This is a genomic window from Planosporangium thailandense (genome assembly GCF_011947195.1).
GTDB classification, from domain to species: domain Bacteria; phylum Actinomycetota; class Actinomycetes; order Mycobacteriales; family Micromonosporaceae; genus Planosporangium; species Planosporangium thailandense.
Genome location: NZ_JAATVY010000001.1, coordinates 401,207 through 594,701, shown reverse-complemented (window position 1 = coordinate 594,701; position 193,495 = coordinate 401,207). Strand labels below are relative to the sequence as shown.

Below are 193,495 nucleotides of genomic sequence, written 5' to 3'. Positions count from 1 at the left end.
TGCGACTACGCCGGCGGTACGGGAAGAGCTACCCCATCGGTACTACGCCGGCAGGGGGTGCGCTACCCGTACCGCGGCGAACTATCCACCGACGCCCGGGGCGGATCCGAGGAAATTGGCCCCCGGTGACCGCGGGGCGGCCGGCGGTATCGTGTCCGTCGACGCACCCGGTCGAGGTCAGGAGGGGTCGCCACGTCCAGGCAGACCGGCCGCAAACTCGTCGCCTCGAACAGGAAGGCCCGGCACGACTACACGATCCTCAAGACCTACGAGGCGGGCATCAAGCTGGTGGGCACCGAGGTCAAATCGCTGCGCGAGGGCCGTGTGTCGCTGGTGGACGCGTTCGCCCAGGAGCGCGACGGCGAAATCATGCTGTACGGGCTGCACATCGCCGAGTACGGCTACGGCACCTGGACGAACCATCAGCCGCGTCGTACCCGCAAGCTGCTCCTGCACCGCGTGGAGATCGACCGGATCCTCGAGAAGGTGCGGGAGGGCGGCGTGACGCTCGTCCCGCTGTCGATGTACTTCGAGAACGGCTGGGCGAAGGTCGAGCTCGCCCTCGCGCGGGGCAAGAAGTCGTGGGACAAGCGACAGGCCCTGGCCGAGCGGGACGCCAACCGGGAGATCGCCCGCGAGATGGGCCGTCACCTCAAGGGGATCGCCGGCCGGGATCGCCGGGCCCGGTGAGCACCCGCGCCGCTACTCGGCCAGCGCCGCGGCGGGGCCCATCACGATGACCGGCTTCGCGGCCGGGTCGAGGGTCTGCTGCAGCGCGACCACGCCGGCGTCGGGAATTCCGACGCAGCCGTTGGTGCCGGAGTTGTGCTGGGTGTGGATCCAGAATCCGCCGCCCGCGGCGTACCCGAGGGGGCGGGTCGAGTTGGCCGGCGCGGTGCCGGGTACCCGGTTGTAGTCGATGGCGATAACGTGGTTGAAGGCCCGCACACCGTTGAAGATGAGCGAGTAACTGCCACTGCTGTGGTCGTAGGGCAGGCGCGAGCCGGGATTCGGCGCGTAGCCGCCGGCGTCGGTCAGGCCGAACATGCCGACCGGGCTCTGCGGGCGCGTCTCCGCCGGCGTGGTGGTCCACCCCTCGCGGCCGTTCCAGCCGTCCCACTCGGCGAGCCGTACCCAGCCACCCGCCGCGCGCTGCCATTCGGTCACGGTCGCGTGCGACGAGCGCCAGTCCGCGCCCGAGGCGACCACCACCTGGGAGTGCCCGGCGAGCCGGGCGGCCCACTGCGGGCCGAGCCCGGCCGGTACGGGTAGCGCGCTGACGGTCGGCGTGGGCGCCAGGGCGGCGGCCGGGGCGGGCCGATCGCTGGCGGCCGGTGCGAGCCGATCGCTGGCCGTGGGCGCGGGCCGATCGCTGGCGGCCGGTGCGAGCCGATCGCTGGCCGCGCGGGCGGCCGGCGCGGGCACCGGGGCGGCCGACCGGCCCAGGGTGGCGCGGAGACCGGCGAGCTGGCGGGCCGCGCGGGTGGTGGTTGTCGTGACCAGGGCGGCCACCAGGGCCATGACGACGATCGCGAGGGCGGCGAGCGGCAGGCTCCTGCGACGTCGATCGGTCCGGCCGGCACGAACGGGGGCGGGCATCGGTATCCTCTCCGGCGGTTGCCATCCGGCGGCGCCTGTCGCGCCGTGGTGCGGCTTTCGGCCGCGGTGGGACGGATGGCTTGTCAGCTGCTCCCTAATTCCGCACAAAACGGCAATACGGGATTTATTTAAGCAGCTTGCCGGGGGCCACGTCCGTGACTCGCCCGGTCGGGATGCCAACGGGACTGTCCACGTCGGTCGCATACATGCGGCTTCCGCCGTACTCCCAGCAAGCCCTGAGGTCACGGCGAACGAACCGACGCCCGGTACCCCGACGCAACACTCGCTCGTCGGGGTACCGGGCGTCACGGTCGATTCCGCCCCCGGGCACGCTCGCGCGCCGGGTGCAACGAGTAGTGGATCTCCGAGAACGCCAGCCGCCGGTCAACCTCGCGTGACGAGATCGCCGACCACGTCCGGCAGGCCGCCCCAGTCGGCGGAGGCGACGCTCGCGTGCGCTGCCGCGAGGGCGGCGACCCGCGCCCGCGCCGCGGCCGCGTCCCCGGCGGGCACCGCCGGCGGCACGTTCTGCGCGTCGGTCATGACCAGCAGGTAGTGGTTGGTGTTGTACCAGGAGGTGTCGATGCCCGTGGTGACGTACTCGGTGGCGTCGCCGTCGAAGACGACGAACCACGGGCGCAGGCTCGCGTCACCGTAGCGGACCCGTGGGTCGCCGCTCTGCGCGTTGTGGACCGCAGGGAAGATCTGGGCGCGGGCCAGGGCGCCGGCCGCGGCGAGGCCCCGGAGGTACGTCGCGTACTCGACGTCGGTCCACAGTGTGTCGGTCGGGTTGTTCTCCTCGACCGTCCCGGGAATGACCTCGATGATCACCTTGCCGGACAATCGTGCCCGGCTCGGCCACGCGTCGGCGCGGGCGGCCTGGTCGAGCGACGCGTACCCGGCCATCAGGTCGGCCGGTTTGAACACCGCCGCACCGAGGTGCGCGGCGATCGTGGCGTCCAACTGGGCCGGCCCCTGTCCGGTACGGCCGCTGAACCCGGTCTTCATCTCGATCTTCAGCAGCAGCGGCCCGCTGCCGGGATGCGCGGACAGCCACAGCCGGATGTCGTCGAGGCAGTACTCGAGGTTCTTGTTGGCGCTGCCGGAGTAGAGCTGGGCCGGCGTACCGGCGGCCACGCAGTTGTTGGCGTTGCCCAGCGGGTTGGAGTGGCTGACCTTCCACTCGTGGGTGATGATGTCCGGCCATACGTCCAGCTCGATCAGGCCCGGGTGCTCGTCGAGCGCCCGGGCGAGATACGGGAACGCCGCCGGGTCGTACGTGTTGTGCAGCCCGACCGTGGTCGTGTGCGAGACCGGGTCGTCCGGCCCCGTCGCGGCCCGCGCGGGGACGTCGGGCACCGCGACGACAGCGACGACGGCCGCGAGCGCCGCGGCGATGAGGGATCGGTACCGGGGCACGGGAACCTCCCTGACCGGCCAGCGCCGCGCTGGCCACCGTGTCCCCGATTCAAGTTGATGGATATGAACGCCGGTACCCCTGCGGATGTCCAGCCACCCTATCCATCCATCAGCACAGGTCGACTTTCGTTCACCCACCGGACCGAGATCGGCGTTAGTTTACCTATGACAATGTCTCAAGAACTGAGGTATGTCTATGTCAAGACCATCACGGCGGACCCGCGCCGTCGCCGCCGCGGCAGCCGCCGCCCTGGCGGCGGGCACCGCACTGGCGGTGAGCGCGACCGGCGCGGTCGCTTCCCCCGACCGACCGTCAGCACACGGCTGTGACCTGGGTGGCGGCGTCAAGCACGTCATCGAGATCACCTTCGACAACGTGCACTTCTTCCGCGACAACCCGAACGTGCCGTCGGACCTGGAACTGATGCCGCACCTCAAGCAGTTCCTGGAGCGCAACGGCTCGCTGCTGTCGGACGTCCACACGCCACTGATCGCACACACCGCCGACGACAGCCTCACCATCTACACCGGCCTGTACGGCGACCGGCACGGCATGCCGGTCAGCAACAGCTACAAGACGTACCGCCCGGACGGCACCACCGAGTCCGACGGGTCGTTCGTGTACTGGACCTCGCCGGTCTACAACTCGGCGGCCAACGCGGTCTCCGGTACCGAACCGACCACGCCGTCGATGGTGTACTCCCCCACCGTGCCGGCCAAGCCCGGCGCCACCGGCACGATCACCCCCGCGCCGTGGGTACCGTTCACCCGCGCCGGTTGCAGCGTCGGTGACTTCTCGACCGCCAACATGGTCCTGGAGAACACCAACCTCGACATCCCGACCGTGTTCGGCGCCGACTCACCCGAGGCTCAGCAGAACGCCGCCGACCCCGACACGTACAAGAACGTGGAGGCGGCGCAGTACACCGGCGAGGCCGTGCACTGCGCCAGGACCGACAACGCCTGCAACTCCGCCCAGCGCGCGGTCGCCGATCAGCTGCCGACCGAGCCCGGCGGTTACCAGGGCTACCGGGCGCTCTTCGGGTACAGGTACGTCGGGCCGCTGGTGACCGGTGGCAAGGCCAACCTGGTACGCAACGGCTACCAGGTGACCGACGCCAATGGCGACCTCGTCGACCTGGACGGCAACACGATCAAGAGCACGTACGCGAACATCGCGGGCTTCCCCGGCTTCAGCCCGACGGCGTCGCAGAGCCTGGCCTACCTCGCCTCGATGCAGGAGGCCGGCGTCCCGGTCACCTACGGCTACATCTCCGACATCCACGAGAAGAAGGCGGGGCAGACCGGCTGCACGACGGCGTCGGCGACCGGCACCGGGTACCCGGTTGGCCCCGGCGACCCGTGCTCGATCGCCACCGCCAAGGCGTACGACGACGCGTTCGCGAAGTTCTTCGACCGGCTGGCCAAGGACGGCATCACGCCGGCCAACACCGAGTTCGTGATCACCAGCGAGGAGAACGACCACCTGGCCGGCGCGAACACGCTGCGGGCGAGCAAGCCGTCACCGGCCGACTGCGACGGGGTCACGGTCGCCTGCCACTACGCGGCCGGCCAGATCGGCGAGCTGCAGGCCAACCTGCCGGGCCTGCTGGCGAGCGAGCGGGGCAACAGCACCCCGTTCGCGGTCGAGCCGCAGGGCGCGGCGATGTACGCCAACGGTAGGCCGGCCCCCACCGACCCGGCGCTGCGCCAACTGGAACGGGACACCGCCGCGTTGACCGGCGACAACCCGTACACCGGAGCCACCGGCGAGAAGATCGTCAACTACCAGGCCGGCGCCGTGGAACAGCGGATCCTGCACATGCAGACCGCCGACCCGCTGCGCACCCCCAGCTACACGATCTTCCCCAAGCCGGACTACTACTTCGACCCCGCGTTCCCGAAGTGCACGGCGTCGACCAACCCGGCGGCGGAGTGCGTGTCGCAGTACGCCCGCTACGCCTACAACCACGGCTACTACTCCCCCGACATCGACATCACCTGGGCCGGGTTCGCCGGACCGGGCGTGGCGCGCAAGGGGATCGTGGGCGCCGACCCGCGGCACGGCCCGACCGCCACGGCCGACGGGCAGAACGGGTCGCCGACGCTGACCGTCCCGCAGGCCGGCAAGGTGTCCACGTGGGCGGAGGAGACCGACATCCGGCCGACCCTGCTGTCGCTGGTCGGTCTGCGTGACGACTACCTGTCCGACGGCACCCCGTTGAGCTTCATCCTGTCCCGGCACAAGGGTGACGAGCGGCTCGACGAGCTGGCGGCCACGTACCGTCAGCTCAACTCGTCGGTCGGGGCGTTCGCGACGGACACCCTGAAGGCGGACACCATCGCGCTGGCCAGCTCCTCGGCCGGCGACCAGACCTACAACCGGATCGAGTCGAAGCTCACCGGCCTGGCCGACCAGCGCGACGCGCTGGCTCAGCAGATCAAGATGACCCTCGACCAGGGCCGGTTCGGCAACGGCCACGTCGACCGGGCCACCGTCGCCGCGCAGCTCGCGCGCGGCAAGCGCCTGCTCGAACAGGCGCACGAGCTGCTCGACAGCTGACGGTCGTCCGACCAGGTGCGGGGAGTGGGCCGACCGGCCCGCTCCCCGCACGCTTTCGTGCCATTTCGCGCGCTGCCCGCAAGCCGCCTCGTCGCCCATTCTTCGCCTGTATGTCACGGTGTGGTGGCGGGAACATCCACGACGGCCGGCACCGTGGCAGCATGCGGATCGCGCTTGTCACCGAATCGTTCCCGCCCGACGTCAACGGCGTGGCGCACTCGGTCGTCCGGGTCGCCGAACACCTGCTGGAGCGCGGGCACCACCCGCTGGTCATCGCGCCGCAGCCGGCCAGCAGCACCCGCTCGACCGGCCCGGCCGTGCCGTACCCGGTGGTGCGGGTGCCCTCACTCCCCCTGCCCGGGTACGCCCGGCTCCGGCTCGGCGTGCCCGGCCGCCGGCTGGCGGCGACTCTGCGCGAGCACCGCACCGACGTGGTACACCTGGCCAGCCCGTTCGTGCTCGGCGCCCGTGGGGTGAGCACGGCCCGCGCGCTCGGACTGCCCATGGTGGCCGTCTACCAGACCGACATCCCGGGCTACACCCGCGCCTACCGGGTCGGGATGACCGAAGCGGCGGCGTGGGCCTGGCTGCGCCACGTGCACAACAGAGCCGACCGTACCCTCGCGCCGTCCACCGAGGCCGCGCGCGCCCTGCACACGCACGGCATCGACCGGGTATGGCTGTGGCGGCGAGGCGTGGACACCACCCGCTTCGATCCCGCCCACCGCAGCGACGCCCTGCGACGCGCGCTGGCACCGCACGGCGAGGTACTGGTCGGCTACGTCGGCCGGCTCGCGGCCGAGAAGCGGGTGGAGCTGCTCGCCGAGACGAGCCGGCTGCCGGGGGTACGGGTGGTCGTGGTCGGAGACGGGCCGGCCGCCGCCGGTCTGCGCCGACACCTGCCCGACGCCGTCTTCCTCGGCCTGCGCACCGGCGCGCAGCTGTCGCGCATCTACGCCAGCCTCGACGTGTTCGCGCACACCGGGCCGTACGAGACGTTCGGCCAGACGGTGCAGGAGGCGCTCGCCAGCGGCCTGCCCGTCGTCGCCCCGGCGGCCGGCGGCGCGCTCGACCTCGTCGAGCCCGGGCGTACCGGGCACCTCGTGCCGCCGGGTGACGGCGCCGCGATGGCGGCGGCCGTCGCCACGCTCGCCGCCGACCCGCAACGGCGACGCCGGTACGGGCAGACCGCCCGAGCCGCCGTCGAGGGCCGTAGCTGGAGCGTCATCGGCGACGAGCTCATCGCACACTACGAAGCGGTGCGGACCGGCGGACCGGTCTCGGAACGCCTGAGGCTGGCGGCCTGAGCGCGATCGGCGCGGCACCGGCGAGACGCCGGCGGGTGGAGCCTCCCGTCAGCTGAAGATGATCGTTCGATTGCCGTTGAGCAGCACCCGGCGTTGGCAGTGCCACTCGACCGCGCGCGCCAGGGCCACCCGCTCGGCGTCGCGCCCGACCCGCACGAGATCGTCGGGGGACGGGCGGTGGTCGACCCGGATGACCTCCTGCTCGATGATCGGGCCCTCGTCAAGGTCGGGCGTCACGTAGTGCGCCGTCGCGCCGACCAGCTTCACGCCACGCTCGTACGCCTGGTGATAGGGCTTGGCACCGACGAAGCTGGGCAGGAACGAGTGGTGGATGTTGATGGCGCGCCCCTCGAGCTCCTTGCACAGCTCGTTCGACAGCACCTGCATGTAACGCGCGAGGACGACCAGGTCGACGCGGTACTCGCTGACCAACGACAACAGCTCCGCCTCGGCTGCCGGCTTCGTCTCCGGCGTGACCGCGATGTGCGCGAAGGGCAGCCCGGCCGCTTCGACCATGGGGCGCAGGTCGTCGTGGTTGGACACGACCAGGACGAGCTCCGCCGACAACGAGTTCGTACGCCACCGGTAGATCAGGTCGTTCAGGCAGTGGTCGAACCTGGACACCATGACGAGCACGCGCGGCTGCTCGGACACGTCGTACAGGTTCCAGGTCATGCCGAACGCGGCAGCGACCGGTGCGAACGCCGGAGCGAGATGGCCGACGGTGAGCTCCGGGGACTCGCTGGCGAAGCTCGTCCGCATGAACAGGCGGCCGTGCCGCCCGTCGTCGAACTGCTGGTGTTCGGTGATGTCGAGCCCGAAGTTCACCAGGTACGAGGTGACGGCGTGGACGATGCCGGGGCGGTCGGGGCAGCTCAGCGTCAGCACGAATCGGCGTTGCACGGTCGTTGCGTCCTTTCAGCATTCCACGACGTTGAGAGCCAGCCCGCCGCGAGCGGTCTCCTTGTACTTGTCCTTCATGTCCGCGCCGGTCTCCCGCATCGTCTTGATGGCCTTGTCGAGGGACACGTGGTGGCGGCCGTCCCCGCGCACCGCCATTCGAGCGGCCGTTATCGCCTTCACCGACGCCACGGCGTTGCGCTCGATGCACGGTATTTGCACGAGGCCGCCGACCGGGTCGCAGGTCAACCCCAGGTTGTGCTCGATGCCGATCTCGGCGGCGTTCTCCACCTGGTCCGGGGTCCCACCGAGAACCTCGGCCAGACCGGCGGCCGCCATCGAGCAGGCCGAGCCGACCTCACCCTGGCAGCCCACCTCCGCCCCGGAGATCGACGCGTTGCGTTTGAACAACGACCCGATCGCGGCGGCCGTCAGCAGGAACCGGATCACGCCGTCGTCGTTCGCACCGTCGACGAACCGGACGTAGTAGTGCAGCACCGCCGGCACGATGCCGGCCGCGCCGTTCGTCGGCGCGGTGACGACCCGGCCGCCGGCGGCGTTCTCCTCGTTCACCGCGAGCGCGAACAGCGTCACCCAGTCCAGCGCGTACAGGGGGTCGTCGGCGTCGTCACGGTCGCGCAGCTTCGCCAGCAGCCCAGGCGCCCGCCGCGGCACTCGCAACCCGCCCGGCAACACCCCCTCGGCCGCGCACCCGGCCCGCACACACTGCCGCATGACGTCCCAGATGGCGAGCAGGCCGTGGCGGATCTCCGCCTCGCCGCGCCACACCTTCTCGTTCTCCAGGACCACGTCGCTGATCGACATGCCCGTCTCGCGGGTGGTCGCGAGCAGCTCGTCACCGGTCGCGAACGGGTACGGGACGGGCGTCCGGTCCTCGACGACCCGTGGCGCGCCGTCGGACTGGTCGAGGACGAACCCGCCACCGATCGAGAAGTACGTGCGGCTCACAACGTCCCTGCCGGCCGCGTTTCGGGCCCGGAACCGCATGCCGTTGGAGTGCACGTCCAGCCGCTTGCGCCGGTGCAGAACGATGTCGGTGTCGACGTCGAACGCGATCGGGTGCGCCCCGGCCAGCATCAGCCGGCCGGTGTTCGCCACCCGCGTCCGCGTCGGTCCGCTTATCGCCGGGTCGACCGTCTCCGGTGCGTGACCCTCGAGCCCGAGCAGCACCGCGTTGACGCTGCCGTGCCCGTGCCCGGTGGCCCCGAGCGAGCCGAACAGCTCGACGGACACCCCCGCGACGGCGGCGAGGTCGGTGTCGTGCTTGATGGCGTCCAGAAACATCAGGGCTGCCCGCATCGGGCCGACCGTGTGCGAACTCGACGGCCCGATGCCCACCTTGAACAGGTCGAAGACGCTGATCGTCATATCAACGCTTGATCTTGTCGCCGGCGGGGTCGTACGGCGGGCGAAGGTGCAGGGTGGCGGGGCACAGCGTGCCGCCGACGTTGATCTGGTACGAGCCGCTCTGCAGATGGTCGTTGGTGACCGGCTCGCCGTCGCGACGCCGCACGTAGGCGAGCGCGACGCACCCGTTGACCGTCTCGCCCCACGCCGCCGAGCTGACCTGTCCGACGGCCTCCCCGTCCCGGAGCACGAGCTCGCCGCCCCACATCATCACGTCGGGGTCGTCGAGGACCAGGGACACCAGCTTGCGCCGGGGCCCTTCGGCCTTCGCCTTCTCGACGCTCTCCCGGCCGACGAAGGCCGTCTGCGACTTCAGCTTGCACGTGAACAGCAGGCCCGCCTCGACCGGGTTGTAGTCCGGGGTGAGGTCGGAGCCCCAGGCGCGGTACCCCTTCTCCAGGCGCAGCGAGTTGATCGTGTAGTAGCCGGCCTGGACCAGGCCGAACTCGGCCCCCGCCGCCAGCAGCAGTTCGTACACCCCGACCGCGAACTCGGCCGGCACGTACAGCTCCCAGCCCAGCTCGCCGACGTAGGTGATGCGGGTCGCGCGGACCGTCGCGTAGCCGAGATCGATCTGCTGGCTGGTCGAGAAGGGGAAGGCCGCGTCGGACAGGTCCGACCGGGACAGCTTCTGCAGCAGTGCGCGCGACTTCGGACCCATGACCCCGAAGACCGCGAGCGAGGACGTGATGTCGGTGACCCCGACGTGCTGGTCGTCCCGGATGTGCCGGCGGATCCAGTCCAGGTCGCGCTGGACCGAGCCGGAGCTGGTGACGAGAAGGTACTCGTCGTGGCTGAGCCGGGTCACCGTGACATCCGACTCGTACCCGCCCCGCTCGTTGAGCATCCCGGTGTAGACGGCGCGGCCCGGCTCCACCGCGACGTCCGCCGTGCACAGCCATTGCAGCAGCGGCTCGGCGTCCCGACCGCTGATGAGCAGCTTGCCGAACGAGGTCTGGTCGAAGAGCGCGACGTTCTCGCGGGTCGCGCGCTGCTCGGCGGCCGACCACGGCAGCCAGTTGGGCTTGCCCCAGGTGTACTCCAGTTCGGGCGCGACACCCGCGGGCGCGAACACGTTGACCCGTTCCCAGCCCATCTTCGAACCGAACGACGCGCCGGCCTCGGCGAGCAGGTGGTAGACCGGCGAGCGGCGGAACGGGCGCGCGGTGGCCAGCTCCCGGTTCGGCCACGGCACCTCGTAGTGAAGTCCGAGGATCTCGGCGACCCGGTCGTGCAGCCACTGGTTGTTGCCGTTGAACGGAGCGAACCGCCGGATGTCGACGGCGGACAGGTCGGTGGTGGGCTCACCATTGACGATCCACTCCGCGAGCGCACGCCCCGCTCCGCCGGCCGAGGCGATGCCGACGGAGTTGAAGCCCGCGCCGACGAAGAAGTTCTTCAGCTCTGGCGCCTCCCCCAGGATGAAGTTGTTGTCCGGGGTGAAGCTCTCCGGTCCGTTGTAGAACTTCTTGATGCCGGTGTGGTGCAGCGCCGGGATCCGGTGCAACGCGCTGTCCATCAGGACCGAGAAGTGGTCCCAGTCCTCTTCGAGCAGCTGGAACTCGAACGGGTAGGGCAGCTGGTCCGGCGCCACCCACGGCTTGGCCTCGGGCTCGAAGCCGCCGACGACGAGCCCACCGACCTCCTCCTTGAAGTACGTGTAGCCGTCCGGGTCCCGCAGGATCGGCATCATCGGGTGCACACCCTCGATGCGCTCGGTCACCACGTAGAAGTGCTCCGCCGAGTGCAGCGGCACGTTGACGCCGGCGAGCGCCCCGACCGCCTTGGCCCACTGGCCGGCGCAGTTGACGACGATCTCGGCCTCGATGTCACCGTGGTCGGTGCGGACGCCGGTCACCACGCCGTTGCGGTGGTCGACCCCGATGACCCGTACGCCCTGCAGGATCCGCGCGCCCCGGTCCCGGGCACCCTTGGCCAGCGAGGTGGTCACGTCGGTCGGGTTGGCCGTGCCGTCGCCGGGCAGCCAGATCGCGCCGACCAGGTCCTCGGTCTCGAGGACCGGGTACAGCTCCTTCGCCCGGTCCGGACTGATGATTTCGCATTCGAGGTCGTACGCCTCGGCCGAGGCGGCCGTCCGCTGCAACTGGACCATCCGGTCCTGCGTCCGGGCCACCGTCACGCCGCCGCACCGCTTGAACCCGGTGCCGAGGCCCGTCTCCTTCTCCAGCTCGCTGTACAGCTGCGCCGAGTACTGGACGAGCCTGGTGCCGCTCTCGCTCGACCGCAGCTGGCCGACGAGACCGGCCGCGTGCCAGGTGGTGCCACTCGACAGGCGTCCCTGCTCCAGGAGGACCAGGTCGGTCCAGCCGAGCTTCGTGAGGTGGTACGCGACGCTGGCGCCGATGATGCCGCCACCGATGATGACGACGCGCGCGCGGCTGGGCAGGGTTTGACTCATGGCGGTGCTCCTAAGGAAACGGTGTAGCTCGGTGACCCGGACGATGTCGGTCGCGACCGGCAGGCGTCAGTCGAAGGCGGGCGCGGGCTGCGCGTCGTCGTCGGACAGCACTGCGGCGACCCCGCCGGCGGGTTCGGTCGACGCCGGCTCGGCACCGGCGGTCGCCCGGTGCTCGGCCGCGATGACGTGGTCCTTGCGGTGCTGTGCGGTGAAGTAGTAGAGGGCCCCGACGGCGAAGATCACGGCGATGACGATGACGCCACCCCACGCGTAGCCGCCCGCGCCGTAGATGAGCTCACGCGGCCAGATCAGGTTGATCGTCATGAACAGGCCGTACGCGACCGCGAGTCCGTTGATCGCCAGGCCCCGACCCCGGCCGAGAGTGAAGAGCCCGGTGCGGCCCCCGTCGGCCGGCCAGCCGCCCAGCCGCCGCCGGAACACGGGGAAGGTGACCAGAAGGTACGCGATGTAGACGATGATGATGGCCACGCTGGTGACGAGGGTGAAGATCTGGGCGTTGCCGAGGTTGACCAGGAGGATGCCGATCGCGACCACGCCCGAGACGATGGACGGCGCGGCCGGCGAGTGCCGCTCCTCGGTGACGTGGGCCAGCCGCTCGCCGAAGGGCAGTCGGTGGTCGCGGGCCATCGAGAACGCCACGCGGATGGACGCGGTCTGGATCGCGAGCGTGCAGACGAAGATCGCGAACGCCACGTCGACCAGGAGGATCTTGCCGAGGGTGCTGCCCAGGACCTCCTGGAGGATCATCGGCAGCCCGCCGGCGCTCAGATCCTTGATCGACAGCGTCTTCGTGGCCATCAGCGCGAGGATCAGCAGCAGTGCGCCGGCGGCGCCGGAGGCGGCGAGCGCCTGCAGGATCGCGATCGGGGTCCGCCGGCGTGGGTCCTTGGTCTCCTCGGCGAGCGAGGACGCGGTGTCGAACCCGTACATGACGTACGCGGGCATGATCGCCGACAACAGCAGCGGCGCGAGCAGGCCGAGCGTGCCCCAACCGGGCAGCCCGGGGCCCGCACCCTGGGTGTCCAGTACCACCTGGGGCCCGCGCCGGATGTGGACGGCCAGCAGGACGATGATGAGGATGACCCCGATCAGCTCGGCCATGACACCGACGTTGTTGATGTATGCCATCACCTTCACGCCGAGGACGTTGATGATGGTCGTGAGGACGATCGTGAGGCTCGCCAGGAAGACGGCGTTCACCGCCGGGTTGCTGAAGACCTCGAACCCGCTCCAGATGGCCGGCAGTACGACCTGCTCCGCCATCGCCACGGCCGCGACCGAGACGATCGAGCCGATCAGCATCATCCAGCCCGCGAACCAGGCCCCGGCGCGGCTGGACACCTGCTTGGACCACTGGTAGACCGATCCCGCAATGGGGTACCGCGCGCCGAGCTCGCCGAACACGAGCGCCACGCAGAATTGTCCACCTAGGACGATAAGCCAGGACCAGAACAGCACCGGGCCGCCGAAGCCGTAGCCGAAGCCGAACAGCTGGAACATCCCGGTGAGGATCGAGATGTAGCTGAAGCCGGCGGCGAACGACGAGAAGCTGCCGAGGCTGCGGTTGAGCCGTTGCCGGTATCCGTGACTCGCCAAGTCGTCGCTGTCGGTGGTGTCGGCACCCCCGGGCACGACGTGAATTCGCTCAGTCATTTCGGTTCCTCCATTGTGGAGATTCAAGCCGAGGTGATTACGGGAATGTGCACGTGCGGTATGGGAGATGCGAGCGCGACCATCGGCGGACCGCCGGTCAGTCGGCGCGCTGTACCTCGTCAAGCAGCTCGTCGAACCGGGCGCTACGGAAGATCGCCACGGCGGACTCGTACTTCTCCATGCCCCAGCTCCAGAAATCGAAGTCGATGGGGCTGGTCGCCTGTTGGATGGAGGCCCACAACGTCCACCCGTACTTCGACATCAGGCCCTGCAACTGCGCCCGCGCGAGCTTGTTACGCAGCAGCCGGCCGTAGTAGGCGGTCACGAGCGCTTCGAGCTGGTCGAGGTCCAGGTGGCACTCGCTCCAGATGTTGCCCAGCTCGAAGCACGGGTCGTTGTTGCCGGAGTACTCGTAGTCGATGAGCCAGATCTTGCTTCCGTCGTCGATGAAGTTGGCGGCCAGCAGATCGTTGTTGCACGGCACCGTACCCTCGTCGCGGACCGCGAGTGCCCGCCGGAGCGTTGCCACGTGGGGCTCCAGGTCGAGGTACCCGTCCGGTAGCCGATAGCCGTTCTCCTGCACGACGCCGAGGTAGCGGCGCTGGATCTCGAACATGTTGAAGTCGTTGACGAAGGGCGGCGCGGCGTGGAGCGCCCGGCACGACGCGGCGACCCGCTCGATGGTGCCGGGCACCGCGAAGTCGTGGTCGGCGAAGGTGTGCCCGTCGATGAAGCCCACGACCATGACGTGCCGGTCCGGCAGGTGCGCGATGACCGGGGCCCCGACGCCGGCCGCCGCGGCGATGACCGAGTTGCGGTACTCGTGGTCCCGGTTGATCGCGAGCGCTCCGGTCTCCTCGGACGACACCCGGACGACGTAGCTGCCTTCGTCGGTCGTGACCTTGTAATTCCGGTTCGTGAGCCCACCCGACAGCTCCTCGACGCTCCTCGGCCGGCCGCGGAAGACGGCTATCTCGTCAAGGAGTACATCGGTCAGGGTGGGTACGGTCGGAGCGTCTGTTGTCACCGCGTCGCTGCTCATACGGACATAACTCCTGGTCTGGGAGGGGGTCACCGGTGCTGCGCCGCCACAGCGGGGCGCGGGCGGATCAGGCTCGGACGCGGGCGCCCTTCGGGTCGTACAGCGGACCGCTCTCCCGGCGGGCCGGGAACCGCTCGGTGGCCACGTCGACGATGAATTCGGTCTCGTCGGCGAGCTCGATCGGCACGTACGCCGAGAAGATCGTCCGGCCGACCGTGTGCCCGTATCCGGCGCTGCGGACGGTGGCCGCGAGCGGGCGACTGGCGTGCGTGAGGAGCTCACCGCCGTGCATGAAGACCTCGGGATCGGCGGAGAACCAGCAGAGTTTGCGCGTGACGCCCTCGTCGCGGATCTGGCGCAGCGCCGGACCGGCCAGCAGCTCCGGCTTGTCCGGCTTGACCGCGAAGCCGAGCCCGGCCTCGAGCGGGTTCGTGTCCGACTTGATGTCGGTCGCCCACGCCAGGTACTGCTTCTCCAGGCGCAGCGACTCGACCGCCTTGTAGCCGACGTTGCGGATGCCGAACTCGGCGCCGGCGGCCAGGATGCGCTCGTACAGGTCGAGCAGGTACTCGGTCGGGACGTGGAACTCCCAGCCGAGCTCGCCGACGTAGGTGGCGCGAAGAGCGCGCACCGGGGCGTAGCCGAGGTCGATCTGCTGCGCGGTCATGTACGGGAACGCCTCGTTGCTGAGGTCGGCCCAGGTCAGCTTCGTGGCCACGTCGCGCGCCCGGGGGCCGCACACGTTCAGCACGCCGTAGGCGGAGGTGACGTCGCGGATGTGGACCGAGCCGTCGTCCGGGGCGTGCTGGAGCAGGAAGGTCAGGTCGTGACGGCCGAACGCGCTGCCGGTGACGAAGTAGAACTCGTTCTCGGCCAGCCGCGTGATCGTGACGTCGGCTTCGATCCCGCCGTTCGGGTTGAGCAGCTGGGTGTAGACAATCTTGCCGATCTTCACGTCCATGTTCGCGCCGGCGACCTTCTGCAGCAGCGCCAGCGCGCCGGGGCCGAAGATCTCGTACTTCGAGAAGCTGCTCTGGTCGACCACCCCGACCGCCGTCCGGACGGCCGCGTGCTCGGCGGCGATGTGCGGGAAGGCGTTGCTGCGCCCGAACGTGAGGTTCTCGACGCGTGGCTCGCCCTCCGGCGCGAACCAGTTGGCCCGTTCCCAGCCGAACTTGGCGCCGAAGACGGCGCCGCGCTCGCGCAGGGCGCCGTAGAGGGCGCTGGTGCGCTGCCCACGCGGCGCCTCCAGCTCCCGGTTGGGGTACGCGATCTGGTAGTAGTGGCCGTAGGCGTCGATCGAACGCTGCTCGAGGTAGGACGGGACGTTGTGCGGGCGGCCGAACCGCCGCACGTCGAACGGCCACAGGTCCAGCCCCGGGTCGCCGTCGACGATCCAGTTCGCCATGGCCCAGCCGGCCCCGCCGCCGGCGGCGACGCCGGCCGAGAAGCCGCAGCAGTGGAACATGTTGTCGAGGTCTTCGGTGATCCCCATGAGCGGCTCGGCGTCGGGCGAGAAGGGGATGGGTCCGTTGACCCACGTCTGGATGCCCAGCTCGCCGAAGCGGGGGATGCGGTGGGCGGCGCCTTCGGCCAGCCCCTCGAACCGCTCGTAGTTGGGCGGGAACAGGTCCGGGCCGAGGTCCACCGGAATGCGGCGCCACGGTGCCCGCGTGCCGTCCTCCCAGCCGCCGATGACCAGGCCGCCCGCCTCCGGCTTGAGGTAGAAGCGCGCGTCGGGATCGCGCATGGTCGGCAGATCCCACGGGATGCCGTCGGCCTTTTCGGTCACGACGTACTGGTGCTCGACCGCGTTGACCGCGAGATCGACGCCGGCCAGCCGGGCGGTCTCCGTTCCCCACATGCCCGTCGCGTTGACGAGCGTCTCGCACTCGATGCGCCCCTGGTCGGTGACGACGGCGGTGACCCGGCGCCCGACCCGCTCGATCGACTCCACCCGGCAGTCCTGAATGATCCTGACACCGGCCGCGCGGGCCCCGGTGGCGAAGGAGTGCGTGAGCTGACTGGGGTCGACGTAACCGTCGCTGGGGATCCACGTCGCCCCGTACACGCCGTCGATGTTGAGCAGCGGGAACAGCTCGAGCGCCTCCCGCGGCGAGACGAGGTGCACGTCGAAGCCGAAGCTCTTGCCGGTCGTGGCGAGGCGCCTGATCTCCTCCCACCGGTCGGCGCTCGACGCGACGCGGATGCTGCCGACACCCCGCCAGCCCGTCGCGTAGCCGGTCTTCTCCTCCAGCGTCTCGTACGTCTCCACGCTCTTCTGCATCAGCTGCGTGAGGCTGCTCGACGTGCGCAGCTGCCCGACCAGGCCGGCGGCGTGCCAGGTGCTGCCGTTCGTCAGCTTCCGGCGCTCGACCAGCACCACATCGGTGACGCCGCGCTGGGCCAGGTGGTAGGCGATGCTGCAGCCCACCACCCCACCGCCGATGATGACGATCTGGCTGCGTTCGGGCAGGGACATCGAACCCCTCTCGTCCGGCGAGTACGTGCCGTCTCGCGCGCTGCGTGCGGGCTCCGCACGGTGTAGCCCAGACCACAGTCTGGCGTTGGCGGCGGACGTTACCAGCGGAATCGATCACGGAAAAGGTCTATACGAAAAGAAATCCCCGAGAGTGATTCGGTCTAGACAGTTTTTGGTCGTGGCGGTAACTTCAGGCCCCACGACGAACAGGCGCGCGGGGTGCTAGTGACCGGACATGCGCGTCTGTCCATCCGGTTCCGGGAGCGGATCCCGGCCGCCACCTAGAGACGAAAGCGAGACGGCGTGACCGACGCGTCCGGCCGCATCACCGTCGACGAGCTGCGTAGCCTCGTCGACTCCGGAGCCATCGACAGTGTGTCCATCGCCCTGACCGACATGCAGGGTCGGCTCCAGGGCAAGCGCTGCTCCGCGCGCTGGTTCCTCGACGAGGTGCTCCCCCATGGCGGCGAGGCCTGCAACTACCTGCTCGCCGTGGACGTCGACATGAACACCGTCGACGGCTACGAGCTCAGCTCGTGGGAACGCGGCTACGGCGACTTCGCCCTGGTTCCCGACCTCGACACGCTCACCGTTCTTCCGTGGCAGGACCGGTCCGCCTTCGTGCACTGCGACGCGCGGTGGGCCGACGGCACCCCGGTCGCGGTCGCGCCCCGGCAGGTGCTGCGACGACAGGTCGAGCGCCTGGCCGAACGCGGCCTGGTCGCCTTCGCCGGCACCGAGCTGGAGTTCCTGCTCTTCGACACGCCGTACGACGAGGCCTGGCGCCAGACCTACCGCGACCTTCGCCCGGCCAACCGGTACAACGTCGACTACTCGCTGTTCGGCGGCGCGCAGGTCGAACCCGTCCTCGGCGCGATCCGCCGGGGCATGGAGGGCGCCGGCCTGTACGTCGAGAGCGTCAAGGGCGAGTGCAACCTGGGCCAGCACGAGATCGCGTTCCGCTACGACGAGGCGCTGCGCACCTGCGACGGCCACGTGCTGTACAAGACCGGCGCGAAGGAGATCGCCGGCGCGCACGGGCACAGCCTCACGTTCATGTCGAAGTTCGACGAGCGGGAAGGAAACTCGTGCCACATCCACCTCAGCCTGCGCGCGGACGACGGCGCGGCGATCCTCGCCGGTGACCGCCCGTACGGGTTCTCGACGACGATGGAGCACTTCGTCGCCGGCCAGCTCGCCGCCCTACGGGAACTGACGCTCCTGCTGGCACCGAACGTCAACTCCTACAAGCGGTACGTGCCGGGCAGCTTCGCCCCGACCGCGGTGGCGTGGGGTCTCGACAACCGGACATGCGCCCTGCGCGTCGTCGGCTCGGGCCACTCGCTGCGGGTCGAGAACCGGGTCCCCGGCGGCGACGTCAACCCCTACCTGGCCGTCGCCGCGCTCATCGCCGCCGGCCTGCACGGCATCGACCACGAGCTACCGCTCGAACCCGCCTTCACCGGCAACGCCTACCGCTCCGCCAAGCCGCGGGTGCCGAGCACGCTCGCCGAAGCGCGGGCGCTGTTCGCCGCGAGCGGCATCGCCAAGGAGGCCTTCGGCGAAGAGGTCGTCGCGCACTACGTCAACTGCGCGGATGTCGAGCTGGCGGCGTTCAACGCCGCGGTGACCGACTGGGAGAGGGTCCGTGGATTCGAGCGTCTCTGACAGCGTCTCCGAAGGCGGCACCGGTCCGCTCATCGGTCTGACCACGTACCGCGAGCGCGCGCAGAGCCTCGTGTGGGACACCGACTTCGCCCTGCTGCACCAGGTGTACGTCGACGCCGTCGTCGCTGCCGGCGGCACGGCGGTGCTCCTGCCGCCGCAGCCGGCGTCAGCGGCCAACGTTCTCGCGCGCCTCGACGGCCTCGTCCTCACCGGAGGAGCCGACGTCGAGCCGAACCGGTACGGACACACGCCGGGGCTTCGCACCGGCGCCCCACGGCGCGACCGCGACGAGTGGGAGCTCGCGCTGGCACACGCGGCGCTCGACCTCGACCTGCCGGTCCTCGGCGTCTGCCGGGGCCTGCAGGTCCTGAACGTCGCGCTCGGCGGCACCCTCGAACAGCACGTGCCCGACCGCGTCGGCCACACCGGCCATCAACCCGCCCCCGGCCGGTTCGGCCACGTACACGTGCGGGTCAGAGCCGCGAGCCGGCTCGCCGCCCTCGTCGGCGAGGACCTGACGGTGTCGTGCTACCACCACCAGTCGATCGCCGTGCTGGCACCCGACCTCAGCGTCGTCGGCGTGGCCGACGACGGCACGATCGAGGCCGTCGAGTCGGCGCGACGACCGTTCCTGCTCGCGGTGCAGTGGCACCCGGAGCAGGACTCCACTGATCGCCGCCTGTTCCAGGGGCTGGTCGACGCGGCACGGCGTCGAGTGGCCGACGGCGCGCCCACGCACGCGTGAAACGAGGAGTAGTCACTTGACCGCCGAGTTCGAGCTGATCGACCCGTCCACCGAAAAGCCGATCGGATCCGTACGGCTTGCCTCGGTCGAGGAGACCGACGAGGCGATCGCCCGGGCCAAGGCGGCGGCGCCGGCCTGGGCGGCCGTCGCCCCGGGTGACCGCGCCCGGCTGCTGCGTCGATTCGCCGACGCCGTCGACGCCGACATCGACCACCTGGCGGACCTCGAAGTCCGCAACGCCGGACACACCATCGGCAACGCCCGCTGGGAGGCCGCCAACGTACGCGACGTCCTGCACTACTACTCGGCAGCACCGGAACGCCTGGTCGGCCGGCAGATCCCGGTCCCCGGCGGCATCGACGTCACGTTCAAGGAGCCGCTCGGTGTCGTCGGCGTCATCGCTCCGTGGAACTTCCCGATGCCGATCGCCGGGTGGGGCGTCGCGCCGGCCCTCGCAGCGGGAAACACCGTGGTGCTCAAGCCCGCGGAGTTGACCCCCCTCACCGCGCTGCGCCTGGGCGAACTCGCGTTGCAGGCCGGCATTCCGGAGGGCGTGTTCCAGGTACTGCCCGGCGCCGGACCGGTGACCGGCGCGCGCCTGGTGTCGCACCCCGACGTACGCAAGATCGTGTTCACCGGGTCGACCGCCGTCGGTAAGACGATCCTTCGGGGCTGCGCCGAGCAGGTCAAGCGGGTGACCCTGGAGCTCGGCGGCAAGAACGCGAACATCGTCTTCGCGGACGCCGACCTGGAACGCGCGGCCGCGGCCGCACCGGGCGGGGTCTTCGACAACTCGGGACAGGACTGCTGCTCACGGTCGCGCATCCTGGTGCAGCGCAGCGTCTACGACCGGTTCATGGAGCTACTGGAGCCCGCGGTGAAGGCCTACCGCGTCGGCCAACCGGCGGACCCGGACACGCAGATGGGGCCGTTGGTCTCGGCCGGCCACCGTGACAAGGTGGTGTCCTATCTGGAGGACGCGCCGGTCGCGTTCGCCGGCGCCGCGCCGCGCGGCGCCGGCTACTGGGTGCCACCCACGGTCCTCGCGCCGATCGAGACGGCGTCGCGCCAGTGGCGCGACGAGATCTTCGGCCCCGTCGTCGCGGTCGTCCCCTTCGACGACGAAGCCGACGCGGTCCGCCACGCGAACGACACCGAGTACGGCCTCTCCGGCAGCATCTGGACCCGCGACCTCGGCCGGGCGCTGCGGGTGAGCCGCGGTGTGCAGAGCGGAAACCTGTCCGTCAACTCGCACTCGTCGGTGCGCTACTGGACCCCGTTCGGCGGATTCAAGCAGTCCGGACTCGGGCGCGAACTCGGTCCCGACGCCGTCGACGCCTTCACCGAAGTCAAGAACGTTTTCATCGCAACGGAGGAGTGACATGACCGCACGACTGCAGGGCCGCGTCGCCGTCATCACCGGCGGCGCCAGCGGCATCGGTCTGGCGTCGGCCAGGCGGCTGGCGGCGGAGGGCGCGAAGGTGGTGATCGGCGACCTGGACGAAGCCGCCGGCAAGAGCGCGGCCGACGAGGTCGGCGGCCTGTTCGTCAGCGTCGACGTCACCGACCCCGACCAGGTGAACGCCCTGTTCGAGGCGGCGAACACCACGTACGGGTCGGTCGACATCGCCTTCAACAACGCCGGCATCTCCCCACCCGACGACGACTCGATCCTCGTCACCGGCCTGGACGCGTGGCGGCGGGTCCAGGAGGTCAACCTGACCAGCGTCTACCTCTGCTGCAAGGCCGCGCTACCGTACATGCAGTTGCAGGGGCGCGGTTCGATCATCAACACCGCCTCCTTCGTCGCGGTGATGGGCGCCGCCACCTCGCAGATCTCGTACAGCGCGTCCAAGGGTGGTGTCCTCGCGATGTCGCGTGAGCTCGGCGTCGAGTTCGCACGGCAGGGTATCCGCGTCAACGCCCTGTGCCCGGGACCGGTCAACACGCCGCTGCTGCAGGAGCTGTTCGCGAAGGATCCGGAGCGCGCGGCCCGCCGGCTCGTCCATGTACCGCTCGGCCGATTCGCCGAGCCGGAGGAGATCGCCGCGGCGGTCGCCTTCCTCGCCAGTGACGACTCGTCGTTCATCACCGCGTCGACGTTCCTCGTGGACGGCGGCATCTCCGGCGCGTACGTGACCCCGCTGTAGTGACAGGAGCTGTGCCGGCCATGAACACATCCACCGGGACGGGCGCGGGTACCGACCCGCGCGCGTTGCGCGTCATCGACGCCTGGGCAGCCACGCCCGGGCGGGCCGTCATCTTCGACTTCAACGGCACGCTCTCCGACGACGAGCCGATCCTGTTCCGGCTCTACACGGAGATGTTCCGTGAACGTCTGCAATGGACTCTCACCCCGCGCCAGTACTTCCAGCGGCTCGGCGGGCGCAGCGACCGGGAGATCATCGACATCGTGGTCGAGGAGATCGCCGGCGGCGACGAGAAGCTGTCCCGCGACCTCCTCGCCGAGCGCCGCACCCGGTACTGCGACCTGGTGGAACATCAGTCCCCGATCCTGCCCGCGACGGTGGACATGGTGCGGCGCCTCGCCGACCACGGCGTGCCGATGGGCATCGTGACGGGCGCGCAGCGCGTCGACGTCGAGTTCGTGCTCTCGCGGAGCCCGCTCGCCGGCGCCTTCACGGCGATCGTCACCGTGGAGGACGTGACGCGCGGCAAACCGGATCCGGAAGGCTTCGAGCTGGGAGCGCAGCGGATGGGCGTTGAGCCGGCCGCGGTACTGGTCTTCGAGGACTCCGTTTTCGGTGCGCGGGCGGCGCGGAGCGCCGGCATGCGCTGCGTCGCCGTCGAGGGCACGGTCACGCGCGCCGAACTCGAAGGCGACGCGGACGCCGTCGTGTCCGGCCTGAGCCCCGACCTGTTCGCGATCCTCCAGCAGGACGGCCGGCGATGACGTTCGACGAGCCGCTCGCGCACGTCGACCCGGCCGTCGCCGCCGCCTGATCGAGCGGTTCCCGCTCTACCCGTACCTCTACGACCGCGCCTGAAGGGCGCGCAGGAGCAGCCCATGAAGATCGTCGTTCTCGTCAAGCACGTCCCGGACGCCAGCGGTAAGCGGGTCTTCTCCGGGGCCGACCACACGCTCGACCGGTCCGTGTCAGGCCTGCTGTCCGAACTCGACGAGTACGCCGTCGAACAGGCGCTGCGAGTGGCGGAGGCCGGCGGCGGCGAGGTCATCGCCCTCACGCTCGGCCCGGCGGCAGCGGCCGAGGCGGTCGTGAAGGCGCTGCAGATGGGGGCCCACCGGGGCGTCCACGTGGTGGATGACGCGGTGCACGGTTCCGACGCGCCGGCCACGTCCCGCATCCTGGCCGCCGCGATCACCCGAATCGCGGACGTCGACCTGATCGTCACCGGCATCGCCTCGACGGACGCGGGGCTGAGCGTGGTTCCGGCGATGGTGGCCGAGCGTCTCCGACTGCCGCTGCTCGGCTCGACCGTGGAGTTCTCCGTGTCCGACGGCGCGGTCACCGCGCGCCGGGACGTCGACGCCGCCACCGAGACCCTGACGGCACAGTTGCCCGCCGTCGTGGCGGTGACCGACCGCAGCGGGGAGCCGCGATACCCGAACTTCAAGGGCATCATGGCCGCCAAGAAGAAGCCGGTCGACACCTGGAACCTCGCCGACCTCGGTATCCCCGCCGAGTCGGTCGGCTTGGGCGCGGCACTCAGCAGCGTCGTCTCCGTCACGCAACGGCCGCCGCGCGCCCAGGGTCAACTCGTGATCGACAACGGCGATGCCGCTGAACAGCTCACCCAGTTCCTCGTCGGCAACCGTTTCGTCTGACCGGTCGACCCGCGTGCCGCCAGCCCGTCACCCATCCTGTCCCGGAGTTGTGTCATGCCTGAGGTTCTCGTCCTGATCGATCACGTTGACGGCGTCCCCCGCCGCTCATCGCTGGAGCTTCTCACCCTCGCCCGGAGCCTGGGCGAGCCTGTCGCCGTGTTTCTCGGCAACGGCTACTCGCAGGCCCGAGACGTGCTGGCCGAGTACGGTGCGATCCGGATCTACCGCGACGACCGTGCCGAGTACGAGCGCTACGCGGTCGTCCCGAAGGTGGACGCGCTCACCCAGGTGGCCGGTGCGGTGCACCCCGCTGCCGTGCTGATCGCGTCCACCGCCGAGGGCAAGGAGATAGCCGGTCGGCTCTCCGCACGCAACGAGTGGGGATTGCTCACCGACGCGCTCGACGTCCGGATCGCCGAGGGTCGCGTCGAGGCGACGCAGTCCGTGCTGGCCGGCAACTTCACCGTCGTCTCCACCGTGTCGACCGATGTCTCCGTCATCACGGTGAAGGCCGGCGCCGCCGAGGCCGCTCCGGCGCCTGCCCAGCCGGCCGAGCAGGAGATCGAGATGGAGTTCACCCCGTACGCCACGGCGACTCGCATCCTGGACCGGACCGAGCGGGAATCCTCGGGACGCCCCGACCTCACCGACGCGAAGATCATTGTCTCGGGTGGCCGTGGCACCGGCGGCGACTTCTCGCCCGTCGAGGCTCTCGCCGACGCCCTCGGCGCCGGCGTCGGCGCGTCGCGCGCCGCGGTCGACGCCGGGTGGTACCCGCACTCTCACCAAGTGGGCCAGACCGGCAAGACCGTGTCGCCGAGGCTGTATGTCGCGTGCGGCATCTCCGGAGCCATCCAGCACCGGGCCGGCATGCAGACGTCAAAGACGATCGTCGCGATCAACACCGACAAGGACGCGCCCATCTTCGACCTGGCGGATTTCGGTGTGGTCGGCGATCTGTTCAGCGTGCTGCCGGGGGTCACCGAGCGCGTCCGCGCACGCAGGTCAGCCGGTTGAGCAGCCGGATACCGGGATCGCGCGCCGACTAGTACGCGTCGGGCGTGGTCATCCGCGCGACGCGAGCGGCGGCGCCGATCCCGGTCTGCAGCGAGATGCGTACGCGGTCGGGCCGGAACAGGTCCCGCGCGTACTCCACGGCCAGGCCGGCCGCGGTGAAAGTCGTTCTTGTGATCAACATCAGCGGGCTGTTGGGCTCCACCGCGAGCAGTGCGGCTTCCTCGGGCCGGGCGATGACGGGTTCGAGAATCTCGCTCGCCGTGTGCGGCTCCTGCCCGTAGCGCCGGGTGAACAGCTCGTAGATCGACCCGGTGAGCCGGTGGGTCAGCAGGTCGGGAAACGGCTCCGACGGAAAGTACGCCCGCTCCAGGGCCAGCGGTTCACGTCGCGCGGTGCGCACCCGGACGACTTCGTACACGGGTGATCCCCGGTCCACCGACAACGCGGCAGCTACCGCCGCACTGGCCGGAATCGTGCGCGCGGACACCATACGCGCACCTGCCCGGACGTTGGCGCGCCGCATCTGCTCGGTGAAGCCCGCCAAGCCGGTCAGATCGCACTCGATTCGCGGCTCGCTGACGAACGTGCCCCCCGACCGTCCGGTCTTCCGTACGACCGTCCCGAGCGACTCCAGCGTGGCGAGGGCCTGGCGAAGCGTCATGCGGCTGACCCCGATCAGCGCGGCCAGCTCGTCCTCTCGCGGCAGGCGATCACCCGGGACCAGCTCGCCGCGACCGATGACATCGGTGAGCCACCGCTCGATCTGAACATGCACCGGAACGCCGCTCTTGGCAGACAAGGGCGGCAGGTTCCGGAGCCACTCCGGCCGGGTCTCGACGGCTGTCACGGCACTCGACTCTATCGGACAGGAAAGGACTCAGGCGGATTCTGGTCGATGAACGCCGGTCGATAGAAATCTCGGCCCGACCAGACCATACCCGGAAATATCGGGGAATGTACGCAACGGGCAGCGACATCGCCGTCACCGTCGCCGGCGCCGGTGACGGACCGGCCGCCGGCGACGGTTCGTCACCTACCCCGGAAATCGGCGCGGCGGCGCCTCAGGGTGAAGGTTTCGAAGGGCCGTAGCTCCCCACCGGTACCGACGACGTCGTAGTACGTGACCGCCATGCTGGTCCAGCCGTCCTGGCGGGTGCCGGGGTCGACGGTGAACGCGGCGAAGCCGTACGAGTTGGCGGCGTCGCGCACCGCGGACCACGGCGCGGGCTCGGTGACGTACACCGGGGGGCGCTTGCCGGTGGCCGGGTCGGCGGCCCCGACGCCGGTGATGACCCGGCACTGCGGCGGGCTGAAGAAGAGCTGGTTGGACGGGGCCGACGTGCCACCGCCGCCGAGCACCATGTGGACCGTGCCCTGGGTGGTGTCGATGACGTCGGTCCGCGTGGCCACCGGGACCGGGGTGAGCGTGTCCGTGGCCTGCTGGCCGCGGATGGGGTGCGAGCGCTCGTAGTGGTGCTCGTGGCCACAGACGACGAGGTCGACACCGTACTTGTCGAACAGCGGCAGCCACTCCTGGCGGATCCCGAGGTCGGCGCCGTTGAACTTGTCGGCCGTGCTGATCGCGACCTGGTGCATGCACACCACGACCCAGTCCACGTCGGGGTCCTTGCGGCTGCGCGCCAGTTCGCCCTCCAGCCAGGCCTTCTGCGCCCCGCCGGAGTAGCCGCGGACGTACGTGTCGCCGCCGTCCTGGTAGCACACGTCGTCGTTGGCGACGCTTATCACGCGTACGGAGCCGACCGTGAACGCGTACCACAGCCCCCGCGTGACGTCGGTCTGGCCGGCGGCCGCCGGTAGCTGGAAGTACGTCTGGTACGCCGCGTACCCGATGGGCCCGTTGCCCCGCTCGTTCTCGTGGTTGCCGGCCGCCGGCATCCACGGCCGGTTGCGGGCGCTGCGGGTGTTGTTGTCCCAGAAGTCCGACCAGGTCCGTACCCGGTCGGTCGCCAGGTTGGCGTAGCACAGGTCACCGTTGAACAGGTGGAACAGCGGCTGCACGCGTTCGACTCCGGCCGTGGTGTCGGCCGCGGCCGGGGAGCCGAGGTTGTCGTTGACGTACGGCGGGTTGGGGATCGACACGCCGGCGGGAGGGGTGTACCGCTTGCCCAGCGTAGGTGTGCCCTGGTCGCCGAACGAGGTGAAGGTGAACGCCGCCCGGCCGCGCGGACCGGTACGGAAGGACCCGAACTCGGGCTGGGCCCCGTCATGCACCGCCGCGTACAGGTAATCGCCCGCCGGCCGCAGGCCGCGCAGGGCGACGTGGTGGGCGTAGACCCGCTGGCCCGACTTGCCGTCCACGTACGAGCGCGAGTCGCCGGTCACGGTCCGTTCGTACGTGCCGTCCGGACGGCCGAGGAACACGCGCGGGTGGGTGACCGGCTGCAGCGTGAACCACGAAACCACCACCTCCTGGGAGGCGTCGGCGCCGAACTGCAGGTGAAGACCTTGGACGACCGGTGTCCGCACCGGATCCCCCGCGCCGTGGCCGCCCGTGGGGAGCGGCGACACCCCGGCCGCCGGGGCGGCGGCCGAGGCCGTACCCGGGCCGACGGCCGAGGTCGTGACCGCGGCGGCAGCGGTGAAGCCGGCAGCGGCCAACAACCGTCGGCGGCTCACCGGGGATACAGCGTGCTTGTGCTCCTCGTTCATGGCCCTGATCTTCTTCAGGAGTCATGGCGTTCGCCCACCGGCCGGATGAACGTTCGGGGAACAGCGCGGGTCCCCCCGCAGATCTTGGACGCGTGGCGGTGCCATAGGCCCGCCACGCGTCCAAGATCGCGCGGGGGCGTGCAGGGACTGCCGCCGCGTTCCGTAGCATGCAAGGTTGGACGGCGTCAGCTGTCCCTCACATGCCCGCACGACAACGACCCGTCGAGAGACCACGCGGCCGGCAGCGGTGGAAACGACCGCTCCATCGCGCGCTGGTTCCGGCGGCAGAATCGAGGCAGCGGGATGCGGTGTCGTATCGCTCGCCTGCTGGCGGCAGCCGTGATGTTCCTGTTCGCGATGACCGCTCCGGCGTTGCCGGCGGCCGGTTCTCCGCCCGCGGTCGGTTCTCCGTCCGCTCTCCGGCCCTGGATGCGCCCGGGCCTGAGCCCGGCCCAGCGCGCCGACAGGCTGCTCGCCCGCATGACCCTCGACGAGAAGATCGCGATGGTGCACGGCGTGCAGGTCCCGCCGACGGCCAGGCGCGCCGGGCAGGTACCGGGCAACCGCCGGCTCGGGATTCCCGATCTGGTGCTGGCGGACGGGCCGAACGGGGTCGGCAACGGCAACACCGGCGTGACGGCGTTCCCGACCGAGAACGCCAACGCCGCCGCCTGGGATCCCACGCTCACCCACGCGTACGGCCGGGCGTTGGGTGCCGAACAGGCCGGCAAGGGGCACAACGTGGCGCTCGCGCCCACCCTGAACATTCTGCGGACGCCGCTGTGGGGGCGGGCGCCGGAGGCCTTCACCGAGGATCCGTACCTCAACGGGCAGACCGCGGCGGCCGAGGTCAGCGGCATCCAGCGCCAGCACGTGATCGCCACGCCGAAGCACTTCGTGGCCAACAACCAGGAGACCGGCCGGCAGGGGGTACCGGTCCTCGGCGGCCCGACGGTCGACGAGCTCATCTCCCAACGGGCCCTGCAGGAGATCTACTACCCGGGCTTCGCCGCGTCCGTGCACCAGGGTGGCGCCGGCGCGGTGATGTGCGCGTACAACCGGATCAACGGAGTCTACGCGTGCGAGAACCCGCAGACCCTCGGCACGCTGAAGGCCGGCTGGGGCTTCGACGGGTTCGTGATGTCCGACTGGGCCTTCGCCACCCACGACACCGTCGCGGCGGCGAACGCGGGCATGGACCAGGAGATGCCGCTGGGCACCCACTTCGGCAACGCGCTGAAGGAGGCCGTACTGTCCGGCGCGGTGCCGATGAGCCGCCTCGACGACATGGTCCGGCGCATCCTCACCGCGATGTTCCGGATCGGGGTGTTCGACCACCCCGTGTCCGGCAACGAGGCGGCGATGGTCAGCAGCCCGGCGCACCGGCTGCTCGCCCGGCGGATCGCCGAGCAGGGCAGCGTGCTGCTGCGCAACGAGCACGGCGCGCTGCCGCTGGACGCGGGCCGGCTGCGCTCGCTGGCGGTCATCGGCGCCGACGCCGGCGACGCCACGCAGATCGGCGAGGGCGGCTCCGGCACGGTCGTCCCCTCGGGGCTGGTCACCCCGCTCGCCGGGATCACCGCCCGGGCGGGAAGCGGCGTACGGGTCAGCTACGCGCCCGGCACCCTCGGCGCCGGACCGCTGCCGGTCCTGCCCGCCAGCCGGCTGACCCCCGCCGCCGGCAGCGGACCCGGGCTGCTCGGCACCTACTACGCCACACCCGACCTCAGCGGCGCCCCGGTCGCCACGCGGGTCGACCGGACCCTGGACACCACCGCACCGCCGGTCGCGGGCCTGCCGACGGTCTGGTCGGCGCGGTGGACCGGCACGTTCACCCCGCCAGCGACCGGGGACTACCGGTTCTCGCTCGCCGCCGCCGGCGCGTACCGGCTCTGCGTCGACGGCCGGCAACTGGCCGACAACAAGTACGCCGACTTCCCGGCCACCGCCGCGCCCGCGCCGGTACACCTCACCGCCGGCCGGCCGGTGCCGATCCTCGTCGACTACTCGCCGGCGCAGTCGGTCGTCGGCACCAGACTGCATCTGGGCTGGCAGCCACCGGCCCCGGCGCTGCGGCAGCGCGCCGTGGACGCCGCACGCGGCGCGGACGCCGCGGTGGTCTTCGCGGGCGACGCGATCGGTGAGGGCACCGACCGCACCGACCTGGCGCTGCCCGGCGACTCCGATCAGCTCATCCACGACGTCGCCGCCGCCAACCCACGGACCGTGGTGGTGCTCAACACCGGCGCGCCGGTGCTGATGCCCTGGCTGCACGAGGTCGCCGGGGCCATCGAGGCCTGGTATCCCGGCCAGGAGTCCGGCAACGCGATCGCCGCGCTGCTGTTCGGCGACGTGAACCCGTCCGGCCGGCTGCCGATGACCTGGCCGGCCAGCGCGCGGCAGGGGCCCGTCAGCAGCTACGACGACCTGCACCGGCGCGTCGAGCCGTACGACGAGGGGATCCTGGTGGGTTACCGCTGGTACGACGCCACGGCGCAGCGGCCGCTGTTCCCGTTCGGGTACGGCCTGTCCTACACCACGTTCCGGTACAGCGATCTGCGTATCGCCGGCCAGGGCCGCAACGCCACGGTCAGCGTACGCGTGACCAACAGCGGCCGCCGGCCGGGAGCGGAGGTGGCCCAGCTCTACCTCGGTGCTCCACCCGCCGCGCAGGAGCCGCCCAAGCAGCTCAAGGGTTACCAGAAGGTCACCCTGGAACCCGGCGAGAGCACACGGGTCAGCTTCCACCTCGACGCCGGCTCCTTCGCCTCCTACGACACCGGCCTTCAGCGGTGGACCGTGCACGCCGGCACGTACCAGGTGATGGTCGGCGGCTCGTCGCGCGACGTCCGGGCCGCCGGCTGGCTGGCGGTCACCTGACAGTCCTAACTGGACCAGCGACCACGGCGTCGAGACGGCGGTGTCCCGCGCGACGCGCCGGCACACCGCGGGGCCGGGTACCGTTTGTCCATGTCTCGCGCGAACGGGTACCTCATAGCGTGGCTGGTTCTGCTCTTGGCCGGCTACCTCGCCGCCTTCGCCATGATCTGGGAGTTCTTCGTCCACACGCGACACGGCCAGCTTCTCGACATGATCGCGCTGTCCGGCGACGTCATCGGCCGGCGCCACGTCCGCCCCGTGGTCGACACGGTGCTCAGTGTGATCTCGGTGCTGTCCCTGGTGGCCGCCACCGGCGTCATCGGCTTCATCGCGCTGATCCGTCGCCGGATCGCCCTGGCGCTGGTGACGATCCTGCTGATCGCCGGAGCCAACCTCACCACCCAGCTTTTCAAGCAGGTCTGCGGCCGGCCCGACTTCGGCGCGGACGGGGCGCTCACGAACTACGGCAACACCCTGCCGAGCGGGCACGCCACGGTCGCCGCGTCCGTCGCCGCCGGGCTCGTCCTCGCGCTCCCGCCGCGGCTGCGGGGGCTCGGCGGGCTGCTCGGCGCCGGCTACGCCGCGCTCACCGGGGTGGCGACCCTGTCGGCCGGGTGGCACCGGCCGAGCGACGCCGTCGCGGCGATGGTGGTCGTCGGCGGGTGGGCGACGTGCGCGGGCATCCTGCTCGTCCTGCTGGCCGGACGCGACAGCGTCGTACAGACCCGGGACGCGCACCCGATCGCGATCTCCCTGCTGGCGGCCGTCGGCGTCGCGCTGCTGGCGGCCGCGGCGGTCGGCCTCAAGCTCACCGATCAGGTGGTGACGGTGTCCCCGACCCGGCTCAGCAGCACCCGGCTGTTCGCGGCGTACGCGGGCAGCGCCGCCGGCGTCGCCGGCTCGGCCTGCCTGATGATTGCCCTTCTGCTGAGCACGGCGCACCGCGTCGTCGCCCGGCGCAGCGCCTGACGCGATCCGGACGCGATCCCGGCGCCATCCTGGCGGCGGTGGCCCGGACCTCCCGGAGCCACCGCCGCACGTACGTTCGCCCTCAGGCCCGCGGGAGGAGTACGAGCCGGCCGCGCACCTCGCCCCGCTTGAGCCGGGCGAGCGCGTCGGCCGCCCGGTCGAGCGGCAGCGCGTCGGCGACCACCCGCACCCGCCCGGTGGCCGCGATCTCCAGCACCTCGCGCATCATCTGTCGCGAGCCGAGGAGCGAACCGACCACCGTCTTCTCCTCGGGGAACGGAACCGCTCCGATGTTGGCGTGTACGCCGATGACGATGATTCCGCCCGGCTTGGTCGCCTGGACGGCCTGGCGGACCGCGTCGTCGGACGGGGCGAAGACCAGCGTGGCGTCGACCCCACCGGCCTTGTGCAGCACCTCCCCGGCGTCGCCGCCGGACGCGTCGACGACGCGGTCGGCGCCGAGCTCCTCGGACAGGGACTGCCGCGACCCGCCGCGGGTGACCGCGACGGTCTCCGCGCCGGTGAGCTTCGCGAACTGCAGCGCCATGTGCCCGACTCCGCCGATGCCGAAGACGGCGACGCTCTTCGCCGGCGTCAGCCGGGCCTTCGCCACCGCGCCGTACGCCGTGATTCCCGGGCAGAACAGGGGCGCCGCCTCGGCTACGTCGAGCGCGTCCGGCAGCGGGTAGGCGTGGGCCGCCTTCGCCAGCATCTGCTCGGCGTACCCGCCGTCGACCGTCTCGCCGGTGATGTGTTTCGACTGGCAGAGCTGCTCGGCGCCGGACCTGCAGTACCGGCACACGCCGCAGGTCGACCACAGTGGCTGGACCCCGACCCGGTCACCGACCCGCAGATGGGTGACGTCGGGTGCGACGGCGGAGACCGTGCCGGTCACCTCGTGGCCGGGCACGATCGGGGTGAAGGCGGGCACCCCGCCGTCGACCCAGTCGCCCTCGACCATGTGCAGGTTCGACCGGCAGACCCCGCACGCCGCGACGTCGATCACGATCTCGCCCGGTCCCGGTCGCAGCTCGGCGCGGTCGGTGACGGCGAGCGGCCGCGCGGAAAGCGGCGCGGGGTTGGTGAGTACAACAGCTTTCATAACCGTCCTTCGTTCACGTCGCGGCGGGTCGCCCCGCCCGCCGACGTCGCCGGGCCCGGCGCTGATCGCCTTCGCGACAGCGCCGGGCCCGGACGCATCACCGGATTGGGGCTCAGCAGCTGTGTTCGTAGTCGCTGATCACGGCCACCTTCGCGCCCGACGGCGTCGACGGATCGAAGGTGTAGCCCAGCCACTCCTTGACGAGCCGGCGGGCCAGCTGGAGGCCGATGACGCGCTGCCCCAGCGTGAGGACCTGACAGTCGTTGGACAGGATCGACCGCTCGACGCTGAAGGAGTCGTGGGCGACGGTGGCCCGGATCCCCGGCACCTTGTTGGCCGAGATCGCCATGCCGATGCCCGTGCCACAGACGAGCACCGCCCGGTCGGCCTCACCCGCGGCGACCTTCTGCCCCGCGGCCAGCCCGATCTGCGGGTAGCTGCGGTCGGTGAGAGCGCCCTCGTGGACGCCGAGGTCGATGACCTCGTCGACGCGGGGGTCGTTGCGCAGGTCGTCCGCGATGGCTTGCTTGTACTGGTAACCGGCGTCATCCGAACCGACGACGACACGAAAACCCATGATGTGCGGTGTTCCCTTCAGTTGTTGCAGGTGTCCGAGGCCTTGAGCACCTCGGCCGCGGCGGTGAGCACGATGCCCATGGACACGGCGCCCGGGTCGGGCGTGCCGAGGCTTCGTTCGGCGAGCGGCCGGGCGCGCCCCATCCGGGCGACGAGGTCGGCCGTTGCCGCAGCCGCCCGTACCGCCTCGGCCGCGGCGTCGGCCCACGCCTGCGCCACCGGGCGACCCTGCGCGACCGCGCCCTCGAACGAGGTGACGAAGGGGAACAGGGCGTCCAGCAGCGTCTTGTCGCCGATCTGGGCCTTGCCGATCCGCTGCACGGTCTCGGCGCCGTGGCGCACCGCGGCCGCGAGACGCTCCGGCGTGACGGCTTCGGTGTCGCCCAGCGAGACGCCGACGGACGTGAGCAGGATGCCCCAGAGGATGCCGCTCGTGCCGCCGGCGCGGTCGCCGAAGGCGTCACCGGCGGCCCGCAGCACCGACCCGACACCACCGTGCTCGGCGGCCTGCGCGGCGGTCAGCGCCGCCTTCATGCCGCGGACCATGCCCATGCCGTGGTCGCCGTCCCCGGCGACCGCGTCGATGCGGCCCAACTGCTCCTCGTTCGCGACGACGGCGTCGTTCATCGCGGACAGGACCTGACGGGCGGTCACCGCGGCCTGCCGCGACACAGGCGTGGACGCCGCCTCGCCGACCTCCGGGTCGTCGTCGGCGTCGGCGCGCGCCACCGGCTCGTACGACGGGAAGCTGGACGGGTCGCCGCGGCGGAAGGACGCGGTGTCGACCGGCGCGCTCCACAGCGTCTCGAGCTCGTCGTCGAGCCAGGTCAGCGAGACCGAGCACCCCGCCATGTCCAGGCTGGTGACGAGCTCGCCCACCTCGGGCAGCACGAGGGTCAGCCCGGCCTCCCGCAACAGCCGGTCCACGTGGCCGTAGAGGACGAGCAGCTCCTCGTACTTGGTGGCGCCGAGGCCGTTCACGATCACCGCGACCCTGCCGTCGGCGTCGGACGGGCGCTCCTTGAGCAGCGCGCCGACAAGCTCGGCGGCCAGGTCGGCCGCGGGCATCCAGGCCGCGGAGCGCACCCCGGGCTCACCGTGGATGCCGAGCCCGAACTCCATCTGGCCGTCGGCGACGGTGAACAGCGGCTCCTTGCGGCCGGGCAGCGTGCAGCCGCCGAACGCGACGCCGTAGGAGTACGTCGCGGCGTTCGCGGCGGCCATGACGCGCTCGACGCCGTCCAGGTCGTACCCGCTGTCGGCAGCGGCGCCACCGATCTTGTAGACCGTGGCGGTACCCGCGATGCCCCGGCGCTTGTCCTTCTCTTCGGGGCTGGCCGACGCGATGTCGTCGGTGACGTAGACGATGCGGGTGTCGGTGCCGCCGGCGATCAGCCGCTCCTGAGCGGCCGCGAAGTTGAGCCGGTCACCGGCGTAGTTGCCGAAGGCGAGCACGACGCCCGCGCCGCCGTCGGCCGCCCGGGCGACCCGGTAGACCTGCTCGGCGGACGGCGAGGTGAACACGTCCCCGAGGACGCACGCGTCCGCGAGCCCGCGGCCCACGATGCCGGCGTACGAGGGGTAGTGACCGGAACCTCCACCCACGACGAGGCTGACCTTGCCCTTGCGGGGGCCGCCGTTGCGGACGAATCCAGACGCGCGGGGGACGCGCGACGCGTAACGGGCGTACGCGGCGGCGAACCCGCCGATCACGTCGTCCTTGAACCGCGCAGGATCGTCATAAAGGTACGTCACCGTTAACTCCGCTCATTCATGTGTTTCACAAAGACGCTGGCCCCGACACGCCTGTCGAGGGCCGGCGACGCGGCTGTGGGGGGAGGTTCACAGCCGCGGAAGCTCCGTCACGGTCGGCGCGCGCATGGACGGGCTCCCGTCCGCGCCTGCGGCATCCACCGTGGCGACCCGATATCTGATTCCGCTCGCGGCCCACGCCTCCAGCACGGCCGGGTCGACGCCGGAGTCGGTGATGACGAGGTCGAACACGTCGAGCGGGACGACCCGGTGCAGCGCGACGCGTCCGAGCTTGGTGTGGTCGACGAGCAGGTAGCGCTTGGTCGCCGCCTGCACCATCGCCCGCTTCAGCTCCACGATGCGCTCTTCCTGATGGAAGGCGTAGGAGCCGGACACGGCCGAAGTCGACGTGAAGAGGACATCCGTCCTGATCCCGGAGATCTGCTCGATGCACTGCAGGCCGACGAAGGAGTCGTGCGGCACGTCGTAGACGCCGCCGAGCCCGATGATGGTGAGGTCCGTCTCCGTCGCCAGTTCGGCCAGCCGGGTCAGCGCCGTGAGGAACGTCGTCGTCACGTGCAGGGGCGCAAGCTCGGCGAGGCCCGGCAGCATGCGCAGGATGGTCGTCGAGTCGTCCAACATGACCGACATGCCCGGCTCGACGTACTCGAGGGCGACCTTCGCGATCGCGTTCTTCTCGGCCTCGTTCGACGTCATGCGATACGACAGCTGTGACTCGAACACGCCGGACGGCTGCGCGGTGACTCCGCCGCGGAACTTGCGGACGATGCCCCGGCGCTCGAGGGCGTCCAGGTCGCGGTGGATCGTCATGATGCTCACGCCGAAGGTCGCCGCGAGCTCCTGTGCGGTACACGATCCAACATTGATCACATGTTCACTGATCAGGCGCTGGCGGATCTCCGTCTTCCGCTCGCGCCTGGCGCTCGCGGACCCACCCGCGTGATCCGCCTGTTCCTCAGCCATTACCGCACCTCGTTACATAGTCGAGCCGGCCACGCCGCGCCGTCGGGAGAACCGTCGCGTTCGCAAAGCGACGAGCCCGGTGCGGGAATGGTCCTCGACGCCGCCCTCGACCGGCCGCAAAGTGCCAGGTCAGTGGTGCCGATGGCCACGCCCTGCCCCGGTCAGGCTCGGCGCGGATATCGGCGCCGAGCCTAACCGGGATCATCGAATTTCCTCGCTAGGAACGTCCGTACGCGGACGGTGTCACTGAGCCACCACGAAGTCGTGCAGCTTCGCGGCGTTGTCCTTGGTGATCAGGACGCAGTTGATGGCCTGCTTCTCCGCGTTGGCGCCGGTCTTGCCGGTCTTCAGGTACTGGTCGGCCTGGTCGACCGCCATGGTGCTGCCCTGCACGATCGGCTGGAGCGCGGTGGCGACCATCTCGCCGTTCGCCACGGCGGCGGCGGCGTCGTTGTTGCCGTCGAAGCCGAGCACCTTGACCTGCGACAGCTTGTTGGCGTCCTTGAGGGCCTGGATCGCGCCCAGGGCCATCTCGTCGTTACCCGCGATCACGCCCGTGATGTTCGGGTGCGCCTGGAGCATGATCTCCATCTTCTGCTTGCCCTGCTGGCGGTCCCAGTTGGCGGTTTCCTTCTGGAGCAGGTGCAGGTCCGGGTACTGGTCGATGACGCCGTGGTAGGCGTCCGACCGCACCTTGGCGTTGTTGTCGGTCGGCTGGCCGAACAGCTCGACGTAGTCGCCCTTGCCGCCCATCGCCTTGACCCACTCCTGAGCGCCCAGCGTGGCGCCCTGGGAGTTGTTCGAGACGATCTGCGACTTCGCGATCCCCTGCTGGTCGATCTCGGCGTTGACGAGGAAGACCGGGATACCCGCGCTCGTCGCCTTCTGCACCGCGCCGATGCTCTCCTTCGCACCCGCCGGGTCGAGGATGATGGCGCTCACCTTGGCGCTGATCGCCGCGTCGATGAAGTTGCTCTGCTTGGTCTGGTCGTTGTTGTGCGCGTTCACGGTCGTCTTGTAGCCGAGCTTCTTAGCCTCAGCCTGCGCCGTGTCGACCTCGGCCTTCCAGTACGGGTTCGACGGGTCGACCGTGATGATCGCCATCGTCTTGTTGGCAGCGTTCTTGGCCGAGCCCGAGCCCGAGTCGGACTTCGAGTCCGACGACGACCCACAGGCGGCCAGCGCGACCGCTGCGACCGGTAACACCGCCCAGGCGAGGTGCTTCTTGAACATACTTATCCTTCCTGATTTTTGAATCGTCTGACGCCGGCCAGGTCAGGCCCTGGTCATGACGGTGCTTTCGGAACGCGCGGCGGGCGCCGCCGGGCTCGAGCCGGGCCCGCTGACCTGCTTGGCCGTGCGGCGCTTCTGCAGCCGCTGCTGCGCCTGGTCGACGACGACGGCCACGATGATCACCGCGCCCTTGATGACTTCCTGCCAGAACACCGACACACCGATCAGGACCAGGCCGTCGACGAGGAAGCCGATGACGAAGGCGCCGATGATCGTGCCGCGCACGGTGCCGCGGCCGCCGGACAGCGCGGCGCCACCGATGACCACCGCCGCGATGGCGTTGAGCTCGTAGCCGCTACCGCCCTCGGGCACCGCGGCCGACAGGTCAGCGGTCAGCAGCAGGCCGACGATGCCGGCGCACAGACCCGCCAGCACGTAGATCCGGACCTGCACACGCTTGACCGGGACGCCGGACAGCGCGGCCGCCCGCTCGTTGCTGCCGGACGCGTACAGCCAGCGGCCGAACGGCGTCCGCGTCAGGTACAGCGAGCACAGGACGGTAAGGACGATCATGACCCAGATCGGGAACGGCAGCCCCAGCACGTTGTCGTGCAGAGTCGACACGAACCCGGTGTTGCCGAGGGCCTTCTGCCCGAACAGCTGGGTGAACGTCTGCCCGTTGCCCACCAGCTCCGCGAGGCCGCGGACGGCGTACATCATGCCGAGGGTCGCGATGAACGGCGCCACGTTGAGCTTCGCCACGAGGATGCCGTTGACGACACCCACCAGCATGCCGACCAGGCAGCCGACCAGAATGACCACCCACACCGACGGGTAGGCGACCTGGTGGGTCCCGGGGATCTCCCAGCCCTTGAGCAGGTAGCCGGCGACCATGCCGGAGAGTCCGACGGTGGAGCCCACCGACAGGTCGATCCCGCCGTTGAGGATGACCAGGAGCATGCCCAGCGCCAGAATCGCGTTGAACGCGACGTGACGCGTCATGATGACGAGGTTCGTCGTGTCGAGGAATCGCGAGGACATCGACGCGAAAAAGACGACGATGATGACCAGGGCCAGCAATGCTCGGCCCTCAGCGATGATCGCGCTCCGGTTGGCCTTCAGACGCGCTAGCACTTTTCTCTCCCGGTTTCCGATCCGCTGCAACCCGAGGCAGGCCCCTGCCTGTCGCGACGGCCGCTCATGAGGAACTCCCGTTGTGGGCGGCCGCGTCGGTGTCCGACGCCGCCATGACTTCCGCCCGTGTGGTCCGGGCCGGGTCGAACTCGCGGACGACCCGACCCTTGCTCATCACGATCAAGCGATGCGACGCCGACAGCGCCTCGCTGATCTCCGACGTGACGTAGAGGACGGCCAGGCCGCGCTCGGCCTGTTTGAACAGCAGGCTGAAGATCTCGCCCTTGGCACCCACGTCGATACCGCGCGAGGGCTCGTCGAGCAGCAGCACCTTCGGCTGCGTCATCAGCGCCCGCCCGATCACGACCTTCTGCTGGTTTCCGCCGCTCAGGGACGTGATCGGCGCCCGGCTGCCGGCCGTCTTGACGCGCACATCCTTCACCTGTGCGTCCACCTCGACGGCTTCGCGCTTGCGGGCGACGAACGGGCCCTTGACGAGGTTCGCGATGCTCGACAGCGACAGGTTCTGCCCCACGGACATGAGCTGGACGAGCCCGTCACGCTGACGGTCCTCGGGGACGAGCACCATGCCCTTCGCGATGCGGTCGGGAATCGACAGGTGCGTGACGTCCTCCCCGTCGAGCACGATGCGCCCCGCCGCGATGGGCTCACGCCCGGCGAGCGCCTCCATCAGCTCGGTACGGCCGGCGCCCATCAGGCCGTACAGGCAGACGATCTCGCCCGCCCGTACGTCGATCGACACGTCGTTGACCGAGAGCCGGCCGCTGCCGTCGGGGGACACCACCTTCACGCCCTGGATCGACAGCCGTACGTCGCCGTACTCGCGCGGCCGGTCGGAGAAGTCGTAATCGGCGGCGCGGCCGACCATCTGCTGGACGACCCAGGGCAGGTCGATCTCCTCCGCCGGGGCCGTGGCGACGAGCTGGCCGTCGCGGAAGACGACCGCCTCGTCGGCGACCTCGATCGCCTCCTCGAGGTGGTGCGAGATGTAGACGATCGCGACGCCGCGCTTGGTGAGGTCCGCGATCACCTTGAAGAGGACGGTGACCTCCGAAGCGCTGAGCGCCGACGTCGGCTCGTCCATGATCAGGATGCGCGCGTCGGCGACGAGCGCGCGTGCGATCTCGACGATCTGCTGCTGCCCGAGCCGCAGGTCTCCGACCAGCGTCTCCGGCGAGATCGGCTCCTCCAGCCAGTCCAGTACCTGCTGGGCCAGCTCGGACTCGCGGCCGTAGTCGACCGCGCCACCCTTGTTGGTCAGCTCGTGCCCGAGGAAGATGTTGTCCCGCACGCTCAGGTTCGCGCAGAGGTTCAGCTCCTGGTGGATGATCGCGATCCCGGCCGCCCGCGCGTCGTTGGGAGACGACAGGCTGATCCGGTTGCCCTCGAGTTCGAGGTGGCCGGAGGTCGGCTGCTCGACTCCAGAGATGATCTTCATGAGCGTCGACTTGCCGGCGCCGTTCTCACCGAACAGCACGGTCACCTTGCCGCGGCGCACCTCGAAGTTGACGCCCTTGAGCGCCTGCGTGGCGCCGTAGGTCTTGACGATGTCGATCGCGCGGAGAACGACCTCGCCGCTGCGTCCGGAACCGGTCACGGTGTTGTCGGAGCCGGTCACTGCGCGGCCTCGATCTTCACCGGGTCGATCAGGTAGGAGTTGGGCGGCCCACCGGACCCGAAGGCGCCGACGACCGTGATCTGCTTGCCCTTGAGGGACGCCGGCGTGATCTTCGCGAGGACTTCCTGCTGGGCCATCGCCTTCAGCGCGTTCGCGACGTCCTGGTAGTCCGTCTGGTCGGTGAAGTCGCCGTAGTGGATCGTGCCGGTGGCGTCACGGATCGGCGAACCGCTCAACGCCATCCCCAGCGGGATCCGCACGGTGTCGTTCGCGGGCATGCCAGGTACGGCCAGCGTCATGAAGTTGTCGTCGACCGCCGACACGGTACCGGTCGCCTTGACCGGGAACGCGTAGCTGCCCGCACCGAGGTCCTCGCCGTACTTCTTGCCCGCGTCCGCCAGGTTGGCCTCGACAGCCGGCGCAAGCGTCGCGACGTCGGTCGCCTTGCTGTCGATCTTCTGAACGAGGTCCGGCCACTTCTGCTTGGCGTAGGTCGTCGCGTTGAACGCCGCAGGCTGGCTCTTCGCGACGGCGGCCGTGCTCTGAAACTTCGTACCGGCGAACATCGCGATGACCAGAACCACCCATACGACCGCGATGATCGCTCGTTTTCGCTGTGTTGATGCCGGAAGGTTGCGCACAGTCTGCTCTTCTCGCTGCGAGGCCCGACAGGGCTCGGAGATGGTGACGGGCCGTGGCAGAGTCTGAAACTTGAACTGCGAATCGCGCAAGATGAACTGCGAATTTCACAAGTTACGGTTCGGTTACGGTGATCTTACCGGCTTGATCCACCCAGCTACGTCCAGGTTCGTGCGTATATACGCACGTGGTTGGCGTGGGACCGGGGCCCACGCCAACCACATTCGCGACTGTGAACTCCGCACGGGAGTCCACAGTCGTTAGCCGCGCTCGGCCTCCCGATGGCGTGCGGCCAGGTCGACGAGCGCTAGCAGGCCGTCGACGTCCCACGCCGCACGCCCCACGAACAGGCCGTCCACGTGCCGCAGACGCAGCAGATCGGGCGCGTTGGCCCGGTCGACCCCACCGCCGTAGAGCAGGGCACGGCAGCCGGCGCCCTGGGTGAGAGCGGACAACCGGTCCGCGATCGCGCCCATGACCGGGGCAACGAGCTCCGGTGTCGCCGGCGTACCGCCCACGCCGATGGCCCAGACCGGCTCGTAGGCGACGATCACGTCCGGGATCCGGGCCGCCGGGATGCCGGCGACGGCGGCCTCGACCTGGCCCAGCACGTACTCCTCGGCGTCGCCGGCGGCACGGACGGCGCGCGGCTCGCCGACGCACACGAGCGGTACGAGGCCGTGCCGGAGCGCCGCGGCGACCTTGAGACCTACCGTCTCGTCGGTCTCGCCGAAGTGTTCCCGCCGTTCCGAGTGGCCGATCTCGACCAGTTCGGCGCCGGCGTCACGCGCCATGGGCATCGAGATCTCGCCGGTCCACGCCCCGCTGTCGGCCCAGTGCGCGTTCTGCGCTCCCACCAGGACGCCGCTGTCGGGGCCGAGCTCGTCGCTCGCCGCGGCGAGCGACGTGAACGGCGGCAACACGAAGACCTGGACGCCGGCCGGAAGATCCGCCTGGGCCAGTTTCCGGCAGTAGGCCCGCGCCTCCGCGATCGTCTTGTTCATCTTCCAGCCGGTTCCGACCCATACGCCGCCGCTGGCGGCGCTCCCGCCCGTCACGACGACGTCCGCGGTCGAACCGGCCTGACGTCGTCCGTGTCGCGGCCGGGCCGCGCGGCGTCGCCCACGCTGCTCGACGGTCGCGGTGAGTCCGGTAGTCGCACCCGGAGCCCCCCAATCAAAGATCGAAAAATCACGTTAGTATCCGCTCGGATCACATAAGTCAGTGATGGATTGACGCTCACGAGGCGCACCATCGTGCTCCGAGCGCACCGCCGAACGCGGTGACGCGGAGCGTACCTGCCCCTCCGGCCGGCGGTGGAAAGGGCCACCAACAGGGAGAAATACGGCGCTCTTCCGTCCCGACCCACTGGACACGCCGGACAGGCAGGCCTACCTTGTCGCACATAACACTTCATCTGATATCTGTTGGACCGTGACTCGGCGCCTGCGCCACCACACGGATCGCGCCGAGCCAGTCGGCGCGCCCGACCGAACGCAGGTCCGGGTCCCGTACGGCCCGCACACCCTAGGAGCAGACCCGGTGGAGACCACAATTCCCGACACGATGCAGGCGGTTGTCTGTCACGGCCCGATGGACTACCGACTCGAGGAGGTGCCGGTTCCCAAGCCTGGCCCGGGCGAAGCACTCGTCAAGGTCGAAGCCGTTGGAATCTGTGCCAGCGACCTCAAGGCCTACCACGGCGCGGCCAAGTTCTGGGGCGACGAGAACCGCCCCGCCTGGGCCGAGACCGAGGTGATCCCCGGTCACGAGTTCACCGGCACGATCGTGTCGCTTGACGACGAGGCCGCGAAGCGCTGGAACGTCGCCGTCGGCGACCGGGTCGTCTCCGAGCAGATCGTCCCCTGCTGGGAGTGCCGTTACTGCCAGCGCGGCGACTACCACATGTGCGCCCCGCACGACCTCTACGGCTTCAAGCGGCGCACCCCCGGCGCCATGGCGTCGTACATGATCTTCCCGGCTGAGGCCCTGGTCTACAAGATCTCCAAGGACCTGCCGCCCGCGCACGCGGCCTTCACCGAGCCGCTCTCCTGCGCGCTGCACGCCGTCGAGCGGGCCAACATCCGCTTCGACGACGTGGTGGTCGTCGCCGGCTGCGGCCCGATCGGCCTCGGCATGATCGCGGGTGCGGTGGCGAAGTTCCCCGCCAACGTGATCGCCCTCGACATGGCCGACAGCAAGCTCGAGCTGGCGAAGCTCTGCGGCGCGGACCTCACCATCAACATCGGCAGGGAAGACCCGGTCCAGATCATCAAGGACCTGACCGACGGCTACGGCGCCGACGTGTACCTGGAGGGCACCGGCCACCCGTCCGCGGTGCCGCAGGGCCTGAACCTGCTGCGCAAGCTCGGCACGTACGTCGAGTACAGCGTCTTCAAAGACAACGTGACGGTCGACTGGAGCATCATCAGCGACGACAAGGAGCTCGACGTCCTCGGCGCGCACCTGGGCCCGCACTGCTGGCCCGCCGCGATCCGCATGCTCGAGTCCGGCAAGCTGCCGATGGACAAGATCTGCACCCACCAGCTGCCGCTGTCGAAGTTCCAGGAGGGCCTGGACCTGGTCGCGGACGGCACCAAGTCGGTCAAGGTTTCCCTCATCCCCGAGTGAGCATCGTCTCCGGGTGACGATCCCGGCCGGTCAACCCCACCGGTTGACCGGCCGGTACCCGTGACGCCGGCCGGGCGACACCCGGCCGGCGTCCCGACGCGACCGGCGTACCGTCCACACCGGACGGTACGCCGGATCCGCTCGTACGGCCGGCGAGCCCTACAGCTCCGGCTGTGGCACCGACCGCGGCACGAGCCCCAGCCCGCGAACGTACGCCGCGATCTCGGCCAGCGGCGCGACCCAGACGTCGTCGCACGAGACCACGTGTGCGATTAGCTCCTCCAGGACGGCGGCGCGGGACGGGCGACCGGACAGGAAAGGGTGGTTGGTGAGCACGAAGCACCCGCCGACCGAGCGCAGGCCCTCGAACTCCAGACGCCAGATCTCCGCCGCTTTACGGGGACTCTCGATCAGGCCGCTGCCCGAGAAATCAGGGATGTAGCAGTACTGCTCCCAGTCATCCAACGCCCATTGGATCGGTATCTCGACCAGGTTCCGCTCCACGGCCCCCGGCCGGACGGCGAGCTCGTACGGCACGTCGGCGTCCATCAGGCTGCTGTCATAGAGGAAGCCCCGCTGAGCGAGCAGCGCCGGTGACTGGTAGTTCAGCTCCCACATCGGGGCGCGGTAGCCGACCGGGGTGACGCCGGCGGCCTTCTCGATCGCTTCGAGCCCGCGGTCCAGGATCTCCGCCTCTGCCACCTCACTCAGCCCGGCCATCGCCTCGTGCAGGTAGCCATGGTGAGCGATCTCGTGCCCCGCGTCGACGATCGCGCGTACCACCTGCGGATAGCGCACCGCGGTGTATCCGGGTACGAAGAACGTCGACCGGACGTCGTGGCGTTCCAGAATCGACAGGATACGGGGAACTCCCACCAGTGGGCCGTACGCCTGATGGCTCATGACCGACATCCGCGAGGCCGCCTCGGGAGACGCACCCAGCACCCCCGACTCCGCGTCCACGTCGAAGGTGAAGGCGGCCGCCGCGCGCTTGCCGTCCGGCCAGGGAACCGGCGACGCAGCGGTGATCATGCGCGGTTGCGCGCCGCGAGCGACACCAGCTCGTAGGCCACGTTGGCCGCGGCCACACCGGTGATCTCCGCGTGGTCGTAGGCGGGCGCCACCTCGACGATGTCGGCTCCGACGAGATTGAGCCCGTCGAACCCGCGCAGCACCGCGAGCAGCTCCCGGCTGGTCATCCCGCCCGCTTCCGGGGTACCGGTGGCCGGCGCGTGAGATGGATCCAGCACGTCGATGTCGATGGAGACGTACAGCGGCGCGTCCCCGATGGCCCGCGCGAGTCGATCTATCACGTCGTCGACGGTACGCCGCTGGAACTCCATGCAGTGCACGATCGTGAATCCCAGCTCGGCGTCGTCGGCCAGGTCGTTCGGCGAGTACAGCGAGCCGCGGATGCCGACGTGCGCGCTGTGCCCGGACAGGAACAGCCCCTCCTCCGCGGCCCTGCGGAACGGCGTCCCGTGCGTCAGCGGGGTGTCGAAGTAGGTGTCCCAGGTGTCCAGGTGGGCATCGAAGTGCACGAGCGCCACCGGACCGTGCACCCGGTTGACCGCTTTCAGCAACGGGTACGCGATGGTGTGGTCGCCGCCGAGCGTCACGAGCAGCCCGCCGTCGCGGATCAGCTCATAGGCGCCGTCCTCGATCTGCGTCATGGCCGTCGGAATGTCGAACGGGTTGAACGGCAGGTCGCCGGCGTCGACCACCTGCTGGCGTGCGAAGGGCGACACGTCCAGCGCCGGGTTGTACGGCCGCAGCAGCCGCGACGCCTGGCGGATGTGCGCCGGACCGAACCGTGCGCCGGGACGGTAGGTCACCCCGGTGTCGAACGGCACACCGACGATCGCGACGTCATATCCGGGCACGTCTTCCAGGCGCGGCAGCCGCGCGAACGTCGAATGACCCGCGTACCTGGGAACGACCATCCCGTCGACCTGGCCACGAATCTCATTCTTCATACCCTGCACCGGGTGGTTCCTCCGTTGATCTGCAATACCTGTCCGACGAGCGCCCCCATGTCCGGGTGGGTGAGCAGGCTGACGCCGGCGGCGATCTCCTGCGGCTGCCCGATCCGCCCCAGCGGAATGTCCTTCGCGTACTCCGCGTGCATCTGCTCCAGGGAGAGTCCCGCGTCGGCGGCGTCCACCTCCAGCTGGGGCGTGTCCGTCACCCCCGGCGCGATCGCGTTGACGTAGATACCTTCGCGCGCCAGTTCCCGGCCGAGCGTCTTGGTCAGCGCGATCAGGCCGGCCTTGGAGGCGCTGTACGCGGTGGCCCGGGGCCAGCCGGTGACGCCCCACTCCGACGCGATGATGACGATGTGCCCGCCGCCGAGCCGGCGCATGCCGGGCAGGACGGCCTGGATCAGGTGGAAGGTACCGGACAGGTTGGTGTCGACCACCTTCCACCAGTCGGCCTCGTCGTGCTCGGTCAACGCCCCCATCGTCATGTACGCCGCGTTGCACACCAGCACACCGATCGGCCCATGGTCGCGCTCGACCTGCGCGACGGCGGCGAACACCTGGCCGCGGTCGGACACGTCCGCCGGTACGGGAAAGCCGCCGACGCGGCTGGCCACGTCGAGCAGTTGCGGGGTCTGTACGCGGTCGTTGACGCCCACGTGGACGCCGTCGGCGGCCAGGCGCGCGGCGATGGCCGCCCCCATGCCCTGGGCGGCGCCGGTCACGAGTCCGACGCGGGTGAATTCCTGCGCCATCAGATCACCACTCCCCCGTTGGGTGAGATGACTTCCCCGATACAGAAGTTGCCCTCGTCGAGCAGGAACCGCACGACGGCGGCGATCTCGTCGGGACGGGTCAGTCGCCGGTTGGGCACGGTCGCCAGGAACTCCCGGTCACGCCACGGCGAGTCGGGAGACAGCAGCGGGGTGTCGGTCGGGCCGGGAGCGACGGCGTTGACGCGTACCCCCCGCGGGGCAACCTCGGTGGCCAGGCTGCGGACCAGCCCGATGATGGCGCCCTTGGCCGCCGCGTAGTGGGCGTCCCCGTCCCCTCCCCCGATCGCCAGTTCGGAGGTGACAGCCACCACCGAGCCCCGCCCCCGGTCCAGCATGTCCGGCAGTACCACCGACAGGCAGTTGCGCAGGCCACCCAGGTGTACCCGGAGCATCCGATGCCAGGACTCGGGGCTGATCTCCGACACCGGCAGCATCTCGTAGTGACCGGCCGCCGTGACGAGTGCGTCGATCGGGCCGAGCCCCTCGCGGACGGCACGGACGGCAGCCGCGACGGCGGCGGGGTCGGAGACGTCGGCGGTGAGGGCCAGCGCGACGCCGGCGGCGGGCTGGAGGTCGAGCCCGGCGACGGTCCAGCCGTTGTCCCGCAGCGAAGAGGCGACGGCGCCGCCGATCCCGGAGGCGGCGCCGGTCACGAGGACGACGCTCATGCGGCGTCACCTTCCACGGCCGTCGCGGCCTGGAGGCGGTCGCCCACCGGCGCGTCGATCCTCGTACGGACGACGGCGTAGATGACCGCGCCGACGACGCCGAGCACCGCGGTGGTGAGCAGCATGCTCCAGGTGATGTACCAGGGTTGGCCGGGCGCCGACCGCGGCCAGACGATGTTGACCGTCTCGAAGATGATCCAGGCGGCCGCGAGGTACGTGACGGGCGCGCCCCACCGGCCGAGCGTGAAGGCCCCGGGCACCCAGGTGCCGCGCAGCCGCGCCAGCGCGGCCCCCATCACCGGTACGCCGAAGGCGATGTAGAAGCCGATCGTGGTGAAGTTGACCAGGACCGCGTAGAAGTCCGAACCGGCGACCAGGACCAGCAGACCGGCGACGACGCCGGTCAGGCCGATCGCGTAGACGGGAAGCCGCTCCGGGCCGGCGAGCTTCTTCAGCAGACCGGAGGCGGGCAGTCCGCGGTCGCGAGCCGCACCCCAGATACACCGGGACACCGCCGCCTGCACGGCGAGGAAGCTCGACAGGAACCCGACCACGAACATAATCAACAGCGGGCGGCCGATGCCGGCACCGAAGTGGTGCACGAGCGTGGCGGAGACCGGGTCCCCGGACTGCTCGGAGAGCACCTTGTCCAGGTTCGGAATCGCGAGGATGAGCGCGGCGCTGGAGTACATGACGATCAGCGCCACGAGCAGCAGGCCCAGCATGATTGCCTTGGGAACGTTGCGCTCGGGGTTCTCCACCTCTTCGGCGATCGATCCGGCCGCCTCGAAGCCCAGGAAGGACCAGCCGACGTACGCGATCGCCAGCAGCATCGGGCCGGTCGCCCACGCCCCGCCGAGGTGAAGATCGACGCCGGAGAAGAGGACGTGGACCGGGTTCTGCCGGTAGAACAGCAACAACACCGTGCCCAGTCCCACCGAGCCGACGATCTCGCAGACGATGCTGGCGGTGACCATCAACTTCAGGACCTTCCGGCCCACCATGTTCGTGGCCGAGCCCAGGGCGACGATCACGAGCGCGAGGACGGCGGTCAGCGTCCGACTCGGGTTCTGCACCCCCGCGATCTCGATGAGGAATCCCGCCGCCGCGTAGGCCAGCGTCGACAGCGCGATGGTCAGGCCCCACATGTATGCCCAGGCGGCGACCCAACCCCACGACGTGCCCTTCACGTGGCGGGCCCACTGGTAGACGCTGCCCGCGTACGGCCAGCGGGAGGCGAGTTCGCCGAAGACCGCGGCGACCATCAACTGGCCGACCAGGACGATCGGGAACGCCCAGAAGAACCGCGGCCCCGCGGCGAACAGGCCCAGGGTGAAGATGGCGTAGACCGCCACGATCGGAGACACGTCCGCGAACGCGAGGGACAGGGCGGCCCGGAAACTGAAGCCTCGGTTGAGGCGCTGCGTATCGGTCGAATCCCGTAACGGCGCAGAATCCGCATCCGCTCGTGTCATGTCCATTACCGCTCCTTCACGCTGCCATAGAACTGACAGCATCGCCCCAGGTCATGGGCGGCGGAATACTTGATTTTTATAAATTGGCACGGGCACACTAGACAACCGTACGAGGAAGATCATTGCTTAGGCATCCACCTGAAGGACGGGTCCGCATGGCCGTCACCGTCGCCGACCTCGTGGAGATGCCCCACCTTCGACTTCAGGTGGCGGCGGGCAGCGCCGGGCTGGCGGCGCCGGTGAAATGGGCGCACGCCTCCGACCTCGACACTCCGTGGCAGTGGTTGGTCGGCGGCGAGCTTCTGATGAAGAACGGGCGCACCATGCCGTCCCGCGGTGACGATCAGCAGACCTTCCTCGTCAGCCTGGCAGACGCCGAGGTGACCGCATTGGTCATCGGCCTGGATCCGCACACGCCGGACCTGACCCCCGCGCTGCTGGAAGCGGCCGACCAGGCGGGGTTGCCGCTCATCCTGGCCCCCTACTCGGTAGCTTTCGCGGCGATCGCGCGCGCGGTGGCCGACGGCAACACCAGCCACGAAGCGCAGCGCCTCGCCCTGATGGAGCGGGTCTACAACACGGTCCGTAACGCGGTGGCGAGCCACGACCACACGTCCGCGCTGAGCCGACTGGCCCGCGACATGTCCTGCCGGCTGGCGCTGGTCGACGCGGAGACGGGCCGGGACGCGATCGACGGCACGCCGACGATACCGCCGGGCTTCCTCGACTGTCTGATGGCCGAGATCGAACGCCACGACGGTTCCCTTCCCGGCGTCATCCACGTCTCCGGCGACGGACACCGTGGTCTCGCCGTCCAGGTACCCGACGACGAGCCGACCGTACTGGTCGCCTACGACTTCCGGCTGGCCCCGCCGGACATCGGGTTGCTCCAGCACGTCGCGACCGCGACCGCGGTGGTGTTGACGCATCGGGCGATGCGCCGTGAGCACGAACGGCGCATCGGGGCGGAACTGCTCTCGCACCTGCTCGACGGCCGGCTCGCGCCGGACGACGCCGAGTACGAGCTTCGCACCCGGGGACTGAAGCCGTCGGACGTGGCGCTCCTGGCGGTCCGGGACGCGAGCGCGACCGGGATCCAGCAGTTGCACGTCAGCCTGGGGCGCCGCGACATCAGCCACCTGCTGCTGCGCCGGGGCGCCATCTTCTACGCCCTGCTGGAGCCCTCCGAGCAGACCCTGGCCATCGTGCGCAAACGGCTCGGCCCTAGCGCCCTGATCGGAATCAGCGACGTGCTCGCCACCCCGGAGCGGGCGCCGGCCGCCGCACGCGAGGCCGTGTGGGCGGCCGGTACGGCGGGCGCAACGATGGGGCGGATCTCCCGGTACGGCGACGCGACGTTGCTGTCGGTGATGAGGGACGCGAACGAGGCCCAAGCCGTGGTAGATCGGGTGCTGGGCCGGCTCCTGCGGCACGACGCCGAGCACGGCGGAGCGCTCGTCCACACGCTCGACACGTTTCTGTCCTGCCAACGGTCGTGGAAGCTCACGTCCCAGCAACTCCACATCCACCGGCAGAGCGTGGTCTACCGGATCGCGCGGATCGAGGAGATCACCGGCCGGGACCTGCGCCAGACCGCCGACATCGCGGAACTGTGGCTGGCGCTGCGGGCCCGCGACCTCATCACACCCGCGACGTGAGGCACTGGTGTATTTGTTTCACTCGACAAGGCGGCGACGCCTCGGACCCGGGAGCCCGTGACGGTGACCAGCGAACTGACCAGCGCCCGTGACGCAGCCGAACGGGATGCCCGGGAGGGTATGCGGCGGGCCGGTGTAACGGTCCGCCCGCTGCACAGCGCGGGCGACTGCGTCGCGGCGGCCACGCTGCTGGCCGCCATCTGGGGGACGGCGGTGGAATCGTCACCGTTGCAGAGCGACCTGCTGACCAGCCTGGGTCACGCCGGAGGCTGTGTGCTCGGCGCGGTGGACACCGACGGCACGATCGTGGGTGTCGCCGTCGGCGTCGGTGGCGCACCGCAGTCCGACCGCCTGTACTCCCTCATCGCCGGCGTGCACGCCGACCACGCCGGCCGGGGCGTGGGGTTGGCGCTCAAGCAGACCCAACGGCTGTGGGCCCTCGAACGCGGCGCCACGACGATGGCGTGGACCTACGATCCGCTGGTGCGGCGCAACGCCCACTTCAACCTCAACCGCCTCGGCGCGAGCGCGGTGGAGTACGTGCCCGACTTTTACCCGCCGATGCACGACGCGGTCAACCGCTCCGACCTGACCGACCGGCTGACCGTGGTGTGGGATCTCGTCGCACCCACCCCGGGCGACGGCGGCAACCTCCGGCACGAACGCCGCCTCCTCGAACCCGCCGACGACGGCGGGCCCCGCGCGGAGGACGGCGAGGACGGCGACGCGCTGGCGGTGTGGATTCCGCCCGACATCGAGGGCATGCGCCGCGGCGATCCGGTCCTGGCGATGCGCTGGCGACTGGCCGTCCGCGACGCGCTCGGCGGTGCCTTCCAGGCCGGATTCCGGGCGCGGCGCATCACCACCGACGGCTACTACATCCTGACCCGAGGAGACGATCGCCCGTGACCGGCGTACAGGTCGAACTGCGCACCGTACGGATGCCCCTGGTGCGCGTGTTCCGCACCTCCCGCTCGGTGGAGTCCGTCCGCGAACTGCTGCTCGTCCGGTGGATCGAGCACGACAGCGAGGGCTGGGGGGAATGCGCCGCGGATCCACGGCCGGTGTTCTTTCCCGAGTACCTGACCGCCGCCCGCGACCTGATCGAACAGGTGCTCGTTCCGCTGGTCGTCGCCGACGGGCCGGTCAGCGCCGGCCGGGCCCGCCAGCTCATGCAGGAGGTGCCCGGAAACCAGCTCGCCAAGGCGGCGCTGGAGACGGCGATCCTCGACGCCGAACTGCGCCGCGCCGGCATGTCGCTGACCGGTTACCTCGGCGGAAGCGGGCGGCGGGTGCCGGTCGGTGTATCGGTCGGCATCGCCGCCGACCTCGACGAGCTGTTGCGCTGGGTGGAGGGCTACCTCGACGACGGGTACCGGCGGGTCAAGCTCAAAATCCAGCCCGGTTGGGACGTCGAGCCGGTCGCCGCGGTACGCCGCGCCTTCGGCGACGACCTGCCGCTGCAGGTGGACGCCAACCAGGCGTACCGTACGTCCGATCTCACGGTGCTGCGCAGGCTGGACGAGTTCGGCCTGTTGCTGCTGGAGCAGCCCTTCCCGAAGGAACAGTTGATCGCGCACGCGCGGCTGCGGGAGGCGATCGCGACACCCGTCTGCCTGGACGAGTCGGTGACGAGCCTGGACTCGGCCGCCACCGCGCTCGCCCTGGGCGCCGCCGACGTGGTCAACATCAAGCCGGCGCGGGTGGGCGGCTACCTCGAGGCCCGCTCGATCCACGACCTCTGCCTGGCCCAGGGCGTGCCGGTGTTCTGCGGCGGCGTGCTGGAGACGGGGGTGGGCAGAGCCGCGAACCTCGCGCTCGCGACGCTGCCGAACTTCACCCTGCCCGGGGACATCTCCGCGACCAGCCGCTACTACGCCCAGGACATCACGCAGTCCTTCGAGCTCGTGGACGGCTGCCTGGAAGCACCTGACGGCCCCGGGTCGGGCGCAATCGTGGACACCGACGTACTGGAGCGCGTCACCATCGACGTCCGCACCCTCCACGCCTAGCAGTCGCAGGTGACCGCGGCGCCCGGCGCCGTCAACTCGTCCACCGGCCGCTGGCGCAGCCCGGTCGCGGTCTGCACGGGGAAGCCCTCGCGCACCCAGTACTCGTACCCTCCGATCATCTCCTTCACCGGGTAGCCGAGCCGGGCGAACTCGCACGCCGCCCGGGTGGCGCCGTTGCATCCCGGCCCCCAGCAGTACGTCACGACCGCGGTACCGACCGGGATCAGGTCGGCGGCCCGCGCCGCGATCTCCGCGGTGGGCAGGTGGACGGCGCCCGGCAGGTGACCCTGCTGCCAGGCCCGGGCGCCGCGGGTGTCGACCACGACCAGCCCGGGTACGCCGGCAACGAGGTCGGCCCGCACGTCGCTGACGTCGGTCTCGAACGACAGCCGGGCGGCGAAGTGGGCGAGCGCCTGTGCGGACGGGGCGGGCGCGGTGGCGAGTATGTAGGACATGCCCCGATGGTGCCGGACCCCGCCGACGCGCACTACCGGCGTGAATGACACCGTTCGCTAAGATCCCGCCATGACACCACGCCCCGGCCGCACCGTGTCCGTCCTCGCGTACGAGGGCATGTCGGCGTTCGAGATCGGCATCGTCACCGAGGTGTTCGGCCTGCCGCGCCCGGAGCTGGAGGTCGACTGGTACGAGCTGACCGTGTGCACCGACCGGCCCGGGCCGGTGCGGATGCTCGGCGGGGCGAGCCTGTCGTCGCCGTACGGGCTGGACGTGTTCGCCGACGCCGCGACGGTGATCGTGCCGGGCGTGCCCGACGTGCGCGCCGAGCCGACACCCGAGCTGGCCGCGGCGCTGCGGCGGGCGCACGGGCGCGGCGCCCGCATCATGTCGATCTGCTCCGGCGCGTTCGCGCTGGCCGCCGCGGGCCTGCTCGGCGGGCGACGGGCCACCACCCATTGGCGTTACGCGGAACTGCTGCGGCGCCGGTACCCGGCTGTCGAGGTCGATCCGGACGTGCTCTACATCGACGACGGGGCGGTGCTCACCAGCGCCGGCAGCGCCGCCGGCCTGGACCTGTGCCTGCACGTCGTCCGGCGGGATTTCGGCGCCGCGATCGCCAACGCGGTCGCCCGCCGACTGGTGATCCAGCCCCACCGCGACGGCGGGCAGGCGCAGTTCATCGAGGCGCCGATGACCGTCGACCCGGGCGACGACCGGGTGGCCGACAGCATGGCATGGGCGCTGGCACACCTCGCCGAGCCGATCACCGTCGACGGGCTCGCGCGGCGCGCGCACATGTCGGCCCGCTCGTACCTGCGGCACTTCGCCCGCGCCACCGGCACCACCCCGATCCGATGGCTGATCGACCAGCGGGTGCAGGCCAGCCTGACCCTGCTGGAGACGACCGATGCCCCGATCGATCAGATCGCGGGGGCCGTCGGTTTCGAGACTCCGGTGACCTACCGGCACCACTTCGGCCGGGCGATGTGGACCTCGCCGACGGCGTACCGGCGCGCCTTCCGGGCCAGGGCCTGAGATCTCGACGATCGCCGGTGTGCCCCGTCGGGTCTGCGACACATCGGTTGTCCGGCCGCGACGACGCTCCGACACTGTTGCGACCAGGGCCCGGTACCGGGGCGGTGACGAACGATGCGTCTGATGCTCGAAAGTCAGGAAGACGTACTCCAGGCGGCGGCGCTCGCGTCCTGGCTGGACCGCCCGTCCGTCAGCGACGTTGTCGTCGCCCTCCCCTGGCTCGACACCGCTGAGCGAGCCAGTTCGGCCAGGGCGATCCGCCGGCTGTTCAACGACTGCGGCTGTGGCGTCGGGTCGGTGGCGTTCGTGGCGACCGTGACCGCGGTTGTCCTGCCCCGGGTCCTGAGCCGGGCATGGTCCTGGCCGTCGCTCGGTACGGCCGTCGGCGCCGGTATCGCCGCCGCGGTCGCCGGCAAGCTGGCCGGTCTGGCGTGGAGTCGCTGGCGGCTGCGGACCCGGCTGCGGCGCCTCGCCGAGACGCGGCCGGCGGAGTCAGCGGTACCGGCGGCGCCGGCGGAATCAGCGGTACCGGCGGCGCCGGTCAAACCATGGGGAGGCCTCGGCGAAGCCACGGGACCGTAGAGGGAGGAGGGGCTCCCATGGCACTTGAGTGCACACAGATCCAGGAATGGGTCGAGGAGAAGGTCTCCAAACCGGTCGAGGAGTGGGAGAAGCGCCAGGAGAAGAAGTGCAAGGACTACCCCTGGTACGACCCGCGCGGCTGGGTCTGCTGGTTGGTCACGATCCTGGTGAAGGTCGTGCGCTGGGTGGTGGTGATTGTCGGCAAGTGGGTGCTCCGCACGGTGTGCACGCTGGTCAGCGTCCTCATCGACCTCGTCCGGGACGTGCTGGGCGGACTGTGGGACATCATCGCCGGCATCTTCACCCTCGACTGGCGCCGCGTGCTGGACGGGCTGCTGCGGATCGTCATCGGCGTCGTCCTGGGCGCCATCCGGGTCGGGCGCATCGTCGCACTCGGCGACACGATCGACTACATCGTCTCCGAGATCAACAGGGCCCGGCTACGGCGGTACGTCCGCGGTCTGCTCGAGGCCAAGTACAGCGGTGACACGCTGGACCAGATCGCCGACGCCATCCGGCTCGACCACGGAGCGTTCGGACTGCGGCTCTCCCCTACGGCGTACCGCACGGTGCTGGACTCGGAGACGCCATCCCGGGACGAGCCCGGCGTGCCCAACCTCGTGGTGCTTCACGAGCGAGGCGAGATCGATCTGCGGGAACTGTGCGGCTTCGCCTTCACCGAGGGCTTCTGGAACCGCAAGCGCTACAAGACGCTGAAGAAGGGTGTCGTGGTCGGCGGCGGTGGCGGCGGCGAGTTCGACAACCCGATCTCCTCCGACGAGCTGAACACGTACCTCAGCTCCCGCGGCTCGCGGGGCCCGGCGTTCTATGTCCTGTGCATGCGCGACGGCGCCCTCGACACGAGGATCTCCACGGCTCAAGCGAAGGGCCGGGAACTGGCGCTGCTGATGAGCTTCGACCGGGCGACCGTCCCGGTGACCGAGGCTCGGCACATCGTCCAGCACGGCTACGACCGGCCGGACGCCGAGGCCGCGCTGACCGGGTTCCTCGTCGACGTCATCCACCGCACGAGCACGGCGGTCGATGACGCCGCGGCAACCGCGGAGCTGTGCCACCCGGTCGCGGTCGGCATCTTCCGCTACACCGACACGCTGCGCGGCCTGACCTGCACCCTCCGGCCGAGCAGGTGCGGCCTGGGCGGCCACAACGCTTCCGGGCTCACGTTCGTCGACAACACCCCGGACGAGGTCTGGAAGTACGTGCCGATCCACGAACTCGGCCACTACTTCGGGCTGTGCCATGTCGACGGGCTCGACCGCATCATGTTCTCGCCGCGGCAGAACACCTGGTGGAGCGGCTGGCTGCTGCCCCGGCTCCTGCTCAACGCGTACCTGAAGGGAGAGCCCTCGTTCGTCTTCGACGAGGCGAAGGCCGTGTGGGACTACATCGTCGCGAACCTGGACGCCCGGTGCCTCGGGGCACGAACGGCGGCACCGCCATCGGCAGCACCACGAACCGCGGCGCCGCGATCGGCCGACCCGGTCAGCGGCTGAGGTCGCGCTGCGCGGAAGCCCGAACCGGTGACCGCAGCCGGCGAACCGGTCAGCGCGGTCAGGCCGCGGAGCGCGTGGGGCTCTCGCCCCACGCGCTCGCCAGCGGCGCCGCGGCGGCGAAGGCCAGGATCGTGCGCGACGCGCGCAGCCGGGTGAAGTCCGGCGTCGTCGGCCCGGTGACGGCGCGGCTGAGCGCGGCCGGGAGGTCGTCGCGGTGACGTACCCAGTCGGCCCAGCCCGCCTCCTCCAGCGCCGCGGCGTTCGTCTCGCCGTGTCCGGGCAGGCAGCGGTAGGTCACCACCGGCACCCCGGAGGTCAGCGACTCCAGTGAGGTCAGGCCGCCGGCGTTCTGCACGACCAGGTCACAGGCCCGCATCAACGTGGGCATGTCGTCGACCCAGCCGAGCGCGATGATGCGCGGATCCCGGCTCAGCCGGGCCCGCAGCCGCTCGTTGCGCCCGCACACCACGACCGGCACGGCCCGCCCGGTGTCGGCGATGTCGCGGGCGGAACGGTCGACCGAGCCGACGCCCCAGGAACCGGCGACGACCAGCGCCAGCGGTGCGTCCTGCGGCAGGCCGAAGGCCATCCGGGCGGTGACGCGCTCCGCCGCGTCCCGGCGCGGCCGGAACGCCGGCCCCACCGCGGCGCCACCGACCACGACCCGCCGGGCGCCGAGCGATCGGGCCTGGCGGGCGGGCACGCGATGGAGCGCCAGGTGGGCGTCGACACCGGGCGCGACCCACAGCGGGTGCACCGACATGTCGGTCAGGAACGTGACGGCGGGCGCGGCGAGCCGCCGCTCCTGTCGCAGCCGGCCGATGAGCTGGCTGGCGAGCGGGTACGTCGAGAGCACGACCGTCGGATCCGGCCCGATCGCCTCCATCATGCGGGCGCGGGCGATCCGGTCGAGGACCGTGGAGACGCCGGCGGAGGCCGACCGGCCACCGGCCGCCCCCATCAGCCATCCCCACGTGCGCGGCGCGACCGTGAGCTGCGCGTGGTAGCCGCCGCGCAGGAGCCGGCCCCAGGCGCCGGGCAGGATGTCGACGAAGTCGTGCCGGTCGACGACCAGGCCGGCCGCGCGCAGTTGCCGGGCGAGTTCGGCCGCCGCGCCGTCGTGCCCGGCACCGATGCTGGCCGACACGATGACCACCCGCCCGGTTGTCCGCGGCGCCGCGCCCTCGTCCGACGTCGCCGCCGACGCGCCGTCGAGGTCGGAGCCGCCCTCGGGGGCGTGGGGTGGCGCGGTGGCGACAGCCATGGAGTTCCTTTCGATCGGGCGAGCGGACCGGCGGCACGCGGGCGATCACTGTCGCGCGCGCCTGTGACAACCACCTGGCGTGGGCGTGAACAGCAGGTACACACTTCCTACAAGATGTAGGAAGACGGGCCAGATCATATGGCGTGAAGCGCGCTGAGCGGCCCCAGGACCACCGTCCGGCCGGGTTCTTACCGATCTCCTACGCGATTTTTAGGCAGTTCTTAGCGACCGGGCCGTAACCAAGGTGCTGGCGGCCGGGGAGCCGGCAGCAGCCCGTACGCTGCTCATCGTTGCCATCGACCCCACTGCGTGTAGGGGTGGGCGACCATCGGCCGAGCCGGAGAACAGGAGGGCCGGGTGCGGGTACTGGTGGTTGACGACGAGGCCGCCGTGCGCGACTCGCTGTCGCGGACGCTGCGGTTCGAGGGGTACGAGGTGGCCGTCGCGGCGGACGGGATCGCCGCGATCGACCTGATCCGCAGCCAGGAGCCCGACGCCGTGATCATGGACGTGATGATGCCGCGCCTGGACGGCCTGGAGGCGTGCCGGCGGCTGCGATCCGAGGGGCTGCGGTTGCCGGTGCTCATGCTCACCGCCCGCGACACCGTCGGGGACCGGGTGGCGGGCCTCGACGCCGGCGCCGACGACTACCTCACCAAGCCGTTCGCCCTCCAGGAGTTGCTGGCCCGGCTGCGCGCCCTGCTGCGGAGGTCGCTGCTGGCCAGCCCCAACGAGCCGGCCGCGGCCGACGGCTCCCCCACCGTCCTGCGCTTCGCCGACCTGACCCTCGACCCGGCGACCCGCGAGGTACGCCGGGGAGCGCGCGAGGTGCGGCTGACCCGCACCGAGTTCGCGATCCTGGAGGTCTTCCTCCGCCACCCCCGCCAGGTGCTGAGCCGCCCGGTGCTGTTCGAGCACGTCTGGGGGTACGACTTCGGCGAGACCTCCAACAGCCTGCACGTCTACCTGGGCTACCTGCGCCGCAAGCTGGAAGCCGACGGCGAACCGCGGCTGCTGCACACCGTGCGCGGAGTCGGGTACGTACTCCGGGAACAGCCGCTATGAACCCGGTGGCCAACCGGTGGGCGCGGCTGTCGCTGCGCGCGCGGCTGTCCGGGATCGCCGCCATGGCCGTGGCCATCGCCGTCCTGGCCGTTGGCGCGCTCGCCTGGCTGGCCGTACGGGCCGAACTCGACCGGCAGCTCGACGCGGAGATCACCGCGGACGCCAACGTGATCGCCGCGGCCCCGGGCCAGTGGCCGCCGGCGGCCACGCCCACGATCCCGACCCAGCGCGGCTCCGAAGGCCAGGACAGTGACGACTTCCGCGCCCGCCGGGTGATCGGGCCGCGCTGGCAGATCATCGACCGTGCCGGGGCACCGGCGAAGGCGGTCCTGCCGGTCCTGCCGGTGACCCCGGCGGCCCGGGCCGTAGCCGCCGGTCGCCGGGGCGCCGCGCGCGAAGAGGTGACCGTCGGGCCGCTGACCTACCGCATGGTCACCCTGCCGGCTCAGGGCGGAGGCGCCGTACAGGTGGCCGTCGCCCGCGACCCCACCGACCGTACGCTCGGCGCGCTGGGGCTGCTGCTGGCCATCGGCTGCGTGGCCGGCGTCGCCGGGGCCGCACTGCTCGGACGTACGGTCGCGCGGGCCGGGCTGGCCCCGGTCGAACGCCTGACCGACGCGGTCGAGCACGTGGCCGCCACCCAGAACCTGCAGGCCGCGATCCCGGTCAGCGGCAAGGACGAGATCGCCCGGCTGGCCCGGTCGGTCAACGCGATGCTGGCCGCACTGGAGTCGTCCCGGGCGGCGCAACGCGCACTCGTCGAGGATGCCGGCCATGAGCTGCGCACGCCGCTGACCAGCTTGCGCACCAACATCGAACTGCTCATCCGGGCCGAGGACGCCGGCGCCGGCCGGCTGCTTCCCGCCGAGGACCGGGCACGGCTCCTGCAGGACCTGGAGGTGCAGGTCGTCGAGCTGACTCAGCTCACCAACGAGCTGGTCGAACTGGCCCGCCAGGACGCCAGTCCGGAGCCGGCCGAGGAGGTCGACCTGGCTCACGTCGTGGAAGCCGCCGTGCAGCGGGCCCGGCTGCGCGCCCCGGCGGTGACCTTCGAGACCGCGCTGCGGCGCGCGGTGGTCTCCGGCCGGCCGCAAGCGCTCGAACGCATGGTGCTCAACCTCCTCGACAACGCGGCGAAGTGGAGCCCCCCACAGGCAACCGTCGAGGTGGCGGTGTCGACCGAGGCCGGCAGCGTTCTCCTCACCGTCGCCGACGCCGGGCCGGGGATCGACGACGACGACCTGCCGCGGATCTTCGAACGCTTCTACCGGGCGACCGCCGCCCGATCGATGCCCGGCTCCGGCCTCGGCCTGGCGATCGTGGCGCAGACCGTCGCCCAGCACGACGGCACGGTCACCGCGGGCCGGGCGGCGGCGGGCGGCGCGCTGTTCTCGGTACGGCTGCCGGCGGACCGCGCCGTGCACCCGGTGCCCGGGCCGCCGCTCCCGTCGGATCAGCCGATCCGACTCTCAGCGGATTCATAGCCTCGACCTAGGTCGCTCTTACCGGCGTCACTCACGATGATCGGCGGAAGCGTGTCGATCCTGGAGCCCACCGTGACGAACCCCCCTGGCCACCCTGGCCACCCTGACCCGCCGGACCGGCCAGCGCCGGAAGGTGCCACCGAGCCGGCGACCGTTCCGCTGGCCGCCGCTCCACCACCGCCGCCCCCGCCCCCGGCGCGGCGGCCTGCGTGGTACCGGCGGCTCCCCGGTCGCCTCGGACTCTGGGTGACCGTGTTGGCCTTGGTGGCGGCGTGCGTCATCGGCTGCGGCGGGTTCGTCGCCGGGGTCCTGGTCTCGCACGGCTTCGGCGACGGGCGCGGAGCGAACCGCCACAGCCAGTGGGGCCCCGGACAGCGCGGCGGGTACGGCGGCCGATTCCGGGACGGGCAGAACCTCCGAGACGGGCAGAACGGCCCCGGCTGGCAGCGCGTTCCCCGGCACCGGGGTACCGCGCCCGCTCCCATTCCCTCGGCGACCATGCCCCCGGCGCAGCCGTCCGCTCCGTCTCCGGCGGCCAGCCCCACCGCCTGACCGGTATGAGTGTCGCTCCACCGGCCGGCCGGTCACCCCGGCCGGCCGCCACGCGCGCCCACCGGCGGTGGATCCGCGCCCTCGCCGTCGCCGCCATCGTCGTCGCGGCCGGGTACGCCCTGTGGCGTGGCCTGCCGCCCCCGGCTGAGCTGGTCGGCGCGCTGCGGTCGGCGCGCGGCGGCTGGCTCGCGCTCGCCACGCTGGCCGAGGCCGTCTCGATCGGCATGTTCGCCCGTCAACAGCGGCGGCTGCTGACGGCGTTCGGCGTACCGGTGTCGCTGCGACGGTCCCTGGCGCTGGCCTATGCCCGCTCCGCCATCGCGGTCATCGCGCCGGCCGGTGGTGCCCTGTCCGCCGGTTACGCCTTCCGGCAGTTCCGTACCCGTGGCGCGAGCGCACAGGTCGCGATGGCGGCCACGACCGTGTGCGGCGTGCTGTCCCTGACCGGCCTGGTCCTGTTGTACGCGGTCGGCGCGGTGCCGCTCGCCGCCGTCGGCCCGGCCCGTTACCCGGTCAGCGGTTCGTGGCCCGCCGCCACGGCGGCCGTGCTGGCAGCGGCCGTGGTCATCGGCATCGTCGCGGTGGTGGCGCGCCGCCGTCGCTGGCCGTACCCGGCCGCTGTTCGGCGCCTCGCCACGGCGGTCGCCGGCCTCGGTCCGGTACGCGGGACACTCGCCGCGGTCACGGCGCTCCCGCGCCGGGACTGGCTGGCGGCGCTCGCGTTCGCCGCCGCCAGCTGGCTGTCGGATCTGGCCTGCCTGCTCGCGTCGGCGCACGCGTTCACGCTGCCGCTCAGCCCCGCCGCGCTCGCGGTCGGGTATCTCACGGTGCAGTTGGTCCGGCAGGTCCCGGCCACGCCGGGCGGCGTGGGGGTGGTCGAGGCGAGCCTGCTCATCGTGCTGGTGTCGACGGGTGCGCCACGAGGGCCGGCGGCCGCTGCCGTCCTGGTGTACCGGCTGCTGTCGTGCTGGGCGGTACTGCCGGTCGGGCTGGCCGCCTGGGCGGCGCTCAGACCCGGTCGACCGGCGCCGGACCCCGGGGACCGCGAACTCGAGCTGGCGGGCCAGCACAGCCTGCGCGGGGAGAAAAGCTGACCGGGCCGCACCCTGTTGGGGCGCGGCCCGGCGTCGTCGCTGCGCGGACGCTCAGGCGTCGCGCTTTTTGAACAGCACAGCGGCCACGGCGAGCAGCAGCACGGTCCAGCCGGAGAAGACGGCCAGGCCCTGCCACGGGGAAAGAAGATCGTCCGGGGCCTGATGCGGCTGCAGGATGAGCAGACCGGCGTTGGTGGGCATCCACGCGTTGATGTGGTGGCCCCAGCTGTCCGGCAGCAGTCCGGTCAGGTTGGACACGATCAGGATCAGGCCGAGCACCGTGGTGATCGCCCCGGCGGTGTGTCGCAGGATCGCACCGAACGCCAGGGAGAACAGGCCGAGCACGGCGAGGTACAGGCCGGCGCCGATCACCGACCGGGTGACGCCGGCGTCGCCGAGGCTGACCGGGATGTGTCCGGCGATGATCTGCTTGCCGACGAAGAACGCCGCGAAGCTGAGCAGCTCGCCGACGACGAGCATCAGCACCGCGAACACGGCGATCTTCGCGGCGAGAATCGTGAGCCGCCGGGGCTGGGCCTGCAGCGTCGAGCGGATCATTCCGGTGGTGTACTCCGCGGAGATCACCATGACGCCGAGCACGGCCACCACGAGCTGGCAGACGAACACCGGCCGGGCCAGCACGATCTCCAGCGGGTGCTGCGTCAGGTTGGCCTTCTCGCGCGGCTCGAACCGGGCCCACCGGTGCATGGTCGCCCAGGCGATCAGCGACATCAGGCCGATCGAGATGCCGGCCATGGCCACCAGGGACCACAGCGTCGAGCGTACGGTGCGGATCTTGGTCCACTCGGCGCGCAGCGCGCCGCCGATCCCGGCCTTCCCCTGGACGGGTGGAAGCGTGGCGGGCACGGTCAGCGTTGTCATGCGCGGTCCTCCTGGCCGGCGGCGGGCACGGCGGCGTGGTACTCGACGCTGTCCCTGGTCAGTTCCATGAACGCCTGCTCCAGTGACGCCTGGAGGGGCGAGAGCTCGTGCAGCCGTACGCCGTTGTCGAACGCCAGGTCGCCGATGCGGTCGGTCGCCAGTTCGGTCACCAGTAGCGTGCCCTCACCGTCGGGTACGGCCCTGCCACCGGCGCCGGTGACCAGCTCGGCGAGCCTGGTCGGCTCGGGGGTGCGTACCCGCACCGCCAGCTCGGAGTTGGCGTCGATGAACTCCTGCACGGTGCAGTCGGCGATCATCCGGCCACGGCCGATGACCAGCAGGTGATCGGCGGTGTTCTCCATCTCCGACATCAGGTGGCTGGACACGAACACGGTCCGCCCCTCGGCCGCGAGGGCCTTCATCAGGTTGCGGATCCACAGGATGCCTTCGGGGTCGAGACCGTTGACCGGCTCGTCGAAGATCAGAATCTTGGGATCGCCGAGCAGCGCGGCGGCGATGCCCAGCCGCTGCCCCATGCCCAGCGAGAACCCCTTGGCCCGCTTACGCGCCACCTCGGTGAGGCCGACCAGCTCCAGCACCTGGTCGACGCGGCGCCGGGGCAGGTTGTTGCTCTGCGCCAGCGCCAGCAGGTGGTGGTACGCGCTGCGGCCGCCGTGGATCGCCTTGGCGTCCAGCAGCGCACCGACCTCGCGCAGCGGGTTGTCGAGCTCGACGAACGGCCGGCCGTTGACCGTGACCGTACCGCTGCTCGGAGCGTCCAGTCCGAGAATCATGCGCATGGTGGTGGACTTCCCCGCCCCGTTGGGACCGAGGAACCCCGTGACCTGCCCGGGCTTGACCGTGAAAGTAAGGTGATCGACCGCTAACCGGTCGCCGTAGCGTTTCGTGAGGCCGACAGCCTCGATCATGAGAAGGGTCCTCTCGGATTCGTGGCGCGATCGACAACCGGAGGGCGCGCCGGCCGGCGCGCCCTCCACGGCGCCGGCACGACGGTAGTGGGACAAGCTGAGAACCGGCTAAGGACGACACGAAAGCCGGCTAAGAATCACCGGCCGGTCCGAAACGGACAGTCGACAGTCAGAACACGACGCCGGCGACGAGGATCACGTTCGCGTACGGGGTGAACTCGCCGGTGCGCACCGCCGCACGGGCATCCCCGGTGGCGGTCTTGAACTCGGTGTGCGGCACGAACTCCGGGGTCACTCCGCGAGCGGCCAGCCGGCGCCGGATCTGCTCGAACATCTCGGGGCTGGCCTGCTTGATCTCCTCGGCGAGCACGGCGCCCTCGACGGCCAGCTCCTCGAGCACCGTGTCGAGCACGTCGAGGAAGCGGGGCAGGTTCTCGCGGACGGCGAGATCGACCCTCTCGACCTCACCCGGGATCGGCAGCCCGGCGTCGGCGACGACGATCCGGTCGGTGTGCCCGACCTCGGTCATGATGCGGGCGAGCTGGCCGTTGAGCGTTCCGCTGCGGCGCATGGTGGAGCCCTCCGTTACGGCGGTGCGGGATGTTCAGGCCGTGGCCGGGCGGCCGGCGAGAGCGAGTACGGCGTCGCGGTCCGGCAACGAGGGGCTGGCACCCCGCTTGGTGACCGCGAGCGCCCCGGCGGCCATGGCGTGCCGGATGGCGTCGGCCGAGCCCAGTCCGAGCGCGAGCGCCGCCCCGAGCGTGCCGGTGAACGCGTCGCCGGCCGCGGTCGTGTCGACCGCCGTGACCGCGAACGGCGCGTACTCGTGGCTCTCCGCGGCGGTGACCGAGACGGCGCCGGCGCCACCGAGCGTGATGACGACCTGCCGCACGCCGCGGTCGAGGAACCACTGCGCGGCCTTCCTCGCCGTGTCGACGCCGGTCACCTCGATCCCGGTGATGAGGCCTGCCTCGGACTCGTTGGGGGTGACGATGTCGACGTGCTGCCAGACGGTCTCGGGGACGGCCACGGCCGGCGCCGGATCGAGGACCACGGCGAGCCCGGCGCGCCGCCCGGCCTCGGCCGCGTGCGCCGTGATGCCGGCGCGCACCTCGAGCTGCAGAAGCAGCACCGACGCCTGCGACGCCAACGCCGCCAGCGCGCCGTCGACCTGGTCGGCGTCCAGATGCCCGTTGGCCAGCGGGGTGTTGACGATGTCGTTCTGTCCGTTCGCGTCGACCCGGATGTGCGCGACGCCGGTCGGTCCAGGCACCGACCGCAACAGGTCCGTGTTGACGCCGTACCTGCGCAGGTCCCCGGCGGTGAGGTCGGCGAACGCGTCGTCGCCGACGCACCCCACCATCCAGGTCGGCGCGCCGAACCGCGCCGCCGCGACGGCCTGGTTGGCGCCCTTGCCACCGAGTACGAGAGTGACGTCGTTGCCGAGGACCGTCTCGCCCGGCTGGGGCAGGCGGTCGGCGAATGCGGTGACATCGGCGCTGATGCTGCCGACCACGAGAACTCCGTTGCGACTCACTCGCGTCGCCCTTCCTGTGCAGGTGGTACCGGTTGCGGCGGCCGTTCGGACGACGATCGGGCGCCGGCGGGTCCTAGTCTCGGCGACGGCGCCCGTCCGGCTGAGGCCGGGGTGGCCGGTGCGGTCCTCGCCACGCCCGGACGACCGGGTCAGGACAGGAGAACGGGCAGCGAATCCACCCCGTAGACGATCGACGCCTTCCGATACGACACCTGTCCGGGTGCGACCGCCAGCCGCATTCCGGGAAAACGACGCACCAGGGCGGGGTACGCCGTACGGAGCTCCATGCGGGCGAGCTCGGCGCCGACGCAGCGGTGAAACCCGTGCCCGAACGCAAGGTGCGGGCGGGGCGGCCGGGTCGGGTCGACCTTCTCCAGGTCGCCACCGAGAACCGGGTCGCGGTTGGCCCCGCTCAGCGAGCACAGCACGACGTCACCGGCGGCGATGGTCACCCCGGCGATCTCCATGTCACGGGTGGCGAACCGGGGGAACGCGACCTGCACGACGCTCAGGTGCCGCAGCAGCTCCTCGACGAAACGGTTGACCATCTCGCCGTCGCCTCCGGCGAGCAGTTCGGCCGCGGTCGGATCCCGCAGAATCACCAGGGCGCCGAGGGCCAGCATGCTCGCGGTCGTCTCCAGGCCGCCGGTGAGCACCCCGTCGGCGAGGCCGGCCAGCTCCCGGTCGTCGATGGCGTCGCCGTGTTCGCGGATCAGGGCCCCCAGCAGCCCGTCGCCCGGTGACCTGCGCTGCTGCGCGACCAGGTCGAGCAGGTACGACACCGACTGCGACATCGCGCCCAGTGGGGTGCCGGCCCCGCCGCCCAGGTCGAACCGGGCGGTGCTCAGTCGCTGGAAATCGTCGCGCTCGCTGTACGGCACGCCGAGCAGCTCACAGATCGTCAACGACGGAATGGGCAGCGCGAACTCGCGCCACAGGTCGACCGGGCCGTCGATCCGCGCCATCGCGTCCAGCCGCTCGGCGACGATCGCGTCGATGCGCGGTGCGAGCCGGCTGAGCCGGCGCATGGTGAACTCCGGAGTCAGCAGCCGGCGCAGCCTCGTGTGTACGGGCGGGTCGGCGAACCCGAGGCCGCCCGGGTTGTGCTGGGCACCGACACCGGCGCTGCCGACGAGGTTGCCGAAGTCGTTGCTGAACCCGTCGACCTTGCCGAGGACCGCCCTGGCCTCCTCGTACCCGGTGACCAGCCAGGCCCGTACCCCGAACGGCACCGGCAGCCTGCTGATCGGCTCCTGCGCGCGCCGGCGGCCCACCTCCGCCACGGGATCCAGCCCGTCGCGCCGCAACGGCCACAGCACGCTGTCCGGCAGAAACGACAGGTCGGAGACGTCAACGCCGGTCCTCGGGCCCCAGGGTAGGTACCTGCGCGCCAACCACGTGAGCATGCGAGGACGAAGGAATGAAATGGCCAGTGGGCGCCCCGGCATCCGCACGCTACCGCCTCCACGCTGTGATCAGACCGGTGCCGGCAGTGTAGATGGCCATCGCACGTCGTCAACGGAAGACGACGCCGACGCGGCTGTTCACATCAAGCGGCTATTCGAACCGGGACGGATCCCCGGCGCCCCGGCGCAGGATCACGGGCTCCGGCTGCGACAGGTCGACCACGGTCGTCGGCTCCGTTCCGCAGTCACCCTCGACCACGGCGTCCAGCAGATCGTCGAGGCGATCCTTGATCTCCCATCCCTGGGTCATCGGCTCGTCCTCACCCGGCAGCAGCAGGGTGCTCGACAGCAACGGCTCGCCGAGTTCGGCCAGCAGCGCCTGGACCACCGTGTGCTGCGGTACGCGTACCCCGACCGTGCGCTTCTTCGGGTGCAACAGGCGGCGCGGCACCTCCCGCGTCGCGGGGAGAATGAACGTGTAGCTGCCCGGGATGGTGGCCTTCACCAGTCTGAAGACCGCGTTGCTGATCTGGACGAACTGGCCGAGCTGGGCGAAGTCCCGGCATACCAGTGTGAAGTGGTGATGGTCGTCGAGACGACGGATGTCACGGACCCGCTCCAGCGCGGCCCGGTTGCCCAACTGCCAGCCGAAGGCGAAGCACGAATCGGTCGGGTAGGCGATCAGCCCACCGTCGCGGACCACCTCGACAATCTGCCGGATCGAACGGGCCTGCGGATTGTCCGGGTGCACGTCGTAGTACCTCGCCATGCGCCCCAGCCTATGACCATGAGGGCGGCCCTCGTGATCAGTCCTCCGCGCGGTGCCGTCCGACCCGCTCCTCCTGGGGAGGGTCGGACGGCACCTCGGCGTCGCTTTCGCCGCTCGTCGCCTGAGCGTCACCACTCGTGTCGGCTGTCGCCAACCAGTCGGACGGGTTGTCGGTCAGTTCGTTGCGGATGCCATGCAGCCAGTGCTCGATCTCGTCGTGCTGGGTGGCGAGTTCGCTGGCGTCGACGGGCTCGACCGAGCCGTAGTCTGCGGTCATGGCTGCCGACACTCTCCAATCGCATGGTGGTCATGCTCGCCTGGTCAGGGTACCGGGTGGTTTCCAGGCACCCGTGCTGCCACGCGGTCGGTAATCGGTCATGCCGGCGACGACGTGGGTGAAAGTGTGCATGTCGCTTTTCCCTCTGTTGACATGACTTTCAGCGGTCGGAAGCGCGCGCCTCGACGGTGAAGGTCGTGGTGAAGACCCGCCCGTCGGCGTCGCGGAACTGCCCCCACAGGCGGTACAGGCCCGGCCGCGGAAAGTCGGCGTGCAGGTTGAGCTCCGGCCCGAAGCTCTGGCCGGGAAGGGCGAACACCGTCCGGCCCCGGTCGTCCTCGGCCTCCGCGTGCTCGTGGGCGAACCCGCTGGCGTCGACCGGCATCACCACGATGTGGCCGGCGGCGGCCAGGTACGGCTTGAGATCGCGGATCGGCGCGCCGGTCGCGGCGTCGGCGAACCGGTACGTGAACCGGCTGCGGGTACCGACCTCGGCCTCGCCGGCCAGCGTGACCCGGATCCCGTCGACGACCTGCTCCCGCGGGGACAACCGCGGCTGCTCGTGGATGACCTGGCCCGGGTCCCCGACCGCGACGGCGTCGCTCGCTATCAGGTCGACCATCTCGCCGCGCCGCTTGAACTCGGCGTGGATGAGGTACCGGCCCTCGGTGGGGAAGGTCAGCGTGACGGCGAACTCACCGGGCCGGCCGGTGGGCTGCGGATGGACGTGGGCGAACGTCGCCAGGTCGTCACGGGTGACGATGAAGTGCATCCAGGCCTCGTGGCTGCGCCCGATGTCGTCGATCGCACGGCCGGTAGCGGCGTCGGTCACCCGGATCCGGACGGTGGTCGGCACCGCCGGGACGACGTCGGCGGGGAGGTCGACGGCCACCTTGACGCCGGCGTCGGCGACGGACCGGGGCTCACTCTCGGCGGTCATCATGACGCTCATCGCCGGGCGCATCGGCATCCCGGTGCCCTGCACCCAGGCGAGGACGCCGTTCATGCCGCGCCGGGCGGCGTCGGTTCGGCTCAGCGCGGTCAGCCCGACGCCGACGGCCACCGCGAGGACGGCGATACCGGCGAGGTACGCGGAGTCGCCGAGCCGGGTACGCAGCCGCGGGCGCAGCGCCTCGGCGGTGTCGACCCGCCGGAAACCGCGCAGCCGCAGGGCGTTCGTGACGACGCTGACCGAGCTCATCGCCATGGCCGCCGCGGCGAGCGAGGGGTCGAGCAGGACGCCGTTCAGCGGGTACAGCACACCGGCGGCGACCGGAATCAGCAGGACGTTGTACGCGAACGCCCAGGCCAGGCCCTGCTTGATGGTCCGCACCGTGCGCCGGGACAGCGCGATCGCGGAGACGATGCCGCGCAGGTCACCGCCGACGAGAGTGATGTCCGAGGCGGCGATGGCGACGTCGGTGCCGGTGCCGATGGCGATGCCCAGGTCGGCCGTTGCCAGCGCCGGCGCGTCGTTGATCCCGTCGCCGACCATGGCGACCACCGCACCATCCGCCTGAAGCTCGGCGATGCGGGCGGCCTTGTCCTCGGGACGCACATCGGCGATGGTCCGGTCGATGCCGACCTCGCGGGCGACGGCCTCGGCGGTCACCTGGTTGTCGCCGGTCAGCATCCACACCTCGAGCCCCAGCGCCTTCAGCTGCGCGACGGCGTCGCGCGACCCGGGCTTGACGGTGTCGGCCACACCGATCACGCCGGCGAGGTGACCGTCGATCGCCACGTACACGGGGGTCGCGCCCTCGGTCGCCACCGTGCCGGCGTACCCCGCCATCCCGGCGGTGGCGATGCCGTGGCGGCGCATCAGCGCGGCGTTTCCGGCAACGACCGTACGGCCGGCGACGCCTGCCTCGATGCCGTGGCCGGGCACGGCATCGAAGGACTCGAGCGCCGGCAGGTCGAGGCGGCAGTCGCGGGCCCGGGCGACGATCGCCTCGCCGAGCGGGTGCTCGGAGGCGACCTCGACGGCGGCCGCGTACGCGAGGAACTCGTCGACCGTCACCCGGCCGGTGGTCTCGACGTGGGTGACGGCGGGGTGGCCACGCGTGATGGTGCCGGTCTTGTCCAGCACGACGGTGGTGATCCGGCGGGCCTGCTCGAGCGCCTGGCCGCCGGAGATGAGGATGCCGAGCTCGGCCGCCTTCCCGGTACCCACCATGATCGCCGTGGGCGTGGCGAGGCCGAGCGCGCAGGGGCAGGCGATGATGAGGACGGCGATCGCCGTGCCGAGGCCGAGTGCGATCCTCCCCTGATCCGGGCCGAGGACGGCCCACACCCCGAACGTGAGGGCGGCGATCGCGATCACGGCCGGGACGAACCACGCCGAGACGGTGTCGGCGAGCCGCTGCATGGGCGCCTTGGAGCCCTGCGCGTCCTCCACGAGCCGGACGATCTGGGCCAGGGTGGTGTCGCGCCCCACCGCGGTGGCACGCATGACGACCGAGCCGGTGCGGTTGAGCGTTGAGCCGATCAGCGTGTCACCGGCGCTCTTGCGCACCGGCACGCTCTCTCCGGTGATCATGCTTTCGTCGACGGCGGTGGCGCCCTCCGTCACGACGCCGTCGACGGGAACCTTCTCGCCGGGGCGCACCCGGACGAGATCGCCGACGGCGACGTCCTCGATCCGGACCTCGACCTCGGCCTCGCCGCGCAGGACACGGGCGGTCTTCGGCGCGAGGCCCAGCAACGCCGTGATCGCGGTGGCCGTACGGCCCTTGGCGCGGGCCTCCATCCACCGTCCCATCGCGACGAGGGCGACGACCACGACCGAGATCTCGAAGTACACGTGCAGGGGGAGCCCCAGCTGCTCCGCCATCGCCGGCCACAGGGTGACGAAGGCGCTGTACCCGTACGCGACGGTGGTGCCGAGGGCGACGAGCGTGTTCATGTTGACCGCGCCGTGGCGGCCCGCCGCCCAGGCCGCCCGGTAGAAGACCCGGCCCGCCCAGAACTGCACGACCGTGGCGACGACCAGCAGCGCCGGCATCAGCCAGTCCATCGTGTCCACCGGCAGCGGCAGGTACATCAGCACCATCATGGCCAGCCCGATCGGCAGCGTGACCTGCCACTTCCGCCTCAGGTCGGCGACCTCGCCGGCGCGATCACCCCCGTTGTCGGCCGGCGTCGCGGACGGGGTTGCCGGCTGCTCGCCGGCGGCCCGGTCGAGGTGGGGCGTCGCCGTGTACCCGGCCCTGGTCACCGCCGCCGTCAGCGCCTCGACGGTGACCCGCGCGGGGTCGTAGGTGACGGTCGCGACCTCGGTCGCGAGGTTCACCTCGGCCGACACCACCCCATCCACCCGCGTCAGCGCCTTCTCCACCCGACCTACGCAGGACGCGCACGTCATCCCGCCGATATCCAGCGCGCCGGAGACCGTCGTCACTGTCGTCATCGCTGCCGCCCCTCCCGGAGTCGCCGCGGCCCACCGGTGCGGGCCGTCGCAGCCCGCCGGTGCGGGCCGTCGCAGCGAAGGTCCCAGCCGCCGCTGTCGGCCGGCTGCCTGTCCGCTGTCCGCGGCGCCGGTCGTCGGCGGGCCCGCCCCGACACCGCCCGGACAGGCGGCCGACAGCGGGGCCGCACAGGCTGTGTGCTGTCCCGGCGGACCGCGGATGGAGCGGCCGCCATCGCCAGATGAGGAGCCTTGTCGTGAACCAGATCGTGCTGTCCGTGCCCGGCATCAGCTGCGGACACTGCGCCAACGCCATCCGCACCGAGGTCGGCGCGGTCCCCGGTGTCAGCGCCGTGGACGTCGACATCACCGCGAAGACGGTGAGGGTCGCCGGCGTCGCCGACCTCGTCGCCGTCCGGGCCGCCATCGCCGAAGCCGGCTACGAGGCCGCCTGAAGCCGACGACCGGGAGGGCGGGACGCGCAAACCCTGGCCGATCGGCTGACGGCACGCGCGCCGGTCACCGGGGCCCGGTGAGGGGTTTTGCCCGTACCATGGCGCCGGAAAGAGCGACTCCTCGGTCGTCAGCGCAGCGGCGAGGTGGTAGCCGGCACCGACGAGGAGCAGCATGCAACGCAAGGACGAGGCCGACGTCACCTTCGGCGTTCTCGGCCCCGTCGAGGTGCGCGCCTGCGGAGCGCCTCCGGCTGAGCTGCCGCCATCGGTACGGGCACTGCTGGCCCGGTTGGCCCTCGCCGCCGGTCGGGTGGTGTCCGTCGACAGCCTGACCGACGCGCTGTGGGGCGAGGAGCTGCCGGCAGACTCGACCAACGCGCTCCAGATCCGGGTGTCCAAGCTGCGCCGCGCCCTCGTGGCCGCCGGCATCGGCGGCGACGTCCTCGTCACCCGGGCCCCGGGCTACCTGCTCGCCGTGTCCACCGAAGCCGTGGACGCGCACCGCTTCGAGCACCTGGTGGCCCGGGCCCGCACCGCCGCGGGCGCCGGCGAGGTGGCCGCGGCGCTGGACCGCTTCGACGAGGCGCTTGAGCTGTGGCGCGGCCCGGCGCTGGCCGACGTGGGGACGGCCGAGTGGGCGTCGGCGGAGCGTACCCGCCTGGAGGAGCTGCGGCTGGGCGCCGTCGAGGACCGGCTCGAACTGTGCCTGGAAGCGGGCCGGCACGCCGAGAGCGTCGCCGACCTGGAACGGCTGGCGACGGACAACCCGCTGCGCGAACGCCTGCACCGGCTGCTGATGCTGGCGCTGTACCGCAGCGGACGCCAGGCGGAGGCGCTGGCCGCCTACCAGGCACTGCGCCGCCACCTCGCCGACGAGCTCGGCATCGATCCGTCGCCGGAGCTGCAGGCGCTGTCCGAGGCGATCCTGCGCCAGCAGGTTCCGCCGGCACCGGCGGCCGGCACGATACCCGTGGACAGCGCACCGGTAGCCGGCGCACCGACCGGGGCGGTGGCGACGAACGAGCCGGCGGCCGGCCGCGGCGGCCGGCTGCCCCAACGACTGGCGTCGGTCATCGGCCGCCACGAGGACGTGACGACGGCCCTGCAGCGGCTGCGTACGGCGCGGGTCGTCACGTTGACGGGTCCGGGTGGGGTCGGCAAGACCACCCTGGCACTGGAGATCGCGCGTGGCGTGGACGACACCCTCGCCGACGAGGTGCACCTGATCCGCCTGGCCGCCCTGGAACAGGGCGCGGACGTGGCGGAAGCCGTTGCCGCTCAGCTCGGGATCGCCGCGAGCGGGCCGGGGGCCGAGGCCGCCGACGCCGTTTTCGACCATCTGGCGCGCCGCCGCCCGCTGCTCGTCGTCGACAACTGCGAACACGTCATCGACGACGTCGCGGCGCTGATCGAACGGCTCGCGGAGTCCTGCCCCGAGGTGCGGGTCCTGGCGACGAGCCGGGAGGCGCTGGCGGTACCCGGGGAGATCCAGGTGGCGGTCGGCCCGCTCCCCACCCCCGACGGTACCGAGGACGTCGCCACGATCGCCGCCGCGCCCGCGGTACGGCTGTTCTGCGAACGGGCCCGCGCGGTACGCCCGTCGTTCACGGTGGACGCCGAGACGGCGCCGGTCGTCGCGTCCATCTGCCGGCAGCTCGACGGCATGCCACTCGCGATCGAGCTGGCCGCGGCGCGGGTGAAGGCGCTGTCCCCGGCCGACATCTCCGCGCGGCTGCGTGACCGGTTCTCGCTGCTGACCGCCGGCCCCCGTACGAGCGAGGCGCGTCACCGGACGCTGCGCGCCACGCTCGACTGGAGCTACCAGCTACTGACCGACGCCGAGCGCCGGCTGCTGCGCCGGCTCGCGGTGTTCCGGGGCGGCTGGACGCTGGCCGCCGCCGAGGAGGTGTGCGCGTTCGCCGGCATCGAACCGGGCGAGGTGCTGGACCTGCTGTTCCGGTTGGTCGACCGGTCGCTCGTGGTGCCGGACCCGGCCACCGGGCGGTTCCGGCTGCTCGTGACGGTACGCGAGTACGCCTGGGCCCGGCTGGACGAGGCCGGGGAGGTCGCGGAGTGCCGGGACCGCCACCTCGAACACTTCACCCGGCTTGCCGACGAGCACGGCTCGCTCACCTGGTCCGGAACACTGGCCTGGGCGCGCCTGACCGAGGAGTACGACAACCTGCGCGCCGCGGTCGAGCACGCCCTCGTCCGGGCCCACGACGACGCCGAGCCCGGCCTGCGGCTGGCCTGCGCGCTGGTGTGGTTCTGGAACTACGGAATTCGCTACGAGGGGACGCGGGCGCTGACCGCTCTCCTCGCGACCGGCGGCGGTTCGACCGCCGCCCGCGCCCGCGCGCTGCAGGGCGTCGGACTGCTCAGCGTCTACTACCCGACGCCGGAGTCCCGGGCCGCGGCACGGGAGAGCCTCGCGAGCTTCGAGGAGCTCGGCGACCGGCACAACGCCGCCATCTCGCGGCTGGTGGTCGCCTGGGAGGGTCAGTACAGCGGAGACGCCGACGCGTACCGCGCCATGATCGCCCAGAGCCGTCAGGAGCTCGGCGATGCCGACGGCGGGGGGTGGCACGGCATGGCGCTCTACCTCGAAGCTCTGCTGAGCCTGCGGCTGGCCGATTTCGAGACCTCGGCCCGGCAGTGGCGGACCTGTCTCGATTTCATCCGGACGACCGACGACTACATGATCGGTAACGCGATCCTGGCCCATCTCGGCGTCGCGCTTCGGGAGGCCGGGCAGCGCGACGAGGCGCTGGCGGTACTCGTTGATTCGGTCGAAGCGGCGCGCGGGCTGGACTCACCGCACGGCCTCGCCTTCGCGCTCATCCACCTCGCCCACACCCGGCTCGATCTGGGTGATGGCGACGGGGCGACAGGCCTGCTGGCCGAGGCGGACGAGGTCGCCCGCCGGGCGCGCAACCCGCGCTGCCAGGCGTGGGCGGCGTGGGGTCGGGCGCGGATCGCCCTGGCACAGGGCGACGCGACGGCCGCCGTGGACGAGTGCCGCCGCGCCCTGGCTCTGCTGGAGGAGCGCGAGTTCCCGTGGGCCCGGGTCCGGCTGTGGTCGTTCCTGGCGGAGTGCGCCGAGGCGGCCGGGCTGCCGGATGAGGCCGAGCGGGCGCGCCGTACCGCCTCCACAGTGGACGCTACCGTCGAGCCGTAGTCGGACCCGGCTCAATCACCGGTGGGCGGCACCCGGCACGCTCGGACGTTCGCCTGCCGGAGCGCGGCGACCAGCGCCTCCCGTTCGGCGGTTCCGCGTACCAGCAGAATGCCCAGCGCCGCGTCGACCTCCAGCGACTCGACACCCGGTACGTCCCTGACCCGGCGGCTGATGGCACGCACGCACCGCCGGCACAGCATGGCTGGAATGCCAAGGGTCACCGTGACCGGCTGCGCGTCCCCGTCCCGCCCGCTCTGTTCTCGCATGGGGTCAGATTCCCCGGCGGCGCTGGCGGCCGGCTGTCCGCCCGCTGTCCGCGGGTGTACCGGCCGGCGCCGACCGTTGGCAGGGTTCGGCCAGAGCCCGGACAGCCCGGTCCCGGACGCTCGTTGCCGTCACACCGAATTCCGCTTGCGAGGAGATCCCCATGAACCCCAGCTTCGTACCCGACCTGATCCGCCAGCGCCAGGCCGACCTGCTGCTCGACGCACAGCAGCACCGGCTCGCCGCAACCGCCCGCCGGCTGCGTACGCGCACCGGTGCCCGACACCGCCCTGCTTTCTGCGGTACACCGACTGAGGGAGACACGACATGTTGACGATCGGACTGCTCGGCGGCATGAGCTGGGAGAGCAGCGCGGAGTACTACCGGCTGGCCAACGAACTGGTCCGGGACCGGCTCGGCGGCCTGCACTCGGCGCGACTTCTGCTGTACTCCGTCGACTTCGCCGAGATCGCGGAGTTGCAGGCGGCGGGCCGCTGGGACGACGCCGCCGAGATCCTCGCCGCGGCGGCCAAGGCCCTGGAGACCGCGGGGGCGGACCTGCTGCTGCTCTGCACGAACACGATGCACAAGGTCGCCGGCCGGATCCAGGGTGCGGTCGGCGTTCCGATGCTGCACATCGCGGACACCGCGGCGGCGGCGGTCCGGGGCGCCGGCCTCACCACGGTCGGCCTGCTCGCGACCGCGTTCACCATGGAGCAGGACTTCTACCGCGACCACCTGGCCCGCCACGGGCTGACCCTGCTGGTGCCCGACGAAGCCGACCGGGCCCTCGTGCACCGCGTCATCTACGACGAACTGTGTCGCGGCATCGTCCGGGAGGAGTCCCGCGCGGCGTACCGGGACGTCATCGCCCGCCTGGTGGGGCGCGGCGCGCAGGGCGTCATCCTCGGCTGTACCGAGATCGAACTGCTCATCGGCCCCGAGGACAGCGCCGTGCCGGTGTTTCCGACCACCCGCCTGCACGTCGAAGCCGCAGTCGACCGTGCCCTCAGCTAAACCATCAACCGGAGGCCGCCCGCCCGAACGCCGGGCGGGCGGCCGTACCCGGCTGATCAGCTGAGGGTGAGGGCGGTGTCGTCGAGGACGAACGAGGTCTGCGCGCTGGAGTCCTCGGTGCCGGTGAACGTGACGGTCACCGTCTGCCCGGCCAACGCGGAGACGTCGAAGGTCTTCTGCGCGTAGCCGCTAGCCGCGTTGAGGTTCGAGTACGTGGCCAGGGTGGTGGATCCAGTTTGGACGGTCAGCTTGTCGTACGCCGTCGACGAGGTCGTCTCCCTCGTGTCGACGTGCAGCCAGAACGACAACGTGGCATGACAGCCGGCCGGAATCGACACCGACTGCGACAGCCTGTCGGTGTGACTGGACCCGTACCCGTCCAGCCACGCGTCCCACGTACCGCCGTGCGCCGGCTGACCCTGCGACCCGTACTGCCCGATCACACCACTGCTCGCCGTCCACGACGTGTTGCCCGACTCGAACCCGGCATTGGCCAACTTCTGGCCGGAGCAGGAGCCGCCCCCGGTCGGGTTGACCGTCCAGGTGAAGGTGGCCGACCCGGAGGCCCCGGTCGAGTCCCTGGCGGTGACGGTGGTGGTGTAGCTCTGCGCCGTCGTCGGCGTACCGGAGATCAGACCGGTGCCGGTGTTGATCGACAGACCGGCCGGCAGGCCGGTCGCGGAGTACGTCAGCGTCGTGCCCGTACCCGACGACGTGGCCTGGATCTGCAGGCTCACCGGTGTGCCCACGGTGGCGGTCTGGCTGCCCGGGCTGGTCACCGTGACGGTGTTGCCGGTGCCGCCCGGCTTGGTGAGCAGGCAGCCGGCCACGGACAGGTCGATGGTGTTGTTGGCGGTGAGGCAGGTGGTGAACCAGTACGTCTCCTCGCCGTAGCTCTGCCCCTTGGTGGCCGTGGTGTGCCCGCTCGCGTCGACCTCGCACGGGTTGTTCAGCGTGCACATCGCCCCGTCGTCGTTGCCGGTGTTGTTGATGCCGATCACCTGACCGCTGGTCGAGTCGACGATCGGTGAGCCGGACGTGCCGTGGGTGGTGGTGCAGCCGGTGTTGTATCGGATCGAGTCGTGCCAGGTCCACTGGTCCTCGCGCAGCGTGCCGACGAAGCCGTTGATCGAGCAGTTCCAGATCTGTTTCCAGTAGCTGGACGGGATCGACATGCCCGCACCGTCGGCGGGGTGGCTGCCGGAGATGGTCAGCGCGGTCGCGCCGTACCTGCTCCTGATCGTCGCGAACGTGTCCGTCAACTGGTAGAGCGAGACGTCCGTGTTGGTCATCGTGGCGTAGAGCAGGGTATCGGCGCGTACCGTCCCGAGCGTCTTCCCCGTCGCGTCGAGCAGGCTGCCGGAGCGGCTGCTCGTACGGTTCTGGAGCACCTGCCCGGCGCCCGGCATGCCACCTTCGTAGCAGTGGCCGTTGGTGAGCATGAGGGCCCGGTCGGTGTCGCGCGAGGTCGGGTACCGCACGAGGGAGGCCGAGCAGTTGCTCAGCGCGATGGTCGAGGCGAGGCTGCCGGCCTGTGCGGCGTGGGCGGGCGCCGCGCCGGCGGGTGCGGCACCGCCGGCGACCGTACCGGCGAGGAGCGCGACGCCGAGCCCGAGGGCCAGTCGCAGACGCATGGAATCTCCTTCATGAGGGGTCGGCCGGCCGCCGCGGGGTGGTGCGGCGACCGGCCGACGACCGGATGGGGGTGGCGGTCAGCTGAGGGTGAGGGCGGTGTCGTCGAGGACGAACGAGGTCTGCGCGCTGGAGTCCTCGGTGCCGGTGAACGTGACGGTCACCGTCTGCCCGGCCAACGCGGAGACGTCGAAGGTCTTCTGCGCGTAGCCGCTAGCCGCGTTGAGGTTCGAGTACGTGGCCAGGGTGGTGGATCCAGCTTGGACGGTCAGCTTGTCGTACGCCGTCGACGAGGTCGTCTCCCTCGTGTCGACGTGCAGCCAGAACGACAACGTGGCATGACAGCCGGCCGGAATCGACACCGACTGCGACAGCCTGTCGGTGTGACTGGACCCGTACCCGTCCAGCCACGCGTCCCACGTACCGCCGTGCGCTGGCTGACCCTGCGACCCGTACTGCCCGATCACACCACTGCTCGCCGTCCACGACGTGTTGCCCGACTCGAACCCGGCATTGGCCAACTTCTGGCCGGAGCAGCCGCCGGGCGGCGGGGTGGTGGGGGTGGCGGTCGGCGTCGGGGTGGGCCCGGGGCCGCCGCTGCAGGTCGGGTCGCCGGACTGCGCGGGCACGCTGACGGCGTCCCAGGCGGCCTTGACGGCGTTGAACTCGGTGCAGCTGTTCGGGAACAGGTTCTTGGCCGCCTGCAGCGTCCAGGTGCGGTACTTCAGGTAGGACGCGCCCGAGGTCTTCATCAGCATCGCGTTGTACATGACCTTGATGGCGTTCTGGATGCCGATGCCGGTCACGTTGCTGTTGTTGCAGGTCGGGCTGGTCGGCTGGCCGTCAGTGGGCTTGTTGCCCTCGGCCATCAGGTAGAACCAGTGGTTGCCGGGGCCGGCTGCCTTGTGCACCTCCGTGCTCGGGATGCTGCTGCTGTAGCAGTTCGGGTCGCCGTTCTTCGACGGGTCGTACATGGTGCGGATCGGGCCGGTGCCGACGAGGTTGATCTCCTCGCCGACGAGGTAGTCCGGTGGGTCGTTCGGGCTGTTGATGAACCACTCGGTCGCCGCGCCCCAGGTGTCGGCGACGAACTCCTGGGTGCCGCTGCCGGAGATGCTGCCGGGGGTGTGGTCGTCGATGCCGTGGCCCAGCTCGTGGCCGACGACGTCCGCGGCGCTGATCCACTGTCCGGCGGTGTTCTTGCCGATCTGCACCTGGGTGCCGTCGTAGTAGGCGTTCTGGTCGTTCAGGCCGACCCGCAGCGGCCAGGCGCCGCCGCTGCCGTCCTGCCCGTTGCGGCCCAGCCACTGCGACAGCATCCTGGTCTGCTGCTGCGCCACGAAGAGGGCGTCGACGCAGCCGGTCTCCTTGTTGGTGCCGTTGCCGTTGCCCCAGACGTTGCTCGACTTGCTAAACGTGGTGTTGTTGGCCGCGTCCTGGCAGCTGAGGTTCGTTTCCGACGGGTCCTTCATGCTGAACGTGCTGCCGGACTGGGTGGTGTCGATGCTGACGTTGCCGTAGATCCAGCCCGTGCCGGTGCCGGCGGCGTCCGTGACGTGCTCCTGGGTGCGCAGCACCGCGCCGGTGGCCGCGTCGACGTCCACGGTCAACCGGCTGGGGCCCTCGGCGTCGGTGCCGTCCACCGTGCTCTCCCAGGCGAGCTTCGCCGACCCGTCCAGGGCGTACACGACCAGCGTGTTGCCTTCGACGCCGCTGACGGTCTTCAGCTGGCCGCGGGCGGTCTTCTCGGCGTCGGCCGCGGCGACCCGCGGCGTGGTGGAGAGGTTGGTGATCTCCTGCTGCTGGGCGACCGAGGTGTACCTGGTCTGGCCGTTCGAGTCGGTGACGACGACGAAGTCGCCGCCGACGACCGGCAGATTCTTGTAGGTGCGGTCGTAGGGCACGTACTGGAGACCGCCCGAGGAGATCACGGGGTGCTGGACGAACTGGTCCTCGGAGCTGGCGTGCAGGTACTTGGGACGGCTGGCGACGAGCGAGGCCGCGGACTTCAGGGCCGACGCGCGAGCCTGGGCCGCGTCCGGTGTGGGGCTGGTTGGTGCGGCCTGGACGGCCGCGGCGGTGCCCGCGGCCGCCATACCCGTTGCCAGCGCTCCAGCAACGGCGACGAAGCGTAGCGAGGCTTTCAAGGGACACTCCATTCCTGAGCCGGAGCTCCGGACCCCTCGTGGGGGCACGGCACCGGAGGTGGGGGTACGCGGAGACGGTGCGCTGCCGTTGGCTGCCCCGCTGCCGGCGTCCACGGGTTGACCGGGCAACCTCTCCACACATCGACCAACAGCGATGTATAGGGACGATCACATAAGCCAGGCCCCTTAACAAGGGCCGTGAATGAGGGGTGACCCTAGTCGGCACCCTGCGCATCTCGGGCGCACCGACCGACCGCGGAACCGCCGGTCACCCCTCCGCGTCCCACCGGGATGATTTGCATCAGAATCCGGGCGGTACCGGTCGGCCTGCTGTTGTTCACCCTGGCCGCCTGCGCCGGTACCAACGGCGGCCGCGCGCCGGCGGCCGACCCGACCGGCTCCGCTGTCCAGCCCACCAACTCCGCGTCGAGCCCGGCCGCGCCCGACACCCGAGTAGTCGTGGTCCGCTCCGGGGGCCTCGCGGGGATCAGGGACACGATCACCGTGGAGCCGCAGGGACAGTGGACCCGGGTGGACAGCGCCGGGAACCAGCACACCGGCCGGCTGACCGACGACGACCGGAACCGGCTGCGCGCTCTCGTCGGCGCTCCGGGCCTGCGCGCCGAGGCGGGCGCGGCCGCCACCACGACGAGGTGCCGGGACGCCTACCTGTACTCGCTGACCGTCGGCTCCACGCACGTCAGCTACGCCGACTGTCCCGGGGACGCGAACCGCCCGCAGAGCGCCGCGTCCATCGTGGGCCTGCTACTGAAGGCGACCGGCTGACGTACTCGACAGCATCGGGAAACGCGATGCGACGTGGGATCCGGCATGCCACCATCGCGCGCAGCGCGTCGCCGCCGATCCGCCGGACGTTCTGCACCCGTGGGCCGCTCGACACCTCGACCGCCTTTGCGCGCTGGCCGACCGGGCCCAGGGCAGCCTGGCCGGCGATACGCTCGTCCATTGCGACATCCGGGCCGACAACCTCCTACTCGCCCGCGACGGCACCGTCACCGTGGTCGACTGGCCCTGGGCGTGCCGTGGCCCGGCGTGGCTGGACACGCTCCTGCTACTGATCAATGTCCGGCTCTTCGGCGACCATGACGCCACCTCGCTGCTGCGCCGGTGCGCCGCCGCCGCTGACACCGATCTCGGCGACCTCCATGCCGTGCTGGCGGGCCTCGCCGGCTTCTTCGCCGACGCCGCCCGGCGACCGGCACCGGCCGGCCTTCCCACCCTGCGGGCGTTCCAGCAGGCCCAGGCCGACGCGGCGGTGTCGTGGCTGCGGGAGATGAACGCCATCTGATCGGGTGGGCACCTCCCTCGTCGGGCAGCCGCGACGGCCATGTTATGGTCACTATGACCATAACGGCTGATCGGGAGACCCGCAGACGATGAGAACCCCGACAGATGTCCGCACGAGCAAGTTCCTGAGCCTCGTCCGGCGCCACGACCCGGCGCGCGTCGGCATCACGCTCGACGCCGGCGGGTGGGTCGCCGTGCCGGTCCTGCTCGACGCGCTGGCTGCGCACCCCGCCCGATACCTGACCGTCATCACGGAGTCCTAGATGCTGAGCTGGCTCGCCAACCTGATCGCACCGCTGAACGCGGTCCTGTTCCACCTCGGCGACGACGCGGTGTCGTGGGCGGAGCTGCTCGGCTTCGCCACCGGCGCGGCCTGCGTCTGGCTGACCGTACGGTCGTCGATCCACAACTTCTGGGTCGGCATCGCGAACTCGGCGTTCTTCCTGGTCCTGTTCGCCACGGCGCGGCTGTGGGCCGACAGCGGATTGCAGGTCGTCTACATCGTGCTCGGGTTCGTCGGCTGGTGGCAGTGGCTGCACGGCGGGCGGGACCGCAGCGCGCTCGTCGTCGGGCGGGCCGCTCCGAAGACCCTCGCCGCCTGCGTCGGGTTCGTCATCGTCGCCACCTGGGGGTTGACGCTGCTGCTGCGGGCCGCGCACGACGTCGCCCCGTTCTGGGACGCTCTGACGACGGCGATCTCCCTGGCGGCCCAGTACCTGCTCAACACCAAGAAGGTCGAGAGCTGGCTGTTCTGGATGGCCGCCGACATCATCTACATCCCGCTGTACGCGGTGAAGCGGCTCGACCTGACCGCGGTCGTGTACGTGCTGTTCCTCGGCCTGACGGTGCTCGGACTGCGGGCCTGGCTCGCCGCGTACCGGGCGCAGCGGACGGTCACGCCCGACCCGGCCGAGACGGTGGCGGTGGCGGCATGAGGACGTTCCGGCACGGCCTGGTGATCGGCAAGTTCTACCCGCCGACGCGCGGCCACCACCATCTCATCAGGACGGCGGCGGCCCGGGCCGACCGGCTCACCGTCGTGTGCATGGCCTCCGCCGTCGAGACGATCCCGCTCGCCGACCGCGTCGCGTGGCTGCGCGCCGAACACGCCGGCGAGGCGCACGTGACGATCACCGGCGTCCGCTGCGACGCGCCCATGGACCTCGGGGACGTGACGGTCTGGGCCGCGCAGGTCGCGGTCATGCGCGCCGCCGTGGCGACCGTGACCGACGAGCCCGTCGACGCCGTGTTCACCAGCGAGGCGTACGGCGAGGAGCTGGCCGCCTGGTTCGCCGCCAAGCACGTCCTCGTCGACCCCGAACGCGTGGCCGTCCCGATCAGCGGCACCGCCGTCCGGGCCGACCTCGCCGCCGGGTGGGACCACCTCGCCCCCGCGACCCGCGCCGGGCTCGCCACCCGCGTGGTGTTCGTCGGAGCGGAGTCCACCGGCACCACCACGGTCTCCCGGCTGCTCGCCGACCACTACCGGGCCCGCGGTGGCGGGTGGGCGCGTACGGGGTGGGTCGGCGAGTACGGGCGCGAGTACACGACCGTCAAGTGGAGGCGCGACCGGACGGCCCGACCGGACCTCGCCCTCGACGACCTGGAATGGACGGCCGGCGACTTCGACGCCGTCGCCGTCGAACAGACCCGCCGGGAGAACGCCACGGCAGCACAGGGTTCGCCGCTGCTCGTCTGCGACACCGACGCCTTCGCCACCGCCGTCTGGGAGCGGCGCTACCTCGGCGCGCGGGCGCGTACCGGGCAGGCGTGGGCGACCGGGCTGCCCCGCCGCGCGGTCTACCTCGTCACCGACCACCACGGCGTACCGTGGGTCGACGACGGGCTCCGCGAGGGCGACCAGGCGGTCCGGGCCGCGATGACGGGCTGGTTCACCGACGCGCTCACCCGCGCAGGGGAATCCTGGGTACTGCTCACCGGCAGCGTCGAGCAGCGGCTCGCGCTCGCGATCCGGACGATCGACCCGCTGCTCGCGCGGGCCGCGACCTTCGCGCCGCCGGTGTCCGAAGGGAGCGCCGGTTGACCACCCACCGGCCGGGCGAGGACGCGTACCTCGCGGCCTACGACGCGGGCGCGTTCCCGCCGTTCGCGCTCACCGTGGACCTCAACATCTTCACCATCCGGGACGGGGTCCTCACCGCGCTGCTGATCGAGCGCGGCGACCACCCGTTCAAAGGGTTCTGGGCGCTGCCGGGCGGCCACGTCGAGCACGGCCGGGAGTCCGCCGACGAGGCCGCCGTACGCGAGCTCAGCGAGGAGACCGGCCTGGACTGGACCCGGCTCGGCGGGCACCTCGAACAGGTCGCCACCTACACCGACCCGGACCGGGATCCCCGGATCCGGGCCGGGCTGCACGTCGCCTCGGTCGCGTACGTGGCGCTCGCCCCCAACCTGCCCAGCCCGACCGCCGGGACGGACGCGGCGCGGGCCCGGTTCTGGCCGGTGGAGGACCTCGACCTCGACGCGCAGCGCGCCGCCTGGCACGACCGCCGCGCCTACCGCGGCGACGCGCCGGCCCTCGCGTACGACCACGCGCTGATCCTGTCCGACGCCCTGGAGCGGGTACGGGCGAAGCTGGAGTACAGCACCCTGGCCGCGCAGTTCGTCACCGAACCGTTCACCCTCGCCGATCTGCGGCGGGTGTACCAGGCGGTCTGGGGGTACGCGCCGGACCTGGCGAACTTCCGGCGCAAGGTGCTGAAGACACCGGGCTTCGTCGTGCCGACCGAGGAGTACCGCCCGGCGGCGAGCGACCGGGGTGGCGCTCCCCCGCTGCTGTATTTGCGCGGCACCGCGCAGTGGATCAATCCACCGTTCGTACGCGACCGGGCCGGGTGACGGCGCCGGCTGACGCAGGTGTGTCCCGGGACCACACGCATCGAACATCTCGTATATCCTGGCCCGCCGGTTGGGAAATCGGGGGATCCAAATGCGGTCGCGCACCATCGGCACGCTCGCGCTCGGCCTGAGCGGCGTTCTGTTTCTGACCGGCTGCGCCGGCAACGGCACGGGCCGGACGAGCGCTCCGGCGGCCACGTCGACCGGGACGGCCACGCCGTCGCCGACCGGCCCGTCGGCCAAGGACGATCTCGTCGCCGCGCTTACGCGGACCGGGGCCGCGCCCTACCGGTACGCCGCGCAGAGCGACCTGCCCGAGAGCGGCAGCCTATCGGTCACCGGCGCGTTCGACCCGGTCGGGAAGCGCTTCGAGGCGACGACCACGGTCACCGGTGGCACGTTGGCGGGCACCCACCACCGCGTCGTCGTCGGCGCCGACAGCTACCTGCGCGAAGGCGACACGAAGACGTGGGTGCACCTGGACCTGTCCCGGGTGAAGAAGGACAACCCCCTGCTGCGCTTCGACATGACCGATCCGACCGGCCTGGCGAAGTTCAGTTCCACGCTCGGCAACGTGGACCGCACCGGCCCGCACGCGTACTCGGGATCCTTCGACCCTCTTTCGAGCGAGCCGTTCCTGCCGATCGGCGCGCCCAGCCTGGTCGCGTTCGCGGGCATGGCTCCGTTCACGGCCACGACCGACGACCAGAACCGGGTGGTCTCGATCCACATCGAACTGCCCCGGTCGGACGGCCCGAAGCTGGTCATGACCACCACCCTGAGCGACCACGGCAATCCGCTACCGATCCAGGCGCCACCGAAGGCGAGCGTCGCGGAGGCCGACGACTTCAACTACCGGTAGCGAGGTGGCCGGATCGGCACGGTCCCGGGCGGGCCGTGCGACGGCCGAGATGAACATCACGGGGGATCAACATCATGGAATGCCCGCGCTGCGGCGCCAACCTGGTGACGCCGGCCAGCGATCATGTCTGCCGCGAACGGCGCCCGCCCATCGGCTGGGAGATCACACGCTGGGCGCTGGTCGCGCTCGCCGTCGGTTACGCGATCGCCGCCCTGGTCGAGTTCGGGCTCGCCGCTGCGGCGCACCACACGCTCGGCTCGATCCGGGCCGACGACGGGGCGGCCGTCCGCAACCAGCGCCTGGCGGACCTCAACCACCTGGTGTCGGTGGCGAGAGTCGCCGACAGGGTGTTCTGGGTGCTCCTGGTCGTCCTCCTCGTCGCGCTGGTCGGGTGGAGCCGGGCGTCCGCCGGCCTGATCCGCCGGAACGGCGGCGACGACGTGCGGCTGATGCTTCGCCACTGGAGCTTGCGGGCCTGGAGCATCGCCCTGATGATCAGCGTCGTTCTCGGGTTCGCCGCCTTCCGCCCGACCGGGGACACCGTCGACGGTGCGCTGCGCCTGCTGTGGTTGATGGAGATCCGGTACGTGCTCCGGGCGGTCGCCGCCGCGTTCCTCACCGCCGGCGTCGTGCTGGTGGGCCAACGGATCCGCCGCTTCGTCGCCGACCCCGCCAAACCGGTGTTCCCCGCCAGCCCGGAGCGGGCCACGGGCTGGCGGCGGCAGCCGACCGAGGAGGAGGACCTGTGGGGCTGGGAGCCCCCGTCGATGTTGCCCCCTCCCCGGACGAGCGCCCCGGCCGACGACCGCGACCACGACCCGCGGCTCGGAAACCCGCGCTAGCGGTGCGGTGTACCGGCGGTCGGAAGCGTCATCGCGAACCGGGCGCCCTCGCCCGGGTGACCGTCGATGGTGAGCGAGCCGCCGTGCGCGTGGAGCACTTCCCGAACGAGGGCCAGCCCGAGGCCGAACCGGCGCCCCCGGCCACCGGCCTCGGGCCCCCGCGCGAACCGCTGCAGCAACTGCTCGGCCTGCGCCGGGTCGAGCCCCTCGCCGTCGTCTTCCACGGCGAGCTCCACGCCGCCCGCGCCCCGACCGGCGTGGACGGTGACCGTTCCACCGGGATGGGTGTGTCCCAGCGCGTTGTCGATGAGCGCGGCGAGAGCGCGCCGCAGGGACGACCGGACCCCGAGTACGACCAGCGGCCCGTCGTCGCCGACCGCCGCACGCAGGGTGACACCGCGCTCGCCGGCGTGCGGCCGCACCGATCTGACGACGTCGTGCACCAGGTCAGCGACGTCGACCAGCGCACCGACCCCGGGCCGGCCCTGCAGCTCGGCCGACAGCAGGAGATCGTCGACGACCTCCCCTAGCGCCCGGGTGTCGGCCACCAGCTGGCCCACCTGAGCCTCGACGTACCCGTCGTCCGGCCCGGCGCCGCGCGACAGCCGCCGGGAGATCAGCTGGGCGCGCGTGTGCAGTACGGCCAGCGGGGTGCGCAGTTCGTGGCTGGCGTCCGCGACGAAGCGGCGCTGCAGGTCCAGCGCCCGTCCGAGCGGCCGGACCGCGCGCCGGCCGAACACGACGCCCAGCAGCGCGGCGCCGACCACCCCCACCACGCCCGCCCACAGCAGCGATTCGATCAGCCGTACGCCGGTCTGCCGGCGCAGGGTCACGTCGAGCATCGCGACGAAGCGCCGGCCGTCGGGGTGGTCCACGGCGAAGACCTCGTAGTCACGGCTGCCGACCCGCCGCGCCGAACGGCCGATCGGTACGGCGCGGACGTTCAGGTGGGCCAGGTCGGCGGGGGCGTCGTCGCTGGCGCGTACCTGGCCGTCGGCCAGCTGCTCGATCAGTACGACCCCGCCGCCCGGATCGGTCACGTCCCGCGCGGCGACGGCCGCCTGGCGCACCGCGCGCTCCTCGGCCGTGTGCTCGGCGCGGATGGTCAGCGAGTACGTCAGTACGCCGACCACCAGGAGGGTCGCGGCGACCGCCACCGCGATCTGGGCCGCGATCGCGAACCCGGCCCGGCGTACCAGCCGGGTGTCGTCCCCGGGTCTCGGGTCGGCGCTCATGCCGAGCCGAACTGGTAGCCGATGCCGCGCACGGTGCGGATCACCCCACGGCCGAGCTTGCGCCGCAGGTAGTGCACGTACGTGTCCACCACACCCGGACTTTCCGCCTCGTCGAAGGCGCGGGCCAGCAGCTCCTCGCGGGTGAAGGCGCGCGTCGGGCGGCTGGCGAGAACCTGCAGCAGCGAGCATTCGCGCGCCGAGAGCGCCACCGCGGTCCCGGCGGTGCCGGGCTCACGGACCTGCCGGGTGGTGACGTCGAGGGTTCGCCGGCCGAGCGACAGCACCGGCGACCGGTCGACGTGCCGGCGCAGCAACGCACGTACGCGGGCCAGCAGCTCGTCGATGTCGAACGGCTTGGTCAGGTAGTCTTCAGCGCCCGCGTCGAGACCTTCCACCCGGTCGGCGACCGAGCCGCGGGCGGTCAGGACGAGAGCCGGGGTGGTGACGCCCCGGCCGCGCAGCCGGCGCAGCAGGTCCACGCCTTCGACGGCCGGCAGCCGGCGGTCCAGGACCATCGCCTGGTACTCCCGGGTCAGCCCGAGATGCAGCCCCGCCTGCCCGTCCGAGGCGTGGTCGACCGCGTAGCCGGCGTCACCGAGCAGGTCGACCAGCATGTCCGACAGTTGCGGGTCGTCTTCGACCAGCAACAACCGGGGGTTCGCGGCATGTGTCACCCACCGATCCTGACACGCGCTTTCCCAAGAATTTTCGAAGATCCGGCGGGCAGTGTGGGCAGGCGATCGACACGAGCGACGAGTGCTCATGATGTCGGGAGGTTGACGGTGCGCCGCATCACGATAGGGATCGTGTCCACCATCTCCGCGGTGGTCCTGCTGTTCAGCTACCGCACGAGCATCACGGCCACCGCGGCGGGTGCCCTCGCCACCGGCGCCAACCGGCCCGGCATCGTCTCCAGCCCGGCCCCGGCGGGCCCGCCGCCGGCCGGCTCCGGAGATCCGGGTACGGCACCGCCCTCGGCCCCGGCCACGAGCGCCGCGCCCCGGCCGGCCGGCTCGCTCGTGGTCAACGGCACGGTGGTCGACACCCGGTACGGGCCGGTACAGGTGCAGGCGCACATCAGCAATAGCAAGATCACCGATGTCGTGCCCCTGCGGCTGACCAGCGGCGACAGGCGGGACGAAGAGATCAATTCGTACGCCGTGCCGCAACTGCGCCAGGAGGTCCTGCAGGCGCAGAGCGCGAACGTCGACGTCGTGTCCGGCGCGACGTACACGAGCGAGGCCTACCTCAGGTCACTCCAGGCCGCCCTCGACACCGCCCACTTTCACTGAACCTCGCCGGCCACGCAGGGCGGCCGCCAGGAACGCCGCCTCGACGCAGGCTTCGGCGAGGAAGATCTTCCGGATCCGGGGCAGGTACGCGAGGTCCATGAGCATCGCGGCCGCTGCGGTCGCCCCGGACAGCACTCTCGTACCGGTCTCCAGCGGGCGACCGGCCAGGAGGGCCAGCCCGGCGGCGGCGAACAGCGCGCCCGCCACCTGGGTCTGGAAGCGGTCCGGCTTGGGACCGGCGACCGTGGTGAACGATCGGAAGTGCAGCAACGGCCATACCCCGGTGACGAGGTAGTAGCCGCCCTGCGCGGCGAGCAGACGTCGATTCACGTGTCCCCGATCCCGCTGTCCGATGAGGCTGTCCCCGGACCGGGTACCCGATTGCGGGAGGGCTAATACTCCGCCGCCGAGTGCTCCTCCACAGTGGTCACTCGAGTGCTCCGCCGCCGTCACCATTCACCCCTGACCGCCCGGCGGACAGCCCCCCTCCCGCCCTAGACCTGACCGGCGTAGAAGCCGTACCGGGCGAGCGGTTCGACGATCTGGCGCTCCTCGTACGACAGATGGGACAGCAACGTGTCGGTGAGGATGTCCACCGCCTCCTGGAGCTCGCTGAAGTCCTGTGGGTGGTTGACCAGGTTCACCAGCGCCCGGTCGACCCCTTCGACGACCTCGTGGATGATGACGTGCTCCTGTTCCAGACGGTCGATGACGGGCACGAGCCCGGCGTCGGCACGGCGCAGGTGCGGGAAGATCGACTGATCCTCGATGCCGTGGTGCTGGGTGAGCAACGTGCAGTACGAGGCGCAGTACGCGCCGAGGGTCCAGTTGTTCTGGCGCATCGTCATCTCGCCCAGCGCCGCCCGAGCCCGGCCCACCGACACGGCCCCCCGCTTGACCTGCTCCAGCAGGTCACGTACCTGGGTCAGCTCCCGGCGGAGATGGTCGTGCACGTCGACCAGGTGCTGTCCGACGGCCTGCGCGTGCTCGGTGTACACGTGACCGGCCGGAGCGGGCGGCGCGACCGGACGGGTCGACTCGTCCCAGAGCCGGCGGCGGCTGTACCGGCTGGCGGGTGGCGGCGTGGTGGCGAAGACCGCGTCGCCACCGGCCGGGACCGGCTCGGGCGCCGCCTCGGCGGACTTCGTCCGCCTGCCCGGGTCGCGGCGCTCGGCCGCGACCAGCTCCCGGACCGCCGGCGCGACCTCCTGGCCGAACCGCTGGATCGCCAGTGGGTCGTCGCCCATCAGGAGGAAGCCGGAGATGCCGTGGTCGAGGGCGAGGCCGGCGAGCTCTTCCACCCACTGGCTGGGCGGACCGGTGAGCAGGCCGGAGCCGGAGGCGGTGAACTCCCCGGCGATGTTGAGCAGGCGGCGCACCGATCGGGGGTCCCGACCTGCGGCCGCCGCACCCTCGTCGATGTAGGCGTTGAGATCGACCAGCTCGGCCGGGCCCTTGGGCAGGTAGGTCAGCGACGGAAGCCAGCCGTCGGCCATCCGCCCGACGAGCCGGAGCATGCGCGGCTTGTACGCGCCGACCCAGACGCCGATGTCGTGCGCGGGCGCGGGTCCCCGCTTCGCCCCCACCACCTGGTAGTGGTCGCCTTTGACGCGTACGCCGCCACGCTGGTCGGCGGCCCAGACCTCGCGGATGATCGTGATCGCTTCCGCGAGGGCGTCGACAGCCTGGCCCGGGGTCAGGCGGCGACCGCCGGCCGCCTCGATCGCCTCCCAGAACGCGCCCGCGCCGAGGCCCAGCTCGACCCGGCCGCCGCTGAGCAGATCGAGGCTCGCCGCGCTCCGGGCCACCACGACCGGCTGCCGGAGCGGCAGGTTGAGCACGTTGGGCGCCAGTCGGATGCTGCTGGTCGCCGCCGCGAGGTACGACAGCAACGTCCAGGTGTCCAGGAAGCCCGGCTGGTAGGGGTGATCCTGGAAGGTGGCGAGGTCAAGCCCCGCCTGCTCGGACAGCTGAGTCAGCGCGACCGCCTGCTCGGGCTGCTGCGCGATCGGAGTGAGGAAACTGCCGAAGAGCAGCTCGTGTCCGTAATCGGTCATGTGTCGACTTCCACCTTCGTAGCCTGCCGTCCGCAGGCGGCGCGGCCACCAGCGTATCGCCAGTAGTTGAAGGCTCAAGTGACACCCGGCATTCCCATGGCCGCCAGACGCGGCGGTCAGGAGCTCTCCCGCTCCTCCAGCCCCACGGCGGCGCGCAGCTCCTCCCGGTCGCGGCGCAGCTCCGGCCGGTCGTCGGCCAGCTCGTCCATCAGATCGCCGAGGGCGTCGGCGATCGCGTTGAGCTTCTGCTGCACCGCCGCGTCCGCCCGGGTCTGGCTGTTCTGCAGCAACGCCACGAGCAGGAAGGTCACGATCGTGGTGAGCGTGTTGATGATCAGTTGCCACGTGTCGACTTTCTGGAACACGAAGTACGACGGCAGCCACACGATCACCAGCACGACGCAGAACGCGAAGAACCATGCGCCCGCCACCGCCCCGGCCGCGGCACCGGCGAACCGGTCGAACAGCGACACGTGTGCGTCGACGTCGCTGGGCATGCGCCCGTTGCGGCCGGCCGATCCCCGACCCGCCCCGCTGACACTTCCACGGCCTGCCATGTTCACCTCGCTGTTGGTACGGCTCCGCCGATCAGGCTGACTGTGCCGCGGCCGACGGCTGCGGACGGGTGGCTCGCGGCGGTGCGCCGGCCAGCACCCGGATGACGCCGGTCCGCTGGAGCACCCGGGCCACCGGCGGGGAGACACGGGCCAGGCGCAGGTGGGCGCCGACGTGCCCGCAGGCCGAACGGGCGGCCATCAGCGCCGCCGCGCCCGCCGTCGTCATACCCGGCACCTCGTACAGGTCGACGACGAACCGACGCGGTCGGTGGCCGATCACGGCCCTGACCAGCCTGGTACGCAGGTACTGGACACACTGGACGTCCACGGTCCCCTCGACGGCGGCCACGAGCGTCGTACCCGTCATCGCCACCCGCACGGTCAGCGGATGGTCGACCGACGCACCGGGATAGACCGCGACCTCGTCGTCGCGCAGCACCCGCCGCAGCCAGCCGAGAACCTGCGCGAGGATGCGCGATACCTGCATCTGAGAGATCCCGAGCTCAGCGGCGATCTCGGACTGGCTGAGGTTGCCGAAGAACCGCCGGGTGACGATGACGCGCTCGCGCTCCGGAAGGCGCTGCAGCAGCGGTCCGAGGCTGATCCGGTCGGCCACCTCCTCGAGCCTGGCGTCCGGCCCACCGAGCGCGTCCTGCCGCTCACCGCCGCCGGCGTCGTCGCCGACGGGCTCGTTGAGCGACACGGCGTCGTAGGCCTGCCTGGTCGCGAGCCCCACGATGACGTCGTCGGTGGTCATGCCGAGAGCGACGGCGAGCTCGTCGGGGGTCGGCGACCGCCGCAGCCGCTGCGTCAACTCCGCCGCGGCGTGCTCGATCTCCCGCTGGCGCTCCTGCATCGGGCGGGGCACCCGGAGATCCCAGCCGTTGTCGCGGAAGTGGCGCTTGAACGCACCGAGGAGGCAGGGAATCGCGTAGCCGGTGAAGGGCACGCACCGGGCCGGGTCGTAGTTGTCCACGGCTTTGACCAGTGCCAGCGCGCCCGCCTGCCGGAGGTCGTCGGGCGGCTCGCCGCGGCCGCGGAACCGGCGGGCGAGACGGCCGACAAGTGGCAGCGCGAGCTCGATCGCCTCGGCGCGCAGCCGAGCCCGCTCCGCGCTGCGCTCGGGGTAAGCGGCCATCCGGATGAAGACGTCGTGGAGGGTGTCGTCCAGACCGGCGCGCTGGTCACGACCGGCGACGGGCGTCTCGGGTGGGCCGACGGGCACGGGTGGCGCGGTGGCCGGTCCGGGACCGGCGGGTGTGCTCCTGTCCACCGCCACCACCTCCGTCACACGCGCCCTACGAGCCGCGGACCACGGCGTCGATCGCTTCGACCCCGCACGTCCATGGATTCATGTGCCCCCATCGTGCTGTCGCTAAACTTTGCAGTGTGCATCTAAAGGTGCGCGGCGCCGGGAGGCGGCGCGGGCCGGGCGGTGGCAGGCCCCGGGCGGCGACCGGGAACGGCTAACCGGCCGCCGGGCTCCGCGCTGCGAAGCTCCACGCAGCGGATCTTGGGGCATCGTCGCTCGTGGCTTCATTCTGGCCCACCTCGGGAACGACGGGCTTCCCGACGTTCGTTTCCGACCCGCGCGAGCACGACCAGGCTGCCGACCAGGATGGGCAGCACGACGAGGTGGTAGGCGATGTCCGGCCAGTGTCCGCCCCGTGCGGTGATACTCAGTCCCACGAGGAACCCGACGGTGGCGAATCCGGTGGTGATGAGCCCTGCCGTACGGCCGCGCGGCTGCGAGCGGAGCATCCCGAAGACGCCGGCGACGAGGACCGCGGCGATGACCGCCTCGGCGATCCCGGCGTCGCCGGCATCGAACGGTGGTTCGGCACGGCCGTGGACGTGACCCGACAGGTGCATCGCGGATGCCACGACGAGACTCGCGGCCACGACCGCCAGGGCCGCGGCGACCCTGCGGACGGCGGCCCGGCCCTTCACGGCGTCAACCGGGGTGACGTGATCCATGAGGTCGATCCTGGGTGACCGCAGCGCCGTTGTCGTCAGCCGGCGACCGCACGCTCAGGTACCACGGTCGTCGTACCGTACCGGGCGGCCGTACAACCGCGAGGGTAGGGAGCGGGCGAGCCGACGACGGAACGCGGCGGCTACGCGCCGGCCAACTGCTTGGCCGGCTGGTGGCGTACCCGCGCGATCAGGTCGTCCAGGGACCAGCGCCCCGGTCCGGCGATCGCGATCAGCAGGAACGACCAGCAGAACAGGACCGGCAGCTCGCCGCCGTTCTGGATCGGCAACAGGCCGCGCTCCTGGTGCACGGTGAAGTACGCGTAGGCCATCGATCCCGAAGCCAGCAGCGCGGCGAGCCGGGTGAGGCATCCGAGCAGTACGAGCGTGCCGGTCACCAACTGGATGACAGCGGCCCACCAGCCCGGCCACGCCCCGACATGAGCCGCGTGCCGGGTACCGAAGGCACCACCCATCACACCGAACAGGGTCGCCGCACCGTGGCACAGAAACAGCAGGCCGACGACGACTCGGAAGAGCGACAGAATCTCACCGTGGATCCGACTCAATGCCCGCATTCCACTGCCCTCCCTGTGGGATACCAACCGGTCGGCCCTGGCGCGGTCCGGCGATAGAAATATACGGACGTCGATGCAATTTCGGCCGGTTCGAGATTTTCACGTTCCGCGCGTACGTCGCCGACCGGGATGACCAGCACCCCAACAACGAGGGCACGTCGCGGGTACGGACGGCCGTGCCCCACCGACCTTCGTCGGCGGCGCGGGCGCGGGCCGGTCGGCGGAGTGAGACGTCAGCCGGACCAGGCGGAGTGAGACGTCAGCCGGAGCAGGCGGCGTCGACCAGGACGCGGGCGGCGGCTCGCGTCGCGTCCGGCGTCACCGGGTCGGCGTCGAGGACGCCCGCGGCCAGCCCACCGTCGAGCAGCAGCGTGAGCTGACGGGCGAGCCGTTCCGGATCGTCCGCGCCGGCCCGGCGGGCAAGGTCGGTCACCCACGCCCGTACGACATTCTTGTGCTCGACGGTGCGGGCGTGCACGTCGCTGCCCGGCTCGAACTCCGCGGCCGTGTTGATGAACGCGCAGCCGTGGTAGCCCTCGCTGCGGCAGGCGGAGGCGAGCGCGTCGAACATGCCCACGAGCTGGTCACGCGGGTCGTCGCCGGCCGCGCGGGCAGCGGCCCGTAGCTGGCCGAACCAGACCTGGTCGACCTTGTCCAGATACGCCAGCACCAGGTCGTCCTTGCGCGGGAAGTACTTGTACAGCGTCGCCTTCGCCACGCCGGACTCGGCGATCACGGTGTCGACGCCGACCCCGCGCGGGCCGTGGGCGTAAAACATCCGGAACGCGGTATCGAGAATGCGGTCACGGGCGCACCGTGGCGCCCCACCTGACTGCACCATCCGAATTACCTCCCGCACCCGGTCGCGCACCGCACGTCACGGAGCGTTGATCAAGGTGTCATTGTACAGACAAGTCTGTACAGACGGCCATGTTCCCTGTGCCACATCACCGACGTCTGGGTGTAGACAGACCTGTCTGTTAACTTGTGGCGAGCACGACGCTTCCACTTCCCGCGAAACACAAGGAGTACCCGCAATGAAGATCGCAGTCCTGGGCACCGGAATGGTCGGACAGGCGCTCGCCGGCCGGCTCGCCGAGCTGGGCCACGAGGTGACGGTAGGCACCCGTGACGTGGCCGCGACGTTGAGCCGCAGCGAGCCGGACGCCATGGGCAACCCGCCCTACTCCACCTGGGCCACCTCGCACCCCGACGTCCGGTTGGCGCCGTTCGCCGAGGCGGCCGCCGGTGCCGAACTGCTCGTCAACGCCACCTCCGGCCACGTCTCCCTGGCCACCCTTCAGTCCGCCGGCGCCGACAACCTGGCCGGCAAGATCCTGCTCGACATCGCCAACCCGCTCGACTTCTCCCAGGGCTTCCCACCCACCCTGTTCGTCAAGGACACCGACTCCCTCGCCGAGCAGCTCCAGGCCGCGTTCCCGGACCTGAAGGTGGTCAAGGCGCTCAACACCCTGACCGCGGCGCTCATGGTCAACCCCCGCCAGTTGGCCGACGGCGACCACACGGTGTTCGTGGCCGGCAACGACGCCGACGCGAAGAAGACCGTCACCGATCTGCTCGAGTCCTTCGGCCACCGGGACGTGATCGACCTCGGCGACCTCACCGCCGCCCGCGGCACCGAGATGCTGCTGCCGATCTGGCTGCGACTGATGGGCACGTTGAACACGCCGATGTTCAACATCAAGGTGGTCCGATGAGGCTCGGGGTACATCTGGTCAACTTCGACTACCCGGGCGGCCCGGCGGCGATCGGCCCCACCCTGGCCCGCGTCGGCGCCGCCGCCGAGGCGGCCGGCGTGGCGAACCTGTCGGCGATGGACCACTACCTGCAGATCGCGGACATGGGCCTCGGCGACGTCGACGCACCGATGCTGGAGGGGTACACGACGCTCGCCTTCCTCGCCGCGCACACCCGCTCGGTCGAACTGCAGCTACTGGTGACCGGTGTGACCTACCGGCATCCGGGGCTACTCGCCAAGATTGTATCCACAGTGGACGTGCTTTCCGGCGGTCGGGCCGTCCTCGGCCTGGGCGCCGCCTGGTACGAGCGCGAGCACGCCGCCTTCGGCGTACCGTTCCCTCCGCTGGCGGAGCGGTTCGAGCGACTGGAGGAGACGCTGCGGATCGTGCGCCAGATGTGGAGCGACGACGACGGCCCTTACGAGGGCCGGCACTACCGGCTCGCCGAGACGATCAATTCTCCCCAGCCGCTGCGCCGGACGCCGATCATGATCGGTGGATCCGGCGAGAAGAAGACCCTGCGCTTGGTCGCCCGGTACGCCGACGCCACCAACCTGTTCGCCGGACCGCACTCGAGCCCGGCGCAGGTGAAGGCGAAGCTCGACGTCCTCGCCGACCACTGCGCCCGGGAAGGCACCGACTACGACCGGATCCGCAAGACAGTCCTTTGGGCGGCGCCGGTCACCGCCGACGCCGAGGGCGGCAAGGCGTTCGTCGCGCAGCTGGCGGGGTACGCCGAGGTCGGCATCACCGAGGTGCATGTGATGCCGTTCGCCGCCGAACCGGTCGGTTTCGTCGAGAGGCTCGGCGAGCACGTCGTCGGAGCGCTCGGGGCGCTGTGACCGCCCTGTAACCGCCCGCCGGGTCCGCGATCGTCAATCCTCGGGACTTCGATGCCACCTACGATGTCGACACCCCCGAGCCTCACGGCCGAAGGAACCGATATGACCAGGCCGCACGGATTGACGTTCACGACCGTCAACATCAGCGCCCCCGACCCGGGTGCGTTGGCACGCTTCTACGAGCGGCTGCTCGGCTGGCACATCACCGTGGAGGAGCCGGACTGGGTCCTGATGAGAGCCCCGGACGGCGGCGTGGGGCTGGCCTTCCAGACCGAGACGGATTACGTCCGCCCCGGCTGGCCGGCCGGCCCCACCGACCAGCAGATGATGATGCACCTCGAGATCCGCGTCGACGACCTCGACAGCGCGGGGGCGCACGCCAGGGCCTGTGGCGCGACCCTGGCCGACCACCAGCCGCAGGAAGACGTCCGCGTCTACCTCGACCCGGCCGGTCACCCGTTCTGCCTGTGGCTGGGATGACCGGCGCGGGCGCGGCTCGGCTGACCGGCGCGGGCGCGGCTCGGCTGACCGGCCCGGGCGCGGCGCGGGCCCGCGGGGACTCAGCCGGTCGTGGCGCCGGGAATCACGATCTTCCCGCTGTTGATCTGCTTCTCCAGCTCGTCCAGGCGCGGCTTGATGTCGGCGAGCTTGCCGCCGGACGTCGCGTACTCGACGCCGCCGCTCTTCAAGTCGAACATCACGGTGCCGGCCTTGAACTTGTTCTCACTGACCGCCTTGATGAAGTCGTACACGGCCGTGTCCACCCGCTTGATCATGGAGGTGAGGATCACGTCACGCAGGTCGGGAGTGACGAGCTGGTACTGATCGGAGTCGACCCCGATGGCCCACTTGCCGCTGGCCTTCGCGGCCTGGAAGACGCCGAGGCCGGAGCCGCCGGCGGCCTGGTAGACGACGTCGGCGCCACCGGCGTACATCCGGCTCGCGACCGCCTGGGCGCCGTCGGGGTCGATGAAGCCGGGGCAGCCGTTGGCCGGCGTCGACAGGTAGTTCACGTCGACCGTGGCGTCGGCGCGTACGGCCTTCGCCCCGGCCGCGTACCCCGCCTCGAACTGCCTGATGAGGGGCAGGTCGCAGCCGCCCACGAAGCCGATGCGGCCGGTCTTGCTGGTGAGCGCGGCCGCGGCGCCGACGAGGAAGGAGCCCTGGTCCGCGGCGAAGACCAGGTTGGCGACGTTGGGAGCCTTCACGTTGTCGATGTCGACAGCCCCGAACCTGGTCTTGGGGCAGTCGTGGGCGGCGCGTGCCAGCGGGCCCGTCGTGGGGTCGGCGCCGGCGTAGACGACACCGACCGCGATGACGACCTGGTAGCCGGCGTCGCAGAGCAGCTTCAGCCGGTTGTACTTGTCGTCCTCGGTCTCGTTCTGCAGCGCCTCGAGCTCCTTGATCTGGACGTCGAGGCTCGCCTTCGCCCGTTCCAGGCCGGCGGCGGCGGCGTCGTTGAACGACTTGTCCCCGCGCCCGCCGATGTCGTAGGCGAGGCCGACGGTGACCGTCCGGCGCGTGGGAGCGGACGTGGCCTGGTCGGCCGCCGCCTTACCGCACGCCGACGCGGCGAGCACGACCAGTGCGACCGTCCCGGAGACGGCGAACCTCTTCGCATACCTGCCAAGCACGGCTCCGTGCTCCCTTCTGAAAACCACCTCCGACCCGCGCCGGATGTCCTCATATCGGAAGAACGGCGGCCGATATGAGGGCGCAGAAGTCAGAAGATTTCTCGTTTCGATCCGACGACGAGGTTGCGGTGGGTGCAGTACGGCGGTCCACGCTGGTGACGCTGGCGGGCGCGGTCATCTTTCTGCTGGCCGCGATCGCCAGTGCTGCAACCGGCCGGGCCAACGCCATCCAGACGGAGCAGTCCGCGCTCGCTCAGCGCTCCGCCGCCGGCTCGCACAACGCGCGGGACTTCTTCGACCGGGCCGGCGCCATCATCGAGCTCGCCGGCCGCAACTACTCGTTCGTCGACTACTACGGCGGCGAGAGCTACGGCAGCCGCGGCCGACTGCCCCAGCGGGCGAACCCGACCGACCTGGTCGTCGAGCGCGTCAACCAGGACCTGATCTACCTGGGCCAGATGTACCCGGACCGCATCGGAGAGGCCGCCTTCATCGACGTCTCCGGAATCGAGAACGCCTCCGTCGTACACGGTGCGGCCGTCCCCCGCGACAAGCTGTCCGGAGTCAGCCTGTCCGCTCCGTACTTCAAACCCGTGTTCGCGACGTCACCGGGTGTCGTGCACCAGTCCCGGCCGTACCGCTCCCCGTCCGTCGGCGACTGGGTCATCTCCAGCGGGACCCAGGTCCTCATGCCCGACCACGTCAAGCACGCGATGGTGCACCTGGAGATCACCGTCGAAGGCTTCCGGAAGGAGCTGGACAACGGCTACGGGCACCTGCTGATCGTCGACGCCGACAGCGGGGAGGTCATCATCGACAGCGCCCGCCCGCAAGGCGCCAACCAGCCCCTGGGCGACCCGGAGAACCAGACGTTCGCGCCGCTGGTACGGCAGTGGGGAGACGGCGGCTTCGTGCAGGTCGACGGCCGCCAGGTCGCGTACCAGCGGGTACCGGCGGCGGTGGGCAACGACAACCACTGGTACGCCGTGACGGTCGCGCCGGCCCCGACCGGCCTGCTCACCGGCGTCGGCTGGCTGCCCTGCGTCGTCCTCGTCACGTCGCTGCTGATCATTTCGTACGCGCTGCGCACGCTCCGCAGGCGCCAGTCCGCGCTGGTACAGGCGGCGAACACCGACGCCCTCACCGGACTGCGCAACCGCCGCAGCCTGGAGGCGGATATCGCCGTGCACCTGCCGAAGTGCACCCCGGACGAGCCGCTCTACCTCACCCTCAGCGACCTCAACGGTTTCAAGGCCTACAACGACACGCTGGGCCATCCCGCCGGCGACGCGCTGCTGAAACGCCTGGGCAAGTCGCTGGCGGACGCGGTCTCCGGGATCGGCGCGGCGTACCGGATCGGCGGTGACGAGTTCTGCGTGCTCGCCCGGGCCTCGGACATCGGCGGTCCGGAGGAGTTGATGGCCGTCGTGGCGCGGGCGCTGAGCGAGGACGACGACCGCCTTCCGGTCAACGCCTCGCACGGGCTGGTCGTCCTCCCGCTGGAGGCGGACGAACTGATCGCCGCCATGACCCTCGTCGACCAACGGATGTACGAGCAGAAGCGCGCCGGTCGGGCACCCACCGCCCAGTGAGCCACGGTTGAGCAGGTGGGGAGCCTCGGGTAACGTCGGCGACCAATGTCGACCTCCCGCTCCACGCCGGCGCCGAGCCCGGCCGCGATCGTCGATCGGCTGCGCGCCGCCGGCTGCGTGTTCGCCGAGGACGAGGCACAGCTGCTGATCGATGCCGCGACGACGCCGGCGACGCTGCTGAGCCTGGTGGAGCAGCGGGTGGCCGGGCTGCCGCTGGAGCACATCGTCGGCTGGGCCGGGTTCTGCGGCCTGCGCATCGCGGTCGACCCCGGCGTCTTCGTGCCACGCCAGCGCACCGAACTGCTCGTACGCCGGGCCGCGGCGCTCGCCGGGCCGGGATCTGTCGTCGTGGACCTCGCCTGCGGCTCGGGTGCGGTGGGCGTGGCGGTGGCGACGCTCGTCGGTGATGTCGACCTGTACGCGGTGGACATCGAGCCGGCCGCCGTCGCGTGCGCCCGGCGCAACCTCGCGGCCTTCGACGGCCACGTGTACGCCGGCGACCTGTACGCCCCGCTGCCGGCCCGACTGCGCGGCCGGGTCGACGTGCTTGTCGCCAACGTCCCCTACGTACCGACCGGTGCGGTCGCCCTGCTACCGCCGGAGGCGCGGCTGCACGAGCCGCTGGTGGCGCTCGACGGCGGCGGTGACGGCCTCGACGTCCTGCGCCGGGTGGCCGCGGGGGCCCGCGACTGGCTGGCGACGGGCGGCCATCTGCTGTCGGAGGTCGGCGCGGACCAGGTGGACGCGGCCGTCGACACGCTGTCCGCCGCCGGGCTCACCCCGTCGGTGGCCAGCGACGACGAGCTGGCGGCGACGGTCGTCATCGGCCGCCGCTAGCCCAAGATCCCCGCAATATGTGCGACATTGCTGCCTCAGCGCGCGCCGAGGCAGCAATGTGTGCAACAGTGCCGGGATCTTGGGGCGCTCAGCCCTCCCCCGCCGTGACGACCGGCGGGTGCGGGTCGTCGGTCACGCCGGCCCGCCGCCGGTAGTCGGCCACGTACGCCAGCAGCGCCTTCCCGGTGGGCCGGCGCCCTGGCTGGATGTCGCAGGTGCCGACCTTGCTCTCCTGGATCAGCGTGTTGGGGTCGAGGCTGATGCCGAACAGGTCGTTGGTGGAGTCACCGGTGGTCAGGCCCTCCCGTCCCCAGTGGTACGGCAGCCAGATCTGGTGGATCGTCCGGCCCTCCACCCGCAGCGGGGTGAGCCGGTCGGTGACCAGCACCTTCGCCTCGACGACCGCCCGCGCGGTGACGACGTGCGCCCAGCCGAGGTGGGTCAGTCCGCGCTCGGCGGCCAGCTCCGGCGACACCTCGACGAACATCTCCGGCTGCAGCTCGGCCAGGTGCGCGACGGTACGGCTCATGCCACCGGCGGTGTGGTGCTCGGTGAGCCGACTGACCGCGAACACGTACGGGAACACCTGGGCGTGCGCGTCCGGCCCGCTCGGGTTCATCGGGTTGATCGCCCGCTCGTACACCTTGCGCGTCGGGTTGGCCTGCTGGCCGTACAGCGGGTTGCGCACCGGCGACTCGACCGGCTCGTAGTGCGTCGGTATCGGGCCGTCGATGAGCCCGGCCGGCACGAAAAGCCAGCCCTTGCCGTCGCCCTGCATGATGAACGGGTCGTCGCCGGCCAGGCCCTCGACGCCGGTCGCACCCTCGGGTGGCCGGTACGACGGCGGCTTCTTCTTCTCGAAGTCCGGCACGTCCTGCCCGACCCATTCGCCTTTGTCGGCGTCCCACCACACGTAGGCCTTGCGCTCGCTCCAGGGCCGGCCTTCCGGGTCGGCCGAGGCGCGGTTGTACAGGATGCGCCGGTTGGCCGGCCACGCCCAGCCCCACTCGGCGGCCACGTAGTCCTGTTCGTGCCGGGACTTGCGGCGGGCCGCCTGGTTGACGCCGTCGGCGTAGACGCCGGTGTAGATCCAGCAGCCGCCGACGGTCGACCCGTCGTCGCGCAGCTCCATGAACGTCGACAGGGGACGGCCGGTGGCCACCTCGTACCCGTTGATCTCCTTGAGGATCACCTCGGCGCTCGGCTCGTCGTGCTCGCCGTGCGTCGGGTAGTCCCAGGCCAGGTCGAGGATCGCCCGGTCACGTGGCAGCGTCGAGCCGGCCAGCTTCCGCCGGATGATGCGGCCGAGGTGGTAGAAGAACCACAGGTCGGAGCGCGCGTCGCCGGGCGGGTCGAGCGCCTTCTCCCGCCACTGCACCAGCCGCTGCGTCTGGGTGAAGGTGCCCTCCTTCTCCACGTGGGACGCGGCCGGGATGAAGAACACCTCGGTGCGGCACTCCTCCGGCACGATCTCGCCGGTCTCGACCTCCACGCTGTTCTTCCACCAGGTGGCGCTCTCGATCTCGAACAGGTCGCGGACGACCAGCCAGTCGAGGTTGGCCATGCCCAGCCGCTGCGCCTTGCCGTGCGCCGAGCCGACGGCGGGGTTCTGCCCGAGCAGGAAGTACCCCTTGATCTTGCCGTCGATCATGTCAAGCACCTGCTGGTACGTGCCGTGGTCGCCGGTCAGGCGCGGCATGTACCCGTAGCAGAAGTCGTTGTCCGGCGTCGCCTTGTCACCCCAGTACGCCTTGAGCAGGCTCGCGCAGAACGCCCCGGCGTTGTGCCAGAAGCCCTTCTGGTCGGGGTGGCGGATGCTGTCCACCCAGTCCGCGTACGTCGCGTGCTTTTCGTGGTGCGGCATCGGCAGGTAGCCCGGCAGCAGGTTGAACAGCGTCGGGATATCGGTCGAGCCCTGGATGCTGGCGTGACCGCGCATCGCCATGATGCCGCCGCCCGGCCGGCCCATGTTGCCCAGCAGCAGCTGGATGATGGCGCCGGTGCGGATGTACTGCACGCCCACGCTGTGCTGGGTCCAGCCCACCGAGTACACCAGCGAGGTGGTGCGCTCCCGGCCGGAGTTCCCCGCCCAGGCGCGGGCGATCTCCTCGAACTTCTCCCGCGGGATGCCGCAGGTCTGTTCGACCATCTCCGGGGTGTAGCGGGCGTAGTGCCGCTTGAGGAGCTGGTAGACGCAGCGCGGGTGCTGGAGCGTCTCGTCCCGGGCGGGGGCGGCGGGCACCGACGGTCCGTGGGCCTGGTGCTGCTGCGCGCTCGCGGTCTCCCGCTGCATGTGCTGGTCGTGCCGCTCCCCGTGGTGTTCGAGCCCCTCGTAGTGCCAGCTCGACGGGTCGTACGTGCGGGTCTCGGAATCGAAGCCGGAGAACAGGCCGTCGAGGTCCTCGGTGTCGCGGAAGTCCTCGCTGACGATCGCCGCCGCGTTGGTGTAGGCCAGCACGTACTCGCGGAAGTCCAGCTCGTTGCTCAGGATGTAGTTGATCACCCCACCGAGGAACGCGATGTCGGTGCCCGCCCGGATCGGCACGTACGTGTCGGCCACCGCGCTGGTCCGCGTGAACCGCGGATCGACGTGGATCACCCGGGCGCCGCGCCGCTTGGCCTCCATGACCCAGCCGAACCCGACCGGGTGGGCCTCGGCCATGTTGGAGCCCTGGATGATGATGCAGTCAGCGTTGGCGAGGTCCTGCTGGAAGTTGGTGGCGCCGCCGCGACCGAAGCTGGTCCCCAGACCGGGGACGGTGGCGGAGTGTCAAATCCGGGCCTGGTTCTCGATCTGGATCGCGCCCATCGCGGTGAACAGCTTCTTGATGAGGTAGTTCTCCTCATTGTCGAGCGTCGCACCACCCAGGCTGGCGACCCCCAGCGTCCGGTTGAGCGGCCGGCCCTCGTCGTCGACGTCCTCCCACGTCTCCGCCCGCGCCGCGATCACCCGATCGGCGATCATGTCCATCGCCGTGTCGAGATCCAGGTCCTCCCACTCCGTCGCGTACGGCCGCCGGTACCGGACCTTCGTCTGGCGCAGCGGACTGGTGACCAGGCTCTTGCTCGCCGAGCCCTTCGGGCACAGCCGGCCCCGCGAGATCGGCGAGTCCGGGTCACCCTCGATCTGGGTGACCCGGCCGTCCTTGACGTACACCCGCTGGCCGCAGCCGACCGCGCAGTACGGGCAGACCGACCGGGCCATCGAGTCGGCCGCCCCGGTGCGCGGAGCCAGACCGGCGGAGCGCTGCGACATCGCCGCCGCTCCCCGTCCGAGCGGATCGGTGCCGGTCAGCTGCCGGTAGACCGGCCAGCCTTCGATCCAGGTACGTACGCCCATGGGATCATGCTTACCACACCGTCCGTGTTCGTAATCTTGCTGGTGGCATTACCGTCGGCCGGCGCGGACTAGGCTTGACTCCGGACCGCCGTACGACCGATCCGGAGGCGTCCGACGGTGTTCGACTGCGTGGTCGTGGGCGCGGGGCCGGCCGGGCTGTCCGCGAGCGCCGCGCTCGCCGCCCGTGGTGTCGCGCATGTCGTGCTCGAGCGCGGGCGGGCCGGCGAGACCTGGCGTACCCAGCGGTGGGGCTCCTTCCGCCTGAACACGCCCGGCTGGATGAACCCGGCGCTCGGCGCGCAGGAGCGGGAGTCGTACGCGACCCGCGCGGAGGTCGTCGAGCGGCTCGAGACGCTGGCCGCGGACTGTCCGATCCGGGAAGTCACACCCGTCGCACGGCTGGCGCGCGCCGGTGCCGGCTGGGTCCTGCGGACCGCCGCGGGCGACCTGCGCGCCCGCGCGGTCGTGGTCGCCACGGGTGACCAGAACACGCCGAAGGTGCCGGCGCTGGCACGGGCGGTACCCGCCCGCGTCGCGCAGTACCACGCGGGCGACTACCGCACCCCCGGGCTCCTGCCGGCGGGGTCCGTCCTCGTCGTGGGCAGCGGCCAGTCGGGCTGCCAGATCGCCGCGGACCTGCTGGGCGGCGGACGGCGGGTCCTGCTCGCGACCAGTCCGGTCGGCCGCCTTCCGTGCCGGTACCGGGGGCGCGGCACGTACGAATGGCTGGTCGAGTTGGGGTTCTACGACCAGCGGCCGGGCGATCTGACGGACCCGTCGCTCCTGCGGGCGCCGAATCCGGTGATCGGGGGCGGCGGTCACAGCCTGAGTCTGCAGGCGCTGGCGCGCCGGGGCGTCACGCTGGTCGGGCGCCCGGTCGCGATCGCCGGCGACCGGCTCACCTTCGACGACAGCGTCCACGCCAACATCGCCGCCGGCGACGCGTTCGCCGCCTGGGCGCGCGGGCTGGTCGACGACCTCGCCCGGCGCCGTGGCGGGGAGCTGCCGCCCGCCGAGGCGGATCCGACCGACACGCCCGTCGAGATCAGCCCGCCGGCGACCCTCGATCTGCGCGCCGAGGAGGTCACCAGCGTCGTGTGGTGCACCGGATTCGACGGCGACTTCTCCTGGGTCGACCCCGGCCTGGTCGGGCCGGCGGGGCAGCCCCGGCACGACGGCACCGCCGCGGCGGCGCCCGGCGTCTGGTACGTCGGGCTGCGCTGGCTGGTCTGCCGCGGCTCCAGCATCCTGCGCGGGTTCCCGCAGGACGCCGCGACGGTCGCCGGCGAGGTCGAGGCGTACCTGGGCGGGGTCGGCCCGGGTCACGGGAGCTGACCGGCCCCGCCCGAGTCAGGCGAGGCCGACGTTGTCGCGCCACCGCCCACCGTCCGGCACGGTGTCGAAGCGGACCGCCGCGCGCCCGTTGCCCGCCAGGTCGTTGTCGGCGACCCAGCCCGAGACGCAGGTGCCGCTGTCGGTGACCCACAGCCCGTACGTCTGCGTCTTGCGCGCCCGGCTGTCCCAGATCCGGTTGCCCCGGATCGTCGGCCGGTCGGTCGGTCGGGCCAGCGTGACCCCGGCGCGCGCCGGCGGCGCCGCCGGCAGGCTGTACCGGTCGCCCGCGGACGGAGTGCCGGTCGGCCACGCCGTCGTCGCGCCGGTACGCCACGGCGCGAGGGTCAGCTCGGTGGCGGTATTGCCGGTGACGACCGCGCGCTGGTCGCCGACCCGCAGCCACTTGCCCAGGTGCCCGTCGGGCAGCCAGCGCGCATTCTTGTCCACCATGGACATCGCCGTGTAGGAGACGGTCCGCCCGCCCCCGGACGCCGCGGCTGCGGCCCGCCGGCCGTTGCCCTCGATCCGGTTGTCGACGAGCGCGGCGTCGACCGTCGCCGCGTCGGCGCGGATCCCGTCGAGGCCGTTGTCCCAGATCTCGTTGCCGTCGAGCGCCATCAGGGCCGCCGGTCGCCGGTCGCCGGTGCGCAGGTTGTACTGCAGGTACCCGTGGCAGCCGTTGGCGCTGATGCGGTTGCCGCGCAACGCGTACCGGCCCGGCGTGTTGCCGATGACCACGCCGTGGTGGACGTTGCGGTCGATGACGCAGTCGGTGACGATCCCACCCCGCCCGCCGACGCGGGTGGTGCCGTGCGCCGAGACGTCGTACCCGGCGACGAGGTTGGCGGTCATCGTGCAGGCGGAGACGGTCATCCCGTCGGCACCCCAGTCGGAGATGCCGTAGTAGTTGCCCTCGGCGTGGCAGCCGACGACCCGGATCCCCCGCGGCGGTGTCCACCAGCTCTTCTGCAGCTCCACGAAGAACCCGTTGGTGCCGTTGCCGAGCGCGGTGCAGTCGGCGATCGCGAGGCGCTCGACCGGGCCCCAGCCACCGATTCCGATGCCGAACCCGGCGCCGCCGATGTTCGTGCCGGGATTCAGCCGTCCGCACCGCTCGGCGACCACGCTCTCGATCGTGGTGTCCTGGAGGAAGTCGCAGCCGAGCCCACTGGCCGCGGTGTCGTGAATGTACAGATCGCGGAAGCGGGCCCGGAGCATGTACTGCATGCCGAGGCCCTTGGCGAGCACGTTGTAGCCGGCGAGCAGGACCCGAGACCCGTCGATCTCGAACCGCTCGAAGGCGCAGTCGGTGAGGTGGTTGGCCCGGGTGGCGCCGTGCTGCAGGGTGGTGAAGAACGCCAGCGGCGTCGGGTCGGCGCGGTTGCCGGAGTTGGACAGCAGGAACCTGGTGACACCGGGGCCGGCGCCGACCAGGGACACGCCGCTGCGCCACACCGTGCCGGCGTCGCGGATCGAGTACTCGCCCGGCGGGCAGTAGATGACGCGCCCGAGACCGTCGGCGGCGTACGCGGCGCCGAGGGCGTCGACGAGCGCCTGCAGCGCCGGCTGGTCGTTGGTGACGCCGTCACCGGCGAGACCGCACTGGCGGGCGTTGGACACCGCCGGGACCGCCTGACCGGCGGTCACCGCCGGCCGACCGCGGCCGGCGGGAGGGTCACCGGCCGGCGCCCGCGCCGGTCGGGCCCGGGTTCCCGTAGCGCCGGCCACCGCGAGCAGCCCCGCTGCCCCCAGCAGCCGCCGCCGGGTCACGGCCGACCCGTCGGACGGCGTACGGCGGGCGGGCGGCTCGGCTTCGCGGGTGCGGTACGGCAGACGCATGTGTGGCTCTCCGGCTGACAGCGTCTGCTTCCCCCGCTGCGATCGATCAAACACGGGCGGCCGGCCGGGACGCGCGCCGTGCTCGCGGCGGAGAAGTGCCCCGCCCGGCCCGGCGCGGGCCGTACGATCCCCGCACAGCGTTCGCACCAGAAGCATCAACGGACAGAACTGGTTAGGTCGATGGTAGAAGCGCGGGTTGATTCCGAGACCGGTGACTGGAGCGTCATCGCGCCCCGCCGCGCCGGCCGCCCGGTCGACCGGCCGAGCGGGCCCGCGCCGTGCCCCTTCTGCCCGGGCAACGAGGCGATGACGCCGCCCGAGGTGCTGCGCGTGCCGGCCGCGACGGACGCCTGGCAGGTACGGGTGGTGCCCAACCTGTACGCCCTGGTTGCCACCGACGGGGAGGGCGCGGGACCGGGCCCGGACGCACTGCCCTTCACCGGCGCGCACGAGGTGGTGATCGAGTCCGACCGGCACGACTGGGATCCGCGCTCGGCCGAGCCGGACGAGCTCGCGACGGTCCTGTTCGCGATCCGGGAGCGCTGCCGCGCGCTCGCCACCCGGCAGCCGGCCGCCGTCAGCGTGTTCCGCAACCACGGCGAGCGCGCGGGTGCGTCGCTGCGCCACCCGCACACCCAGATCGTCGCGCTCGACCAGGCCCCGCCGGGGCTGACCCGGCGGTGGGAGCGCGCCCGCGAGCACTTCTCCCGAACCGGACGCCGCCTGCACGACGACCTCGCGGCCGCCGAGCGCGCCGAGGGGCTCCGGGTCGTCAGCGACGCCGACGGCGTGCTGGTCTGGCAGCCGCGCGCCGCGGCGGTGCCGCACCAGACGGTCCTGCTGCCCGCCGACGACAGCGCCGACCTCGCGAACGCCTCGAATCCGGCCATCGCCGCCCTGGCCCGGACGCTGCCCCGCGTCCTGACGGCCCTCGCCGGCGTGCTCGACGACCCCGCGTACAACCTCGTCGTCCACGACGGGCCGGCGAACAGCCCGACCGCACGGGACTGGTACCGGTGGTACGTCACCCTGTACCCGCGGGTCACCACGCCCGGCGGGCTGGAGATCGCCACCGGGGTCGCCGTCAACCCCACCGCGCCCGAGGAGACCGCGGCGGCGATGCGCCGTGCCCTGAGCGGCTGACGGCCGGGTCGACCAAACTACGAAAGGTGATCGAGCTGCAGCGCCGTCGCGGTCCGGTCCATCCAGGCGACCTGCGCGTCCGCCGACCGCGGCGCGCCGTAGAGCCAGCCCTGCACCAGGTCGCAGCCGTACGCACGCAGCCAGTCCCGCTGCACGACCGTCTCGACCCCCTCGGCCACGACCCGCTGGCCCAGCGCGTGCGCCATGGCGACCACGGCCTTCACGATCGCCTCGTTGTGGCTGCCCTCGCCGACACCGGCCACGAACGACCGGTCGATCTTCACGATCCGGGCCGGGATGGACCGCAGATAGTTCAGCGACGCGTACCCGGTACCGAAGTCGTCGATGGCCAGCCTGACGCCGAGCGCGCGCAGCGCCCGCAGGGTGGCCAGAGCGGTCTCGGGGTCCTCCATCACGCCGGACTCGGTGATCTCCAGCCACAGCGTCGAGGCCGGTAGGCCGGTGCGGCGCAGCGCCCGGCGCACGACGCCGACCAGCGCCGAGTCGCGCAGCTGGCGGACCGAGATGTTCACGGAGATGTGCAGCGGCGGGAGATCATCGGCCCGCGCCGCACGCCAGCGGACGAGCTGGTTCGCCGCCTCCTCCAGCAGCCACGCGCCGTACTCCACGATGAGCCCGGTGTCCTCCGCGATCGGGATGAACTCCAGCGGTGACACCCGGCCCAGCTGCGGGTGATCCCAGCGCATCAGCGCCTCGAAACCGGTCAGCTCGTCGTTGGCCAGGTCGACGATCGGCTGGTAGTGCACCGACAGCTCGCCCCGGTCCAACGCGCCGCGCAGCGCCTGTTCGATCTCGACCCGGGTGCGCACCTGCTCGTGCAGGATCTGGTCGAAGAACGCGTACCCGTTGCGCCCGGAGCTTTTCGCCTTGTACATCGCCGTGTCGGCGTCCCGGATCAGCTCGAGCGCCTCGGTGGCCCCGTCCGAGGACGCGACGCCGATCGAGGGGGTGATGACGACGCTGCCCACGGAGAGGTCGAACGGCTCGGCGAAGTCGTCGAGCAGGCGTTCGGTCAGGGACGCCACCTGCGAGGAGTCGGTCGTCGACGCGATCAGGACGACGAACTCGTCGCCGCCCACCCGGCACACCAGGTCCTCGCCGCGCACGGCGGTGCGCAGCCGGGCCGCGACCGCGCACAACAGCTCGTCGCCGACCGCGTGGCCCCAGCTGTCGTTGACCATCTTGAACCGGTCCAGGTCGATGAAGAGCAGGGTGATCTCCTGCCCCTCGTCCGCCTCGGACAGGCGCGAGATGGTCTCGGTGAGCAGTTCCCGGTTGGGGAGATCGGTGAGGGCGTCGTGCGTCGCCCGGTGCCGGGCCGCCCGCTCGGCGCGGGTCTGGGAGTTGTTGGCCCGCACGAGGCGGATGACGACCGTCACCGTGAGCAGGAACGACAGCGCCAGCCGCACCGCGCCGTTCCAGCCGGTCGACGGCGGGGCCACCATGGCGAGGACGGTCGGCGTGACCAGGACGGTCGCGATGCCGGCGGTACGCACGATCCCGAAGTAGCGCAGGGCGACCGACTGTCGCTCCGTGAGCGTACGCATGGTCGGGTGCAGCGCGGCGGCGGCCATCATGGCGTACGCCAGCAGGCTGAAGATGTCGAACAGTCGCACCAGCGGACTGCCCGAATCCACGCCGTCCTCGTGGACCGCGTACATCAGATCGCCGACGAACATGACCGTCGCGGAGGCGCCGAGCAGCCAGAGCGCCGGCACCCGGGCGGCGTCGGCGAACATCAACTGTGCCGCGAACACCATCAGCACCACGTCGACGACGGGGAAAAACGCGGCCGCGACCTGCGAGGCGGTGGACTCCGGCGCCGCGGCGATGCGCGGCCCCAGCAGGAACACCCAGACGACCAGCGTGGCGCCGAGCCCGATGAGGAGCGCGTCGGCGGCGGCCGGGTCGGCCTTGGTGGGCCGGCGTCGACGCAGCATGTCGATGACGGCGTACGCCCAGCACAGATAACCAGGGACGACCAGCACGTCCGGGATGAGCGCCGCCGGGCCGGGCGGGGTGGCGTCGACGCCCGGGATGACCGCCCGCAGCACCGCGCCGCCGAGGAACAGGGTCTCCGCGGCGACCATCGCCCACCACGGGCGCCGGACGCCCGCGACCTGATGCCGGCGCGCGCCGATGGCGGTGGCCACGATGGAGGCCACCGCCACGGCCAGGAACAGCGGCGGGGTCAGCGCGACCGGCACAACGGCGTACAGCACGGCCGCGAGCCCGCCGAAGGCCAGAAAGGCCCAGGCGGGCACCGCGGATCGAGGCCCGGGCGGCGACGCCGGGCTCGGGGTACGGCTGAGCCGGAGCATGCGGTCTTCCCTTGGTTCTCGCGAGTGGTGCCTTACGACCTTGATCGGCAGGTACGCCCCGCGATGAACCGAAAACGACCGTCAGCTTTCGGTGTCGTGCACCACCCAGACGTTGGGCTCCCGGTACACGCCGGTGTCCGCCACCCGGTCGACGACCAGCGGCGCGATGCCGCCCGGGATCACGTACTCGCCGCTGCCCGGCAGGGCCAGCCCGACCCAACTGCGCCACTCCGCGATGCTGCCGGTGATCGTCATCGAGGGGTACGCGACGCCGCGTACCGTCCCGCCGAGCCCGAGGTGCAGCCGCAGCCACGGGTCGAAGACCTCGCCCTCGTCGGTGCGCCAGGTGAGGTAGTCCGCCGTCGGCGTCAGCGGGTACCGGGTTTTGAGGACCGGGCGGACCGGCGCGATCAGCGCGGAGGCTCCGGCCGTCGCGGCGGCCCGCTTGAGCGCGTTGATCATGCTCGACGCGTACCCCCGCCCCGCCGCCGTCGGCTTGAGGGTGATCGACAGTGCGCACGCCGTGTTCGGCGTGCCGCCGCGTGCCAGCAGGTCGGCGCTCGCCTGCACCGCGCCGTCCCAGCCCGCCGGCAGCCCCTCGGTCGTGCCGTCCCAGTCGAGCGGCACCGACAGCCCCGCACCGAGCACCTCGTCGGCGGCGTCGAGCAGCACCACCTGGTGCACGGGAGTGCGCATCACCAGTTCGACGAGATCGACGTCGTGACCCGGACGGCCGGCGAGCATGAACATCGGCCAACGCGAGGCGAGCACGTCCGGGATGGACGCCACCAGCCCCGGACGGTCGGCGAGGCTGACGACGCGGACATCGCCGTCTGCCGTGCGGCGCTCCCCGGCCCGCTGCGGCCCGACGCTCACCCCGGCGTTCATCGGGCGGCGCCAGCGGTCAGCGACGTGTCGACGGTGGCCGCGGGCCGCGGCGCCTCGATTTCGGCCTCGGGCAGCGGCGCGTCGAACGTCGCCGCGTAGTACGTCTGCACGTCCACCGCCGACAGGGTCACCCCGTCGTACCGGCCCAGCCGCTCGATCCGGCGGCCGACGCTGCGCGCGTCGTTGTACGAGCAGACGTCGAACGCCATCACCCCGCGCGCGTCGGCGCAGCGCCGCTCGATCGCCTCGATCATCAGGTTGAACACGCCGTTGCGGGCGTGGTCGGGGTGGACCAGCGTGTACCCGAGGTAGTGGACCGCCCGGCGGGCGACCCGGTCCGGGTAGCGCGCGGCGAAGTACTCCGGGCTGACCCAGGGCACCGCCGCGAGGTCCGTCGTCAGGGTGGACAGCGCCACGGGTTCGCCGTTGTCGTCCCATACGACGTACTTGTCGATCCGCTCATCGGCCATCTCCGCCTCGAACTCCTCGGCGGTCAGCAGGTGGCGGGCGGCGGCCCTGGTGCGGATGGGCTCGAACGCGGCGACGTACAGCGGGTAGAAGGCCGCGGTCGCGGACGCGCCTAGAACGGTCTCGATGGTGAGCTTCATCGGACGATCCCCACCCACGGCGCCGTCTCGTACGCGGCGACCACGAGGGAACACACCGGCTGGTCGGTGCAGACCGCGCCGTTGACCGCCCACTCGGGCGCGGTGAACTCGTCCTCCCGGCCGGCGACGAGGTCGCGCAGGCTGGTACGGATCGCGTTGACCACGAACCCCTCGCTGGTGCCCTCGTGCTCGACGAACAGCCCGCCGCCGCCGTCGTGGCGCCGCACCCATCCGATGCCGGCCCACGCCTGCTCGCCCGGGGAGGTCGCGCTCTGCTGCGCGTAGACGCAGTAGAGCCGGTCACCCCACTGCCCCACCGGCACCGGCGTCTTTCCGGTCGTGTCGACACCCGTGTTCGGCGGGATCACGCTGGACAGCCGGACCAGGTTGTAGAACCCGAGGTCGACAGCGACGAGGGCGTCGTGGAACGCCGACAGGGTGGTGCCGCCGGTCCCCGTGGCACGGACGACAGGGATCTGGTCGTAAACCGCTGAGTTGAACATGAAGTTGTAGCTCCGATGGCCTCTCGATCGGCTCCGCGTGCGATGGGTCACCGCCCACGGAGCCTCCCCGGCCATGGCGCGCTGTGGCTCGGAAAACGGCAGGTCAACGGTTGACCTGGCCGCTTGACCGCGCTCCGCGGCCCCGGCACGGGGACTGACGTTTCAGAGCGCGGGTTTCGCCTCTCACTCCCCGCCAGGCCTCGGGCGACCAGGTACGCCTGACGGATCTCAGCTCGCTCATCGGAGCGCCGTCGTGCCTCCGACGCCGTAGAGCATTGCATCCGTTCAGCAACCCGGCGTCCCCTTGCCGGACGGCCGTTGCACGCCGGGCGGGCGACAACCATCGGCCCCGCCGCCACCCACGGAAGGTGGACACCGGTCGGCCGGGACGTGACCGGTCACGCGCCCTTGAGGCGCCAGCCGCTGGGTGTGCCGTCGCCGATCGAGCCGTCCGACGGGTCGGCGGCCGGCCGGGGCCAGTGCCCGTCCCGGAAGCTGGTGTCGTCGTCGAGCCGCTGCCGGAGCCTGACGTTCTGGTCCGCCGCGGCGCTGCGCAGGTTCATTCCACCGGCGAAGAAGCACGCGAGGAAGGCGGCCGCCGCGCCGGCCGCGACGAACGGGCCGGCGGGCAGGCCGACGATGGTCGCGCTCGAGGCGATGGCGCCGATGATCCCGGTGACCAGGGCGGCCAGCCCCGCCACGAGCAGGCCCCAGAACACCACGATCGCCTTGGCCGTCTCCGACAGCGCGGTCGCGATGCCGTCGGCGAGTGTGGCCTTGACCGCGGCCAGAGCGGCCTTCTGCGGGCCCAGCGCGTTCCGGTACGCGTCGGCCGCTTCCCCGGTCCAACTGTCGTCGGCCTGGACCCGGTCGAGGTCCGCGTCGGACGCCAGTCCGCTGACCGGGCCGCCGACGTTGTCGCTCCAGGCGGCGGCGTGGCGCCACAGCGTCGACGGCGAACCCATGCTGCCCAGGATCTCGGTGAGGGCGTCGTACGCCTGCCGCACCAGGTCCACCAGCCGCCGCGTGGCCGCCAGGATCGGCGCCGCGACGGCGGCCGGCAGCGCGCGGAGCGTCCGGTCGACGGTGTCGACCAGCTCCGTGGTCTTGCGTCGGACCGTGTCCAGCAGGTCCGTCAGCCGCTGGAGAAGCTCCGCCTCCTCGGCAGCGGGTACGGGCGAAGTCATCGTCGAACCGTCCTCTGCTCGCTGGGTCGGTAGAGGTTGCTCATCCGGTGAACGGCGTCACGCTCGTCCCGCTCGTAGCCGTCAGCCGCCCGGTCCAGCGCCGCGCCCAGGTCGTCCAGGCTGCGCTCGGCCTCGTCCAGCAACCGCAGTGTCTTGCGCTGCGCCTCCCGGTAGGTGTCCAGCAGCCCGGTCGGGCGGCTCGCCCAGGACAGCTGCGATTCGCCCAGGTCCAGCCCGGCACCCGCGGCGCGGGCCGTCCCTGCCGTTGCGGCCGTGCCGCGCCACATCCGCGCGTCCGCGCGCAGCCGCTCGATCGCCACGCGGACCTGCTCCGCGGTCGGTGACCCCGCGCCCGCCGTCGTCACGGTCGCCCGAGGCCGGCCGGGGACGGTCCACCGGCGTGCAGGCCCAGCCGCTGCGCGAGCAGCGCCGGATCTGCCGCCAGCGGCTGGAGCACGCCGAGCGGGCTGCGCGCGATCAGGCTGCGCGGGCTGTGTGCGGCGGCGGCCCCGTACGCCGACTCGAACGCCTCGCCGAGTTCGCGGGCGATGCGGGTCTCGGCCGCGTCGCGCAGCCACCGCTGGTCGACGTCGACGGCGACCAGGGCGCCGGAGCCGTCGATGCGGACCTCGACGTGCCCGGCGCCGCTGCGGCCGGTGGACACCCGTTCGGCGCCGAGCCGGAGGTGGGTGGACAGCTCGTCAAGGCTTTCGTCGATGGCGGTGAGCATGGACAGGATCTCGCGCAGCACCTCGCATCCGCGTGCCGCGTCCACCGGCACGCCGTCGGTGGCCTCGGCGAGCCGCCGCGCGAAGACCCTGGCGGTATCCGCGTCGGTCGCCAGGTCGGCGCCGGGTGGGCCGGCCCCCGCGTCGGCGCCGGGTGGGCCGGCCCCCGCCTCGACCGCCGCGCTCCAGGCCCGCAGCCGCGCCGTCCCGGCGGCCCGTACCGCGTCGCGCACCGCGTCGGCCAGGCCGGTCGCCCCGACGCGGCCGCGCCATCCACCGTTGACGGTGACGGCGCGGATCCGGCCGTCACCGTCGACGGCGACCGTCACCGCTCCGGTGGCGTCACCGGCGGTGAACCGGGCGTCGGGTTGGTGCGCCGCGGCCAGCAGCCGCACCGTGTCGCCGGCCTCGTCGCGGAGCCGGGCAAGCTCGTCCCACCTGCGATCGTCCACGCCAACCTCCCCCGTCCACGTAGACGACGGCAGCGTAGCGACCGCCATCCCCGCCCGCTGCCCGGTCGCGACCGAACGGCGGCCGGCGGGGACGCCATCGACGGCGAGAGCTGCGTCACCGAAAAACGGAGCAAAAACAGTACGCGCGTACTGTTTAATGGTCGGCATGCTGAAGAGGTTGCTGCCCACCCCCGGCCCCGTCCGGGTGCTGACCGTCTGCACGTTGGTCAACACGGCGGGAAACGGGCTCTGGTTGGCCAGCAGCGCTCTCTATCTGACCCGTGTGGTGGGCCTTTCGGCGACGCAGGTCGGGCTCGGCCTGACCGCCGCGTCAGGGGTGTGCCTGATCGCGAGCACCCCGATGGGGTACCTGGCCGACCGGCGCGGCCCGCGGGGCGTGCAGGTCACCTTCTACGCGGTGCTGTCGGTGCTGTCGGCGGCGATGCTCGCGGTCCACTCGTTCGCCTCGTTCGTGCTGCTCGCCGCGCTGACCGCGCTCGCCGACGCCGGTCAACGCGGCGCGCGCGGCGGGCTGATCGCCGGCACGATCCCCGTCACAGAGCGGGTACGCGCGCGGGCCTACCTGCGTGCGACCACCAACGTCGGCATCTCGATCGGCACCACCCTCGCCGGCGTCGCCCTCGCCGCGGACACGCCGACCGGGTACCGCCTGGTGATCGCCGGTAACGCGGTCAGCTTCGCGGTCGCGGCGATCGTCGCCACCCGGCTGCCCGCGATCGACCCGCAGCCCGCCCCACGCGGCCCACGCCTGGTCGCGCTGCGGGACCGGCCGTTCCTGGCGTACGTGGCGCTGGACGGGATCATGTCCATGCACTTCAACATCATCGACCTCGTGCTGCCCCTGTGGGTCGCCACCCGCACCCACGCGCCACGCTGGCTGGTCGCCGTGATCCTCCTGGTCAACACCACGATGGTCGTGGCGTTGCAGGTACGGGCGGCCCGCGGCACCGACGACGTCGACGCGGCCGCCCGGGCGGCGCGCGGCGCGGGGCTGTTCATCGGTGTGGCCTGTGTCATCTTCGCGGCCAGCGCCGGCGTGCCCGCCTGGGCCGCGAGCGCGCTGCTTCTCGCAGGCGCCCTGGTCCACGTCATCGGCGAGCTACGCCAGTCCGCGGCCGGCTGGGGCATCTCCTTCGGCCTGGCCCCGGCCCACGCGCAGGGCCAGTACCAGGCGACCTACTCGATGGGCATGCAGTTCGGCCGCATGCTCGCCCCTGCGGTGCTGACCTGGCTCGCCCTCGACCTGGGCCTGCTCGGATGGCTGCTCATGGCCGCGCTGTTCGTGTCGGTGGGTGCGGCCGTCCCCGGCGTCGTCACCCGGGCCCGCCGAAACCGGTCGCAGCCGGAAGCGGCAGCGGCCGCACCCGCAGCCGTCAGCTGAGCGACGCCGTGGCGAGCTTGACCGCGAAGCCGACGAAGATCGCGGCGACCCCGGCCGTCAACGCGGTGGACAGCGCACGGCGACGGCGGAACTGGCTGGCCAGGTAGCTGCCCGTGAAGATCAGCGTGGTGAGGTACGCCGCGCTCACCAGCTCCGCGATCGACCCGAGCAGCAGGAACGACAGCCAGGCGTGCGGGTAACCGGGCTGGACGAACTGGATGAAGAACGACACGAAGAACAGGATCGCCTTCGGGTTGAGCAGGCTGACGACCAGCGCCCGCCGGAACGGGTCGCGCTCCTCGGCCACCTGCGACGCGGTCACGACCGTCGTCTCGGTACGGGCCGGTGCGGGGCTGACCGGCGCGGGGCGGCGCCACCGCCGCCACGCGGCGCGCAGCATGTTCACGCCGATCCAGCACAGGTATCCGGCGCCCGCGTACTTGACGATCGTGAACAGCGCCGGCTCGGCGCGCAGCAGCGAGGCCACCCCGGCGGCGGACAGCGTCATCAGCACCGCGTCGCCGATGAACACGCCGCACGCACCGGCGTACCCGGCGCGTACGCCTCGCCGGGCAGCCACCGACAGCACGTACATCGAGTTCGGCCCAGGAAGCAGGACGATCGCCACCGTACCGAGCAGGTACGTCCAGATGTTGGTAATGCCCAGCATGCGCCCCATCCTCACCGCCGCGTGACCCGGCAGACCAGCGTGTTCTTGGCCACGACCAGCGGTTACACGGGCGCGGACCCGGTACGCCATCATCGCGTACCGGGTCCGCATCTGGGTGGGGTTTCCCAGGAACTGACCGGCCCGCCGGCCCCGCCCCAGCGCAGGGCCGGCGGAGACTCACCGCCGGTTCGGTGCCGCGGCCTGTCCGATCTCGATGGTGAGGTCGATGACGTCGGACAGGACGGCGGGCAGTCCGGGCGCGCCCTCGATGGCCCTGACCCGCTTGTCGACATGGCCCTCGTAGTGCACCGTGACCACGTACCTGAAGCGGTCGCAGCAGGGGTTGTCGAGGTAGGCGTCCCGCAACGCGAGGAACCGGGGGCTGCCGGCAGCCTGCATGAGCCGGGCGGCCTCCACATGCGGACTGTCACCCGGAACGACGAAGTGGTCACTGGTGCCGACGAAACCACCGGAACGATCCAGTTCGACCGACACGACGCGCAATGCCGGGGGCGCGGCCGATGCCGGCATCGCTCCCGATCCCGTGAATTCGGCGCAGAGCAGCCCCAGCACCAGGAACAGACCGACGAGAGAGGTCCTGAAAATACGCACGCTAAAGCCAGCCTTCCCAAAAATGGTTTGCTTCACATCGACGACGAAGACGATGCCGGCGGTCCGAAACGGCCGGCGATCACACCGGGCTCAGAAACGGAATAGAGACCGTGTCTGTCGGTGCAGCATGCAGGTATTAGCGTACGTGGCGCGATAGGTGAGCGGGCGGCCCTGCCACCAACCCTGCGCGGTGACCGTCACCGGGTCGTAAATCATGGTGCAGAAGCCGGAATCCTGCGAGATGTTGGCGATGTCGCCGGCGGCGGCGCTCAGTTCTTCGCACGCGCTCGCGGCGGCCGGGTGGTTACCTCCAGCCGGATCGCAGGTCAGCACGGCAAGCCGGGTGACCGGTGCGGCCGCTTCGCCGTGAGCGACCGTCAGCCACAGCACCGTCGGCGCCGGACGGGCCGAGACGCCCGACCGGGCGGCGCCGGCCGACGCTGCCGCGTCGGATCCGGTCGAGGCCGCGGCGATCGACGACTGGCCCACCAGGCCAGCGGTCAGTGCCACCGTAGCGACTGCGCCCGCGAGTAGACGCCGTCGTGCAAACATGGTCAACCTCCTCGTGAAAGGTTTGGTTTCGGCGACGGCGAGCTTCTCGTGGAGCCTGCCGCCAATCCATACATTGGCATACGTGCCAGCGTCGAAACTAGCGAGCGGCAATAGTCGGGTCAAGTGTTACGTGCACAACTACAAACGCCACCGCGCCGGGTCAGAATATTTAAACCGGGTGCCAATTAATATGCGCTGATTCGGCAGCACGACAACGAGCAGCGACGCCAATTGCGCATCTGAATAGACGGCCGCACGTGCATGAAACCTGCAAACGAGCGGGCACCCGGTCGATCGACGTGCCGGAACGCCCGCCCGGATGCCGGCACAGCACGAGGGGCCGGACCGGCGGCGGCGTGCCGGCATGCCCGCCCCGATGCCGGGTATGACGAACAATGGACCATCTGCCGGCTTTCCCGAGGAGGACACATGGACCACCACGACGACCGGGTCGACACGGGTGTGCCGGACGGGCCGACGCAGGGTCGGGCAATCGATCCGCGCAGCGACGAGGAGTTGCGGGAGACCAGGGACGCCCAGCGGGCGCACGACGGAAGCATGGCGCCCGGACTCGTCGACGCCACCGGCCACCAGGTGGCGGACGTCCCACCGACCGGCGGTGCCCGCCGTGACGACGGATAGCCGTTGCCCGGAGGTGGTGACGGAACGACATCGGGCGCAGCCTGCCGAACCGGTCGGCGGGCTGCGCCCGATGTGATGTGTGCCGGCCGCGCCTCCGCGCGGCGCCGCGTCAGCCGACGCGCTCGATCACGGCGCGGCGGATCAGGAACTTTCCGGGTTCGCGGACCTGCTCGAAGGCGGCATTGTTGAGCAGAGCACAGCTACCGGAGACCGAGGTGACCGCCACCGTCGTCGACTTGTTGTTGTCGAGGTTCGTGACCTTCAGCTTGGTGCCGATCGGGAACTGGTTGCTGGACGCGGCCGGTGCACCACCCTCACCGGAGAGGGTGACCGTCGAACCCTGGCAGACCACGTCCCCCTTCGCGGGGCTCGCGGTCCCAGCAGCGGCGTTACCGTTGCCCGCGTTACCGTTCCCGGCGTTACCTGCGTTCCCGGCGTTCCCGGCGTTGCCGTTGCCGGCGTTACCTGCGTTCCCGGCGTTACCTGCGTTGCCGTTGCCCGCGTTCCCCGCGTTGCCGCCGGCGCCGTTGCAGCCGGCCGCCTTGCGGCGCTGCTGGATCAGGTCGACCACCGCCTGTCGGTTGGCGATCCGGGCGGCGGACTGGGCATCCGGGTTGGCCTTCTGCTGGGCGATGAAGTTGAGGTTGTTCTGCAGGGCCTGGTCGAGCCCGGCGCAGTTCTCACCGCTGCCCTGGTTGCCCGCGTTGGCGTTGCCGGCGTTGGCGTTGCCGGCCACGACGTTGTTGGTGCAGCCGGCCGCCTTGCGGCGCTGCTGGATCTGGTCGACCACCGCCTGCCGGTTGGCGATCCGGGCGGCCGACTGCGCGTCCGGATTCGCCTGTTGGTTGGCGATGAAGTTCAGGTTGTTCTGCAGGGCCGTATCCAGGCCCTGACACGACTCCGCTGCATGGCCCGCGTGGGTACTGAGGAAGAAGATTCCGCTTCCGAGCACCACGGCAGTGCCGATGACGGCGGTGAGCTGCCGGGCTGGGCTGATTGCGCTAAGTCGGGACACTCGCTGCTCCTTCACCTTCGCACCTGGTTCGTCGGCAGGACTACTCGGCAGTACGGACAGCGGTCACGGCTCGGTTCAGCGACAGGAAATAAACTTTCCATTAAGCGCCGGCCAGGGCCGGCGCAGGTGGCGACAACGGCGAACGGGCGCCACCCCACGGAAGGAGCGGCGCCCGTTCGCTGTCAGCCGTTCAAGGACGATCAGTACGAGTAACCGTGGGTCGCGATCCAGTTCGCCATGTCGATGGTGGTGACCCAGTACGTACCGTCACCGTTGGGGTTGGCCGGGTCAGCGATCTTCACCGTGCGACCGTCGTCCTTGTACCCGACGATCGTGACGTAGTGGCCACCGTCGTAGGTGTGCCGGGTACCCGAGGTGTCCGTCACCGAGTGGACGATGTTGGTGACGACGGCCCGCCCGCCGGTGATGGCGCGTACGACGTCGGCCTGCAGCTGGTCCATCTGCGCCGGCGTCGCCGGGGAGACCGGGATCTCCCTCGTCTGGTACACGTTGCCGCCGAGGACGGTGTTGAGACCACGGGTGGTGTCGTTGGCGGAGTCCGTACCGCTGGTCGTCGTGTGCAGCAGTTTGGCGATCGCGTCAAAGCTGAGGATGTGGCCGGTGGCACTCAGGGCGATCCGGGTCGCGGCGGGTCCGCAGTAGTAGTAGTTGGGCTGCAGCTGGAACTGGTAGTCGAGCACCTTCGACGCCGGCACGGACGGCACGGACGGCGACGGCGACGCGGGCGCGGCGGGATGGGTCGACGCGGGCGCGGCCGGAGAGGGCGACGCGGAAGAGGGCGCGGATGCCGCCGGCGCCTGGGCGGACGTCGCCGAGGGGGCCGGTGCGACCGCGCGGGCCTGGCCGCGTGCGGCCCGGCCGTCGTCGACGCGGACGACCTTCGCGACGTTCCTGGTTACGGAGGCGCTGGCCGCCTGCGGGTCGTCGACCTGGCTGAGCATGATGCCGGCCGCCGCGGCAGCGGCGACGAGGGCACCCGAGATGGTCACCACGCGAGGCAGGCGCGACGGCGCGGCGTGGCGGGCGGGCTGGTGGGTACGCGAGGACTTCACTCAATTCTCCAACGATTTGCCGACCGTGAATGACGTACAGCGGCTGGGTGAGCCGATTCGCGCATCACTGCGGACGGGCAGGGATGCGCGGCGCAGACTCGCGTCCTAAAGAGACGGTTGACGCGCGGCGTCCGGTGCGTGCCCGAAGGCGGACCGAGCGTCGGTCCGGTCGGGGCACGTGACAAAAACGGCGGGAACGCCGACCGCTAGGACCGCGAGACGATTGGCATCGCGACACAGGCGGCTGGCGTGACCTGACGGGCCGCTTTCAGCGGAGCAAATGAACTCCGCCGACCCGGAGCGCCCGGCCGGCACGGCTGGCGACGTGGCGAGAATCGATGGATGGGCAGACGTGCATTGATCTGATCTCCTTACGCTGCCGCCTACCGGGTTAGCTGACGGATTCGGGCGCGTAGGTCGCCCTACCGCTGGCCAGCAGCCCGCGGATTCACCCCAGACGTACGGTGGGTCCCCGGCTCGCATTGCGCGATTCGGCGGGTCTGCACCGGCGCCACCTGCGATGACCAACGACCGGAACAGACGCGTTGAGATTACTGGCGGGCACTCGGCGTGCCAACCCCCACACCTTGTTAATCAGCGCACTCACGCGCCGCTCAATGCGGCTTTAATACGCGTCTAAAGAATGCTTAATCCGTGGCGGGAATTGCCCCGGTAGCCGCGACCGCGCGACACCATACATAATCTTTTTGATTTCGATGGATAACTCAGGATGATGTTTCCTATTCGGCCGCGGCTGCCGTAGCAGGGTCGGTCGGCACCAGTGGCGGTTCCTGCCCGAGTCGTTGGGATCCTGGACCCGGTGTGCGGGTCCCCGCGCAACGTGCAGTGATCTCTACAGCGCGTCGGCCGGGGTGACCCCGGCGCGCGGGATCCGGTGCCATCAGACAGTCTGGTCGGACTGCTTGCGGACGTGGAAGCGGAGGATGGTGGCGTCGTCCGACCGCGTGCTGCTGATTGGTTCCAGGTCTGTCCTGGCAAGGCCCGGGGCCGAGAAGCGGATGCCGTCGCCGAGCAGAACCGGCAGTACATACACCAGGATCTCGTCGACGAGCCCCCGCTGCAGGCACTGGCCGGCCACGTCGGCGCCGAGGATTTCGAGGTTCTTACCGCCGGCCGCGTCCAGTGCCGTGGCGACCGCTTCGCCGATGTCGCCGGTGAGGATCGTGACGTTCGGGTTCGGCGGCTCCAGTGGTCTATGGGTGAGGAGGAACATGGGTCCGGAGAAGGGGTAGTCGGCGCTGTCCGGCTTCTCGGCCTGCATCCGGTCGCCTACCTCCCACGTCCGCCGGCCGACGAGCATGGCGCCGGTGGCCGCTGCGATCTCCGCGAAATCGTCCGGTGCCACGAAGTCGGCGAGATCGCGATCACCTCCCCAGTCCATCGAATGGCCGGGGCCGGCGATGAAGCCGTCAAGCGACATACACCGGTTCACGACAACCTTGCCGCTCATTTCACGACCGCCTTCCCTGGGTCATCACCGCACGTATGACCTTTCCCGAGCTGACGCCTGCGAGACCTCAGCGCGCGCTGTCACGGTTCAGATCTTTCCGCAGACCGGGGCGGTCGGGAAGTGCCGTCGCTCGGCATCCGAGCCGAACAGGTGCCGCTCCAGGGCCGGAGGCGCTGGGAAATGGGACACACCCGGTTAGGCTGCCGGCGTGACGGACTTCCAGGTGAAACCTCTGGACGAGACCACCTGGCCCGACTTCGCGCGACTGGTCGACGGTCACAACGGGGTATGGGGCGGCTGCTGGTGCATGGCCTTCCACGCCGAGGGCGTGGGGCGCACGAAGACCCCGGCGCAGAACCGATCCGAGAAGGAGTGCCGGGTACGGGAAGGTCGGGCGCACGCCGCCCTCGTGTACGACGGCCCGCACTGCGTGGGCTGGTGCCAGTTCGGTCCCACCGACGAACTGCCACGCATCAAGCACCGTCGCGCCTACCTCGACGGCCTGAGCGCCCTTCCGGATTGGCGGATCACGTGCTTCTTCGTCCATCGCGGGTACCGGCACAGAGGGGTCGCCTCCGCCGCGCTCGACGGCGCTCTACAGGAGATCGCCCGGCTCGGCGGAGGAACGGTCGAGAGCTACCCCGAAGACGTGGACGGCCGGTCCGCGTCCGCCTCGTTTCTGCACAACGGCACGGTGGCGATGTTCGAACGGCACGGGTTCGCACGGACCCGCCGGCTCGGTAAGCACCACTGGGTGGTCACGCGCGTCGTCACGTGACGAACTCGAACATCCGGCGCCCCGGTGCCACGGGCTGCGGCGCCCCGGCGAACCGGTGCACACCGACAGAGAAGAGCGCGTCGGCCGGCGCGTCGAACGACCGCTCGACGAAGCGCGCGAGCCGCAGCCAGGACCGGATCGCGGGCGTGAGGTCCGGAGAACGGCGGGTGCGGGTCCAGATGACGGTCGCGTCCGGCGCGCACAACTGCGGCAGATGTCCGACGGTCCGGCGTACGTCGCCATCACTGATGTTGCCGAACACGCCGCACATCAGGACCAGATCGGCGGGCACGGCACCCACGTACGCGTCGGTGAGTCCGGCGTCCGCGCAGACGACCTCCACGCCGGCGAGCCCCGCGTCGCGCGCCGTTCTCCGCGCGACGTCGACGTTGCGGCGGTCGAGTTCGATCAGGCGCGCCCGTACCGCCGCGCCGTCGGGCGCGCCCGCCAGCACCTCGATTAGGTCGCGGCCCTGACCCGCGCACGCGCTCACCACGCGCGGCGACCGGCCGGCGCGCTCCCCCAGCCAGGCTCTGATGTGTCCCTGGACGATGCGGAGCCGGCGGTGGCGCGGCGACCCCGGCTCGTCGTACGGGGCATGCCAGGCGTACCAGTCACGCGACGGGGTACTCATCGACACCAAGCTTTCCAGACAACCGGCCACCGGCCAACGGTCGCCGACGTGAAGGTTTCGAGGATCGCGACGGATCCCCGAAACCTTCACCCGATCGCCGATATTCGTTACGGGCACGACTTCCAGGCGAAGTGGTAAATAGTGTTGATGGCGCCGTCGGTCGAGTCCATCGACATGAAGCTGTTCGTCTTCGACGGATCCGAACTACCGGCCGCGACCCGGAGTTCGGTATTGATGTTCAGGTTGCGCTCCTCGCCGCAGGGCTTGAAAACGAGCGCCGTGGCATCGACCGAATCGGTCGTGTGCCAGTCGTCGTTGTAGGACCCGGAGAAGGGATGCTGTACATACGCGGTCTGCGACTGGCCCTGGAAGTAGTAGTTGGCCCGCTCCAGGCCGGTGGCCCCCTTCTCCAGGTGCGCGAAGCCCCGGTAGTCGGCCTGAGCGATCGCGTACGTGAAGCCCTGCGGGACGTGCACGATGAGGTTGAGCTGGCAGTTCTTGCGGAAGTCGGTCGGCTTGGCGCCGATGCCGACCTGGGCGAGGTACTCACTGTACGTCACGGTGAACGCCGTGTTGTCCGGCGCGACGGCGACCGCCGCGGAACCGGGGCGACAGCCCGAGCCGTTCACGGTGGCGACGTCGATGACAATTTTGTCGGGCGGCGGCGGAGTGGTGAACGCCGGTGCCGCCGGGACAGCAAAAGAAAGCAGCATGCTGCCAATTGCCAATGCATTGAACATTGGTCTTCCCTCCCGATCCCCGCCATGTGAAGAGGTATGTGTGGCACGGACATTAACTACATCAATTGATGGACGTCAACGTGATGTGCAGGGTGGGCAAGACCGGTTTTTCAGCTGATGCCATTTCGAGCGAGACGCCCGTCAGGATCCACCTTTATGCGACCGAAACGTCCCAGCCGGCGAGCATCCGGTCGAGTTCGGCACGGCGCGGCGCGGTGGCCGAACCGGCGCGCGTGACGGCCAGCGCCGCCGCGGCGTTGGCGCTCCGGGCGGCGTCGAGCACCGAACCCGTCCGGTGCAGTTCGGCGAGGAAAGCACCGGTGTGGGCGTCCCCGGCGCCGGTGGTGTCCACCGCCGTCACCACCGGTGCGGGAATGCGCCGCGGCTCGGCGTGGCCGGGCAGGTACACGCTGCAGCCCGCGGCGCCCCGGCGCACGACGAGCACGGACGACGACGGAAGCCGGTCGCGCAGCGCCCGACCCGCTTCGTCCACGTCGGACACCGAGGTGAGCAGGCGCGCCTCCCGCTCGTTGAGCGTGAGCACACCCGTACGCTCGAGCACCGGACCGAGCACCCGCACGGGTATGTCGGCCGCCAGCGGACCGGGATCCAGCACGACCGGCGTGTCGGCGAGGCCGCCGCACCAGGCGGCGACCGCCGGCCCGGTGACGGGGTAGCACAGGTCGTACCCGGACACGTAGAGCGCGTCGTCCGCGCGGACCTCGACCCCGGCCAGGTCCCGACCGGTCAGCTCGGACTCGACGCCGGGGCTTGTGACGAACGTACGCTCGGCGTCCGGCTCCACCAGCCCCACGCAGAAGCCGGTGTCCCCGCGCCCCGGCGGCAGGAGCCGCTCGATCCCCTCGGTCGCGAGCGCCGCGGTGACCAGCGCGCCGAACGGCCCGTCGCCGACGCGGCCGGCGAGCGCCGACGGCAGCCCCAGCCGCCGGGCCGCCGCGAGGACGTTGAACCCGCCGCCGACCTGGACGCCCGCGCCCGAGGCGAGGACGTCGCCGCCGCGGTCGGGCAGCGCGGGCACGGACATGAGGACGTCGACGATGACGCTGCCGACGAGTACGAGCCGGCCCGGCGCGGGGATCACGACCGGGATTCTAGGCGGTCGCGCAGTTCGAGCAGCTGTCCGGCGAGCTCGGGGATGTTCAGCGTCGGGTTCGCCGCGTTCAGGGTCGCCACCGCGTCGGGCGGCAGGGCCGCGTACCCGTGGCAGGCGCCGCTGATCGCGCCGACCATCGCCGCGACCGTGTCGCAGTCGCCGCCCAGGCTCGCGGCCGCGAGGCAGGCCTGGAACGGGTCGGCCGGGCACACCGCCAGCACGGCGAACGCCGCGGGTACCGCCTCCTGGGTCGCCACCCCGGTGCCCACGAGCCGGTAGATGACATCGAGCGGCTCCGGGCTGGCGGCTGCCAGGTCGCGCGCCCACTCGATGCGCGCGGCGACGTCGGCGCCCGGCACATACTGTCCGCGGGTGGCACCTACCCGGGCGGCCTCGATGCCATGTGTGACCGCTTCGCTCAGCGAGGCGCCGTCGATTCCGGCGCTCACCGCGGCGGCCACGGCGGCGGCTCCGGCGTTGGCCACGGTGGTGTCGTGGGTGACGCGGTCGACGTCGGCCACGGCGTCGACCAGCCGGTCGACCGGGTCCGGCGGGTACACGACGCCGACCGGCGCGACCCGCATGGCGGCCCCGTTGGTGTCACCCCACCGGCCGGCTTCGCCGATCGGGGCGCCCTGGGCGAGAAGCTGCAGGGCGCGACGCGTCGACGGGCCGAGCAGATCCGCCGAGCCGAGCGCCGTCATCCGGGCCTCCCACGACAGCAGTTCGTCGGCCAGCCGGCGCGGGTCCACCCGGCCACCGCCCGCCACGAGCAGCCGGCCCAGGATCAGGGCCTGGTCGGTGTCGTCGGTGACCCGCCCGGCGGGCGTACCCCGGCTGATCTCGTTGTCGTCGGGAGCGTCGAGGAACCACGTCAGCTCGCCGTACCGCGCCCGGATCAGCGGCCGCGACAGCAGCTGGGTGGGCATGCCGAGAGCGTCGCCGAGCGCGAGCCCGGTCAGCGCGCCGAGGGCCCGGTCGTACCGGTCAGTCACCACTCATCCCACTGCCCTAGTTTTCCCACTTGACCTGTATAAACATGTCCAGTACACAGAAGCTGATCATGGGTGCGGTGTCAAGCGGGGCACGGTGGCCCGAGGAGGTGCGCGTGCAGGGTTCACGCGATCCGTACGAGCTCGCGGTGGAGGCCGCGGCGGCGCTGGCCGAGGCCACGTCCTGCCCGCGCCACGACGCGGTCGTCGTGCTCGGCAGCGGCTGGGCCCCCGCCGCGGACGCGTTCGGGTCCCCGGCGGCCGAGCTACCCGTCGCGGAGCTGCCCGGGTTCCATCCGCCGGTGGCCGACGGCCACCTCGGGCTCGTCCGGTCCTACCCGCTCGGCGACGCCCGCGTACTGTGCTTTCTCGGCCGCACCCACCTGTACGAAGGGCTCGGCGTCGATCCGGTGGCGCACGCCGTGCGCACCGCCGCGTCGAGCGGCTGCCGTACGGCGGTCCTCACCAACGCGAACGGCTCGCTGCGCCCCGAGTGGGGCCTGGGCACCGGGGTCGTCATCCGTGACCATCTCAGCCTGTCCGGCGTCTCGCCGCTGCGCGGTCCGCGCTTCGTCGACCTGTCCGACTGCTGGAGCCCCCGCCTGCGCGGCCTGGCGCTCGCCGCCGACCCCGACCTGGTGGAGGGCGTGTACGCGTTCCTGCCGGGTCCGCACTACGAGACGCCGGCGGAGGCACGCATGCTGCGTACCCTCGGCGCCGACGTCGTCGGCATGTCCACCGTGATCGAGGCGATCGCCGCCCGCGAGGCCGGCCTGGAACTGCTCGGGCTGTCCGTGGTCACCGCGATCGAGCTCGACAGCGAGCCGACCGATCCCACCGAGGTGGTCGCGGTCGCCGCCGCCTCCGCCACCAAGCTGGGCGCCGTGATCCGCACGGTGCTCGAACAGGCAACCTGCCAACCAGGGGGAACCCCATGACCACAGAGCCTCGGCCCACGGGTACCGTGCCGGCGCCGGCCGGCAGCGGACCTGCCGGGCTGTCCGTCGAGGTCAACGGCATCAACGTCATCGCCGAGTCGGAGCGCAAGGGCCGGCCACGTGACCTGTTCTGGCCGTGGTGCGCCGCGAACGTCTCCGTCTTCGGCATCAGCTACGGATCGTTCTTCCTCGGGTTCAACATCTCGTTCTGGCAGGCGACGATCGCCGGGCTGATCGGTACCGTGCTGTCGTTCCTGCTCGTCGGCTTCGTGTCGCTGGCCGGCAAGCGCGGCTCCGCACCCACGATGATCCTCAGCCGGGCCGCGTTCGGGGTGCGGGGCAACGCCCTGCCGGCAGCCCTGAGCTACATCCTGCTCGTCGGGTGGGAGATCGTGCTCGTCGCGCTCGCCACCCTCGCCACGGCGACGGTGTTCGGCCGGCTCGGCTGGGGCGACGGCTCCGCCACCAAGATCATCGCGTTCCTGGTGGTGGCGCTGGTCATCATGCTCGCCGGGATCCTCGGCTTCGACGCCATCATGCGCCTGCAGGGCATCATCACGATCGCGACCGCCGTCCTGACCGTCGGCTACATCGCCCTGACCGCGGACCACATCTCCTGGTCGAAGGTGTCGGCGCTGCCCGGCGGCTCCGCCCAGGCGTTCATCGGCACCCTCATCTTCGCCGTGACCGCGTTCGGGCTCGGCTGGGCCAACTCCGGCGCCGACTACTCGCGGTACCTGCCGCGTACCGCGTCGAGCCGGGGCGTGGTCGGCTGGACGACATTCGGCGCGAGCGTCGCCCCGGTCGTCCTGGTCGTCTTCGGCCTGCTGCTCGCCGGCTCCGACTCCGACCTCAACACGAAGATCGGCGGCGACCCGATCGGGGCGCTCACCACGCTCCTGCCGACGTGGTACCTGGTGCCGTTCGCGCTCGTGGCGATCCTCGGCCTGATCGGCGGTGCGGTGCTCGACATCTACTCGTCCGGGCTCACGCTGCTCACCCTCGGCCTGCGGGTGCCCCGGTGGACAGCCGCCGGCATCGACGGCGTACTGATGATCCTCGGCACCATCTACGTCGTCTGGGTCGCGGACAACTTCCTCAACCCGTTCCAGGGCTTCCTCATCACCCTCGGCGTGCCGATCGCCGCCTGGAGCGGAATCTTCGTGGCCGACCTCGCCCTGCGGAAGGCCGCGTACGCCGACGCCGACCTGTACCGGACCGAGGGCCGATACGGGGCGACCAACCCGGTCGCGATCGGGCTGGTCGTCGTCGGCACGGTGATCGGCTGGGGCCTGGTGACCAACACGTACGCCGGCTGGCTGTCCTGGCAGGGGTACCTGCTGTCGGTGCTCGGCCTCGGTGGCAAGAGCGGCGCGTGGGCCTACGCCAACCTCGGCGTGGCAGCGGCGTTCGTCATCGGGTTCGCCGGTTACCTGGCGCTCGGCCGCCGGCGCGTACGCGCCCAGGAGCAGATCGGGTAGCCGCCGGCCCCACGATCCGCGCAACTCGTGCGACATTGCTGCCTCCCGACGTTGGGAGGCAGCAATGTCTGACATGTTGCGCGGATCGTGGCCCGCCGGCGGGCACGTACACAGCGAATGGTCGTGGGACGCGCTGGCCCGCGACTTCCCCCGCGGCACCGCCCTGGCCGAGGCGCACGGCTTCCGGCCCGGTCGCCGGCCGCACGACCTGTGGGTACGCGCCTAGTCTCCGCCGAAGCTCACGCTCGTACCGTCGCCGCCGCTCGGTACCGTGACCGGCAGCCAGGTGGACGGCGTCGCGGTGCACGGACCACCGCTGTGCACCATGAGCCGCCGCGCCGCCGGCTCCACCGCGATGGTGGCGAGCGTCGCCCACCTGGTGCCGATCCGGCCACCCGCCGGCGGATGGCAGCACGCCTCGGCGCCATCGTCGGGATGGGCGGTGAGCAGCGCGGCCAGGTCGTCCACGCCGTCGAGGCCGGACCGGTCACGGACCCGCGCGGACAGCAGGCGCAGCCGGTCGTACGTCTCGGGCTCCCGCCGCCCGCGCAGATCGCCGCGGGCGAGCACGGGGTCGACAAAGTGGTTGGTGTGCAGCAGCCAACCCTCGTCGTCCGGCGGGATCACGGCGACACCGGCCGGGCTGACTTCGACGCAGGCGGAGCGGTCGGGGGTCACGACGGTCATGACGGTGGACGCCGAGACCGGCGCCTGCCGCAGGATCGCCACCGCGTCGTCGAGGGACGCGGCGGTGCCGAGGACCCGGCGGACGACGAGGTGCACGGGCACGCCGGTCGCACCGTCGTCCACGTGCCCGAGGATGTTGAACAGGATCCCCACGCCGGCCTCGTTGAGGCCGATCTTCGCCAGCATCCCGTACTCGGTGACGCCCGCGAAGCCCAGGACGTCGCCGCGGACCGACTGCACGTGCCAGGAGCCGGCCAGTTCGTCGTGCCAGTCCCAGGTCTGCCCGCCGAAGGTACGGGCACCGGTGAGGACGACTGTCGAGCACTCCCCCGCGCGCGGTGCGTCGGCGACGGCGAGGATCTCGGTACGCGCGTTGAGCGCGGCGATCGTCCACAGTGGTACACCCGCGCCGTCGGCGACGCCCCGCATCTCCTCGGCGAGATCGGGCGCCCAGGACCGGGTCGCCGCAAGTGTCGCGCGGGCGAGCGCGGGCACGTCGAGCGTCACACCGGCCGCCGCCGCGGTGACCGCGAACAGCCGCGAGTACGTGGCCCAGGCCGCCGCGATCTCGGACGCGGTGCGGACACCGCGGTCGTGGCCGCGCCGCCACGGGTCGGCCGCGTCGAGCCGCAGGTACCTCGAATCGTTCACCGTGCGGCCTCCATGTCCTCGGCCCGGGGCTCCCCGCGACCGAGCGCGCGCCGGGGTCGCCACCCCGGCCGGGGCGCACTGTCGCGCAGGAGCATCGTGTACGGGTGCTGCGGCTGGTCGAGCACCCGTTCGGTGCTCCCACGCTCGATGATCTCGCCCCGCCGCATGACGACGACCTGCTCGCTCACCTGCCGCACGACCGACAGGTCATGGGTGATGAACAGGTACGTCAGCCGGCGGACCCGCCGCAGCTCGGCGAGCAGGTTCAGGACCTGGGCCTGCACCGACACGTCGAGCGCGGCGACCGCCTCGTCGAGGACGAGGACGCGCGGCTCGGCGGCGAGCGCCCTCGCGATCGCAACGCGCTGCCGCTGCCCACCGCTGAGCTCGCCGGGCAGCGCCCGGGCGTGCGCCGGGAGCAGGCCCACCTGATCGAGCAGGTCGTCGACGCGACGACGTAGCTCGGCACCGCGCACCCGGTGGTGGGCGGTCAGCACCTCACTGATCGCCGACCCGGCCGTGCGACGGCGGTTCAGCGACCCGTTCGGGTCCTGGAACACCATCTGGATGTCCCGGGCGCGGGCGCGCCGCTCCGCCCGGCGGGGTCGCTGCGCGACCGGGCGACCGGCGAGCACGACCTGTCCGGCATCCGCGCCTTCGAGGCCGACCAGGATGCGGGCGAGGGTCGTCTTGCCGGATCCCGACTCCCCGACGACCGCGAGGCAGCTGCCGTCGGCGACGGTCAGAGTGACGTCGACGAGCGCGTCGACGCTCCGGCGCTGCCCGCCCCGGCCCGTCGTGAACCGCTTCGACAGCCCGGTGATCTCGATGACGTTCCCTGTCGTGCCGCTCACCCTGTCACCTCCGGCGCGCTCGTACGGACCAGCTCCCCGCGAAGCTCATCACTGCGGTGGCAGCGCACGGCGCGGCCGTCGCCCTCGACGAGCGGGACCGCACCGTCGCGGCACCGGGGCGCGATCCAGGGGCAGCGGGTCGCGAAGGCACAGCCGGCCCCCACCTCGTACGCGGCGACGGGCCGCCCCGGGATGACGGGGAGCGTCGGGGTGGTCGCGGTGAGGCTCGGCCGCGAGTCGAGCAGCAGCCGGGTGTACGGGTGACGCGGCGCCGAATGCAGCTGTGCCGGGGTGCCGATCTCGACGATCTGGCCGGCGTACAGCACCGCGATCCGGTCGCACACGGCCGAGGCCAGCTCCAGGTCGTGGGTGACGAAAAGCATCGCCATGCCGTGTTCGCGGCGCTGCTCGTCGAGGATCGCCATGACCTCCGACTGCGTCGTCACGTCGAGCGCCGTGGTCGGCTCGTCGGCGAGCAGCAGCCGTGGCGAGCCGGCCACGGCGGCGGCGATGACGACCCGCTGCAGCATGCCGCCGGACAGCTGGTGCGGGTAGGAGTCCATGCAGCGGTCGACGTCGGCGATCCCGACCTGGGCGAGCAGGTCGCGGACGCGGCGTTCCGCGGTGCCGCGGCGTTCCCCGCGCGCGTCGCAGAGCCCTTCGACGAGGAACTCCGCGACCCGCAGTACCGGGTTCAGCGCCGCCCGGGGGTCCTGGCTGATCATCGCGAGGTCCCGGGCGCGCAACCGGCGCAGCGCCGCCGCGTCGAGGCTCCGCACGTCCGTACCGTCGAGCAGCACCCGGCCGGTCACCCTCGCGCCCGCGGGCTCGGTGCGCAGCACCGTCCGCAGGGTCATCGACTTGCCCGAGCCGGACTCACCCACCAGGCCGATCGCCTCGCCGGGCGCCACCCGCAGCGACACACCGCGCAGCAGGGCACGGTCGCCGCCCCGATGGGGCAGGTCGAGCCGGATGTCGTCAAGCTCCAGCAGGCTCATGCCCGACCACCCGCCCGGCGGCCGCCGAGTCGCTCACCGATGACGCTGAAGGCTGCGACCGCGACGACGATGCACGCCCCGGCGAGCAGGCTCTGCCCGGGGTAGCCCTGCAACAGCGAATCCTGCCCCTGCGAGACCATCAGCCCCCAGTCGGCGGTCGGTGCCTGCACGCCGAGGCCGAGGAACGACAGCGCGGCGAGATCGATCATCGCGTACCCGAAGTTGATGGCCGCCCCGGTGAGGATCTGCGGGGCGATGTTGGGCAGCAGGTGCCGCCCGGTCACCACGAACCCGGACAGCCCCTGCAGCTCGGCCGCCTGCACGTACGCCAGCCGCCGCTCCCGCAGCGCGACGCTGCGCAGCACGCGGGCGGTGTAGGGCACGTACGCCACCGCGAGCGCGACCGCGGCCTGCGTCAGGCCGGTGCCGAACACCGCGACGACGAGGATCGCCAGCAGCAGGTTCGGGAAGGCGAACAGCAGGTCGAGAAGGCGACCGACGAGCGCGTCGACGCGCCCGCCGAACCAGGTGGCGACGAGCGCCAGTACGGTGCCGCCGGCGGCCGCGAGCAACACGACGACGGCGGCGCCGGTCAGGCTGGTCCGCGCGCCGTACAGCAGCCGGGACAGCAGGTCGCGACCAGACTGGTCGGTACCGAGCACGTGCGCGGCGCCAGGCGCCTGGTAGCGCTCGACGACGCTGCCGATCGCCGGGTCGTACGGCGCGATCAGGGGCGCGAGCAGCGCGGCCAGGACGAGCAGGCCGACGATCACGACGGCGGCGACTCCGAGCGGACCGAGCCGCCGTACCGTGCCCCGGCCCGACCGGCGCTGCCGGCTGGACGTCACGGCGAGGGGTTCGACGCCGGTCAGCGTTTCGGCGCTCACGCGCTCTCACCTCCGAGTTGAACGCGCGGGTCGATCACCGCGTACAGCACGTCGATCACGAGGTTGACCACGCCGAACACCGCCACCAGCACCAGCGCGACGGCCTGTACGACCGCGAAGTCCTTCTGCTGCACGGCATCGATGAGCAGGCTGCCGATGCCGTCGAGGGTGAACGCGTGCTCGACGACCGCCGCGCCCGCGACGAGGGCGGCGACGTTCACACCGACGATCGTGGTCACCGGCAGCATCGCGTTGCGGACGATGTGCCGGCGCGCGACGACACGCCAGGGGACACCGCGCGCCAACGAGACGGACACGTGCTCGGTGTCGCGCTCCTCGACCACCGCGGTACGGGTGATGCGCGCGACGACGGCGATCGCCGGCAGCGCGAGGGCCACCGCGGGCAGCGTCAGGTGCAGGAGCCGGCCGGACAGGCCCGCCCCGGCCCCGAAGACGGGGAACCAGCCGAGCGTCACCGCGAACACGCTCATGAGGAGGACGGCCGCGAAGAAGGTCGGGATCGCGAATCCGACGCTGGAGCCGAGCAGGACGGCCGTGTCGAGGGCGCCCCCGCGCAGCCCCGCGACCACCCCGGCGACCACCCCGAACACCACGATCAGCAGGGCCGCGTACGCGGTGAGCCCGAGCGTGGTCGGGATCCGGGACGCCAGCAGCGACGCGACGTCCTGCCGGGTCGCCAGCGACTCACCGAAGTCTCCGCTGAGCACGCCGGTCAGCCAGTGCCAGTAGCGGACCAGGAACGGCTCGTCCAGGCCGTACTGCACCCGGATCGACGCGAGCACCTCCGGGCTGACGGTCCGGCCGCGGACCAGGAAGCTCTCCGGCGAGCCGGGCGCGGCGTACATCGCCGCGTAGATGATGAAACTCGAGACGAGCAGCGTGGCGGCGAGCGCGCCCAGCCGCCGGATCACGAAGCGCAGCACAGGGCCTCCGTCCGGCGGGCCCGGGACGCGCCGTTGCGTCCCGGGCCCCGATCGTGGTCAGGCCGAGCCGAGGTCGGCGGCCCAGGGGTAGTAGAGGTAGACGAACGAGGCCGGAACCCCGGTCACCCGCTTGTTGAGGAACAGCCGGACCGCCGGTGCGGCGATCGGGATCCATGGCATCTGGTCCATGACCTTCACCTGAAGGTCGGCGACGAGCTTGGCCCGGGCGTCGCCGTCGGAGGTGGCCGCCGCCTGGTCGATGAGGCTCTCCACCTGTGGGTCGGTGTAGCCGTTGAAGTTCTGCGAGCCGCCCTTGGCCGCGATGGTGCGCAGGAAGGCGAGCGGGTCCGGGATGTCCATGTAGTTGGTCGTCATGAACCCGTCGTAGCCTTCGCGGGCCTTCGGGTCGGAGAAGAAGGCGCCGTACTGGGCGCTGGGCACCGCCTTCGGCTGGATGGTGAGGCCCAACTGTCGCGCGGCGTTGGACATCTCCGACAGGATGTCGGCGTAGAACTGCCGCTCACCCGGGTAGGCGATGGTGATCGGGGCGGTGCCGACCTTCACTCCGGCGAGGAGCTTCTTCGCCTCGTCGACGTTCTTCGCGGTGTCCGGCAGGGCCTCGTAGGCCGGGCCGAAGACGCTGTCGCCGTAGGTCCAGCCACCCTGCGGGACCAGCGAACGGGAGACGCGGGCGGTGTTCGCGAACACCGTCCGTGCGATCGCCTCCCGGTCGGTGGCGAGGGCCAGCGCACGCCGCACCTTGGGGTCTCCGAGCGGCCCGCTGCCGGTGCTGATGACCGCCACCATCTGCAGTGACTTGCCCAGGTACAGCTTGCCGGCCTTCGAGGCCGACAGCTTGTCGACCGCGCCGACCGGGACGTCGTACGACCCGTCGATGGCGCCGGTGTCGAGGGCGCTCGCGATCGCGCCCGGGTCCACGATGAACTGCAGGTCGACCTGCGCGGTCTTGGCCTTGCGCTGGGCGTCCCAGTACCCGTCGTTGCGCACCAGCGAGATCTTGGAGCCCTTGTCCCACGACGCGACCTTGTACGGGCCGGTGCACATGACCAGCCCCTCCGGCGTGCCGTACTTCGCGCCGGCCGCGACCCGCTGCTTCTGTTCGACGACGACGCCGACCGGCGTGGCCAGGTACGAGTTGAGCGTCGCGTCCGGTTTCTTGAGCCGGATGGTGACCTGCCGGTCGCCCGTCTTCTCGATCGCTTCGATGTTGCCGGTGATCTGGTCGGACGCCCAGTAGCTGCCCTCGTTCGGGTCGAGGTGCCGCTTGAGGCTGAAGACGACGTCGTCGGCGGTCATCGGCTCGCCGTCCCAGAACTTCACCCCGTCCCGGAGGGTGTAGACCCAGGTCCGCGGGTCGGGGGACTCGACCTTCTCCGCCAGGTTCGGCTTCATCGAGTAGTCGGGGTCGAGCCGCATCAGGCCCTCGCACAAGTTGGCGACGACCGTGTTCTCCGGGTAGTTGAACGCCTTGATCGGGTCGAGGGACGCCGGCTCGCCGAACGGCAGGTTCCACGTCGCCTTGTCCAGCTCACCCTTGGCGGCCGGTGTGGTGACGAGGAGATCGTCGAGCTTGTGGTTGTCGGCCGCCGGGGTCTTCGCGCCGCTGCACGCGACGAGCCCGAGGCTGAGCGAGACGGCGAGGACCGCCGTCACACGGACACGCATCTGATCCTCCGAACACGGCAGTTTTAGCAGGTTAGAGCTCCGGGCCGGACGGCCCGCGCGGCGCGGTACGCGGGGACGCTATCGCATAAAACCTTTTATGAAAAGGTTTTGGGAGTAGTCTTTCGAGCATGCCTGAACAGCCGTCCCGGATCCCTGAGATGCCCGAGCAGCGATCTCGAGCCGGGCGCGCGACGATCCGCGACGTGGCGCGCGAGGCGGGCGTCTCGGTCACGACGGTGTCCCACGCCCTCAACGGCAAGGGCACCGCGTCGGAGGCGACCCGCCGCCGCGTGCTCGCCGTCGCCGAGCGGTTGGCCTACCGGGCCCATCCCATGGCGCGTGGGCTACGCCGCGGGCGCACCGGCGTCCTCGGGCTCGACATGCGCCCGCTCGACGCGATCGGCTCCTACCTGCCCGTCGGCGTCGACTACTTCGTACGGTTCGCCGGCGCCGCGGCGGTGACCGCGCTCGACCACGGCCTCGGCCTCATGCTCGTGCCCGACCTGACCCGCCCGGGGATCCCCACGTCCGCACACGGCGTGGACGGCTACGTCATCGGCGATCCGGTACGCGACGACCAGGCCCTCGCCCGGCTCCTCGACGCCGGCGTACCGGTCGTCACGGTGGGCCGTGACCCCGGGCGGCCGGACTTCACCGACTGGGTCGGCTCCGACGACGTGCACGAGACCCAGCGGGTGCTCGACCTCATGCGGCAGCGTGGCGCCGAACGGGTCGCGTTCATCGCCGGCACCGACGACAACGCGTGGAACGTCGACGCCGAGCGCGCCTACCGCGCCTGGGCCGGCCGGCACCACCTGCCGGTCCGGGTCCTGCGCGTGCCGGAGGCGACCGGCGAGGACGGCGGCCGGGACGCCGCGCGGCAACTGCTGGACGGCCCGAAGACCCGACCGGACGCGATCTACTGCCAGACCGGCCGGCACGCGGCCGGCGTACTGGCCGAGGCACAGCACCTCGGCGTCGCGGTACCGCGGGACCTGCTCCTCGCCGCCGGCTCCGACGCACAGCAGACCCGGCTCGCCACACCCGGGATCACCGCCCTGGACCTCGAACCCGAGGAGACCGGCAAGGCCGCCGTACAGCTGCTGATCGCACGCCTCAACGGCGAGCCGGCGACCGGACCGGTGTACGTCCCCGCCCGCCTGCATGAACGGGGCTCGACCGGCGCGCGGTGACCCGCCGGCCCGGGCCCGTCCGCAGCGGTGGTGCGGCCACGACGACGCGACATAACGTGGGGACATGGATGCCGAGCGCGCTGGCAGGGCCTATCTGGAGCACCTCACGGAGGCGGATCTTCGGGTACTGGCCTCCTCGGTGGGGCTCGATCCCGGGCACGCGGGCGACCTGCGCTGGCGCCCGGCGACCATGGTGGAACTGTTCGACCGTCCGGAGCTTTTCGACCGGGTGTACGGCCCGGACCCGGCCGGCCTCATCGGCGTCTCGCCGTTCTTCGCGTTCCTCGTCGCCGTCGAACAGGCGGCGCGGGAGATGACAGCCGCGCGGTTCGTGGCCGAACGTACCGCGCCGCGCCAGCGGGTACCGGTGTTCGACGCGCCGCGGCTGCGCGAGTTCCTCACCGACCCGATCCGCCGGCTGTTCCTGGCGGAGCTGCTGGCCTCGTTCGTACGGGTGGCCAGCGGCCGGTACTGGACCCGGACGGCGCGCGGCTGGCGCGCCCAGCGCTACAGCGAGCTGGACCCGATCCGGCTGGCCCAGGTCGCCGAGCAGGCGCTGCCGGCGTACCAGCCCGGGCTGTACCGGCGGCTGGGTGACGTCGCGCTGTTCCTGACCGGCGTCTTCCCCGACTACGCCCAGCTCCACGCGTTCGGGCCGTTCGACGCGGCGCGGCTGATGCGGGCGGCCGGCCTGGCCACCGCGGACGAGACCGGGCTGGTCGCCGCGCCACCGATCCAACTGCTGGAACACCTGGGGCAGCGCTGGTACCGGCGCGCCTGCGAGCTGGCGCCCGTCACCACCGCGCAGCTCGCCGTCGTGGCGGAGGTCGCCGACCGGTTCCGCGACGCGCGCCGCGTCCTCAACCACATCGCCGACCGGTACTTCACCCGCGTCGGCAACCCGTGGTTCAGTCCTCCCGGATCGTGAGCTCGTCGGCCAGCAGATCCATCAGCAGCCCGTCGTGCCAGTCGCCGTCGGGCCCGCGCTCGTAGCGGCGCATGACCCCGACCGGCCGGAATCCGACCTTGGCGTAGCACCGGATGGCGGCGGCGTTGTCGGCCGCCGGGTCGATCACCAGCCGGTGGTGGCCGTGGTCGGCGATCAGGTGCCGGGCGAGGGTACGGACGGCGTCCGTGCCCAGGCCGCGACCGTGCACCGCGGGATCCAGGTAGATGTCGATGCTGGCGTGCCGGTAATCCGGGTCGTCCTCGGCGCTCCACTGGATGTAGCCGACCACGCGGTCACCGTGCTCGATCACGAGCGGATGCCCGCCCGGATCGTCGAGATCGTCGGCCACCGCCGACCGCAGGTCCTCGCCGCCGCGCCACCGCCGGTACACCTCCGGTGTGGCCCGGATCCGGGCCAGCTCGGGCATGTCGCCGGCGGTGGCGGGCCGCAGCGTTACCAGCGCGCCGCGCAACGTCGCATGCATGCCCGCACCTTGCCATGATCGTGAATACTTCGGGGGGGTTATAGCCCCGCGAAGTCTTCACGATCATGGAACAACCGTCGCGCCGCTCTCCCGCACCGGCAGCACCAGCCGGATGCCGGACAGGTTCAGGGTGCTGGTCACCACCGGGTTGGGCGCCCGGTACGTGGGCTGGTCCACCTGGACCAGGTCCAGCCGTACCCGGTCCCCTGCGCCGAACGCCCAGTGGTTGCCGTACAGCGGCACCCGTACGGTCCCCGTGGTCGCGTCGTACCCGTTGAAGTCGAATCGGTACACGCCCCGGCTGACCAGTACGGCGCTGCCGTCGGGTTTGACGTCCCACACGCGCGCGGCGAGCACGGCGGTAGGCAGCGCCGGTAGCGCGGTGTACCCGGCCTGGACGTAGCCGATCCCGACGAAGGTCTGCGGCCCGGCCAGCGGCTGCGACACCGCGCTGTAGCCGTCGCCTGGCACGAGCGGCCCCGCCGAGGTGCGGCAGGTGTCACCGCTGGGCGCGAGGTACCCGCCGGCCACGGCGTCGGTGGCCGGCCCGTTCGGGTCGCTGACGCCCGCCGTTGGGGTCAGGACAGCCGTGTCGCCGTAGGCGACGGTCAGGGTGCCCTTGCCGAGGCCGGCCGGGGTCGACGCCGAGATGCGGTCGGCGGCGGTCGCGCTGCCGCCGCACACGGTCGGGAAGCTCGAGACGCTCCCCTGCTGCGGGTGGCTGCCGCCGATGTTGTTCTGCAGGAACGCCCACGCCTGCGCGTTGATGGCGCGCCAGGCGGCCGGCGGGTTCTGCGCCCGCGCGTGCCCGACGTCGCCGACGGCGACCGACACCGGCCACAGCGGGTCGAGCGACTTGAGGTAGTTGAACATCCGGAACGACTCGACCGCCGGGAACAGGTCGTCGGTCCAGCCGGAGACGGAGAAGACCGCGGGCTCCCGGCCGGCCGCGCGCCCGGTACGCCAGCCGGGCTGGTAGTACGCGGAGTGCCAGCCGCTGAAGGCGGTGCGCAGCTGGCCGACGATCGCGTCGTCGACCCGGCCGGGCGCGTCGTACGGCTCCCCGGCCGCCATCCGGTTCAGCCAGGCGGTGAACGGCTCCGGGCCGTTGGTCTGCGGGCCGGTCGAGCCCTCGTCGAACACGCCGTTGGTGGTGCCGAAGGCGTACAGGCCGTTGATGTAGCTGAGCTTGGCGACCCCGACCGGGTTGCCGACGCCGAGGGTGTCGGGCGCGCCCTGCGCGGAGGAGTACAGGTCCGGCCCGTGCCCGTTCGGCATGAGCGAGTACGCGAGGTCGGTCCACGGGTACTTGGGCACCGCGACCCGCAGGTGCAGCTCGGGCAGGCCCGGGAAGTCGGTCCAGCTGGCCCGCCCGGCCTGCGCGGCGGCCTGCAGCCAGCTCTCGCCGCCGCCGTAGGATCCGCCGCTGATGGCGACCCGGTCCCGGTCGAGATCGGTGAACGCGCTCGCGGTGAGCGCCGCCAGCCACTGGGTGTCGCGGATCTCGACGTCCTTGTTCTTCACCCGGATCGTGCCGGCCGGCGGGCAGGCCGAGCCGCCCGGCGGGAGGCAGGTCGGCGCGGTGCCGGCCGGGGTGGCCGGCTGGTAGCTGGCGGTGGTGCCGTTGTCTTTGAAACCGCGCGCGGTGTACGTGAGGACGTAGTAGCCGTGCTCGGCGAACCAGTGGCTGTTCCAGTCGTACTTGTCGGCCCCGTCGCCGGCGTCCGATGTGGATTCCCACTCGTGCTTGTTGTTGCCGAAGCCGTGCAGCAGCACGATGAGCGGGTGTCGCGCGCCGGTACCGGCCATCGGCAGGGTGACGTCCACGTCGAGCGGCGTGCCGTCGAAGCTCGCCACCTCCGACGGGCAGACGGTTACCCCGCCGGGGTACGGCGCGCAGTTGGCGGTCAGCGCTGCCGGGTCCGGTGTCGTGCCGGCGCGGGCGGGCGCTGCCGGGTCCGGTGTCATGCCGGCGCGGGCGGGCTGCGCGACGCCCGTCACGGCCAGGCCGGCGACGGCGGCGGGGACGAGCGCGAACCGTGCCGATCTTCTGACTGACCTCATCGTGGTCCCGCCCTTCGCCAGCGATTCACGCATCGGCCTACATGAGGGATATCGGCGCGGCGCGGGGCGGCGAAACAGGGTCGGTCCCCCGGACGGGTTACCCGGCGGGCGCCGTGCTCTCCCGTACGACCAGGCGGAAGTCGGCCGTCTCCTCCTGCGGCTGCGCGTCGTCGCGGGCGCCGATGCGCTGGTGCACCAGCCGCAGGGCCAGCCGGGCGATCTGCTCCTTGTCGGGCGCCACGGTGCTCAGCGTGGGCGTGCTGAACTGGCCCTCTTCGATGTCGTCGAAGCCGATGACGGCGACGTCCTGCGGCACCCGGCAACCGCGGGCCAGCAGGGTCCGGATCGCGCCGAGCGCCATCAGGTCGTTGAAGCAGAACACCGCGTCGGGTGGCTGCTCGAGGTCGAGCAGGGCCTGCATCGCCCGCGCGCCGTCGGCGCGGTGGAACCGGGTGACGGGCATGACGAGCGCCGGGTCGTACGCCAGCCGGGCGCGCCGCAGCGCCTGGCGGTACCCCTTGAGCCGCAGCGCCGCGGTGCCGCCGGAGATGTGCGGCTGGCTGCCGATGGCCGCGATGCGGGTACGGCCGAGGTCGGCGAGGTGGGCCACGGCCGCCTGGGCGCCGGCGACGTTGTCGATGCTGACGTGGTCGACGGGCGCGTGGGTGAGCCGCTCCCCCAGCAGCACCAGTGGCGTACGGTCCCGGCGGGCCTCGATGTGCTTCGCGGTGAGGGCGAGCGGGCTGACGATGAGGCCGTCGATGAGGTGGGACTTGATGCCCTCGACGACCTCCCGCTCGTTGTCGAGGGCGCCCTGGGTCTCGTCGATGAGCACGGTCCAGCCGTACTCCTTGGCCAGCTGGACGAACTGGGCGGCCAGTTCGGCGAAGTACGGCACGCGGATCTCGGGTACGGCGAGGGCGATCAGGCCCGTACGGCCGCCGCGGAGCCGGCGCGCCGAGAGGTTGGGCCGGTAGCCCAGCTCGTCCAGGGCCCGCTGGACCTTCTCCCGCGTGCCCGCCGCGACGAACTGGTACCCGTTCACCACGTTCGACACGGTCTTGACCGATACGCCGGCGCGTGCGGCCACGTCCTTGATGCTGGCTGCCATCCGCGACCCTCCTTGTGCACGCGGCGACGGCACCGGACCTGGACCGTATCCGGCGCCCGGCACCACTCCTGCCGGCGGCCCCCGAGCATAGCCAGGGGATCGCAGGATGTCTTTACAACGATGTACACAACGTTGTAAAACTCTTGTCAACCTTACGGTGGAGGTCCCCGTCGTGAAAACAGCGCACCTCACGCTCGATCCAGCGTTCCGCATCGGCACGATCGACCGACGACTGTTCGGCTCTTTCGTCGAACACATGGGCCGATGTGTCTACACCGGCATCTACGAGCCGGGCCATCCCCGCGCCGACGAGCTCGGGCTGCGCCAGGACGTCGTCGAGCTGACCCGCGAGCTGGGCGTGACGGTGGTGCGGTACCCCGGCGGCAACTTCGTGTCCAACCACCGGTGGGAGGACGGCATCGGGTCCCGCGAGACCCGACCCACCCGCCTCGACCTGGCCTGGCGCTCCATCGAGACCAACCAGTTCGGCCTCGGCGAGTACATGGCCTGGGTACGCGAGGTCGGCGCGGAGCCGATGCTGGCGGTGAACCTCGGCACCCGGGGCCTCGCCGAGGCGGTCGAGCTGCTGGAGTACTGCAACTACCCGGGCGGCACCCAACTATCCGACCTGCGCGTCAAGAACGGCGACACCGACCCGTACGGGATCAAGCTGTGGTGCCTGGGCAACGAGATGGACGGGCCCTGGCAGATCGGCCACCTCACGGCCCAGGAGTACGGCCGGCGCGCGGCCGAGACCGCCAACGCCATGCGCCGGCTCGACCCGACCATCGAACTGGTCGCCTGCGGCAGCTCGGGCCGGCACATGCCGACGTTCGGCGGCTGGGAGGCGACCGTCCTCGAACACTGCTACGACCTCGTCGACTACGTCTCGATGCACGCCTACTACGAGGAGCACGACGGCGACCTGGACAGCTTCCTCGCCTCCGCCGTCGACATGGACGCCTTCATCGAGGAGGTGATCGCCACCGCCGACCACGTCAAGGCGAAGCTGCGCAGCAGGAAGCGGCTGCGGATCTCGTTCGACGAGTGGAACGTCTGGTACCAGAGCCGCTTCCCGGGGGAGGCGGCCCTCGAATGGCGGCAGGCGCCCCGACTCATCGAGGACGAGTACAGCGTCGCCGACGCGGTCGTCGTCGGCTCGTACCTCATCTCGCTGCTGTCGCACGCCGACCGGGTCGCCGTCGGCTGCCAGGCACAGCTGGTCAACATCATCGCCCCGATCCGCACCGAGCCGGGCGGGCCCGCCTGGCGCCAGCCGACCTTCTACCCGTTCGCCCAGGCCGCCGCGCTCGCCCGCGGCGAGGCGCTGCGGGTGGAGCCGGTCGCACCGCACATCGACACCAGGGCGTACGGCCCGGTGCCGGCGGTGACCGCCGCCGCCAGCTACGACGCCGAGTCCGGCCGGATCGCGCTGTTCGCGGTCAACCGCGACCGCACCGGACCGCTCGAACTGTCGGTCGACGCGCGCGCGTTCGGTCCGCTGCGGACCGGCCGGCACCTCGTGCTCGCCGACGACGACGTACGCGCCACGAACAACCTGGCCCACCCCGACCGGGTGGTGCCCCGGCCGGGCGACGGAGCACGCCTGGACGGCGGAACGCTCACCGTCACCCTGCCACCGACCTCCTGGAACGTCCTGGAGTTGACCACCACCGAATCCGCCTGATGCGAACCCTGCGGCACACACCCCTGCGAAGGAGCCAGGATGCCCGAGAACAGCCCGAGATCCGACGCCCTGTCCCGTAGACGCTTCCTCGCCCTGAGTGGCGGCGTCGGCTCCGCGATGGCGCTGGCCGCGTGCGGCGGCACCAGCACCCCGCCCGCGAGCGCGCCGGCCGGCGGCAACGGCGGCGCCAACTACAACGGCCCGAAGGTGGAGATCGTCTTCTGGAACGGCTTCACCGGCAGCGACGGCCAGACCGCCCAGAAGATGGTCGACCAGTTCAACTCGGCGACGCCCAACATCCAGGTCAAGATGAACATCTACCGGTGGGAGGACTTCTTCTCCAAGCTGCCCGCCGCGGTACAGAGCGGCAACGGCCCCGACGTCGCCGCGATGCACCTCGACGACATGCCGACCCAGGCCGCCCAGAACGTCATCGTGCCGCTCGACGACGTGGCCAAGGCGCTGGACCTCAAGGAGTCGGACTTCTCGCCCGCGGTGTGGAAGGGCGGTCTGTACAAGGGCAAGCGCTACGGCATCCCGATCGACGTCCACGACCTCGGCCTGTTCTACAACAAGACCGTCATGCAGCAGGCCGGGCTCGACCCGAACAAGCCGCCGCAGAACAAAGACGACTACATGGCGGCCCTGGACATCCTGAAGGGTAAGGGCATCCAGGGCTCCTGGGTGCCGCCGTTCCAGTTCACCGGCGGCTTCATGTTCGAGTCGCTGCTGTGGCAGTTCGGCGGCGACATCTTCGACTCCGGCGTCACCAAGGCCACCTGGGACTCCGACGCCGGAGTCCAGGCGCTGACCTGGATGGTCGACCTGGTCAAGAAGGGCTACAGCCCGGCGAACGTCGGCCAGGACGCCGACTACCTGGCGCTGAAGAACGGCAAGAACGTCTTCAACTGGCAGGGCATCTGGCAGGTCAACGACGTCGCGACGCTCAAGACGTTCGAGATCGGCACCGCCCCGCTTCCGAAGATCGGCCCGAACGGCGGCGTCTGGGGGAACTCGCACCAGTTCGTACTCCCGCGCAAGACCAGCAACGACGCCAACAAGGCCAACGCCAGCCGGTACTTCATCAGCTGGTTCACCAAGAACGCGAACATCTGGGCGCAGAGCGCCAAGGTGCCGGCCCGCAAGGACCTGGTCGACAGCCAGGAGTTCAAGTCGATGACGGCGCTGCAGTCCTTCGCCGCGGACGTGCAGTACGTGCACTACCCGCCGTCGATTCCCGGCATGGGCGACGTGCTGACCGAGCTGTACAACAGCGTCAACAACGCCGTGCTGCTCAAGCAGGACCCGGCCGCCGCGCTGCAGTCCTCCGCGCAGCGCGCGACGAAGATCCTTCAGGACAACAAGAAGAAGTACGGGATCTGACGATGGCCGTCACCGACGCCCGGTCGGCCCCGGCGCGCGCGGCTCCGGGAGGACGTGAGCCCTCCCGGGGCGGCGTGCGGCGCGGTGGCCTGCTCACGCCGTACCTCTTCCTGCTGCCGTACCTGGTGTTGTTCGTCGGCTTCGTGCTGATCCCGGGCGTGTTCGGCTTCTGGGTCAGCCTGCACGACTACAACTACCTGCTGCCGGGCAAGCCGTGGGTGGGCTTCGGCAACTACGTCGACCTGTTCACGCCCGGCTCGCGCGACAGCGGCGACTTCTGGCGCGCCATGGCGGCCACCGGCATCTTCACGGTGCTGAGCGTGCCGCTGCTGCTGGTCTGCCCGCTCGCGGTGGCGCTGCTGCTCAACCGGACCTTCCCCGGCCGGTCGTTCTTCCGGGCGGTGTTCTTCGCACCGTACGTGCTGGGCGTCGCCGTGGTCGGCGTGCTGTTCCGGTTCATCCTGGACCCGAACATCGGCCTGGTGAACTACTACCTCGGGCACCCGTTCCCGTGGACGACCGCCGTGCCGTGGGCGTGGGTGTCGCTGGTCGGCATGACCGTGTGGTGGACGCTCGGCTTCAACGCGATCATCTACCTGGCCGGGCTGCAGGACATCCCGGTGGAGCTGTACGAGGCGGCCCGCGTCGACGGCGCGTCCCGGTGGGACGAGTTCTGGAACGTGACGCTGCCCGGTCTGCGACCGGTGCTGATGTTCGTGCTGACCGTGACGATCCTCGCGTCGGCGAACATGTTCGGCCAGTCGTACCTGCTCACCCACGGCGCACCGGGGACCACCACCCGCACGGCCATCATGCTCGTCGCGCAGACCGGCTTCGGCAGCAACCGCCAGGGCGTCGCCGCCGCGATGAGCTACATCCTCGCCGTGGTCCTGATGGCGGTCAGCGTGCTCAACATCCGGCTGCTGCAGCGGAGGGAGGGCTCATGACACGCGTACGGGTCACGCCCGGCCGGGTGCTGTTCTATCTGGTGCTGCTCGTGCTCACCGTCATCTTCGTCGCGCCGCTGCTGTGGATGGTGAGCACGTCGTTCAAGACGAACAACGACGCCACGGCGCTGCCGCTGTCCTGGCTGCCCCGCCCGTTCACGGCCGACGCCTACAGCCGGGTGCTGACGACCGCGTCGGAGACCCCGGTGCTGCGCTGGTTCGTCAACAGCCTCGCCGCGGGCGTCGGCAACACGGCGCTGATCGTCGCGTTCGACGCGCTCGCCGCGTACGCGCTGGCGCGGATGCGCTTCCCCGGGCGCAACCTCATCTTCGGCGTCATTGTCAGCACCCTGTTCGTGCCGCCGTTCCTGTTCCTGATCCCCAACTACCTCATCGTCAGCAGGCTCGGGTGGCTCGACAGCCTGCTGGCGGTCATCGTGCCCAGCGCCGGCGGCGCGTTCGGCGTCTTCTTCCTGCGCCAGTTCTTCCTGTCGCTGCCGCTGGAGCTGGAGGAGGCAGCGCTGCTGGAAGGCGCGAACCGGTGGCAGATCTTCACCCGGATCGTGCTGCCGCTGGCCCGTCCGGCGCTGGCCACCCTGACGGTGCTGTCGTTCCTGACCAACTGGAACGACTTCGTCTGGCCGATCTACGTGCTGTTCAACCCGGCGCACGAGACGCTGCCGGCGGGCCTCGGCACGCTGCAGAACGCCGCCACGACGAACTATCCCATCATGATGGCCGGCGCGGTGGTCGCGAGCGTACCCGTGATCGCGCTGTTCATCGTCGCGCAGCGGCACGTCATCCAGAGCGTCGCCCACAGTGGACTCAAGGGGTGAACCGAGTGTTCCGACGATCCGCACTGGCACTTGCCCTGACCCTGCCCGCCATAGCGCTACCGGCACTGACCGCGTCAGCCGCGTCGGCCGCGTCGACTCAGCGGGCGGCCACCTACACCAACCCCGTGTCGAGCGGCTTCGCCGACACCTTCGCCGATCCCACCGTGATCCGTGGGCAGGACGGCTACTGGTACGCCTACGGCACCTCCGACCCGCTGCGCTCCGGCGAGGGCACGCCGCACCGCGTCCCGGTCGGCCGCTCGTCCGACCTGACCACCTGGACGTTCGCCGGTGACGCGCTCGGCGCCGCGAACAGCCGCCCGCCGTTCGCGGCGGCGGACGCGTCGTACTGGGCGCCCGACGTGCGCTACCTCGACGGCCGGTACGTCATGTATTACACGGTCACCGACACCACGACCGCGCCCGGAGGCTCCGCGATCGGGGTGTCCACCGCGCCGACGCCTTCCGGGCCGTGGACCGCCGAGCCCCAGCCGGTGATCGCGCCGCGTCCCGGTGGCGGTGGCGGGTACCTGTGGACCTTCGACCCGGCCGAGTTCACCGACTCCGACGGCACCCGGTACCTGTACTACGGCAGCTACTACGGCGGCGTCTACGTGACCAGGCTGTCGGCCGACGGGCTGCACGCCGTCGGTGCCGCGACCATGGTCGCGATCGACAACAAGTACGAGGGCACGTACGTGGTCCACCGCGACGGGTACTACTACCTGTTCGCCTCGTCGGCCAACTGCTGCGCCGGCCCCACGACCGGGTACTCCGTGTCGGTGGGCCGCGCCACCAGCCCGACCGGCCCGTTCGTGGACGCGAACGGCGTGGCGCTGACCGCCTCCCGGGTCGGTGGCACCCCGGTTGTCACTCAGAACGGCAACCGGTGGGTCGGCACCGGGCACAACGGACTCGTCACGGACCTGTCCGGCCAGGACTACCTGGTCTACCACGCGATCGACCGGAACAGCCCGTACCTGGACCAGCCGTACGGGATCAACCGGCGGCCGATGCTGCTGGACCGGCTGGACTGGATCGACGGCTGGCCGACCGTACGGGCCGGCGCGGGCGCCTCGGACACCCCGCAGCCCGCGCCCGTGACCGCCGGGGACGAGACCTTCGCGACCCGACCGGGCTGGCTGCCGTCGAGCTGGCAGGTGACCGACGGGTACGCCACCGGCACCGGGGTGGCGTACCGCGACCAGCGGGTCGAGGGGGACGTACGCGTCGAGGCCGACCTGCGGCCGACTGCCGGCGCGGCGGCCGGGGTGGTCGTCGGCTCCGCCACCGCCTGGCTGGACCGGGCCGCCGGCCTTCTCGTCGTCGACGCGGGAGCCGGGCGGCGCGCCGCGGTCGCGCTACCGGCCGGGCTCGACTACGGCACCTGGCACAACGTCGCCGTGGAGGTACGCCACGGCCAGCTCACCGCCGCGCTGACCGAGGCGCGCCAGAGCGGCCCGATCGTCTCCGTCACGCTGACCCTGCCACCCAACGTCACCGAGGGGCGGCTCGGCATCGCCGGGCGCGGCCGGGCTGACGTCGACAACGTCAGCGCCGCGAAGCTGTACCGGCCGGTGACCCGTACCGTGGCGGCGCCGCGCACCGGGCACCTCGTGTACGCCGACGAGTTCACCGGCAGCGCCCCCGGCCCGGGCTGGTCCTGGGTACGCCGGGACAACGCCGTCACCGTCGCCGGCGGCCAGCTCAACTGGCCGGTCGAGAACGCCGACCTCACCGGTACGGCCAACAGCGCCGGGGTGCTGCTGCGCGACGCGCCGGCCGGCGACTACACGGTCGAGACCAAGGTGACCCTCGACCTCGGCGAGAACACGGTCCGCAACTACCAGCAGGCGGGGCTCGTCGCGTACGCGAATGACGACGACTTTGTCCGGCTGTGTCAGGTGGCGATCTGGAACACCCGCCAGATCGAGTACGGCCACGAGATGCCGTACGCCGGGCAGCTGTCCTATGGCGGCGTCACGCTCGGCACCCCGGCCACGACCACCTGGCTGCGGCTGGTGCACACGACCGACCCGAAGACCGGAGAGCACCGGTTCCGGGCGGCGTCCAGTGCGGACGGGCGGCACTGGACGTGGAGCGGGGTCTGGACGTTCCCGGCCGACGTCACGCCCAGGATCGGGCTCGTCGCCCACGGCGGCGCCCAGCCGGCGGTGACCGCCCAGTTCGACTACGTGCGCATCTACCAGCCGTAGCGGACGCCCCGATGATCCTGAAGGATTTTCCGTGTCGGAGCACGGAAAATCCTTCAGGATCACGGCGCTAGGCGCCATACAAGATAGCCTTCGGGGCCATCTCCAGCAGGCATTCGCGCAGCACCAACTGGTGCTGCGACTTGCGCCCGACCACCGGCACCACCAGGTCGACGACCAGGGGGATGCCGAGCGCCAGCCCGAGCTGTTCGACGATCCCGAAGGCGGTGGTCGAGTCGAGGTTGGCCAGGGTGAGCTCGCGCAGCTTGCGCCACGCGCCGCCGCGCAGGCCGCCCGCCAGCCCCTCCACGTGGGCGCCGATCTCGCGGGCCTTGGCGAGCAGCGCGGCGCTGGCCCCGCCCAGCGCGGGGCGACGGGCCGGATCCAGGCGGAACGCCACGTACAGCTCGTCGATCAGCCGCTCGTGTTCGCGGGCCGCGTCCAGCATGTCGCCCAGCCACTTGCGGATGTGCGGCTCGCCGACCTCGTACGCGGTGTCCTCGAGCATCCGGCGGAACGCCCCCTGCGACACCACGGTCGTCGCCAGCCACGGCTCGACCCGCTCCAGCTGCCCGGTCCAGGTTCGTTCGCCGAGCTCGACCAGGAGTGGCATGCGGCTCCCCTCTACCGTCGGGTGATCCGCCAGAGCACGCCGGTGTGGCCGTACGACAGCTGCTTGCTCTGATCCACCTGCGAGACGCCGAAGTCGAGCACGTACAGGCTCCGCCCGTCCGGGTGGAACTTGCAGTCGACGGGGCGCTCGATGCCGCCCGTACCCTGGGCGGACGCCGGTCCCGGGTGCCGGTTGCGCACGAAGCTCTCGGCCGTGCCGTGAGCCACGTCGACGGCGATCACCCGGAATCCGTGGTCGAGATCCTGCGGTCGCGGGGAGTTCATCGGGGCGAGGCTGCCCCACTCGGACGCGAACAACCGGCCCCGGCGGCCGAACGCGTCGGACCGGCAGAAGTCCATCTTCGCCATCGCCGAGTGCGGCGCCTCGAAGAAGACCGGCGGCCCGGCCCAGACCGGATGCTCGGCGAGAAGCCGCTGCGCCGGCCGGCCGCGCTGCGGCAGGTGCTTGTCGTCCCACCCGGGCAGACCGTCGCCGCAGATGTCCGGGAAGCCGTACCAGTCGGGCGTGGCGACCGAGCCGTGCGGGGTCCGGGCGTTGCGGATGAGCCAGATCCGGTCCGGGTCGTTCGCGATCGCCCGGTCGCCGTACTCCTCGAAGTCGTTGTCGCAGACGTACAGGTCACCGTCTTCGCTGAACGCCATCCCGTACGGGTTGCGCACCCCCCAGGCCAGCAGCTCCATCCCGCTGCCGTCGGGGTGGGAGCGCCAGACGCCCGTACTGCACTTCAGCGCTCCCTTCACCACCTCACCCTGCTGGGCGCCCACCCCGAACGGCTTGAACGGGCCGGTCCTGACGAGGTACGGGTACGGCGCGGTCGGGTCGTACGTGTCGACGTTGTTGCCGGTGAGGACGACGTCCTGCCCCGGCACGTCGTGGGCCTCCGGATGCCGGGCGAGGTCGACCAGGTAGCCCTGCGGCAGTACCACCCCGTTCTGCGACACCGACCCCTGCGCGAAGTACATCAGCCCGTCCGGTCCGAACACCGGCCCGCCGGGCTCGTGCCAACCGCCGTCGGGCAGACCGTCGACGACCACGGCCCGCTCGTCGGTGTACCGGTCGTAGCGGACGATCCGCGAGTGGTAGCCGCCCTTCGCCGCGACGTACACGTAACCGCCGTGGACCGCGACGCCGCGCGGCCCGCCCAGCGGCTCCTGGCCGATGGCCGCGAGGTCGCCGGACGGATCCAGCCGCAGGATCCGCGCCGGCAGGTACGGCCTGGTCGGCCAGGTACTCCCGCCTTCGAGCACGTAGAGCGTGCCGTCGTCGGCAAAGCCCATGCCGGTCGGCATCGACAGCCCCGCCAGGACCACGTCGACGTCGTACCCGTCGGGCACCACCACGTCGGCCGGGTCCACCCGGGGGCGGGCCGGTGTCGGAAGTCGTCGCAGGGTCTCCGGCGGGGCGAAGACCGTCGGTAGCGCCGTCATCGTCGTCCTCTCCGGCGGCTGCGACGCGGCGCGCGGCTAGTCGGGTGTGACCAGGTCGCCGAGGCGGGACATGATGCCGCGCGCCACCGAACCCGGCTTCTGCTGCTCACCGGCGAAAGCGCTGATGACGATGACGGCGCCGGTGAGGAGCGGGACCGCCCACTGCGCGATCTTCTGGCGCCGCTGGGCCTGGCGGATCTCTGACGGGGTGTCGGGGGCCGGCTCGGTGACGCCCTCGACCGGCACCCGGCCGGCCTTCTCCAGCTTCCGGCCGAGCATCCGGCTGTACGCGGTCGCGCCCAGCGCCGCTGCGGTGAGCCCGGTCTTGGTCGCGCTCATCGCGCCGACGCCCTTCTGGCCGGTGACCCGCCGGCGCTCGTTGGCCAGGATGCCGGCCGACCCGATCAGGTGCGCCCCGATCGCGGCGGCGTTCATCGGGGTCCACCGGTCCCAGCCGATCGAGGCGACCCGCAGCCGCTCGGTGCGGTCAGGGACGTTGGCCGCCGCGCCGTTGAGGCCGATCACGCCCATGAGCGAGCCGCCGAACCACTCGGCGAGTCCTATGTCGTGCATCGATCTGAGGACGGTGTTTCGCTCCGCCAGCTTCACAGCCATCTTCGACTCCTCAGTGGGATGACGCCGATTCGCGGACGGTTCGCCCGCTACCCCGCCGCAGCCGGCCTACACTCGGTAATCGGCGCCACATCCATGAATGAGAAACCCCCTGAGTGGGTACGGGGGGTGCGTGCTTTGTACAGGTGACCTGCTCAGCGGTCGTTACCGTCTGGACGAGCCCATCGCCGATGGCGGGATGGGCGAGGTGTGGCGGGCCACCGACGTCTCCCTCGGCCGCACGGTAGCCGTGAAGGTGGTGCGCCCGGCGCTGCTCCGGGACCCCGGCTTCGACGCCAGGTTCCGCGCCGAGGCGCGGATGATGGCCTCGCTGGCGCACCCCAACGTCGTCAACGTGTACGACTACGGCCGTAGCGAACTGGACGCGGGCGGCAAGGTCGCGTACCTGGTCATGGCGTATGTGGACGGAGAGCCGCTGTCCCGGCGCATCGCCGACGCCGGCCGCCTGCCGGTAGCCGAGACGATGTCCGTCGTCGCCCAGGCCGCCGACGCCCTGCACGCGGCGCACATGCATGGGATCGTCCACCGTGACGTGAAGCCGGCCAACCTGCTGGTCCAGCCCAACGGAACGGTGAAGCTCGTCGACTTCGGCGTCGCCCGCTCACCGGCGGTCACCCAGGTGACCACGGCCAACGCCATCCTCGGCACCGCCATGTACATGGCTCCCGAGCAGGCATCCGGCCGCCCGGTCTCGGCCGCCACCGACATCTACGCGCTCGGCGCCGTGGCCTACCACTGCCTGGCGGGCAGGCCACCGTTCACCGGCGAAGGCCCGCTGGAGATCGCCCTTCAGCACGTCACCGACGCGCCGCCCCCGCTGCCGGCCGACGTGCCGCCGGGGATCCAGATGCTGGTCGCCCGGGCCTTGGCCAAGAACCCGGCAGACCGTTACCCCACCGCCGCCGCGCTCGCCGCGGCGGCCCGCGCGATCAGGGTCGACGCCGGCGTGGCTCGCCGGGCGGCGACGCCGGTCACCTGGAAGGTGCCCGGCGAGACGGCGCGCAACGCCGAGCCGGGCCCGCCGACCACGCCCGACCTGCTGGCCCTGCCCGACGCCACGCCGCGTGCGCCGCGCCGGGGACCGCGCAGGAGCGTCGTGCTCGCGGTGGCCGGCCTCGCGGCCGCCGCGCTGATCGGACTGGCGGGCCTCGGCGGCCTGCTCGGCTCCCAGCCGCCCGCCGGAGCCGGCCCCACCGAACGGTCCGAGCAGAGTGGCGCGCCCCTCGCACCGGTCGGTAATCCGTCGAGCGCCGGCCCCGAACCGTCCATCCGTACCGGCAGCCGGACCGCGGTCCCCGTACGGGCCAGCGCACCGGTATCCGCGCCGACCACGCCACCGTCGACGGCACCGGCCAGCGGCGCCACCCCCACGCCGGCCCCGACGACGTCCGCCCGGCCGCGACCGACCGGCCAGCCGTCGGCACCGGCCACCAGCGACGCGCCCGCGCCGTCCGCGACCGCCACGCCGCCCGCCAACGCCGACCCCACCCCGACGGGTGGCTCGACGGGTGGCTCCTCGGGTGGCACCGGGTCGGGCGGCGCCTCCTCGGCCGACACCGGCTCGAGCGGTACCTCGTCGCGCGGCACCGGGTCGGTGAGCACCGCCTCGTTGCACCGGTAGCGAACGGCCGTCACGGGCTCACGGCCGTCCGGCGTAGGCTTTCGATCGGTGGGCTGCGACCTCGAAGAACACGTCGCCGCGTTCGCGGCGGCGCTTGATCCGGCCGGCCCGTACCGCGACCCGTCGCCGGCCGAGCGGCGACTGGCCGCGACCGCGATGACCCACCTCACGGCGCCCGGCAGCGACCCGTACGCGGCGTCCACCGCACTGGTCGCACTCGGCTTCTCCGGCTCCGGCGGCGTGGACGCCGCCACCGGCCGCCGGTACACGATGTACGCCGGCCGGCCGGACGACGGCCGGGCCGCCGGCGTCGTGCTGGTCGACCCGTCGGTGCCCGTACGCCTGGCCGTCGAGGTGCCGCACCCCAACTCCGACCTGCGTACCGAGCGGATCGGCGTCCACCTGTTCCGGCTCGCCCCGGGCGCGATCCTGGTGGTGGCCGGCGCGCACCGCCGGGCCGGCAACGGGGCCGCGGATGCCGCCCACAACGACCGGTCCCTGTTCCACGCCCTGGCAGCGGAGGCGGCCAACCGGCGCCTGCCCCAGATACAACTGCACGGCTTCGCCGACGCCAGCCTCCCCGGCCTGGACGCTGTGGTCTCGACGGGCACCCGGACGGCGACGCCCGCGGCGGTACGGGTGGCCACGACGTTACGGGAGGCCGGCCTGGCCACCTGCGAGCCGTGGCGGGACAGCCGGGGCCGGCTCGAGGGCATCGGGAACGTCCAGGCGTCGACCGCCGTACGCCTCGGCACCACCTTCGTCCATCTCGAGCTGAGCTGGCGGGTCCGGCGCGACGCGCACCTGCGCGCGGTGGCGGTGCGCGCGGTCGCGGCCGCGCTGTGCCGGGTCAGTCCGGGTACAGGCCGCCGTCCAGGCCGATGACCTTGTTGGTGAGGTACCCGTTGCGCAGCATCGCCAGCGCCAGGTCGGCCACCTCGTCGGTGGTGCCGAGCCGGCCGACCGGGATCGGCAGCGGCAGGGCTTCGGGGTCGTGCGGGTTCGCCGGCAGCATGTGGGTACCGGCGATGAGCGCCGGCGCGATCGCGTTGACCGTGACGCCCTCGTCGGCCACCCGCGGAGCCAGGAAGTGCACCAGCCCGTGCAGCGCCGCCTTGCTGGAGGCGTAGTGCGGGCCGACGACGCCGCCGTTGTGCGCGGCGATCGAGGAGAAGTACAGGATCCGTCCGAAGCCGCGGCCGATCATGCCTTGCAGGACGAGTTGGGTGAGGAAGAACGGCGCCCGCAGGTTGACCGCCTGGGTCCGGTCCCACAGGTCGAGGTCGACCTCCTTCCAGGACGTCACCCTGGCCTCCCCCGCGGCGGCCACCAGGATGGCCAGCCCGGCGCGAAGCTGCTCCTCCGCCTGCGTTACCACGCGCAGCGGCGTATCCGGGTCGGCGAAGTCGGCCTGCATGACGACCGCCCGGCGGCCGGTCGCGCGGACCTCGTCGGCGAGCTTCTCGGCGTCCTCGGCATGGCCGCTGTACGTGAGAGCTACATCGACGCCCGCCCCGGCCAGCCTGCGCACCAGCGCCGAGCCGATACCGCCGGAGCCGCCGGTCACGAGCGCAACCCGGTTCTCCAGGGTCCGCACCGGTGCGCTCGCCCGCACCTCGGTGTCATCCAGCACTGAGGACACTCCTATCCGGACGTTCGGCGCGACGCCGATTTGACGGCGTCGAGATCGGCCAGGGAGGCGACGTCCGCGTCCCCGTTGGGTTCCTTCTCCAGGAACCGCAGCAGTTCGACCGGGAACGGCAGCACCAGGGTCGAGTTCTTCTCGGCCGCGACCTCCACGACCGTCTCCAGCAGGCGCAGCTGAAGCGCCGCCGGGGTGCGCTGCATGGCGGCCGCCGCCTCCGACAGCTTGTGCGAGGCCTGCAACTCGCCGTCGGCCGAGATGATCCGGGCGCGCCGTTCCCGCTCCGCCTCGGCCTGGCGCGACATCGAGCGCTTCATCGACTCCGGCAGCGAGACGTCCTTGATCTCGACCCGGTCGATGTGGATGCCCCAGTCGAGCGCCGGGCTGTCGATCATGATTTCGAGGCCCTGGTTGAGCCGCTCGCGGTTGGCGAGCAGGTCGTCCAGATCGCTCTTGCCGATGATCGAGCGCAGCGAGGTCTGCGCCACCTGGAGTACCGCGAAACGGTAGTCCTGCACGTTGACGATGGCCCGGACCGGGTCGACGACCTTGAAGTACACGACCGCGTCGACCTTGACGGTGACGTTGTCGCGGGTGATGCCGTCCTGCGCGGGGACGGGCAGCGTGACAATCTGCATGTTGACCTTGCGGAACCGGTCGAGCCCCGGCGTGATCAACGCCAGGCCCGGCGCCCGGACACCTTCCCGGATGCGGCCGAACCGGAAGACGAGGCCCCGCTCGTACTGCTTGACGATCCGCGCGCTCGCCGCGGTCCACACCGCGCCGAAGGCGGCGGCGGCGATGAGGGCGTCGATGATGACCATGACCAACTCCGACCGTGTCGGTCGCCCATTACGCCCCGATCCTATCTCGTGGATCTTGGAGAATGGTCTGCTCAGCGCTTCGCGCCCAGCACGCCGTTCGCGTCGAGGACGTACTTCTTCGCCGCGCCCCGGTCGAACTCCTGGTACCCGCGGGGCGCCTCCTCCAGCGGGATGGGGGTGGCGTTGACGTTCCTGGCGATCGACACCCGGTCCTGCAGGATCGCCATCATCAACTGGCGGTTGTACCGCATCACCGGACACTGCCCGGTGAAGAACGCCAGCGACTTGGACCAGCCGAGCCCGAAGCGCAGCGACAGCGAACCCTCGCGGGCCGCCGGGTCGGCCGCGCCCGGGTCACCCGTGACGTACAGGCCGGGGATCCCGATCGCACCGCCGGCCCGTACGACGTCCATCAGCGTGTTCAGCACGGTCGCCGGGCGTTCGGTGGCCGCCTCCTTGCCGTGCCCGCGCGCCTCGAAGCCGACGGCGTCGACCCCGCAGTCCACCTCCGGCACCCCGAGGATCTGCTCGATCTGGTCCTTCGGATCGCCCTTGGACACGTCGACGGTCGCGCAGCCGAAGCTGCGCGCCTGCGCCAACCGCTGCTCGTTGAGGTCGCCGACGATGACCGCGGCCGCGCCCAGCAGGAACGCCGACGTGGCGGCGGCCAGCCCGACCGGCCGGCGCCGGCGACGTACACGGTCGAGCCGGTGGTCACGCCCGCGGTGACGCAGCCGTGGTAGCCGGTCGGGAAGATGTCCGACAGCATCGCCAGGTCGAGGATCTTCTCCATCGCCTGATCGCGGTCGGGAAACTTCAGCAGGTTCCAGTCCGCGTACGGCACGAGCACGTACTGCGCCTGGCCGCCCGTCCACCCGCCCATGTCCACGTAGCCGTAGGCGGAGCCGGGCCGGTCCGGGTTGACGTTGAGGCAGATCTCGGTCTTGCCCGCCTTGCAGTTGCGGCACCGGCCGCACGAGATGTTGAACGGTACCGAACACAGGTCGCCCACCTTGGTGAACTCGACGTCGGAGCCGGTCTCCACCACCTCGCCGGTGATCTCGTGACCGAGCACCAGCCCGACCGGCGCGGTGGTACGGCCCCGGACCATATGCTGGTCACTGCCGCAGATGTTGGTGGCGATGGTCTTGAGGACCGCCGCGTGCGGGGTCTTGCGACCCACGTTGACCGGGTTGACCCCGGGCCCCTCCTTGAGCTCGAACTCCGGGTACTCGGTGTCCTGCACCTCCACCCGGCCGGGGCCCAGGTACGTGACCGCCCGGTTGCCTGCCATCGGGTGCTCACCCTCTCTCGTCGCGTGGGCCGTCGGGGCGCTCGACCGGGTCGGCCGGCGCCCGTCGGCCTTCGATCTCGCCCGCCGTGCCCTGCGCCGCCTCCGTGGGCACCTCGCCGGTCGGCAGCCGGCGGCCTTCGATCTCGCCCGCCGCACCCTGCGCCGCCTCGGCTGGCACCTCGCGGACCGGCCGGGCGACGGCGACGTAGGCGAACGCCGCGAGCACGGCCCCCGCAACCGGACCGACGACGTAGACCCAGAACTGCCGCCACGGGGTGACGCCGCCGAAGATGCTGTTCGCCACGTACGGCCCGAACGTGCGGGCCGGGTTGAACGAGCCGCCGGTGATCGGGCCGACGACGAAGATCCCGGTGGCGACGGCGAGGCCGATGACCAGGCCGGACGGTCCGGGCGGCGCGCGCCGGTCGACGGCGAGCGCCATGATGGCCAGCAGCAGCAGGAAGGTGCCGATCAGCTCGGCGACCACTCCCCTGCCGTAGCTGGCGCCCGGGTTGACCGCGGTCAGCCCCACGCCGCCGATCTCCGTGGCCCGTGGGCCGAAGACCGCGATGATGAGCAGGCCGCCCAGTACCCCGCCGACGAGTTGGGCCGCGATGTACGCGGGGACCTCGCGCCACGGGAACCGCCGCACGGCGGCCAGCGCGATGCTCACCGCCGGGTTGATGTGGGCGCCCGAGGTCGTGCCGAATCCGTACACCGCGATGGCGATGACGAGCCCGAACGTCAGGCCGACGAAGCCGAGCGCCGCGTAGTCGAGTCGTCCGTTCCCGGCGATGATGGCCGCGACCACCGAACCGGCGCCGAAGAACACCAGGAGCGCGGTCCCAATCAGTTCGGCGAGAACACGGCGCGACAGATGCGCCGACATGAGGTGGTTCTTCCACCCCGCACCACCGCGAAACCTCCGCGATCTTGGACACTTGGCGGGGTTATAGACCCGCCAAGTGTCCAAGATCGCCGAAAGATCAGGCGAGCGGCGTCGGCACCTCGTGCAGCGCCACCCGTACGGCCGTGCCGGGCGTCAGCTCGCCCAGCCGGGCGCTCGCGACCTGCGCGACGACCAGCACGTCGCCCGGCATCGCCACCGTGGCCCGGCTCATCGACCCGAGGAAGCTCGCCGCCAGGATGCGACCGGGCCCGTCCGGGTCGACCACCACGTCGACCGCCTCCGGCCGTACCAGCGCGGTCACCTCGCCCGTCGGCGCCGCCAACGGGTCGATCAGCGGCAGCCGGGCGCCCAGCACCTCGACCGCGCCGTTGACGACGCGTCCGGGCAGCCGGTTGCTCAGGCCCACGAAGTCGGCCACGAACGGCGTCGCCGGCCGCAGGTACACCTCGGACGGCGGCCCGAGCTGCTCCAGCCGGCCGTCGCGCATCACGCCCACCCGGTCGGCGACGGCCAGGGCCTCCTCCTGGTCGTGCGTGACGAACAGGGTGGTGATGCCCACCTCGACCTGGATGCGCCGGATCTCGTCGCGGAGCTGGACGCGGACCTTGGCGTCGAGCGCCGACAGCGGCTCGTCGAGCAGCAGCACCTGCGGCTCGATCGCCAGGGCCCGGGCGAGGGCGACGCGCTGCTGCTGGCCACCCGAGAGCTGGTGCGGGTACCGGCCGGCGTGCTTGCCGATGCCGACGAGCTCCAGCATCTCGGCCGCGCGACGGCGCCGGTCACCGGCCTGCCGCCGGCGCAGCCGCAGCCCGAACTCGACGTTCTCCTGGGCGGTCAGGTGCGGGAACAGGCTGTACGCCTGGAACACCATGCCCATGTCGCGGCGGTTGGCCGGTAGCGTGGTGATGTCCCGGCCACCGACCAGCACCCGCCCTTCATCGGTGTCCTCCAGCCCGGCGAGCACCCGCAGGGCGGTCGTCTTGCCGCAGCCCGACGGGCCCAGCAGCGCGACCAGCTCACCGGGGGCCAGGTCGAGGTCGAGCCCGTCGAGCGCCTGCACGGCGCCGAACCTGCGCCGCAGCCCTTCCAGGCGTACCGCGACCCCGCCGCGGTCGGCGGCCGCCGCCCCGGTCACTTGCACGGATTCGGTCACGACGTCTCCTCCTGGGCACGGCGCCGGCCACGGCCGACCAGGGACAGAAGCAGCAACAGTACGAACGCGAGGACCAGGGCGGCCAGCGAGACCGCCACGGACATCGTCGCGCTGCTCTTGCCGAGCAGGTTGATGGCGACCTGCACGTTGCTGCGGTTGAGCAGGGACGCGAGGGTGAACTCGCCGAGCACCAGGGCCACCGTGAGGAAGGCCGCGGAGAGCACCGCCGAGCGGATGTTGGGCAGCACCACCCGCCACATCACGGTGCCCCAGCCGGCGCCGAGGCTGCGGGCCGCCTCCGCGAGCGTACGCACGTCGATCGCGGACAGCCCGGCGTCGACGGCCCGGTAGGCGTACGGCAGCACCAGGATCGTGTACGCGAACGTGAGCGTGAGCGACGAGCCGCCGAGGAAGTACGTGACCCAGGCGTAAACCGGGGCCAGCCCGACCACGAGCACGATCGCGGGGATCGTCAGCGGCAGCAGGCAGATGAACTCCACCACCCGCCGCAGCCCGGGCAGCCGCAGGCGTACCCAGATCACGGTGGGCACCAGCAGCACCAGCATGAGCGCCACGGTGAGCACGACGAGCCCGGCCGAGGCGGTGATGCCCGCCGACAGGTCCGGGTAGGTCTGGCTCAGCTGTCCCCAGTTGAACAGCAGCTTCCAGGTGTCGAACGACAGCTTTCCGCCCGCGCCGCGGGTGGTGAACTCCAGCATGGCGAACAGCGGAAGCAGGAAGAACACGGCCAGCACCGCGACGACGACCCACCGGAACAGCCGCTGCCTGCGGGCCCGGCGGGCGCTCGGCCGCCCGCGCCGCGTGGGCGCCTGACCCAACGTCAGCCCAGCCATTTCGCGGTCCTCCGCTGGAGAAGGGCGTACAGCGCCATGACCACGGCGACGACCACGACCATGCCGAGCGCCATCGCCTTGCCCAGGTTCTGCTGGCCGAGGACGACCTCGCTGGTCAGCGCGGACCGGATCTGCAGCGACACGATCGGGCTGCCCTGGCTGACCAGGGCGGCCGCGGTCGCGTACGCGGAGAACGCGTTGGCGAACAGCAACAGGGTCGAACCGAGGAACGCCGGGGCCAGCAGCGGCCCGGCCACCCGTCGCCAGTACTGCCAGGTCGATCCGCCCAGGCTCTCGGTCGCCTCCCGCCACTGCGGCCGGATCCCGTCCAGCGCCGGCAGGAACACGATGACCATGAGCGGCACCTGGAAGTACGTGTACACCAGCACCAGGCCGGGCAGGTCGAACAGCCAGACGCCGTGCGAGTAGAGGTCGATGCCGAGGTGCTCACGCAGGAAGACCGTCACGAAGCCGGACCAGCCGATGGTGGCGAGGAACGCGAACGCCAGCGTGACGCCGCCGAACTGTGCGAGCACGCCGGCCGCGGCGGTGACGATCCGCCGCAGCAGCCCGCCTTCCTTCGCCGTGACCAGTGCGTACGCCAGCAGCGCGCCGAGGATCGCGCCGATGACGGCGGTCGTCGCCGACAGCAGGATGCTGCGCGTGAACGCGTCGATGATGTACCCGTTGGCGAGCGCCGACAGGTTGGACAGGGTGGGGCGGCCGTCGTCACCGGTGAACGCGCCGACCGCCACGACGATGGTGGGGATGGCCAGGAACACCGTGACGAACGCGACGAACGGCACGACGCCGACGAGGCTGCGGGCGTGGCCCAGCTGGCTGCGGCTCAGGCGCGCCCGGCCGGGCCGGCTCCGGCCCCCGGGCGCGGTGGCCGCGGGGTCCGGAGCCGGCTCAGCCGGGTGGCGAACTGTTGCGCTCATATCGAAGGTCAGCCGATGGCCTTGGCCCAGTTGGCGGTCAGGTAGTCCTTGGCCTTCTTGGTCTGCTCATCGGTGAGGAACACCGGCTTGCCGGTGGCCTTCGGCAGGGCGTCGTAGGCGGTCTTGTCGATCTTCCCCGCCTTGTCCATGGCGTCGGCGCGAACCGGCCGCGCGCCACCCTTGAGCCAGAGGTTCTGGCCCTCGTCGGAGTACAGGTACTCCTCCCACAGCCGCGCCGCGGCCGGGTGCGGGGCGTCGGCGCTGACGGCCTGCACGTAGTACGAGCCGAGGACCGCGTTGTCCGGCACGACCGTCTTCCAGTCCATCTTGCCCTTGAGCTTCGCGCCCTGTGCCACGTTCAGGTAGTCCCAGTCGATGACGACCGGGGTCTGGCCCGACTCGATGGTGGCCGGCGTCGGGTCGACCGGGAGGAAGTTGCCGGCCTTCTTCAGCTGCGAGAAGAAGTCGACGCCCTTGGAGATGTCGTCGGCCGAGCCGCCGTTGCCCAGCGCGACCATGACCACGCCGCTGAACGCCGCGCCGGCCTGCGTCGGGTCGCCGTTGAGGGCGACCTTGCCCTTGTACTCGGGCTTGAGCAGGTCGGTCACGGTCTGCGGGGCGGGGACCTTGGCACTGTCGTACCCGATCGACATGTAGCCGCCGTAGTCGTTGACCCACGTGCCGTTGGCGTCCTTCAGGGCGTCCGGGATGTCGCCCCAGGTCGTCACCTTGTACGGGGCGAACTTCGCGACGTTCGCCGACGCCACCGCGCCGCCCAGGTCGAAGACGTCAGGCGCGTTGGCCTGGCCCTTGAGCTGGTTGGCCGCGTTGATCTCGTCCTGGCTCGAGGCGTCCGGCTGAGCCGAGTTCACCTTGATGCCGTACTTCTGGGTGAAGCCCTTGATGATCTCGCCGTAGTTGGCCCAGTCCGGCGGCAGCGCGATGACGTTGAGCTGCCCTTCCTTCTTCGCCGCGGCTACGAGCTTGTCGAGCCCGCCCAGGTCGGCGACGCTGGTGGCCTTGGCCGCGTCAGCCGACGATCCGGAGCTCTTCTTCGGCGGGGGTGAGCACGCGGCGACGCCCAGCGCGAGCGTTGACGCTGCGATTAGGGCCGCCCCCCGGGCAACCAAGCTTTGCACGGTTCCTCCTTCTTACCGGACCAGCGCTGGACCGGCACTGGCCACCGATCTTTGTACACCACCGGCGAATGGGCCAGAAAAAGACCATGAACGGCCGGCTACGATAAAGCACCAGGTCAGGCACAGTCTGATAACGCCACGCGTTTCTGACCACGCGTTTCTGACCATGCGCCGTGAGCGCCAGCCCTTCGCCCCGCGGGCGAGCCGACCCGTCCGAACGTAAAATCGGACGAATGGAGTTCGGCGTCGGATATTTCCCCACACACGACGGCATGAGTCCTGGCGCGCTCGCGGCGATGCTCGAAGACCACGGGCAGAACGCGCTGCTGTTCGCCGAGCACACCCACATCCCGGCCAGCCGGGAGAGCCCGTGGCCGGAGGCCCCGCCCGGCACCCCACTACCCCGGAAGTACTGGCACACCTACGACCTGTTCGTGGCGCTGACCGCCGCGGCGACCGCCACGACCAGCCTGCGCGTCGGCAGCGGCATCTGCCTGGTCGTCGAGCGCGACCCGATTACGACCGCCAAAGAGGTGGCCAGTGTGGACCACCTGTCCGGCGGACGCGTCGAGTTCGGCGTCGGCGCCGGCTGGAACCGCGAGGAGATGCGCAACCACGGCACCGACCCCCGCACCCGCATGGCCGTCATGCGCGAACGCGTCGAGGCGATGAAGGCCATCTGGACCCAGCCCGAGGCCAGCTACCACGGCGAGTACGTCAACTTCGACCGCATCTGGTCGTACCCCAAACCGGCCCAGCGGCCGCACCCGCCGGTCCTCGTCGGCGGCGACGGCCCCACCGTCCTCGACCGGGTACTCGCGTTCGGCGACGCCTGGATGCCCAACTACCGCGGCGACGAGTCCATATACGGCCGGATCGACGAACTCCGGTCGCGTGCCGACCGACCCATCGAGGTACAGATGCTGTCCGCCCCACCCGACCCCGCCGTGCTCGAGCGCATGGAGCGGGCCGGCGTGCGCCGTGCGCTGCACTGGCTGCCATCCGGCCCCGCCGGCCCGGTGCAGCAGGCCCTCGAGGTGTGGGAGGACGCGATCGAACAGTTCACCGGAGGATGACGAACGAGGAGGCGCGCCGGCGTTTCGCGGAGGCCCGGGTCGCCCGGCTGGCCACCGCGGACGCCGAGGGCCGCCCACACGTCGTGCCGATCGTCTTCGCGCTGGCCGGCGATCCCCTCGCCGACACGCCCGTCTCCCACGACACGATCTACAGCGCCGTCGACGCCAAGCCCAAGCAGTCCCGGTCGCTGCGCCGGCTGGCCAACATCGTGGCCAACCCCCGCGTCGCGGTCCTGGTCGACCACTACGAAGACGACTGGACCGCACTGTGGTGGGTGCGCGCCGACGGTACCGGCCGGATCATCGAGGCGGACGAGCCCGAAGGGCGCGACGCGATCGCCCGGCTGGCGGCCCGCTACCCGCAGTACCGGGAGAACCCGCCCGCCGGTCCCGTCGTGGCGATCCGCGTCGACCGGTGGAAGGGCTGGTCGGCCGCCGGCTGACCGCTCACGCCCGGCCGGCCACCAGATCGTCGAGAACCTCGTCGACGAGGCCGAACAGCGACAGGTGTCCGTGCCCGGGCAGCAGGTGGGCCCGCGCTCCCGGCACGTTGGCGGCGAGCCACCTGCCGTGCGCGTACGGCACCATCCGGTCCTGGTCGCCCTGCCACACCGCCACCGGGCAGCCGCCCCGCAGGTCGAACCCCCACTTGCGGATGAAGGCGAGGTCGTCGTCGCGCCAACCGGCGATCCCGGCGGTCACGGCGATCCGGAACGACTCCGCGAGGTAGTCGGCGAAGCCGCCCGTCAATTGGCGTCTGTCCACCTCGGACACGAGGTCGCCGAGGGCGTCGGCGACCTCCGCGCCGGTGACCCTGCCGAGCACCTCCTCCTGCGCCCGCAGGTACTCCGTCAGGGCCGGCTCACCGCTGACGGCCGCGCCGAACTCCTCGATGTTGTCGGCGCCCATGCCGGCCGTCCAGTCGAGCCCTTCGGCGGTGTACGGCGCGACCCCGCCGAGCGTCGCGGCGGCCATGCACCGGCCCGCCAGCACGGTGGCGCAGGCCAGCGCGTGCGGCCCGCCGCCCGACCAGCCGACCGTGACGAAGTCACCGAGCCCCAACGCGTCGAGCACCGCTGCCGTGTCCCGGGCCGCGTCGGCGACGACCCGGCCGGGGGCCGCGTCCGAGCGGCCGTAGCCCGGGCGCGCGTACGTGACGATCCGCAGGCCGTGCCGCGCGGCCGCGTCCACCAGCGGCCGGTACAGCACCGCGGCGCCCGGCGCGCCGTGGTGGTACACGAGCGGCAGCCCACCTTCCGGCCCTTCCACCTCCACGTCGAGACGTCGGCCGTCAGGCAGGTCCACCCGCATCACGATCACCCCTCACCGGTACCGCCCCACGATGACGGCATTCCATCACAGGCGGTCGGGGTTTCCCGTCAGCGCTCCAGGCGCCAGATGACGTCCTCGCCCACCTCGCCGGCCGTGACGGGCTCCTGGGGAGGCCTGCGCCGCGCGACCTCGACGAAGCCCAGCCGCCGGGGGATCGCGCCGCTGCGTTCGTTGGCCGCGTCGTGCACGATCTCGACCCGGACCGCGCCGAGCCGGAACGCCTCCGCCACGAGCGCCGCGGCGGCGCGGGTCGCGATGCCCCGACCGGTGTAGCGCGGGTGCAGCCAGTACCCGATCTCCAACCCGCCGGGGCCGATCCGGCTCATCAGCGAACAGGCACCGACGACCGCGCCGTCCGGGGCGACGATCGCGTAGTTGTACGCCGTGCCGGTCCGCCAGTCGGCCGCGCTCTTCTCCAGGAACAGAGCCGCGTCCTCGCGGCCGTACCCGTCGGCCGCCCACGCCATCCAGGGCGCCAGGTGGTCGAGAGACTCGGTGACCGCCCGCAGCACGGTGTCAAGGTCGTCGTCGCGCCATCGGCGCAGCCGGACGCCGTCGTGTTCGAGAAGCTCCGCCGCGGTACCCACCCCGCTATCGTCGCCGCGACGGCCGGCCGGTACCAGCGGTTTCAGCCCGCGCCGGTCAGATCGCCCACCACCCGGGCGTAGTAGGTCACGTTCGCGACGTGATGGACCACCTCGCGCAGCGTCCACCCGCCGGCGGCCGGCCGCCGGTCGAGCAGGTCCGGGTCGAGGCCGGTCAGCCGCGCCCGGTAACAGGCCGCGAGCCGGCCGAGCCGGCTGGTCGCCTCGTCGAGATCCACTTCGGTGAACCGGGCGAAATCGGCGTCCGTGGTCACCATCCGGCCGTGCCACCGATCCGGGATGGTCGGCTGGCCGGCGAGCCGGCACTCGATCTCGGCGAGGTGATCGAGGAGATGGTCGCCGACCCGGCGCAGCGCCTTGTGCGGCGTCCAGGCGTTGCCGTCACGGCAGACCGGGCGGCCGTCCCAGCCCAGCCACGATTCGGCCATCTCGAGTACCTCGTCGACGGCGGCGGGTACCAGCTCCACGGGGTCCCGGTCGTCGGTAGCGGGTAGTTCGGCGTAGGCATCGGCGTACTGGTTCATCGTCAGGTATCGGACCATGTCGCGCACGCTATGCCCGGGACACTTCGGTAGAGACCGAAGTGTCCCGGGCAGCTCGGATCAGCGGTGCCGGCCGGGCGGTCCGGGCGTTCCAGGGGCGCGCCGCCGCCGGGCCGCCATCATCACCATCGGTACGGCGACCAGCGCGGCGCTGCCGACGACCACTGCGCCGCCGGCCAGTACGGGTGTCCAGGGGCCGAGCGCCTGTTGCCGCTGCGCGGGCGACAGCGCCACCACGGGCACCCTGGTCGACGCCTGCCCGGCGACGTTCCGGTCGATCTCCCCCGGGTTCACCAACCGGCCCACCGACGCACCCTTGGGTACCGAGAATCCCCAGTCCAGCAGGTCGACGCCCTGTTGCCACCCGCGGCTCGGCACGATCTCCCCGCCGAGCAGCGTCACGACCAGCCGCCGGCCGTTGCGCTCCGCGGCCCCCACGTACGTGTGCCGCGCGGCGTCGGTGAACCCGATCTTGCCGCCCAGCGCGCCCGGGTACTGGTTCAGGAACAGGTTGTTGTCGTTGCCGATCTCGAACCCCTTGGCACCCTGCGCCGGTTGGGCCGGGATCGCGGCGAACCGCGTCGAGGCGTACCGGCGGAAGTCCTCGCGGGTGAAGCAGGCCCGCGCGATCAGCGCCATGTCGTACGCGCTGGTGAACTGGCCCGGACCGTCCAGACCGGACGGGGTCGCCGCGTGGGTGTCCAGTGCGCCGAGCCGACGCGCCGTGTCGTTCATCAGCTTCACGCCACCGGCCATCCCGGCGTCGCCGCCGCCGAGCCGGGCGAGGACGTTCGCCGCGTCGTTGCCCGAGTTCAGCAGCAGCCCTAGCCACAGCGTCTCGACCGAGTAATGCCCACCGAGCACCAGGCCGACGAGCGAACTGTCGGGCTCGAAGTCCATGTCGGGCTGGGTGACCTCGACGACCTGGGCGGGGTCGAGCCTTGGCATCACCGCCGCCACCAGCAGCAGCTTCTGGATGCTCGCCGGGGGGCTCAGCTCGTGCGGTGCGCAGGCGCCGAGCACCGCTCCACTGTCGAGATCCGCAACCACCCACGAGGTGGCGCTGAGCTTGTTGGCCGGCGGCGGCGGAACGCCGGGTGGCAGCGTCAGCCCCGCCGTCGCGAGGCCTTCCCCGCCGATCACCGGCCGGGCCGGATCACGCGACGGCGGGGCGGGGCGGGGTGGGCGGGTCGACAGCGCGGGCAGTGTGGACATCGGGCACGGCGCGAACGGTGGCCGGGCCGCGTTCACGGCGCGCGGACCGGCCGGCGACGCGCCGGCGTCGGAGGGGACCAGCGCCACCGACGCGGTCGAGGCGAGGACGAGACTCCCGAGCGCCGCTGCCAGACGTCTGCCAATCACACGTACGGACAGTAACGGGGTTTGGGGGTCCTCGCACGACGGTCGGACGTTTGGGATGCCGCAGCGATTACTGTCAGTATTGGCAACGTTCAGGGAAGTACGGTGATCTGGTTGTCCACTGTCCGCACGCCAGGAGCCGACCAGGCGACCCGTTCGGCCTCCTCCCGCTCGGCCCAGGAGTGAACCGATCCGGTCAGGACGACCGTGCCGTCGTCCACCCGGACGCCGATCGACTCGGCGTCCATGGTCGCGCTGCGGATCAGGGCGCGTTCGATGCGCTGCTGGAGATCCTCCAAGACCGGCCCGCTGCGGGGCTGGACAGTGAGGAGACCGGTGACGCCCCGGACGCCGGACAGCCGGCGTACCGCTCGCTCGGCCGCGCGCCGCTCGTACTCCCACCCGACCTCGCCGCGCAGGATGACCCAGCCCTTCGCGACGGTGACCTCGATGTTCTCGATCGGGACGAACGCATCCCACTTCAGGGCGTGGGTCGCGGCCGCGGCGATCTCGGCATCCGTACGCTCCGCCGACGTGGGCAGCCTGACCTCGATGTCGTCGGCGACCGCCTTCACCCCGCGTACGTGGTGGGCGATCCGCTCGGCGACCCACTTCTTGGCGTAGTTGTCCACCCACCCGACCAGGGTCACGATCCCGTCTTTGACGGTCACCCCGATCGCGTGCGGCTGAACCCGGGCGTCCCAGTTCAGCTCCTCGATGACGTCGAGCTGGATCCGCTCGTCGGGGTGCGCCTCCGGTGCGGCGGCCATGCGCAATTGCCCACCAAGAGGGGGTGACACCGAACCACCCGGCGAGGATGAACACCGAGATCCGCGCATCCCAAGATCCGCGCATCCCAAGATCCGCGCGTCCCAAGATCCGCGCAATGTGTCGCACTTTGCGGCCTCACCGGCTCGGATAGCCGCAAGAAGTGACACATTGCGCGGGTCTCGCCGACCGTTCAGTTCACGAAGACACCCGGAGTGCCGGCCACGCTGGTGTCCTGGACCGGCGCGTAGGTGGCGGTGAAGAACCCGTTGGCGGCGCAGACGCCCGAGCCGCTCACCTTGGTGAACTTCTGGTTGACGAACGTGAGCGAGAAGTCGGCGTTAGACGCGGTTCCGGTCAGCGCGTTGCCGTCGGCCTGGTACACGCAGGTGATCGTGCCCAGAAGCGAGTTCAGCACGAGCGTCGTCTGGATCGGCCCGGCCGATCCACCGGTGACCCGGACCGCGCCCGTACCACTGTCGACGCTCGTGACGTACGGGAGGTTGTTGACCGTCACGCTCTTGACGCCGGTCGTCCCGAACACGTTGCTGGTACAACCGCCGAAGGTCTGGTCGGTGGTCGTCTCCGTCGCGGTCCCGGGCGTGGCCGGGTTGGAGTCCACCGTGGCGCCGAAGCTCGAGGTGGAGCACGTGACGCCCGTCGAGCCGCCGGAGGCGGTGGCCAGGCTGGCGTTGGTGCCCGACTTCAGGGTGGCCTGCAGAACGTCGCCGACCGCAATGGCGCCCCCATCGGCATCTCCCGTGGTAAGCACGCTGGTCGTCGCTGCGGACGCGGGCACCGCCGCGGCTGCGGTGAGCAGTGCCGCGACGACCGTGGCGGCGAGGTACGAGTAGGCGCGCATGGCCCTTCTCACTCTCCCTTTGTGTCGCTCGATCTCGTAAATGTGCACAGGAATGCGCCACGCATTCGACCGCATGAGGCTCACGTGGCGGCGCGCGAAAATACAACGGAACCGGCCGCGTAAGGCAAAATAATCAGCCTTCTCGATTACCGATGCCGAGCGGCGACAGGAAGTCGCGAAGGTACTCCTCCCACCCCAGAGATACTCATTGATACATGACAATGGGTTTATAGACTGCGCGCGATCGCAACGTCAAGTAGGTAATCAAATTGATCTAAGTAGGTAACCAGCCCCGGGGCAACCCCGGCACCACCTCGTCCGACCAGCCACGACGCGCGATGTGACACCAGGCAACGAACTCGGGGCGAACCATTGACCCCACTGCTACGCGACGGTAACTTCCCCAATACTCGATGTATCGATCATCGTGATTGTTACGTGATGGCGCCTGCCCGTTTCAGCGGTTATCGACAAAACCGACGTCGTCCGTCAGATGCGTCCCGGGGAGTAGCTCATGCCTTACGAAGAAGTCAGTGACCCGTCCTCTCCCATGCCACACGGAAAAGTCCGCTGGCGCCGATTCACCGCCATGATGGTGGCGGCCGGTGCCGTCGCCGGAACCCTCGTGGCCCTCACCGCGCAGGGCGTTCTCGCCGCCCAGTTCTCCCTGTCCGGGATGCCGTTCACGGTCACCGCCACCAGGCTCGACGGGACCGGGTTCGAGCAGTTCGCGACGCTCGACCACATGGCGCCGGGCAGCCCGAACGAGGGTTCCACCGGCGGCCAGCTGGTCCTCGTCGTATCCGCGATCGACAGGGCGACGCTGACCAACCTGTGCCAGAGCATCGACCTCGGCGGCGAGCATCTGAAGATAACCGCGGGCACGGGCAACACACCGGTCACCGCACGCACCATGGTGGTCGACTCGGACCTCATCACCGGTGACGCCTCGTTCGACCACATCGACATCGGCCAGGACGCGAGCACGCTGAAGGCGGTGCCCGGCGTGACGGGGAACATCGGTGTCTTCGGTCAGCAGGCGCGGACCGTGACCATCAAAAACCTGCGCCAGAACAACTTCGCGACCACGGCAGCCCAGTTCACCCTGCCCGGCCTCCACCTGAGCTTCACGTCCGACGGCTGCTAGTGATGACCGTGTTGAACGCGGACGGTTCCGACGAGACGACCGCCGACCGACCACCGGTCACGCCCGCGCCGACCGCCGACCGACCACCGGTCACGCCCGCATCGACCGCCGCGCCAACGGCTGCGACCGGACGGGCCCGGCACGGCTGGCGCACGTGGCGGCGCAGCCGGCCGTTCTGGGGAGGACTACTCCTGACGGCCGCCGGCGTGGAGATCCTCGGGTCGGTACGCGCGCCCCTGCCGGTGGTCCTGCACGTCGGTCCGCTGGGGCTCGCTGCCTACCTGGCGCCCACCGTCATGGTGGTGTGCGGGCTCCTGGTCTGGTTCAACCCCCGCCAGCGCATGTTCTACTCGATCGTCGGCGTACTGATGGCGCTGGCCTCGTGGCTGACCTCGAACCTGGGCGGGTTCTTCGTCGGCCTGCTGCTCGGAATGATCGGCGGCTCGCTCGCCTTCGCGTGGACGCCGAGCCGACACCCGAGATAGCCGAGCCGACACCCGAGATAGCCGAGCCGACACCCGAGATAAGAGCCGAGATCCGCGCAACGTGTCAGGAGTCGCAGCCGCGTCGACCGTGGCTTCACGCGACACATTGCGCGGATCTTGTGCCGGCCTCAGTCAGCCGTTCACCTCGCTGCGGTCGCCGGCCCACAGGGTGTGGAAGGAGCCGTCGCGGTCAACGCGCCGGTAGGTGTGCGCGCCGAAGAAGTCCCGCTGCCCCTGCACCAACGCGGCCGGCAGGCGCCGCGCGCGCAGCCCGTCGTAGTAGGCCAGTGCCGTCGAGAAGCCCGGCACCGGGATGCCGGACTGCGCGGCGAGGGTGACCACCCGCCGCCACGAGTCCTGCGCGGTGGCGACGGCATCGCGGAAGTGGTCGTCGACCAGGAGCGTCGGGAGGTTGCGGTCGGCGTCGTACGCGGCGCGGATGCGGTCGAGGAACGCAGCGCGGATGATGCAGCCCCCGCGCCAGATCGTCGCCATGGCGCCCGGGTCGATGTTCCAGTCGTACTCGGCGCTGCCGGCCTGGATCTGGTTGAAGCCCTGCGCGTACGCCACGATCTTGGATGCGTACAGCGCCCGCTCGACGTCCTCGACGAGCGCGTCGACGGAGTCCGCCCGGCGCGGGCTCGGCCCGGGCAGGTCACGCGCCGCGGCCCGGAGGGCGGCGTGGCCGGACAGCGACCGCGCGAAGACCGCCTCGGCGATGCCGCTCACCGGCACGCCCAGGTCGAGCGCGATCTGTACGGTCCACCGGCCGGTGCCCTTCTGCTCGGCCTGGTCGACAACCATGTCGACGAACGGCCGGCCGGTCGCCGGATCGGTGTGCGCCAGCACCTCGGCCGTGATCTCGATCAGGTAGGACTCGAGTCGACCGGTGTTCCACTTCCGGAAGACCTCGGCGATCTGCGCCGGCTCCATCCCGCCGGCATGCCGCAACAGGTCGTACGCCTCCGCGATGAGCTGCATGTCGGAGTACTCGATGCCGTTGTGGACCATCTTGACGAAGTGGCCGGCGCCGTCCGGGCCGACGTGGGTGCAGCAGGGGGTGCCGTCGACCTTCGCCGAGATGTCCTCAAGCAGTGGACCGAGCGCCTCGTACGACTCGCGCGACCCGCCCGGCATGATGCTCGGACCGTTGAGCGCGCCCTCCTCGCCACCGGAGACACCGGTACCGACGAAGTGCAGGCCACGTTCGCGCAGCGCCGCCTCACGGCGGCGGGTGTCGGCGAAGTGGGCGTTTCCGGCGTCGACGATCATGTCGCCGGGCTCCAGCAGCGGCGCGAACTCCTCGATCACGGCGTCGGTCGGCGCGCCGGCCTTGACCATGATGACCACGCGCCGGGGCCGCTCCAGCGACGCCACGAACTGCTCGGGTGTCTCGGCAGGCAGGAACGTGCCCTCGTGACCGAACTGTTCGACCAGGGACCTGGTCCGCCCGCTCGACCGGTTGTGGACGGCCACCGCGTGCCCGTGCCTGGCCAGGTTGCGCGCCAGGTTGCGGCCCATCACCGCAAGCCCGGTCACACCGATCTGTGCCCTGTCTGCCATGACGCTCATCCCTTCATCAGCCGCTCTGTGCGACGCTACCCTCGCACGATCGGACGTGTGGTTCCCCGTACCCGTGCGTCCCAGATGGCGGAGCCGGAGCTCGACCCGGTGACCGGTGCGCCGCTCCCGGGTACGAGATAGATTGCCGGTTATGGCAGCCCTGCCCGACGAAGACCGAAATCCGTCGATCATCCTGATCACCGGCGTTTCGGGAAGCGGCAAGACGACCGTGGGCGCGATGCTCGCCGGCCGGCTCGGCTGGCGGTACGCCGAGGCCGACGACTTCCACCCGCGCTCCAACGTGGAGAAGATGGCCGCCGGTCACCCGCTCACCGACGAAGATCGCAAGCCGTGGCTGGAAGCGATCGGTCGGTGGATCGACGAGCGGCGGGCGGCGCATGAGCCCGGCGTCGTCACCTCTTCCGGACTCAAACGGGCCTACCGGGACCTGTTGCGTGCGCATCGCCCGGAAGTGCGCACCGTGTTCCTCGACGGCAGCCCCGATCTGATCAAGAGCCGGATGGTCGCGCGCCACGGGCACTTCTTCGCCGCCAGCATGCTCGACAGCCAGTTCGCCGACCTGGAACCGCCCCGACCCGACGAGGGCGTACTCACGGTGTCGGTACAGGGGACGCCGGCCGAGATCGTCGACGAGATCCTCCGCGCTCTCGACCTGCCGGCCGAGCCGCTCGATCACCCCTGACCCCAAGGGAGCCACCCATGCACTGGACCGCACACGACACCTCCCTCGTGGTGTGGGCGTTCATCGGCATCGCCGTGGTCGTCGTATTGATCACGCAATTCAAGGTGCATCCGTTCATCTCGCTCATCCTCGGTTCGGGCGTGAGCGGGCTGGGCGCCGGACTGAGCGCCGCCGATGTGATCAAGAACTTCGAGAGCGGCTTCGGCAGCACCCTCGGCGGCGTCGGCATCCTCGTCGCGCTCGGCACCATGCTCGGCAAACTGCTCGCCGACTCAGGTGGCGCCGATCGCATCGTGGACACGATCGTCAGCCGTACCAGTCAACGCCGCCTGCCCTGGGCGATGACGCTCATCGCGATGATCGTCGGGATCCCGCTGTTCTTCGAGATCGGCGTCGTCCTGCTGATCCCGGTCATCTTCCTCGTGGCGCGGCGCGCACGGACCTCGGTGGTCCGCGTGGGCATCCCGGCCCTCGCCGGCCTGTCGGTCATGCACGGCCTGGTGCCGCCGCACCCCGGGCCCCTGATCGCCATCAGCGCGCTGCACGCCAACCTCGGCCAGACCATGGCGTACGGCTTGATCGTCGCCATCCCGACCGTCATCATCGCCGGGCCGCTCTACGGCGGCTGGATCGGCCGTCGGGTTCGCCCGGCTCCGCCCGAGCGGCTCGTCGCCCAGTTCGCCGGCGACTCCGCCGCGACCGGGGCCACGACGGCCGCCGCGACGGCAACGCGGATGGATGCCGAGTCCGACACCGGCGCCCGCACCGCCACGAAGACCGCGCCGGTCACCGAGGTCGCCGTCGACCGCCGGCCCAGCTTCGGCGTCGCGCTCGGGACCGTCCTGCTGCCCGTCGTGCTCATGCTCGGCAAGGCCCTCGTCGACGTCCTGCTCGCCAAGACGAGCGGAGTGCGCACGGTTCTGGACTTCCTCGGCGACCCGTTCGTCGCGCTGCTGCTGGCCGTACTGGTCGCGATGGTCACCTTCGGGTACCTGCGCGGCTTCAGCCGCCAGAAGGTGAACGAACTGCTCGGACTCAGCCTGGCGCCGATCGCCGCCATCGTCATGATCATCGGCGCGGGTGGCGGGTTCAAGCAGATCCTCGTCTCGATCGGTATCGGCACGTCCCTCGGCAAGGCGGCAGCCGCGAGCCACCTCTCCGCGCTGGCCCTCGGCTGGCTGATCGCGGTCGGAATCAGGCTGGCCACCGGCTCGGCGACCGTGGCCACGGTGACCGCTTCCGGGCTGATGGCCCCGCTGGTGGAGCATCTGACCCACGTCAACAGGCCGCTGCTGGCGCTCGCCATCGGCTCCGGCTCGCTGTTCCTGTCGCACGTCAACGACGCCGGGTTCTGGCTGGTCAAGGAGTACTTCGGGATGAGCGTCGGGCAAACCTTCAAGACGTGGTCGGCGATGGAGACAATCCTGTCGGTCGTGTCGTTCGTGTTGATCCTCGGGCTCGGCGCCGTCGTCTGACCGGCCGCCGACCCTCAGCGTTTGACGCTGGTACGCAGGGCGATCGCCTTCAGGAAGACATCGCCGATCTTCGCCGGGTCGGTGGCGACGAACGTGCCGCCGCCGGTGGTGTCGGTGATGCGCCTCAGGTCCGCCTCGTTCACGTCCGGACCGACACCGATCATAATGATCTCGATCGGCCGGGCCGGGTCCATCACCTTCTTGAGCTCGGCGGTGAGCTGGTCGAGCGACAGCCCCTGCGGATCGTCGTTCCTGCCGTCCGTCATGATCACGACGGAGTTGACCCGACTCGGATCCCACCCGCTCCGCACGGCTCGGTAGGCGGCGAGCGTGGTGTCGTACAGCCCGCGCTTGCCGCCGGGCACCGGCGTGATCCCGCCGAGGGCGTCGAGCAGCTGCTGGCGCTGGTCGCCCAGCGGGCCGAGCGGCACCAGCTGGCGATAGTCGGTGAGCCCGTCGAGCTGCGTCGAGAACATCCACAGGCCGGCTGCCCAGTTGTCGTCGAACAGGGCCATCGCACGGCGGGCGGCCTCGACGGTCACCTGCTCACGGGACACGCCACCGGCGGAGGGCACCGGCAGGAGCATCGAGTCGGAGGCATCGACCACCGCGAGCATCCGCCCCGGCGAGGTGATGGCCGACCAGGTGGCCAGCACGCTGTCGATGCGGGCCGCGTCCGGTGCGGCGCTGACCGGCGCGGTGAGGCCCGGTGCGCCCTTCGGGGTGGCGAACCGCGCGCCGACCCCGCCGTCCTGCCCGCGCAGACCAGCGGCGGCCAGCCGGTCACGGTACGCGTCACCGGCGAGAATCCCGAGCACCGCGTTGGCCGCGGCCGCCTTGTCGACAGAGGTACCGGGCATGATCGCGAACGGGTAGTCCAGCGCCACCGGAGCCGGGTCGGTGTACAGGGCGGCCAGCCGCACGGACGGCTGCCGTGCGTTGTACGCGATGACCGCCTGTTCGGTCATCGGCGCCGCGCTGAGCCCCGTGGCGAGCGAGACCGCATCGCCCGCGCGCGGGAACCGGGCGACGAGCTCGTCGCGTAGGGTCGCCCGCCCGGTGGCGAGCGCCCGCATCACCCCGACGATCTTCTGCTGGCCGACCGCCGCGGCGTCCGCGTTTCCGCCGGAGGCCAGCGCCAGCAGGCCGGACAGGCCGGCCGCGTCCCGGTTGGGCTCGACTATCCCGGTACGCAGTCTGGCGTCGGACGTCAGCCGCGGCAGCAGGTCGCTCCAACTGAACTTCTTGTCGGGCCAGCCGAGCGTGGTCGCGACGGGTTCGGGAACGGCCAGCACGACCGGGCTGCTGGCCACGGAGGGAGCGTCGTCGGGCACCCAGTCCGGCCCCACCCGAAGACGCTGCAGCCACATCGACGAGTCGGGGATCCAGACGTCGGGCACCTGCGTCCTGCCGTCGGCGCTGCCCAGGCCGCCGAGCGACGACTGGTGCCGACCGGCGACGGCGGCGGCCACGTCCGCGGGGTCGACGGCCGTCACGTCGACAGCCACGCACCTGCCGGCCAGGCGGAGCGGCTGCGAGCCGGTCGCCTTGGCCGCCGTCTCCCGCACGGCCGGCGCTATCTCGGGCGCCGCCGCGATGCCCACGTGGATGCGCTGCCCACACGCGGTATCGGTCAACGCACGGTAGACGCTCCAACTACCGGTGAGGAACACGAGCATGCCCACACCGGCGGCGACGATGCTCAAGCCGCCGGAAGCGGGCCGGCCACCGCGCCCGCGGCGGCCCGAGCGGCGATGACGGCCGCCCATGGCTACCCGACGTTTCCGGTCATCACGAAGTCCACAATGAACCTTCATTCGCAGATACAAAACGTGGCCGAGACACACTTTAATATGTACCGACGTCATTTTGTCCGGCTCGGTTCGACCATCTCGCATCGAAATTGCGCTGCTACTTTGCGCCGCCGCCGGTACGTTGGCCGCATGGCAGACGCGATCCTGGTGCAAGGTCTCGTCAAGACCTACGGTTCGGTACGCGCGCTCGACCATCTCGACCTCAAGGTGCCCGAAGGCACCGTACTCGGACTGCTCGGCCCCAACGGCGCCGGCAAGACGACCTGTGTCCGCGTCCTCGCGACGCTCCTGCGCCCGGACGCCGGGCGGGTCAGCGTCGCCGGCATCGACGTGCTCACCCAGCCGCAGCGGGTACGGAAGATCATCGGCCTGTGCGGGCAGTACGCGGCGGTCGACGACAACCTGACCGGCTACGAGAACCTCGAGATGATCGGGCGGCTGTACCAGCTGGGCAAGGCGCGCGCCCGGCAGCGCGCGAACGACCTGCTCGAACGGTTCGAGCTGGCGGACGCGGCGAAGCGCACCGTGAAGACGTACTCCGGCGGCATGCGGCGGCGGCTCGACCTGGCCGCAGCGCTCATCACGTCGCCGCCGATCATCTTCCTCGACGAGCCGACCACCGGCCTGGATCCACGCAGCCGGCTCGGCATGTGGGACGTCATCAACGAGCGGGTGCGCTCGGGATCGACGCTGCTGCTCACGACGCAGTACCTGGAGGAGGCCGACCAGCTCGCCGACGAGATCGTCGTCATCGACCACGGGCGGGCCATCGCCCGCGGCACGGCAACCGAGCTCAAGCGCAAGGTCGCCGGCGAGCGGCTGGAGGTCACGGTCGCGCTCGCCACCGAGATCGAGGCGGTACGCATGGCGATGGAGAAGGTCTGCGGCGACGTACCCGAGATCGACCTCGAGGCGCGCCGGGTCAGCGCGCCGGCCGGCGCCGGCACCCGCGCCCTGCTCGACGTCGCCCGACTGCTGGACTCCGCCGGCGTGGAACCGGTGGACATCGGCATCCGCCGCGCCACCCTCGACGACGTCTTCCTCCGGCTCACCGGACAGACCACGGGAGAGGACGACAACGAGGCGGAGATTCCGGCCGCAGATCGCCGGCGGCCGGCCGGTCCGGTCAAGACCGAAGGAGTGCGATGAGCGCCGCTGCCGGTGCGCTTCACGACGGCTGGATCGTCACGAAGCGCAACCTCATCAAGATCAAACGAGTTCCGGACCTGCTGATTTTCACCACGATTCAACCGATCATGTTCGTGCTGCTGTTCACGTACGTGTTCGGCGGCGCGATCAAGGGGACGGGGGTGGCCTACAAGGAGTACCTGATGGCCGGCATCTTCACCCAGACGGTCGCCTTCGGTTCGTCCCTGACCGCCATCGGACTCGCCGACGACCTGACCAAGGGCATCGTCGACCGCTTTCGGTCGCTGCCGATGTCGCGGGCCGCGGTGCTGATCGGACGCACGACGTCCGACCTGCTCAACAACCTGCTGGTCGTGGTCGTCATGGGGCTGTGCGGCCTGCTGGTCGGGTGGCGGGTCCACACCGGTCCCCTGGCCGCCCTCGGTGGGTTCGCCCTGCTGTTTCTCTTCGCGTACGCGATGAGCTGGGTCTCCGCGGTGATCGGACTCGCCGCGCGCAGCGTCGAGGTGGCCCAGTCCGCCGGCTTCATCTGGCTGTTCCCCATGACCTTCCTGTCCAACGCGTTCGTCTCCACCAACACGCTGCCGGACTGGCTGCGACCGGTCGCCGACTGGAACCCGATCAGTTCGATCGCCTTGGGGGTGCGGGACCTGTGGGGCAACGCGCCGGCCGGCCTCGCCCGCGGCAGCGGCTTTCCGGCGCAGCACCCGGTCCTGCTCGCCCTGCTGTGGTCGGCCGCGATCGTGGCCGTCTTCGTGCCGCTGGCCATCGCGCGCTACCGCCGCGTGTCCACCCGCTGACCCGCGGCTCGCCCCTGTTACCCCGTAGCGGTGGGGCCGCCTCCGCGGCCCCACCGCGATGCCGGCCGCCGGTGCCGTGACGCTCGTCATGTCGCATCCGGATGCCGGGATACTGACCTGCGAATACACGCTGACCTGGGTAATCTCGCGGCATGAGAATCGGCATCGTCGGGGCCACCGGCCAGGTCGGCGGCGTTATGCGCCAGATCCTGGCCGAGCGGAAGTTCCCGGTAACCCAGTTGCGGCTGTTCGCCTCCGCCCGTTCGGCCGGCCGGACCCTGCCCTGGCAGGACGGGCAGGTGACGGTGGAGGACGCCGCCACCGCTGACTACTCGGGCCTCGACATCGTGCTGTTCTCCGCCGGCGGGGCGACCTCCAAGGAGCTGGCGCCGCGCGTCGCGGCCGCCGGCGCCGTGGTGATCGACAACTCGTCGGCGTGGCGGATGGACCCGGACGTGCCGCTGGTCGTGGCGGAGGTGAACCCGCACGCGGCGGCTCAGCGCCCCAAGGGCATCATCGCCAACCCCAACTGCACCACGATGGCCGCGATGCCGGTCCTGCGGCCGCTGCACGACGAGGCCGAGCTGGTCAGCCTCGTCGTGGCCACCTACCAGGCGGTGTCCGGCGCCGGCCTGGCCGGGGTGGCCGAGCTCGACGAGCAGGTTCGCAAGGTCGCCGACCGGGCCACCGAGCTGGCCTTCGACGGCTCGGGCGTGCAGTTCCCGGCGCCCCGCAAGTTCGCCCGGCCGATCGCGTTCAACGTCCTGCCGATGGCCGGCTCGATCGTCGACGACGGCTTGGACGAGACCGACGAGGAGAAGAAGCTCCGCAACGAGAGCCGCAAGATCCTCGAGATTCCGGCGCTCAAGGTGTCCGGCACCTGCGTGCGGGTGCCCGTCTTCACCGGCCACTCGTTGCAGATCAACGCGCGGTTCGCCCGGCCGATCAGCCCCGAGCGCGCCCGCGAACTGCTGGCGGACGCCCCCGGCGTGGCGCTGTCGGACATCCCCACTCCGCTGCAGGCCGCCGGACAGGACCCGACGTACGTGGGCCGCATCCGCGCCGACGAAACCGTCGAGCACGGCCTGGCGCTGTTCTGCTCGAGCGACAACCTCCGCAAGGGTGCGGCGCTCAACGCCGTACAGGTCGCGGAGCTGGTGGCCGCCGAGCTCTGAGCCCGTTCCCGCGATCTTGAACACTTGGCGGGCCTATGGCACCGCCAAGTGTCCAAGATCGTTTTAAGCGGTGATCACGACCTTGCCCCGGGCCTGGCCGCTGCGCAGATAGCGGATCGCCTCGGGCACCTCGCTCAGCGGGTACGTCCGGTCGATGACCGGCGTGACGTCACCCGACTCGAGCAGGTCCCGCAGCAGCAACAGGTCGTCGGGGCGCTGGCGGGACATCAGTCCACGCAGACGCTGGCCGGTGAACGCCGACAGCACCTGGGCGCGCAGCTGCCGGTCGACGCCGCCGAGCCACCGTCCACCACCCTCCCCACCGGCGATGACGAGAGTGCCGCGCGGCGCGAGAACGCGACGGAGCTGCCGGAGCGGGCGGTTGCCGGCGATGTCCAGGATGACGTCGTAACACCGGCCGCCGTCGGTGATGTCCTCCCGGGTGTAGTCGATGACGGCATCCGCGCCGAGCGACCGCACCAGCTCCGCCTTCCCGCCGCTGCACACGGCGGTGACCTGCGCGCCCAGGTACTTGGCGAGCTGCACGGCGAAGGTGCCCACTCCACCGGCCGCACCGAGCACCAGGACCGTCTGCCCGGGCCGGACCCGGCCGAGGTCGCGCAGGCCCTGCAGTGCCGTGACCGCCGAGATCGGCACGGCGGCCGCCTGTTCGAAAGTCAGGCGGGCGGGCTTCGGCGCGAACCGGTCCTGCGGACCGCACGCATACTCGGCGTAGGCCCCCGCGTAGCTGCCGAACACCTCGTCGCCGGGCCGGAAGCGGGTCACGCCCGGGCCCACCGCCTCGACCCGCCCGGCGAGGTCCATCCCGCGGATCCGCATCCGGGGCCGGCGCAGGCCGAAGGCGGCGCGCCCGAGGTAGGGCAGTCCGGTCATCAGATGCCACACGCCCTGGTCGACACCGGCCGCGTGGACCCGGATCAGCACCTCCCCGTCCCCGGCGGCGGGAACGGGCGCGTCCTCGAAGCGGAGGACATCCGTCGATCCGTACCGGTCCTGCACGATCGCCTTCACGGTGTTTCCTCCTCGTTGCCGGCGTACTGGAAGACGTCGTCGAGCGGGACCCCGAAGGCCCGGGCGATCTGGAACGCCACCTCCAGGGACGGCGAATACCGTCCCTGTTCGATGGCGATGACGGTCTGCCTGGTCACGCCGATACGCTCGGCCAGCTCAGCCTGGGTCATCTCGCCACGGGCGAAGCGCAGCGACCGGATGTTGTTGGTGACCCGGGTCGGTTTCGCCATCACTGGAAGCCCCGACGGTAGGCAGCGATCTTGGCGACGGAGCCGAGGACGGCGGACAGCACGAACGCGAGGTAGATCGTGTTCGCGATCCAGAAATACCTCAGCTCGGCCAGGCTCATGAGCAGCGCGGCGACCGCCCCGACCACGACGAACGACTGTCCGATGTGCTCACCGAACTGGTTGATCTCCCGATCGCGCTGATCCTTGCGGGTGCCGCCCGGTAACACCATGCCGGACAGGATGTGCAGCACGATCCCCGCCACGATGGACCCGCCGACCGTCCACAGCAGGGTGCCGACGTAGTGCACCTCGGCCAGCGGGGCTCCCCCCGCCCGGCCGAGGATGATCGCCAGATAGGTGCCGTATCCGCCGACGGCGACCACCGCCTGGATCCACGCGCGCTTCTCGTCGAACGACATGCCAACCCCCATGTAAAGCAAACTTGACATAGCCAAGGTAAAGCACTTCGGACACGATGTCAAAGATTGTTTACACGACGCCATCCCAGCCCCCGAAGGACGACGGCGAATCGCACATGTGTACGATGGACGGTGCGCGGCGAATGGGGGTGACCCGCGCCGGTCGTGGGGAAGCGACCGAGGTGAGCCCGGCCGGTACGGCTACGGCCGGCCGGGCTACGCCACACTTTTAACGTACGGTGATTGCACCGCTACTGGTCGTCTCGGAATTCCCGAGCAGATCCACCCTTTTCGGTTGTCGCACCTGCCCATACGTCGGTGGCTCAGGTCACACTCCCGGACATAGCGTCGTCGGATCCGGTCCGATCCGGGCACAGCATGTCCCGAGTGAGAGGTACCGCCGAATGTCACGTACCCCGTTGTTCGCCGCCCTGCAACGGCTCGCCGCGCAGGTCGCACAGGAGCATTCCGTGGAGACCGGCGCAGCGCAGCCCGGCGACGTCAACGGTGGCCGTACGTACGGCACCGTCAACCGTCGTGGCGTGCTGCTCGCCGGCGCCGCTGGACTGGCGGCCGCCGCGACGTACAACCTGGCCCGTCCGACCCGCGCCCTGGCCGCCGGCAGTCCGCGCATCGTGGTCATCGGCGCCGGCCTCGCCGGACTGTCCACCGCCTACCAGCTGAAGAAGAGCGGCTACGCGGCGACGGTCTACGAGGCCGCCGACCAGGTCGGAGGTCGTTGCTGGACGGTGCGCGGGGTATTCGGCGACGGGCAGATCGCCGAGCACGGCGGCGAGCTCATCGACCAGAACCACACCGATCTGCTGCAGCTCACCCAGGAGCTGGGGCTCACCGTCAGCAACCTGAAGAACACCGAGCCGGCCGGCACCGACGAGCTGTACTGGTTCGACGGCGGCAAGTACGACAACGCCCAGGCCAAGACCGATCTGCAGGGCATCTGGCAGCAACTGCACAACGATGTGTCGGCGGCGAGCTACCCGACGCTGTACAACAGCTGGACCCGGCGTGGGTGGGAGCTCGACCACATGTCGGTGCGTGACTGGATCAACGCGTACGTGCCGGGCGGCTTCTCCAGCCGGCTCGGGCGGCTGCTCGACGTCGCCTACAACATCGAGTACGGCGCCGAGACGACCGACCAGTCCTCGCTCAACCTGCTGTACCTGCTCGGCTACCAGGGGCCGGGCAACTTCCGCATGTTCGGCAAGTCCAACGAGAAGTACCACGTGGACGGCGGCAACGACCGGGTCGCGACGGCGCTCGCCGCGAAGCTGCCGGGACAGATCCAGCTCGGCACGGCCCTGACCGCGCTGGCCGACCGGGGTGACGGCACGTGGTCGGTGACGGTCGCGCCGTCCGGTGGCGGCAGGTCGACGACCGTGGTGGCCGACCACGTCGTGCTCGCGCTGCCGTTCTCGCTGCTGCGGCAGGTCGACCTGTCGAAGGCCAACTTCCCGGGCCAGAAGACGAAGGCGATCACCCAGTCGGCGATGGGCAGCAACACCAAGCTCCAACTGCAGTTCGCCCGGCGATCCTGGTACGACATCGGGTGCAACGGGGAGACGTACGCCGACACCGGCTACCAGAACACCTGGGAGGTCAGCCGGGCGCAGTCGGGTACGAGCGGGGTGCTCGTCAACTACACCGGCGGCACCATCGCCCGCGACTTCAGCTCCCTCACGCCGTCGCAGTACGCCAACCGCTTCCTCGGCCAGTTCGAGCCGGTGTTGCCCGGCATCACCGGACTGTGGAACGGCCGGGTGTCGCTCGACTGCTGGGCCAACTACCCGTGGACGAAGGGCGCGTACTCGTACTGGCGGGTCGGCGGGTACACCTCGATCTGCGGCTCGGAACGGGAGGCCGTGGGAAGCTGCCACTTCGCGGGTGAGCACACCTCCGTCGACTTCCAGGGCTACCTCAACGGCGCGGTGGAGTCCGGCTACCGGGCCGCGAGCGAGATCGTTGCCGCGCTGAAGTAGCCAGGTTCTGTCGGTGGGCGCCGCTACCATCCGGGCATGGCATACGACTTCCAGGTCACGATCGACGCGGCCGACCCGCATGCCCTCGCCGACTGGTGGGCCGAGGCCCTGGGCTGGCTGGTGGAGCCCACCGACGAGGCGTTCATCCGCCGGGTGATCGCCGAGGGCCACGCCACCGAGGACGACACCGTCGTCCACAACGGGGCGCTGGTCTGGAAAGTAGGCGCGGCGATCCGTTACCCGGCCGGGCCCGGCGAAGGGCCCGGCCGGCGGGTGCTGTTCCAACTTGTCCCCGAGGCCAAGACGGTCAAGAACCGGGTCCACCTGGACGTGCGGGTCGGCGCGGACAAGCTCGACGCCGAACTCGAGCGCCTCACCGCTCGCGGCGCGACGTTCCTGCACCGGGGGCGGCAAGGGCCCTACGTCTGGATCACGGTCGCCGACCCGGAGGGCAACGAGTTCTGTATCACCTGACGGGCGGCCGTCAGCCGGCCAGCACCCGGGCGAGCGCGGCACCGGCCGCTGCCGCCACGAGCCCGGCCACGATGCTCGCCGCGACGTTGAGCACCGCGAGCAGCCGCGCCCGCTCCTGCAGGAGCCTGATCGTCTCGTACCCGAACGTCGAGTACGTCGTCAGCGCCCCGCACAGGCCGGTGCCCAGGAGCGCCACGACCGGTGCCGAGGTGTGCAGCGTCGCGGCGGTGAGCAGACCCAGCAGGAACGAGCCGGCGACGTTGACCGCGAAGGTTCCCCACGGAAACAGGGAGTCGTGGCGGCTGGAGACCGCACGGTCGACCAGGTAGCGCAGCGGCGCGCCCACCGCCGCGCCGAGCGCGACGAGCGCGACGAGGAGCGGTGTCACCCCGCGCTCCGGTCAGCCGCTGCTCGGCCCACGTAGCGGATCACCTCGACGGGGTCGATGATGACCAGACCTTCCGTGACCAGCTCATCAAGCTCGGGCAGGAACGCGCGGACCCGCTCTTCGGCGTCCACGATGATGATCGCGACCGGCAGGTCCTCGGACAGCGAGAGCAGCCGGTTGGTGTGGATCCGCGAGGACGCTCCGTAGCCCTCGATGCCGCGGATGACGCTGGCGCCCGCCAGGCCGGCCCGGTGGGCCCGGTGCACGATCTCGGTGTACACCGGCTTGTGGTGCCACTGGTCGTCCTCGCCGACGAATATGGTCAGGCGGAGCGCCGAACCTTCCAGCTTCATCGGACCTCCCTGGCGCGGGTACGGGAACGCCGGACGTGATCCACCGCCGTACGCGTGATCGTCACCCCGCCGTACACCGCCAGGAGGGCGGCGACCAGGGTGCCCGCCAGGTACGCCAGGGCGGTAGCGACGGCACCGGCAGCCGTCAGACGTTGGATGTCGACGATGTAGGTCGAGAACGTGGTGTACCCGCCCAGCACACCGACCCCGAGGAACGGGCGGAGCAGCCGCCGACCCGGCCACACCTCGCTGACCAGCACCATCAACACACCGATGAGCACGCAGCCGGAAACGTTGACGATGAAGGTCGCCCACGGGAAACCGGTGGAGCCGACCGGGACGGCGCGGCCCAGGCTATAGCGGGCCACCGCCCCGATCGCCCCGCCAGCCGAGATCACGCCCAGCACCGACCACGGCACACCCGCGCGTACCCGGCGGCCGTCGGCGAAGGGTGCACCAGCTCCGACGGCGGCGCCGCGCTCGGTTTCGGCGGGACTGTCAGTCACCGGCACATCCTAGAAGCTGAGCCGTTCCGCGCTCGCCCATCCCCGCCGTGAGCAGCGGGTACGGGTGAAGCTCCGAGCTGGCCGGATACGCTGAGGCATGCACACGCCACGGGATGGACACGTACGGCGGAGCCTGCGGTGACGGCCGCGACAACGCTCCTCGCCGTGGTCGCGTGGATCGGGTTCGCAGTGATCGCGCCCCGGCTGGCCCGGCGGCTGCCACCCGCCGCCGCCACCGCAGCGCTCGCGACCGGGTCGCTCATCATCGCCGCATCGAGCATTGCCGTGATCGCCCTGCTCGCCGCTCCATGGATCGCACAGCTACCCGAGATAGCGGAGCTGGGACCCTGGTCGGCGCCGAAGCTGAGGTCGGGTAACCCCGTCCCGGTCGCCGCAGCCGTCGTCTGCACGGCGCTGGTCGGCGCTGCGCTCGCACGGCTGACTCTGACCGGCTGGCAACGCGTGCGAGCGATCGTCGTGGTTCGCCGATACTGCCGGCACCTGCCGGCCACCGACGCCAACCTCGTCGTCGTCGACAGCGACCAGCCGGACGCGTTCGCCATTCCCCCGCCGTCGGGACGGATCGTGGTGACGACGGGGCTGCTGCGGGCGCTGTCAGCCGATGAGCGCCGAGTCCTGCTGGCACACGAACAGGCCCACGTCGACCACCATCACGCGTGGTGGGTGCTCGCGACCGACCTCGCGGCAGCGACCAACCCGCTGCTGCGATCCAGCGCACAGGCCGTCCGGCACGCCGTCGAGCGATGGGCCGACGAGGATGCGGCGCGCCAGGTGGGAGACCGGGTACTGACGGCTCGTACCATCGCCCGGGCAGCGCTCCTGGTCACCCCCACGCAGCCGGCGCAGGCGATGACCGCCACCGGCGGCAACGTCCCCGACCGGGTACGGGCGCTGATGGGAGCACCGCCCCGGCGGCGCCTGCTGCCCGTGCTCGGAATGGCCACCATCCTGGCGCTGAGCCTGTCGGCGAGCGCAGGGGTCGACAGCCGCACGGACACGGTCTTCGACCGTGCCTCCCTCACTCAAGCCCGCATCGGCTGGGCACCCGCGACTACCACCGCCGTCAACCACATCGGTGTCAGCCACGGAAACGGAAACCGTTCCCGGTAACAGACGAGGATCCAGACCTCCACGGTAGACATGCGGATCCCCGCGTGGAGGGGGCAGCTCCACGCGGGGATCCGCGGACTTAGAAGAGGAACGCGTTACCGGCCGCTGGGGGAAGCCGAAACCTGGCAGTTCTGACCGTTGCCCGCGTTTCCCATGCCGTTGTTGTTGTGACCGTTGTTGGCCTGCATGCCGTTATTAGCCATGCCGTTGTTGTGGCCGTTGTTCGCCATGCCGTTTTTGTTGTGGCCATTGTTGGCCTGCATGCCGTTGTTGGCCATGCCATTGTTGTTGTGACCGTTGTTCGCCATGCCGTTGTTGGCGCCGTTACCCATGGCACCGTTGTTGCACGGGTTGCACACCTGCATGCCGTTGTTGTTGGCCATGCCATTGTTGTTGTGGCCATTGTTGGCCTGCATGCCGTTGTTGGCCATGCCGTTGTTGTTGTGACCGTTGTTGGCCTGCATGCCGTTGTTGTTGTGATCGTTGTTGGCCTGCATGCCGTTGTTGGCCATGCCATTGTTGTGGCCGTTGTTCGCCATGCCGTTGTTGGCGCCGTTACCCATGGCACCGTTGTTGCACGGGTTGCACACCTGCATGCCGTTGTTGTTGGCCATGCCGTTGTTGTTGTTGTGACCGTTGTTGGCCATGCCGTTGTTGTTGTGGCCGTTGTTGGCCATACCGTTGTTGGCGCCGTTGTTCGCCATGCCGTTGTTGGCGCCGTTACCCATGGCACCGTTGTTGCACGGGTTGCAGACCTGGCCACCGTTAGCATCATTCGACGGGCTCGCGCTGGCAGACGGGTCGACAACACCGGCGCCGTTGTGCTGCATCGCGTTGTTGCCGTTGTTGGCCATGCCGTTGTTGTGGCCGTTGTTCGCCATGCCGTTGTTGTTGGCCATGCCGTTGTTGTGGCCGTTGTTCGCCATGCCGTTGTTGTTGGCCATGCCGTTGTTGTGGCCGTTGTTCGCCATGCCGTTGTTGTTGGCCTGCATGCCGTTGTTGTAGCCCGTACCGTTGTTGTTGGCGCCGTTACCCATGGCACCGTTGTTGCACGGGTTGCAGACCTGGCCACCGTTAGCATCATTCGACGGGCTCGCGCTGGCAGACGGGTCGACAACACCAGCACCGTTGTACTGCGTCGCATTGTTGCCCTGGCCGTAGCCCGTCGCGCCGTTGCCGTTACCACCGGCGCCGTTGTATTGCTTGTTGTTGTTCGCGCCGTTCATCGCAGCGTTGCCCTGCTGCTGGTTACATGGTTGTTGGGCGTTTGCACTGCTCGCGGCGGCTGGGACTCCGGTCTGCCTGTCCGAGGCGAAGCTCAGCCCGGTGCCAAGCGCGGCGATTCCCAGACTGATCGCAATCGCCGCCCCGAGCATCCCGCGTCGCGGGGCACCGCCGGTCCTGGTAGACCTCATCTACCGCTCCCTCCGATCGATGACAGAGACTCCCGCCCATCTCCTATCCGGCTCGTAGTACGGAGCGCGTGGACGCAGGGTTCAAAAGCCGCATCGAGGCTTTCGGCGGCGGTCCAGGGCGCGAATCGGAGATCGCTTGCGACGGCAGAGATACGACACGTCGGCGGCACCGGGATGAACCGATCGGCGCGCGAGCCGCCGCTGAGACGGCGTCAATCGTCGTTGACGCTCAGTACGATCTTGCCGCGCGTGTGTCCGCGTTCGACCTCGGTGTGGGCGGCAGGCGCATCTTCGAGGTCGAAGCGGGCCGAGATGATGAGAGCGACCGTACCCTCGTCAAGGATCGGCGCGAGCCGTGCCAGCCGCCGGCCGTCCATCGGGCCCTGGTACCGCAGCAGTTGGACTCGCCGACCGGGTGGTATCTCGCCACCGGGAGCCGGGGTCGCGACCGCGCCACCGTCCCGGGTCGCGGCAACCGCGTCGGTGGTGGTCGCCGAGACGGTCGACAGCGCGGCATCGACGCCGTCGGGTGCGATCTCGCGCACGCGTTGCGGCCAGTCGGCCTCGTAGTGGTCGATCACGTCGGTGACCCCGAGCTTGTGCACGAAGTTGTGGTGATCCCGGCCTGCGGTGGCGATGACGTGGGCCCCGACATGAATGGCGAGCTGTGCCGCCAGGTGCCCCAGCCCGCCTGCCGCTGCGGTGACGAGCACGGTCTGCCCGCGCTGGACGGCGAGCACGTCGTGTATTCCGGCGTCGGCGGTCAGCAGGTCCACCGGCAGCGCCCCGGCCTCCCACAGCGCCAGCGCCATGGGTACGGGCGCCAGCCGATCCGGGCGGCAGGCCACGTAATCGGCGTACGCCCCACCCATGCCGATGTACCCGTACACCGGCTCGCCGTCGTGGAATCCGGCGTCGTCCCCGGATTTCCCGACGACCGTGCCGGCGCATTCGAACCCTGGAATGTAGGGCAGTTCAGTACCGAAACGACCTTGCCGCTGTGCCGCGTCCCACGGCCCGACCCCCGCGGAGTTGACTCTCACCAGCACTTCGCCCGGCTGTGGCTGCGGCAGCGGTACGTCCCGCAGCCGCAGAACGTCGGGGCCGCCGAACTGTTCGACGAGAATCGCGCGCATCGCGCCCCCTATCGGCTGGCCGCCCGCCGGCTGGTGACCCGCCGAGGAGTCCGTGACCTGCGGTTGAGCCCGTGGTGCGAGCCGTTGCCCGAGGCAAGGTTGGCGGCCTCGGTTACGGACCCTTTGTTTTGTAGCCTGCCACCGTAGGCCGACGGCGGCCACGCGACCGACCCGGGCCCCGCCTCAGGCCGACCACGTGAGGTGATCGGCCTGAGGCCGGGCCCGGGCGGCTCATCAGGTACGGGCGGCCGGCGGGGCGTGCCCGGCGGGCGGGCTCGGCCGGTGGCACCGGGAAGCGTCATCCGACCCGACGTCGACGCCCTTATACCCCCTGGGGGTTCCGGTACGATGAACCCGTGACAGCACCGACCCGCGGATACACCGCCACCAAGGACCAGTTGCTGAGCCGGCTACGCCGGATCGAAGGTCAGGTCCGCGGCATCGAGCGAATGGTCGAAGAGGACCGCTACTGCATCGACGTACTGACCCAGATCAGCGCCATCCAGGCCGCGCTCGACAAGGTGGCGCTGGGCCTGCTGGACGGCCACGCCCGCCACTGCATGATCACTGGTGCCGAGGAGGGCCGCAGCCAGGAGATGGCTGACGAGATAATGGCGGCCATCGGCAGGTTGATGAAGCGCGGCTGAGGCCTTAGATCTTGGGGCGTACGACACCGTATGCGATGTCAAGCTCCCCAAGATTCAGGAGCGAACCGACGCAGGCGCAGGCTGTTGGAGACGACGAACACCGACGAGAACGCCATCGCGGCACCAGCGATCATCGGGTTGAGCAGACCTGCGGCCGCGAGCGGCAGGGCAGCGACGTTGTACGCGAACGCCCAGAACAGGTTGCCGTGGATGGTGCGCAAGGTCCGCCGGGACAGCCGGATCGCGTCGACCGCGGCGCGCAGGTCGCCACGTACCAGGGTCAGGTCCGACGCCTCGATCGCGACGTCCGTACCGGTGCCCATGGCCAGCCCGAGGTCCGCCTGGGCCAGCGCCGCCGCGTCGTTGACCCCGTCCCCGACCATGGCCACGACCCGCCCCTCGGCCTGCAACTTCTTCACCACGTCGACCTTGTCGGCGGGTAGCACCTCAGCGATGGTCTGCTCGATACCGACCTCGGCCGCGACCGCGTCCGCCACCACGGCGTTGTCACCGGTCAGCAGCACCGGGTACAGGCCCAGCTCACGTAGCCGCCGGATCGCTTCCCGGCTGGTCGGCTTGACCGTGTCCGCCACGGCGAGCACGCCCCGCGCGCGGCCGTCCCAGCCGACGACGACCGCGGTGCGGCCGGCCGCCTCGATGTCGGCCACCGCGCGGGTCACCGGCTCCGGCGCGGTCAGACCGTGCCGTTCCAGCAGCCGCAGCCGTCCGGCGACCGCGTCGCGGCCGTCGACCGTACCGGTCACTCCCAGACCTTCCGCGTTGGCGAACCCGTCGACCGGCGGCAGCGTACCGACCCGGTCGGCGGCCGCCCGGGCGACCGCCTTCGCGATCGGGTGCTCGGACGCGGCTTCGAGTGCGCCTGCCACCCGGAGCAGCTCGTCGGCATCGTCCCCGACGACCTCGACAGACATCCGCCCGGTGGTCACGGTGCCGGTCTTGTCGAGCAGGACGGTGTCGACACGACGCGTGGATTCCAGCACCTCGGGGCCTTTCACGAGGATCCCGAGCTGCGCGCCGCGACCGGTGCCGACCAGCAGCGCGGTCGGCGTGGCCAGGCCGAGCGCGCACGGACAGGCGATGATCAGTACAGCCACGGCCGCGGTGAACGCCGCCGTGGGCCCCGCGCCGGCCCCGAGCCAGAAGCCGAGGGTACCGACCGCCAACGCGATCACGATGGGCACGAAGACCGCCGAGACGCGGTCGGCCAGGCGCTGAACGGCCGCCTTGCCGTTCTGGGCGTCCTCGACGAGCCGGGCCATCTGCGCCAGCTGGGTGTCCGCGCCGACCCGGGTAGCGCGTACGACCAGCCGACCCCCGGCGTTGAGCGTGGCGCCGACGACGGCGTCCCCCGGCCCGACCTCGACGGGCACCGACTCGCCGGTGAGCATCGACGCGTCAACGGCTGAGCTGCCCTCCTCGACGACCCCATCGGTGGCGATCTTCTCGCCGGGGCGGACCACGAACCGGTCCCCGACCGCCAACTGCTCGACCGGGATCCGGACCTCACCGCCGCCCCGCAGGACCGCGACGTCCCTGGCGCCGAGTTCGAGCAGGGCGCGCAGCGCCGCACCGGCGCGGCGCTTGGACCGGCTCTCGAAGTACCGCCCGGCGAGCAGGAAGAGGGTGACCCCGGCCGCGGTCTCCAGGTACAGGTTTCCGGCGCCGTCGGTACGGGCGATGCTGAGCGTGAACTCGTGCCGCATGCCGGGCATCCCCGCGGTACCGAAGAACAGCGCCCACAGCGACCAGCCGAACGCCGCCAGGGTGCCCAGCGAGATGAGGGTGTCCATGGTCGCCGCGCCGTGGCGCAGGTTGATCGCGGCCGCACGGTGGAACGGCGCGCCGCCGTAGACCACCACCGGACCGGCCAGCGCCAGTGCGAGCCACTGCCAGTTCGTGAACTGCCACGCCGGGACCATCGACAGCGCGACCACCGGGACGGTCAGGACGAGCGAGACCCACAACCGGGTACGCAGCGACGTCAGCTCGTCGGCAGGAGCGGCTGCGGCGGGAGCGGCTTCAGCCGGCGCGGACGGTGGCGGAAGCTCGGCGGTGTACCCGGTCTTCTCCACGGTCGCGATCAGGTCCTGCGGGGTCACGCCGTCCGCGTACACGATCTTCGCCTTCTCGGTGGCGTAGTTGACCGTGGCCTGGACGCCGTCCATGCGGTTGAGCTTCTTCTCGATGCGGGCCGCGCAGGAGGCGCACGTCATGCCGCCGATCGACAGCTCGATCTGGGTCATGACGCATCCCTCGCAACCGCGGTGAACTCGGCGGTGTGTACCCGGCCGGCGTGCTGAAAGTCCAGGTACAGCCGGTACGCGCCGCCGCTGGGTACCTCCGCGTGGAAGGTGATCTCCGGTCCGGCCGCGGTACGCCCGTCGCCGGGCTCGCCGTCGGGGTGTACGTGCAGGTAGGCCAGGTCACCGTCGCGGAGCGCGACCAGGTGGCCGTACGCGCCGAGGTACGGCTGGAGGTCGGTGACCGGCCTGCCGTCCCGGCTGACGCGCAGGGTCACCCTGCTGGCGCTGCCGGCGGTCAGGTCACCGGACAGCTCGACGGTGTAGCCGTCGACGGCGGTGGTGCGGGCCGGCGCCGGCAGCGGCGTCGGCCGGTAGTCGCCGGCGGCCGGCAGGTCGGCCCCCAGGGTCAGCGCCGCCACCCGCCCGGCCGGCTGGAAGTCGGTGAAGATCCGGTACTGGCCCGCTGCCGGCACCGTGAGCGGTACCCGCCAGGTGCCGTCGCCCGCCAGCGTCGGGTGCAGGTGCTGGAACCCGGCGAGGTCCCGGCGCACCACGATCAGGTGCAGGTCCCGCGTGTGCGTCGGGGTGTACCGGGTGACCGGCGCGCCGTCCGGCCCGATGATCTGGAAGGCGAGGTCGGTGACGGCACCGGCCGTGAGGCTGGTCGTGACCGGCTTGAGCCGGTAGCCGTCCTGACTGTTCTGCAAGCCCCCGGGCAGCGCGGCGCCGGCCATGTCGCCGTGCCCGCCGGCCATGTCGCCGTGCCCGCCGGCCATGTCGCCGTGTCCGGCGGCCATGTCACCGTGCCCGCCAGCCGTGTGACCGTGCCCGGCGGCCGTCGCGTGCGCCGAGCGGGGAGCCGCGGCCGCCGGTGAGACCACCTTGCCGAGCCCGGCGGCGGCGGCGAACAGGACCACCAGGCCGAGGACGTACGCCGCGAGCCTGGCCGGAGCGGGCAGGGTCACTTCACGACCTCGTACCCGGCCTCGTCGACCGCTGCCGCCACGGCGGCGTCGTCGAGCGGCGCGTCACTGGTCACGGTGACGGCGCCGGTGGACAGGTCGACGTTGACATCGGTGACCCCGTCGAGCTGGCTGATCTCCGACGTCACCGCGTTGACGCAGTGGCCACAGGTCATGCCGGAAACGGTGTACGTCGCGGTGGTCGCCATGGCGCGCTCCTCGTCCAGGAAGGGTCCGTTAATCAGCTACACCATACCCCTAGGGGGTATCTTCACCAAGCCTGTCGCCTGTGATCGTGCAGACTTCACGGCGCCGTGACCACGTAGACTCTTGAGGATCTTGGAGAGGGGCGGCGATGGACTGGCAGGTACTGCTGCTCGGCGGCGCCTCCGGCACCGGCAAGACGTCGCTCAGCTACCCGCTGGCCCGCCGGTACGGCACGCCGATCGTCGAGGTCGACGACCTCGTCGAGGCGCTTCAAGCGATCACCACGCCGGATCAGCAGCCACTCCTGCACTACTGGCGTACCCACCCGGAGGCGGCAACGTTTCCCCCCGAACGTGTGGTCGAGCTTCAGATCGCCATCGCGCGGGCGCTCTGGCCGGCGATCGAGGCGGTGATCGACAACCACGTACAGACGGGAACGCCGGTCATCGTCGAAGGCGACTATCTGCTCCCCTGTCCGCTGCCGGCCGGCGTCCGGGCCGTATTCGTCCACGAACCCGACGTGGAGCAACTGGTGCGCAACTACGGGCAGCGAGAACCGCACGCGGGCGTACAGCGGGACCGGGCGGAGGCGAGCGCGCGCTACGGCGACTGGCTGGCGGCGCAGGCGCAGCGGCACGGGCACCCGGTCGTCCCGGTCCGCCCCTGGGACACCGCGCTGGACCGGGTGTACGAACTGCTAGACGAGCCTCAGCGGTCGCGCGTCCGGTAGGTCTGCGCGGCCGCCTCGATCCGCCGCCGGTTACGCGTGCCCGGCCCGACTGCCCGCTTCGCCCGCCGGTAGAGGTAGACCGCGCCGCCCGCGACCAGCGCGCCCACCACGAGGTAGAACGCCAGGCCGAGCAGCGCCTTGAACAGCCAGACGGCCAGCGTGCCGAGCAGCACCAGCCCGACCAGCGGCAGGACGAGCCAGGCCAGCAAGCGCGCCGTGTTCATGGATCCTCCACTTCGCGTCGGCGGCCCGACGCACCGACTCCAGCGTGACGCGCCCGCGCAACCGCCGCCATCAGGAAATTCCCTGAGATCGGTCACGCCTCCTGCTCGGTGGGGCGGATGAGGACCTCGTTGACCGCGACGTGCCGGGGGCGGGTGACTATGTAGCTGACGGCGTCGGCGATGTCGGCCGACCGCAGCCGCTCCAGCCCCGTGAACCGCTGGTCGAGCTCGGCCAGGATCTCCGGCCGGTTGTGGGAGAGCAGTTCGGTCTCGACCGCGCCCGGCTCGACGAGCGACACCCGTACGTGCCGGGCGGTCACCTCCTGGCGGAGCGCCTCGCTGAACGCACCGACCGCATGCTTGGTCGCGTTGTAGACCCCGCTGCCCCGGGTCGCGCGCCGGCCGGCCACCGAGCTGATGTTGACCAGGTCGGCGACCCGTCGCGGGTCGCCGTCGGCCGCCCGGAGCAGGTGCGGCAGCGCGGCGTGGGCGCAGTAGAGCAGGCCGAGCAGGTTGACGTCGACCATTCGCCGCCACTCGTCGATCGGCGCGTGCACCGCCGGCCCGAGCAGCATCACCCCCGCGTTGTTGACCAGCGTGTCCAGTCGCCCCAGCTCGGCCACCGTGAGCTCCACCGCGTCGCGGGCCTGCTGTTCGTCGGCGACGTCGGCGGCGATCGTGAGGGCCGACCCGCCGCGGTCGCGCAGCTCGGTGGCGAGCGTCTCCAGCCGTTCGGCCCGGCGCGCCACGAGTGCGACCGCGGCGCCCTGCTCGGCCAGCGCCCGCGCCGCCGCCTCGCCGATGCCGCTCGAGGCGCCGGTGATCAGCGCCGCCGTGCCGTCCAGTCGATCAGGCATGGCTCCTCCCCCGAGAGCCGGCTGTGATCTACGTGCGAGCCTATCCCGCGCCTTAGACCGGCCCGACGTGCGTCACCCGTACCACCGCCGCGCCGGCCTCGTCCGACGCCGCCAGGTCGACCTCGGCGCCGATCCCCCAGTCGTGGTCTTCGGCGGGGTCGTCGAAGATCTGGCGTACGACCCAGCGGTCGCGCTGCTGGTCGATCACGAGCAGCGCCGGGCCACGGGCCTCGGGCCCGGTGCCGATGTCGTCGTACTCGTCGAAGTACGGCTCCAGCGCGGCCTCCCACGCCGCGGCGTCCCAGCCGTCCTCGCCGTCGAGCTCGCCGAGCTCGTCGTAGCGGCGCAGCGCGGCCAGCTCGACCCGGCGGAACAGCGCGTTGCGGACCAGTACCCGGAAAGCCCTGAGGTTGCGGGTCACCGCCGGTGGCTCGAGGGCCGCGACGACGGCGGCCGGGTCGTCGGTCGGGTTGCGCAGCCGCTCCCACTCGTCGATCAGGCTGGAGTCGACCTGCCGCACCAGCTCGCCGAGCCACTCCTCGAGGTCGACGAGCTCCTCGGTCTTGGCGTCGTCGGGCACGGTCTGCCGCAGCGCCTTGTACGCGTCGGCGAGGTAGCGCAGGACGAGGCCCTCGGATCGGGACAGCCCGTAGAAGCTGACGTACTCGGCGAAGGTCATCGCCCGCTCGTACATGTCGCGCGCGACCGACTTGGGCGCCAGCTCGTGGTCGGCGACCCAGGGATGGCCCCGCCGGTACATGTCGTACGCCGCGTCGAGCAGTTCGGCGAGCGGCTTGGGGTAGGTGACGTCTTCGAGCAGCTCGACCCGCGCCTCGTACTCGATGCCCTCGGCCTTCATGGCCGCGACCGCTTCGCCGCGCGCCTTGAACTGCTGTGCCGACAGCACCTGGCGCGGGTCGTCCAGGGTGGACTCGACGACGGACAGGACATCGAGGGCGTACGTCGGGGACTCACGGTCGAGCAGTTCGATGGCGGCCAGCGCGAACGGCGACAGCGGCTGGTTGAGCGCGAAGTTGAACTGGAGGTCGTCGGTCAGCCGCACCTTCCCGTCGACCGATTCCACCACACCGGCGGCGAGCAGCGCGCGGTAGATCGCGATCGCCCGCCGGATGTGGCGGCGCTGGGCCGGGCGCTCCTCGTGGTTGTCCTCGAGCAGGTGGCGCATCGCGCTAAAGGCGTCGCCGCCACCGTTGACGTTGGCCCGGCCGACGACGTTGAGCAGCATGGCGTGGCTGACCGCGAAGCTGGACTTCAACGGCTCGGGCTCGGCCGTGACGAGGCGCTCGAAGGTCGGCTTGCCCCAGCCGATCGAGCCCTCCGGCGGCTTCTTCTTCACGACCTTGCGCCGCTTCTTCGGGTCGTCGCCGGCCTTCGCGAGGGCCTTCTCGTTTTCGATGACGTGCTCGGGCGCCTGCACGACCACGTAGCCCATGGTGTCGTATCCGGCCCGGCCGGCGCGGCCGGCGATCTGGTGGAACTCGCGCGCCTGCAACAGCCGCGTCTTCGTACCGTCGAACTTGGACAGTCCGGTGAACAGGACGGTGCGGATCGGCACGTTGATCCCGACCCCGAGGGTGTCCGTGCCGCAGATGACCTTCAGCAGCCCGGCCTGGGCGAGGGTCTCCACCAGCCGGCGGTACTTGGGGAGCATGCCGGCGTGGTGGACGCCGATGCCGTGGCGTACCAGCCGGGACAGGACCTTGCCGAAGCCGGCGGTGAAGCGGAAGTTGCCGATCGCGTCGGCGATGGCGTCCTTCTCGGCCCGGGTACAGACGTTGACGCTCGTCAGGGCCTGCGCCCGCTCCAGCGCCGCCGCCTGGGTGAAGTGCACCACATAGACCGGGGCCTGGTGGGTGGAGAGCAGTTCCTCGAGGGTCTCGTGCAGCGGGGTGGTCGCGTACGAGAACATCAGCGGCACCGGGCGCTCGGCGCCCGTGACCACGGCGGTGGGCCGGCCAGTGCGCCGGGTGAGATCCTTTTCGAAGAAGCCGACGTCGCCGAGCGTCGCCGACATCAGAATGAACTGGGCCTGGGGCAGCTCGATCAGAGGCACCTGCCACGCCCAGCCGCGGTCCGGGTCGGCGTAGAAGTGGAACTCGTCCATGATCACCTGGCCGACGTCGGCCTCGGCGCCGTCCCGCAGCGCGATGTTGGCCAGGATCTCCGCCGTGCAGCAGATGATCGGCGCGTCCTCGTTGACGCTGGCGTCGCCGGTCAGCATGCCGACGTTGGACGGGCCGAACATGTCGCACAGGGCGAAGAACTTCTCCGACACCAGCGCCTTGATCGGCGCGGTGTAGAAGGTGGTGCGGTCGTCGGCCAGGGCGGCGAAGTGCGCGCCGGCGGCGACGAGGCTCTTGCCCGACCCGGTCGGCGTGCCCAGGATGACGTTGGCGCCGGAGACGATCTCGATGAGCGCCTCTTCCTGGTGGGGGTACAGGGCGAGGCCCTGGTCGGCGGCCCAGCCGGCGAAGGCTTCGAACACGGAGTCGGG

179 protein-coding genes, 2 pseudogenes and 1 riboswitch (1 of these 182 only partly in view) are annotated in these 193,495 nt (G+C 71.1%); of the genes and pseudogenes, 72 read left to right on the top strand and 109 right to left on the bottom strand.

Translation table 11 applies throughout. From position 1 onward, the window contains the following. Positions 1–198: 198 nt before the first annotated feature. A pseudogene (gene smpB, locus HC031_RS02770) lies at positions 199–690 on the top strand (SsrA-binding protein SmpB); the annotation flags it as partial. A 12-nt stretch (positions 691–702) separates the two neighbouring features. Here the strand turns inward: smpB and HC031_RS02765 are convergent. Both HC031_RS02765 and HC031_RS02760 read right to left on the bottom strand, forming a co-directional pair. After that, positions 703–1,599 (bottom strand): hypothetical protein, encoded by an 897-nt coding sequence (locus HC031_RS02765; protein ID WP_167923496.1) that lies wholly within the window; start codon positions 1,597–1,599, stop codon positions 703–705. Positions 1,600–1,983: 384 nt separating this feature from the next. Next, on the bottom strand, positions 1,984–3,018 hold the full coding sequence (locus tag HC031_RS02760) for a phosphatidylinositol-specific phospholipase C domain-containing protein (protein ID WP_338090448.1): 1,035 nt from the start codon (positions 3,016–3,018) through the stop codon (positions 1,984–1,986). A 196-nt stretch (positions 3,019–3,214) separates the two neighbouring features. Here HC031_RS02760 and HC031_RS02755 point away from each other — a divergent pair, with 196 nt between their 5' ends. Continuing rightward, positions 3,215–5,581 (top strand): alkaline phosphatase family protein, encoded by a 2,367-nt coding sequence (locus HC031_RS02755; protein ID WP_167923495.1) that lies wholly within the window; start codon positions 3,215–3,217, stop codon positions 5,579–5,581. 161 nt (positions 5,582–5,742) lie between these two features. Continuing rightward, positions 5,743–6,888, top strand: a complete 1,146-nt coding sequence (locus HC031_RS02750; RefSeq protein ID WP_167923494.1) for a glycosyltransferase family 4 protein — start codon at positions 5,743–5,745, stop codon at positions 6,886–6,888. Between the two features lie 48 nt (positions 6,889–6,936). On the opposite strand, the gene purU is transcribed toward HC031_RS02750, so the two are convergent. The 6 genes from purU to HC031_RS02720 all read right to left on the bottom strand — a co-directional run bounded on the left by purU (position 6,937) and on the right by HC031_RS02720 (position 16,833). Further along, positions 6,937–7,791 (bottom strand): formyltetrahydrofolate deformylase, encoded by an 855-nt coding sequence (gene purU / locus HC031_RS02745; RefSeq protein ID WP_167923493.1) that lies wholly within the window; start codon positions 7,789–7,791, stop codon positions 6,937–6,939. Positions 7,792–7,806: 15 nt separating this feature from the next. Then, a complete protein-coding gene (locus tag HC031_RS02740) occupies positions 7,807–9,177 on the bottom strand; it encodes an L-serine ammonia-lyase (protein ID WP_167923492.1) in 1,371 nt (456 codons plus the stop codon). A 1-nt stretch (position 9,178) separates the two neighbouring features. After that, positions 9,179–11,635 carry a GcvT family protein gene (locus HC031_RS02735; RefSeq protein ID WP_167923491.1) on the bottom strand — a complete coding sequence of 819 codons (2,457 nt, stop codon included), beginning with the start codon at positions 11,633–11,635 and terminating at the stop codon, positions 9,179–9,181. Between the two features lie 66 nt (positions 11,636–11,701). Continuing rightward, complete coding sequence (locus HC031_RS02730) at positions 11,702–13,309, bottom strand: APC family permease (RefSeq protein ID WP_167923490.1); 1,608 nt, start codon at positions 13,307–13,309, stop codon at positions 11,702–11,704. A 97-nt stretch (positions 13,310–13,406) separates the two neighbouring features. After that, entirely contained in the window at positions 13,407–14,351 is a 945-nt protein-coding gene (locus HC031_RS02725) for a choline/ethanolamine kinase family protein (RefSeq protein ID WP_167923489.1), read from the bottom strand. A 67-nt stretch (positions 14,352–14,418) separates the two neighbouring features. Next, entirely contained in the window at positions 14,419–16,833 is a 2,415-nt protein-coding gene (locus HC031_RS02720; protein WP_167923488.1) for a GcvT family protein, read from the bottom strand. Between the two features lie 303 nt (positions 16,834–17,136). On the opposite strand from HC031_RS02720, the gene HC031_RS02715 reads away from it, so the two are divergent. The 7 genes from HC031_RS02715 to HC031_RS02685 all read left to right on the top strand — a co-directional run bounded on the left by HC031_RS02715 (position 17,137) and on the right by HC031_RS02685 (position 24,071). Beyond that, positions 17,137–18,501: a glutamine synthetase family protein gene (locus HC031_RS02715; RefSeq protein WP_338090447.1), complete on the top strand. Its 1,365-nt coding sequence runs from the start codon at positions 17,137–17,139 to the stop codon at positions 18,499–18,501. Then, positions 18,482–19,246, top strand: coding sequence for a gamma-glutamyl-gamma-aminobutyrate hydrolase family protein (locus HC031_RS02710; RefSeq protein WP_167923487.1), 765 nt, complete (start codon positions 18,482–18,484; stop codon positions 19,244–19,246). The genes HC031_RS02715 and HC031_RS02710 overlap by 20 nt, the downstream gene beginning before the upstream one ends. 16 nt (positions 19,247–19,262) lie before the next feature. After that, positions 19,263–20,627 (top strand): aldehyde dehydrogenase family protein, encoded by a 1,365-nt coding sequence (locus HC031_RS02705; RefSeq protein ID WP_167923486.1) that lies wholly within the window; start codon positions 19,263–19,265, stop codon positions 20,625–20,627. Between the two features lies 1 nt (position 20,628). Beyond that, positions 20,629–21,396, top strand: coding sequence for a 3-oxoacyl-ACP reductase (locus tag HC031_RS02700; RefSeq protein WP_167923485.1), 768 nt, complete (start codon positions 20,629–20,631; stop codon positions 21,394–21,396). Between the two features lie 20 nt (positions 21,397–21,416). After that, positions 21,417–22,160: an HAD family hydrolase gene (locus HC031_RS02695; protein WP_167923484.1), complete on the top strand. Its 744-nt coding sequence runs from the start codon at positions 21,417–21,419 to the stop codon at positions 22,158–22,160. Positions 22,161–22,274: 114 nt separating this feature from the next. Beyond that, the gene (locus HC031_RS02690) at positions 22,275–23,054 is read left to right on the top strand and encodes an electron transfer flavoprotein subunit beta/FixA family protein (protein WP_167923483.1); all 780 of its coding nucleotides are present in this window, start codon (positions 22,275–22,277) and stop codon (positions 23,052–23,054) included. Positions 23,055–23,108: 54 nt separating this feature from the next. Continuing rightward, the gene (locus HC031_RS02685) at positions 23,109–24,071 is read left to right on the top strand and encodes an electron transfer flavoprotein subunit alpha/FixB family protein (RefSeq protein ID WP_167923482.1); all 963 of its coding nucleotides are present in this window, start codon (positions 23,109–23,111) and stop codon (positions 24,069–24,071) included. Between the two features lie 28 nt (positions 24,072–24,099). On the opposite strand, the gene HC031_RS02680 is transcribed toward HC031_RS02685, so the two are convergent. Next, positions 24,100–24,918 (bottom strand): UTRA domain-containing protein, encoded by an 819-nt coding sequence (locus HC031_RS02680; RefSeq protein WP_167923481.1) that lies wholly within the window; start codon positions 24,916–24,918, stop codon positions 24,100–24,102. 182 nt (positions 24,919–25,100) lie between these two features. Next, positions 25,101–26,741, bottom strand: a complete 1,641-nt coding sequence (locus tag HC031_RS02675; protein ID WP_167923480.1) for a purple acid phosphatase family protein — start codon at positions 26,739–26,741, stop codon at positions 25,101–25,103. A 303-nt stretch (positions 26,742–27,044) separates the two neighbouring features. On the opposite strand from HC031_RS02675, the gene HC031_RS02670 reads away from it, so the two are divergent. Both HC031_RS02670 and HC031_RS02665 read left to right on the top strand, forming a co-directional pair. Next, a complete protein-coding gene (locus HC031_RS02670; RefSeq protein ID WP_167923479.1) occupies positions 27,045–29,621 on the top strand; it encodes a beta-glucosidase H in 2,577 nt (858 codons plus the stop codon). A 90-nt stretch (positions 29,622–29,711) separates the two neighbouring features. Beyond that, positions 29,712–30,590: a phosphatase PAP2 family protein gene (locus tag HC031_RS02665; RefSeq protein ID WP_167923478.1), complete on the top strand. Its 879-nt coding sequence runs from the start codon at positions 29,712–29,714 to the stop codon at positions 30,588–30,590. 82 nt (positions 30,591–30,672) lie between these two features. Here HC031_RS02665 and HC031_RS02660 read toward each other — a convergent pair whose 3' ends face one another. The 9 genes from HC031_RS02660 to HC031_RS02620 all read right to left on the bottom strand — a co-directional run bounded on the left by HC031_RS02660 (position 30,673) and on the right by HC031_RS02620 (position 40,707). Continuing rightward, a complete protein-coding gene (locus HC031_RS02660; protein ID WP_167923477.1) occupies positions 30,673–31,692 on the bottom strand; it encodes an alcohol dehydrogenase catalytic domain-containing protein in 1,020 nt (339 codons plus the stop codon). Positions 31,693–31,804: 112 nt separating this feature from the next. Further along, a complete protein-coding gene (locus HC031_RS02655) occupies positions 31,805–32,269 on the bottom strand; it encodes a ribose-5-phosphate isomerase (protein WP_167923476.1) in 465 nt (154 codons plus the stop codon). A gap of 17 nt (positions 32,270–32,286) precedes the next feature. Continuing rightward, the gene (locus HC031_RS02650; protein ID WP_167923475.1) at positions 32,287–34,023 is read right to left on the bottom strand and encodes a dihydroxyacetone kinase family protein; all 1,737 of its coding nucleotides are present in this window, start codon (positions 34,021–34,023) and stop codon (positions 32,287–32,289) included. A gap of 87 nt (positions 34,024–34,110) precedes the next feature. Then, positions 34,111–35,004, bottom strand: a complete 894-nt coding sequence (locus tag HC031_RS02645; protein WP_167923474.1) for a DeoR/GlpR family DNA-binding transcription regulator — start codon at positions 35,002–35,004, stop codon at positions 34,111–34,113. A 243-nt stretch (positions 35,005–35,247) separates the two neighbouring features. Next, on the bottom strand, positions 35,248–36,237 hold the full coding sequence (locus tag HC031_RS02640) for a D-ribose ABC transporter substrate-binding protein (protein ID WP_167923473.1): 990 nt from the start codon (positions 36,235–36,237) through the stop codon (positions 35,248–35,250). A 42-nt stretch (positions 36,238–36,279) separates the two neighbouring features. After that, positions 36,280–37,371 (bottom strand): ABC transporter permease subunit, encoded by a 1,092-nt coding sequence (locus HC031_RS02635; protein WP_205862113.1) that lies wholly within the window; start codon positions 37,369–37,371, stop codon positions 36,280–36,282. Positions 37,372–37,435: 64 nt separating this feature from the next. Continuing rightward, the gene (locus HC031_RS34230) at positions 37,436–39,010 is read right to left on the bottom strand and encodes an ATP-binding cassette domain-containing protein (RefSeq protein WP_205862112.1); all 1,575 of its coding nucleotides are present in this window, start codon (positions 39,008–39,010) and stop codon (positions 37,436–37,438) included. Beyond that, on the bottom strand, positions 39,007–39,594 hold the full coding sequence (locus HC031_RS02625) for a DUF2291 family protein (RefSeq protein WP_167923472.1): 588 nt from the start codon (positions 39,592–39,594) through the stop codon (positions 39,007–39,009). The genes HC031_RS34230 and HC031_RS02625 overlap by 4 nt, the downstream gene beginning before the upstream one ends. A 315-nt stretch (positions 39,595–39,909) precedes the next feature. Continuing rightward, positions 39,910–40,707: a triose-phosphate isomerase gene (locus tag HC031_RS02620; RefSeq protein ID WP_338090446.1), complete on the bottom strand. Its 798-nt coding sequence runs from the start codon at positions 40,705–40,707 to the stop codon at positions 39,910–39,912. Between the two features lie 508 nt (positions 40,708–41,215). Between HC031_RS02620 and eltD the strand changes: the two genes are divergently transcribed. Continuing rightward, on the top strand, positions 41,216–42,280 hold the full coding sequence (eltD, locus tag HC031_RS02615; protein ID WP_205862201.1) for an erythritol/L-threitol dehyrogenase: 1,065 nt from the start codon (positions 41,216–41,218) through the stop codon (positions 42,278–42,280). A gap of 159 nt (positions 42,281–42,439) precedes the next feature. Here the strand turns inward: eltD and HC031_RS02610 are convergent, their stop codons facing one another. From HC031_RS02610 to HC031_RS02590, 5 genes are read right to left on the bottom strand one after another with little or no spacing between them, the layout of a single operon-like run. Next, a complete protein-coding gene (locus HC031_RS02610; protein ID WP_167923470.1) occupies positions 42,440–43,312 on the bottom strand; it encodes a polysaccharide deacetylase family protein in 873 nt (290 codons plus the stop codon). After that, positions 43,309–44,256: an agmatinase gene (speB, locus tag HC031_RS02605; RefSeq protein ID WP_167923469.1), complete on the bottom strand. Its 948-nt coding sequence runs from the start codon at positions 44,254–44,256 to the stop codon at positions 43,309–43,311. The genes HC031_RS02610 and speB overlap by 4 nt, the downstream gene beginning before the upstream one ends. Further along, positions 44,253–45,014 (bottom strand): SDR family NAD(P)-dependent oxidoreductase, encoded by a 762-nt coding sequence (locus HC031_RS02600; protein WP_167923468.1) that lies wholly within the window; start codon positions 45,012–45,014, stop codon positions 44,253–44,255. The genes speB and HC031_RS02600 overlap by 4 nt, the downstream gene beginning before the upstream one ends. After that, complete coding sequence (locus tag HC031_RS02595; RefSeq protein WP_167923467.1) at positions 45,014–45,703, bottom strand: SDR family NAD(P)-dependent oxidoreductase; 690 nt, start codon at positions 45,701–45,703, stop codon at positions 45,014–45,016. The genes HC031_RS02600 and HC031_RS02595 overlap by 1 nt, the downstream gene beginning before the upstream one ends. Continuing rightward, entirely contained in the window at positions 45,700–47,178 is a 1,479-nt protein-coding gene (locus HC031_RS02590) for an amino acid permease (protein WP_167923466.1), read from the bottom strand. The genes HC031_RS02595 and HC031_RS02590 overlap by 4 nt, the downstream gene beginning before the upstream one ends. 155 nt (positions 47,179–47,333) lie before the next feature. On the opposite strand from HC031_RS02590, the gene HC031_RS02585 reads away from it, so the two are divergent. The 3 genes from HC031_RS02585 (at position 47,334) to menC (ending at position 50,848) form a co-directional block, all read left to right on the top strand. Next, complete coding sequence (locus HC031_RS02585) at positions 47,334–48,836, top strand: PucR family transcriptional regulator (protein WP_167923465.1); 1,503 nt, start codon at positions 47,334–47,336, stop codon at positions 48,834–48,836. A 63-nt stretch (positions 48,837–48,899) separates the two neighbouring features. Further along, a complete protein-coding gene (locus HC031_RS02580; protein WP_167923464.1) occupies positions 48,900–49,745 on the top strand; it encodes a GNAT family N-acetyltransferase in 846 nt (281 codons plus the stop codon). Then, positions 49,742–50,848, top strand: coding sequence for an o-succinylbenzoate synthase (gene menC / locus HC031_RS02575; protein WP_338090445.1), 1,107 nt, complete (start codon positions 49,742–49,744; stop codon positions 50,846–50,848). Before HC031_RS02580 ends, menC begins: the two co-directional genes overlap by 4 nt. On the opposite strand, the gene HC031_RS02570 is transcribed toward menC, so the two are convergent. Next, on the bottom strand, positions 50,845–51,303 hold the full coding sequence (locus HC031_RS02570) for a rhodanese-like domain-containing protein (RefSeq protein WP_167923463.1): 459 nt from the start codon (positions 51,301–51,303) through the stop codon (positions 50,845–50,847). The genes menC and HC031_RS02570 overlap by 4 nt on opposite strands. A gap of 70 nt (positions 51,304–51,373) precedes the next feature. Here HC031_RS02570 and ftrA point away from each other — a divergent pair, with 70 nt between their 5' ends. From ftrA to HC031_RS02555, 3 genes are all read left to right on the top strand, one after another. Then, entirely contained in the window at positions 51,374–52,342 is a 969-nt protein-coding gene (gene ftrA / locus HC031_RS02565) for a transcriptional regulator FtrA (protein ID WP_167923462.1), read from the top strand. A 123-nt stretch (positions 52,343–52,465) separates the two neighbouring features. After that, positions 52,466–52,924: a hypothetical protein gene (locus tag HC031_RS02560; RefSeq protein ID WP_167923461.1), complete on the top strand. Its 459-nt coding sequence runs from the start codon at positions 52,466–52,468 to the stop codon at positions 52,922–52,924. A 17-nt stretch (positions 52,925–52,941) separates the two neighbouring features. After that, the gene (locus HC031_RS02555) at positions 52,942–54,438 is read left to right on the top strand and encodes a hypothetical protein (protein WP_167923460.1); all 1,497 of its coding nucleotides are present in this window, start codon (positions 52,942–52,944) and stop codon (positions 54,436–54,438) included. Between the two features lie 58 nt (positions 54,439–54,496). Here HC031_RS02555 and HC031_RS02550 read toward each other — a convergent pair whose 3' ends face one another. Further along, positions 54,497–55,702 carry an MGDG synthase family glycosyltransferase gene (locus HC031_RS02550; protein ID WP_167923459.1) on the bottom strand — a complete coding sequence of 402 codons (1,206 nt, stop codon included), beginning with the start codon at positions 55,700–55,702 and terminating at the stop codon, positions 54,497–54,499. Between the two features lie 357 nt (positions 55,703–56,059). Here HC031_RS02550 and HC031_RS02545 point away from each other — a divergent pair, with 357 nt between their 5' ends. The 4 genes from HC031_RS02545 to HC031_RS02530 all read left to right on the top strand — a co-directional run bounded on the left by HC031_RS02545 (position 56,060) and on the right by HC031_RS02530 (position 59,897). Continuing rightward, positions 56,060–56,767: a response regulator gene (locus HC031_RS02545; protein ID WP_167923458.1), complete on the top strand. Its 708-nt coding sequence runs from the start codon at positions 56,060–56,062 to the stop codon at positions 56,765–56,767. Continuing rightward, positions 56,764–58,251 (top strand): sensor histidine kinase, encoded by a 1,488-nt coding sequence (locus HC031_RS02540; protein ID WP_167923457.1) that lies wholly within the window; start codon positions 56,764–56,766, stop codon positions 58,249–58,251. Before HC031_RS02545 ends, HC031_RS02540 begins: the two co-directional genes overlap by 4 nt. Positions 58,252–58,497: 246 nt before the next feature. Continuing rightward, entirely contained in the window at positions 58,498–58,803 is a 306-nt protein-coding gene (locus HC031_RS02535; protein ID WP_167923456.1) for a hypothetical protein, read from the top strand. Positions 58,804–58,808: 5 nt separating this feature from the next. Further along, positions 58,809–59,897: a lysylphosphatidylglycerol synthase transmembrane domain-containing protein gene (locus HC031_RS02530; RefSeq protein ID WP_167923455.1), complete on the top strand. Its 1,089-nt coding sequence runs from the start codon at positions 58,809–58,811 to the stop codon at positions 59,895–59,897. Between the two features lie 51 nt (positions 59,898–59,948). Here the strand turns inward: HC031_RS02530 and HC031_RS02525 are convergent, their stop codons facing one another. The 8 genes from HC031_RS02525 to HC031_RS02490 form a co-directional block, all read right to left on the bottom strand. Next, positions 59,949–60,779 (bottom strand): ABC transporter permease subunit, encoded by an 831-nt coding sequence (locus HC031_RS02525; protein ID WP_167923454.1) that lies wholly within the window; start codon positions 60,777–60,779, stop codon positions 59,949–59,951. After that, complete coding sequence (locus tag HC031_RS02520; protein ID WP_167923453.1) at positions 60,776–61,708, bottom strand: ABC transporter ATP-binding protein; 933 nt, start codon at positions 61,706–61,708, stop codon at positions 60,776–60,778. The genes HC031_RS02525 and HC031_RS02520 overlap by 4 nt, the downstream gene beginning before the upstream one ends. 169 nt (positions 61,709–61,877) lie before the next feature. Beyond that, on the bottom strand, positions 61,878–62,279 hold the full coding sequence (gene rbsD, locus HC031_RS02515; protein WP_167923452.1) for a D-ribose pyranase: 402 nt from the start codon (positions 62,277–62,279) through the stop codon (positions 61,878–61,880). Between the two features lie 33 nt (positions 62,280–62,312). Beyond that, the gene (locus HC031_RS02510; RefSeq protein WP_205862111.1) at positions 62,313–63,224 is read right to left on the bottom strand and encodes a PfkB family carbohydrate kinase; all 912 of its coding nucleotides are present in this window, start codon (positions 63,222–63,224) and stop codon (positions 62,313–62,315) included. Between the two features lie 170 nt (positions 63,225–63,394). Next, entirely contained in the window at positions 63,395–64,639 is a 1,245-nt protein-coding gene (locus HC031_RS02505; protein WP_240941989.1) for a cytochrome P450, read from the bottom strand. Positions 64,640–64,802: 163 nt separating this feature from the next. Beyond that, complete coding sequence (locus tag HC031_RS02500; protein WP_167923449.1) at positions 64,803–65,420, bottom strand: L-threonylcarbamoyladenylate synthase; 618 nt, start codon at positions 65,418–65,420, stop codon at positions 64,803–64,805. Between the two features lie 37 nt (positions 65,421–65,457). Continuing rightward, on the bottom strand, positions 65,458–65,697 hold the full coding sequence (locus tag HC031_RS02495; protein ID WP_167923448.1) for a hypothetical protein: 240 nt from the start codon (positions 65,695–65,697) through the stop codon (positions 65,458–65,460). A gap of 160 nt (positions 65,698–65,857) precedes the next feature. Next, positions 65,858–69,106, bottom strand: a complete 3,249-nt coding sequence (locus HC031_RS02490) for a heavy metal translocating P-type ATPase (protein WP_167923447.1) — start codon at positions 69,104–69,106, stop codon at positions 65,858–65,860. A gap of 254 nt (positions 69,107–69,360) precedes the next feature. Between HC031_RS02490 and HC031_RS02485 the strand changes: the two genes are divergently transcribed. Together HC031_RS02485 and HC031_RS02480 are read left to right on the top strand one after the other, a co-directional pair. Then, positions 69,361–69,558, top strand: a complete 198-nt coding sequence (locus HC031_RS02485; RefSeq protein WP_338090444.1) for a heavy-metal-associated domain-containing protein — start codon at positions 69,361–69,363, stop codon at positions 69,556–69,558. 172 nt (positions 69,559–69,730) lie between these two features. After that, positions 69,731–72,736: an AfsR/SARP family transcriptional regulator gene (locus HC031_RS02480; RefSeq protein WP_167923445.1), complete on the top strand. Its 3,006-nt coding sequence runs from the start codon at positions 69,731–69,733 to the stop codon at positions 72,734–72,736. A gap of 11 nt (positions 72,737–72,747) precedes the next feature. Here HC031_RS02480 and HC031_RS02475 read toward each other — a convergent pair whose 3' ends face one another. Beyond that, positions 72,748–73,002, bottom strand: a complete 255-nt coding sequence (locus HC031_RS02475) for a heavy-metal-associated domain-containing protein (protein WP_167923444.1) — start codon at positions 73,000–73,002, stop codon at positions 72,748–72,750. Between the two features lie 161 nt (positions 73,003–73,163). Here HC031_RS02475 and HC031_RS02470 point away from each other — a divergent pair, with 161 nt between their 5' ends. Further along, positions 73,164–73,334 (top strand): hypothetical protein, encoded by a 171-nt coding sequence (locus HC031_RS02470; RefSeq protein WP_167923443.1) that lies wholly within the window; start codon positions 73,164–73,166, stop codon positions 73,332–73,334. Continuing rightward, the gene (locus HC031_RS02465; protein WP_167923442.1) at positions 73,328–74,017 is read left to right on the top strand and encodes an aspartate/glutamate racemase family protein; all 690 of its coding nucleotides are present in this window, start codon (positions 73,328–73,330) and stop codon (positions 74,015–74,017) included. The genes HC031_RS02470 and HC031_RS02465 overlap by 7 nt, the downstream gene beginning before the upstream one ends. A gap of 56 nt (positions 74,018–74,073) precedes the next feature. On the opposite strand, the gene HC031_RS02460 is transcribed toward HC031_RS02465, so the two are convergent. Together HC031_RS02460 and HC031_RS02455 are read right to left on the bottom strand one after the other, a co-directional pair. Then, complete coding sequence (locus tag HC031_RS02460) at positions 74,074–75,651, bottom strand: putative Ig domain-containing protein (RefSeq protein WP_167923441.1); 1,578 nt, start codon at positions 75,649–75,651, stop codon at positions 74,074–74,076. A gap of 78 nt (positions 75,652–75,729) precedes the next feature. Then, a complete protein-coding gene (locus HC031_RS02455) occupies positions 75,730–77,745 on the bottom strand; it encodes a M4 family metallopeptidase (RefSeq protein ID WP_167923567.1) in 2,016 nt (671 codons plus the stop codon). Between the two features lie 342 nt (positions 77,746–78,087). Between HC031_RS02455 and HC031_RS02450 the strand changes: the two genes are divergently transcribed. The 8 genes from HC031_RS02450 (at position 78,088) to HC031_RS02415 (ending at position 83,667) form a co-directional block, all read left to right on the top strand. Then, the gene (locus HC031_RS02450; RefSeq protein WP_167923440.1) at positions 78,088–78,582 is read left to right on the top strand and encodes a protealysin inhibitor emfourin; all 495 of its coding nucleotides are present in this window, start codon (positions 78,088–78,090) and stop codon (positions 78,580–78,582) included. A gap of 232 nt (positions 78,583–78,814) precedes the next feature. Continuing rightward, positions 78,815–79,105: a hypothetical protein gene (locus HC031_RS34680; RefSeq protein ID WP_420813584.1), complete on the top strand. Its 291-nt coding sequence runs from the start codon at positions 78,815–78,817 to the stop codon at positions 79,103–79,105. Between the two features lie 88 nt (positions 79,106–79,193). Next, positions 79,194–79,367: an RNA 2'-phosphotransferase gene (locus HC031_RS02440; protein ID WP_167923439.1), complete on the top strand. Its 174-nt coding sequence runs from the start codon at positions 79,194–79,196 to the stop codon at positions 79,365–79,367. After that, entirely contained in the window at positions 79,368–80,039 is a 672-nt protein-coding gene (gene pnuC / locus HC031_RS02435; protein WP_167923438.1) for a nicotinamide riboside transporter PnuC, read from the top strand. It begins immediately after the preceding gene. After that, on the top strand, positions 80,036–81,148 hold the full coding sequence (locus HC031_RS02430) for an AAA family ATPase (RefSeq protein WP_167923437.1): 1,113 nt from the start codon (positions 80,036–80,038) through the stop codon (positions 81,146–81,148). Before pnuC ends, HC031_RS02430 begins: the two co-directional genes overlap by 4 nt. After that, a complete protein-coding gene (locus HC031_RS02425; protein WP_167923436.1) occupies positions 81,145–81,963 on the top strand; it encodes an NUDIX hydrolase in 819 nt (272 codons plus the stop codon). Before HC031_RS02430 ends, HC031_RS02425 begins: the two co-directional genes overlap by 4 nt. Positions 81,964–82,054: 91 nt before the next feature. Beyond that, the gene (locus tag HC031_RS02420) at positions 82,055–82,825 is read left to right on the top strand and encodes a hypothetical protein (RefSeq protein ID WP_167923435.1); all 771 of its coding nucleotides are present in this window, start codon (positions 82,055–82,057) and stop codon (positions 82,823–82,825) included. Positions 82,826–82,899: 74 nt separating this feature from the next. Further along, the gene (locus HC031_RS02415; RefSeq protein WP_167923434.1) at positions 82,900–83,667 is read left to right on the top strand and encodes a hypothetical protein; all 768 of its coding nucleotides are present in this window, start codon (positions 82,900–82,902) and stop codon (positions 83,665–83,667) included. Here HC031_RS02415 and HC031_RS02410 read toward each other — a convergent pair. Then, complete coding sequence (locus tag HC031_RS02410; RefSeq protein ID WP_167923433.1) at positions 83,664–84,902, bottom strand: sensor histidine kinase; 1,239 nt, start codon at positions 84,900–84,902, stop codon at positions 83,664–83,666. The two genes, HC031_RS02415 and HC031_RS02410, sit on opposite strands and share 4 nt — an antisense overlap. Continuing rightward, complete coding sequence (locus HC031_RS02405; RefSeq protein ID WP_338090443.1) at positions 84,899–85,576, bottom strand: response regulator transcription factor; 678 nt, start codon at positions 85,574–85,576, stop codon at positions 84,899–84,901. Before HC031_RS02405 ends, HC031_RS02410 begins: the two co-directional genes overlap by 4 nt. A 132-nt stretch (positions 85,577–85,708) precedes the next feature. Between HC031_RS02405 and HC031_RS02400 the strand changes: the two genes are divergently transcribed. Beyond that, positions 85,709–86,194, top strand: a complete 486-nt coding sequence (locus HC031_RS02400) for an FMN-binding protein (protein ID WP_338090442.1) — start codon at positions 85,709–85,711, stop codon at positions 86,192–86,194. Here HC031_RS02400 and HC031_RS02395 read toward each other — a convergent pair. The 7 genes from HC031_RS02395 to HC031_RS02365 form a co-directional block, all read right to left on the bottom strand. Next, positions 86,156–86,524 (bottom strand): hypothetical protein, encoded by a 369-nt coding sequence (locus tag HC031_RS02395; RefSeq protein WP_167923430.1) that lies wholly within the window; start codon positions 86,522–86,524, stop codon positions 86,156–86,158. The two genes, HC031_RS02400 and HC031_RS02395, sit on opposite strands and share 39 nt — an antisense overlap. A 164-nt stretch (positions 86,525–86,688) precedes the next feature. Beyond that, complete coding sequence (locus HC031_RS33755; RefSeq protein ID WP_167923429.1) at positions 86,689–88,251, bottom strand: LLM class flavin-dependent oxidoreductase; 1,563 nt, start codon at positions 88,249–88,251, stop codon at positions 86,689–86,691. Positions 88,252–88,367: 116 nt separating this feature from the next. After that, a complete protein-coding gene (locus HC031_RS02385) occupies positions 88,368–88,808 on the bottom strand; it encodes a low affinity iron permease family protein (protein ID WP_240941986.1) in 441 nt (146 codons plus the stop codon). Between the two features lie 31 nt (positions 88,809–88,839). After that, positions 88,840–90,081 carry a sigma-70 family RNA polymerase sigma factor gene (locus tag HC031_RS02380; RefSeq protein ID WP_167923428.1) on the bottom strand — a complete coding sequence of 414 codons (1,242 nt, stop codon included), beginning with the start codon at positions 90,079–90,081 and terminating at the stop codon, positions 88,840–88,842. Between the two features lie 263 nt (positions 90,082–90,344). Continuing rightward, positions 90,345–90,785 carry a hypothetical protein gene (locus HC031_RS02375; RefSeq protein WP_167923427.1) on the bottom strand — a complete coding sequence of 147 codons (441 nt, stop codon included), beginning with the start codon at positions 90,783–90,785 and terminating at the stop codon, positions 90,345–90,347. Positions 90,786–90,925: 140 nt separating this feature from the next. Further along, positions 90,926–91,360, bottom strand: coding sequence for a DoxX family protein (locus HC031_RS02370; protein ID WP_167923426.1), 435 nt, complete (start codon positions 91,358–91,360; stop codon positions 90,926–90,928). A 259-nt stretch (positions 91,361–91,619) separates the two neighbouring features. Beyond that, complete coding sequence (locus tag HC031_RS02365; RefSeq protein WP_240941985.1) at positions 91,620–92,138, bottom strand: TetR/AcrR family transcriptional regulator; 519 nt, start codon at positions 92,136–92,138, stop codon at positions 91,620–91,622. Between the two features lie 259 nt (positions 92,139–92,397). Between HC031_RS02365 and HC031_RS02360 the strand changes: the two genes are divergently transcribed. The 3 genes from HC031_RS02360 (at position 92,398) to HC031_RS02350 (ending at position 94,442) form a co-directional block, all read left to right on the top strand. Further along, positions 92,398–93,078 carry an NADPH-dependent F420 reductase gene (locus tag HC031_RS02360; RefSeq protein WP_167923424.1) on the top strand — a complete coding sequence of 227 codons (681 nt, stop codon included), beginning with the start codon at positions 92,398–92,400 and terminating at the stop codon, positions 93,076–93,078. After that, a complete protein-coding gene (locus HC031_RS02355; RefSeq protein ID WP_167923423.1) occupies positions 93,075–93,962 on the top strand; it encodes an LLM class F420-dependent oxidoreductase in 888 nt (295 codons plus the stop codon). Before HC031_RS02360 ends, HC031_RS02355 begins: the two co-directional genes overlap by 4 nt. A gap of 102 nt (positions 93,963–94,064) precedes the next feature. After that, positions 94,065–94,442: a VOC family protein gene (locus HC031_RS02350; RefSeq protein WP_167923422.1), complete on the top strand. Its 378-nt coding sequence runs from the start codon at positions 94,065–94,067 to the stop codon at positions 94,440–94,442. Between the two features lie 80 nt (positions 94,443–94,522). On the opposite strand, the gene HC031_RS02345 is transcribed toward HC031_RS02350, so the two are convergent. Next, entirely contained in the window at positions 94,523–95,596 is a 1,074-nt protein-coding gene (locus tag HC031_RS02345; RefSeq protein WP_167923421.1) for a BMP family ABC transporter substrate-binding protein, read from the bottom strand. A gap of 128 nt (positions 95,597–95,724) precedes the next feature. On the opposite strand from HC031_RS02345, the gene HC031_RS34225 reads away from it, so the two are divergent. Together HC031_RS34225 and HC031_RS02335 are read left to right on the top strand one after the other, a co-directional pair. After that, positions 95,725–97,188 (top strand): diguanylate cyclase domain-containing protein, encoded by a 1,464-nt coding sequence (locus HC031_RS34225; protein WP_167923420.1) that lies wholly within the window; start codon positions 95,725–95,727, stop codon positions 97,186–97,188. A 45-nt stretch (positions 97,189–97,233) separates the two neighbouring features. Continuing rightward, a complete protein-coding gene (locus HC031_RS02335; protein WP_167923419.1) occupies positions 97,234–98,025 on the top strand; it encodes a putative protein N(5)-glutamine methyltransferase in 792 nt (263 codons plus the stop codon). Between the two features lie 103 nt (positions 98,026–98,128). Here the strand turns inward: HC031_RS02335 and fdh are convergent. Continuing rightward, positions 98,129–101,365 (bottom strand): annotated as a pseudogene (fdh, locus tag HC031_RS02330) (formate dehydrogenase); the annotation flags it as partial. Positions 101,366–101,482: 117 nt separating this feature from the next. Here fdh and HC031_RS02320 point away from each other — a divergent pair. After that, on the top strand, positions 101,483–102,700 hold the full coding sequence (locus HC031_RS02320; protein ID WP_167923417.1) for an NAD(P)-binding domain-containing protein: 1,218 nt from the start codon (positions 101,483–101,485) through the stop codon (positions 102,698–102,700). A gap of 15 nt (positions 102,701–102,715) precedes the next feature. Here HC031_RS02320 and HC031_RS02315 read toward each other — a convergent pair whose 3' ends face one another. Next, a complete protein-coding gene (locus HC031_RS02315; protein ID WP_167923416.1) occupies positions 102,716–104,539 on the bottom strand; it encodes a right-handed parallel beta-helix repeat-containing protein in 1,824 nt (607 codons plus the stop codon). 180 nt (positions 104,540–104,719) lie between these two features. Here HC031_RS02315 and HC031_RS02310 point away from each other — a divergent pair, with 180 nt between their 5' ends. Further along, complete coding sequence (locus HC031_RS02310) at positions 104,720–105,682, top strand: galactose-1-phosphate uridylyltransferase (protein WP_167923415.1); 963 nt, start codon at positions 104,720–104,722, stop codon at positions 105,680–105,682. Between the two features lie 17 nt (positions 105,683–105,699). Here HC031_RS02310 and HC031_RS02305 read toward each other — a convergent pair whose 3' ends face one another. The 7 genes from HC031_RS02305 to HC031_RS02275 all read right to left on the bottom strand — a co-directional run bounded on the left by HC031_RS02305 (position 105,700) and on the right by HC031_RS02275 (position 112,390). Further along, complete coding sequence (locus HC031_RS02305; RefSeq protein ID WP_167923414.1) at positions 105,700–108,024, bottom strand: putative bifunctional diguanylate cyclase/phosphodiesterase; 2,325 nt, start codon at positions 108,022–108,024, stop codon at positions 105,700–105,702. An 81-nt stretch (positions 108,025–108,105) separates the two neighbouring features. Further along, positions 108,106–108,912, bottom strand: a complete 807-nt coding sequence (locus HC031_RS02300) for a hypothetical protein (RefSeq protein WP_167923413.1) — start codon at positions 108,910–108,912, stop codon at positions 108,106–108,108. Beyond that, positions 108,909–109,520 (bottom strand): hypothetical protein, encoded by a 612-nt coding sequence (locus HC031_RS02295; protein ID WP_205862107.1) that lies wholly within the window; start codon positions 109,518–109,520, stop codon positions 108,909–108,911. Before HC031_RS02295 ends, HC031_RS02300 begins: the two co-directional genes overlap by 4 nt. After that, on the bottom strand, positions 109,517–110,023 hold the full coding sequence (locus HC031_RS02290) for a pyruvoyl-dependent arginine decarboxylase (protein WP_167923412.1): 507 nt from the start codon (positions 110,021–110,023) through the stop codon (positions 109,517–109,519). The genes HC031_RS02295 and HC031_RS02290 overlap by 4 nt, the downstream gene beginning before the upstream one ends. Positions 110,024–110,421: 398 nt before the next feature. After that, positions 110,422–111,210 carry a hypothetical protein gene (locus tag HC031_RS02285; protein ID WP_167923411.1) on the bottom strand — a complete coding sequence of 263 codons (789 nt, stop codon included), beginning with the start codon at positions 111,208–111,210 and terminating at the stop codon, positions 110,422–110,424. Beyond that, positions 111,207–111,530 carry a hypothetical protein gene (locus tag HC031_RS02280; protein ID WP_167923410.1) on the bottom strand — a complete coding sequence of 108 codons (324 nt, stop codon included), beginning with the start codon at positions 111,528–111,530 and terminating at the stop codon, positions 111,207–111,209. The genes HC031_RS02285 and HC031_RS02280 overlap by 4 nt, the downstream gene beginning before the upstream one ends. A 41-nt stretch (positions 111,531–111,571) precedes the next feature. Then, on the bottom strand, positions 111,572–112,390 hold the full coding sequence (locus HC031_RS02275; protein ID WP_167923409.1) for a hypothetical protein: 819 nt from the start codon (positions 112,388–112,390) through the stop codon (positions 111,572–111,574). Between the two features lie 166 nt (positions 112,391–112,556). Between HC031_RS02275 and HC031_RS02270 the strand changes: the two genes are divergently transcribed. Continuing rightward, on the top strand, positions 112,557–113,792 hold the full coding sequence (locus HC031_RS02270) for an MFS transporter (protein ID WP_167923408.1): 1,236 nt from the start codon (positions 112,557–112,559) through the stop codon (positions 113,790–113,792). On the opposite strand, the gene leuE is transcribed toward HC031_RS02270, so the two are convergent. The 3 genes from leuE to HC031_RS02255 all read right to left on the bottom strand — a co-directional run bounded on the left by leuE (position 113,785) and on the right by HC031_RS02255 (position 115,563). Then, a complete protein-coding gene (leuE, locus tag HC031_RS02265) occupies positions 113,785–114,471 on the bottom strand; it encodes a leucine efflux protein LeuE (protein ID WP_167923407.1) in 687 nt (228 codons plus the stop codon). The two genes, HC031_RS02270 and leuE, sit on opposite strands and share 8 nt — an antisense overlap. Positions 114,472–114,639: 168 nt before the next feature. Continuing rightward, on the bottom strand, positions 114,640–115,110 hold the full coding sequence (locus HC031_RS02260; protein WP_167923406.1) for a hypothetical protein: 471 nt from the start codon (positions 115,108–115,110) through the stop codon (positions 114,640–114,642). Positions 115,111–115,164: 54 nt separating this feature from the next. After that, positions 115,165–115,563 carry an SSI family serine proteinase inhibitor gene (locus tag HC031_RS02255; RefSeq protein ID WP_205862106.1) on the bottom strand — a complete coding sequence of 133 codons (399 nt, stop codon included), beginning with the start codon at positions 115,561–115,563 and terminating at the stop codon, positions 115,165–115,167. 492 nt (positions 115,564–116,055) lie between these two features. On the opposite strand from HC031_RS02255, the gene HC031_RS02250 reads away from it, so the two are divergent. Then, a complete protein-coding gene (locus HC031_RS02250; protein WP_167923404.1) occupies positions 116,056–116,268 on the top strand; it encodes a hypothetical protein in 213 nt (70 codons plus the stop codon). 109 nt (positions 116,269–116,377) lie between these two features. On the opposite strand, the gene HC031_RS02245 is transcribed toward HC031_RS02250, so the two are convergent. From HC031_RS02245 to HC031_RS02235, 3 genes are all read right to left on the bottom strand, one after another. Continuing rightward, positions 116,378–117,298 carry an RlpA-like double-psi beta-barrel domain-containing protein gene (locus tag HC031_RS02245; protein WP_205862105.1) on the bottom strand — a complete coding sequence of 307 codons (921 nt, stop codon included), beginning with the start codon at positions 117,296–117,298 and terminating at the stop codon, positions 116,378–116,380. Between the two features lie 185 nt (positions 117,299–117,483). Beyond that, complete coding sequence (locus HC031_RS02240) at positions 117,484–118,356, bottom strand: C39 family peptidase (protein ID WP_338090440.1); 873 nt, start codon at positions 118,354–118,356, stop codon at positions 117,484–117,486. Positions 118,357–118,721: 365 nt separating this feature from the next. Then, a riboswitch (cyclic di-AMP (ydaO/yuaA leader) is annotated at positions 118,722–118,863 on the bottom strand. Between the two features lie 394 nt (positions 118,864–119,257). Beyond that, entirely contained in the window at positions 119,258–119,827 is a 570-nt protein-coding gene (locus tag HC031_RS02235) for a dihydrofolate reductase family protein (RefSeq protein ID WP_167923403.1), read from the bottom strand. Positions 119,828–120,035: 208 nt separating this feature from the next. Between HC031_RS02235 and HC031_RS02230 the strand changes: the two genes are divergently transcribed. Then, the gene (locus HC031_RS02230; protein ID WP_338090439.1) at positions 120,036–120,605 is read left to right on the top strand and encodes a GNAT family N-acetyltransferase; all 570 of its coding nucleotides are present in this window, start codon (positions 120,036–120,038) and stop codon (positions 120,603–120,605) included. Here HC031_RS02230 and HC031_RS02225 read toward each other — a convergent pair. The 4 genes from HC031_RS02225 to HC031_RS02210 all read right to left on the bottom strand — a co-directional run bounded on the left by HC031_RS02225 (position 120,598) and on the right by HC031_RS02210 (position 124,088). Continuing rightward, on the bottom strand, positions 120,598–121,239 hold the full coding sequence (locus HC031_RS02225) for a class I SAM-dependent methyltransferase (protein WP_167923402.1): 642 nt from the start codon (positions 121,237–121,239) through the stop codon (positions 120,598–120,600). The two genes, HC031_RS02230 and HC031_RS02225, sit on opposite strands and share 8 nt — an antisense overlap. A gap of 107 nt (positions 121,240–121,346) precedes the next feature. After that, positions 121,347–121,979: a DUF4360 domain-containing protein gene (locus HC031_RS02220; protein ID WP_167923401.1), complete on the bottom strand. Its 633-nt coding sequence runs from the start codon at positions 121,977–121,979 to the stop codon at positions 121,347–121,349. A gap of 154 nt (positions 121,980–122,133) precedes the next feature. Continuing rightward, on the bottom strand, positions 122,134–123,081 hold the full coding sequence (locus tag HC031_RS02215) for a PfkB family carbohydrate kinase (RefSeq protein ID WP_205862104.1): 948 nt from the start codon (positions 123,079–123,081) through the stop codon (positions 122,134–122,136). Further along, entirely contained in the window at positions 123,078–124,088 is a 1,011-nt protein-coding gene (locus HC031_RS02210) for an ADP-ribosylglycohydrolase family protein (RefSeq protein ID WP_167923400.1), read from the bottom strand. Before HC031_RS02210 ends, HC031_RS02215 begins: the two co-directional genes overlap by 4 nt. A gap of 44 nt (positions 124,089–124,132) precedes the next feature. On the opposite strand from HC031_RS02210, the gene HC031_RS02205 reads away from it, so the two are divergent. The 3 genes from HC031_RS02205 (at position 124,133) to HC031_RS02195 (ending at position 126,730) form a co-directional block, all read left to right on the top strand. Then, a complete protein-coding gene (locus HC031_RS02205; protein WP_240941984.1) occupies positions 124,133–125,023 on the top strand; it encodes a purine-nucleoside phosphorylase in 891 nt (296 codons plus the stop codon). Further along, entirely contained in the window at positions 125,020–126,504 is a 1,485-nt protein-coding gene (locus tag HC031_RS02200; protein ID WP_167923399.1) for a purine-cytosine permease family protein, read from the top strand. The genes HC031_RS02205 and HC031_RS02200 overlap by 4 nt, the downstream gene beginning before the upstream one ends. A gap of 64 nt (positions 126,505–126,568) precedes the next feature. Beyond that, positions 126,569–126,730 (top strand): hypothetical protein, encoded by a 162-nt coding sequence (locus tag HC031_RS02195; protein WP_167923398.1) that lies wholly within the window; start codon positions 126,569–126,571, stop codon positions 126,728–126,730. On the opposite strand, the gene HC031_RS02190 is transcribed toward HC031_RS02195, so the two are convergent. The 6 genes from HC031_RS02190 to HC031_RS02165 are packed head-to-tail and all read right to left on the bottom strand — an operon-like array spanning position 126,727 to position 133,211. Beyond that, a complete protein-coding gene (locus tag HC031_RS02190; RefSeq protein ID WP_167923397.1) occupies positions 126,727–127,842 on the bottom strand; it encodes a C45 family autoproteolytic acyltransferase/hydrolase in 1,116 nt (371 codons plus the stop codon). The two genes, HC031_RS02195 and HC031_RS02190, sit on opposite strands and share 4 nt — an antisense overlap. Beyond that, positions 127,839–128,696, bottom strand: coding sequence for an ABC transporter ATP-binding protein (locus tag HC031_RS02185; RefSeq protein ID WP_338090438.1), 858 nt, complete (start codon positions 128,694–128,696; stop codon positions 127,839–127,841). Before HC031_RS02185 ends, HC031_RS02190 begins: the two co-directional genes overlap by 4 nt. Then, the gene (locus HC031_RS02180) at positions 128,693–129,694 is read right to left on the bottom strand and encodes an ABC transporter ATP-binding protein (protein WP_167923396.1); all 1,002 of its coding nucleotides are present in this window, start codon (positions 129,692–129,694) and stop codon (positions 128,693–128,695) included. Before HC031_RS02180 ends, HC031_RS02185 begins: the two co-directional genes overlap by 4 nt. Continuing rightward, positions 129,691–130,581: an ABC transporter permease subunit gene (locus HC031_RS34220; protein ID WP_205862103.1), complete on the bottom strand. Its 891-nt coding sequence runs from the start codon at positions 130,579–130,581 to the stop codon at positions 129,691–129,693. Before HC031_RS34220 ends, HC031_RS02180 begins: the two co-directional genes overlap by 4 nt. Then, on the bottom strand, positions 130,578–131,525 hold the full coding sequence (locus HC031_RS02170) for an ABC transporter permease (RefSeq protein ID WP_338090437.1): 948 nt from the start codon (positions 131,523–131,525) through the stop codon (positions 130,578–130,580). Before HC031_RS02170 ends, HC031_RS34220 begins: the two co-directional genes overlap by 4 nt. 57 nt (positions 131,526–131,582) lie before the next feature. Beyond that, complete coding sequence (locus HC031_RS02165; protein ID WP_167923395.1) at positions 131,583–133,211, bottom strand: ABC transporter substrate-binding protein; 1,629 nt, start codon at positions 133,209–133,211, stop codon at positions 131,583–131,585. Positions 133,212–133,339: 128 nt separating this feature from the next. Between HC031_RS02165 and HC031_RS02160 the strand changes: the two genes are divergently transcribed. Further along, on the top strand, positions 133,340–134,404 hold the full coding sequence (locus HC031_RS02160) for a LacI family DNA-binding transcriptional regulator (protein ID WP_205862102.1): 1,065 nt from the start codon (positions 133,340–133,342) through the stop codon (positions 134,402–134,404). A gap of 64 nt (positions 134,405–134,468) precedes the next feature. After that, a complete protein-coding gene (locus HC031_RS02155) occupies positions 134,469–135,332 on the top strand; it encodes a hypothetical protein (protein ID WP_167923394.1) in 864 nt (287 codons plus the stop codon). Here HC031_RS02155 and HC031_RS02150 read toward each other — a convergent pair. The 3 genes from HC031_RS02150 to HC031_RS02140 all read right to left on the bottom strand — a co-directional run bounded on the left by HC031_RS02150 (position 135,313) and on the right by HC031_RS02140 (position 139,012). Then, positions 135,313–135,837, bottom strand: coding sequence for a GNAT family N-acetyltransferase (locus tag HC031_RS02150; protein ID WP_167923393.1), 525 nt, complete (start codon positions 135,835–135,837; stop codon positions 135,313–135,315). The two genes, HC031_RS02155 and HC031_RS02150, sit on opposite strands and share 20 nt — an antisense overlap. A 63-nt stretch (positions 135,838–135,900) precedes the next feature. After that, positions 135,901–137,901: a hypothetical protein gene (locus tag HC031_RS02145; protein ID WP_167923392.1), complete on the bottom strand. Its 2,001-nt coding sequence runs from the start codon at positions 137,899–137,901 to the stop codon at positions 135,901–135,903. A 97-nt stretch (positions 137,902–137,998) separates the two neighbouring features. After that, positions 137,999–139,012: a LacI family DNA-binding transcriptional regulator gene (locus HC031_RS02140; protein WP_167923391.1), complete on the bottom strand. Its 1,014-nt coding sequence runs from the start codon at positions 139,010–139,012 to the stop codon at positions 137,999–138,001. A gap of 172 nt (positions 139,013–139,184) precedes the next feature. Between HC031_RS02140 and arfA the strand changes: the two genes are divergently transcribed. Genes arfA through HC031_RS02115 form a run of 5 tightly spaced genes read left to right on the top strand, consistent with a single transcriptional unit; the run spans position 139,185 to position 146,081 of the window. Then, positions 139,185–140,699, top strand: a complete 1,515-nt coding sequence (arfA, locus tag HC031_RS02135) for an arabinosylfuranosidase ArfA (protein WP_167923390.1) — start codon at positions 139,185–139,187, stop codon at positions 140,697–140,699. A gap of 39 nt (positions 140,700–140,738) precedes the next feature. Further along, positions 140,739–142,082, top strand: coding sequence for an ABC transporter substrate-binding protein (locus HC031_RS02130; RefSeq protein ID WP_167923389.1), 1,344 nt, complete (start codon positions 140,739–140,741; stop codon positions 142,080–142,082). Positions 142,083–142,084: 2 nt separating this feature from the next. Then, positions 142,085–143,029: a carbohydrate ABC transporter permease gene (locus HC031_RS02125; RefSeq protein WP_167923388.1), complete on the top strand. Its 945-nt coding sequence runs from the start codon at positions 142,085–142,087 to the stop codon at positions 143,027–143,029. Next, complete coding sequence (locus tag HC031_RS02120) at positions 143,026–143,865, top strand: carbohydrate ABC transporter permease (RefSeq protein WP_167923387.1); 840 nt, start codon at positions 143,026–143,028, stop codon at positions 143,863–143,865. Before HC031_RS02125 ends, HC031_RS02120 begins: the two co-directional genes overlap by 4 nt. 5 nt (positions 143,866–143,870) lie before the next feature. Then, positions 143,871–146,081, top strand: coding sequence for a glycoside hydrolase family 43 protein (locus HC031_RS02115; RefSeq protein ID WP_338090436.1), 2,211 nt, complete (start codon positions 143,871–143,873; stop codon positions 146,079–146,081). A 67-nt stretch (positions 146,082–146,148) separates the two neighbouring features. Here HC031_RS02115 and HC031_RS02110 read toward each other — a convergent pair whose 3' ends face one another. The 3 genes from HC031_RS02110 to HC031_RS02100 are packed head-to-tail and all read right to left on the bottom strand — an operon-like array spanning position 146,149 to position 148,754. Then, entirely contained in the window at positions 146,149–146,691 is a 543-nt protein-coding gene (locus HC031_RS02110; protein WP_167923386.1) for a hypothetical protein, read from the bottom strand. A gap of 11 nt (positions 146,692–146,702) precedes the next feature. Next, positions 146,703–148,139, bottom strand: a complete 1,437-nt coding sequence (locus tag HC031_RS02105; RefSeq protein WP_167923385.1) for a PQQ-dependent sugar dehydrogenase — start codon at positions 148,137–148,139, stop codon at positions 146,703–146,705. A 36-nt stretch (positions 148,140–148,175) separates the two neighbouring features. Further along, positions 148,176–148,754, bottom strand: a complete 579-nt coding sequence (locus HC031_RS02100) for a hypothetical protein (RefSeq protein ID WP_167923384.1) — start codon at positions 148,752–148,754, stop codon at positions 148,176–148,178. Positions 148,755–148,884: 130 nt separating this feature from the next. On the opposite strand from HC031_RS02100, the gene HC031_RS02095 reads away from it, so the two are divergent. Both HC031_RS02095 and HC031_RS02090 read left to right on the top strand, forming a co-directional pair. Beyond that, positions 148,885–150,393 (top strand): protein kinase domain-containing protein, encoded by a 1,509-nt coding sequence (locus HC031_RS02095; protein ID WP_338090435.1) that lies wholly within the window; start codon positions 148,885–148,887, stop codon positions 150,391–150,393. A gap of 48 nt (positions 150,394–150,441) precedes the next feature. Continuing rightward, the gene (locus tag HC031_RS02090; RefSeq protein WP_205862100.1) at positions 150,442–151,278 is read left to right on the top strand and encodes a hypothetical protein; all 837 of its coding nucleotides are present in this window, start codon (positions 150,442–150,444) and stop codon (positions 151,276–151,278) included. Here the strand turns inward: HC031_RS02090 and HC031_RS02085 are convergent. The 9 genes from HC031_RS02085 to HC031_RS02050 form a co-directional block, all read right to left on the bottom strand. Beyond that, a complete protein-coding gene (locus tag HC031_RS02085; protein WP_338090434.1) occupies positions 151,244–152,026 on the bottom strand; it encodes an SDR family NAD(P)-dependent oxidoreductase in 783 nt (260 codons plus the stop codon). The two genes, HC031_RS02090 and HC031_RS02085, sit on opposite strands and share 35 nt — an antisense overlap. Before the next feature lie 11 nt (positions 152,027–152,037). Continuing rightward, the gene (locus tag HC031_RS02080; protein WP_167923383.1) at positions 152,038–152,862 is read right to left on the bottom strand and encodes a slipin family protein; all 825 of its coding nucleotides are present in this window, start codon (positions 152,860–152,862) and stop codon (positions 152,038–152,040) included. A gap of 71 nt (positions 152,863–152,933) precedes the next feature. Further along, entirely contained in the window at positions 152,934–153,368 is a 435-nt protein-coding gene (locus tag HC031_RS32795; RefSeq protein ID WP_240941983.1) for a hypothetical protein, read from the bottom strand. Then, positions 153,284–154,156, bottom strand: a complete 873-nt coding sequence (locus HC031_RS02075; RefSeq protein ID WP_240941982.1) for an alcohol dehydrogenase catalytic domain-containing protein — start codon at positions 154,154–154,156, stop codon at positions 153,284–153,286. Before HC031_RS02075 ends, HC031_RS32795 begins: the two co-directional genes overlap by 85 nt. A 7-nt stretch (positions 154,157–154,163) precedes the next feature. Further along, positions 154,164–155,045, bottom strand: a complete 882-nt coding sequence (locus tag HC031_RS02070) for an MIP/aquaporin family protein (RefSeq protein WP_167923382.1) — start codon at positions 155,043–155,045, stop codon at positions 154,164–154,166. A 97-nt stretch (positions 155,046–155,142) separates the two neighbouring features. Beyond that, positions 155,143–156,219, bottom strand: a complete 1,077-nt coding sequence (locus HC031_RS02065; protein ID WP_338090433.1) for an ABC transporter ATP-binding protein — start codon at positions 156,217–156,219, stop codon at positions 155,143–155,145. Further along, complete coding sequence (locus HC031_RS02060; RefSeq protein WP_167923381.1) at positions 156,216–157,073, bottom strand: ABC transporter permease; 858 nt, start codon at positions 157,071–157,073, stop codon at positions 156,216–156,218. Before HC031_RS02060 ends, HC031_RS02065 begins: the two co-directional genes overlap by 4 nt. Next, positions 157,061–158,014 carry an ABC transporter permease gene (locus tag HC031_RS02055; protein WP_205862099.1) on the bottom strand — a complete coding sequence of 318 codons (954 nt, stop codon included), beginning with the start codon at positions 158,012–158,014 and terminating at the stop codon, positions 157,061–157,063. The genes HC031_RS02060 and HC031_RS02055 overlap by 13 nt, the downstream gene beginning before the upstream one ends. Before the next feature lie 8 nt (positions 158,015–158,022). Continuing rightward, positions 158,023–159,153, bottom strand: a complete 1,131-nt coding sequence (locus HC031_RS02050; protein ID WP_167923380.1) for an ABC transporter substrate-binding protein — start codon at positions 159,151–159,153, stop codon at positions 158,023–158,025. A 233-nt stretch (positions 159,154–159,386) separates the two neighbouring features. Between HC031_RS02050 and HC031_RS02045 the strand changes: the two genes are divergently transcribed. Both HC031_RS02045 and HC031_RS02040 read left to right on the top strand, forming a co-directional pair. Continuing rightward, positions 159,387–160,229, top strand: a complete 843-nt coding sequence (locus HC031_RS02045) for an LLM class F420-dependent oxidoreductase (RefSeq protein WP_167923379.1) — start codon at positions 159,387–159,389, stop codon at positions 160,227–160,229. Beyond that, entirely contained in the window at positions 160,226–160,672 is a 447-nt protein-coding gene (locus HC031_RS02040; protein WP_167923378.1) for a TIGR03668 family PPOX class F420-dependent oxidoreductase, read from the top strand. Before HC031_RS02045 ends, HC031_RS02040 begins: the two co-directional genes overlap by 4 nt. A 4-nt stretch (positions 160,673–160,676) precedes the next feature. Here the strand turns inward: HC031_RS02040 and HC031_RS02035 are convergent, their stop codons facing one another. The 6 genes from HC031_RS02035 to HC031_RS02010 all read right to left on the bottom strand — a co-directional run bounded on the left by HC031_RS02035 (position 160,677) and on the right by HC031_RS02010 (position 165,709). Beyond that, positions 160,677–161,540 carry an alpha/beta fold hydrolase gene (locus HC031_RS02035; protein WP_205862098.1) on the bottom strand — a complete coding sequence of 288 codons (864 nt, stop codon included), beginning with the start codon at positions 161,538–161,540 and terminating at the stop codon, positions 160,677–160,679. Between the two features lie 68 nt (positions 161,541–161,608). Next, entirely contained in the window at positions 161,609–162,148 is a 540-nt protein-coding gene (locus tag HC031_RS02030; protein WP_167923377.1) for a GNAT family N-acetyltransferase, read from the bottom strand. Positions 162,149–162,189: 41 nt separating this feature from the next. Then, a complete protein-coding gene (locus HC031_RS02025; protein WP_240941981.1) occupies positions 162,190–162,708 on the bottom strand; it encodes a DinB family protein in 519 nt (172 codons plus the stop codon). Between the two features lie 60 nt (positions 162,709–162,768). Then, complete coding sequence (locus tag HC031_RS02020; RefSeq protein WP_338090432.1) at positions 162,769–164,070, bottom strand: D-alanyl-D-alanine carboxypeptidase family protein; 1,302 nt, start codon at positions 164,068–164,070, stop codon at positions 162,769–162,771. Positions 164,071–164,159: 89 nt separating this feature from the next. Then, the gene (locus HC031_RS02015; protein WP_167923376.1) at positions 164,160–164,837 is read right to left on the bottom strand and encodes a BON domain-containing protein; all 678 of its coding nucleotides are present in this window, start codon (positions 164,835–164,837) and stop codon (positions 164,160–164,162) included. Positions 164,838–165,028: 191 nt separating this feature from the next. Continuing rightward, on the bottom strand, positions 165,029–165,709 hold the full coding sequence (locus tag HC031_RS02010; protein ID WP_338090431.1) for a Tat pathway signal sequence domain protein: 681 nt from the start codon (positions 165,707–165,709) through the stop codon (positions 165,029–165,031). Between the two features lie 502 nt (positions 165,710–166,211). On the opposite strand from HC031_RS02010, the gene HC031_RS02005 reads away from it, so the two are divergent. Continuing rightward, on the top strand, positions 166,212–166,844 hold the full coding sequence (locus HC031_RS02005; protein ID WP_167923375.1) for a DUF6230 family protein: 633 nt from the start codon (positions 166,212–166,214) through the stop codon (positions 166,842–166,844). Positions 166,845–166,846: 2 nt separating this feature from the next. Further along, positions 166,847–167,329 carry a DUF6114 domain-containing protein gene (locus HC031_RS02000; protein ID WP_205862097.1) on the top strand — a complete coding sequence of 161 codons (483 nt, stop codon included), beginning with the start codon at positions 166,847–166,849 and terminating at the stop codon, positions 167,327–167,329. Between the two features lie 132 nt (positions 167,330–167,461). On the opposite strand, the gene gndA is transcribed toward HC031_RS02000, so the two are convergent. Beyond that, a complete protein-coding gene (gene gndA / locus HC031_RS01995) occupies positions 167,462–168,892 on the bottom strand; it encodes an NADP-dependent phosphogluconate dehydrogenase (RefSeq protein ID WP_167923374.1) in 1,431 nt (476 codons plus the stop codon). Between the two features lie 151 nt (positions 168,893–169,043). Here gndA and HC031_RS01990 point away from each other — a divergent pair, with 151 nt between their 5' ends. After that, positions 169,044–169,595 carry a gluconokinase gene (locus HC031_RS01990; RefSeq protein ID WP_167923373.1) on the top strand — a complete coding sequence of 184 codons (552 nt, stop codon included), beginning with the start codon at positions 169,044–169,046 and terminating at the stop codon, positions 169,593–169,595. A 17-nt stretch (positions 169,596–169,612) separates the two neighbouring features. Then, a complete protein-coding gene (locus HC031_RS01985) occupies positions 169,613–171,070 on the top strand; it encodes a GntT/GntP/DsdX family permease (RefSeq protein WP_167923372.1) in 1,458 nt (485 codons plus the stop codon). Positions 171,071–171,084: 14 nt separating this feature from the next. Here the strand turns inward: HC031_RS01985 and HC031_RS01980 are convergent, their stop codons facing one another. Continuing rightward, the gene (locus tag HC031_RS01980) at positions 171,085–172,776 is read right to left on the bottom strand and encodes a substrate-binding domain-containing protein (protein ID WP_240941980.1); all 1,692 of its coding nucleotides are present in this window, start codon (positions 172,774–172,776) and stop codon (positions 171,085–171,087) included. 237 nt (positions 172,777–173,013) lie between these two features. On the opposite strand from HC031_RS01980, the gene HC031_RS01975 reads away from it, so the two are divergent. The 3 genes from HC031_RS01975 (at position 173,014) to HC031_RS01965 (ending at position 176,008) form a co-directional block, all read left to right on the top strand. Next, positions 173,014–174,033 (top strand): ATP-binding cassette domain-containing protein, encoded by a 1,020-nt coding sequence (locus HC031_RS01975; protein WP_167923371.1) that lies wholly within the window; start codon positions 173,014–173,016, stop codon positions 174,031–174,033. Then, positions 174,030–174,833: an ABC transporter permease gene (locus tag HC031_RS01970; RefSeq protein WP_167923370.1), complete on the top strand. Its 804-nt coding sequence runs from the start codon at positions 174,030–174,032 to the stop codon at positions 174,831–174,833. The genes HC031_RS01975 and HC031_RS01970 overlap by 4 nt, the downstream gene beginning before the upstream one ends. A 152-nt stretch (positions 174,834–174,985) precedes the next feature. After that, positions 174,986–176,008 (top strand): aspartate-semialdehyde dehydrogenase, encoded by a 1,023-nt coding sequence (locus tag HC031_RS01965; protein ID WP_167923369.1) that lies wholly within the window; start codon positions 174,986–174,988, stop codon positions 176,006–176,008. Positions 176,009–176,071: 63 nt separating this feature from the next. On the opposite strand, the gene HC031_RS01960 is transcribed toward HC031_RS01965, so the two are convergent. Genes HC031_RS01960 through HC031_RS01950 form a run of 3 tightly spaced genes read right to left on the bottom strand, consistent with a single transcriptional unit; the run spans position 176,072 to position 177,689 of the window. Then, positions 176,072–177,040, bottom strand: coding sequence for a zinc-binding dehydrogenase (locus tag HC031_RS01960; protein ID WP_167923368.1), 969 nt, complete (start codon positions 177,038–177,040; stop codon positions 176,072–176,074). Then, positions 177,037–177,270, bottom strand: a complete 234-nt coding sequence (locus HC031_RS01955) for a helix-turn-helix transcriptional regulator (protein ID WP_167923367.1) — start codon at positions 177,268–177,270, stop codon at positions 177,037–177,039. The genes HC031_RS01960 and HC031_RS01955 overlap by 4 nt, the downstream gene beginning before the upstream one ends. Continuing rightward, entirely contained in the window at positions 177,270–177,689 is a 420-nt protein-coding gene (locus tag HC031_RS01950) for a hypothetical protein (RefSeq protein WP_167923366.1), read from the bottom strand. Before HC031_RS01950 ends, HC031_RS01955 begins: the two co-directional genes overlap by 1 nt. Before the next feature lie 404 nt (positions 177,690–178,093). Here HC031_RS01950 and HC031_RS01945 point away from each other — a divergent pair, with 404 nt between their 5' ends. Beyond that, the gene (locus HC031_RS01945; RefSeq protein WP_167923365.1) at positions 178,094–179,686 is read left to right on the top strand and encodes a flavin monoamine oxidase family protein; all 1,593 of its coding nucleotides are present in this window, start codon (positions 178,094–178,096) and stop codon (positions 179,684–179,686) included. A gap of 36 nt (positions 179,687–179,722) precedes the next feature. Beyond that, positions 179,723–180,160, top strand: a complete 438-nt coding sequence (locus HC031_RS01940) for a VOC family protein (protein ID WP_167923364.1) — start codon at positions 179,723–179,725, stop codon at positions 180,158–180,160. A 10-nt stretch (positions 180,161–180,170) separates the two neighbouring features. On the opposite strand, the gene crcB is transcribed toward HC031_RS01940, so the two are convergent. From crcB to HC031_RS01925, 3 genes are read right to left on the bottom strand one after another with little or no spacing between them, the layout of a single operon-like run. Further along, entirely contained in the window at positions 180,171–180,548 is a 378-nt protein-coding gene (gene crcB, locus HC031_RS01935) for a fluoride efflux transporter CrcB (protein WP_167923363.1), read from the bottom strand. Beyond that, complete coding sequence (locus HC031_RS01930) at positions 180,545–180,901, bottom strand: DUF190 domain-containing protein (RefSeq protein WP_167923362.1); 357 nt, start codon at positions 180,899–180,901, stop codon at positions 180,545–180,547. The genes crcB and HC031_RS01930 overlap by 4 nt, the downstream gene beginning before the upstream one ends. Continuing rightward, positions 180,898–181,407, bottom strand: a complete 510-nt coding sequence (locus HC031_RS01925; RefSeq protein ID WP_167923361.1) for a CrcB family protein — start codon at positions 181,405–181,407, stop codon at positions 180,898–180,900. Before HC031_RS01925 ends, HC031_RS01930 begins: the two co-directional genes overlap by 4 nt. Before the next feature lie 138 nt (positions 181,408–181,545). On the opposite strand from HC031_RS01925, the gene HC031_RS34215 reads away from it, so the two are divergent. Next, the gene (locus HC031_RS34215; RefSeq protein ID WP_167923360.1) at positions 181,546–182,538 is read left to right on the top strand and encodes a M48 family metalloprotease; all 993 of its coding nucleotides are present in this window, start codon (positions 181,546–181,548) and stop codon (positions 182,536–182,538) included. Between the two features lie 95 nt (positions 182,539–182,633). Here the strand turns inward: HC031_RS34215 and HC031_RS01915 are convergent, their stop codons facing one another. After that, a complete protein-coding gene (locus HC031_RS01915) occupies positions 182,634–183,953 on the bottom strand; it encodes a hypothetical protein (protein WP_167923359.1) in 1,320 nt (439 codons plus the stop codon). Between the two features lie 212 nt (positions 183,954–184,165). After that, positions 184,166–185,089, bottom strand: a complete 924-nt coding sequence (locus HC031_RS01910; RefSeq protein WP_167923358.1) for an NADP-dependent oxidoreductase — start codon at positions 185,087–185,089, stop codon at positions 184,166–184,168. Positions 185,090–185,445: 356 nt separating this feature from the next. Between HC031_RS01910 and HC031_RS01905 the strand changes: the two genes are divergently transcribed. Next, positions 185,446–185,736 (top strand): metal-sensing transcriptional repressor, encoded by a 291-nt coding sequence (locus HC031_RS01905; protein ID WP_167923357.1) that lies wholly within the window; start codon positions 185,446–185,448, stop codon positions 185,734–185,736. Between the two features lie 38 nt (positions 185,737–185,774). On the opposite strand, the gene HC031_RS01900 is transcribed toward HC031_RS01905, so the two are convergent. Genes HC031_RS01900 through HC031_RS01890 form a run of 3 tightly spaced genes read right to left on the bottom strand, consistent with a single transcriptional unit; the run spans position 185,775 to position 189,171 of the window. Beyond that, complete coding sequence (locus HC031_RS01900; protein WP_167923356.1) at positions 185,775–188,000, bottom strand: heavy metal translocating P-type ATPase; 2,226 nt, start codon at positions 187,998–188,000, stop codon at positions 185,775–185,777. Next, positions 187,997–188,965: a hypothetical protein gene (locus HC031_RS01895; protein ID WP_167923031.1), complete on the bottom strand. Its 969-nt coding sequence runs from the start codon at positions 188,963–188,965 to the stop codon at positions 187,997–187,999. The genes HC031_RS01900 and HC031_RS01895 overlap by 4 nt, the downstream gene beginning before the upstream one ends. Further along, positions 188,962–189,171, bottom strand: coding sequence for a heavy-metal-associated domain-containing protein (locus HC031_RS01890; RefSeq protein WP_167923355.1), 210 nt, complete (start codon positions 189,169–189,171; stop codon positions 188,962–188,964). The genes HC031_RS01895 and HC031_RS01890 overlap by 4 nt, the downstream gene beginning before the upstream one ends. Before the next feature lie 146 nt (positions 189,172–189,317). On the opposite strand from HC031_RS01890, the gene HC031_RS01885 reads away from it, so the two are divergent. Further along, the gene (locus HC031_RS01885) at positions 189,318–189,899 is read left to right on the top strand and encodes a hypothetical protein (RefSeq protein ID WP_167923354.1); all 582 of its coding nucleotides are present in this window, start codon (positions 189,318–189,320) and stop codon (positions 189,897–189,899) included. Here the strand turns inward: HC031_RS01885 and HC031_RS01880 are convergent. From HC031_RS01880 to HC031_RS01870, 3 genes are all read right to left on the bottom strand, one after another. Beyond that, entirely contained in the window at positions 189,878–190,123 is a 246-nt protein-coding gene (locus HC031_RS01880; RefSeq protein ID WP_167923353.1) for a DUF5326 family protein, read from the bottom strand. The two genes, HC031_RS01885 and HC031_RS01880, sit on opposite strands and share 22 nt — an antisense overlap. Before the next feature lie 92 nt (positions 190,124–190,215). Next, entirely contained in the window at positions 190,216–190,980 is a 765-nt protein-coding gene (locus HC031_RS01875) for an SDR family NAD(P)-dependent oxidoreductase (protein WP_167923352.1), read from the bottom strand. A gap of 52 nt (positions 190,981–191,032) precedes the next feature. Further along, on the bottom strand, positions 191,033–193,495 hold the 3' portion of the coding sequence (locus HC031_RS01870; RefSeq protein ID WP_167923351.1) for a DEAD/DEAH box helicase. The gene runs 36 nt beyond the window's last position; 2,463 of the gene's 2,499 nt are visible here — the last part of the coding sequence; the start codon falls outside the window, past its right edge; its stop codon occupies positions 191,033–191,035.

What these genes read in the sequence shown, in the direction of transcription:
- HC031_RS02470 (WP_167923443.1), top strand. Translation starts at nt 73,164, where the DNA reads ATGAACCCCAGCTTCGTACCCGACCTGATCCGCCAGCGCCAGGCCGAC.
- HC031_RS02755 (WP_167923495.1), top strand. Translation starts at nt 3,215, where the DNA reads ATGTCAAGACCATCACGGCGGACCCGCGCCGTCGCCGCCGCGGCAGCC.
- HC031_RS02730 (WP_167923490.1), bottom strand. Translation starts at nt 13,309, where the DNA reads ATGACTGAGCGAATTCACGTCGTGCCCGGGGGTGCCGACACCACCGAC.
- HC031_RS02125 (WP_167923388.1), top strand. Translation starts at nt 142,085, where the DNA reads ATGGCCGTCACCGACGCCCGGTCGGCCCCGGCGCGCGCGGCTCCGGGA.
- HC031_RS02410 (WP_167923433.1), bottom strand. Translation starts at nt 84,902, where the DNA reads ATGAGCGCCGACCCGAGACCCGGGGACGACACCCGGCTGGTACGCCGG.
- HC031_RS02140 (WP_167923391.1), bottom strand. Translation starts at nt 139,012, where the DNA reads ATGGCAGCCAGCATCAAGGACGTGGCCGCACGCGCCGGCGTATCGGTC.
- HC031_RS02665 (WP_167923478.1), top strand. Translation starts at nt 29,712, where the DNA reads ATGTCTCGCGCGAACGGGTACCTCATAGCGTGGCTGGTTCTGCTCTTG.
- HC031_RS01930 (WP_167923362.1), bottom strand. Translation starts at nt 180,901, where the DNA reads ATGAAGCTGGAAGGTTCGGCGCTCCGCCTGACCATATTCGTCGGCGAG.
- HC031_RS02385 (WP_240941986.1), bottom strand. Translation starts at nt 88,808, where the DNA reads ATGGCAGGCCGTGGAAGTGTCAGCGGGGCGGGTCGGGGATCGGCCGGC.
- leuE (WP_167923407.1), bottom strand. Translation starts at nt 114,471, where the DNA reads ATGGGGCGCATGCTGGGCATTACCAACATCTGGACGTACCTGCTCGGT.
- HC031_RS02300 (WP_167923413.1), bottom strand. Translation starts at nt 108,912, where the DNA reads ATGAACGCCGGGGTGAGCGTCGGGCCGCAGCGGGCCGGGGAGCGCCGC.
- HC031_RS02610 (WP_167923470.1), bottom strand. Translation starts at nt 43,312, where the DNA reads ATGATCACCGCTGCGTCGCCGGTTCCCTGGCCGGACGGCAAGCGCGCG.
- HC031_RS02270 (WP_167923408.1), top strand. Translation starts at nt 112,557, where the DNA reads ATGCTGAAGAGGTTGCTGCCCACCCCCGGCCCCGTCCGGGTGCTGACC.
- HC031_RS02160 (WP_205862102.1), top strand. Translation starts at nt 133,340, where the DNA reads ATGCCTGAACAGCCGTCCCGGATCCCTGAGATGCCCGAGCAGCGATCT.
- HC031_RS01955 (WP_167923367.1), bottom strand. Translation starts at nt 177,270, where the DNA reads ATGGCGAAACCGACCCGGGTCACCAACAACATCCGGTCGCTGCGCTTC.
- HC031_RS02750 (WP_167923494.1), top strand. Translation starts at nt 5,743, where the DNA reads ATGCGGATCGCGCTTGTCACCGAATCGTTCCCGCCCGACGTCAACGGC.
- HC031_RS02205 (WP_240941984.1), top strand. Translation starts at nt 124,133, where the DNA reads ATGTCCAGTACACAGAAGCTGATCATGGGTGCGGTGTCAAGCGGGGCA.
- HC031_RS02285 (WP_167923411.1), bottom strand. Translation starts at nt 111,210, where the DNA reads ATGACTTCGCCCGTACCCGCTGCCGAGGAGGCGGAGCTTCTCCAGCGG.
- HC031_RS02075 (WP_240941982.1), bottom strand. Translation starts at nt 154,156, where the DNA reads ATGGCAGGCAACCGGGCGGTCACGTACCTGGGCCCCGGCCGGGTGGAG.
- HC031_RS02015 (WP_167923376.1), bottom strand. Translation starts at nt 164,837, where the DNA reads ATGGCCGCCGCACCGGAGGCGCACCCCGACGAGCGGATCCAGCTCGAC.
- HC031_RS02450 (WP_167923440.1), top strand. Translation starts at nt 78,088, where the DNA reads ATGATTTGCATCAGAATCCGGGCGGTACCGGTCGGCCTGCTGTTGTTC.
- gndA (WP_167923374.1), bottom strand. Translation starts at nt 168,892, where the DNA reads ATGGCAGACAGGGCACAGATCGGTGTGACCGGGCTTGCGGTGATGGGC.
- HC031_RS02655 (WP_167923476.1), bottom strand. Translation starts at nt 32,269, where the DNA reads ATGGGTTTTCGTGTCGTCGTCGGTTCGGATGACGCCGGTTACCAGTAC.
- HC031_RS02735 (WP_167923491.1), bottom strand. Translation starts at nt 11,635, where the DNA reads ATGAGTCAAACCCTGCCCAGCCGCGCGCGCGTCGTCATCATCGGTGGC.
- HC031_RS02530 (WP_167923455.1), top strand. Translation starts at nt 58,809, where the DNA reads ATGAGTGTCGCTCCACCGGCCGGCCGGTCACCCCGGCCGGCCGCCACG.
- HC031_RS02000 (WP_205862097.1), top strand. Translation starts at nt 166,847, where the DNA reads ATGACCGTGTTGAACGCGGACGGTTCCGACGAGACGACCGCCGACCGA.
- HC031_RS02645 (WP_167923474.1), bottom strand. Translation starts at nt 35,004, where the DNA reads ATGGCTGAGGAACAGGCGGATCACGCGGGTGGGTCCGCGAGCGCCAGG.
- HC031_RS02685 (WP_167923482.1), top strand. Translation starts at nt 23,109, where the DNA reads ATGCCTGAGGTTCTCGTCCTGATCGATCACGTTGACGGCGTCCCCCGC.
- eltD (WP_205862201.1), top strand. Translation starts at nt 41,216, where the DNA reads ATGCAGGCGGTTGTCTGTCACGGCCCGATGGACTACCGACTCGAGGAG.
- HC031_RS02595 (WP_167923467.1), bottom strand. Translation starts at nt 45,703, where the DNA reads ATGAGCGTCGTCCTCGTGACCGGCGCCGCCTCCGGGATCGGCGGCGCC.
- HC031_RS02355 (WP_167923423.1), top strand. Translation starts at nt 93,075, where the DNA reads ATGAGGCTCGGGGTACATCTGGTCAACTTCGACTACCCGGGCGGCCCG.
- HC031_RS01875 (WP_167923352.1), bottom strand. Translation starts at nt 190,980, where the DNA reads ATGCCTGATCGACTGGACGGCACGGCGGCGCTGATCACCGGCGCCTCG.
- HC031_RS02560 (WP_167923461.1), top strand. Translation starts at nt 52,466, where the DNA reads ATGCTCGAAAGTCAGGAAGACGTACTCCAGGCGGCGGCGCTCGCGTCC.
- HC031_RS02720 (WP_167923488.1), bottom strand. Translation starts at nt 16,833, where the DNA reads ATGTCCCTGCCCGAACGCAGCCAGATCGTCATCATCGGCGGTGGGGTG.
- HC031_RS02105 (WP_167923385.1), bottom strand. Translation starts at nt 148,139, where the DNA reads ATGACGGCGCTACCGACGGTCTTCGCCCCGCCGGAGACCCTGCGACGA.
- HC031_RS02235 (WP_167923403.1), bottom strand. Translation starts at nt 119,827, where the DNA reads ATGAGCGGCAAGGTTGTCGTGAACCGGTGTATGTCGCTTGACGGCTTC.
- HC031_RS02130 (WP_167923389.1), top strand. Translation starts at nt 140,739, where the DNA reads ATGCCCGAGAACAGCCCGAGATCCGACGCCCTGTCCCGTAGACGCTTC.
- HC031_RS02025 (WP_240941981.1), bottom strand. Translation starts at nt 162,708, where the DNA reads ATGGTCCGATACCTGACGATGAACCAGTACGCCGATGCCTACGCCGAA.
- HC031_RS02055 (WP_205862099.1), bottom strand. Translation starts at nt 158,014, where the DNA reads ATGAGCGCAACAGTTCGCCACCCGGCTGAGCCGGCTCCGGACCCCGCG.
- HC031_RS01965 (WP_167923369.1), top strand. Translation starts at nt 174,986, where the DNA reads ATGAGAATCGGCATCGTCGGGGCCACCGGCCAGGTCGGCGGCGTTATG.
- HC031_RS02540 (WP_167923457.1), top strand. Translation starts at nt 56,764, where the DNA reads ATGAACCCGGTGGCCAACCGGTGGGCGCGGCTGTCGCTGCGCGCGCGG.
- HC031_RS02420 (WP_167923435.1), top strand. Translation starts at nt 82,055, where the DNA reads ATGCGGTCGCGCACCATCGGCACGCTCGCGCTCGGCCTGAGCGGCGTT.
- HC031_RS02370 (WP_167923426.1), bottom strand. Translation starts at nt 91,360, where the DNA reads ATGCGGGCATTGAGTCGGATCCACGGTGAGATTCTGTCGCTCTTCCGA.
- HC031_RS02155 (WP_167923394.1), top strand. Translation starts at nt 134,469, where the DNA reads ATGGATGCCGAGCGCGCTGGCAGGGCCTATCTGGAGCACCTCACGGAG.
- HC031_RS02765 (WP_167923496.1), bottom strand. Translation starts at nt 1,599, where the DNA reads ATGCCCGCCCCCGTTCGTGCCGGCCGGACCGATCGACGTCGCAGGAGC.
- HC031_RS02695 (WP_167923484.1), top strand. Translation starts at nt 21,417, where the DNA reads ATGAACACATCCACCGGGACGGGCGCGGGTACCGACCCGCGCGCGTTG.
- HC031_RS02145 (WP_167923392.1), bottom strand. Translation starts at nt 137,901, where the DNA reads ATGAGGTCAGTCAGAAGATCGGCACGGTTCGCGCTCGTCCCCGCCGCC.
- HC031_RS02460 (WP_167923441.1), bottom strand. Translation starts at nt 75,651, where the DNA reads ATGCGTCTGCGACTGGCCCTCGGGCTCGGCGTCGCGCTCCTCGCCGGT.
- HC031_RS02290 (WP_167923412.1), bottom strand. Translation starts at nt 110,023, where the DNA reads ATGTTCAACTCAGCGGTTTACGACCAGATCCCTGTCGTCCGTGCCACG.
- HC031_RS01945 (WP_167923365.1), top strand. Translation starts at nt 178,094, where the DNA reads ATGTCACGTACCCCGTTGTTCGCCGCCCTGCAACGGCTCGCCGCGCAG.
- HC031_RS01990 (WP_167923373.1), top strand. Translation starts at nt 169,044, where the DNA reads ATGGCAGCCCTGCCCGACGAAGACCGAAATCCGTCGATCATCCTGATC.
- HC031_RS02295 (WP_205862107.1), bottom strand. Translation starts at nt 109,520, where the DNA reads ATGAAGCTCACCATCGAGACCGTTCTAGGCGCGTCCGCGACCGCGGCC.
- HC031_RS02495 (WP_167923448.1), bottom strand. Translation starts at nt 65,697, where the DNA reads ATGACCGCAGACTACGGCTCGGTCGAGCCCGTCGACGCCAGCGAACTC.
- HC031_RS02670 (WP_167923479.1), top strand. Translation starts at nt 27,045, where the DNA reads ATGCGGTGTCGTATCGCTCGCCTGCTGGCGGCAGCCGTGATGTTCCTG.
- HC031_RS01885 (WP_167923354.1), top strand. Translation starts at nt 189,318, where the DNA reads ATGGACTGGCAGGTACTGCTGCTCGGCGGCGCCTCCGGCACCGGCAAG.
- HC031_RS02100 (WP_167923384.1), bottom strand. Translation starts at nt 148,754, where the DNA reads ATGGCTGTGAAGCTGGCGGAGCGAAACACCGTCCTCAGATCGATGCAC.
- HC031_RS02195 (WP_167923398.1), top strand. Translation starts at nt 126,569, where the DNA reads ATGTCTGACATGTTGCGCGGATCGTGGCCCGCCGGCGGGCACGTACAC.
- HC031_RS02225 (WP_167923402.1), bottom strand. Translation starts at nt 121,239, where the DNA reads ATGAGTACCCCGTCGCGTGACTGGTACGCCTGGCATGCCCCGTACGAC.
- HC031_RS02315 (WP_167923416.1), bottom strand. Translation starts at nt 104,539, where the DNA reads ATGCGTCTGCCGTACCGCACCCGCGAAGCCGAGCCGCCCGCCCGCCGT.
- HC031_RS01900 (WP_167923356.1), bottom strand. Translation starts at nt 188,000, where the DNA reads ATGACCCAGATCGAGCTGTCGATCGGCGGCATGACGTGCGCCTCCTGC.
- HC031_RS02110 (WP_167923386.1), bottom strand. Translation starts at nt 146,691, where the DNA reads ATGCCACTCCTGGTCGAGCTCGGCGAACGAACCTGGACCGGGCAGCTG.
- HC031_RS02150 (WP_167923393.1), bottom strand. Translation starts at nt 135,837, where the DNA reads ATGCATGCGACGTTGCGCGGCGCGCTGGTAACGCTGCGGCCCGCCACC.
- HC031_RS02060 (WP_167923381.1), bottom strand. Translation starts at nt 157,073, where the DNA reads ATGGCTGGGCTGACGTTGGGTCAGGCGCCCACGCGGCGCGGGCGGCCG.
- HC031_RS02365 (WP_240941985.1), bottom strand. Translation starts at nt 92,138, where the DNA reads ATGTTTTACGCCCACGGCCCGCGCGGGGTCGGCGTCGACACCGTGATC.
- HC031_RS02035 (WP_205862098.1), bottom strand. Translation starts at nt 161,540, where the DNA reads ATGCGGGTGGACCTGCCTGACGGCCGACGTCTCGACGTGGAGGTGGAA.
- HC031_RS01970 (WP_167923370.1), top strand. Translation starts at nt 174,030, where the DNA reads ATGAGCGCCGCTGCCGGTGCGCTTCACGACGGCTGGATCGTCACGAAG.
- HC031_RS02120 (WP_167923387.1), top strand. Translation starts at nt 143,026, where the DNA reads ATGACACGCGTACGGGTCACGCCCGGCCGGGTGCTGTTCTATCTGGTG.
- HC031_RS01950 (WP_167923366.1), bottom strand. Translation starts at nt 177,689, where the DNA reads ATGTCGTTCGACGAGAAGCGCGCGTGGATCCAGGCGGTGGTCGCCGTC.
- HC031_RS02430 (WP_167923437.1), top strand. Translation starts at nt 80,036, where the DNA reads ATGAGGACGTTCCGGCACGGCCTGGTGATCGGCAAGTTCTACCCGCCG.
- HC031_RS01880 (WP_167923353.1), bottom strand. Translation starts at nt 190,123, where the DNA reads ATGAACACGGCGCGCTTGCTGGCCTGGCTCGTCCTGCCGCTGGTCGGG.
- HC031_RS02335 (WP_167923419.1), top strand. Translation starts at nt 97,234, where the DNA reads ATGTCGACCTCCCGCTCCACGCCGGCGCCGAGCCCGGCCGCGATCGTC.
- HC031_RS02005 (WP_167923375.1), top strand. Translation starts at nt 166,212, where the DNA reads ATGCCTTACGAAGAAGTCAGTGACCCGTCCTCTCCCATGCCACACGGA.
- HC031_RS02555 (WP_167923460.1), top strand. Translation starts at nt 52,942, where the DNA reads ATGGCACTTGAGTGCACACAGATCCAGGAATGGGTCGAGGAGAAGGTC.
- HC031_RS02660 (WP_167923477.1), bottom strand. Translation starts at nt 31,692, where the DNA reads ATGAAAGCTGTTGTACTCACCAACCCCGCGCCGCTTTCCGCGCGGCCG.
- rbsD (WP_167923452.1), bottom strand. Translation starts at nt 62,279, where the DNA reads ATGCGCCGCAGCGGAACGCTCAACGGCCAGCTCGCCCGCATCATGACC.
- HC031_RS02475 (WP_167923444.1), bottom strand. Translation starts at nt 73,002, where the DNA reads ATGCGAGAACAGAGCGGGCGGGACGGGGACGCGCAGCCGGTCACGGTG.
- HC031_RS02310 (WP_167923415.1), top strand. Translation starts at nt 104,720, where the DNA reads ATGGTAGAAGCGCGGGTTGATTCCGAGACCGGTGACTGGAGCGTCATC.
- HC031_RS01940 (WP_167923364.1), top strand. Translation starts at nt 179,723, where the DNA reads ATGGCATACGACTTCCAGGTCACGATCGACGCGGCCGACCCGCATGCC.
- HC031_RS01910 (WP_167923358.1), bottom strand. Translation starts at nt 185,089, where the DNA reads ATGCGCGCGATTCTCGTCGAACAGTTCGGCGGCCCCGACGTTCTGCGG.
- HC031_RS02500 (WP_167923449.1), bottom strand. Translation starts at nt 65,420, where the DNA reads ATGGCGAGGTACTACGACGTGCACCCGGACAATCCGCAGGCCCGTTCG.
- HC031_RS02080 (WP_167923383.1), bottom strand. Translation starts at nt 152,862, where the DNA reads ATGGTCATCATCGACGCCCTCATCGCCGCCGCCGCCTTCGGCGCGGTG.
- HC031_RS02640 (WP_167923473.1), bottom strand. Translation starts at nt 36,237, where the DNA reads ATGTTCAAGAAGCACCTCGCCTGGGCGGTGTTACCGGTCGCAGCGGTC.
- HC031_RS01975 (WP_167923371.1), top strand. Translation starts at nt 173,014, where the DNA reads ATGGCAGACGCGATCCTGGTGCAAGGTCTCGTCAAGACCTACGGTTCG.
- HC031_RS02165 (WP_167923395.1), bottom strand. Translation starts at nt 133,211, where the DNA reads ATGCGTGTCCGTGTGACGGCGGTCCTCGCCGTCTCGCTCAGCCTCGGG.
- ftrA (WP_167923462.1), top strand. Translation starts at nt 51,374, where the DNA reads ATGACACCACGCCCCGGCCGCACCGTGTCCGTCCTCGCGTACGAGGGC.
- HC031_RS02590 (WP_167923466.1), bottom strand. Translation starts at nt 47,178, where the DNA reads ATGACACGAGCGGATGCGGATTCTGCGCCGTTACGGGATTCGACCGAT.
- HC031_RS02360 (WP_167923424.1), top strand. Translation starts at nt 92,398, where the DNA reads ATGAAGATCGCAGTCCTGGGCACCGGAATGGTCGGACAGGCGCTCGCC.
- HC031_RS33755 (WP_167923429.1), bottom strand. Translation starts at nt 88,251, where the DNA reads ATGACCGATTACGGACACGAGCTGCTCTTCGGCAGTTTCCTCACTCCG.
- HC031_RS02040 (WP_167923378.1), top strand. Translation starts at nt 160,226, where the DNA reads ATGACGAACGAGGAGGCGCGCCGGCGTTTCGCGGAGGCCCGGGTCGCC.
- HC031_RS02305 (WP_167923414.1), bottom strand. Translation starts at nt 108,024, where the DNA reads ATGCTCCGGCTCAGCCGTACCCCGAGCCCGGCGTCGCCGCCCGGGCCT.
- HC031_RS01985 (WP_167923372.1), top strand. Translation starts at nt 169,613, where the DNA reads ATGCACTGGACCGCACACGACACCTCCCTCGTGGTGTGGGCGTTCATC.
- HC031_RS02675 (WP_167923480.1), bottom strand. Translation starts at nt 26,741, where the DNA reads ATGAACGAGGAGCACAAGCACGCTGTATCCCCGGTGAGCCGCCGACGG.
- HC031_RS02570 (WP_167923463.1), bottom strand. Translation starts at nt 51,303, where the DNA reads ATGTCCTACATACTCGCCACCGCGCCCGCCCCGTCCGCACAGGCGCTC.
- HC031_RS02490 (WP_167923447.1), bottom strand. Translation starts at nt 69,106, where the DNA reads ATGACGACAGTGACGACGGTCTCCGGCGCGCTGGATATCGGCGGGATG.
- pnuC (WP_167923438.1), top strand. Translation starts at nt 79,368, where the DNA reads ATGCTGAGCTGGCTCGCCAACCTGATCGCACCGCTGAACGCGGTCCTG.
- HC031_RS02725 (WP_167923489.1), bottom strand. Translation starts at nt 14,351, where the DNA reads ATGAGCAGCGACGCGGTGACAACAGACGCTCCGACCGTACCCACCCTG.
- HC031_RS02180 (WP_167923396.1), bottom strand. Translation starts at nt 129,694, where the DNA reads ATGAGCCTGCTGGAGCTTGACGACATCCGGCTCGACCTGCCCCATCGG.
- HC031_RS02700 (WP_167923485.1), top strand. Translation starts at nt 20,629, where the DNA reads ATGACCGCACGACTGCAGGGCCGCGTCGCCGTCATCACCGGCGGCGCC.
- HC031_RS02250 (WP_167923404.1), top strand. Translation starts at nt 116,056, where the DNA reads ATGGACCACCACGACGACCGGGTCGACACGGGTGTGCCGGACGGGCCG.
- HC031_RS02045 (WP_167923379.1), top strand. Translation starts at nt 159,387, where the DNA reads ATGGAGTTCGGCGTCGGATATTTCCCCACACACGACGGCATGAGTCCT.
- HC031_RS02415 (WP_167923434.1), top strand. Translation starts at nt 82,900, where the DNA reads ATGGAATGCCCGCGCTGCGGCGCCAACCTGGTGACGCCGGCCAGCGAT.
- HC031_RS02350 (WP_167923422.1), top strand. Translation starts at nt 94,065, where the DNA reads ATGACCAGGCCGCACGGATTGACGTTCACGACCGTCAACATCAGCGCC.
- HC031_RS02220 (WP_167923401.1), bottom strand. Translation starts at nt 121,979, where the DNA reads ATGTTCAATGCATTGGCAATTGGCAGCATGCTGCTTTCTTTTGCTGTC.
- HC031_RS02070 (WP_167923382.1), bottom strand. Translation starts at nt 155,045, where the DNA reads ATGTCGGCGCATCTGTCGCGCCGTGTTCTCGCCGAACTGATTGGGACC.
- HC031_RS02375 (WP_167923427.1), bottom strand. Translation starts at nt 90,785, where the DNA reads ATGGATCACGTCACCCCGGTTGACGCCGTGAAGGGCCGGGCCGCCGTC.
- HC031_RS02550 (WP_167923459.1), bottom strand. Translation starts at nt 55,702, where the DNA reads ATGGCTGTCGCCACCGCGCCACCCCACGCCCCCGAGGGCGGCTCCGAC.
- HC031_RS01915 (WP_167923359.1), bottom strand. Translation starts at nt 183,953, where the DNA reads ATGAGGTCTACCAGGACCGGCGGTGCCCCGCGACGCGGGATGCTCGGG.
- HC031_RS02455 (WP_167923567.1), bottom strand. Translation starts at nt 77,745, where the DNA reads ATGGCGGCCGCGGGCACCGCCGCGGCCGTCCAGGCCGCACCAACCAGC.
- speB (WP_167923469.1), bottom strand. Translation starts at nt 44,256, where the DNA reads ATGAAGAATGAGATTCGTGGCCAGGTCGACGGGATGGTCGTTCCCAGG.
- HC031_RS02740 (WP_167923492.1), bottom strand. Translation starts at nt 9,177, where the DNA reads ATGACGATCAGCGTCTTCGACCTGTTCAAGGTGGGCATCGGGCCGTCG.
- HC031_RS02200 (WP_167923399.1), top strand. Translation starts at nt 125,020, where the DNA reads ATGACCACAGAGCCTCGGCCCACGGGTACCGTGCCGGCGCCGGCCGGC.
- HC031_RS02465 (WP_167923442.1), top strand. Translation starts at nt 73,328, where the DNA reads ATGTTGACGATCGGACTGCTCGGCGGCATGAGCTGGGAGAGCAGCGCG.
- HC031_RS02520 (WP_167923453.1), bottom strand. Translation starts at nt 61,708, where the DNA reads ATGATCGAGGCTGTCGGCCTCACGAAACGCTACGGCGACCGGTTAGCG.
- HC031_RS02480 (WP_167923445.1), top strand. Translation starts at nt 69,731, where the DNA reads ATGCAACGCAAGGACGAGGCCGACGTCACCTTCGGCGTTCTCGGCCCC.
- HC031_RS01890 (WP_167923355.1), bottom strand. Translation starts at nt 189,171, where the DNA reads ATGGCGACCACCGCGACGTACACCGTTTCCGGCATGACCTGTGGCCAC.
- HC031_RS02440 (WP_167923439.1), top strand. Translation starts at nt 79,194, where the DNA reads ATGAGAACCCCGACAGATGTCCGCACGAGCAAGTTCCTGAGCCTCGTC.
- HC031_RS02525 (WP_167923454.1), bottom strand. Translation starts at nt 60,779, where the DNA reads ATGACAACGCTGACCGTGCCCGCCACGCTTCCACCCGTCCAGGGGAAG.
- HC031_RS02600 (WP_167923468.1), bottom strand. Translation starts at nt 45,014, where the DNA reads ATGGCGCAGGAATTCACCCGCGTCGGACTCGTGACCGGCGCCGCCCAG.
- HC031_RS02585 (WP_167923465.1), top strand. Translation starts at nt 47,334, where the DNA reads ATGGCCGTCACCGTCGCCGACCTCGTGGAGATGCCCCACCTTCGACTT.
- HC031_RS02690 (WP_167923483.1), top strand. Translation starts at nt 22,275, where the DNA reads ATGAAGATCGTCGTTCTCGTCAAGCACGTCCCGGACGCCAGCGGTAAG.